This window comes from Salmonella sp. 741265073_HBA (genome assembly GCF_046569105.1).
Lineage (GTDB): Bacteria > Pseudomonadota > Gammaproteobacteria > Enterobacterales > Enterobacteriaceae > Salmonella > Salmonella enterica.
The window spans coordinates 1-230,686 of the sequence record NZ_JBKFRY010000002.1; the positions used below are offsets into that span (position 1 = coordinate 1).

General features: G+C 51.8%; 210 protein-coding genes, 3 tRNA genes, 2 rRNA genes, 1 other RNA gene and 8 pseudogenes (1 of these 224 cut by a window edge). 151 read left to right on the forward strand and 73 right to left on the reverse strand.

Translation table 11 applies throughout. From position 1 onward, the window contains the following. The 4 genes from ACLD3P_RS02520 to dkgB all read left to right on the forward strand — a co-directional run. Positions 1–170, forward strand: a 23S ribosomal RNA gene (locus tag ACLD3P_RS02520); the annotation flags it as partial. A 201-nt stretch (positions 171–371) separates the two neighbouring features. Continuing rightward, a 5S ribosomal RNA gene (rrf, locus tag ACLD3P_RS02525) occupies positions 372–487 on the forward strand. Between the two features lie 53 nt (positions 488–540). After that, positions 541–617 (forward strand) — tRNA-Asp (locus ACLD3P_RS02530). Between the two features lie 164 nt (positions 618–781). Beyond that, a complete protein-coding gene (dkgB, locus tag ACLD3P_RS02535; protein WP_411006644.1) occupies positions 782–1,585 on the forward strand; it encodes a 2,5-didehydrogluconate reductase DkgB in 804 nt (267 codons plus the stop codon). Positions 1,586–1,606: 21 nt separating this feature from the next. Here dkgB and yafC read toward each other — a convergent pair whose 3' ends face one another. Further along, on the reverse strand, positions 1,607–2,521 hold the full coding sequence (gene yafC, locus ACLD3P_RS02540; protein ID WP_024797302.1) for a DNA-binding transcriptional regulator YafC: 915 nt from the start codon (positions 2,519–2,521) through the stop codon (positions 1,607–1,609). Between the two features lie 104 nt (positions 2,522–2,625). Between yafC and ACLD3P_RS02545 the strand changes: the two genes are divergently transcribed. The 3 genes from ACLD3P_RS02545 to ACLD3P_RS02555 all read left to right on the forward strand — a co-directional run bounded on the left by ACLD3P_RS02545 (position 2,626) and on the right by ACLD3P_RS02555 (position 5,581). Then, the gene (locus tag ACLD3P_RS02545) at positions 2,626–3,801 is read left to right on the forward strand and encodes an MFS transporter (protein WP_131046288.1); all 1,176 of its coding nucleotides are present in this window, start codon (positions 2,626–2,628) and stop codon (positions 3,799–3,801) included. A 131-nt stretch (positions 3,802–3,932) separates the two neighbouring features. Next, positions 3,933–4,733 (forward strand): endonuclease/exonuclease/phosphatase family protein, encoded by an 801-nt coding sequence (locus ACLD3P_RS02550; RefSeq protein ID WP_001230970.1) that lies wholly within the window; start codon positions 3,933–3,935, stop codon positions 4,731–4,733. A gap of 77 nt (positions 4,734–4,810) precedes the next feature. Then, positions 4,811–5,581, forward strand: coding sequence for a class I SAM-dependent methyltransferase (locus ACLD3P_RS02555; RefSeq protein WP_000207219.1), 771 nt, complete (start codon positions 4,811–4,813; stop codon positions 5,579–5,581). Positions 5,582–5,636: 55 nt separating this feature from the next. Here the strand turns inward: ACLD3P_RS02555 and mltD are convergent, their stop codons facing one another. After that, the gene (gene mltD, locus ACLD3P_RS02560) at positions 5,637–7,004 is read right to left on the reverse strand and encodes a murein transglycosylase D (protein WP_131046286.1); all 1,368 of its coding nucleotides are present in this window, start codon (positions 7,002–7,004) and stop codon (positions 5,637–5,639) included. Positions 7,005–7,075: 71 nt separating this feature from the next. After that, on the reverse strand, positions 7,076–7,831 hold the full coding sequence (gene gloB / locus ACLD3P_RS02565; RefSeq protein ID WP_411006643.1) for a hydroxyacylglutathione hydrolase: 756 nt from the start codon (positions 7,829–7,831) through the stop codon (positions 7,076–7,078). Positions 7,832–7,865: 34 nt separating this feature from the next. Between gloB and ACLD3P_RS02570 the strand changes: the two genes are divergently transcribed. Beyond that, positions 7,866–8,588, forward strand: a complete 723-nt coding sequence (locus ACLD3P_RS02570; RefSeq protein ID WP_000801238.1) for a class I SAM-dependent methyltransferase — start codon at positions 7,866–7,868, stop codon at positions 8,586–8,588. On the opposite strand, the gene rnhA is transcribed toward ACLD3P_RS02570, so the two are convergent. Further along, the gene (rnhA, locus tag ACLD3P_RS02575) at positions 8,585–9,052 is read right to left on the reverse strand and encodes a ribonuclease HI (protein ID WP_000917872.1); all 468 of its coding nucleotides are present in this window, start codon (positions 9,050–9,052) and stop codon (positions 8,585–8,587) included. The genes ACLD3P_RS02570 and rnhA overlap by 4 nt on opposite strands. 63 nt (positions 9,053–9,115) lie before the next feature. Here rnhA and dnaQ point away from each other — a divergent pair, with 63 nt between their 5' ends. Continuing rightward, the gene (gene dnaQ / locus ACLD3P_RS02580; protein ID WP_001562201.1) at positions 9,116–9,847 is read left to right on the forward strand and encodes a DNA polymerase III subunit epsilon; all 732 of its coding nucleotides are present in this window, start codon (positions 9,116–9,118) and stop codon (positions 9,845–9,847) included. 133 nt (positions 9,848–9,980) lie between these two features. Beyond that, a tRNA-Asp gene (locus ACLD3P_RS02585) sits at positions 9,981–10,057 on the forward strand. Positions 10,058–10,376: 319 nt separating this feature from the next. Here ACLD3P_RS02585 and ACLD3P_RS02590 read toward each other — a convergent pair. The 6 genes from ACLD3P_RS02590 to tagK are packed head-to-tail and all read right to left on the reverse strand — an operon-like array spanning position 10,377 to position 16,532. Beyond that, complete coding sequence (locus tag ACLD3P_RS02590; RefSeq protein WP_024797307.1) at positions 10,377–11,426, reverse strand: ImpA family type VI secretion system protein; 1,050 nt, start codon at positions 11,424–11,426, stop codon at positions 10,377–10,379. A gap of 10 nt (positions 11,427–11,436) precedes the next feature. After that, positions 11,437–12,432 carry a type VI secretion system baseplate subunit TssG gene (gene tssG, locus ACLD3P_RS02595; protein ID WP_024797308.1) on the reverse strand — a complete coding sequence of 332 codons (996 nt, stop codon included), beginning with the start codon at positions 12,430–12,432 and terminating at the stop codon, positions 11,437–11,439. Then, complete coding sequence (gene tssF, locus ACLD3P_RS02600; protein WP_076934792.1) at positions 12,429–14,312, reverse strand: type VI secretion system baseplate subunit TssF; 1,884 nt, start codon at positions 14,310–14,312, stop codon at positions 12,429–12,431. The genes tssG and tssF overlap by 4 nt, the downstream gene beginning before the upstream one ends. 15 nt (positions 14,313–14,327) lie before the next feature. Beyond that, positions 14,328–14,822, reverse strand: a complete 495-nt coding sequence (gene tssE, locus ACLD3P_RS02605; protein WP_000108007.1) for a type VI secretion system baseplate subunit TssE — start codon at positions 14,820–14,822, stop codon at positions 14,328–14,330. Further along, the gene (locus tag ACLD3P_RS02610; RefSeq protein ID WP_001642663.1) at positions 14,819–15,643 is read right to left on the reverse strand and encodes a type VI secretion system accessory protein TagJ; all 825 of its coding nucleotides are present in this window, start codon (positions 15,641–15,643) and stop codon (positions 14,819–14,821) included. The genes tssE and ACLD3P_RS02610 overlap by 4 nt, the downstream gene beginning before the upstream one ends. After that, a complete protein-coding gene (gene tagK / locus ACLD3P_RS02615) occupies positions 15,630–16,532 on the reverse strand; it encodes a type VI secretion system-associated protein TagK (RefSeq protein WP_411006642.1) in 903 nt (300 codons plus the stop codon). The genes ACLD3P_RS02610 and tagK overlap by 14 nt, the downstream gene beginning before the upstream one ends. A 367-nt stretch (positions 16,533–16,899) precedes the next feature. Between tagK and tssH the strand changes: the two genes are divergently transcribed. The 28 genes and pseudogenes from tssH to ACLD3P_RS02755 all read left to right on the forward strand — a co-directional run bounded on the left by tssH (position 16,900) and on the right by ACLD3P_RS02755 (position 45,567). Beyond that, entirely contained in the window at positions 16,900–19,563 is a 2,664-nt protein-coding gene (gene tssH, locus ACLD3P_RS02620; RefSeq protein WP_411006641.1) for a type VI secretion system ATPase TssH, read from the forward strand. An 85-nt stretch (positions 19,564–19,648) separates the two neighbouring features. Continuing rightward, positions 19,649–19,939, forward strand: a complete 291-nt coding sequence (locus ACLD3P_RS02625; RefSeq protein WP_000175471.1) for a hypothetical protein — start codon at positions 19,649–19,651, stop codon at positions 19,937–19,939. A 63-nt stretch (positions 19,940–20,002) separates the two neighbouring features. Next, positions 20,003–20,545 (forward strand): type VI secretion system contractile sheath small subunit, encoded by a 543-nt coding sequence (gene tssB / locus ACLD3P_RS02630; RefSeq protein WP_000996815.1) that lies wholly within the window; start codon positions 20,003–20,005, stop codon positions 20,543–20,545. Between the two features lie 23 nt (positions 20,546–20,568). Beyond that, the gene (gene tssC, locus ACLD3P_RS02635; protein WP_000013884.1) at positions 20,569–22,077 is read left to right on the forward strand and encodes a type VI secretion system contractile sheath large subunit; all 1,509 of its coding nucleotides are present in this window, start codon (positions 20,569–20,571) and stop codon (positions 22,075–22,077) included. A 52-nt stretch (positions 22,078–22,129) separates the two neighbouring features. Next, entirely contained in the window at positions 22,130–22,531 is a 402-nt protein-coding gene (locus ACLD3P_RS02640) for a BPSL0067 family protein (protein WP_001147175.1), read from the forward strand. Continuing rightward, positions 22,503–22,928, forward strand: coding sequence for an STY0301 family protein (locus ACLD3P_RS02645; RefSeq protein WP_001171576.1), 426 nt, complete (start codon positions 22,503–22,505; stop codon positions 22,926–22,928). The genes ACLD3P_RS02640 and ACLD3P_RS02645 overlap by 29 nt, the downstream gene beginning before the upstream one ends. 236 nt (positions 22,929–23,164) lie before the next feature. Then, a complete protein-coding gene (locus ACLD3P_RS02650; protein WP_023251615.1) occupies positions 23,165–23,650 on the forward strand; it encodes an Hcp family type VI secretion system effector in 486 nt (161 codons plus the stop codon). A 66-nt stretch (positions 23,651–23,716) separates the two neighbouring features. Continuing rightward, positions 23,717–24,253 (forward strand): type VI secretion system lipoprotein TssJ, encoded by a 537-nt coding sequence (gene tssJ, locus ACLD3P_RS02655; RefSeq protein ID WP_131046280.1) that lies wholly within the window; start codon positions 23,717–23,719, stop codon positions 24,251–24,253. Positions 24,254–24,256: 3 nt separating this feature from the next. Beyond that, a complete protein-coding gene (gene tssK / locus ACLD3P_RS02660; protein WP_000118740.1) occupies positions 24,257–25,600 on the forward strand; it encodes a type VI secretion system baseplate subunit TssK in 1,344 nt (447 codons plus the stop codon). Then, complete coding sequence (tssL, locus tag ACLD3P_RS02665) at positions 25,597–26,901, forward strand: type VI secretion system protein TssL, long form (RefSeq protein WP_000132483.1); 1,305 nt, start codon at positions 25,597–25,599, stop codon at positions 26,899–26,901. The genes tssK and tssL overlap by 4 nt, the downstream gene beginning before the upstream one ends. Positions 26,902–26,905: 4 nt before the next feature. Continuing rightward, positions 26,906–27,679, forward strand: a complete 774-nt coding sequence (locus tag ACLD3P_RS02670) for a Rap1a/Tai family immunity protein (RefSeq protein ID WP_131046278.1) — start codon at positions 26,906–26,908, stop codon at positions 27,677–27,679. Between the two features lie 201 nt (positions 27,680–27,880). Beyond that, on the forward strand, positions 27,881–28,312 hold the full coding sequence (gene sciR, locus ACLD3P_RS02675; protein ID WP_079780999.1) for a Shiga-like toxin A subunit SciR: 432 nt from the start codon (positions 27,881–27,883) through the stop codon (positions 28,310–28,312). A 33-nt stretch (positions 28,313–28,345) separates the two neighbouring features. After that, the gene (icmF, locus tag ACLD3P_RS02680; protein ID WP_411006640.1) at positions 28,346–32,215 is read left to right on the forward strand and encodes a Type VI secretion protein IcmF; all 3,870 of its coding nucleotides are present in this window, start codon (positions 28,346–28,348) and stop codon (positions 32,213–32,215) included. Then, the gene (locus ACLD3P_RS02685) at positions 32,215–32,982 is read left to right on the forward strand and encodes a TagF domain-containing protein (protein ID WP_001254127.1); all 768 of its coding nucleotides are present in this window, start codon (positions 32,215–32,217) and stop codon (positions 32,980–32,982) included. The genes icmF and ACLD3P_RS02685 overlap by 1 nt, the downstream gene beginning before the upstream one ends. Before the next feature lie 42 nt (positions 32,983–33,024). Further along, entirely contained in the window at positions 33,025–33,495 is a 471-nt protein-coding gene (locus ACLD3P_RS02690; protein ID WP_000528839.1) for a glucosaminidase domain-containing protein, read from the forward strand. After that, positions 33,480–33,953, forward strand: coding sequence for a hypothetical protein (locus tag ACLD3P_RS02695; RefSeq protein WP_316970531.1), 474 nt, complete (start codon positions 33,480–33,482; stop codon positions 33,951–33,953). Before ACLD3P_RS02690 ends, ACLD3P_RS02695 begins: the two co-directional genes overlap by 16 nt. Positions 33,954–34,056: 103 nt before the next feature. Beyond that, entirely contained in the window at positions 34,057–34,527 is a 471-nt protein-coding gene (locus ACLD3P_RS02700) for a glucosaminidase domain-containing protein (RefSeq protein WP_411006639.1), read from the forward strand. Next, complete coding sequence (locus ACLD3P_RS02705; RefSeq protein ID WP_076934799.1) at positions 34,512–34,973, forward strand: hypothetical protein; 462 nt, start codon at positions 34,512–34,514, stop codon at positions 34,971–34,973. Before ACLD3P_RS02700 ends, ACLD3P_RS02705 begins: the two co-directional genes overlap by 16 nt. Before the next feature lie 8 nt (positions 34,974–34,981). After that, positions 34,982–35,110, forward strand: a pseudogene (locus ACLD3P_RS02710) (cytoplasmic protein); the annotation flags it as partial. Positions 35,111–35,159: 49 nt separating this feature from the next. Next, on the forward strand, positions 35,160–35,891 hold the full coding sequence (locus tag ACLD3P_RS02715; protein WP_000040883.1) for a hypothetical protein: 732 nt from the start codon (positions 35,160–35,162) through the stop codon (positions 35,889–35,891). Beyond that, positions 35,888–36,322, forward strand: coding sequence for a hypothetical protein (locus ACLD3P_RS02720; RefSeq protein WP_219561097.1), 435 nt, complete (start codon positions 35,888–35,890; stop codon positions 36,320–36,322). The genes ACLD3P_RS02715 and ACLD3P_RS02720 overlap by 4 nt, the downstream gene beginning before the upstream one ends. A gap of 201 nt (positions 36,323–36,523) precedes the next feature. Beyond that, positions 36,524–36,650 (forward strand): annotated as a pseudogene (locus ACLD3P_RS02725) (hypothetical protein); the annotation flags it as partial. A gap of 35 nt (positions 36,651–36,685) precedes the next feature. After that, complete coding sequence (locus ACLD3P_RS02730; RefSeq protein WP_001518591.1) at positions 36,686–36,820, forward strand: hypothetical protein; 135 nt, start codon at positions 36,686–36,688, stop codon at positions 36,818–36,820. A gap of 534 nt (positions 36,821–37,354) precedes the next feature. After that, positions 37,355–39,559, forward strand: coding sequence for a type VI secretion system Vgr family protein (locus ACLD3P_RS02735; RefSeq protein ID WP_350410462.1), 2,205 nt, complete (start codon positions 37,355–37,357; stop codon positions 39,557–39,559). A 23-nt stretch (positions 39,560–39,582) separates the two neighbouring features. Continuing rightward, the gene (locus ACLD3P_RS02740) at positions 39,583–40,029 is read left to right on the forward strand and encodes a DcrB-related protein (protein WP_000375831.1); all 447 of its coding nucleotides are present in this window, start codon (positions 39,583–39,585) and stop codon (positions 40,027–40,029) included. An 18-nt stretch (positions 40,030–40,047) separates the two neighbouring features. Continuing rightward, complete coding sequence (locus ACLD3P_RS02745; RefSeq protein WP_411006305.1) at positions 40,048–44,127, forward strand: polymorphic toxin type 47 domain-containing protein; 4,080 nt, start codon at positions 40,048–40,050, stop codon at positions 44,125–44,127. Continuing rightward, a complete protein-coding gene (gene sciX, locus ACLD3P_RS02750) occupies positions 44,121–44,567 on the forward strand; it encodes a protein SciX (protein WP_000935097.1) in 447 nt (148 codons plus the stop codon). Before ACLD3P_RS02745 ends, sciX begins: the two co-directional genes overlap by 7 nt. 517 nt (positions 44,568–45,084) lie before the next feature. Next, positions 45,085–45,567: an Imm26 family immunity protein gene (locus ACLD3P_RS02755; RefSeq protein ID WP_131046277.1), complete on the forward strand. Its 483-nt coding sequence runs from the start codon at positions 45,085–45,087 to the stop codon at positions 45,565–45,567. A 55-nt stretch (positions 45,568–45,622) separates the two neighbouring features. On the opposite strand, the gene ACLD3P_RS02760 is transcribed toward ACLD3P_RS02755, so the two are convergent. Continuing rightward, positions 45,623–45,877 carry a SymE family type I addiction module toxin gene (locus ACLD3P_RS02760; RefSeq protein ID WP_253777003.1) on the reverse strand — a complete coding sequence of 85 codons (255 nt, stop codon included), beginning with the start codon at positions 45,875–45,877 and terminating at the stop codon, positions 45,623–45,625. A gap of 74 nt (positions 45,878–45,951) precedes the next feature. Here ACLD3P_RS02760 and ACLD3P_RS02765 point away from each other — a divergent pair, with 74 nt between their 5' ends. The 10 genes and pseudogenes from ACLD3P_RS02765 (at position 45,952) to ACLD3P_RS02810 (ending at position 55,053) form a co-directional block, all read left to right on the forward strand. Further along, entirely contained in the window at positions 45,952–46,110 is a 159-nt protein-coding gene (locus ACLD3P_RS02765) for a transposase (RefSeq protein ID WP_371045440.1), read from the forward strand. Then, a pseudogene (locus tag ACLD3P_RS02770) lies at positions 46,044–46,613 on the forward strand (integrase core domain-containing protein); the annotation flags it as partial. The gene ACLD3P_RS02765 and the pseudogene ACLD3P_RS02770, both read left to right, overlap by 67 nt. Before the next feature lie 765 nt (positions 46,614–47,378). After that, positions 47,379–47,876: a pilus assembly protein gene (locus tag ACLD3P_RS02775; RefSeq protein WP_411006306.1), complete on the forward strand. Its 498-nt coding sequence runs from the start codon at positions 47,379–47,381 to the stop codon at positions 47,874–47,876. Positions 47,877–47,959: 83 nt separating this feature from the next. Next, positions 47,960–48,697 carry a pili assembly chaperone SafB gene (gene safB / locus ACLD3P_RS02780; protein ID WP_001537407.1) on the forward strand — a complete coding sequence of 246 codons (738 nt, stop codon included), beginning with the start codon at positions 47,960–47,962 and terminating at the stop codon, positions 48,695–48,697. Between the two features lie 23 nt (positions 48,698–48,720). Further along, a complete protein-coding gene (locus ACLD3P_RS02785; RefSeq protein WP_411006307.1) occupies positions 48,721–51,231 on the forward strand; it encodes a fimbrial biogenesis outer membrane usher protein in 2,511 nt (836 codons plus the stop codon). A 21-nt stretch (positions 51,232–51,252) separates the two neighbouring features. Continuing rightward, the gene (gene afaD, locus ACLD3P_RS02790; RefSeq protein ID WP_023197141.1) at positions 51,253–51,723 is read left to right on the forward strand and encodes an AfaD family invasin; all 471 of its coding nucleotides are present in this window, start codon (positions 51,253–51,255) and stop codon (positions 51,721–51,723) included. A 409-nt stretch (positions 51,724–52,132) separates the two neighbouring features. Next, a complete protein-coding gene (locus tag ACLD3P_RS02795) occupies positions 52,133–52,954 on the forward strand; it encodes a polysaccharide deacetylase family protein (RefSeq protein WP_000119391.1) in 822 nt (273 codons plus the stop codon). An 82-nt stretch (positions 52,955–53,036) separates the two neighbouring features. After that, positions 53,037–53,274, forward strand: a pseudogene (locus ACLD3P_RS02800) (PerC family transcriptional regulator); the annotation flags it as partial. A 496-nt stretch (positions 53,275–53,770) separates the two neighbouring features. Continuing rightward, positions 53,771–54,718, forward strand: a complete 948-nt coding sequence (locus tag ACLD3P_RS02805) for a LysR family transcriptional regulator (protein ID WP_411006308.1) — start codon at positions 53,771–53,773, stop codon at positions 54,716–54,718. Between the two features lie 119 nt (positions 54,719–54,837). Continuing rightward, on the forward strand, positions 54,838–55,053 hold the full coding sequence (locus tag ACLD3P_RS02810) for a hypothetical protein (protein ID WP_001575654.1): 216 nt from the start codon (positions 54,838–54,840) through the stop codon (positions 55,051–55,053). A 3-nt stretch (positions 55,054–55,056) separates the two neighbouring features. Here ACLD3P_RS02810 and pagN read toward each other — a convergent pair whose 3' ends face one another. The 4 genes from pagN to fadE all read right to left on the reverse strand — a co-directional run bounded on the left by pagN (position 55,057) and on the right by fadE (position 60,144). After that, entirely contained in the window at positions 55,057–55,776 is a 720-nt protein-coding gene (gene pagN / locus ACLD3P_RS02815; RefSeq protein ID WP_411006309.1) for an adhesin/invasin protein PagN, read from the reverse strand. Between the two features lie 330 nt (positions 55,777–56,106). Beyond that, positions 56,107–56,514 carry a Spy/CpxP family protein refolding chaperone gene (locus tag ACLD3P_RS02820; RefSeq protein ID WP_001642720.1) on the reverse strand — a complete coding sequence of 136 codons (408 nt, stop codon included), beginning with the start codon at positions 56,512–56,514 and terminating at the stop codon, positions 56,107–56,109. Positions 56,515–56,823: 309 nt separating this feature from the next. Then, positions 56,824–57,591: an amidohydrolase gene (locus tag ACLD3P_RS02825; protein ID WP_000015789.1), complete on the reverse strand. Its 768-nt coding sequence runs from the start codon at positions 57,589–57,591 to the stop codon at positions 56,824–56,826. 108 nt (positions 57,592–57,699) lie between these two features. Further along, a complete protein-coding gene (gene fadE / locus ACLD3P_RS02830; RefSeq protein WP_000973041.1) occupies positions 57,700–60,144 on the reverse strand; it encodes an acyl-CoA dehydrogenase FadE in 2,445 nt (814 codons plus the stop codon). 239 nt (positions 60,145–60,383) lie between these two features. Between fadE and lpcA the strand changes: the two genes are divergently transcribed. Both lpcA and ACLD3P_RS02840 read left to right on the forward strand, forming a co-directional pair. Beyond that, entirely contained in the window at positions 60,384–60,962 is a 579-nt protein-coding gene (gene lpcA, locus ACLD3P_RS02835; RefSeq protein ID WP_000284051.1) for a D-sedoheptulose 7-phosphate isomerase, read from the forward strand. Between the two features lie 163 nt (positions 60,963–61,125). Continuing rightward, positions 61,126–61,893: a class II glutamine amidotransferase gene (locus ACLD3P_RS02840; RefSeq protein ID WP_000333387.1), complete on the forward strand. Its 768-nt coding sequence runs from the start codon at positions 61,126–61,128 to the stop codon at positions 61,891–61,893. Here ACLD3P_RS02840 and dpaA read toward each other — a convergent pair. Continuing rightward, positions 61,864–62,604: a peptidoglycan meso-diaminopimelic acid protein amidase gene (gene dpaA / locus ACLD3P_RS02845; protein ID WP_001225658.1), complete on the reverse strand. Its 741-nt coding sequence runs from the start codon at positions 62,602–62,604 to the stop codon at positions 61,864–61,866. The two genes, ACLD3P_RS02840 and dpaA, sit on opposite strands and share 30 nt — an antisense overlap. A gap of 249 nt (positions 62,605–62,853) precedes the next feature. Here dpaA and dinB point away from each other — a divergent pair, with 249 nt between their 5' ends. The 3 genes from dinB to prfH all read left to right on the forward strand — a co-directional run bounded on the left by dinB (position 62,854) and on the right by prfH (position 65,878). Then, entirely contained in the window at positions 62,854–63,909 is a 1,056-nt protein-coding gene (dinB, locus tag ACLD3P_RS02850) for a DNA polymerase IV (RefSeq protein WP_001226198.1), read from the forward strand. Positions 63,910–64,127: 218 nt separating this feature from the next. After that, positions 64,128–65,267, forward strand: a complete 1,140-nt coding sequence (locus ACLD3P_RS02855; RefSeq protein ID WP_000528888.1) for an RNA ligase RtcB family protein — start codon at positions 64,128–64,130, stop codon at positions 65,265–65,267. Further along, a complete protein-coding gene (prfH, locus tag ACLD3P_RS02860) occupies positions 65,264–65,878 on the forward strand; it encodes a peptide chain release factor H (protein ID WP_000602086.1) in 615 nt (204 codons plus the stop codon). The genes ACLD3P_RS02855 and prfH overlap by 4 nt, the downstream gene beginning before the upstream one ends. Before the next feature lie 155 nt (positions 65,879–66,033). Here the strand turns inward: prfH and pepD are convergent, their stop codons facing one another. Then, entirely contained in the window at positions 66,034–67,491 is a 1,458-nt protein-coding gene (pepD, locus tag ACLD3P_RS02865; protein WP_001292972.1) for a cytosol nonspecific dipeptidase, read from the reverse strand. Between the two features lie 248 nt (positions 67,492–67,739). On the opposite strand from pepD, the gene gpt reads away from it, so the two are divergent. The 3 genes from gpt (at position 67,740) to crl (ending at position 69,990) form a co-directional block, all read left to right on the forward strand. Continuing rightward, a complete protein-coding gene (gene gpt, locus ACLD3P_RS02870; RefSeq protein WP_001292018.1) occupies positions 67,740–68,198 on the forward strand; it encodes a xanthine phosphoribosyltransferase in 459 nt (152 codons plus the stop codon). Positions 68,199–68,286: 88 nt separating this feature from the next. Next, complete coding sequence (gene frsA, locus ACLD3P_RS02875; RefSeq protein ID WP_000189586.1) at positions 68,287–69,531, forward strand: esterase FrsA; 1,245 nt, start codon at positions 68,287–68,289, stop codon at positions 69,529–69,531. Positions 69,532–69,588: 57 nt separating this feature from the next. Next, positions 69,589–69,990 (forward strand): sigma factor-binding protein Crl, encoded by a 402-nt coding sequence (gene crl / locus ACLD3P_RS02880; RefSeq protein ID WP_000174693.1) that lies wholly within the window; start codon positions 69,589–69,591, stop codon positions 69,988–69,990. Positions 69,991–70,040: 50 nt separating this feature from the next. Here the strand turns inward: crl and phoE are convergent, their stop codons facing one another. After that, positions 70,041–71,093, reverse strand: coding sequence for a phosphoporin PhoE (gene phoE / locus ACLD3P_RS02885; RefSeq protein WP_001043667.1), 1,053 nt, complete (start codon positions 71,091–71,093; stop codon positions 70,041–70,043). A gap of 282 nt (positions 71,094–71,375) precedes the next feature. Here phoE and proB point away from each other — a divergent pair, with 282 nt between their 5' ends. The 3 genes from proB (at position 71,376) to ACLD3P_RS02900 (ending at position 73,932) form a co-directional block, all read left to right on the forward strand. Continuing rightward, the gene (proB, locus tag ACLD3P_RS02890) at positions 71,376–72,479 is read left to right on the forward strand and encodes a glutamate 5-kinase (protein ID WP_001285275.1); all 1,104 of its coding nucleotides are present in this window, start codon (positions 71,376–71,378) and stop codon (positions 72,477–72,479) included. A gap of 11 nt (positions 72,480–72,490) precedes the next feature. Then, a complete protein-coding gene (proA, locus tag ACLD3P_RS02895; RefSeq protein WP_000893217.1) occupies positions 72,491–73,741 on the forward strand; it encodes a glutamate-5-semialdehyde dehydrogenase in 1,251 nt (416 codons plus the stop codon). A 115-nt stretch (positions 73,742–73,856) separates the two neighbouring features. Then, positions 73,857–73,932: transfer RNA gene (locus ACLD3P_RS02900), tRNA-Thr, on the forward strand. A gap of 114 nt (positions 73,933–74,046) precedes the next feature. On the opposite strand, the pseudogene ACLD3P_RS02905 reads toward ACLD3P_RS02900, so the two are convergent. Next, positions 74,047–74,311, reverse strand: a pseudogene (locus ACLD3P_RS02905) (IS3 family transposase); the annotation flags it as partial. Between the two features lie 363 nt (positions 74,312–74,674). Here ACLD3P_RS02905 and ACLD3P_RS02910 point away from each other — a divergent pair. The 12 genes from ACLD3P_RS02910 to ACLD3P_RS02965 all read left to right on the forward strand — a co-directional run bounded on the left by ACLD3P_RS02910 (position 74,675) and on the right by ACLD3P_RS02965 (position 85,769). Continuing rightward, positions 74,675–75,538, forward strand: coding sequence for a hypothetical protein (locus ACLD3P_RS02910; protein WP_079981737.1), 864 nt, complete (start codon positions 74,675–74,677; stop codon positions 75,536–75,538). A gap of 32 nt (positions 75,539–75,570) precedes the next feature. After that, positions 75,571–76,023 (forward strand): transglycosylase SLT domain-containing protein, encoded by a 453-nt coding sequence (locus ACLD3P_RS02915; RefSeq protein WP_392483367.1) that lies wholly within the window; start codon positions 75,571–75,573, stop codon positions 76,021–76,023. Positions 76,024–76,079: 56 nt separating this feature from the next. Further along, positions 76,080–76,826 carry a type IV pilus major pilin gene (locus tag ACLD3P_RS02920; RefSeq protein ID WP_079772127.1) on the forward strand — a complete coding sequence of 249 codons (747 nt, stop codon included), beginning with the start codon at positions 76,080–76,082 and terminating at the stop codon, positions 76,824–76,826. Between the two features lie 86 nt (positions 76,827–76,912). Next, a complete protein-coding gene (locus ACLD3P_RS02925) occupies positions 76,913–78,511 on the forward strand; it encodes a hypothetical protein (RefSeq protein ID WP_131046271.1) in 1,599 nt (532 codons plus the stop codon). A 79-nt stretch (positions 78,512–78,590) separates the two neighbouring features. After that, a complete protein-coding gene (locus tag ACLD3P_RS02930; protein ID WP_000277015.1) occupies positions 78,591–79,055 on the forward strand; it encodes a TcpQ domain-containing protein in 465 nt (154 codons plus the stop codon). 19 nt (positions 79,056–79,074) lie between these two features. Then, positions 79,075–80,523, forward strand: coding sequence for a pilus biosynthesis protein C (locus ACLD3P_RS02935; RefSeq protein ID WP_020842747.1), 1,449 nt, complete (start codon positions 79,075–79,077; stop codon positions 80,521–80,523). Between the two features lies 1 nt (position 80,524). Next, entirely contained in the window at positions 80,525–81,094 is a 570-nt protein-coding gene (locus tag ACLD3P_RS02940; protein ID WP_079981740.1) for a hypothetical protein, read from the forward strand. Positions 81,095–81,099: 5 nt separating this feature from the next. After that, complete coding sequence (locus ACLD3P_RS02945) at positions 81,100–81,927, forward strand: hypothetical protein (RefSeq protein ID WP_131046270.1); 828 nt, start codon at positions 81,100–81,102, stop codon at positions 81,925–81,927. After that, positions 81,915–82,397 (forward strand): hypothetical protein, encoded by a 483-nt coding sequence (locus ACLD3P_RS02950; RefSeq protein ID WP_079981742.1) that lies wholly within the window; start codon positions 81,915–81,917, stop codon positions 82,395–82,397. Before ACLD3P_RS02945 ends, ACLD3P_RS02950 begins: the two co-directional genes overlap by 13 nt. Then, entirely contained in the window at positions 82,394–83,923 is a 1,530-nt protein-coding gene (locus ACLD3P_RS02955; RefSeq protein ID WP_079981743.1) for an ATPase, T2SS/T4P/T4SS family, read from the forward strand. Before ACLD3P_RS02950 ends, ACLD3P_RS02955 begins: the two co-directional genes overlap by 4 nt. After that, entirely contained in the window at positions 83,907–84,935 is a 1,029-nt protein-coding gene (locus tag ACLD3P_RS02960; protein WP_038390572.1) for a type II secretion system F family protein, read from the forward strand. The genes ACLD3P_RS02955 and ACLD3P_RS02960 overlap by 17 nt, the downstream gene beginning before the upstream one ends. A gap of 12 nt (positions 84,936–84,947) precedes the next feature. Further along, positions 84,948–85,769 (forward strand): prepilin peptidase, encoded by an 822-nt coding sequence (locus tag ACLD3P_RS02965; protein WP_131046269.1) that lies wholly within the window; start codon positions 84,948–84,950, stop codon positions 85,767–85,769. Positions 85,770–86,573: 804 nt separating this feature from the next. Here the strand turns inward: ACLD3P_RS02965 and ACLD3P_RS02970 are convergent. From ACLD3P_RS02970 to ACLD3P_RS02985, 4 genes are all read right to left on the reverse strand, one after another. Beyond that, positions 86,574–87,530, reverse strand: a complete 957-nt coding sequence (locus ACLD3P_RS02970) for a fimbrial protein (RefSeq protein WP_131046268.1) — start codon at positions 87,528–87,530, stop codon at positions 86,574–86,576. 32 nt (positions 87,531–87,562) lie between these two features. Then, positions 87,563–88,273 (reverse strand): fimbria/pilus periplasmic chaperone, encoded by a 711-nt coding sequence (locus ACLD3P_RS02975; RefSeq protein ID WP_172497051.1) that lies wholly within the window; start codon positions 88,271–88,273, stop codon positions 87,563–87,565. 36 nt (positions 88,274–88,309) lie between these two features. Continuing rightward, complete coding sequence (locus ACLD3P_RS02980; RefSeq protein ID WP_411006341.1) at positions 88,310–90,775, reverse strand: fimbria/pilus outer membrane usher protein; 2,466 nt, start codon at positions 90,773–90,775, stop codon at positions 88,310–88,312. 84 nt (positions 90,776–90,859) lie between these two features. Then, positions 90,860–91,450 carry a fimbrial protein gene (locus ACLD3P_RS02985; protein ID WP_079981749.1) on the reverse strand — a complete coding sequence of 197 codons (591 nt, stop codon included), beginning with the start codon at positions 91,448–91,450 and terminating at the stop codon, positions 90,860–90,862. 512 nt (positions 91,451–91,962) lie between these two features. On the opposite strand from ACLD3P_RS02985, the gene ACLD3P_RS02990 reads away from it, so the two are divergent. From ACLD3P_RS02990 to ACLD3P_RS03005, 4 genes are all read left to right on the forward strand, one after another. Then, positions 91,963–92,397: a hypothetical protein gene (locus ACLD3P_RS02990; protein ID WP_239699242.1), complete on the forward strand. Its 435-nt coding sequence runs from the start codon at positions 91,963–91,965 to the stop codon at positions 92,395–92,397. A gap of 78 nt (positions 92,398–92,475) precedes the next feature. Beyond that, positions 92,476–92,958 (forward strand): CaiF/GrlA family transcriptional regulator, encoded by a 483-nt coding sequence (locus tag ACLD3P_RS02995; RefSeq protein ID WP_079981750.1) that lies wholly within the window; start codon positions 92,476–92,478, stop codon positions 92,956–92,958. Beyond that, positions 92,948–93,652, forward strand: coding sequence for a LuxR C-terminal-related transcriptional regulator (locus ACLD3P_RS03000; protein ID WP_079981751.1), 705 nt, complete (start codon positions 92,948–92,950; stop codon positions 93,650–93,652). The genes ACLD3P_RS02995 and ACLD3P_RS03000 overlap by 11 nt, the downstream gene beginning before the upstream one ends. Positions 93,653–93,829: 177 nt before the next feature. After that, positions 93,830–94,174, forward strand: a complete 345-nt coding sequence (locus ACLD3P_RS03005; protein ID WP_079981752.1) for a GrlR family regulatory protein — start codon at positions 93,830–93,832, stop codon at positions 94,172–94,174. A gap of 313 nt (positions 94,175–94,487) precedes the next feature. Here the strand turns inward: ACLD3P_RS03005 and mdsC are convergent, their stop codons facing one another. The 3 genes from mdsC to mdsA are packed head-to-tail and all read right to left on the reverse strand — an operon-like array spanning position 94,488 to position 100,352. Further along, complete coding sequence (gene mdsC, locus ACLD3P_RS03010; protein ID WP_411006310.1) at positions 94,488–95,945, reverse strand: multidrug efflux transporter outer membrane subunit MdsC; 1,458 nt, start codon at positions 95,943–95,945, stop codon at positions 94,488–94,490. A 16-nt stretch (positions 95,946–95,961) separates the two neighbouring features. Beyond that, positions 95,962–99,129, reverse strand: a complete 3,168-nt coding sequence (gene mdsB, locus ACLD3P_RS03015; RefSeq protein WP_411006311.1) for a multidrug efflux RND transporter permease subunit MdsB — start codon at positions 99,127–99,129, stop codon at positions 95,962–95,964. Beyond that, positions 99,126–100,352: a multidrug efflux RND transporter periplasmic adaptor subunit MdsA gene (gene mdsA, locus ACLD3P_RS03020; protein WP_001254860.1), complete on the reverse strand. Its 1,227-nt coding sequence runs from the start codon at positions 100,350–100,352 to the stop codon at positions 99,126–99,128. The genes mdsB and mdsA overlap by 4 nt, the downstream gene beginning before the upstream one ends. 276 nt (positions 100,353–100,628) lie before the next feature. On the opposite strand from mdsA, the gene golT reads away from it, so the two are divergent. The 13 genes and pseudogenes from golT (at position 100,629) to foxA (ending at position 116,840) form a co-directional block, all read left to right on the forward strand. Beyond that, positions 100,629–102,917 carry a gold/copper-translocating P-type ATPase GolT gene (gene golT / locus ACLD3P_RS03025; protein WP_000083315.1) on the forward strand — a complete coding sequence of 763 codons (2,289 nt, stop codon included), beginning with the start codon at positions 100,629–100,631 and terminating at the stop codon, positions 102,915–102,917. Between the two features lie 11 nt (positions 102,918–102,928). Continuing rightward, positions 102,929–103,393, forward strand: coding sequence for an Au(I) sensor transcriptional regulator GolS (gene golS / locus ACLD3P_RS03030; RefSeq protein ID WP_001020583.1), 465 nt, complete (start codon positions 102,929–102,931; stop codon positions 103,391–103,393). A 77-nt stretch (positions 103,394–103,470) separates the two neighbouring features. Beyond that, positions 103,471–103,665, forward strand: a complete 195-nt coding sequence (gene golB, locus ACLD3P_RS03035; RefSeq protein WP_001159470.1) for a gold resistance metallochaperone GolB — start codon at positions 103,471–103,473, stop codon at positions 103,663–103,665. A 291-nt stretch (positions 103,666–103,956) separates the two neighbouring features. Further along, entirely contained in the window at positions 103,957–105,210 is a 1,254-nt protein-coding gene (locus tag ACLD3P_RS03040; protein WP_411006312.1) for an MFS transporter, read from the forward strand. 188 nt (positions 105,211–105,398) lie between these two features. Continuing rightward, positions 105,399–107,357, forward strand: coding sequence for a site-specific DNA-methyltransferase (locus tag ACLD3P_RS03045; RefSeq protein WP_411006313.1), 1,959 nt, complete (start codon positions 105,399–105,401; stop codon positions 107,355–107,357). 9 nt (positions 107,358–107,366) lie between these two features. After that, a complete protein-coding gene (locus tag ACLD3P_RS03050; protein ID WP_001628403.1) occupies positions 107,367–110,339 on the forward strand; it encodes a type III restriction-modification system endonuclease in 2,973 nt (990 codons plus the stop codon). A gap of 276 nt (positions 110,340–110,615) precedes the next feature. After that, on the forward strand, positions 110,616–110,717 hold the full coding sequence (gene ssaA / locus ACLD3P_RS03055; RefSeq protein WP_000934834.1) for a small effector SsaA: 102 nt from the start codon (positions 110,616–110,618) through the stop codon (positions 110,715–110,717). A gap of 116 nt (positions 110,718–110,833) precedes the next feature. Then, positions 110,834–112,237 carry a cytochrome ubiquinol oxidase subunit I gene (locus ACLD3P_RS03060; RefSeq protein WP_000393711.1) on the forward strand — a complete coding sequence of 468 codons (1,404 nt, stop codon included), beginning with the start codon at positions 110,834–110,836 and terminating at the stop codon, positions 112,235–112,237. Then, the gene (cydB, locus tag ACLD3P_RS03065) at positions 112,234–113,244 is read left to right on the forward strand and encodes a cytochrome d ubiquinol oxidase subunit II (protein WP_000151038.1); all 1,011 of its coding nucleotides are present in this window, start codon (positions 112,234–112,236) and stop codon (positions 113,242–113,244) included. The genes ACLD3P_RS03060 and cydB overlap by 4 nt, the downstream gene beginning before the upstream one ends. Then, positions 113,190–113,375 (forward strand): DUF2474 domain-containing protein, encoded by a 186-nt coding sequence (locus tag ACLD3P_RS03070; RefSeq protein WP_305954967.1) that lies wholly within the window; start codon positions 113,190–113,192, stop codon positions 113,373–113,375. The genes cydB and ACLD3P_RS03070 overlap by 55 nt, the downstream gene beginning before the upstream one ends. Beyond that, positions 113,294–113,486 (forward strand): annotated as a pseudogene (locus ACLD3P_RS03075) (hypothetical protein). Before ACLD3P_RS03070 ends, ACLD3P_RS03075 begins: the two are co-directional and overlap by 82 nt. A gap of 95 nt (positions 113,487–113,581) precedes the next feature. Next, complete coding sequence (gene foxR / locus ACLD3P_RS03080; RefSeq protein ID WP_000074601.1) at positions 113,582–114,586, forward strand: ferrioxamine uptake transcriptional regulator FoxR; 1,005 nt, start codon at positions 113,582–113,584, stop codon at positions 114,584–114,586. A gap of 145 nt (positions 114,587–114,731) precedes the next feature. Continuing rightward, entirely contained in the window at positions 114,732–116,840 is a 2,109-nt protein-coding gene (gene foxA, locus ACLD3P_RS03085) for a ferrioxamine B receptor FoxA (protein WP_411006314.1), read from the forward strand. A 38-nt stretch (positions 116,841–116,878) separates the two neighbouring features. On the opposite strand, the gene ACLD3P_RS03090 is transcribed toward foxA, so the two are convergent. Further along, on the reverse strand, positions 116,879–117,511 hold the full coding sequence (locus ACLD3P_RS03090; protein WP_000433131.1) for a LysE family transporter: 633 nt from the start codon (positions 117,509–117,511) through the stop codon (positions 116,879–116,881). A gap of 231 nt (positions 117,512–117,742) precedes the next feature. Here ACLD3P_RS03090 and yahO point away from each other — a divergent pair, with 231 nt between their 5' ends. After that, entirely contained in the window at positions 117,743–118,018 is a 276-nt protein-coding gene (gene yahO, locus ACLD3P_RS03095) for a DUF1471 family periplasmic protein YahO (RefSeq protein ID WP_000848026.1), read from the forward strand. Between the two features lie 135 nt (positions 118,019–118,153). Here the strand turns inward: yahO and prpR are convergent, their stop codons facing one another. Then, positions 118,154–119,779 carry a propionate catabolism operon regulatory protein PrpR gene (prpR, locus tag ACLD3P_RS03100; RefSeq protein WP_411006686.1) on the reverse strand — a complete coding sequence of 542 codons (1,626 nt, stop codon included), beginning with the start codon at positions 119,777–119,779 and terminating at the stop codon, positions 118,154–118,156. A 265-nt stretch (positions 119,780–120,044) separates the two neighbouring features. Between prpR and prpB the strand changes: the two genes are divergently transcribed. The 4 genes from prpB to prpE all read left to right on the forward strand — a co-directional run bounded on the left by prpB (position 120,045) and on the right by prpE (position 125,630). Further along, entirely contained in the window at positions 120,045–120,932 is an 888-nt protein-coding gene (prpB, locus tag ACLD3P_RS03105) for a methylisocitrate lyase (RefSeq protein ID WP_000052223.1), read from the forward strand. Between the two features lie 110 nt (positions 120,933–121,042). Further along, on the forward strand, positions 121,043–122,212 hold the full coding sequence (gene prpC / locus ACLD3P_RS03110; RefSeq protein ID WP_001285878.1) for a 2-methylcitrate synthase: 1,170 nt from the start codon (positions 121,043–121,045) through the stop codon (positions 122,210–122,212). Positions 122,213–122,251: 39 nt separating this feature from the next. Further along, positions 122,252–123,703 (forward strand): bifunctional 2-methylcitrate dehydratase/aconitate hydratase, encoded by a 1,452-nt coding sequence (locus ACLD3P_RS03115; protein ID WP_024798450.1) that lies wholly within the window; start codon positions 122,252–122,254, stop codon positions 123,701–123,703. A 40-nt stretch (positions 123,704–123,743) separates the two neighbouring features. Beyond that, entirely contained in the window at positions 123,744–125,630 is a 1,887-nt protein-coding gene (gene prpE / locus ACLD3P_RS03120) for a propionate--CoA ligase (protein WP_131046257.1), read from the forward strand. Between the two features lie 103 nt (positions 125,631–125,733). On the opposite strand, the gene hemB is transcribed toward prpE, so the two are convergent. Then, complete coding sequence (gene hemB, locus ACLD3P_RS03125) at positions 125,734–126,708, reverse strand: porphobilinogen synthase (protein WP_131046256.1); 975 nt, start codon at positions 126,706–126,708, stop codon at positions 125,734–125,736. 512 nt (positions 126,709–127,220) lie between these two features. On the opposite strand from hemB, the gene ehaB reads away from it, so the two are divergent. Beyond that, positions 127,221–130,196 (forward strand): autotransporter adhesin EhaB, encoded by a 2,976-nt coding sequence (ehaB, locus tag ACLD3P_RS03130; RefSeq protein ID WP_131046255.1) that lies wholly within the window; start codon positions 127,221–127,223, stop codon positions 130,194–130,196. An 85-nt stretch (positions 130,197–130,281) separates the two neighbouring features. Then, positions 130,282–130,905, forward strand: a complete 624-nt coding sequence (gene iprA / locus ACLD3P_RS03135) for a hydrogen peroxide resistance inhibitor IprA (RefSeq protein WP_000950235.1) — start codon at positions 130,282–130,284, stop codon at positions 130,903–130,905. Positions 130,906–130,949: 44 nt separating this feature from the next. Here iprA and ampH read toward each other — a convergent pair whose 3' ends face one another. Continuing rightward, complete coding sequence (gene ampH, locus ACLD3P_RS03140) at positions 130,950–132,107, reverse strand: D-alanyl-D-alanine-carboxypeptidase/endopeptidase AmpH (RefSeq protein ID WP_000830777.1); 1,158 nt, start codon at positions 132,105–132,107, stop codon at positions 130,950–130,952. Positions 132,108–132,453: 346 nt separating this feature from the next. Here ampH and sbmA point away from each other — a divergent pair, with 346 nt between their 5' ends. Continuing rightward, complete coding sequence (gene sbmA, locus ACLD3P_RS03145; protein WP_000477023.1) at positions 132,454–133,674, forward strand: peptide antibiotic transporter SbmA; 1,221 nt, start codon at positions 132,454–132,456, stop codon at positions 133,672–133,674. Positions 133,675–133,688: 14 nt separating this feature from the next. Next, positions 133,689–134,783, forward strand: coding sequence for a surface-exposed outer membrane lipoprotein YaiW (gene yaiW, locus ACLD3P_RS03150; RefSeq protein ID WP_023182347.1), 1,095 nt, complete (start codon positions 133,689–133,691; stop codon positions 134,781–134,783). A 37-nt stretch (positions 134,784–134,820) separates the two neighbouring features. Here yaiW and ACLD3P_RS03155 read toward each other — a convergent pair whose 3' ends face one another. Beyond that, the gene (locus ACLD3P_RS03155) at positions 134,821–135,129 is read right to left on the reverse strand and encodes a YaiY family protein (RefSeq protein WP_000763139.1); all 309 of its coding nucleotides are present in this window, start codon (positions 135,127–135,129) and stop codon (positions 134,821–134,823) included. A gap of 267 nt (positions 135,130–135,396) precedes the next feature. Between ACLD3P_RS03155 and ACLD3P_RS03160 the strand changes: the two genes are divergently transcribed. After that, on the forward strand, positions 135,397–135,612 hold the full coding sequence (locus tag ACLD3P_RS03160) for a DUF2754 family protein (RefSeq protein ID WP_001239240.1): 216 nt from the start codon (positions 135,397–135,399) through the stop codon (positions 135,610–135,612). Between the two features lie 25 nt (positions 135,613–135,637). Here ACLD3P_RS03160 and ddlA read toward each other — a convergent pair whose 3' ends face one another. Next, a complete protein-coding gene (gene ddlA / locus ACLD3P_RS03165; RefSeq protein ID WP_001096588.1) occupies positions 135,638–136,732 on the reverse strand; it encodes a D-alanine--D-alanine ligase in 1,095 nt (364 codons plus the stop codon). Positions 136,733–136,809: 77 nt separating this feature from the next. Here ddlA and ACLD3P_RS03170 point away from each other — a divergent pair, with 77 nt between their 5' ends. The 5 genes from ACLD3P_RS03170 to adrA all read left to right on the forward strand — a co-directional run bounded on the left by ACLD3P_RS03170 (position 136,810) and on the right by adrA (position 141,337). After that, a complete protein-coding gene (locus ACLD3P_RS03170; RefSeq protein ID WP_076935540.1) occupies positions 136,810–137,523 on the forward strand; it encodes an extensin family protein in 714 nt (237 codons plus the stop codon). 168 nt (positions 137,524–137,691) lie between these two features. Next, on the forward strand, positions 137,692–138,903 hold the full coding sequence (locus ACLD3P_RS03175) for a multidrug efflux MFS transporter (protein ID WP_000446772.1): 1,212 nt from the start codon (positions 137,692–137,694) through the stop codon (positions 138,901–138,903). Positions 138,904–139,199: 296 nt separating this feature from the next. Next, on the forward strand, positions 139,200–139,460 hold the full coding sequence (gene iraP, locus ACLD3P_RS03180; protein ID WP_001518423.1) for an anti-adapter protein IraP: 261 nt from the start codon (positions 139,200–139,202) through the stop codon (positions 139,458–139,460). A 352-nt stretch (positions 139,461–139,812) separates the two neighbouring features. Then, positions 139,813–140,133 carry a phosphate starvation-inducible protein PsiF gene (gene psiF, locus ACLD3P_RS03185; protein WP_000705165.1) on the forward strand — a complete coding sequence of 107 codons (321 nt, stop codon included), beginning with the start codon at positions 139,813–139,815 and terminating at the stop codon, positions 140,131–140,133. A gap of 91 nt (positions 140,134–140,224) precedes the next feature. Further along, positions 140,225–141,337 (forward strand): diguanylate cyclase AdrA, encoded by a 1,113-nt coding sequence (adrA, locus tag ACLD3P_RS03190; protein ID WP_023228277.1) that lies wholly within the window; start codon positions 140,225–140,227, stop codon positions 141,335–141,337. A 14-nt stretch (positions 141,338–141,351) separates the two neighbouring features. Here the strand turns inward: adrA and proC are convergent, their stop codons facing one another. Next, positions 141,352–142,161, reverse strand: a complete 810-nt coding sequence (gene proC / locus ACLD3P_RS03195) for a pyrroline-5-carboxylate reductase (protein WP_000412193.1) — start codon at positions 142,159–142,161, stop codon at positions 141,352–141,354. Between the two features lie 139 nt (positions 142,162–142,300). On the opposite strand from proC, the gene ACLD3P_RS03200 reads away from it, so the two are divergent. The 5 genes from ACLD3P_RS03200 to ppnP all read left to right on the forward strand — a co-directional run bounded on the left by ACLD3P_RS03200 (position 142,301) and on the right by ppnP (position 144,987). Beyond that, the gene (locus ACLD3P_RS03200) at positions 142,301–142,756 is read left to right on the forward strand and encodes a YaiI/YqxD family protein (RefSeq protein ID WP_000158137.1); all 456 of its coding nucleotides are present in this window, start codon (positions 142,301–142,303) and stop codon (positions 142,754–142,756) included. A 184-nt stretch (positions 142,757–142,940) separates the two neighbouring features. Then, positions 142,941–143,486, forward strand: coding sequence for a shikimate kinase AroL (gene aroL, locus ACLD3P_RS03205; protein WP_000983570.1), 546 nt, complete (start codon positions 142,941–142,943; stop codon positions 143,484–143,486). Between the two features lie 26 nt (positions 143,487–143,512). Continuing rightward, a complete protein-coding gene (yaiA, locus tag ACLD3P_RS03210; RefSeq protein WP_001143161.1) occupies positions 143,513–143,704 on the forward strand; it encodes a protein YaiA in 192 nt (63 codons plus the stop codon). A gap of 250 nt (positions 143,705–143,954) precedes the next feature. Further along, positions 143,955–144,632 (forward strand): AroM family protein, encoded by a 678-nt coding sequence (locus ACLD3P_RS03215; protein ID WP_001276437.1) that lies wholly within the window; start codon positions 143,955–143,957, stop codon positions 144,630–144,632. 70 nt (positions 144,633–144,702) lie between these two features. Beyond that, a complete protein-coding gene (gene ppnP, locus ACLD3P_RS03220) occupies positions 144,703–144,987 on the forward strand; it encodes a pyrimidine/purine nucleoside phosphorylase (RefSeq protein WP_001527304.1) in 285 nt (94 codons plus the stop codon). 37 nt (positions 144,988–145,024) lie between these two features. On the opposite strand, the gene rdgC is transcribed toward ppnP, so the two are convergent. Then, positions 145,025–145,936: a recombination-associated protein RdgC gene (rdgC, locus tag ACLD3P_RS03225; RefSeq protein WP_000964305.1), complete on the reverse strand. Its 912-nt coding sequence runs from the start codon at positions 145,934–145,936 to the stop codon at positions 145,025–145,027. A gap of 125 nt (positions 145,937–146,061) precedes the next feature. On the opposite strand from rdgC, the gene mak reads away from it, so the two are divergent. Beyond that, complete coding sequence (gene mak, locus ACLD3P_RS03230) at positions 146,062–146,970, forward strand: fructokinase (RefSeq protein WP_024797522.1); 909 nt, start codon at positions 146,062–146,064, stop codon at positions 146,968–146,970. 19 nt (positions 146,971–146,989) lie between these two features. Here mak and araJ read toward each other — a convergent pair whose 3' ends face one another. From araJ to sbcD, 3 genes are all read right to left on the reverse strand, one after another. Next, positions 146,990–148,162, reverse strand: coding sequence for an MFS transporter AraJ (gene araJ / locus ACLD3P_RS03235; protein ID WP_411006315.1), 1,173 nt, complete (start codon positions 148,160–148,162; stop codon positions 146,990–146,992). Between the two features lie 171 nt (positions 148,163–148,333). Then, positions 148,334–151,474 (reverse strand): exonuclease subunit SbcC, encoded by a 3,141-nt coding sequence (gene sbcC, locus ACLD3P_RS03240; protein ID WP_411006316.1) that lies wholly within the window; start codon positions 151,472–151,474, stop codon positions 148,334–148,336. Further along, positions 151,471–152,673, reverse strand: a complete 1,203-nt coding sequence (sbcD, locus tag ACLD3P_RS03245; RefSeq protein WP_411006317.1) for an exonuclease subunit SbcD — start codon at positions 152,671–152,673, stop codon at positions 151,471–151,473. Before sbcD ends, sbcC begins: the two co-directional genes overlap by 4 nt. A gap of 214 nt (positions 152,674–152,887) precedes the next feature. Between sbcD and phoB the strand changes: the two genes are divergently transcribed. The 5 genes from phoB to malZ all read left to right on the forward strand — a co-directional run bounded on the left by phoB (position 152,888) and on the right by malZ (position 160,094). Next, on the forward strand, positions 152,888–153,577 hold the full coding sequence (gene phoB / locus ACLD3P_RS03250) for a phosphate response regulator transcription factor PhoB (RefSeq protein WP_000113921.1): 690 nt from the start codon (positions 152,888–152,890) through the stop codon (positions 153,575–153,577). Between the two features lie 69 nt (positions 153,578–153,646). Beyond that, the gene (gene phoR / locus ACLD3P_RS03255; protein WP_220569381.1) at positions 153,647–154,942 is read left to right on the forward strand and encodes a phosphate regulon sensor histidine kinase PhoR; all 1,296 of its coding nucleotides are present in this window, start codon (positions 153,647–153,649) and stop codon (positions 154,940–154,942) included. A gap of 408 nt (positions 154,943–155,350) precedes the next feature. After that, positions 155,351–156,670 carry a branched-chain amino acid transporter carrier protein BrnQ gene (brnQ, locus tag ACLD3P_RS03260; protein WP_000149625.1) on the forward strand — a complete coding sequence of 440 codons (1,320 nt, stop codon included), beginning with the start codon at positions 155,351–155,353 and terminating at the stop codon, positions 156,668–156,670. 74 nt (positions 156,671–156,744) lie between these two features. Then, entirely contained in the window at positions 156,745–158,115 is a 1,371-nt protein-coding gene (proY, locus tag ACLD3P_RS03265) for a proline-specific permease ProY (RefSeq protein ID WP_411006342.1), read from the forward strand. A 161-nt stretch (positions 158,116–158,276) separates the two neighbouring features. Then, positions 158,277–160,094: a maltodextrin glucosidase gene (malZ, locus tag ACLD3P_RS03270; protein ID WP_411006318.1), complete on the forward strand. Its 1,818-nt coding sequence runs from the start codon at positions 158,277–158,279 to the stop codon at positions 160,092–160,094. Positions 160,095–160,165: 71 nt separating this feature from the next. Here malZ and ACLD3P_RS03275 read toward each other — a convergent pair whose 3' ends face one another. Next, on the reverse strand, positions 160,166–160,768 hold the full coding sequence (locus ACLD3P_RS03275; RefSeq protein ID WP_000244731.1) for a peroxiredoxin: 603 nt from the start codon (positions 160,766–160,768) through the stop codon (positions 160,166–160,168). A gap of 209 nt (positions 160,769–160,977) precedes the next feature. Beyond that, on the reverse strand, positions 160,978–161,559 hold the full coding sequence (gene acpH, locus ACLD3P_RS03280; RefSeq protein ID WP_001009858.1) for an ACP phosphodiesterase: 582 nt from the start codon (positions 161,557–161,559) through the stop codon (positions 160,978–160,980). A 93-nt stretch (positions 161,560–161,652) separates the two neighbouring features. On the opposite strand from acpH, the gene queA reads away from it, so the two are divergent. The 7 genes from queA to ACLD3P_RS03315 all read left to right on the forward strand — a co-directional run bounded on the left by queA (position 161,653) and on the right by ACLD3P_RS03315 (position 168,226). After that, the gene (gene queA / locus ACLD3P_RS03285) at positions 161,653–162,717 is read left to right on the forward strand and encodes an S-adenosylmethionine:tRNA ribosyltransferase-isomerase (protein ID WP_411006319.1); all 1,065 of its coding nucleotides are present in this window, start codon (positions 161,653–161,655) and stop codon (positions 162,715–162,717) included. 183 nt (positions 162,718–162,900) lie between these two features. After that, positions 162,901–164,028 carry a tRNA guanosine(34) transglycosylase Tgt gene (gene tgt, locus ACLD3P_RS03290; protein WP_411006320.1) on the forward strand — a complete coding sequence of 376 codons (1,128 nt, stop codon included), beginning with the start codon at positions 162,901–162,903 and terminating at the stop codon, positions 164,026–164,028. A 22-nt stretch (positions 164,029–164,050) separates the two neighbouring features. Then, a complete protein-coding gene (gene yajC / locus ACLD3P_RS03295; RefSeq protein WP_000007628.1) occupies positions 164,051–164,383 on the forward strand; it encodes a preprotein translocase subunit YajC in 333 nt (110 codons plus the stop codon). Between the two features lie 27 nt (positions 164,384–164,410). Next, the gene (gene secD, locus ACLD3P_RS03300) at positions 164,411–166,258 is read left to right on the forward strand and encodes a protein translocase subunit SecD (protein WP_000934811.1); all 1,848 of its coding nucleotides are present in this window, start codon (positions 164,411–164,413) and stop codon (positions 166,256–166,258) included. Positions 166,259–166,268: 10 nt separating this feature from the next. Beyond that, positions 166,269–167,240, forward strand: coding sequence for a protein translocase subunit SecF (secF, locus tag ACLD3P_RS03305; protein ID WP_000046629.1), 972 nt, complete (start codon positions 166,269–166,271; stop codon positions 167,238–167,240). Positions 167,241–167,333: 93 nt separating this feature from the next. Next, positions 167,334–167,681 carry an HNH nuclease YajD gene (gene yajD / locus ACLD3P_RS03310; protein ID WP_000974818.1) on the forward strand — a complete coding sequence of 116 codons (348 nt, stop codon included), beginning with the start codon at positions 167,334–167,336 and terminating at the stop codon, positions 167,679–167,681. 437 nt (positions 167,682–168,118) lie between these two features. Continuing rightward, on the forward strand, positions 168,119–168,226 hold the full coding sequence (locus tag ACLD3P_RS03315) for a type I toxin-antitoxin system toxin Ldr family protein (RefSeq protein WP_411006321.1): 108 nt from the start codon (positions 168,119–168,121) through the stop codon (positions 168,224–168,226). A gap of 83 nt (positions 168,227–168,309) precedes the next feature. On the opposite strand, the gene ACLD3P_RS03320 is transcribed toward ACLD3P_RS03315, so the two are convergent. Both ACLD3P_RS03320 and ACLD3P_RS03325 read right to left on the reverse strand, forming a co-directional pair. Further along, positions 168,310–169,173 (reverse strand): nucleoside-specific channel-forming protein Tsx, encoded by an 864-nt coding sequence (locus ACLD3P_RS03320; protein WP_000752021.1) that lies wholly within the window; start codon positions 169,171–169,173, stop codon positions 168,310–168,312. A gap of 299 nt (positions 169,174–169,472) precedes the next feature. Further along, positions 169,473–170,012 carry a DUF3251 domain-containing protein gene (locus ACLD3P_RS03325; protein ID WP_411006322.1) on the reverse strand — a complete coding sequence of 180 codons (540 nt, stop codon included), beginning with the start codon at positions 170,010–170,012 and terminating at the stop codon, positions 169,473–169,475. A 151-nt stretch (positions 170,013–170,163) separates the two neighbouring features. Between ACLD3P_RS03325 and nrdR the strand changes: the two genes are divergently transcribed. The 6 genes from nrdR (at position 170,164) to pgpA (ending at position 174,268) form a co-directional block, all read left to right on the forward strand. Continuing rightward, positions 170,164–170,613, forward strand: a complete 450-nt coding sequence (nrdR, locus tag ACLD3P_RS03330) for a transcriptional regulator NrdR (protein WP_000543533.1) — start codon at positions 170,164–170,166, stop codon at positions 170,611–170,613. A gap of 3 nt (positions 170,614–170,616) precedes the next feature. Further along, on the forward strand, positions 170,617–171,720 hold the full coding sequence (ribD, locus tag ACLD3P_RS03335; protein ID WP_001150229.1) for a bifunctional diaminohydroxyphosphoribosylaminopyrimidine deaminase/5-amino-6-(5-phosphoribosylamino)uracil reductase RibD: 1,104 nt from the start codon (positions 170,617–170,619) through the stop codon (positions 171,718–171,720). A gap of 88 nt (positions 171,721–171,808) precedes the next feature. Beyond that, a complete protein-coding gene (gene ribE / locus ACLD3P_RS03340) occupies positions 171,809–172,279 on the forward strand; it encodes a 6,7-dimethyl-8-ribityllumazine synthase (protein ID WP_001021372.1) in 471 nt (156 codons plus the stop codon). Between the two features lie 20 nt (positions 172,280–172,299). After that, positions 172,300–172,719, forward strand: coding sequence for a transcription antitermination factor NusB (nusB, locus tag ACLD3P_RS03345; protein WP_000801129.1), 420 nt, complete (start codon positions 172,300–172,302; stop codon positions 172,717–172,719). Positions 172,720–172,797: 78 nt separating this feature from the next. Beyond that, a complete protein-coding gene (thiL, locus tag ACLD3P_RS03350; RefSeq protein ID WP_023207506.1) occupies positions 172,798–173,775 on the forward strand; it encodes a thiamine-phosphate kinase in 978 nt (325 codons plus the stop codon). Further along, positions 173,753–174,268, forward strand: coding sequence for a phosphatidylglycerophosphatase A (gene pgpA, locus ACLD3P_RS03355; protein WP_000154063.1), 516 nt, complete (start codon positions 173,753–173,755; stop codon positions 174,266–174,268). The genes thiL and pgpA overlap by 23 nt, the downstream gene beginning before the upstream one ends. Positions 174,269–174,272: 4 nt before the next feature. Here pgpA and ACLD3P_RS03360 read toward each other — a convergent pair. From ACLD3P_RS03360 to xseB, 5 genes and pseudogenes are all read right to left on the reverse strand, one after another. Continuing rightward, positions 174,273–174,364 (reverse strand): annotated as a pseudogene (locus ACLD3P_RS03360) (hypothetical protein); the annotation flags it as partial. A 7-nt stretch (positions 174,365–174,371) separates the two neighbouring features. Beyond that, positions 174,372–175,346, reverse strand: a complete 975-nt coding sequence (locus ACLD3P_RS03365; RefSeq protein ID WP_220569379.1) for an aldo/keto reductase — start codon at positions 175,344–175,346, stop codon at positions 174,372–174,374. 56 nt (positions 175,347–175,402) lie between these two features. Next, the gene (dxs, locus tag ACLD3P_RS03370) at positions 175,403–177,265 is read right to left on the reverse strand and encodes a 1-deoxy-D-xylulose-5-phosphate synthase (RefSeq protein ID WP_000006777.1); all 1,863 of its coding nucleotides are present in this window, start codon (positions 177,263–177,265) and stop codon (positions 175,403–175,405) included. Between the two features lie 23 nt (positions 177,266–177,288). After that, positions 177,289–178,188, reverse strand: a complete 900-nt coding sequence (gene ispA, locus ACLD3P_RS03375) for a (2E,6E)-farnesyl diphosphate synthase (RefSeq protein ID WP_000348074.1) — start codon at positions 178,186–178,188, stop codon at positions 177,289–177,291. Continuing rightward, the gene (gene xseB / locus ACLD3P_RS03380) at positions 178,189–178,431 is read right to left on the reverse strand and encodes an exodeoxyribonuclease VII small subunit (RefSeq protein ID WP_001124944.1); all 243 of its coding nucleotides are present in this window, start codon (positions 178,429–178,431) and stop codon (positions 178,189–178,191) included. It abuts the gene before it with no gap. Positions 178,432–178,640: 209 nt separating this feature from the next. Here xseB and thiI point away from each other — a divergent pair, with 209 nt between their 5' ends. Beyond that, the gene (gene thiI / locus ACLD3P_RS03385; RefSeq protein ID WP_000668648.1) at positions 178,641–180,089 is read left to right on the forward strand and encodes a tRNA uracil 4-sulfurtransferase ThiI; all 1,449 of its coding nucleotides are present in this window, start codon (positions 178,641–178,643) and stop codon (positions 180,087–180,089) included. A 43-nt stretch (positions 180,090–180,132) separates the two neighbouring features. Here thiI and phnV read toward each other — a convergent pair whose 3' ends face one another. From phnV to phnR, 5 genes are all read right to left on the reverse strand, one after another. Then, the gene (gene phnV, locus ACLD3P_RS03390) at positions 180,133–180,930 is read right to left on the reverse strand and encodes a 2-aminoethylphosphonate ABC transport system, membrane component PhnV (RefSeq protein WP_115286281.1); all 798 of its coding nucleotides are present in this window, start codon (positions 180,928–180,930) and stop codon (positions 180,133–180,135) included. 2 nt (positions 180,931–180,932) lie between these two features. Next, positions 180,933–181,793 carry a 2-aminoethylphosphonate ABC transporter permease subunit gene (gene phnU, locus ACLD3P_RS03395; protein WP_115286280.1) on the reverse strand — a complete coding sequence of 287 codons (861 nt, stop codon included), beginning with the start codon at positions 181,791–181,793 and terminating at the stop codon, positions 180,933–180,935. A 2-nt stretch (positions 181,794–181,795) separates the two neighbouring features. Continuing rightward, positions 181,796–182,905, reverse strand: coding sequence for a 2-aminoethylphosphonate ABC transport system ATP-binding subunit PhnT (gene phnT, locus ACLD3P_RS03400; RefSeq protein ID WP_061424759.1), 1,110 nt, complete (start codon positions 182,903–182,905; stop codon positions 181,796–181,798). 5 nt (positions 182,906–182,910) lie between these two features. Continuing rightward, on the reverse strand, positions 182,911–183,924 hold the full coding sequence (gene phnS, locus ACLD3P_RS03405; protein ID WP_000778008.1) for a 2-aminoethylphosphonate ABC transporter substrate-binding protein: 1,014 nt from the start codon (positions 183,922–183,924) through the stop codon (positions 182,911–182,913). A gap of 196 nt (positions 183,925–184,120) precedes the next feature. Beyond that, positions 184,121–184,840 carry a phosphonate utilization transcriptional regulator PhnR gene (gene phnR, locus ACLD3P_RS03410; RefSeq protein WP_000836268.1) on the reverse strand — a complete coding sequence of 240 codons (720 nt, stop codon included), beginning with the start codon at positions 184,838–184,840 and terminating at the stop codon, positions 184,121–184,123. Between the two features lie 139 nt (positions 184,841–184,979). On the opposite strand from phnR, the gene phnW reads away from it, so the two are divergent. The 3 genes and pseudogenes from phnW to ACLD3P_RS03425 all read left to right on the forward strand — a co-directional run. Then, positions 184,980–186,083 carry a 2-aminoethylphosphonate--pyruvate transaminase gene (phnW, locus tag ACLD3P_RS03415; protein WP_023219739.1) on the forward strand — a complete coding sequence of 368 codons (1,104 nt, stop codon included), beginning with the start codon at positions 184,980–184,982 and terminating at the stop codon, positions 186,081–186,083. A gap of 9 nt (positions 186,084–186,092) precedes the next feature. Then, the gene (phnX, locus tag ACLD3P_RS03420) at positions 186,093–186,902 is read left to right on the forward strand and encodes a phosphonoacetaldehyde hydrolase (RefSeq protein ID WP_411006343.1); all 810 of its coding nucleotides are present in this window, start codon (positions 186,093–186,095) and stop codon (positions 186,900–186,902) included. Between the two features lie 5 nt (positions 186,903–186,907). Then, positions 186,908–186,990: pseudogene (locus ACLD3P_RS03425) on the forward strand (hypothetical protein); the annotation flags it as partial. An 8-nt stretch (positions 186,991–186,998) separates the two neighbouring features. Here ACLD3P_RS03425 and yajL read toward each other — a convergent pair. Then, complete coding sequence (yajL, locus tag ACLD3P_RS03430; RefSeq protein WP_001275807.1) at positions 186,999–187,589, reverse strand: protein deglycase YajL; 591 nt, start codon at positions 187,587–187,589, stop codon at positions 186,999–187,001. Continuing rightward, a complete protein-coding gene (gene panE, locus ACLD3P_RS03435; protein ID WP_000705814.1) occupies positions 187,552–188,463 on the reverse strand; it encodes a 2-dehydropantoate 2-reductase in 912 nt (303 codons plus the stop codon). Before panE ends, yajL begins: the two co-directional genes overlap by 38 nt. A 125-nt stretch (positions 188,464–188,588) precedes the next feature. Here panE and ACLD3P_RS03440 point away from each other — a divergent pair, with 125 nt between their 5' ends. Beyond that, positions 188,589–189,080 carry a YajQ family cyclic di-GMP-binding protein gene (locus ACLD3P_RS03440; RefSeq protein ID WP_001138913.1) on the forward strand — a complete coding sequence of 164 codons (492 nt, stop codon included), beginning with the start codon at positions 188,589–188,591 and terminating at the stop codon, positions 189,078–189,080. A gap of 46 nt (positions 189,081–189,126) precedes the next feature. Here the strand turns inward: ACLD3P_RS03440 and ACLD3P_RS03445 are convergent, their stop codons facing one another. From ACLD3P_RS03445 to ACLD3P_RS03480, 8 genes are all read right to left on the reverse strand, one after another. Next, positions 189,127–190,491: an MFS transporter gene (locus ACLD3P_RS03445; protein WP_108638322.1), complete on the reverse strand. Its 1,365-nt coding sequence runs from the start codon at positions 190,489–190,491 to the stop codon at positions 189,127–189,129. 220 nt (positions 190,492–190,711) lie between these two features. Then, positions 190,712–191,602 carry a heme o synthase gene (gene cyoE / locus ACLD3P_RS03450; protein ID WP_000971352.1) on the reverse strand — a complete coding sequence of 297 codons (891 nt, stop codon included), beginning with the start codon at positions 191,600–191,602 and terminating at the stop codon, positions 190,712–190,714. Between the two features lie 11 nt (positions 191,603–191,613). Beyond that, on the reverse strand, positions 191,614–191,943 hold the full coding sequence (locus tag ACLD3P_RS03455; RefSeq protein ID WP_000019878.1) for a cytochrome o ubiquinol oxidase subunit IV: 330 nt from the start codon (positions 191,941–191,943) through the stop codon (positions 191,614–191,616). Continuing rightward, positions 191,943–192,557: a cytochrome o ubiquinol oxidase subunit III gene (locus tag ACLD3P_RS03460; RefSeq protein WP_000179833.1), complete on the reverse strand. Its 615-nt coding sequence runs from the start codon at positions 192,555–192,557 to the stop codon at positions 191,943–191,945. Before ACLD3P_RS03460 ends, ACLD3P_RS03455 begins: the two co-directional genes overlap by 1 nt. Beyond that, positions 192,547–194,538 (reverse strand): cytochrome o ubiquinol oxidase subunit I, encoded by a 1,992-nt coding sequence (gene cyoB, locus ACLD3P_RS03465; protein ID WP_000467158.1) that lies wholly within the window; start codon positions 194,536–194,538, stop codon positions 192,547–192,549. Before cyoB ends, ACLD3P_RS03460 begins: the two co-directional genes overlap by 11 nt. 10 nt (positions 194,539–194,548) lie before the next feature. Then, a complete protein-coding gene (gene cyoA / locus ACLD3P_RS03470) occupies positions 194,549–195,505 on the reverse strand; it encodes a cytochrome o ubiquinol oxidase subunit II (protein ID WP_023219736.1) in 957 nt (318 codons plus the stop codon). Between the two features lie 452 nt (positions 195,506–195,957). Further along, entirely contained in the window at positions 195,958–197,433 is a 1,476-nt protein-coding gene (gene ampG / locus ACLD3P_RS03475; protein WP_023203028.1) for a muropeptide MFS transporter AmpG, read from the reverse strand. Positions 197,434–197,476: 43 nt separating this feature from the next. Then, on the reverse strand, positions 197,477–198,055 hold the full coding sequence (locus tag ACLD3P_RS03480; RefSeq protein ID WP_001539323.1) for a lipoprotein: 579 nt from the start codon (positions 198,053–198,055) through the stop codon (positions 197,477–197,479). 303 nt (positions 198,056–198,358) lie between these two features. Here ACLD3P_RS03480 and bolA point away from each other — a divergent pair, with 303 nt between their 5' ends. From bolA to fadM, 9 genes are all read left to right on the forward strand, one after another. Then, a complete protein-coding gene (gene bolA, locus ACLD3P_RS03485) occupies positions 198,359–198,676 on the forward strand; it encodes a transcriptional regulator BolA (RefSeq protein ID WP_000973433.1) in 318 nt (105 codons plus the stop codon). 346 nt (positions 198,677–199,022) lie between these two features. Continuing rightward, positions 199,023–200,321: a trigger factor gene (tig, locus tag ACLD3P_RS03490; protein WP_001198403.1), complete on the forward strand. Its 1,299-nt coding sequence runs from the start codon at positions 199,023–199,025 to the stop codon at positions 200,319–200,321. Positions 200,322–200,567: 246 nt separating this feature from the next. Continuing rightward, entirely contained in the window at positions 200,568–201,191 is a 624-nt protein-coding gene (gene clpP / locus ACLD3P_RS03495; RefSeq protein ID WP_000122257.1) for an ATP-dependent Clp endopeptidase proteolytic subunit ClpP, read from the forward strand. Positions 201,192–201,442: 251 nt separating this feature from the next. Beyond that, complete coding sequence (gene clpX / locus ACLD3P_RS03500) at positions 201,443–202,714, forward strand: ATP-dependent protease ATP-binding subunit ClpX (RefSeq protein ID WP_000130314.1); 1,272 nt, start codon at positions 201,443–201,445, stop codon at positions 202,712–202,714. A gap of 185 nt (positions 202,715–202,899) precedes the next feature. Continuing rightward, the gene (lon, locus tag ACLD3P_RS03505; protein ID WP_001067723.1) at positions 202,900–205,254 is read left to right on the forward strand and encodes an endopeptidase La; all 2,355 of its coding nucleotides are present in this window, start codon (positions 202,900–202,902) and stop codon (positions 205,252–205,254) included. Between the two features lie 190 nt (positions 205,255–205,444). Beyond that, positions 205,445–205,735 (forward strand): nucleoid-associated protein HU-beta, encoded by a 291-nt coding sequence (hupB, locus tag ACLD3P_RS03510; RefSeq protein WP_254888479.1) that lies wholly within the window; start codon positions 205,445–205,447, stop codon positions 205,733–205,735. Between the two features lie 290 nt (positions 205,736–206,025). Then, complete coding sequence (gene ppiD, locus ACLD3P_RS03515; protein ID WP_000969425.1) at positions 206,026–207,897, forward strand: peptidylprolyl isomerase; 1,872 nt, start codon at positions 206,026–206,028, stop codon at positions 207,895–207,897. Between the two features lie 149 nt (positions 207,898–208,046). Next, complete coding sequence (locus ACLD3P_RS03520; RefSeq protein ID WP_000680322.1) at positions 208,047–208,421, forward strand: helix-hairpin-helix domain-containing protein; 375 nt, start codon at positions 208,047–208,049, stop codon at positions 208,419–208,421. A gap of 103 nt (positions 208,422–208,524) precedes the next feature. Next, the gene (gene fadM / locus ACLD3P_RS03525) at positions 208,525–208,923 is read left to right on the forward strand and encodes a long-chain acyl-CoA thioesterase FadM (RefSeq protein WP_001194543.1); all 399 of its coding nucleotides are present in this window, start codon (positions 208,525–208,527) and stop codon (positions 208,921–208,923) included. Between the two features lie 105 nt (positions 208,924–209,028). Here fadM and queC read toward each other — a convergent pair whose 3' ends face one another. Next, positions 209,029–209,724 carry a 7-cyano-7-deazaguanine synthase QueC gene (queC, locus tag ACLD3P_RS03530; RefSeq protein WP_000817201.1) on the reverse strand — a complete coding sequence of 232 codons (696 nt, stop codon included), beginning with the start codon at positions 209,722–209,724 and terminating at the stop codon, positions 209,029–209,031. Between the two features lie 64 nt (positions 209,725–209,788). Beyond that, entirely contained in the window at positions 209,789–211,489 is a 1,701-nt protein-coding gene (locus tag ACLD3P_RS03535) for an SgrR family transcriptional regulator (protein WP_316970496.1), read from the reverse strand. 100 nt (positions 211,490–211,589) lie between these two features. On the opposite strand from ACLD3P_RS03535, the gene cof reads away from it, so the two are divergent. Beyond that, entirely contained in the window at positions 211,590–212,408 is an 819-nt protein-coding gene (gene cof, locus ACLD3P_RS03540) for an HMP-PP phosphatase (RefSeq protein ID WP_000113030.1), read from the forward strand. A gap of 49 nt (positions 212,409–212,457) precedes the next feature. Here cof and cdsH read toward each other — a convergent pair whose 3' ends face one another. Further along, positions 212,458–213,513, reverse strand: coding sequence for a cysteine desulfhydrase (cdsH, locus tag ACLD3P_RS03545; protein ID WP_000987851.1), 1,056 nt, complete (start codon positions 213,511–213,513; stop codon positions 212,458–212,460). Positions 213,514–213,625: 112 nt separating this feature from the next. Between cdsH and decR the strand changes: the two genes are divergently transcribed. The 5 genes from decR (at position 213,626) to amtB (ending at position 219,540) form a co-directional block, all read left to right on the forward strand. After that, positions 213,626–214,084, forward strand: a complete 459-nt coding sequence (gene decR, locus ACLD3P_RS03550; RefSeq protein ID WP_000884593.1) for a DNA-binding transcriptional regulator DecR — start codon at positions 213,626–213,628, stop codon at positions 214,082–214,084. A gap of 40 nt (positions 214,085–214,124) precedes the next feature. Beyond that, positions 214,125–215,897, forward strand: a complete 1,773-nt coding sequence (locus ACLD3P_RS03555; protein WP_001235560.1) for a SmdA family multidrug ABC transporter permease/ATP-binding protein — start codon at positions 214,125–214,127, stop codon at positions 215,895–215,897. Beyond that, positions 215,890–217,671, forward strand: a complete 1,782-nt coding sequence (locus tag ACLD3P_RS03560; protein WP_001256075.1) for a SmdB family multidrug efflux ABC transporter permease/ATP-binding protein — start codon at positions 215,890–215,892, stop codon at positions 217,669–217,671. The genes ACLD3P_RS03555 and ACLD3P_RS03560 overlap by 8 nt, the downstream gene beginning before the upstream one ends. A 212-nt stretch (positions 217,672–217,883) precedes the next feature. Next, the gene (gene glnK / locus ACLD3P_RS03565; RefSeq protein ID WP_000780341.1) at positions 217,884–218,222 is read left to right on the forward strand and encodes a P-II family nitrogen regulator; all 339 of its coding nucleotides are present in this window, start codon (positions 217,884–217,886) and stop codon (positions 218,220–218,222) included. A gap of 31 nt (positions 218,223–218,253) precedes the next feature. Beyond that, positions 218,254–219,540, forward strand: coding sequence for an ammonium transporter AmtB (amtB, locus tag ACLD3P_RS03570; protein WP_024797535.1), 1,287 nt, complete (start codon positions 218,254–218,256; stop codon positions 219,538–219,540). Positions 219,541–219,639: 99 nt separating this feature from the next. Here the strand turns inward: amtB and tesB are convergent, their stop codons facing one another. Continuing rightward, positions 219,640–220,500 (reverse strand): acyl-CoA thioesterase II, encoded by an 861-nt coding sequence (gene tesB / locus ACLD3P_RS03575; RefSeq protein ID WP_000084176.1) that lies wholly within the window; start codon positions 220,498–220,500, stop codon positions 219,640–219,642. A gap of 214 nt (positions 220,501–220,714) precedes the next feature. Here tesB and ACLD3P_RS03580 point away from each other — a divergent pair, with 214 nt between their 5' ends. After that, on the forward strand, positions 220,715–221,284 hold the full coding sequence (locus ACLD3P_RS03580; RefSeq protein WP_000779802.1) for a YbaY family lipoprotein: 570 nt from the start codon (positions 220,715–220,717) through the stop codon (positions 221,282–221,284). Positions 221,285–221,316: 32 nt separating this feature from the next. Here ACLD3P_RS03580 and ACLD3P_RS03585 read toward each other — a convergent pair whose 3' ends face one another. Beyond that, complete coding sequence (locus tag ACLD3P_RS03585; protein ID WP_000961285.1) at positions 221,317–221,706, reverse strand: MGMT family protein; 390 nt, start codon at positions 221,704–221,706, stop codon at positions 221,317–221,319. 84 nt (positions 221,707–221,790) lie between these two features. Between ACLD3P_RS03585 and ffs the strand changes: the two genes are divergently transcribed. Next, an RNA gene (ffs, locus tag ACLD3P_RS03590) (signal recognition particle sRNA small type) lies at positions 221,791–221,887 on the forward strand. Between the two features lie 49 nt (positions 221,888–221,936). On the opposite strand, the gene ACLD3P_RS03595 is transcribed toward ffs, so the two are convergent. Further along, positions 221,937–223,487 (reverse strand): EAL domain-containing protein, encoded by a 1,551-nt coding sequence (locus ACLD3P_RS03595; RefSeq protein ID WP_024797537.1) that lies wholly within the window; start codon positions 223,485–223,487, stop codon positions 221,937–221,939. A gap of 224 nt (positions 223,488–223,711) precedes the next feature. Here ACLD3P_RS03595 and ACLD3P_RS03600 point away from each other — a divergent pair, with 224 nt between their 5' ends. Together ACLD3P_RS03600 and ykgO are read left to right on the forward strand one after the other, a co-directional pair. Then, positions 223,712–223,975: a type B 50S ribosomal protein L31 gene (locus ACLD3P_RS03600; protein ID WP_000801422.1), complete on the forward strand. Its 264-nt coding sequence runs from the start codon at positions 223,712–223,714 to the stop codon at positions 223,973–223,975. A 1-nt stretch (position 223,976) separates the two neighbouring features. Continuing rightward, positions 223,977–224,117 (forward strand): type B 50S ribosomal protein L36, encoded by a 141-nt coding sequence (ykgO, locus tag ACLD3P_RS03605; protein WP_001197749.1) that lies wholly within the window; start codon positions 223,977–223,979, stop codon positions 224,115–224,117. A gap of 55 nt (positions 224,118–224,172) precedes the next feature. Here the strand turns inward: ykgO and ACLD3P_RS03610 are convergent, their stop codons facing one another. From ACLD3P_RS03610 to acrA, 6 genes are all read right to left on the reverse strand, one after another. Beyond that, positions 224,173–224,643, reverse strand: coding sequence for a YlaC family protein (locus ACLD3P_RS03610; protein ID WP_000136183.1), 471 nt, complete (start codon positions 224,641–224,643; stop codon positions 224,173–224,175). Positions 224,644–224,759: 116 nt separating this feature from the next. Continuing rightward, the gene (gene maa / locus ACLD3P_RS03615; protein ID WP_001278793.1) at positions 224,760–225,311 is read right to left on the reverse strand and encodes a maltose O-acetyltransferase; all 552 of its coding nucleotides are present in this window, start codon (positions 225,309–225,311) and stop codon (positions 224,760–224,762) included. 178 nt (positions 225,312–225,489) lie between these two features. Then, the gene (locus ACLD3P_RS03620) at positions 225,490–225,708 is read right to left on the reverse strand and encodes an HHA domain-containing protein (RefSeq protein ID WP_001280991.1); all 219 of its coding nucleotides are present in this window, start codon (positions 225,706–225,708) and stop codon (positions 225,490–225,492) included. A 27-nt stretch (positions 225,709–225,735) separates the two neighbouring features. Then, entirely contained in the window at positions 225,736–226,110 is a 375-nt protein-coding gene (tomB, locus tag ACLD3P_RS03625; protein ID WP_000344807.1) for an Hha toxicity modulator TomB, read from the reverse strand. A 501-nt stretch (positions 226,111–226,611) separates the two neighbouring features. Further along, the gene (gene acrB / locus ACLD3P_RS03630) at positions 226,612–229,761 is read right to left on the reverse strand and encodes an efflux RND transporter permease AcrB (protein ID WP_001132508.1); all 3,150 of its coding nucleotides are present in this window, start codon (positions 229,759–229,761) and stop codon (positions 226,612–226,614) included. A 22-nt stretch (positions 229,762–229,783) separates the two neighbouring features. Next, positions 229,784–230,686: the 3' portion of a multidrug efflux RND transporter periplasmic adaptor subunit AcrA gene (gene acrA / locus ACLD3P_RS03635; RefSeq protein WP_001039202.1), read on the reverse strand. Its footprint extends 291 nt past the window's final position; only the last 903 of its 1,194 coding nucleotides appear in the window; its start codon lies beyond the right edge, outside the window; its stop codon occupies positions 229,784–229,786.

A 230,686-nucleotide genomic window follows, 5' to 3' on the forward strand; every position in this document is an offset into this window, starting at 1 on the left:
GAGATAAGTGCTGAAAGCATCTAAGCACGAAACTTGCCCCGAGATGAGTTCTCCCTGAGACTTAGAGTCTCCTGAAGGAACGTTGAAGACGACGACGTTGATAGGCCGGGTGTGTAAGCGCAGCGATGCGTTGAGCTAACCGGTACTAATGAACCGTGAGGCTTAACCTTACAACGCCGAAGATGTTTTGGCGGTTGAGAAGACGAACGATTTTCAGCACTGATTCCGGATTTTCGGGAACGAAAGATTTTACGCTGAGGCAAGGCGGCAAATGAAGGAAAGGAAGGAGCATACTGAAGTATGTGACTGACTTTGCGAATGCAGCCAACGCAGCATCGGTGTAAAAGATTCGTTTCCGGCAACAGAATTTGCCTGGCGGCACTAGCGCGGTGGTCCCACCTGACCCCATGCCGAACTCAGAAGTGAAACGCCGTAGCGCCGATGGTAGTGTGGGGTCTCCCCATGCGAGAGTAGGGAACTGCCAGGCATCAAATTAAGCAGTAAGCCGGTCATAAACCGGTGGTTGTAAAAGAATTCGGTGGAGCGGTAGTTCAGTTGGTTAGAATACCTGCCTGTCACGCAGGGGGTCGCGGGTTCGAGTCCCGTCCGTTCCGCCACTTATTAAGAGCCCTGAGCATTAGCTCAGGGCTTTTTCTTTGCCTGCGATTTAATTATTGCTCAATTCGCAAAAATCCTCTGCATTTCTCGCTCTTTTTCTACAAAGCGCTGAAGGTCATAATCCCCTCAGTTAACGAACATAGTGATTAAAAAGAGGAATTCTATGACTATCCCTGCATTCGGTTTAGGTACTTTTCGCCTGAAAGACGACGTGGTTATCGCTTCTGTTAAAACGGCGCTTGAACTGGGCTACCGTGCTGTCGACACTGCGCAAATCTATGATAATGAAGCGGCTGTTGGACAGGCGATTGCTGAGAGCGGCGTACCGCGTAATGAGCTGTACATCACCACCAAGATCTGGATTGAAAACCTTAGCAAAGACAAGCTAATCCCAAGCCTGAAAGAGAGCCTGAAAAAACTGCGTACCGATTATGTCGATCTGACGCTGATCCACTGGCCATCTCCGGGTGATGCCGTGTCTGTCGAAGAATTTATGCAGGCATTGCTGGAAGCTAAAAAACAAGGGCTGACTCGCGAAATTGGCATTTCAAACTTCACCATTCCGTTGATGGAAAAGGCTATTGCCGCGGTGGGCGCAGACCATATCGCCACCAACCAGATTGAGCTATCTCCGTATCTGCAAAACCGCAAAGTCGTTGATTGGGCTACCGAGCATGGTATCCACATCACCTCTTATATGACGCTGGCATACGGTAAGGCGCTGAAAGATGAAGTGATTGCGCGCATTGCGGCTAAACATAATGCGACCCCGGCGCAGATTATTCTGGCATGGGCAATGGGTGAAGGTTACTCCGTGATCCCTTCATCCACCAGGCGTGAAAACCTGGCAAGCAACCTGCTGGCGCAGGACCTGCATCTGGATGCCGAAGATAGAGCAGCGATCGCGGCACTGGATTGCAACGACCGCCTGGTTAGTCCGGAAGGTCTGGCCCCTGCCTGGGATTAATTGCCTGACCCTTTGTACCCTTTAACCCTCTTTCACAGCTCCTTCGGGAGCTGTTTTTATATGTTCACTTAAGAAGTCGATAAATGCCCGGATCCGTGTACTGACGGCACGATCGCTGTAGTAAACGGCGCTGAAAGGCATTTCTACCGGCAGACGTTTATCGGCCAGCAGTTCCACCAGTTCTCCCCGCGCGATCTCTTTATCAATCATATAATCTGAAAGACATGCAATGCCGTTACCGCTCAGGCAAAGTTGTTTTAACGTTTCCCCGCTGTTGGAAGAAATCCCACATTCGATCTCATGGAGCTGCCCATCGCTACAGGCTATTGGCCAGGTATTGAGCGAGATGGGTTCAGAAAACCCCAGGCACAGATGCCGTTTTAACTCTTCAACGCTCTCAGGCTTGCCAAAGCGGGCAATATAGTCAGGTGAAGCGATAATCTTGCGATAACTGGTAAATAACGGACGCGCGCGCAGACTTGAATCTGTCAACGTGCCTGCGCGTATCGCAACATCCACTTTTCGTTCAATAAGATTGATGAACGTTTCTGAGGAGACAAGAGACAACGTTATTTCCGGATATCGTTCACGAAAAGGTTTAATCAGCGGCATCAGGAAATGCAGCATTACCGGCGTTGCCGCATCGATACGCAGTAAGCCGCGCGGGGTATTACGCGACTCCATGATTTCCGTTTCTGCGGCGGCCATTTCTTGCAGTATCTGCTGCACGCGCCTGAAGTATCGCTCTCCTTCTTCAGTCAGGCTCAGCTGTCGGGTCGTACGATTAAGCAGACTGACGCCGAGCTTCATCTCCAGCTTTTTAACTGCCCGGCTGACAGCGGAATTGGCCTGTCCAAGCTGCTCTGCCGCCCGGCTGAAGCTGCCGCTTTCCACGACAGCGACAAAAATTGCGAGTTCTTCGGAGGTGGCTTTCATTTTTGCTCCTGCAGCAAAATTAAATTGATATTTTGGCTATTTTTGTCATTAAAACATCCAGGCATACTGCGTGTCATCTGATTACTGCTGTTATGGAGTTATGTATGCCTCTCGCTTTATTTGCACTGACAATAAGTGCTTTCGCTATCGGTACGACTGAGTTTGTGATTGTCGGCCTGGTGCCGACCATTGCTCAACAACTGGCTATCTCGTTACCTTCCGCCGGAATGCTGGTTTCAATCTATGCGCTGGGTGTGGCTATTGGCGCGCCGGTGCTAACCGCGCTGACCGGACGCCTGCCGCGTAAACAGTTACTGGTCGCGCTGATGGTCTTGTTTACGGCGGGGAATTTGCTGGCATGGCAGGCACCGGGCTATATGACATTAATCGTCGCCCGTCTGCTGACGGGCCTGGCGCACGGCGTGTTCTTCTCGATTGGATCTACCATCGCGACAAGTCTGGTGCCAAAAGAGAAAGCGGCTTCTGCTATCGCTATTATGTTTGGTGGTTTAACGGTAGCTCTGGTTACGGGCGTGCCGCTGGGGACATTTATCGGTCAGCATTTTGGCTGGCGTGAGACCTTCCTTGCGGTATCACTGTTAGGGGTGATTGCGCTGATAAGTAGTCAACTGTTGATCCCGGCCAATATTCCCGGTCGGGCGGCCGCCAGCATTCGTGACCAGGTGAAAGTACTGACTCATCCTCGTCTGTTGCTGATTTACGCCGTTACGGCGCTGGGCTACGGCGGGGTATTCACGGCATTCACCTTCCTGGCGCCGATGATGCAGGATCTGGCGGGATTCTCCCCGGCAGCGGTAAGCTGGATCCTACTGGGTTATGGCGTATCTGTGGCTATCGGCAATATCTGGGGCGGTAAACTGGCGGATAAGCATGGTGCCGTGCCGGCGCTGAAATTCATTTTCGCCGCGCTGTTTGTTCTGCTGATGGTTTTCCAGGTGACGGCCTCCACGCAGTATGCCGCGCTGGCTACCATTCTGTTGATGGGGGTCTTTGCCTTCGGTAACGTACCGGGGTTACAGGTCTATGTGGTACAGAAAGCGGAACAATTTACGCCCAATGCGGTAGATGTGGCGTCAGGTCTGAACATTGCGGCGTTTAACATTGGTATTGCGCTGGGTTCCGTGATTGGCGGACAAACGGTGGCGCATTACGGTTTGGCGCAGACGCCGTGGATTGGCGCCCTCATTGTTCTGGTGGCTTTCCTGCTGATGGGGGTCAGCGGACGTCTTGATAAACCTGTACGCATTGCTCTGGAGTAAATTATTGATGTAAGCGCCTACTTACAAAACAAACTGCAATTGTTCGTTGAAAGTGAGTGCTAAAATCCCTATAACAGAAGAACCAGTCCGGTTGAGGACTGGTTGACGTTACAGAGGTTTGAAAGTCAAAAGTGCGAAAAAACACCTATGCGATGCGCTATGTTGCCGGACAGCCCGCCGAGCGGATTTTGCCGCCAGGGTCGTTTGCGAGTATTGGCCAGGCATTGCCCGCCGGGGAACCGCTAAGCAGTGAAGAGCGGATCCGTATCCTCGTGTGGAATATATTCAAGCAGCAGCGAGCCGAATGGTTATCGGTGCTGAAGAACTACGGCAAAGATGCGCATCTGGTCCTGTTGCAGGAGGCACAGACGACGCCTGAACTGGTACAGTTTGCCACCGCTAACTATCTTGCCGCCGACCAGGTTCCCGCTTTTGTATTACCTCAGCATCCGTCTGGCGTCATGACGCTGTCTGCCGCCCATCCTGTTTACTGCTGCCCTTTACGGGAAAGAGAACCAATTTTACGTTTGGCGAAATCAGCCCTGGTGACGGTATATCCCTTGCCGGATACCCGTTTATTAATGGTAGTAAATGTTCATGCGGTAAATTTTAGTCTGGGCGTGGACGTATACAGTAAGCAGTTACTTCCGATCGGCGACCAGATTGCGCACCATAGCGGCCCTGTCATTATGGCGGGTGATTTTAATGCCTGGAGCCGTCCACGTATGAATGCGTTGTACCGCTTTGCACGTGAGATGTCGCTGCGCCAGGTGCGTTTCACTGACGATCAGCGCCGTCGTGCGTTTGGACGACCGCTGGATTTTGTTTTTTATCGTGGGTTAAACGTGAATGAAGCCTCCGTACTGGTGACGCGCGCTTCCGATCACAATCCGCTACTCGTTGAATTCAGTCCCGGCAAACCTGAGCAATAAAGGTGCGTCAGGTCTGCCGTGGGGCAGGCCTCTGCGGGTGCTGCCCTCTATTTTTCTCATAACAGAAGGGCACTACCATGACAACGCATTCCCATCATGACAATGTTGAAAAGCAGTTTGGTTCACAGGCGAACGCCTATTTACATAGCGCCGTTCACGCAGCGGGTCGTGACTTAGCGCGGCTGGCGCAAAGGTTGTCTGATTTTTCCCACGCGAACGTACTGGATATGGGATGTGGGGCTGGACACGCGAGTTTTGTCGCTGCGCAACATGCCAACTCGGTCGTGGCATACGATTTATCCGCCAGCATGCTTGAGGTTGTCGCTGGAGCGGCGGAAGAAAGACATTTAAGTAATATTACTCTCCGGCAAGGCTATGCCGAAAAACTGCCCTTTGAAGATGCATCGTTTGAGGTGGTGATTAGCCGCTATTCCGCGCATCACTGGCACGACGTTGGTCAGGCATTGCGTGAGGTTAATCGTGTATTAAAGCCCGGTGGCGTGCTGATTATCATGGATGTCATGTCGCCTGGACATCCTGTACGCGATATCTGGCTGCAAACGGTGGAGGCGTTACGCGACACGTCGCATGTCCGTAACTATTCCAGTGGCGAATGGCTGGCGATGGTCAATAACGCGATGCTGGTAACGAATACCGTGATAACCGATCGTTTATCGCTGGAGTTTCGCTCATGGGTAACGCGGATGCGTACGCCAGCGCCGTTGGTTGAGGCGATTCGATTATATCAGGCGAGTGCCCCGGTAGAGGTGAAGCGTTATTTTGAGTTGCAGGATGACGGCTCGTTTAGCAGCGATACTATCATGCTGGAAGCGCATAAAGCGGTATAGCAATTTAAAAGGCGCCGGGGGAAGCGGCGCCTTTTGGCTTTTTCGTCGGACAATATCAGGAGTCTGGCGTGCTATTGTCCTTCACAAACAACGTAAGCTGATCACCCGGTTGTAGATTGTCCGTATCATGGTTCCAGCGCATTACATCTTTGATATTCACCCCGTGACGTCTGGCGATACTGGAAAGCGAATCGCCTTTACGGACACGATAGGTAATGCTATCGCTATTGTTTGCCAGTCGTTGTGCGCTGCTGCCAGCGCCCACGGTCAGGCTTTGCCCGATTTTCAGGCGCGAACCACGCAGGTTGTTCCACTGCTGCAAGTCCTTCGTGCTTACGCCAAGCCGCGAAGCAATACCGGAAAGCGTATCGCCAGAGCGCACCTTATAGCTACGGCTATTCAACGGCGTATTGTCGGCGATCAGTTGGGACTGAACGGCGTCAATCTCACCGGAAGCCAGCGACTCACGCAACTGCTCGGCATGCTTTTTGGGCACCATAACATATTGCGGGCCGCTTACGCCTAAGGTAGAGCCTTTTACACCGGCATTAAACGTCTTCAGCTTGCTGATAGACATACCCGCCATATCCGCAACCTGGGCCATTTCAACTGGACTGTTTAAACGAACTCGTGCCAGCGCTCGGCTTTCATCTGTTGTTGGCAGACGTACGCCGTAGCGTTTGCTGTTTTTGAGAATTTCACTCAATGCCAGCATCTTAGGTACGTAGAGTTTCGTTTCTCTGGGCAAAGAAAGCGACCAGTAATCCGTCGGTTTTCCACGCGCTTTGTTTGCTTTAATTGCCCGCATAACACGGCCTTCGCCGCTGTTATACGCTGCAACGGTTAACAGCCAGTCGCCGTCAAACATTTTGTTCAGACGCTGCATCATGTCTAACGCGGCGGTCGTAGAGGCTACAACATCGCGACGCGCGTCATAATTACGGGTCTGCTTTAAACCATAATTGCGCCCTGTGCTCGGTATGATCTGCCAGATGCCTGCGGCATTGGCGCCAGACGTTGCGTGAGGATCAAAAGCGCTCTCCACTATGGGTAGTAGTACCAGCTCCATAGGCATGTTACGTTTCTTAACCTGCCCCGCTATCCAGTACATATACGGCTCTGCCCGTAAAGTTACATCGTGGAGATAGCTCTTATTGCGTAAATACTTCTGTTTCTGTTCGCGAATCCGGCTGTTTTCCGGAATTCCCATCTTTAGCTCGTCGCCAATGAAAGCCCACAAGTCCTGATCTGGCGCGATAGACGTTCCGTCGTCCATCCATCGTGCCTGACTCGTAAACTTTCCTGCTTCCCCTTGACCAGCTGCAGAAAGGCTCTGTGCGTGCTGTTGGACGTTGCCAGTGTTCTGAGACGTCTGGCACCCCACAAGCAGGACAGAGGCGAGTAATATCGCTTTTGCCTTCATGTGTGTGTCAATAGTTGCTTAAAAGACGACCGATCATAACGGCGAAGTTAGCGAATGACAAGTAAGAATTATCAGAACGTGTCTTTCTTTGACCTTAACCATGCAAAACGCGCTTCTGGTTGTTGCAATATTGTTTCTTTGTTGATTTCGTTAATTAAATCAATATCTTCAGTTCTTAAAAAAAGATTAATCTTACGCTCATTTTTAAGAATAACGGGTAATGTCATTTGTTTTTTTACACGTAACTCTTTAACTTTACGATAATATTCATTTATGAGCGAATCGTGCGGAAGTATGCTCAATGCGAACTTAATGTTAGCTAAAGTGTATTCGTGAGCGCAGCAAATGAGTGTGTCGTCAGGCAGAGAGTTAATTTTCATAAGTGACTGATACATCTGTGATGGCGTGCCTTCAAACAATCTACCACAGCCGCCAGAGAACAGCGTGTCGCCGCAGAATAAGTAAGGATGGCTAAAGTAACAGACGTGTCCTAACGTGTGGCCCGGCGTGGCAAAAAGAGTAAATTTCTCGCCTAAAACGCGAATAGTATCGCCATCGCCAACAAGATGGGTTGCTCCCTTGTCTTGCGTTTCCGCCGGTCCATAAACCGTCATTTGCGGGAAGTGTTGCAACAGCTCTTTGACTCCGCCAACATGGTCGTGATGGTGATGCGTCAGAAAAATCGCCTCCGGCATCCACTTATGTTCAGCAATGGCCTTTAAGACGGGGGCCGCTTCGCCGGGATCAACAATCACACAGCGGCCTTCATCATTGGTCAGCACCCAGATGTAATTGTCCTGAAACGCGGGAATACTGTTAAGATTCATATATTACCTCTCAAATAATTAGCGGAAGGTTGCGATGAAACCGGCAAGGCTCTCTCAAACTGTCGTTGCGCCCGGATGTTGGGGTGAGTTGCCCTGGGGCAATTACTACCGTGAGGCGCTGGAACAGCAGCTCAATCCGTGGTTTGCAAAAATGTATGGTTTCCATTTGCTTAAAATCGGTAATTTAAGCGCAGAAATCAATTCCGAAGCGTGCGCGGTCTCCCATCAGGTGAATGTTTCATCGCAGGGGTCGCCGATGCAGGTTCTGGCCGATCCGCTACACCTTCCTTTTGCAGATAAATCCGTCGATGTTTGTCTGCTGGCGCATACTTTGCCGTGGTGTACCGACCCGCACCGTTTATTGCGGGAAGCCGACCGCGTATTGATTGATGACGGTTGGCTGGTCATCAGTGGATTTAACCCGCTGAGTTTGATGGGGTTACGTAAACTGGTACCCGTTTTACGTAAAACACCGCCCTATAATAGTCGGATGTTTACCCTTATGCGGCAACTGGACTGGCTGTCTTTACTCAATTTCGAAGTGCTACATTATAGCCGTTTTCATGTCTTACCCTGGAAAAAGCAGGGGGGGCGGCTTTTAAATACGCATATCCCGGCGCTGGGCTGTTTACAGCTCATTGTGGCCCGTAAGCGGACCATCCCGCTTACGCTTAATCCGCTGCGACATAATAAAAGTAAAACCCCTATCCGCCAGACCGTTGGCGCCACCCGGCAATATCGCAAACCGGATGGCTAAGCTTCCGCCTGGTAGCCACTATCTTCCTGCGTGGGATTCATTGCCGCGGCGCGCGCCAGTTCATCACAACGCTCGTTTTCGGGATGGCCTGCATGGCCTTTGACCCATACCCATTTGATCTGATGCTGGCCTAACGCAGCATCGAGACGTTTCCAGAGATCGACATTTTTTACGGGTTTCTTTTCCGCTGTTTTCCAGCCGCGTTTCTTCCAGTTATGAATCCATTGGGTAATTCCTTGCCGCACATATTGGCTGTCGGTGCTCAATGTCACTTCGCAATGTTCTTTTAACGCTTCAAGCGCGACGATCGCCGCCATCAGTTCCATACGGTTATTGGTGGTCAGCGTGTAACCTTCACTAAACGTTTTTTCATGACCGCGATAGCGTAAGATAGCGCCATAACCACCAGGCCCTGGATTCCCCAGGCAAGAGCCATCGGTGAAAATTTCTACCTGTTTAAGCATCTCTGGTAGACTTCCTGTAATTGAAATCGATAACAAAACGCAAGTCTGACATAAATGACCGATATGAGCACTGCAATTACACGACAGATTGTCCTCGATACCGAAACCACCGGTATGAACCAGATAGGCGCGCACTATGAAGGTCACAAGATTATTGAGATCGGTGCGGTTGAGGTGATAAACCGTCGTCTGACCGGTAATAACTTCCACGTTTACCTGAAGCCGGATCGGCTGGTGGATCCGGAAGCGTTTGGCGTACACGGCATCGCCGATGAGTTTCTGCTGGATAAGCCGGTTTTTGCTGATGTGGTCGATGAGTTTCTCGATTATATCCGCGGCGCGGAGCTGGTCATCCATAACGCATCGTTCGATATCGGCTTTATGGATTATGAGTTTGGTCTGCTTAAACGCGATATTCCTAAAACCAATACTTTCTGCAAAGTTACCGACAGCCTGGCGTTGGCGCGGAAAATGTTCCCCGGCAAGCGTAACAGCCTTGATGCGCTGTGTTCGCGTTATGAGATAGATAATAGCAAACGTACTTTGCACGGCGCATTGCTCGATGCCCAGATCCTTGCTGAAGTGTATCTGGCGATGACGGGCGGGCAAACGTCCATGACGTTTGCGATGGAAGGAGAGACGCAACGGCAGCAAGGTGAAGAGACCATTCAGCGAATCGTTCGCCAGGCCAGCCGGTTACGGGTCGTTTTCGCCTCTGATGAAGAGCTGGCTGCGCATGAATCGCGGCTTGATCTGGTGCAGAAAAAGGGCGGAAGTTGCCTTTGGCGGGCGTAATTTATTCCTTTTTAGGCTATAAAAATCATCCTTCGGGCGATTTTTGCAGCAACTGATTCAAAAGGTGAGAAAAAGCGTTGACGGGCGACACCGCAAACCGTAATATTCGCCTCGTTCCCAGCGGGAACATAACGGAGCGGTAGTTCAGTTGGTTAGAATACCTGCCTGTCACGCAGGGGGTCGCGGGTTCGAGTCCCGTCCGTTCCGCCAGATACAAATCTCAGGGTGTTTTTATACATCCTGTGAAGTAAAAAAACCGTATCACTGTAAAAGGGATACGGTTTTTTTTCGTCTTCAAGAAGTTCCTCCGTCTATCGTGGAATCTGACGCAAATGGGCCTACGCCTGGATGACGAACAGGATATTACCGCCACTTCTTTCACTGCCATGGTTATTTTGTCCCACTGACATTTAAGGCGCGGCCTCATGGCGGTGCTTAACCGGGATCGGGACATGTTCAACGCAGAAGCAGACTGCGTAATGTTGATGTCACTCAGATAATCACGGACAACCGCCAGACATGCGTATCATCATTCCAGGGCATCCCACTTCTCCAGTAACTCCACCGGGATCTCATTGATCACCTCCGAGAACCGTTTTCCCACCAGTCTTTCAGCCTGGCGTAACAGTGGGATGGTCGGGCTGCTGGGTTCACTGCTCTCAAACCAGCGACGAATGCACCGCAGGCGTTCCAGCGCATCATTACGATCGCGAATTGGCCCCGGTTCAGCATTGTGTGGGAGGGATATATCGGGGGGCGCGTTGACAGGCGGCACATCCTCTGCCCGTGCCGGAACGGCATTATCCATAACCGTGCCTGCGGGGGCTGGCGCTGGCGACGGAGGGATTTCCGGCGTGGTTGTCTGTACCACGTCAGGCAGCAGCGCCAACAACTGCCGCAGGCGTGAAAAATCTGGAGCCAGATCGCCTAATGTCTCACGCGCCCACACTTGCAGGCGTTCTGCGCTTTCTTGCGCTTCGCGAAACGCCGCCAGCGGTAATGCCCCACGGGCTTCGAGGTCGGCCAGTTGCTGGCGGACGGATTCGGGAGCCAGCGCATCAGCCGGGCGGGGAGCGGATAACGCGCGCTCGACATCCCGTACCTGCAGGCGCAGGGCGGCACTGTTTGACAGCGTAATACCGCGAATGTCTGCCATCACGCCTTCGTGATCCAGCAGCGCCGCCAGGGCATTACTGCGCGCCAGCGCCGCATCTTCAATAGACTCTGCGGATGCGCCTTCGCCGGTAAGCAGCTGCGGATGGAGTGCATCAGACCAGATTACGCTCAGTTCTGCCAGTTGCGTGAGCATTTCCGCCAGTCCCTGTGCGCCAGCCTGCTGGATGCGACTGCGCAGCAGCAGGATCAACACCCGGATATCCTTACTGCGCGTGAGCAGACGGCGCGCATCACGCTCAATTTCCGGCCAGTTCACGGCTTCCGGCGTACTGACAAAATCACCATATTGCGCCTCCGCCTGGGGGGCGGCGCGGCTGAACAGCAGCAGGTACTCCGGATCGTACTCCGGATCGGGGCCGCAGGGTTGTTCCGCGCTTACTGGTTTAGTCAGGCACATATCCATATCATTACTCTCAGTGGGTTAAGCCGTGTTCAGGTTCAAAAATCATGCCGGTCACCGGACGGTCATGCATCGCTTTACCTGCCCAGGCCGTCCAGCCAAGCCGCTGCGCGCCGCCGATCACCGCAGGCGGTGCGGCATGGGGCTTCAACTGCAGCTCAATTTCCCAGCAATATTCAAAACCGATGAACGTACGCACCAGTTCTGTCAGCACGGGCAGATTGTTGCCGCCGGGCAGAAAACGCAGGTAATCCTCCAGCGTGAGCGGGCCGATAATTAGCCGGAATTTGTACTGCATATCCGGTACGGCCTGGCCGATAAGCGCCCCGTTGCCCAGCACCGAGGACTGCGCGGGCGTGCCCAGATGGGTGATTTCATCGTCCGCCACCGTTATCCAGTGCAGGGCGAACTCTTTTACCGCAAAAGGCACGCTGAAATAGTGCGCCAGCGTGGCGGCCAGCCCGTCAGGATTGCGCGATTCGCGTACCAGATGGGCGGAGGCCGCCAGGCGAACATGATCTGACAGCGGGCTTTCGGCGCTTTCCCGTAGATCCTGCCCGCTGAGACTGGCGATATAAAACGCAAAACGGTCGTGTTCCGGTTTGTCCAGCCCGCCACCAGCGGACTGGGCGCTGCGCCATGCCTGCCAGAACTGCGTCAGCCAGCGGTGGTGAAAAATATTGGAAAAATGAACCAGCGTCGGATCGTGACGGCTCTCTGAGCGGTTCAGTGCCAGCTCGGTATAGTGCAGAGGCAACGGGCCGTTTGGCCCCCATAGTCCGAGGCTGTACAGGCTCAGGTGCAGGCGTCCATCCTGCCAGCTGACCTGGGCGATTTCCCGTGGCGCAAAGGTCATCGTCGGCGTCTGTCCCAGACGGAATTTTTCCATCCGTGGCTGCCAGATACTGCCTGCCGGAGTATCACAGAGCTGGGCATCCACGCGCCGCATCAGGTTCAGGAATCCGTAACGCCAGGGGGTTTTCTGCGCCTGGTCGAGAGCGCCGGTCATACGCTCCCCCGTTGCCCGGTTCTGACCGGCCAGGTCATGACATGCCCGCGTTGCATCGAGTGCAGCGTCATCTGCGAGAAGGTATTAATGGAAACATGGCGGGCAATATAGTGTTCCAGCACCAGACCGAACAGGTAAGGACTGATACCGGAAAACCCTTCTTCGTCCACGGTCAGTTCGCAACTGACGCCCCGGCCATAGACCAACAGGCCGGAGCCGGGCAGGCGGCGGGTCACCGGGGTGGTTTTGCAGCCAATCAGGCTGCGCACCTGGCGCGACTGCGGGCTGTCGTGAGCCGGAATAAACAGATTCAGCAGATCGCGCAGCGCCTGGCCGCCGGTGCGGTGATCCAGATCGGCCAGCGGCAGATAATTAAACGACAACTGCCGGATCAGCCGCCAGGCCATTTCGCGTTCAGCCAGCGGCGGCTGCGGCGGGCGCGGCGGTCTGATAAGACCCACGCCCGCCACCGGAATCGCCGCATCTACGGTCAGATCATCCCGGCCATTACGTGGAATAAGGCAGGGCAGATCGCGGTTAGTCACCATTGCCGTGACGGTGATATGGCGCAGATTTTCCGGGTAGGGCGCTTCATGCTGATCAACCAGCGACAGGAAGACTTCCGAGCCGGTATAGGGGGTTCGGGTGCCATAGCGGCGGGCGTTTTCTGACGAGCGGCGCGGCTCACGACGCAGTGAAAAATAACGCCCGTGGTTGCCTTCGTCATTATTACGGGTGTGATACAGCGGACGAAAAATCATCTTCCGTGTGGTTTCCGCTTCCAGGCCTTCGACTTCCTGAACAGAAAACACCTCGTAATCCAGCGGACGGGTACGATCTACCACCAGATGCTGTTCCGTCACGCTGTGAGTGACTTCAATCCGGGTGGTAGTGCGAGGAAACAGGTTGATCACAGGCGTACAGAACAGGCTGAACTGTGCAGCGTCCGTCTGATGAATCAGCCAGTCCGGCGGCAGGCGGTTAAGCAGTATGACAATTTCCGCCACATTGCCCTGCACCTTTTGTAGACCGGCAGACAATCCGGTCGGGGTGAAGAAGTAAAACCGTTCCGGACAGGCGAAAAATTCATGCAGCAGATTATGGCCGTGAAACACGTTCCAGGCGAGCGGCAGCAGCCCCTGCCCTGGCTCCAGCCCTTCGTGCGCCACCGGGTGTTGAAGATTCACATTCAGTTCGCCGTCAAAGTGACCGGGTTCTCCGGCCAGTGTGGCGACGGCGCTGGTATGCAGCAGCTCAAACAGGTGTGACGCAATGCGTTCTTCGCCGCAGAGGTAAAAGGGCAGCCGTGCCGGACCGGCCAGCTCGCTGAAAGTCAGTTCCCCGAAGGTTCGCAGGGTGATGCGCAATGCCCCGGCGACATGAATATTAGGCGGCAGATAGCGGTGCAGGGCGGGCATATCCGGCGGCGCGGCGGTCAGGCGTACCTCCTCAATGGACAGCGGCCACAGCGTGACGTCCTGGCTGCTGCGAAACTGGCAGGCGGTATTTTCGCCTTCCGGGATGGGGGAAATGAACGCGGTATCGCGCGGCACGGTGACCCCTTTCGCCAGGTCGCCTTCCTGCGTATCGGGATACAGCTTTACCACTGCCATCGATGGCGTGGGGGTGACGTAATTGGGGCTGACGACTTCCAGTAACCGCTGTGTGAAGCGGGGAAACTCGGCGTCAATTTTTAGCTGAGTACGGGCGCTCAGAAAGCTGAATGCCTCGATCATGCGTTCCACATACGGGTCGGCAATATCGGTTCCCTGCATCCCCAGCCGGGCGGCAATTTTGGGATGGAGGGTGGCGAACTCAGCACCGGTCTCCCGCAGGTAGCTCAGTTCGCGGTTGTAATACTCCAGTAGCCGTGGATCCATGAATAATGCCCTGTATTAAAAGAACGTAATGCGGCTCAGCTCCATATCCAGCGCGCTGCGTACCAGAAACTCCGTGGGATACGGCTGCGTCAGAATTTGTCCGCGAATTTCAAACTGTAGCGTGTTATAGCTACCCTGCCGGGTTTTATCGAGCAATGGCGTGACCCTGAGTGTGGCGGCGTTCAGCCGGGGTTCGAAACGAATAATGGCGCGCCGGATCGCCTCGCTGATATCGTCCCACTTATGCTCATACATAAAGCTGCCCGCCAGCGGCGGCAGGCCATAGTTGAGCACTGACGCCGCCGCCTGCGGATAGCGCCGGGCGTCGATGTCACCCTCGTGGCTAATGGTATTGAGCAAAAAGGAGAGATCCCGACGAATGATCTCCTTCAGTTGTACCGGCGTGACGCTGATATCCCGGTCAATTTTCTGATACGGAGCATTGTCACACAGCCGATCAAATAGGGTGGGCAGCAGGTGGTTAGCGGGTGTAAAACGAGACGTGCTCATGCGCCATCGTTTTCCTGAGCATGAAAGGTACAATGGGCCATGTCCAGCAGGCTGATATCGCCGTGGCTGGTCAGCCAGACTTTCTGCCCCAGCGCCCGCACGGTGGTTTCGCCGGGACCGTCCTGCCAGGCGGTTTCCCGGCACAGACGCAGGGCGTCAGATGCACTTTCCGAACCGCTGTAACGGGTAAAAAGCCAGGCACCGTGCGTATCGCCATTCATCAGGGTGATATTAATGGGTTTCCACAGCAGATCGGTCAGGCGCGTCGGTTGCGGCGATTCCAGCGAGCGTATTTGCGAAAACGGTAGCCAGATATACACGCCGCCGGTGACCAGCTCAAGTACCGGGCCAAGGCGGGAATCGCTGTCGCTCGCCCAGTCAAACGCGCCGCCGTTCCACTGCCCGCCCGTGTCTGTTATGGCTTCCAGTGCGGTATTACGGTGTTTATCAACCTCACCGGTATCGTCATGACAGGCGAGTGCCGCCAGCAGTGACTCCACCCAAACGGGCTGCGGCAGAAGGAAACCGGGTCGTTGTTCACCCTGAAAAACGGTGCGGCGGAACATTTCGCAGCGAACCAGCTCCCGGTACAGCCGGGCCTCCTGGGTATAATTAGCCTCCATCCTGGCGCATAGCTGAAGTTGGTGTAGCGCCCGCGACCAGTCTCCGGCCACACACAGCAACTGAAACAGGCTGTGGCGGCAGAGCGCTTTCGCCGGATTTTCCCGAACCTGCTGCTCCGCCATCTGAATTCCCTCTGCAATAGAGTATTCCTGTAGCAGCGCGGACAGGGTAGCAGGAAGCGTGTCAGTTTTTTTCATGGGCGGTATTTCCATTTTTCTGTGTCGGAGTGATTCGGTAGTGGCTGTCGATGCCAATAATACGATGCTCGCGGCGGGTCAGATCGGGCAGTATCTCGCTATGTGCGGTTTTCCCCGCCTGTTCCGGCGAGAGCAGTTGCAGGATATCGGGCATTGATTCCATCGCCAGCCAGTGCATTTCACCCTCACCGGTCGTGTCCAGCGTATCCAGAATGGCATCAATACCGGGCGCGCCTGCCACCATATCCTGTAACGTGTCGGTGTCGCCCTTTTTATCGTATAACGACGTCAAATCCTGGGTGACAGCGTCTTCATTTCGGGGAAACGGTTTATCACGGAGGGGCTTTTCCTGCCCGGAGGGCCGCAATGCCTGCTGATATTCCTGGTAAAGCTGGTGTAGCGTGCTATCCGCTTCATGGCCGGTGTAAGAGGGCGCGGTTTCCCGGACGGGAATAATATCGAACGGGTTCTGCGGATTGAGCTGTTGTTGTTTAAACCAGTCCAGATCCAGGTACTCAGCAACGGATTCAGATGACTGAACCAACTGAGGAAACGAAACATCGGGACGGGACTCATCATTGGTGCGGGCAAGGCACCAGGATGACAGACCCCATTCAATCGTATCTCCATCATTCAGCCGCATACGGTGATGAGGTTCCATCACCTGCTCATTGACGGCACAGCACAGTTCATCCGAGTGATTAACAATCCACCACGCCTCTTCGTGGCGAACAAGACTGAGCGCGATATCGTCTTTCCCATGTTGCTCAAAAAGCGGAATGTAGGGGGCGGCGGTAGTAAATACGATGTATGTCCCAGCGGGATACTGTGCGTTATCCGTTATACCCTGCGACTGTATTTTCCGTAATTCCCACATGTCTTGTTTCATTATGTCCCTTAAATGTATTTATTTTTCTGGAGGAAACGTTTAGGGAGTTTTAATTCATAAATAATTTTAACTAAATTCATAGGGAGTCATTATTGATGACACCCTTTTTATTATTTTCGTCGTGAATGAATTGTTGTATGCATAGATGTCTTTTTTGAAATATTATTTCTTTTAATTCTGCAATTGCGATTTTTATCTTGCTGCTCATTGATTATTTAATATTAACGGCTTAGTTGCTAATTAGTCCCTGATCTGTATCATTGTTTTGTTTCGATATTTTTTCGAGGCTATCAATAAAGAATTGTTTATATATTTATATGCATTGATGCATTATTTTTATGAATTTTTATGTCACAAGGCATAACACATGGAAACTCCTGTTTCACGCAGTGCGTTGTATGGAAAACTGGCCGGCCCACTATTCCGGTCGCTGGAATCGGCAACGGCATTTTGCAAACTACGCTCTAATCCCTGGGTTGAGCTGACTCACTGGCTGCACCAGTTAACACAGCAGCCCGATAACGATATTCTCCACGTTCTTCGGCATTACCAGATCCCTCTTTCTGATGTGGAGAAAGCGTTACTCCGGCAACTGGATATGCTGCCCGCCGGGGCCAGCGCCATTAGTGATTTTTCTCACCATATCGATCTCAGCGTTGAAAAGGCCTGGATGCTGGCGAGCGTCCGTTACGGCGATAACAAAATTCGCAGCGGCTGGTTGCTGCTGGCCTTGTTGACCACGCCAGAACTGCGTCGGGTACTGAGCAGTATCTGCGCGCCGCTGGCCACGCTTCCGGTTGATGAACTGACGGAAATACTGCCCTCGTTGATCGAAACATCGCCGGAAGCGCAGGAGCGCCCTTACGACGGCTCCGGCCTGGCATCAGCCATTCCCGGTGAAAGCAGTCAGGCGATTCCCAACGGCGGGCAGGATGGTAAATCCGCGCTGGCAAAATACTGTCAGGACATGACGGCACTGGCGCGCGACGGCAAAATCGACCCGGTGACGGGGCGTGAGCATGAAATCCGCACCATGACGGATATTCTGCTGCGCCGTCGCCAGAATAATCCACTACTGACTGGTGAGGCGGGCGTCGGGAAAACGGCGGTCGTCGAAGGTTTTGCCCTGGCGATTGCGCAGGGGGAAGTGCCGCCCGCGCTGCGGGAAGTACGGCTGCTGGCGCTGGACGTTGGCGCTCTGTTGGCCGGAGCCAGCATGAAAGGCGAGTTTGAATCGCGTCTGAAAGGGTTACTGGAAGAGGCCGGGCGCTCGCCGCAGCCGGTTATTCTGTTTGTTGATGAAGTTCACACTCTGGTGGGCGCGGGCGGCGCATCCGGCACGGGCGATGCCGCTAACCTGCTGAAACCGGCGCTGGCGCGCGGCACCCTGCGGACTATCGGCGCCACCACCTGGAGCGAATACAAGCGCCATATTGAGAAAGATCCGGCGCTGACCCGGCGTTTTCAGGTGTTGCAGATTGCCGAACCGGAAGAGATCCCCGCAATGGAAATGGTGCGTGGTCTGGTGGATACGCTGGAAAAACACCATAACGTACTGATTCTGGATGAGGCGGTACGTGCGGCGGTACAGCTTTCTCACCGCTACATTCCCGCCCGGCAGTTGCCGGATAAGGCCATCAGCCTGCTGGATACCGCCGCGGCCCGCGTGGCGCTGACGCTGCACACGCCGCCTGCCAGCGTACAGTTCCTGCGCCAGCAGCTAAAAGCGGCGGAAATGGAACGGTCGCTGTTGCAGAAGCAGGAAAAAATGGGGATTCAGTCAGATGAGCGGCGCGATGCGCTGACGGCGCGAATTTTCTCGCTCAACGATGAACTGACTGCATCCGAATCCCGCTGGCAGCGGGAGCTGGAACTGGTACATACGTTGCAGAAACTGCGTCTCGCAGAGTCTGATGCTGATGACAAAACCACGCTGCAACAGGCCGAAACGGCGCTAAGGGAGTGGCAGGGTGACGCGCCGGTGGTGTTCCCGGAAGTCAGCGCGGCGGTGGTCGCGGCGATTGTCGCCGACTGGACCGGTATTCCTGCCGGGCGCATGGTGAAAGATGAGGCCAGCCAGGTGCTGGAACTGCCTGCCCGACTGGCGCAACGCGTTACCGGGCAAGACGGCGCGCTGGCGCAGATTGGTGAACGTATTCAGACCGCCAGGGCGGGACTGGGCGATCCACGCAAACCGGTGGGCGTGTTTATGCTGGCCGGGCCGTCCGGTGTCGGTAAAACCGAAACCGCGCTGGCGCTGGCGGAGGCTATCTACGGCGGTGAGCAAAACCTGGTAACCATCAATATGAGCGAGTTCCAGGAGGCTCACACCGTTTCCACACTGAAAGGCGCGCCGCCCGGCTATGTGGGCTATGGCGAGGGTGGTGTGCTGACGGAAGCGGTGCGTCGCCACCCCTGGAGCGTAGTGCTGCTCGACGAGATCGAAAAAGCGCACCATGACGTCCACGAACTCTTCTATCAGGTGTTTGATAAAGGGGGCATGGAGGACGGTGAGGGAACACATGTCGATTTCAAAAACACCACGCTACTACTCACCACCAACGTGGGTTCCGACCTCATCAGCCAGATGTGTGAAGATCCGGCCTTAATGCCCGATGCTACGGGGCTTAAAGAGGCGCTAATGCCGGAATTGCGCAAGCATTTCCCGGCGGCATTTCTGGGCCGCGTGACGGTGATCCCTTACCTGCCGCTGGATGAAACGTCGCGTGGCGTGATTGCCCGTCTGCACCTTGACCGGCTGGTGGCGCGGATGGGTGAACAGCACGGCGTGACGCTGACGTATAGCGAGGAACTGGTCGCACATATTGTGGCGTGCTGTCCAATGCATGAAACGGGCGCGCGGTTGCTGATTGGCTACATCGAACAGCACATCCTGCCGCAACTGTCGCGCTACTGGTTGCAGGCCATGACGGAAAAAGCCGCTATCAGGCAAATTGATATCGGCGTTAATGGTGATGAGCAGATTGTTTTTGAGACAACCTCGCAGGAGGGAATATGCCAAAAGAGTTAAGTGGTGCGCAGTGGGTTTATGGCGTGACTAAGTTTGTCGGCGGAAATACAGATAAACCCCACTGGTCAATTGATGGGCATTAAATATGACATTACGTTACCCGGCGTTATTGACTCCTTTGCTAATGATGTTCGCTTTCAGTGTTCATGGCGAACCGCCTTTACCACAGGATGTGCAGCATTTTCTGAGCAATGCAGAGATGTGCCAGCATCTGGCCGGCGAATGGGACAGTTCTTTACCGGAAGAGGATAAAAAAGACATAGAAAAAGGCATTAATACCTGGTGTCCTCCGGCGAAAAAAGCACTTCCTGGGTTACGGGAAAAGTACAAAGAAAACAAAGAGATTATAAAAAAACTCTCTGAGTATGATTTTTAAAAACTGTACCGGTATACCGCTCCCTTGGCGGCAACCAGTTGACTAAAAAGGAAATGAAGGATTATGGCTATCAACAATAGCGCGCAGAAATTCATCGCGCGCAACCGCGCGCCGCGCGTGCAGATTGAATATGACGTAGAGATTTACGGCTCTGAGAAAAAAATCGAGCTGCCGTTCGTGATGGCGGTGCTGGCCGATCTGGCCGGGAAACCGCGTGAAGAACTGCCGCCGGTGACGGATCGCAAATTCCTCGATATTGATATTGATAACTTCAATGAGCGCATGAAAGCCATTGCGCCGCGCGTGGCGTTCGCTGTGCCGAATACGCTGACGGGTGAAGGTCAGTTGATGGTCGATATCACGCTGGAAAATATGGACGACTTTTCGCCGGCACAGATTGCCCGCAAGGTGGACGCCCTGAACCAGTTACTGGAAGCCCGCACTCAACTGGCGAACCTCCAGACCTACATGGATGGCAAGGCCGGGGCGGAAAATCTGGTCAATAAACTGTTGCAGGACCCGACCCTGCTGAAAACGCTGGCGAATGCGCCGAAACCGGCCGCTACCCAGCAAGGTGTGTCAGCGGATAATGAATCAGCGGAATAACGTCGAATTTTTAAGGAATTTTCATGGCAAACAGTAATATGCAGGCAACCGACGCGGTTGCTCAGGATACCGTCTCCGCATCCGGTGAATTTGATGCGTTGCTGAATCAGGCCTTCCGACCCAAGACTACCCAGGCGGCAAAAGCCGTGGAAGCCGCGGTGCAGACGCTGGCGCAACAGGCGCTGGCGAACACGATCACCGTCAGCGATGACGCCTATAAAAGCATCAGCGCTATTATTGCGCAGATCGACTTTAAACTGACCGAACAGATCAAACTGATTCTGCAACATCCCGACTGGCAGAAGCTGGAATCCTCGTGGCGCGGTATGGAGCATCTGGTTTACAACACCGAGACCGACGAAAAGCTGAAAATCCGCTTCATGAATCTGTCAAAAGATGAATTGCGGCGCAACATGAAGCGTTACAAGGGCATCGCCTGGGATCAAAGCCCGATGTTCAAGAAACTGTATGAAGCCGAATACGGCCAGTTAGGCGGCGAACCTTATGGCTGTATCATTGCGGATTACTACTTCGACCATACACCGCCCGATGTGGATCTGCTTGGCTCTATCGCCAAAGTCGCCGCGTCGGCCCATGCGCCGTTTATTGCCGGGGCTTCCCCCTCGGTACTGCAAATGGACTCCTGGCAGGAGCTGGCGAATCCCCGCGACCTGACTAAAATCGTCACCCAGAACCTGGAATATGCGCCGTGGAACTCCCTGCGGGCCAGCGAAGACTCCCGTTATATTGGCCTGACGATGCCGCGTTTTCTTGCCCGCCTGCCGTATGGCGCAAAAACCAACCCGGTGGACGAGTTTGATTTTGAAGAAGATGCGGATGGTTCTGACCATACCAAATACGTCTGGAGCAACGCGGCCTACGCGATGGGCGTAAACATCAACCGTTCTTTCAAACACTACGGCTGGTGTACGTTGATTCGCGGTGTGGAATCAGGCGGTGCGGTGGAAAATCTTCCCTGCCATACCTTCCCGACTGACGATGGCGGCGTGGACATGAAATGCCCGACCGAAATCGCCATCTCTGACCGCCGCGAGGCTGAACTGGCGAAAAACGGTTTTATCCCGTTGATCCACCGTAAAAACTCAGACTATGCCGCCTTTATCGGCGCACAGTCGCTGCAAAAACCACAGGAATACTACGATCCAGACGCGACGGCCAACGCCAACCTGTCCGCCCGTCTGCCGTACCTGTTCGCCTGCTCGCGCTTCGCGCACTTCCTCAAATGTATCGTCCGCGACAAAATCGGTTCCTTTAAAGAGCGTGAGGATATGCAGCGCTGGCTGAACGAGTGGATCATGAATTATGTCGACGCCGATCCGGTGAACTCCTCGCAAGAAACTAAAGCCCGTCGTCCGCTGGCTGCCGCTGAAGTAGTGGTGGAAGAGGTCGAAGGCAATCCAGGTTATTACGACGCGAAATTCTTCCTGCGTCCGCATTTCCAGCTTGAAGGGCTGACGGGATCGCTGCGCCTGGTGACAAAACTGCCGTCAGTGAAGCAGGGCAATGCCTGATGCATTTATTTTGTGAATATATAAATAATATCAGAGGATATTAAGAGAATATATGCCATATGTTTATGCTAATGCAAAGGCTTTACAGGATACAGAAAAGGTAGGAAACCACCATCAGTGTGTTGAACTTATTCAACACTATATACGAGTAGGACAAACGAGTACATGGCAGCAAGGGGCCGCAGTATTTGGAAACAAAAACATTGAAGTCGGGACAGTTATCGCTACTTTTGTGAATGGGCGATATCCGAACCACAATAGTGGCAACCATGCTGCATTTTTTCTGGGGCAAGATGCTGGCGGGATATGGGTGATGGATCAATGGAAAGATGATATCGCAAAACCCCGTGTGTCCAAACGTTATATAAGAAAGTTGCATAATGGAAGTGTTCGTAGTGACGGGACTTATATAAGGATGAGTAATAATGCAGAAGCCTATTTTATCGTTGAATAGCACCTGTATTGTCGGGGGCATTCTGTGGTTACTTCCGGTAATAGTTGTTCATGCCGATGAGATTGTCTGCCCTGCGGTTATTCATTTTTCTCAGGCTCCAATAATTTCCTCAGCGGAAGGATGGAATGTCTCATCCCGTGCAGCGCGTATGTTGAATGATGGTGGTTTTCTTTCGTCTGGCGATCCCAAAGAGCAGGCAGATCTGAAAGGTGAAGATGCAGTCGTTGATGGGAAAAAGGGGCGCCTGTGGGAGATAGACCCGGAGGATAATCGCCGGGGGATCTGGTTCTCATGTAGTTATGGACAGTGGGCTGTTCTGCTTGCCAGAAAAGTTCAGGGAACGGTCGCGACATGCTGGAGCCCGGATGTCTTACCGGCAAAATTGATTTGTAAATAAAATATATAATCTTTATATGAATACTCTGATGCCAGAATACGCATAAAAGATGCCTGTTAATGTTTAAGATTTATTCGTGAAGTAAATACTTCAATAATATTGGCAGCGGAAAAAGACAGCCTTCTGTTCTCCTGAAATTACGGGGAAGGGGATTCTGTACGGCAACGGTTTATTTCTGCGCAAATTATCAGGATAAACCAGGTTTATTTTAAGTAAAACTTAATAAGGATATAAAAATGTCTTATGATATTTTTCTGAAAATTGACGGCATCGACGGTGAGTCGATGGATGACAAACACAAAAATGAAATTGAAGTACTGAGCTGGCGCTGGAATATCCATCAGGAATCCACCATGCACGCCGGTAGCGGCCTCGGCTCCGGTAAGGTCTCCGTCACCAACCTGGATTTTGATCACTATATCGACCGCGCCAGCCCGAACCTGTTCAAATACTGCGCCTCCGGCAAGCACATTCCGCAGGCCATTCTGGTTATGCGTAAGGCTGGCGGCAATCCGCTGGAGTACCTCAAGTATACCTTCACCGACCTGATTGTCGCCGTGGTTTCCCCGAGCGGCAGCCACGATGGTGAAATCGCCTCCCGTGAAACGGTCGAGCTTTCTTTCAGCACTGTGAAACAGGAATACGTGGTGCAGAACCAGCAGGGCGGCAGCGGCGGCACTATCACCGCAGGTTACGACTTCAAGGCGAACAAAGAAATTTAACGGCTGTTTTTCCGGCCAGATTTATATCTGGCCGGATTTATTGTTTTGATTTTAAAGGAATTTACAGTGAATAAATGGCGTAACCCCACTCGGTGGTTATGTGCGGTAGCTATGCCTTTTGCACTGCTCCTGCTTTCCGGATGCGGCAGTAGCGATGCGTTACCTGACCTCGAATCACAGCGACTCGACCTGAGCGTGAAAGCCTCCGATAAGGTGAATCCTGACAATCAGAAGAAGGCCGCGCCCATTGAGATACGTGTTTATGAACTAAAAAATGACGCCGCTTTCACGACAGCTGATTACTGGTCGCTCCATGACAACGACAAATCCGTCCTTACCGACGATATAGTGCGTCGCGACAGCTTTATTTTGCGTCCCGGCGAAGAGAAAAAACTGCGTCGCCCGCTGAATGCGCAGACCACGGCAATCGGCATACTGGCCGGATACCGTAACCTGGCCAAATCGGTCTGGCGGGTAACCTACAAAATCCCGGAAGCCCCGGAAAAAGCCTGGTACAGCAGCTTCGTACCGGGGAAAGGAAAAGTGCAGTTGGAGGCGGAACTGGAACAAAGCGCCATTGTAATTACGGAACGGGATAAATGAATTATGAGCTGGAATGACCGCGTAGTCTGGAGTGAAGGACAATTTTTACTGCCGCAGATGTTTCAGCAGCAAGAGCGTTATCTGGAACACGTCATGCATTACCGCAGCCTGCCGCTGACCCCCTTTTTCTGGGGATTCAGCCACTACAATATTGATGGCGAAGCGCTGAACATCGGTAAACTGATACTGAAAGAGGCATCAGGGATTTTTCCTGACGGCACGCCGTTTAACGCACCGGGCCACACCCCGCTACCGCCGCCGCTGACCATCCTGCCGGAGCACCTGAACCAGCAGATTTGTCTGGCGGTACCGGTACGCGCGCCGAACAGCGAAGAAACTACGTTTGACAATAACCCGGAATCACTGGCGCGTTTCTCGGTACATGAACACGACATCCGCGACGCCAACTCGCTGGGACGTGGCGCGCAGTTATTACAGCTCAGTCACCTGCGCCTGCGGCTGCTACCGGAAAAAGCGGTGACGGGCGCCTGGATTGGCCTGCCGCTGACCCGCATCACCGGGCTGAATCCTGACGGGCGGATAGATATCGACCACGACCTGATTCCACCCATCATTAATTATCAGGCCAGTTCACTGATGTGTACCTGGCTGTCGTGGATCAACGATCTCATCCGGATGCGGGCCGATTCGCTGGCGGAACGGCTGACAGGCAGCGACAACCACGGCCATGAAGCAGCGGAGGTCTCCGATTACCTGCTGCTGCAAATTCTCAATCGCTTTGAGCCGCTGTTGACTCATCTGGCGAAAACCCCGCTGGCCCCGGAAGTGTTGTATCGCTACCTGTCCGAACTGGCCGGGGAACTCTCCACCTATGTGCGTCCACAAACGCGACGGCCCGCTGAATACAAAGAGTACAAACACCTGACGCCCTATGCCGGGTTGAAATCACTGGTCGATGAGGTGCAGTTCCTGCTGAACGCGGTACTGATCCGGGGCGCGCAGCGCATCGAACTGAAAGAGGGGACTTACGGCATCCTGAATGCGGTGGTAGCCCCTTCCGATCTTGCCGATTTCAGCACGCTGGTACTGGCGATAAAGGCTTCAATGCCGACCGATGTGCTACTGCAACATTTTGCCGCCCAGACCAAAATCGGGCCATCCGATCGCCTGCCGGAACTGATCCGCTCGCATCTGCCGGGGCTGGCTTTGCAGGTTCTGCCTGTACCACCGCGCCAAATCCCGTTTCAGGCCGGATACATCTATTACGACATCCGCCGCGAGGGAGCATTGTGGGAACACATTGCCCGTTACGGCGGGATGGCCATGCATACCGCCGGGGAATTTCCGGGGCTGGAGACAGAACTGTGGGGAGTGCGCGATAAATGACAGACAGTACCCTGACGCCGCCAGCGGCGGACATGATGTCCTTTTTGTCCACCACACCGGAGCATAAGGACAGTGAATATGAAACGCCGGTACACACCAGCCAGCGCACGGAACTCAATGTCATCGTTGAAGACGGTCCGGACAGCAAACTCCGGCTGGCTGAAATCAGCGCGGCGGCTAACCCGTTGCTCGCCGCTGCCCGGCCTTTATTGTGCGCTCTCGCAGCCATGCCCGCTAAACTGGATGCGGCCCTGGTAGAGCCTTACCGTAATCTGCTGGTACGCGAGATGCATCTGTACCAGACATTATGCGATCAGGCGAACCTGCGGCGCGAGCACGTACTGGCGGTACGTTACTGCCTGTGTACGGCGCTTGATGAAGCCGCCAATAACACAACCTGGGGACGGCGCGGCGTCTGGGCCGGAAAAAGCCTGCTGGTAACATTTCATGGTGAAAGCGAAGGCGGGATAAAACTTTTCCAGATCATCGGGCGTCTGGCGGCCAGCTTCCAGGAGCATGGCAACGTACTGGAGGTTATCTACCACCTGCTGGGGTTGGGATTTGAAGGCCGCTACAGCGTGCAGCCAGACGGGCGTAAGCAACTGGACAATATTCGCCAGCAACTGCTGACACAGCTTTCACAGCGTCGCGATCCGGTCATGCCCGCGCTCTCGCCTGACTTTCAGGGGGCGATAAGCGGACGACTGCGGCGGATGCGCCGGGTGCCGGTCTGGCTGAGTGCCGGGATAGCCCTGTTGGCGATGCTGACGCTGTTTGGCCTTTACAGCCACCGGATGGATGTGCAGACCGTCACCGTACAACAGCATATTGATGCGATTGGTATAAAACTGCCACCACCGCCCGTGCCGGTTCATAAGCTGCGGCTGAAAATCCTGCTGGCAAACGAAATCGCCCGTGGCCTGCTGACCGTGGACGAAGATGACCAGCACAGTAGGGTGGTCTTCCGTGGCGACGCCATGTTTGTGCCGGGACAGAAAACGGTGAGTGACGCAATCCGGCCAGTGATTAACAAAGCGGCGCGGGAAATCGCCCGCGTGGGCGGCGCAGTCACTGTAACGGGTCACACTGACAGCCAGCCCATTCATTCGGCTGAATTCCCATCCAACCTGGTGCTGTCGGAAAAACGGGCGGCGGAAGTTGCGGCGTTGCTGACCTCCGGCGGCGTACCTGCCGGACGGGTACATATCGTCGGCAAGGGCGATACGGTGCCGGTGGCGGATAACGGCAGTAAAGCCGGGCGGGCGAAAAACCGTCGGGTGGAAATTCTGGTAGTGGAGTGAATGAATGATAAAAAAATCGACCTATGATGTGTCTCATCATTCGGCAATATGTGGCGTGACGGGGGATTATTATCGGATCTCAGCGACATATCACATAAAACGATCTATCCGTGTTTTTTTGATCATTTTATGTTGTTTATTACCCGGTGGCGTTTTTGCCGGGTCCCTGATTAACGCAGGATTCATTTCCCCCGATAATGTCAACCTCAGTATACGGGATTTTCTGGGGTTTTATGCCAGTGATAACTTACAGGAAAAAGATAATACACTGATGTATGTGTTGGGGGTAGCGGATGCCACAGAAGGTAAGACGTGGTGTGGATATGGTCAGGTTGACAGTATAACAATAAACCATACTGTGCTGGCCTGGCTTGATCGGTACTCTGTGAAAAAGCCTGATGCAAGAGCTTCGGTGCTGATAGAGGAAGCATTAGTTAAAAATTTCCCCTGTCAGGGGACTGAACCCTCCGTAAAAATTGCTTCCCGGTCATCTCCTGTGTTATCCCTGACGCCGGATGCGCTTAATCTTTCAGGTAATGACTTTTTTAAATTTTGGGTATCTGGTAATCAACTGGATAAACTCAGGGCGGGTATCTATCTGCTTGGCGTGGAGGATGCAACGGAGAAAAAACTATGGTGTGGATACGATTTATTTAAGACGCTAACATTAAATGAAATTGTCTATGTTTTTCTTAAAAATAAAACACATAAAGAACTTAATTCTCGCGCGGCTGAACTTATCATAAATAAATTAATAGAGTATCCCTGTAATATATAAAATCATTCAAGTTGCATCAAGGCGGCAAGGGAGTGAATCCCCAGGAACGTACATTAGTTCGTGACTGGGGTGAGCGAGGAAAGCCAACGCACATGCAGCCTGAAGTATGACAGGTATACCCTGTGATAATGTTATCGCTGCCAGTTCAGATAAGTATTGGTGGTAAAGTCTTGGTGGTAAGGGATTGATATGTTTAAGATAATGGTCTGTCTGTTGGTGGGTATTCCTGCCATTTCTTATGCGCACGATTATGGGTGTGCTACGGTTGGAGCATCAATGGAGTCATCATTATTTGATGCCATAAAAAATGACCTGAATATAGATGTCGCTACTATTATAAAGGATAAAACAAAGGTAGAGATTCTTGATATCTCGCCTGTATCTAAGGTCTATGCAGAATCTCTGGCCAGGATGGATTATGAAAAAGATAAGGCCAAAAATAAAGTGGCAATATTAGATAAAAAATCCTATTTCGATAGTTACTATGAAAATCAGGTTAAATCTATCGTGGCAAAATATATCTATATTAACAAAGATAAAGAAAAAGATATTTTCATTGCATCCAGCTTCATGAATGCTGATGAGTGTTCTGTAAGATTTAATGGTTATATTACTTTATCCAGGGAATTTTAAAATATTGATTATTGGGTGGCGAGTCGAAATATAATGCAAAAATTTCTTAGTCTGCTTTTTTCCCGGCGCGCGCTGGCAGTTGTGGGCGTTCTGGTTCTGGCGCTGCTGGTCTGGTTTGTCGGGCCGCTGGTGTCATTTGATACCCTGCGCCCGCTGGCCTCCGTGGGTAGCCGGGTAGTGACCATTGCCCTGTTACTGATGCTGCTGGTGCTGTGGCTGGTAAACTGGTCGATGAGCATCATCGGCATCAGTATCCTGTGTCTGATTATTGGCTTTGTCACACCGCTGCTGGCCCTGGACGATGTCCATCCGTTTGCGCCGCTGTGGGTCCGCCTGACCCTGATTGGTTTCATCCTGCTGATGTACGCGCTGTACGGCCTGTACCGGCTGTGGCGTGCGCTGCGCATGGATGAACAACTGCTGCGTCGCTTCCTGCATCCGCGCGGGGAAGAGGTACCGGTGGCAGGCGAGATCAAAGCCGACCTGCGCACCGTCAACCATATTGTCACGCAGGCCATCCGGCAACTGCGGCAGTTGCGGGTGGACATGCCCGGCTGGCGTAAAATCTTCGAGGGAAAACGCTTTCTGTATGAGCTGCCGTGGTTCATGGTGGTCGGCAGTCCTGGCGACGGCAAAACCACGGCCCTGCTGAACACCGGATTGCAGTTCCCGCTGGCGGAGCAAATGGAGCAGACCTCGCGTATCCTGACAGTGCCGGGTGGCGGCACGCTACACTGCGACTGGTGGTTTACCAACGAAGCGGTGTTGATTGACACCGCCGGACGCTACGCCCGCCACGATGACGGCGGCGAAGTGAGCGCCGCGCAGCGTAACGCCGGAGAGTGGCAGGGCTTTCTCGGTCTGCTGCGTAAACATCGCCCCGGCGCGCCGCTTAACGGCGTGATCCTGACGCTAAACGTGGCGGATTTAACCGCACAGTCACCGGCGGAACGCCTGGCGGCCTGCGCCGCTCTGCGGGCGCGACTGGCAGAACTGCGCGAGACCCTGGGGATTCGCTTTCCGGTCTATCTGGTGGTCACCAAAATGGATTTGTTGCCGGGGTTCAGCGAGTATTTTCGCACGCTGACCAGCCATCTTCGCGCACAAATCTGGGGCTTCACGTTGCCGTACAGCCTCAGGCGAAAAGCGGGCGACCCGCAGGCGCTGCACGCCGCCTGCGCGCAGGAGCTGGCGCGCCTGACGCTGCGGTTGGATCAGGGACTGGATACCCGGTTACAGGAAGAGTACGACCTTAAAAGCCGCCAGCGACTGTATACCTTCCCGCGTGAGTTCGCCGCCCTCGGCGAGCCGTTGCTGGAGGCTATTGAACAGATCTTCCTCGATTCAAAATTCGATGCCACGCAACTGAATAACACGCTGCGCGGGGTGTTTTTCACCAGTGCCGCGCAGGCGCAGGCCGACGCCGTGGCCGACCAGTTGAGTATCTGGCAGCGCTTTGTCCGGGCGATAAAAACCGCCCGTGGCGAATCATCCGCCTCTCTCCCACACGCTCTGCCGGACGGCAACCGCAGCTACTTTCTGCATGATCTGCTAACACAGTTTATTTTCCGTGAAGCGCACCTGGTGGAGCCAAACCTCCAGTGGGCCTGGCGTTACCGCCTGCTGCGCCTCGGCGGGCACCTGCTGGTACTGGTGCTGGCATTCCTGTTGTGGCAGGGGATGCAGACCAGCCAGCAGACCAACGGCGACTATCTGAATGAAATCAGCGCCCGCGCGACCCGGCTGGACGGCGAGGTGAAAGCCTACACCGGTAAACCGGCGATGGCTCCCGTCCCGGCACTGCTGGACAGCGCAAGGGAACTGTCCGCCTGGCCGGAACTGGACCCGGACGCGCCGCCGCTGACCTGGCGCTACGGCCTGTACAGCGTACCGCCGGTAACCGACAGCGTGGCGTCGCTGTACAACCGTCTGCTGGATCAACTGCTGCTGCCGCCGCTGGTGAAACGGATGGAGTATGTGCTGGCGGACGCCATTGCCCGTCAGGACAGTAAAGCGGCCTACGATGCCCTGCGCATCTATCTGCTACTGAATCTGGATAAAGATCACGAAGATAAATACAACGCGGCGGAGATCCAGTCGTGGGTGATTAACGATCTGGGGAACAGCGACAGCGTGGCCGGGTTCGGCGGGCGCGCCGCCGTGCTGACGCATATCGAAGCGCTGTTTGACGGCAGCCGGGTGGTGCATTCACCGTATGAGAAAGATGAGGCGCTGATCCGCCAGGCGCGGGCATTCCTCGACGGTCACACCAGTACCGAGCGTATCTACGCGCGGGCGCTGGCGGCAATGGAGAGCGAAGCGCCGCAGGAGTTCACGCTGGTACGCGCCGTCGGCGCGGATGCGGGAACGGTGTTTGTGCGTAGCAACGGCGCGCCGCTGGATCGGGGCGTGCCGGGTATTTTTACCCGTGAAGGATACCGGGAGCTGTTCGACAAACGATTACCGGAATTTGTGGCGGCGGCGACGGCGAACGATGGCTGGGTGATGGGCCGGGAGAGTACGCCAAAAAAGCTGACTGACAGCCTGCGCAGCCAGATACCGGGGCAGGAGCAGTCTGTCGCCCGCGAAGTCCGCCGTTTGTACCTGACGGAATATGCCCGCCGCTGGCAGGATTTTCTGGACAGTATCCATAGTATCAACAGTGCCGGGGAAGAGGGCAGTTCCGGCCTGGCCTATGATTTACAGGTGCTGCGCACCCTGGCATCGCCGGACTCACCGCTGATGCGGCTGGGAAAAGCGGTGGTGGAGCAGACCACGCTGGTGCCGCCGCCGGACCCGCAGGCCAGACAGAAACAACTGGCGCAGCGCGCATCCGGTAACGCGGGGAAAGTGGTACAGACGGCAAAACTGTTCCAGGATATTCACCCGGAAGAACGGCTGGAAAAAACGCTGGTGGATGATCGTTTCGCCGCGCTGCGCGAGGTCATTGCCGGGCGGACGGACGGCGGACAGAGCGGCGGTGGGACGATGCAGATCGCTTCGCTGCTGACCATGCTCAACGAGTATTACACCCAACTGACCATTGCTGATAGCGCGCTGGCAGCGGGGACGTTGCCAGCGCGCATTACTGCCGCAGACAAGTTGCAACTGGAGGCGGCGAAACTGCCCGCGCCGCTGAAAAACATCCTGCTGGATCTGACGAAGCAGGGAACGCGCAAAATCAACGCCGGGACCGGCGATGTGCTGAACACCCAGATGGAGGCGATGATGGGCGACGACTGCCGTGACGCCATCGACGGGCGCTATCCGTTCGCCGACAGCCCGCAGGAGGTCAGCGCCGAGGACTTTAACCGCATCTTCGCCAGCGGCGGCGTACTGGATGCTTTCTGGAGCAAACAACTGGCTCCGCTGGCGGACACCGCCAGCGACCCGTGGCGCTACAAACCGACCGAAGGCAACATGACATTGCAGGGGCCGGATCTAACGCCGTTTCAGCAGGCGAAGCAGATCCGCAGCGTGTTTTTTAACAGCGAGGGCGGGAAAAAATTTTCCTGGTCGATGCAGATTAGCGTGGTGGATATGGACCCGGCCATCACGGAACTGGTGATTGATATCGACGGCCAGGTGCTGCGCTACGCCCATGGCCCGGACCGGCCCCTGAAAGTGACGTGGCCGGGACCGCGCAACGGCTCGATGGCGGAAATCACCGCCAGCCCGCGTATTCGCCAGGACACCTCAACGCTACTGACCGGCGGGCCGTGGGCGCTGTTTCATCTGCTGGACGCCGGAAAGGTACAGGAAACGGCGGTGCGGGGGCGGCAACTGGTGGAATATGATTTTGACGGTCGTCGGGTGGTGCTGGAAATCACCGCCGGGCGGGATTTTAACCCGGTCAGCCGGGAGCTGTTGCAGAACTTCAGTTGCCCGGCGAGGGCGCTGTAATGCGCCGGCCAGCGGTGGTATCAGCCCCGGCGATGTTCGGCAGGCTGCCGGACCAGCGCGACTATGTGCGCTGGCGGGTGGGCGCTGAAGAGGGACGAATATGGCAGGACTGGCTGAACCGCCAGACATGGGTGGGCAGCGGGCGGCATATCGTGTTGCCGGAAGGCCAGACGACCGATGAAGAGCGTGACGGCTGGATGCACCTGTCGCCGCGTGGCGAACATGATATGCCCGCGCCGGAACACCATCCGCTGCCGTGGAGCTTTGTGATGTCGCCGGGATTTTTGCCGATGGGGGGGACGACTGACTGGCTGACCGGAGTGCTGATGGCGTCACGGGATAGCGTGGGACGCCCGTGGCCGCTGGTGATTTACCAGCGCTGTGGTCGGGAGTGGCTGGACGAGAGTTTGCAGGAGACGCAGGGCTGGCTGTACTGGCTGGCGAGGCTGGCGGCGCAGCATATCACGCCGGACACGATGCGGCGCGGGCGGCTGACGGAGCAGGTGGACCAGCTATGGGCGATGTGGCAGCCGGGGCCGTGGTGGGCGCAGTGGCTGCGTGGGTTACGACGTACATCGCAGCGCAGCCGGGAACTGACCGGGCTGCCGGATGAAGCACCGGTAGTAGAACTGCCGGGCGTGCGTTATCTGCCGTGGCCGGGCTGGCCAGGTAAGACGCTGGGGCAGGCAACACCGGGGCAAGGCTGGTTCTGGCAGCAGAACAGTGAAGGGCGGTATGTGGATGCGCTGCGGCTGGCGGAGAAATAATGGACATGGTGGTTTTAAAAACATCTGCTAAGGAATGAAGAAATGGGTAATTATGATAAAGCGTGTAATAACACAGAGGCGGTAAGGTTTATTCAAAAATATAAGAATGATTGTGAGATAATCGCTAATCAACTTGAAGTGCCAGTGGAATTTATACTGGCGGTTGCAGCAAAGGAAAGTCGTTATGGGCAGGGAAGGATTGCAACTGAATATAATAATTTTTTTTCAATGCATGGTCCGGCACCATTGCAGTTGAGTAAAGTTCATCCTCAGGGAAGTCACGACGTGTGGGTTGCCACCTATACGTCTTTTTTAAATTGCGCGAAATCATTCGCCATCAGGTTTGGTAGTGCAGTCAGAAAGATAAAGGACCCTAAACAATTTGCACAAGCATTGATTGAGTCACGATTTAATTCAGGTAAAAGTAGTAATGGAGGGCATACCGGATACGCCAGTGAACTGGTGGCTATGATTGGTATGGTTAAGCGGAGAATGGCATGTTCAGTAAAATAGTGTCATTGCTTTTGTTTACTATTTTATCCGTGAGCAGTTATGCCCAAGTTCTTGTATCAAATATCCCGGTGTTTGATTTGACTAAATTAAATCAGGAAGGGCTTACCGAGACACAGGCTCAGGCATTATTGGTTTTATCATTAAAAAATGAAAAATATAATATTACATTGCCTGGCGTTTTTATGGACGAGGCCTTAAAAAATGATCAGGGTAAACCATTTCATTCTGGATATTATAGCTTTGGTGTGGGCTATGACTCTCCTTCTGCCGGTGCTACGGATATCTGGGGATTATTCTCCGTCAGTCCGAAAACAGGAGATATCTGGGAAGAATATGCATGTGAGAGAATATCATTTCCGGCGCTACAAAAAATACAACAAGAAATAATGAAAAAAACTGGCGCGACATTTGCCAGTGAAGTGGTACAGCGCCGGGGGCTGGGCTGTACAGATGAATAGTGGGATAGTTGGATCTACCGGGCATACGTTACCTGCCAGGGCAAGGCTGGCGGAGAAATAATGGACATGGTGGTTTTAAAAACATCTGCTAAGGAATGAAGAAATGGGTGCTTATGATAAAGCGTGTAATAACGTGGGCGCGGTAAGATTTGTCCAGGAGCACATGAAGGTTTGTGAGATAATTGCAAAAGAGCTTGACGTACCGGTAGAGAATATACTGGGCCTTGCTGCTGCCGAAAGTCAATATGGTACAGGTCGTATTGCCAGGGAATATAATAATTACTTTTCTCTCCAGGCTCCTGCATCATTTCAGTCAGGTCGGGTTCATCCAAAGGATAGTAACAAAATTTGGGTGGCTATTTTTTCTTCGTTTTCAGTTTGTGCGCGATCTTTTGCTGTCAAGTATGGTGACGCTGTTCGGGGGAAAAAAGATGCTCTGGCCTTCTCTGAAGCACTGGTAGCTGCTGGGTTTAATTCAGGATCTCATATTACTGGTGGTACGGATAATTACGCCAGGATAACTGCTGGAATAATTATTATGGTCGGCCGGAGAATAGCATGCCCCGTAAAATAATGCTTGTTTTTTTTCTATTTATGTCTGAGTTCTGTTATGCCCAAGTGGTTGTATCTGAATTTAATTTGTCAGATATAAATCGCGGTGGAATGACGAAAGCACAGGCAGAAAAACTACTCATTATTGCACTTAAATATCAAAAATATGATTTATCGCTGGATGGCGTTTTTGTTGACGGTGATTTGCAGGATAAACACGGAAATCCTCCCCATCCGGGATATTATGATTTTAGCCTTGGCTATGATACACCGACTGCCGGAGCAATAGATTATTGGGGGCTGTTTTCAGTAAGTTCTCAAACTGGTGATATATGGGAAATAAATAAATGTGAGAGAGTTATATTTCCGCAGTTGCAAAAAATACAACAAGAAATAATGAAAAAAACTGGCGCGACATTTGCCAGTGAAGTGGTACAGCGCCGGGGGCTGGGCTGTACAGATGAATAGTGGGATAGTTGGATCTACCGGGCATACGTTACCTGCCAGGGCAAGGCTGGTTCTGGCAGCAGAACAGTGAAGGGCGGTATATGGATGCGCAGCGGCTCATCACGGAAGTTGATAATTCAGGTGATGTCCGAAGATAAAAGGTATGGCATCAATGCGATATGCTTCGGGGATCCCTAAGGAAATCGAATGAGTAAGTTACAGTTTGACCCTCATAGCCCATTGGCTGAATATTTTTCTAGAACAAAGATAGACGGGGAGTTTATCAAAAACGATTATGGTGATAGAGGTGAATTTGTCATAAATAGTGAAACGGGAGCTATTTCATTATTGTTAAAATGTAAATATACATGGGTTAAAAATAGCGATGTGAAGGACGACTGGACGTTTATAGAAAAATCATTGTTTATCATTAATGTTTATACGACAGTTTGTTCCGAATGGAATGGTAAAATATTTTTTTCTGTTTCAGGAAGTTCAGATTTCGCCAGGAAGTTTCAGGGGAAGCCTCTGCCATTTGATATACAGATGATCCCTGTCAATCATGGCGAGCACTGGGATGTGACTGCATTGAAAGTGAGACCAGGGGATGATGTAAGGACTTATGTTATCTGGGGTTCTCGTATCCTCCATATTGATTCCGAGGATGTGGTCGCAGTGCGGAAATGTCTTGATCCAGCCCAGACAGTTTGCTCTAACCAGATAAACGTACCTCATGAAATTGGACATATGATTGGTTATCATGACGATGAGTATGCTCTGGATAAATCAGGTAAAGCAACAACGGCATATAGATCGGATGCTGCCGCATTAATGAATATTGGAATGGAGCTTCGAAGTCGTTACCTGGAACATGTTAACACATTTCTGAATGTAATAATTCCTGATACTTACTTTACAGTTTTGAGTGTAGGTAAATGATACAAACATGTATTCTGCTCATTCATTTTCTGATGCATGGCGTAATGTTTAATCCCCACCCTCAACCCTCTGTCACTGCGATAAATGGTATGAAATATGATCTGGTAAATGTAACAAAAAAAGATGATCAGGTAACTCAATATTATGAAAAAAATAATATACAAAACGGAGGGGTTGATGCTTCTTTTGTTGAAAAATATGGCAGGCCTGAACATGAGTTTGTCAAACCTCGCTATATGTTTGTTGGGGAGTATTATATTGGGCTGGAAAAAACCTATAGGTCAACGGACCCCAGATTTAGCAATGTACTGATTAAAGAAATGTTCTGGCATCTCCATGATGATTTGAACTTGACATGTTGGTTTCATTATAAGGACGAGCAGTGGCGAGTGTTCTCCTATATTTTTTGGCCACCCGGCGCTGTATTCTAGTTTACTGTAAAAATGGGGGGGCTCTCATTTTTAAATATATCTGTTTCAGCGGGGGGGATTTCTCGGTTGCCGGATGCTGCGCTTAAATTTAGCATTAAAGGAACAATAAATCCGGTATGGGGGTTGACGACAATCACGCCGCCGATAACCGGTGAAAACATTGGAACTACAGCAGGTTCTGTTGCCGGTAGTGCTCAGTAATTTACTTATACCGTACAGCTAAAAACTCCCGGACAATCTGAATCTCGACCGTATCTCCTCCGCCGCGAACTTGCCACTCAAATCTATGGTGAGTAAAGACCTGTGTGTCAGCATTGAACTGGACGGGGCGGCATAAGGAAGGACGAAAACAGGATAAATAATTTGCCGTGGTCGACCCGGCCAGGTAAGACGCTGGCGCGCGTTACTGTGGCTAGGATGCTACTGGCAGCAGAACAACAAGGGACGGTATGTGATGCGCTGCGTCTGGGGATAAAAAATATGACGCTAAATGTGTAGAGTGGAAACAAATATAGCAATATACGAAGGTGAATATGGACAATCTTCGTGATGAGGCTATTCGGTGGGCATATGATACTTATGACGACATCAGGCTGGATATGCCACTTTTTTTTCGGGTTTGAAGTGATGAGGTGCAATTTTGTTATTTTTTATGGTGTGGAGTATGGCATCGATATGTATTGCGTACACTTCTTAATTACCTCTAAATTTTGAATGTTACGACAACGGGAATGAGGTGAAAACAGACGGCAGTGAAAACATTCTTGTGGGTGAATATGGTCATCCTGAGCATTGATTTATAAAACCCCGACATAAATTTGTTGGTATTTACTACAGGGGAATAGAGCAGATTTATCCTTCAAAACATCCTGAATATAAAAATATTCCCATTAAAGAAATGTTCTGGCACCTGAAAGATGATCTAAAACTGACATGCTGACTTCATTACAAAGACGGAGAGTGATAGTTATATCTTATGTTTTCTGGCCACCTGGTTCTGTATTTTAATCCGATATTTAAGGAGTAAATATCATGAGTTTTGTATCTACGGGTAATAAATCAGCTGGAAATGGTGGACCCGTCATCACCACGCCGCCAATAACTGGCGAAAGTGGCGATATGAGCACAGGTTCAGTCGCAACCGGTGTTGCTGAGGCAGCCGAACAGATGGCAGAACAGGCAGCGGCGGAGCTGTTTGGTGCGCTGCCGGAGCCGTCAGGGCTGGTGAAAGCGGCAGTAACCGCAGCGCAGGCCGCCGCAGCGGCGGCAGGGATATCGGATATAGTTAGTGCCGCCCAGGATGCGGCGGCGTCGCTTGCTGCCGGCGGGCCGGGAGCGCATAACGTCACGGTCAGCGGCAGCGCTGTGCCGCCGCAGATGCTGCTTTTTGCCGGTATAAATGGTTCGGAGAAACTTGGCAGCCTGTTTACCTACATTGTACAGCTAAAAACGCCCGACACCCTGAATCTGGGCTATGTCTCCCCCGCAGCCAACCTGCCGCTCAAAGCCATGGTGGGCAAAGATCTGTGCGTCAATATCGAACTGGATGGTGGCGGTAAACGACATATCAGCGGGCTGGTCACGGCAGCGCGGGTGGTGGGCCATGAAGGGCGTTCGGTTACCTATGAGCTGCGTATGGAGCCGTGGGTAAAACTGCTGACCCACACCAGCGACTACAAAGCATTCCAGAATAAAACCGTGGTGGATATTCTGGATGAAGTGCTGGCGGAATACCCCTACCCGGTGGAAAAGCGGCTGGTGGAAAGCTACCCGGTACGCACCTGGCAGGTGCAGTACGGTGAAACTGATTTTGATTTTCTTCAGCGACTGATGCAGGAGTGGGGCATCTACTGGTGGTTTGAGCACAGCGAGGACAGTCACACACTGGTGCTGGCGGATGCCATCAGCGCCCACAAAGCATGTCCGGACTCGCCGCTGGTCGAGTGGCACCAGGAAGGGCTGAAGCTGGACAAGGAGTTTATCCACACTATCACGGCAAACGAGAGCCTGCGGACTGGCCAGTGGGTGCTGGATGATTTCGATTTTACGAAGCCACGTTCATTGCTGGCAAACACAGTGGCAAACCCGCGTGAAACCGGTCATGCCACCTACGAGCATTATGAGTGGCCGGGAGACTACTTCGACAAGAGTGAAGGCGAGATGCTGACGCGCATTCGTATGGAAGCGCAGCGCAGCCCCGGCAGCCGGGCTGGCGGGGCTGGGAATATCCGCACCCTCATGACTGGCTACACCTTTACGTTGATGAATCATCCGACGGCAGAGGTCAACCAGGAGTACCTGCTGGTACAGACCACGCTGTTTTTACGGGACAATGCGCAGCACAGCGGGCAAAACCAGCATTTTACCTATGTCACCACGTTTGAACTGCACCCCACCCGCGAGGTGTACCGCCCGCAGCGAACCATCAGCAAACCCCACACCAAAGGGCCGCAGAGCGCCATCGTCACCGGCCCGTCGGGGCAGGAAATCTGGACGGATCAGTACGGGCGGGTAAAGGTACAGTTTGGCTGGGATCGCTACGGCAAAATGGATGAAAACAGCTCCTGCTGGATACGCGTCAGCTACCCATGGGCGGGCAAAGGCTTCGGGATGATCCAGATCCCGCGTATCGGCCAGGAAGTGCTGGTGGATTTCAAAAACGGCGATCCGGATCTGCCGATCATCGTGGGGCGTACCTACAACCAGGACACCATGCCGCCGTGGGGACTGCCGGGAATGGCGTCGCAGAGCGGGATCTTCAGCCACTCGCTGTATGGCGGGCCAACGAACGGCAACATGCTGCGTTTTGACGACAAAACCGGCGCGGAGGAAGTGAAGTTCCACGCGGAAAAAGATCTCAACACCACGGTGAAGAATAATGAAACACATACGGTAATGGTGGATCGCACTAAAACCATTATTAAAAATGAAACCAACAGTATTGGTGAGGACAGAAACACCACGGTAACGAAGAATGACGGCCTTTCCGTAAAACTGGCGCAGACGATCAATATCGGCACCACTTATCGTTTAGATGTTGGCGATCAATTCACGCTTCGCTGCGGCAATGCGGCGCTTGTTTTACATAAGGACGGCTCCATTGAGTTTTGTGGCAAGCAACTGATGTTACATACCAGCGATGTCATGCAACTGATTGGTAAAGGTATTGATATGAACCCGGATGGCGGCACAGCCGTAACCGCCGATGATATTGCCCCCCTTCCCACCTCTGAATGATCTGAATTAAACCTGGAGTTCTCATGGATCGACCATACCGCATACAGGAAGGGTGTTTTGTCCTGCCTGAAACATTTACGGATCGCAGCGTCAATATTTTTATCCTGGAGGGCAATGAACGAACATCGCCCAGCCTGAATATTTCCCGCGATACGCTAAAACCTGATGAAGACCTGCCCGCCTATATTGACCGCCAGATTGCGCTGATGAAAAAAAATCTCGGTCAGCACCGGGTATTGTTGCGAGCGCCTGCACAGGCAGGAACGGGCAATGATGCCCTGATGGGGGAACAAATTGCCGCCACCCATAAATCCGGGAAAACGGAAGTGTACCAGCGTCAGGCCGGGTTTATTGCAACCCCTGGCAAGGTACTGGTCTTCACCCTGACCAGTCCCCGTCCTTTTGATGATAAAGCAGACCTACTCTGGAACACCTGGCTGGCAGGCTTTCAGCCGGATAAAAACGAATAATCACACGGAGGTGTGACCATGTATGAAGCAGCCCGTGTGGATGATCCTATCTACCACACCAGTGCGCTCGCCGGATTTCTTATCGGCGCTATCATCGGCATCGCCATTATCGCGATTGCCGCCTTTGCCTTATTTAGCTGCGGTATTCTTGCCGGGCTGATTCTGGGTTTTATGGCCGATCAAATAGCCTCCGGGGTATTGCAACTGGGCGAGGCCATCGGGCGCTCCATCCACCACACGGCAGGAAAAATCCTCACCGGTTCGGAGAATGTCAGCACCAACAGTCGCCCGGCGGCGCGCGCGGTACTGAGTACGGTGAAATGCGATAACCATATCGCAGAAAAACGCATCGCCCAGGGGTCGGAAAATATCTACATCAACAGCCAGCCTGCCGCCCGTAAGGATGACCACACCGAATGCGATGCGGTGATTGAAGACGGTTCGCCGAATGTGTTTCTCGGCGGCGGCACACAGACGGTACTGGAAATCAGTTCTGAAATTCCGGACTGGCTGCGCAAGGTGGTGGATGTATTGTTTGTCGTGGCGAGTCTGCTCGGTGGGCTGGCCGGGGCGTGGCGGCAGGCGGCAAAGCTGGGGACGAAATTTGGCACTAAATGTGCCGCTAAGTTTATCGGCGGGGAGCTTACCGGGATGGCCGTGAGTGAGGCTATCAGCGGGCTGTTCAGCAATCCGGTGGATGTGACCACCGGGCAGAAAATCCTGCTGCCGGAAACGGACGTCACCCTGCCCGGTCGCCTGCCGGTCACCTGCTCGCGTTTTTACGCCAGCCACCTGGAAACCGTGGGACTGTTGGGACGGGGCTGGCGGCTGAACTGGGAAACCAGCCTGCGCGAGGACGATGAACACATCACGCTGACCGGCGTACAGGGGCGGGAGCTGCGTTACCCGAAAACAATGCTGACGCCCGGCCACCAGATATTTGACCCGGAAGAACAGTTATACCTCAGCCGCCTGCATGACGGGCGTTACGTGCTGCATTACACCGATCGCAGCTATTACGTATTTGGTGATTTTGACAGTGACGGCATGGCATACCTGCTGTTTATGGAGACGCCGCACCGCCAGCGCATTGTCTTCGGGCACGAAGGAGGCAGACTGGTACGGATAGCCTCCAGCAGCGGGCATCACCTGTTACTGCACCGCACACAGACCCCGGCAGGGGAGCGGCTGTCGCGAATTGAACTGGTGCAGGGCGGCACCCGTGGCAATCTGGTGGAGTACCGGTATGACGATAACGGTCAACTGACCGGCGTGGTGAACCGGGCGGGAACGCAGGTGCGTCAGTTTGCTTATGAAAACGGGCTGATGACGGCGCACAGCAATGCGGCGGGGTTCACCTGCCGCTACCGCTGGCAGGAACTCGACGGCGCGCCGCGCGTGACGGAGCACGACACCAGTGACGGCGAACATTACCGCTTTGACTATGATTTTGCCGCAGGCACCACCACCGTCACCGGCAGGCAGGGGGAGACATGGCAGTGGTGGTACGACAGGGAAACGTATATCACCGCGCACCGGACGCCGGGCGGTGGAATGTACCGCTTCACGTACAACGAAGACCACTTCCCTGTCAACATTGAGCTGCCCGGCGGTCGCACGGTGGCGTATGAATATGACATCCAGAACCGGGTGGTGAAGACGACAGATCCGGAAGGCCGGGTGACGCAGACGCAGTGGAACGGCGAGTTCGACGAAATCACGCGCACGGCGCTGGACGATGACGCTGTCTGGAAAACGCAGTACAACGCCCACGGCCAGCCAGTGCAGGAGACGGACCCGGAAGGGCGGGTGACGCAGTACGCTTACGATGAACAGGGGCAGATGTGCAGCCGGACGGATGCGGCGGGCGGCACGGTGGTGACGGCGTTCGACAGCCGGGGGCAGATGACGCGGTACACCGACTGTTCAGGGCGCAGCACAGGATATGACCACGATGAGGACGGCAACCTGACGCGGGTGACGGACGCGGAAGGGAAGGTGGTACGCATCAGCTACAACCGACTTGGGTTGCCGGAGACGGTGAACTCACCGGGGAAACAGCAGGACAGGTATACCTGGAATGCGCTGGGGCTGATGAGCAGCCACCGGCGCATCACGGGGAGCGTGGAGAGCTGGCGGTATACGCCGCGCGGTCTGCTGGCGGCGCACACGGATGAGGAGAAGCGCGAGACGCGCTGGCAGTACACGCCGGAAGGCCGGGTGGCAGCGCTGACCAACGGCAACGGGGCGCAGTACCGGTTCAGTCACGATGCGGACGGCAGGCTGGTGCGTGAGGTGCGCCCGGACGGACTGAGCCGTACTTTTATCCTGGACGACAGCGGTTATCTGACGGCGATACAGACCACGGGCACGCAGGGCGGCGTGCGGCGGGAGACGCAGCAGCGGGATGCGCTGGGCCGTCTGTTACGGACGGAGAATGAACACGGCCAGCGGACGTTCAGCTACAACCGGCTGGACCAGATAACGGCAGTGACTCTCACGCCCACGGAGGCGGGGCAACAGCAGCACCGGATGCAGGCCGACACGGTGCGTTTTGAGTATGACCGCAGCGGCTGGCTGACGGCGGAGCACGCGGGGAACGGCAGCATACGTTATCAGCGCGACGCGCTGGGCAACCCGACGGACATCACGCTGCCGGACGGGCAGCACCTGACGCATCTGTATTACGGGAGCGGGCATCTGTTACAGACGGCGCTGGACGGCCTGACGGTGAGCGAGTATGAGCGCGACAGCCTGCACCGTCAGATAATGCGCACGCAGGGGCAGCTTGCGACGTACAGCGGCTATGACGACGACGGGCTGCTGAGCTGGCAGCGCAGCCTGGCGCCCGGCAGTGCCCCTGTTCTTCCCGGCCAGCGCCCGGCGCGGCAGGGCTGCGTGACGTCGAGGGACTATTACTGGAACAACCACGGCGAGGTGGGCACGATTGACGACAGCCTGCGTGGCAGCGTGGTGTACAGCTATGACAGAAGCGGTTACCTGACCGGGCGCTCAGGTCAGATGTATGACCATGACCGTTATTATTACGATAAGGCGGGCAACCTGCTGGATAACGAAGGGCAGGGTCCGGTGATGAGCAACCGGCTGCCGGGCTGTGGTCGTGACCGTTACGGTTATAACGAGTGGGGCGAGCTGACCACGCGGCGCGACCAGCAACTGGAGTGGAACGCGCAGGGGCAGCTGACGCGGGTCATCAGCGGCAACACGGAGACGCACTACGGCTACGATGCGCTGGGGAGGCGAATCCGCAAGGCGACGTACGGGCGGCACACGGGCCATACGGCGCGGAGCCGGACGGACTTTGTGTGGGAGGGGTTCAGGCTGTTGCAGGAGAACGTGCAGCAGCAGGGCTGGCGGACATATCTGTACGATGCGGAACAGCCGTACACGCCGGTGGCGAGCGTGACGGGAAAGGGAGAAAGCAGGCAGGTGTGGTATTACCACACGGATGTGACGGGCACGCCGCAGGAGGTGACGGCGGCGGACGGAACGCTGGTGTGGGCGGGGTATATCAGGGGGTTTGGAGAAAATGCGGCGGACATCAGCAACAGCGGGGCGTACTTTCACCAGCCGCTGCGGCTGCCGGGGCAGTATTTTGACGACGAGACAGGGCTGCATTACAATCTGTTCAGATATTATGCACCGGAGTGTGGCAGGTTCGTCAGTCAGGATCCGATTGGGTTAAGGGGCGGGTTAAACCTTTATCAGTATGCGCCGAATCCGATTAGATGGATCGATCCTTTAGGACTTGCTATCCTGGAGCATCAATCTAATTTTGATGCGGCAAGGAGAACCGGATTTGAAAATGCGGGTATGACAAACCCTGAGGATGTCACTTTCTCGAAAGTCGATCCCAAAACTGGTACTGTTGTTGAGTTTAAAGGTCCAAATGGGGCTAAAGTTGCTTATGATGCACCTCATGCAGATATGGATGTGACAGCAGGGCATGATAAACCACATGTTGGTTGGCAATCCGCAGGAAAAAGAGGTTCCGGAGGAGCTAATAGAGGTAATATTACTTATGATGGCCCACAACATCCGCATCGCTCTGACTCTAAGGGAGATGATAAATGTTAAATTCAAATATGTCTGAACTTAGAATCGAACTGGAGAATGCGATTAAAAATCTCGGTATTCATGACTATCGTGTCGATAAACCCGAACAAATCGTTTCTGAGATAAAAGAGATATATGTTAATGGTAATCCTAGAACCTGGTGGTTATCATTAAAACATAGACAATATGTCTTTTCTTATACCGATAATTCTGGATATAAAAACATATCACAAATAGTAAGCAAACAACTCAATGAAAGCAATGTAATCAACAAACATATATTTTTGATTGCTGATGAAGATAATGAGCAAATATATGTATATAACGTTCCTCTTAACTCCCTGCCTGAAATTATAGAAAATTGCAGATATTTTGAATATTATGTTGCAGATCATGAACTATCTTGGCTTATATGTGAAAATGATCATGGTGATTTGATTGTATGTTCAACCATTAAATAAAGCGTGAGTGCTCTTTAGCGATATAGTTGCCTGTATTTAGGCGTTACTAGCCGAAGATGGCACGATTGTCTGGCAGGGGAAACAGCAACTCTGAGGTCGGGAAGATAGCATAACCCATTAACCTGGATAGATCCGCTAGACCTGAATCCAGTTGATGCGACAGGTTATAGTGTTTATGGTTTATTTGCTCCTGGAGCAAATAAACCTTATTACATTGGTATTACTAATGATATGGATCGACGAAGGGCCGAGCATTAAAGCACTGGCAGGTTATCAAAAGAAAATGGAAGGATGCTGCCACTTGATGAAAATGTAATCTAATGGAAAGTCAGAGGTTACGAGCAATATTATATAGAGAAATATAAAACCAGAACTGGAACTATAGGCGAAGAAATTTCCTCAACAAACCGAGGGAATAAATATAATTCATTTGATCATGGGCGAACCGATCCCAGGGCACAGGCATTTAAAGATGCTTATAATAGTAAAAAGGTGGTTCCGGTGGAGGAAAATGCGGATGAGTGATTACAAATTTTGGGGCTGGGATAAGAAGCCGAGAACAATGCTGCGTTTTGTGAAGCCCGGAGACATATTTTGCTTTAGATTAGATGAAGATAGATATTGTTTTGGTAGGATAATATCTAAAATAATAACTGGACATGTTGCTGAGTTATTTGATTATATGTCAGCCGCTCCAGAAATTGCAGAACAAAAGATTAATGAGGTAAAAAGAATTTATTCGCCCATTGTAATTGATACTTATGGCTTGTTTGATAAAAAGGTATACAAAGATGGTGACTGGAGAGTTATTGGTCATCAGAGTAACTTTTCCCCTATAGATGTTGAAAATGTATATGTTACATACGGTCTTGAAAATTCATGTAAAAGAGTTGATGTGTTTGGTAATGAAATTTCCATATCTAAAGAGGAATCTCTAAAATATCCTAAGTTAAGTCCATATGGTGATTTTGATATTAAAAAGCTATTAAATAATATCTGAAGATAAAGCCGGGACAGATCCTCAAATCTTCCCAGCTTTTATTATTTAACCCCCATCAAATCCCGCCTTCGAGCCTGCTCCGCTTAATCACCGGAATATCTCCGGTATCGTTCAGCGCCCCCGGAAAGGTTTTCAGCCACGCTTTCACCTTCTTTTGATTAATAAAAGTCACGCTCATCCCTTCAATACAGCCAAAGAGTTCGCGGGTATGCTGCGGGGTGATCACGATGCAATCCCTCATTACCCGCACCTTGACGGGCATCCCGTTAATAAACCCCGCCTGCGGCATCCATTCACATTTAGAGATCATCCGGCATAATCAATCTGCCAACGCAGGAGATCGCTGTGCGTAAAGCCCGTATTACTGCGCACCAGATCATCGCTGTGATTAAATCGGCTGAATCCGGACGGACTGTTAAAGATGTCTACCGGGAGGCCGGTATTTCTGAAGCCACCAGGGACAACTGGAAGTCTGGATACGGCGGCAGGGATACGCGTGGAATCACAAAAGGCTCCACCGTATTTACTGTCTGCTCAAGCTGAATTTTCGCCGTAAGGGTAAACAACGGCTGCCGGTACGCAATCCCTCGCCACTGGTCACGCCGGAAGCGCTGAACCAGAGCTGGTCTGTGGGCGTCGTTTTCGCACGTTCAATGTTGTTGATGACTGTAATCGTGAAGCGTTGTCGATAGAAATCGATCTGAATCTGCCAGCTCTGCGAGTGGTCCGTGTACTCGACAGGATTACAGCAACCGCGGTTATCCGGCCATGCTGCGTATGGATAAGGAACCGGAATTTATCTCGCTGGTACTGGCTGAATGGGCAAAGAAACATGTAGTAAAGCTGGCGTTTATCCAGCCGGGTAAGCCGAAGAAAAACGTTTTCATCGAGCGTTTTAACCGGACATACCGTACAGAAATACTCAATTCTTATCTGTTCAGAACGTTGAATGAGGTGCGGGAAATTACGGATAAGGGTTATCAGAATATAACTGCGAACGTCCATATGAATCGCGGAACAATATGATACCGAAGGAATACCGCTAACAACATTATCTGGCCGGAATCTTAAAAATGCATGGAACTAAAACGGGTCTATTTACAGGGGCACCTGCGATGAATTTCGCTGCACTGAAAAGCGATACCGGATGAGAGTTGCTTCAAATTAATGTGCCATGTTCACGGGGAGGTGGTGCGACGTTTGCATAATCCAGCAAGAACTGAAAGGAAGGGGAGAGCTTTTTCATGCCTGTATAATCAGTCTGGCCTGTGTCAGTCAGCTCTTAGTGTTGAGACTCTCGTTGGAGCGTTATAATTGCTTTTCCGTTTCGGAAAACAAGATTTTCCATTAAAGATCTTCCCTGCGAGGAAAAGTTAACTAATAATCTTACCGTCGAGTTAGGAGATGTATGTTTAAATATAAACAATGTTGCAACGATGCCTGATAATTATCCTCTCTTCGAAGATAAGTTTCCCACACCCAGTGTGGTGGGTGTCATTGTAATGTTATCACTTGAATGTAAATGGAAGGTATAATTGCTTTTTGACTAGTATTCTATTCCACCCTGACAACACGATGTTAACATCAACACTGTTTATATTGGCAATAACGCAATTTTTTTCAGATTAAGAGGTGCTCTGATATATAGATTTTTATAACATTACTTATTTGAATTGGTAACAAATACCAATAAGCACAAGCTGTTATTACCAGCCACGGATTTTTCCATACGGTAAGATTTGGTATGGTGTTATGTATTCTGGATGTGCTGGATTATTTTAATTTGGTTAAAAAAAAAGGTGGTTATTCAAATGAAAAGCATAAAAAAATTGATTATCGCAAGTGCGTTGAGCATGATGGCTGCTAGTTGTTATGCTGGCTCATTTTTGCCGAACACAGTGCAAGAGAAATCAGCGAATATTAGCTTTGCCGCTCCCGAAGATTTAACCGTATCGTTGGATCAAGTGCCGGGCTTAATGGCTGGGGATGTGCCTACAAATACGGCTATTGCGAAGCTTACAGTTGATTCTACTTCTGTTCAAAATTTCGGGGCCAGGGGGGTTTCTGGCGAGCTAATGGACAATGCTGGCAGTGTATGGAAAATAATTGGTAAAAATAGTGGCAACTCAATCACTGTGGGCTTATCACCTAAGAGTGTGTCCAATAGTCTGGGCAAGCAAACGTGGAATGGGAGAGAGTGGTTCATCTTTGGTACCAATGACCCACTTTATATTACTATGATGGGGGAGCAGAATGTCTCACCTGATACGTACCCAGTGACTATAGACGTAGTGGGATATCAGCCTTAATAGTAAACAACTATTAGTGTATTGCGCCTTGTTTAAGGCGTAATACACATCAAATTTTTCATTTTTCTTTTACAATTTTTGATATGAAAACAATTAATTTTGTTTTAATGGCGGTAGCTTTGTTCGCCTCTAATTCTATGGTTTCAGTATATGCCGCCAGGCAGCAATTAAATTCAGCCACTAAATCATTCAGCGTGAAGCTGGGAGCTACACGTGTGATTTATCACGCTGGTACACCCGGCGCGACGCTCTCGGTGAGCAACCCGCAGGATTACCCTATTTTGGTTCAGTCTTCAGTCAAAGCAGAAGACAAAAATTCGCCAGCCCCCTTTATGGTGATGCCGCCTCTATTTCGTTTAGAAGCGAACCAGCAGAGTCAACTGCGTATTATCCGTACTGGTGGTGACATGCCAACGGATCGTGAAACTTTACAGTGGGTCTGTATAAAGGCGGTACCACCCGAAAATGAACCGTCGGATACACAGGCTAAGGGCGCGACCCTTGACCTCAATTTGTCCATCAGCACCTGTGACAAGCTGATTTTCCGCCCGGATGCCGTGAAGGGGACGCCGGAAGATGTTGCAGGAAATTTAAGATGGGTGGAGACGGGCAACAAACTTAAGGTAGAGAACCCCACCCCGTTTTACATGAATTTAGCCTCTGTCACAGTAGGGGGAAAGCCCATTACAGGGCTTGAGTATATCCCCCCCTTTGCTGACAAAACACTAAATATGCCAGGGGGCACTCGTGGTGATGTCGAGTGGAAAATTATTACAGACTTAGGTGGTGAAAGTCATCCGTTCCACTACGTTTTTAAATAAGTTCAAGGAATTAGCGGCAGAAAATGAAGTTCAAACAACCTGCCTTGCTACTGTTCATCGCGGGAGTGGTTCATTGCGCAAATGCGCACGCTTACACATTCGATGCATCAATGTTGGGCGATGCAGCGAAAGGGGTTGATATGTCGCTCTTTAACCAGGGGGGACAACAGCCAGGGACTTATCGCGTGGACGTGATGGTGAATGGTAAACGTGTCGACACCCGTGATGTGGTGTTCAAATTGGAAAAGGATGGGCAAGGAACGCCTTTTCTGGCTCCTTGTTTGACGGTCAGTCAGCTTTCACGCTACGGCGTAAAAACGGAAGATTACCCTCAGTTGTGGAAAGCAGCAAAGACCCCAGATGAGTGTGCGGATCTGAGCGCCATTCCACAGGCTAAAGCGGTACTGGATATCAATAATCAGCAACTGCAACTGAGTATTCCTCAGGTGGCGTTGCGTACGAAATTTAAGGGGATCGCTCCTGAAGATCTCTGGGATGATGGTATTCCGGCGTTTCTGATGAACTACAGTGCGAGGACAACGCAGACGGATTACAAAATGGATATGGAGAGGCGTGACAACTCTTCCTGGGTACAACTGCAACCGGGAATCAATATAGGTGCGTGGCGTGTCCGCAATGCGACCAGCTGGCAGCGGAGTGGTCAACAGTCGGGGAAGTGGCAGGCAGCATATACCTATGCTGAGCGTGGACTGTACTCACTAAAAAGTCGTCTGACTCTGGGGCAAAAGACTTCGCAGGGGGAGATATTTGATAGTGTGCCATTTACCGGTGTGATGTTGGCATCGGATGACAACATGGTGCCCTACAGTGAGCGGCAGTTTGCTCCGGTAGTGCGTGGGATTGCCCGCACGCAGGCTCGGGTGGAGGTCAAACAGAATGGTTACACCATTTACAACACCACCGTGGCGCCCGGACCGTTTGCACTGCGGGATCTGTCGATAACAGACAGTAGTGGTGATCTGCATGTCACCGTGTGGGAGGCCGATGGCAGTACACAAATGTTTGTGGTGCCGTATCAGACCCCGGCGATAGCACTGCACCAGGGATATTTGAAGTACAGCCTGTTGGCGGGCCGATACCGATCGTCAGACTCTGCAACGGATAAGGCGCAGATCGCGCAGGCTACGTTGATGTATGGTCTGCCGTGGAATCTCACTGCATATGGCGGTATACAGAGTGCAACGCACTGTCAAGCTGCATCGCTTGGTTTGGGGGGATCTCTCGGGCGGTGGGGGAGTTTATCTGTCGATGGAAGCGACACACACAGTCAGCGTCAGGGGGAAGCGGTACAGCAAGGAGCCTCCTGGCGACTGCGTTACAGCAACCAGCTGACTGCGACGGGGACAAATTTGTTTCTGACGAGATGGCAATATGCCTCGCAGGGCTATAACACCCTATCCGATGTGCTCGACAGTTATCGACATGATGGCAACCGTCTATGGTCGTGGCGGGAAAATTTGCAGCCGAGCTCGCGTACTACCCTGATGTTGAGTCAGTCATGGGGGAGGCATTTGGGCAATCTGAGTTTAACCGGTTCCCGTACCGACTGGCGTAATCGCCCCGGTCATGATGACAGCTACGGACTGAGTTGGGGAACCTCTATCGGAGGGGGCTCGCTGTCATTGAACTGGAATCAAAACAGAACGCTGTGGCGCAATGGCGCTCACCGTAAAGAGAACATAACCAGCCTGTGGTTCAGTATGCCATTAAGCCGCTGGACGGGGAATAATGTAAGTGCTAGTTGGCAGATGACTTCACCATCACACGGTGGTCAGACGCAACAAGTGGGGGTCAACGGAGAGGCATTCAGTCAGCAACTGGATTGGGAGGTGCGTCAGAGTTACCGTGCCGATGCCCCGCCAGGTGGTGGTAATAACAGCGCATTGCACTTGGCATGGAATGGGGATTACGGCCTGTTAGGTGGTGACTATAGCTACAGCCGGGCGATGCGCCAGATGGGAGCCAATATCGCGGGAGGTATAGTTATCCACCATCATGGTGTGACGCTGGGGCAACCTTTGCAAGGCTCAGTGGCGCTGGTTGAAGCGCCAGGGGCCTCGGGGGTGCCAGTTGGCGGCTGGCCTGGCGTTAAGACGGATTTTCGTGGCGACACCACAGTGGGCAACCTGAACGTCTATCAGGAGAATACAGTCAGCCTCGATCCGTCGCGACTACCGGATGACGCAGAGGTCACACAAACCGATGTGCGCGTGGTGCCAACCGAAGGGGCGGTGGTGGAAGCGAAGTTTCACACTCGCATCGGGGCCAGGGCACTGATGACGCTGAAACGGGAAGATGGTAGCGCCATTCCTTTCGGGGCGCAGGTTACAGTCAATGGGCAGGATGGCAGTGCTGCTCTGGTGGATACTGATAGCCAGGTTTATCTCACTGGTCTGGCGGATAAGGGCGAACTGACGGTGAAATGGGGAGCACAGCAATGTCGGGTTAACTACCAGCTACCTGCCCACAAGGGAATCGCGGGCTTGTATCAAATGAGCGGTCTCTGCAGATAGCCGATTCTGAAGGAGAGAATAATGTGGATGAAAATACAGCGAGTGAAAACGGTTATCTATAGCGTAACCATACTGGTCGCTGCCAGTAGCTTGATGCCGATAGCGAACGCCGCAGAAAAACTTCAGACAACGCTACGTGTAGGGACTTACTTTCGGGCTGGGCACGTGCCAGATGGGATGGTGCTTGCGCAAGGCTGGGTGACTTATCACGGCAGTCACAGCGGGTTTCGGGTATGGAGCGATGAGCAAAAGGCGGGTAACACGCCTACCGTATTGCTGCTGAGCGGGCAACAGGATCCTCGCCATCACATTCAGGTTCGCCTGGAGGGCGAGGGGTGGCAACCAGATACGGTGAGTGGTCGTGGCGCCATTTTAAGAACCGCTGCAGATAACGCCAGTTTCAGTGTGGTCGTTGATGGTAATCAGGAAGTGCCTGCGGACACCTGGACGCTGGATTTTAAGGCCTGTGCATTGGCGCAGGAGAATACGTAGACATCTGTTCCACTCATACTTCCTGTATAAGTGAATAAGGCGAATACTGTATATCAGGCTCGAGGATGTATTGAAAATTTACTCAAGGCAAATATGGTTAGCAATCTTCATTGCAGAAAAATCAATTGCTGATTGATTTTAAAATCTGAAATTCATCATTCTTTTTGTAGGGAGAGGAATATTATGTTTCGTAAAATAATTTAACGGACACTGATGCCTTTATTATTTTCTGTTTTGTGGGTTTGTTTGATTCACTCTTTTGTGAGCGGGGCTTTATAAGCCCCTGGTATAAGGTTTGTTTATCTGTCAGGTATTCATATGTGATATTTAAGATTTTATGTTTAGGGGGCTTTTTCTTGTCCCCTCAGGCGTAAAAATAATTTGTTTTTTACATAAAGGAATAAAGCATATGTCTTATGCACGACATTTACCGGTATTAATGTATCACCATGTCAGTGATAAACCCGGACAGATAACCTTATCTCCCCGTACGTTCCGGGCGCAGATGAAATGGCTGGCTGAATCTGGCTGGAAAACCGTTACCGCTGCAGAGGTGGAAGCTTTTTATCATGGTGCAAGATTGCCTCGTAAAAGCGTCATGCTGACCTTTGATGGCGGCTGGCTGGATAACTGGTTGCAGGTTTTTCCGGTGCTGCAGGAGTTTAATCTGCATGCGCATCTCTTTCTTGTGACCAGTTTGATCAGTGACGGACCGGTCCGTATTCCTGCAGGCGAACCGGTGTACTCTCATGATGAGTGTCAGATGCTGGTTAAACAAGGCCGGGCTGATGAGGTCATGCTGCGCTGGTCAGAGGTCCGGGAGATGCACCTTAGTGGCCTTGTTGAGTTTCACTCGCACACGCACACCCACCGACGCTGGGACCAGAAGCCTGTGTCCCGTAATCCGTCGGATTTGCTTCGTGTCGATATTCTTCTTAGTCGTAAGCGGATGAGGGAGATGCTGGGTTACTGCAGTCAGCATCTGTGCTGGCCTGAGGGCTGGTATTGTTCTGATTATATTCATGTGGCTGAAGAGTTGGGGTTCACATACCTGTATACCACAGAAAGGCGTATGAACAATCCAGTCATCGGTTCACAGCGTATTGGTCGTATCAACACAAAGGAGCGAAAGAATGTGGGCTGGCTGAAACGTCGTCTGTTTTATCACACCACGCCCGGATTTTCTTCGCTGCTGGCCCGGCATAAGGGGGCACGTCGGATAGCTGACTGAGCCGGAGACCAGGATGAAAGTGCTGCATACCGAATCCTCCCCCATCATCGGCGGGCAGGGGTTGTAGGCAATATCCCAAATGATGGTGCTGATTTTGAGCAGAAATAAGATAACACCGGAGGCCGTGATAGACCCGGTTGCGCAGAATCTGGAGGCAGCAGGTCACTGGCGCAGGGCTTCTACCCGCTGGCTTTTGGTCATGGGAGATTTTGAATGTACAGAGGCCCAGCGGGAGTGGTTGTTGTTGCGCCGGAATTATTGCCTTGCGCAGATATCTTCCCCTGGCACCAGTAAAGCTGGATATCAGCGACGTGACGAAATGAGAGGAGCCTGCACATAGGTTTATGTTTTGAGTAAGCGTCTTATTTAAACCGTCTGTTCTGTTTCCTCCACTTTCACAAATAATGTCGAACCGGGTGGGGGGGACTCAAGTAAGAATAATCTGGCGATGTTTTGCTTGTTTCCACGGGATACTTTGTTAGGTGAACGATACAATTAATGCGTTCCAGACTGCGTCACAGAAAAGGACAATGCCTTTGCAGAACGGGCGCATGACAATGAACCACTTTATTATTGGTATCTGGTTCGGCGACAACCTTGACGATCACTTCCGAGATAGGGTATTTACACTGAGTGGTAAACAGGTTCAATTAGTAACCGGAGATGGATGCAAAATCATGATCGATTCAGATGCTATTTTGCAGCCAATAGATTTTTTATTAAGATGATATCAAGGACATTGAGGCACACAATGACGCATCAGTAAGTCGTTGATAGCTCCTTTAATATAAGAATTTCTTTTATCAACGGAAGATAATGATGGAACTGATCAATAATCGTGGTATGCGAGACTGGATGATATTTATTAAAGTGGCGGAAGTAGGGAATCTTTCCCGGGCTGCACGGGAATTAGATATTAGCATTTCTGCTGTCAGTAAATCGCTTAGCCGCCTTGAGAATTCTATTGAGGTTACTTTACTTCGGCGCGATTCACATCACTTAGAACTGACTGGAGCTGGTCAGGCAGCCTATGCAAGCATGAAAAGGATAACATCTTCCTTTCAGTCCTTGCTGGATGAATTGCGAAATCCGGATAAAATTATCAGAGGGAGTATAAAATTTTCGGCTCCGGCTATTGTCTGTGAGTTTCTTGCCAATAAGTGGATATGGGAATTTACAGCTAGCTATCCGGATACAAAAATCTACCTGGATTCACGAGAGCGTAGCGATTTTTTTAGTAAATCCCTGGAGTTTGATGAGCTGGTTTTTAAAAGTGGCATAATCGAAAGTGAGGATCTCGTGTATCGAAAGATAAGCCCTTTAAAGTTGGTTCTTTGTGCGAGTCCGAAATATATTAGAAAATATGGCAGGATCTCACATCCTGGCGATTTGGAAAATCACATTATTGTGGGTCTTCACAACCATGGTCTTTCCGGACCTCTTACTCTTTTCCGTCAAGATGAATCATACACTATTAGTGGCGCTGTTAATGTTCATTTATCTTCCAATAATCTTTTGAGTGTTCTTAATTTGGTTTTAGAAGGAAAGGGTATCAACCTCATGACTCCGGCCTGGCTTGCCACCAAATACTTAAAAAATAATGAACTTGAAATTATACTTCCTGAATGGAGGGTTCCAGACCTCCCCATTTATCTTGTATGGCGTCATCGTCAGTATTATTCTCCTTTATTTCAACGCTTTCTGTCTTTTATTGAAGATAAATGGAATAATCGCCCACAAATTGATTTTCTGAATGATGATTAACCCGTTTGGAATGGTTTTGACACGTTCCTGACTTAAACCCACATGATGATGACTGAATTGAGGCATCGAGATATGCGACTGGTCAGCCAGTCGTCTTTTGACGATGCCCAATACAAAACATGATGCCGACTGACGGAAATGATAATACCCGGAAACAGGACGGGGCTGTTTTTGGGCAGCCGGAAGTTAAGCCCATACCAGAAACGTTGCAGTGTACTGAAAAATGGCGCCAGGTTGCACCTGTTCAACGATTTTCTGAAGGCGCAGGAGTATTCATTACTGATATCCTCCATTGCGCCTTCGGGAACCCACAGGACCAGCTATTTTACCGATAGCCTTTAAAAGGCGTAAGTAATGCCGAGCATGAAGTCATTGGAGGCAGCCTTTGTGTCTGCATCATAAGCGGTATGTTCATCACCAGCATAGTGATTTTTTGAAATGCTTACTTTGCCTGCATTAATGTATTTATAACTGGCGTCAATCATAATATTATCTGTTACAGCATATTTTGCACCGATACCTGCGCCCCAGGCAAAGTTATTTTTTGAAGCAGACAGAGTTTCATTAATACCAAAACCAACAGGAATGGTGTTATTACTTAGCTTCACATGAGCGAGGCCAACGCCTGCGCTGATATAGGGTGTAAATGCCGTACTATTGTGAAAATCATAATAGCCATTAACCATGTAAGTGGTCATTCGGACCTGATTTTTTACATTTATGTGTACTGGCTGACCAAATGCAATAATATCCTGCCCGCCTTTAGCATCCGTCTCACCTCTGAAAGTGGTATCCAGTTCTAAACGTACTGGAAGCTGGAATGGATCATAAAAGTCATAACCGATAGCAACCCCGCCGCCAAAAACGCCTTTGGTACGGTCAGGTAACGTTGCATGACCATTGACTATCTCATCCTGGCTGAAGGTTGAGTTGACTCCATAGACATTGACTACGGATGTCCCCGCTTTCCCGGTGATATAGATCCCTTCTTTTGCTGATGCAGTAGCGGACCAGGCTACCACAAGGGGAATGATGCAGACTGCGAAAAAGTTTTTCATTTCAGAACCTGCCTTAATATTGGGCTAAAAGACAAGTTTCACGGTATAGGGTGTGATATAACGATTACATAAACGAAGCCCAAAAAACGGTCTATTGTAACGCTGGGTTTTCTGTAAGCGGGTAAAAAATGAGATGAAAATTTTAAATAACAATACGATAATCGTCGGTATGGAAATCCATCTCCTCGCCAAATTGCCCCACGTACGGTTTCACTTCTACGTTATGTAACGGGTAGTGTTAGATAGAGCGATGCTGTAAGAAAAAGATGAAGATGAATTTGTACCTGTCCTGGATAAAGCCCGTTATCCAGAAATAACGGGCAAAAATATTTACTCAAGTGCCTGGGCGAGATCTTGTTGTACCTGTTGACGCTGTTCTGGTGTTAAGACTTTGCTTAAATCAAAATAATATTTAACCCGATAATAGCGAGCCTGTTGTTCTATGTTACTGAAGGCTGCAAGCTGCTGTTTTACGGCGGCGTCATCCCATTTACCGGATTTAATCACCTCTATCAGCGCACCGTCTTTAATCCCCTTCATAGAAATCTGACTGACGTCGCTTTCCAGTTGTTGGTGAAGTTTTTTGATCCGGGTAATCTGATCGTTTGTCAGCTTCAGATGCTGGACAATAGGATCCTGGGCGGGCAGAGGAGGATTGGGAACAGCGGTGGCGAAAGCGCCAAAAGAAACGCCCGCCAGAGTCGCTGCCAGTAAAGTTGTGCGTACAAAGTTTTTCATGAAGATATCCTGATAAGGGAGTGATTAACCGTTTTTATTACCCACGAATGGCGAGCAATTATCTTAGAGCCTATCCCAGTAGGCGTTATTGGCGCAGCCAGTTTGGACACGGACAGCGCGCAAAAACCGGAGCGTACACGTAGTACGTGAGGATTTTGAGCACTGCCCAGGTCCAAAATGGCAAGTAAAATAGCCCTAATGGGATAGGCTCTTAGTCAGAATACGTTGCCTGCCACATTACGCCACGCGAATTTGTTTTACGGAGAGTTACGGAGTGAAACAATCCCGCCGCGGTGAGCGGCAGGTTGCTTACAAGGTGAATGGATCGGCATCGCGCCAGGCTGGAAATTTTTCGCGATAGTCCTGCAAGGCGACGAGAGAAAGATCGGCATCAATACGTGTCGCCTGGTGTGGTTCGGCGGTGGCAATAATGTCGCCCTGGGGATTAATGATCCGGCTATCGCCGCGATAATGTAACCCATTGCCATCGGTGCCAACCCGGTTGCAGCCTGCGACATAAGCCTGATTTTCAATAGCGCGCGCCGTCAGTAATGTTTGCCAGTGTAGCGAGCGCGGCGCGGGCCAGTTCGCTACATACAGCGCCAGATCGTAATCATTGCGGTTGCGCGACCATATCGGAAAGCGCAGATCGTAACAGATCAACGGCAGGATGCGCCAACCGCGCCACTGCACGATGATGCGTTTATCGCCTGCGGCATAATGCTGATGTTCATCCGCCATACGAAACAGATGGCGCTTATCATAGAGATGAACTTTGCCTTCCGGTTCAACCAGTAAGAAGCGATTTACGGCGCCGCGCTCAGTTTGTAGCGCCGCGCTGCCGGCAATCAGAGCGTCAGTTTGTCGGGCTTTGGCCTGCATCCACGTAATCACGCTATCTTGCGAAAGTGAGTTATTAGCGGCCTCCATCGCGAAGCCGGTGGTAAACATTTCAGGCAGAACAATCACATCCCGGCCAGATACGAGCTCTAGCTGTCTGTCAAAATGACGCAGGTTTGCCGGGCCGTCCATCCAGACTAAAGGTTGTTGCAACAGAGTAATTTTCAAACCAGACACGATCGGAGCTCCTCATTGAACAGCGTCTTTACACTGTAGCATGAGCAATAATAAAAAAGCGGCAAGAAAAAGCCCCGCGAAAGCGGGGCAGGAAAGATGCGAGACTGATTATGCGGCTTCGACTTTACGCACTTTCTCCGGCAGCTTTACCGGTTTGGTCGCCAGCGCTTCAGGTTCAAAATCATCAACGTTGATACTGCGCAGGCGGCTCTCTTCCGCTTTCGCCAGGATGGCGGCTTCATCTTTATCTATAAGCCCTTTCGCCAGCGCATTGCGCGCCAGTTCATCCAGACGAGTAAACGGCAGATTTTTACCCAGTTCTTTGCAGATGCGCTGGTGGATAGGGTCGGCAGCGATGACATCACGCAGCGCTTCTTCCAGTAAACCGACCGGATTATGTTCGGCGGGTGTCAGATACTGGCCGCGCCCAATGCGTGAACGTGTGGCGTTCGGCACCTGCAGGATCTTCGCCACGGCGTGATCCAGCTTATCAGACGGCGCCAGATAATGACGGCCAGTCGGGAAGATCATCGCGGTGAGCAATCCGGCCACGACGCGGTTCGGGAAGTTCTGCAGCAGATCGTCCATCGCTTGTTCAGCACGATACAGCGCATCCTGTACGCCCCAGTGCACCAGCGGCAGGTCGGCTTCGTGGCGACCTTCGTCGTCGTAACGCTTCAGTACGGCTGAGGCCAGATAAAGCTGACTCAACACATCGCCCAGACGCGCGGAGATACGCTCGCGGCGTTTCAGGCTGCCGCCCAGTACCGCCATTGACACGTCAGACAGCAGCGCCAGGTTTGCGCTCAGTCGGTTCAGATGCTGGTAATAACGCTTCGTGGCGTCGCCGGTTGGCGTATGGCTCGTTAATCCGCGGGTCAGGCCAAGCCAGAAACTGCGGACGGTATTGCTGCCGACATGACCAATATGTTTAAACAACAGTTTATCAAAGGCATTCACATCATTATTCTGCGCTGCGGCCATCTCTTCCAGTACATAAGGATGGCAGCGAATGGCGCCCTGACCAAAGATCATCATGCTACGGGTCAGGATATTCGCGCCTTCCACGGTAATCGCGATAGGCGCGCCCTGGTAAGCACGCGCCAGGAAGTTGCTCTCGCCCAGCATAATGCCTTTACCCCCAGTGATATCCATCGCGTCGATAATGGACTGCTGGCCGCGGTGGGTGCAGTGGTACTTCACGATAGCCGACAGTACCGCCGGTTTTTCGCCCAGCATAATGCCGTAGGTGATTAACGATGCGGCGGCATCCATCACATAAGCGTTACCTGCAATACGCGCCAGCGGTTCTTCAATACCTTCCATCTTGCCGATAGAAATTTTGAACTGACGACGAATGTGAGCATAGGCGCCGGTTGCCAGCGCGACGGATTTCACCCCGCCAGTGGAGTTGGACGGCAGGGTAATACCGCGTCCTACCGACAAACATTCCACCAGCATACGCCAGCCCTGCCCGGCCATTTTGGGGCCGCCGATAATATAATCAATAGGCACGAAAATATCGTTACCGCGGGTTGGGCCATTCTGGAACGGAACGTTAAGCGGGAAGTGACGACGACCAATTTCCACACCCGGCGTTGAGGTGGGGATCAGGGCGCAGGTAATACCCAGCTCTTCTTCTCCGCCTAACAATCTATCCGGATCGGAAAGCTTAAACGCCAGGCCCAACACGGTAGCTATCGGCGCCAGCGTAATGTAACGCTTGTTCCAGGTCAGGCGCATACCCAGCACCTGCTGGCCCTGCCATTCGCCCATGCAAACCACGCCGGTATCCGGAATGGCGCCTGCATCAGAACCTGCTTCCGGGCTGGTCAGCGCAAAGCAGGGGATCTCCTGGCCGCGCGCCAGTCGCGGCAGATAGTGATTCTTCTGCTCTTCCGTACCATAGTGCTGCAACAACTCGCCAGGGCCGAGTGAGTTTGGAACGCCGACGGTGATAGCCAGAATTCCGGAGACGCCGGACAGTTTTTGCAGTACACGGGACTGCGCATAAGCGGAGAACTCCAGCCCGCCATACTCTTTTTTAATGATCATCGCAAAAAAACGATGCTCTTTCAGGTAAGCCCACAGTTCCGGCGGCAGATCCGCCAGTTCATGGGTAATCTGGAAATCGTTCGCCATCCGGCACGCTTCTTCTACCGGACCGTCGAGAAACGCTTGCTCTTCGGCAGTGAGTTGCGGTTGCGGATAGTTGTGCAGTTTTTTCCAGTCTGGCTTGCCCTGGAACAGATCGCCTTCCCACCAGGTTGTACCGGCATCAATCGCTTCTTTCTCGGTGCGCGACATCGGCGGCATGACCTTACGGAAGCCGCGGAACACCGGTGCGGAAATCATTGATTTTCGCATCGGTGTGAGGTTAAACGGCACGAGGATAATGGCCAGAGGAACCAACAGCCAGATGGACCACAGGCCAGCGACGCCAAGTGCGGCGGTCCAGGCGAGCAGAATCAGGCTGCTGAGAAATAAACTTACGCGGTGATAGAACAATGCGCCGAGCAGAACAACCGTAGCGATAATACTCAAAATCATCATAACGAAAAGCTCCCTTGCTTGTAGGAGGTCTGACCACTTGTGATGATTAGGTTGTAGTGGATGTAAAATTTTTTAGCAATGTGTTTACAAAATAATTACAACAAAGCTCACATTGTTGCCGTTTTTGGTGGCACGAAAAATCAAAAGCGTGAGGCGTTAATTCGGCTTATGCTTCTCGCCTGTACTGCTATCCGGTACACTGCATACTGTCATTTACATTCATGCTGAAGGATATCCTCATGTACCAGGATCTTATTCGTAACGAACTGAACGAAGCGGCGGAAACGCTGGCTAATTTTTTAAAAGATGACGCCAATATTCACGCCATTCAGCGCGCGGCGGTCCTGTTGGCTGACAGTTTTAAAGCGGGTGGTAAGGTACTTTCCTGTGGTAACGGCGGCTCCCATTGCGATGCGATGCACTTTGCTGAAGAGCTGACAGGTCGTTATCGTGAAAATCGTCCGGGCTACCCGGCAATTGCGATTTCTGATGTTAGCCATATATCCTGCGTCAGTAATGATTTTGGCTATGACTATATTTTCTCTCGTTACGTTGAGGCGGTAGGGCGCGAAGGCGATGTCCTGTTAGGGATCTCGACGTCGGGTAACTCTGGTAACGTGATTAAAGCGATTGCCGCGGCCCGTGAAAAAGGCATGAAAGTGATTACGTTGACCGGCAAAGACGGCGGCAAAATGGCGGGAACGGCGGATATTGAAATTCGCGTACCGCACTTCGGTTATGCCGATCGTATTCAGGAAATTCATATCAAAGTAATTCATATTTTGATTCAGTTGATCGAAAAAGAGATGGTTAAATAAGCCGATAATATTTGCCGGTCTTATCGGGCCTGGAACGTGTAGGCCCGATAAGCGAAGCGCTATCGGGCATTGTGCCGGATGGCGACGCAAGCGTCTTATCCGGCCTACGAGCTGTGCTTTGCTGGTCTTATCAGGCAATTAACCGTTTTAAGGTAGGTGATGTATGTGCGAACTGCTTGGGATGAGCGCCAATGTGCCGACGGATATCTGCTTTAGCTTCACCGGACTGGTGCAGCGTGGCGGCGGAACCGGGCCGCATAAAGACGGCTGGGGAATTACCTTTTACGAAGGAAAGGGCTGTCGCACGTTTAAAGATCCGCAACCGAGCTACCATTCGCCGATTGCGAAACTGGTACAGAATTACCCGATCAAGTCCTGCTCGGTTATCGCCCATATCCGTCAGGCTAATCGCGGTGAAGTGGCGCTGGAAAATACACACCCTTTTACCCGGGAATTATGGGGACGCAACTGGACTTATGCTCATAACGGTCAGCTCAACGGTTATAAGTCGCTGGAAACCGGTAATTTTCGTCCGGTGGGGGAAACCGACAGCGAAAAAGCGTTTTGCTGGCTATTGCATAAATTAACGCAGCGTTATCCCCGCACGCCGGGCAACATGACGGCGGTATTTAAATATATTGCGACACTGGCGACGGTATTACGTGAAAAAGGCGTTTTTAACATGCTGCTGTCAGATGGGCGATATGTGATGGCGTTTTGCTCAACCCATTTGCACTGGATCACTCGCCGGGCGCCGTTTGGCGTAGCCACGCTGGTGGATCAGGATATGGAAATTGATTTCAGTTCACAGACCACGCCAAATGACGTGGTTACCGTGATTGCTACCCAGCCGCTAACGGGGAATGAAACCTGGCAAAAGATTATGCCAGGCGAATGGGCGTTATTTTGCCTCGGAGAGCGTATAATTTGAGGCCAGCTGTGGCTGAACGACTTCGTGACTCAACGGTTTGCTCACGACGTAACGTCCATCAACGATAGAAACAGTTGGCGGCTTATGCGTCTGTTCAAAATAATCGTAGCCGGGTTTTAGCTGCGCCCAGAAATCTTTGTAATATGAATATTTATGACGCTGCATATTGGCGTCGGTCATCCGGAACGGATAAATACTCACCTGCACGCTCGGCTGACCAAAGACCAGCGCGGCGGTGACAAACTGGAAAATCTCATCAATGCCGCTGTCGGTCATGGCATAGCAGCCGACGGAAACACAGGCGCCGTGAATCATCAGATATTTACCATCATAGCCATGCGCGCGATCGTAGGCATTGGGAAAACCAATGTTGATGGCCTTATAAAAACGGCTGTCTGGCTTGAGTTGATTGCGCTGAACGCTGTAAAACCCTTCCGGACTTTTAAAATCGCCCTGACGGCGTTTCGGGCCTAACCCGCCGGAATAGTTGCAAATTTTGTAGCTATCAAGCAACTGGTATTGCTCACCCATTTTGACGTAGAGATCAAGGGTGCGCTCTTCTTTAAAAATCTGAATATAGACCGGTGAGCCCATTAACTGCTGCTTATACTCTTTACTGACCGGCGTGACGGGGCTGCTGCTGCTCAGCAAACCGGCAAATGAGACGCACGGCATCAGAAGCATCGCAAGAAAAAATGCGATTTTACGCATACTGCTTGTTCCTTGATAAAACGGTTACACACGCCAGAACGGCAAAAGAGTCCCCAAATCGGAGTAATCTGGATTTGGAGCGCTCACATTAGCACCACGGCAGTTTTTCGCAAGTCCCCGTGTGTACGTTTACAATTTTCCCGCCGCTTTCGTCGTCATACCTTCGAATATGTCGCATTTTTAACGCGAATGTCTCTTTGCGCGCAATAAAACATACTGTACACTTAAACAGTATTGTGGGGGCGAGCGATGCGCAAAATCATACATGTTGATATGGACTGTTTTTTTGCCGCGGTAGAGATGCGTGATAATCCGGCGTTACGCGATATCCCCATTGCCATTGGCGGGAGTCGTGAGCGAAGAGGCGTTATCAGTACCGCCAACTATCCTGCGCGCCAGTTTGGCGTACGTAGCGCGATGCCGACCGCCATGGCGCTAAAGCTGTGCCCCCATCTCACCTTACTGCCTGGCCGCTTTGACGCCTATAAAGAGGCTTCGCGGCATGTACGTGACATCTTTTCCCGCTACACTTCACTGATTGAACCGCTCTCGCTGGATGAAGCCTGGCTGGATGTGACTGACAGCCCGCACTGTTATGGTTCGGCGACGCTGATCGCCAGGGAGATTCGTCAGACTATTTTCAATGAACTGCAACTCACCGCCTCCGCCGGCGTTGCGCCAGTGAAATTTCTGGCGAAGATCGCCTCCGATCTCAATAAACCGAACGGACAATATGTTATTACGCCAGCCGATGTACCCGACTTTCTTAAAACGTTGCCGTTAGCCAAAATTCCAGGCGTGGGGAAAGTTTCCGCCGCCAAACTGGAAAATATGGGGTTAAGAACCTGCGGGGATATTCAACAGTGCGATCTGGCGATGCTTCTCAAACGCTTTGGTAAATTTGGCCGGGTATTATGGGAGCGTAGTCAGGGTATTGACGAGCGTGATGTTAACAGCGAAAGGCTGCGTAAATCGGTAGGCGTTGAGCGTACTCTGGCGGAGGATATTCATGAGTGGTCGGACTGCGAGGCCATTATTGAACATTTATATCCGGAACTGGAGCGTCGTCTGGCTATAGTAAAGCCCGATTTACTGATTGCCCGACAGGGCGTTAAATTAAAATTTAATGATTTTCAGCAAACCACTCAGGAACATGTCTGGCCGCAATTAAATAAAGAAGACTTAATTACCACCGCCCGTAAAACCTGGGACGAGCGTCGCGGCGAGCGCGGCGTACGGCTGGTGGGGCTACATGTAACGCTGCTCGACCCTCAATTGGAACGACAGTTGGTGTTAGGGTTATAAGTCAGGCTATTAAGATTTTATCACTATTACGATTGCGCCATCTAAATTTCAGTATTACTATACCCGCGTTTTCTCATTCTCAATAACTGCAAAGGAGGTTCATCATGACACTTTATTCTCTGAACGCACTTTGCAGACCTTTCCAGGATTAATTTTCTTTTATTGCCCTGGATTAGTCTGCCATTTCCTGATTTTTTAATTCATATATGGAATGGTATATGGGCAATTATATTCGTCCTTTATCAGATGTGGTATTTTCTATCGCATCGGATAACCTGTGGATCGAAGATTCCGCGATCCAACAATTATATACGACGGCTAAGTTAACCGGTATGAAACGCGTTATCGGGATGCCAGATCTGCATCCGGGGCGCGGCTACCCTATTGGCGCAGCCTTTTTCTCACGTGGACGTTTTTATCCGGCGCTGGTCGGCAACGATATCGGCTGCGGCATGGCGTTATGGCAAACGGATATTTTAGGGCGTAAATATAACGCCGATAAACTGGAGAAGCGGCTGGCGTCGCTGCCTGACGTGGCGGACGCGCAGTGGCTGGAGGAGAATGTCCCCGCCGCAATGCAGCATCATTCGTGGCGCTCTGCGCTGGGTTCCATTGGCGGCGGCAATCATTTTGCCGAGCTGCAACAGGTCGATCGCATCGTCGATGCTGATTCGTTCGCTTTGTCGGGGTTGCAAAAAGCGCAGTTATTACTGCTGGTACACAGTGGTTCACGCGGTCTGGGGCAAGCTATCCTGCGTCGTCATGTGGAGGCGTTTTCGCATAACGGTTTGCCGGAAGATAGCGACGATGCGCGCCGCTACCTTGCAGAACATGACGATGCGCTGGCATTTGCCCGCAGTAATCGCGCGCTGATTGCCCGCCGGATACTGCAACAGCTCAGGGCTGAGGGCGAACCGCGGCTGGATGTGGCGCATAACTTCGTTGAACCCTGTACTGTCGCGGGTGAGGCGGGGTGGCTGCACCGTAAAGGCGCTACGCCAGATGGGCAGGGACTGGTGATTATCCCCGGCTCGCGCGGCGATTATAGCTGGCTGGTGAAACCCGTCGTCAGCGAGGAGAGCCTCTTCTCCCTGGCGCACGGCGCGGGGCGCAAATGGATGCGTACCGAGTGTAAAGACCGGTTATCGGCAAAATTTACCCCGCGACAGCTCTGCCGTACCGGGATGGGTAGCCGGGTGATTTGCCGCGATCGCCAGCTCATTTATGAAGAAGCGCCGCAGGCGTATAAATCCATCGATAGCGTTGTGGATTGTCTGGCAGACGCCGGACTGATTACGCCAGTTGCCTGCCTGCGTCCGGTGCTGACGCTGAAAACCTCAGGGGAGAAAAGCGCATGATCTTACTGCAACTTTCTTCTGCGCAGGGACCGGACGAGTGTTGTCTGGCGGTAAAAAAAGCGCTGGATTGTCTGACGAAAGAAGCTGCCAGAGAAAAGGTATCGTTGACGCGACTTGAAACAGAGCCGGGACGATTACCAGACACGCTACGTTCCGCGCTGGTCTCGCTGGACGGCGAAAAAGCTATGGCTTTCAGTGAACGTTGGTGCGGCACGTTACTGTGGATTTGTACCAGCCCGTATCGCCCGCACCATGGGCGAAAAAACTGGTACGTCGGCATTGGGCGCTTTTCCGCCGACGAGCACATACAGTCTGATGAGATTCGTTTCGAGACTCTGCGCTCTTCCGGCCCGGGTGGGCAGCACGTTAATAAAACCGACTCGGCAGTGCGGGCCACGCACCTGGCGAGCGGGATTAGCGTGAAGGTTCAGTCGGAGCGCAGTCAACATGCGAATAAGCGTCTGGCCCGGCTGCTGATTGCCTGGCGGCTGGAACAGCAACGGCAAAATGAGTGTGCGGCGTTGAAGTCTGAAAGGCGTCTGTTCCATCATCAGATTGAGCGCGGCAATCCGCTGCGGATATTTAAAGGAATGGCGTTTACGCCACAATAATTCGGTGTTACCGGCGCTGTTATAGGGCTGTCCGGCTATTCGCGTGTAGCCGCAGCGCTATTTCAGCGCATTCAGGAGAGCTTATCTGGCAATGGATACCCGATATTCCATATTGATAGCCCGTCCAGAAATGGGACGGGCATTTTAGCGCTTTCTTACTTCGCAGGAATCGCTTTCAGCAATTCGGTCAGCAGAGTCCAGTAGTGGCCGACGCTTTCGATATGCACCTGCTCATCCGGAGAGTGAGGTCCGGTAATGGTAGGCCCAATAGAAACCATGTCCATATCCGGATAGGGTTTCTTAAACAGACCGCATTCCAGGCCGGCGTGGATAATTTGGATGTTCGGTGTCTTGTTGAACAGACGCTGATAGGTTTCCCGCACCAGGTGCATGACCGGCGAGTTCGCATCGGGCTGCCAGCCAGGATAGCTGCCTTTTGCTTCGGTTTTCGCGCCAGCCAGCTTGCCCAGCGAATCCAGCATACTCACCACATAATCTTTACCGCTGTCGATAAGAGAGCGAATCAGGCAGTGAATTTCGACATTCGCATCAGACATTGTGACCACGCCAACGTTCAGCGATGTTTCCACTACGCCTTTCGCCACGTCTGAATTGCGGATCACGCCGTTCGGCGTTGCGTTCAGCAGGCGCACAAAGGTATCGCGTGACGGCGCGGTCAATGCGGCTTTATCATTGGCAACATCATTAAGTAGCAGCGTCAGGTTTTTCTCTTTTTCCGCCAGTTCGTTTTTCAGAATATCATGGTAAGCGTTCACTAATGTTTTCAGAGCGCCTACGTTGTCTGCGGCAACGGCGAGGGTAGCGAACGCTTCGCGCGGAATCGCGTTACGCAGCGTACCGCCGTTGAAATCGATCAGACGCAGATCCAGCTCTTCTGCGTGCCCGGCCAGGAAACGCGCCAGCAATTTGTTGGCATTGCCAAGGCCGAGGTGAATTTCACCACCGGAGTGGCCGCCTTTCAGGCCTTTCAGGGTTAGCTTAAAGCATGCAAATCCTGCGGGTACAGCTTCACGGGTCAACGGCAGATTAGAGGTAAAATCGATGCCGCCTGCGCACCCCATATAGATCTCACCTTCTTCTTCAGAGTCGGTGTTGATCAGGATGTCGGCCTGCAACCAGCCGGACTGAAGGCCGAACGCGCCATCCATGCCGGCTTCTTCGGTCATGGTCAGCAGCACTTCCAGCGGGCCGTGGACGACATTATCGTCAGCCAGTACCGCTAACGCAGAAGCCATTCCAATACCATTGTCGGCGCCGAGCGTAGTACCGCGCGCTTTAACCCATTCGCCATCAATATAAGGCTGGATAGGATCTGTAGTGAAGTCGTGAACGGTGTCGCTATTTTTTTGCGGCACCATATCCAGATGCGCCTGTAAAACGACCGGCTTGCGATTTTCCATACCTGCAGTGGCGGGCTTACGGATCAGAATATTACCGACCTGGTCGCGATCCACGTAAAGGCCTTTCTCTTTGGCCCAACTCACAATATGTTCCGCGAGTTGCTCTTCGTGATAGGACGGGTGAGGAATAGAACAGATTTTGGCAAAAATATCCCACAAAGGTTGTGGTGATAACTGAGACAGTTCAGACACGATAAGTCTCCTTGGCGGTGGTCTGAAAAACGTTCTTACAGGCCACAGGGTTAGCGGAATTGATAACTCTTACGAGATGCGACTGAGAATACCACTTTCTCCGCCTGCGGGTAGTATAAAGCATACAAAAAGAGGCGTGGATTCCGCTAAACACTGGTTTTTAGCGCGTCAGGTCTCTATAATCTCGCGCAACTATTTCCCCCTCGAACACTTTTTAAGCCGTAGATAAACAGGCTGGGACACTTCACATGAGCGAAAAATACGTCGTCACCTGGGACATGTTGCAGATTCACGCACGCAAACTGGCGAGCCGCCTCATGCCTTCAGAACAATGGAAAGGCATTATTGCCGTAAGTCGTGGCGGCCTTGTACCGGGCGCACTACTGGCGCGTGAATTGGGCATTCGTCATGTCGATACCGTATGCATCTCCAGCTACGATCACGATAACCAGCGCGAACTGAAAGTGCTGAAACGTGCAGAAGGCGACGGCGAAGGCTTTATCGTCATCGACGATCTGGTCGATACCGGCGGCACCGCCGTCGCGATTCGCGAAATGTACCCTAAAGCGCATTTCGTCACGATTTTCGCTAAACCGGCGGGCCGTCCGCTGGTTGATGATTATGTTATTGATATTCCTCAGAACACCTGGATTGAGCAGCCCTGGGATATGGGTGTGGTATTTGTACCGCCGATTTCAGGTCGTTAATCAGCAGTTTTTCAGAGCGCCCGGCAATGCCGGGCGCTGTTTTATTGGTTACAATAAGCCTCTATGAGTATCCAAGGAGGCTGCACGAATGACACAGGCTAACCTCAGCGAAACCCTGTTCAAACCCCGCTTTAAACATACTGAAACGTCTACCCTTGTCCGTCGGTTCAATCGTGGGTCGCAGCCGCCCATGCAATCCGCGCTGGACGGTAAGAACGTCCCGCACTGGTATCGCATGATAAACCGCCTGATGTGGATTTGGCGCGGCGTTGATCCACGAGAAATCCTTGATGTGCAGGCGCGCATTGTGATGAGCGACGCAGAGCGAACGGATGATGATTTATACGATACGGTCATCGGTTACCGCGGCGGCAACTGGATTTATGAGTGGGCAAAGCAGGCGATGGACTGGCAGCAGAAAGCCTGTCAGGAACAGGACGCCATGCGCAGCGGACGCTACTGGCTTCATGCCTCAACGCTCTATAACATTGCCGCCTACCCGCATTTGAAGGGCGATGAGCTGGCGGAGCAGGCGCAGGCGCTGGCGAATCGCGCCTATGAAGAGGCCGCGCAGCGGTTGCCAGGCTCGTTACGTGAAATGGAATTTGCCGTTCCTGGCGGTTCGCCTGTCACCGCGTTTTTACATATGCCGAAAGGGGATGGTCCGTTTCCGACGGTGCTCATGTGCGGCGGCCTGGACGCCATGCAAACCGACTATTACACCCTGTATGAACGCTATTTCGCGCCGCGCGGTATTGCGATGTTAACGCTTGATATGCCTTCGGTTGGGTTTTCATCAAAGTGGAAATTAACCCAGGATTCCAGCTTGCTCCACCAGCATGTGTTAAAAGCGCTTCCTAATGTCCCCTGGGTGGATCATACCCGTGTTGCGGCGTTTGGTTTCCGTTTTGGCGCCAACGTTGCGGTGCGTCTGGCCTATCTGGAAGCGCCGCGTTTGAAAGCGGTGGCTTGCCTGGGGCCGGTGGTCCATGCGCTACTTAGCGATCCGCAACGACAGAGCACTGTGCCGGAGATGTATCTGGATGTGCTGGCCAGCCGTCTGGGTATGCATGATGCTTCGGATGAGGCGCTGCGTGTGGAGCTCAATCGCTATTCGTTGAAAGTACAGGGGCTACTGGGCAGACGTTGTCCTACGCCAATGCTTTCCGGCTTCTGGAAAAACGATCCCTTCAGCCCGGAAGAAGAGTCTCGCTTAATTACAACATCATCTTCAGACGGTAAGCTGATAGAGATCCCTTTTAACCCGGTGTACCGCAATTTTGACCACGCGCTGCAAGAAATTACCGACTGGATTAATCATAGATTGTGTTAATAGATTGATAAATTCTATTGATTTGGTAAAACAGTTGCTTCATTAAAGGAGATCGCAATGACGTTACCGAGTGGACACCCGAAAAGTAGATTGATCAAGAAATTTACCGCGCTTGGCCCCTATATCCGGGAAGGGCAGTGCGAAGACAATCGTTTTTTTTTCGATTGCCTGGCAGTTTGCGTCAACGTGAAGCCCGCGCCAGAGAAGCGTGAATTTTGGGGCTGGTGGATGGAGCTGGAAGCACAAGAGAAACGCTTCACTTATCGTTATCAGTTTGGTTTGTTTGATAAAGAGGGCAACTGGACCGCAGTGCCGATTAACGAAACCGAAGTGGTGGAGCGACTGGAATACACGCTACGCGAGTTTCATGAAAAGCTACGCGACCTGCTGATTTCTATGGAGCTGGCGCTGGAGCCGTCTGACGATTTCAACGACGAGCCGGTAAAACTGTCGGCATAACCCTGCTGTCATGCCTGATGGCGTAGCGCCATCAGGCACAATGCGACTTATCAGAACTGGTAGGTCAACCCTATTGCCACAATATCATCGTCATTAATGCCTAACGTGTTATCGCTATCAAGCTGATTGATTTTGTAATCTACAAACGCGGACATATTTTTGTTGAAGTAATAGGTTGCGCCAACGTCAATGTAATTCACCAAATCCTCACTGCCGACGCCCTCAATATCTTTGCCTTTTGACAGCACATAGCCTAATGACGGACGCAGACCAAAATCAAACTGATACTGGATAACCGCTTCGAAATTTTGGGTTTTATTGGCAAATCCGCCGGAAACTGGCGTCATGTTGCGGGTTTCTGAATAGAAAGTCGCAATATAAATATCATTAGCATCATACTTTACACCCGTAGCCCATGCTTCGGCTTTATCGCCCGTACCGCGGCGCTGCAGATTTTGCTCCCTGGTGCGATCGGAGAGAGTATAAGCGCCGCTGACGGCAAAATCGCTGCCGCCGAAATCATAGCTTACTGAGGTCCCGAAGCCGTCGCCGTTTTGCTTTTTCACATCGCGATCTTCATTTTTCCCCTGATACTGTAAGGTAAGATCCAGTCCATCAACGATGCCGAAGAAATCGGTATTGCGGTAAGTCGCCAGCCCGCTGGCGCGTTTAGTCATAAAATTATCGGTCTGGGCGGAAGAGTCGCCGCCGAATTCGGGAAACATATCCGTCCAGGCCTCAACATCGTACAGCGCGCCCAGGTTACGTCCATAGTCAAAAGAACCGATATCTTTTAATTTCAGGCCAGCAAAGGCCAGGCGGGTTTTTTGCTGGGACGAATCACTTTCGGCTTTATTACCGGCAAACTCAGCTTCCCAGCGCCCGTAGCCGGTCAATTGATCGTTAATTTGCGTTTCGCCTTTAAAACCAAAACGAACGTAGCTTTGATCGCCATCTTTGCTGTCATAATCGCTCATATAGTGCATGGCTTTAACTTTTCCATACACATCAAGCTTATTACCGTTTTTATTGTAAACCTCGGCGGCGTGAACAGATGCTGATGCGATGATACTCACCACTATTGCCAGAGTGCTCTTATTCATTTCCATTCCTGTTTTAATTACGCGCTATGATTTGTCGGGAAACCCGGTAAAAAACAGGAAGGTTTTTAACGTTCGGTAATGAAAGATTTATGACAAAGTGAGAATTTTTTTAAAAAAATATGTTTAATTGTTGCAGTAATAAAATTGTCAAATTCTGCCGCTACGCTTGCTGATCCTGCGCAACAAAATTTCACGCTACGCGTACAGGTTGTTGGCAACCGGAGCCAGTCCTGCTAAAACGTTCATTTGGTCTTTATTTCTTATTTTGAACGGCAGAGAATCATGAGTGACAGCCAGACGCTGGTCGTAAAACTCGGCACCAGCGTGCTAACAGGCGGATCGCGCCGCCTGAACCGTGCCCATATCGTAGAACTTGTCCGCCAGTGCGCGCAGCTACACGCCGCGGGACATCGTATTGTTATTGTTACCTCTGGCGCGATTGCCGCCGGACGTGAACATCTCGGCTACCCGGAACTGCCGGCAACGATCGCCTCTAAACAGCTTCTGGCGGCGGTAGGGCAAAGCCGCCTGATTCAACTGTGGGAGCAGTTGTTTTCAATTTACGGTATCCATATCGGGCAGATGCTGTTGACGCGTGCGGATATGGAAGACAGAGAGCGCTTTCTGAACGCCCGCGATACGCTACGTGCATTACTGGATAACCATATTGTGCCGGTTATCAATGAAAATGATGCCGTTGCGACAGCGGAAATTAAAGTGGGCGACAACGATAACCTCTCCGCGCTGGCGGCGATCCTGGCAGGCGCGGATAAACTGCTGCTGCTGACCGATCAGCAAGGATTATTTACCGCCGATCCGCGTAGCAATCCGCAGGCGGAGCTTATCAAAGATGTGTATGGCGTTGACGATGCGCTGCGCTCTATCGCGGGAGACAGCGTTTCCGGGCTGGGAACCGGTGGTATGAGCACTAAGCTTCAGGCGGCAGACGTGGCCTGTCGCGCGGGTATTGATACGATTATTGCCTCAGGCAGTAAACCGGGCGTGATCGGCGATGTGATGGAGGGGATTTCCGTCGGCACCCGTTTTCATGCGCAAGCCTCGCCGCTGGAGAACCGCAAACGTTGGATCTTCGGGGCGCCGCCGGCAGGCGAAATTACGGTTGATGAAGGCGCAACCGCGGCAATGCTGGAACGTGGCAGTTCACTTCTGCCAAAAGGCATCAAAAGCGTGACGGGCAATTTCTCGCGGGGGGAGGTCATCAGAATTTGTAACCTGCAAGGGCGTGATATCGCTCATGGCGTCAGCCGTTATAACAGTGATGCTCTGCGGCGGATAGCCGGTCACCACTCTCAACAAATCGATGCGATTCTGGGCTATGAATATGGCCCGGTCGCTGTTCATCGTGATGACATGATTACTCGATAAGGAACAGGCATATGCTGGAACAAATGGGCATTGCTGCTAAAGCGGCGTCGTATAAGCTGGCGCTGCTCTCCAGCTGCGAAAAAAATCGCGTGCTGGAAAAAATAGCCGATGAACTGGAAGCGCAAATGGAAAGTATCCTCAGCGCGAACGTACAAGATGTTGAGCAGGCGCGAGCCAACGGCCTGAGCGAAGCGATGCTGGACCGCCTGGCGCTGACCCCTGCGCGTCTGAAAGCGATTGCTGACGATGTGCGCCAGGTCTGTAATCTCGCCGACCCGGTCGGGCAGGTGATCGACGGCGGTCTGCTGGACAGCGGGCTACGTCTGGAGCGCCGCCGCGTGCCGTTGGGCGTGGTTGGCGTTATCTATGAGGCGCGTCCGAACGTTACCGTTGATGTGGCTTCTTTGTGCCTGAAAACCGGTAATGCGGTGATTCTACGCGGTGGGAAAGAGACGCATCGCACGAATGCCGCAACCGTTCGTGTCATTCAGAAGGCACTGAAAGCTTGCGGTTTACCGGAGGCAGCGGTTCAGGCGATTGATAATCCGGATCGTTCGCTGGTCAATGAAATGCTGCGTATGGATAAGTACATCGATATGCTGATCCCGCGCGGTGGCGCAGGCTTGCATAAACTGTGTCGTGAGCAATCCACCATTCCGGTGATTACCGGCGGGATTGGCGTGTGCCATATTTTTGTCGATAGCAGCGCAGACATCGCCCCGGCGCTGAAGATTATCGTCAACGCCAAAACCCAGCGCCCGAGCACCTGTAACACGGTGGAAACCTTGCTGGTGCATCAGGACATCGCAGAACGCTTTTTGCCTGCGCTGAGCAAGCAGATGGCGGAGAGCGGCGTAACGTTGCATGGGGATGAAACCGTCATGCAGGCACTGCATGGCCCTGCCAAACTGGTGCCGCTGAAACCGGAAGAGCTGGATAACGAGTTTCTGTCTCTGGATCTGAACGTTGTGGTGGTCGAAAATATGGATGGCGCTATCGCCCACATTCGCGAACATGGCACTCAGCACTCCGATGCGATTTTGACGTGTGATATGCATAATGCTGCGCGTTTTGTGAACGAAGTGGATTCCGCTGCGGTTTATGTCAACGCCTCTACCCGTTTTACCGACGGCGGGCAGTTTGGGCTTGGCGCAGAAGTGGCGGTCAGCACGCAGAAATTACATGCTCGCGGTCCGATGGGGCTTGAAGCGCTTACCACCTATAAGTGGATCGGCTTTGGCGATGGTACGATTCGTGCGTAATTAATGTCGAGCGGTGCAAAAATAGCCGGTTGAGTAGCAAGGCTATTGACGCACCGCCCGGTTAGTTTTAACCTTCTATCCCGTGATTCACCCGCGTGAACACACCCTTCTCAGGGCCGATATAGCTCAGTTGGTAGAGCAGCGCATTCGTAATGCGAAGGTCGTAGGTTCGACTCCTATTATCGGCACCATTCCAACGTCCCCCAATGTGCGTATCTATCTATAATTACTGTGATTTATAACGGCTTTATCGTCTATGTTTGTCCGTACCATTCGGTACCACGTGTGTACGAACTGACGCCAGGCAGATTCGGAAGACTTGTATGCTTCTTACGCGCATTTTTGTATTGAGGTTCTCCGGCTGGCAACTGCTCTGGTTCAGGTATTTTATCAGATGCCCGGCACGACAGGGCGCCGTTGTAGGCCAGTATGTCAGCCAAAGTACGCGCCAGTTGAACTCCAGATCGGGTTCCATATCCGGCGTATTTTGCTGTCTAACCTGACTCGCGCCGGATTAACAGTATCACGTCGCTTTCGCCAGTACCGATAACGGCTACGGCGTATTTTCAGCTATATTCCTTCCGGTTCTACTGCTCCGATTTTCTTCCTGCCTGTCACGAATATGTGCTTAGCCTGTTTTTTCATCAGAAAGTGGAATGATTTCAGAAAATCTGGTCTCACCAGTATCTCTCTATTAAATTTATAAATCGTATTGATTGATTTTATTTGCTTTAAACATTGTGTAAGAAATGCTTACGATTTTACTCAAATGATGCACGGTTATTTAATTTAAATTCCTTCGCAAGATGAAATAGGGTGGTCACGTATATAAAATAAATTTTGATATGTCTGAATGTTATTTGTATTTCAAACAAACTTTTTGAACTTTCTGCTTTTTACTAATCTGGTAAGCGGAAGGAACGGGAGGCGTATATGGATATTTTGAAAATTTTTACCCTGTTTGTGATGATGACTACGGGAATTTCGGTGTCACAGGCGGCCACTTCTGTTGTGCGAAATGATTCATTGTCTGTACATGGTTTTGATTTTACAAACGAGAACACGCTAAAAGCTGCTAAAGATATATATGGTGCGTGTTACAGACTGGAGGAACCTCTTTTTATTGATTTAAGTGCTGAAGGTCATGGTGTCGCCGGAAAATTAAGCTGGGTTTCGAAAGTAAGATTCACGCTTGCCCAAAGTAAGGTTATTTCTCCACAAAGACTCAGAGCAAAGAACACCATTGATGGTGTTACCTGGATTGACGATGGGTTATATTCTTTTGGAAACCGGAAAACATGGAGTACGTTATTACCAAGCAATTCTACTGACCCTCACACTCTGACATTTCAGGATGGTTGGGAAGTTTCAACAAAAGGGGTAAATAATAATACCGTTTACACTCGTGTTAATATCCCAACCAGGAATTTACAGACTCTTGAGTTCATTTTCACATCTCAGGCAAATGACAATGATGTACATATAATGTTTGAGCGTCAACCGGGCACCAACTATATGAAGAATACCGGTATCTGGCGTCCGAATAACGGCGATGTGGTGCCTGAGCTTGACGCGGATCCGGCAAACAAAATAGGGGTAGGAGATCTTCTTACATCATCTGCGCCTTATGCGGGTTTTAATTTGGTAAGAACGGAAAGTATTAGATTCCATGGTCGTCAGTATAACGCTTCACCTTCAGTTATAACGATGGGTGCGTATGAAGTGGATTTCACGGTCGAACCCGATACTGCAAAGTATGGTTTTACAGCAGAACAATTTGATGCCGCTTGTAAATGATACAAAAAGTAATTTACATCGTTTTTTGTTTAATGATATGGAGTTGGGGTGTTCAGGCAGCAGAAACAGTAAACAATAAATATGACTGTTTTGAACTTGCTGGACGAGATGCAAATATTGACCCGATGTTACTTAGAGCTGTGGCATGGCAGGAGTCGGGGCTCAATTACAGAATAACTGGCAGTAATGCTCTTGCTGGTTTCGGTGAAGGCTATGGTTATGGTTTGATGCAAATAGATAGCCAGCACCTGCTCTTTTTAAAAAAGTACGGTATAACAAAAGAAAATTTAATTAGTGATATATGTCTGAACATTTATGTTGGTGCATATATTATGGCGGTAGCATTCAATAAATTCGGTGAAAACTGGAAAGCTGTAGGTGCATACAATGCCGGATTTAAAGAAAATAGTAAGCAACAAGAAAGGAGAACCCTGTATGCAAGGAAAGTGCATGCAACATACCAGTATTTGAAAAAACTTAAGTAGTTTCAACGATTCTTTATTAATACTTTAAAATTGCAGCGTAAATACGGAGTGACTGTATGTTTATCGAAATGAACTCGATCCTGGAAAATTATAAGGGATATTTTCTTAAAAAGGCAGATAAGTATAAAGAGATCAAACAACAGCGTGGTATGACTCTACTGGAAATTATCATTGTACTGGGTATTATTGGTACTATTGCTGCCGGGGTTGTAATCCTTGCTCAGCGGGCATTTGATAGTCGGGCTATTTCTGATTTAGTGAGTAATACTAATACTGTACGTATTGCAGTTAAGGATGCTTACCAGCGGGAAGGGAATTACCCGGCTGCTAATACTGCACAGGTCATTGGTTATGATGCGGACAGCATTAAGGATAGTACAGCCAGTACGACAATCATTGCCAGACTGGTTCAACTGGGAAAAATCTCAGTAGATGAAGCCCGCAATGGTATTTCAAATGATTATCTTAATATTGGTGGCGCTATAACCAGTGCTGGTGCGACGACAGATAAAGGTTTTGTTATTGAAATTAATGGCCTTGATCAGAGTCAGTGCCGTAGCGTTATTTCTCAGGTCGGTAATAACTGGGATTATGTTGCCACAGTGACTGCACCAGCAGGAAGCTATACCGTAAATGGTAGTAATTTCGATATGACAACAGCAGCGGTAGCTGCTCCAACTTCCGCCCAGGCGGTTCTGCGTTCACTTGATACTGCAACAGGTAGTCAGACTATCACAGCTGCAATGACGGCGGCGGTGTGCTCTAATGACAGCAGTAATGGTGTAATTCTGGGAAGCCGTTAATCATCCGGGGAGTTTCATTCAAAAAATGAAACTCCCATGCGAGATAACATAATTAATATCTATCATATTTTGTCAGGGTGTTTAACTTGAAACATATATCAAATCGTGGATCAATCCTGATTGAGGTTATTATAGCTATTGCTATCATTGGTATGGTTATGCTAGCTGCAGCTGAATATGCCAGAAAAGAAATAGATAAAGTACACCGACAAAATATATCTGACATAATTGTTAAGGAAATTTCCTCTTTTCTGGCGTTTATAAATCACTATGAGCTTGAAGTATATAAAGCAGATGGAACAACAGAAAAGAGGATAAATCCACTTTATGATATTCCATCTCCAGGTACATCAGACTCACGGCCTGATTATTATAAAAATCGACTTCTGACAAAAATGGAGGATGATTTAAGTAACAATTTATCAAATTTTATCAACTGGGGAAGTTATAAAGCAGGAGGGACGAGCGCTGAGAGGAATTTTTTTCTTGACAGTGCTTGTGGTGGTACAGGTGCTGATTCAATTCCTGTAAACAAAACATCTGGGATGAAATTTGTTAATCAATTTCTAAGTTGTGAACGGAAATGGGAAAATAGTGAGTTTGACATTGAACGTGTAGATTTAATTGGCGACCAACGCACCGGTAGTATTGATCGAGTTGATTTTTTTCTTTCTTTCAATGAAATAACAGAAAATAACGGTTTTGAGCTTTTTAATTATGTAACGAGTCTTGAGAGAGCCTTTGACAAGGCTGGCTATTTTGTTGCAGGCGCATACTTAATCAGCAGGAATAAAGGTGGGGCAGCGCAAAACTGGGAGCTTGTAAAGAATGGCACAGGTACACCACCTCCAAGAGTGGATGTGATGAAACCAGACGGTTATGATTTTCTTGGCAGACTTCCCCGTAATCTTCAATATGGCATCAGATTGAGTATGAAGGCGGACGGAATGAACCTGAAAGCAGATGGTTCGGTGAATGCAGAAAAATTATGCTGGGATCCTGTCAGCGATGCTCCGGTGATTTGTATTGCATCAAATAAATACAGTACTCATGATGATCCCATGCTTAGTGCTACTATTTCTCCGGGACAGGATCCAGCATCACTTTCTGTTAAGGACCTTATTTTTAATAATGGCGTAGGAACTAAACCTGATGGAACGACGTATAATAAATACAGTACTGTTCCTGTGATTGATTACGTAAGTTTTACTGGTGAAAACAAGGCAAATATTAAAGTATCGGATAATTACTCTGCAAATGTTAACGATGAAGAAGGATTCATTAGACGTGATATACAAATATGTCCTTTAAATCCTGAAGGCGATGAAAGCAATCCCGGTAAGCCAAAGCGGTTGTACCCGAGAATGGCTGTGGCGTTATCATCATTTGTTGGGGAGTCTCTTGATAATAACAGTAAAACAATGTTGGATTCCGATCTTAGCAAGCTTAAATCTAATCGTAATAAGTTATCTTTGCTAAAAGGGCAGGAAATTGATCAGATAAAGGGTATTGTTATTCAGGTTAACCAGTCGACAATAAATAAGCCATCAGGTGAATGGTTAATTTCAGCAAGTACAGGGCTTAAAAATGATGGGACGGGTGCTTACAACATTATTAACCCAAAATCATTATCTTTGCTTGTGACAACCTGGTGCAGTACGGAAGAACAGGACTCATTGCCATAAAAGAGATCTGTATATCGTTATTTTTCATCTGAGAATGAAACGTTTTGAAACCAGTATAAGGATAAATAAAGTGAATCTTATGTACAAGAAAATCACTGCCCCCGTTGTGGCGTTACTTTCATTTATTACCATTACTGGTGCACTGGCATCACGAGATATGGAAATGAAACCGTTGGCGACTACACCAATGACAGAGTCTGTCGCAGGTAATGACTACAGACCGAACAGCCCGTTTAGTGTTGACCGTCAAAAGAAATCTGACAGCAATACTGATGCTATAAGTATGACGTCTGAAAGCAAATCTCTGTTACTCAGAAAAGATGGCCTTTTGAGTAAAGAACTGGAGTTATGGGTAAATAAGAATGGATATACTCTCCTGTGGAACAGTAACCGGGATTATATTATCTACAATACCATTACACTTCACGCTGACAGTTTTGATAATGTCCTGAATGAACTCGGTAAATTGTTTGATTCCGAGAACTACGGACTGGTGATTAAACAGTACGAAGTGAATAAAGTTATAATTATTGATGCGCAATAAGTGAAAGGTTAAGGACAATATGAAACTCAAAATTTTATTTGTTGCCTGTATTTTAGCATTACAGGGATGTGCAGGATCATTCGATAAGAAATTTTCTGATAATGATTTTCTGAAAGAGAATAATATTCATGACACCAGTGATTACAAACAGAAGCCTTACATAAAATACAACAAAGCTTTTCTTGGTAAGAAAACAGTTTACAGCGAGAAACAAAAAAAATTACTAAATAAAAGAGTCAGCATCAGTACTTATGAGCAGACTCCGTTACGTACATTGCTGGAGGCAGTCAGTCAGCAGGTGGGTAGTAGTTATAAAATTGATGAGGTGGTGCCTGGCGCGAAGAATGAATCTGTAGCGAATGAGTCAATGAATATAAATTTTGACGGTACGTTAGCAGAATTTATTCGATATGTTTCAGCTCTTTATGACATGGATGTTGAACTGACTGATGAAAATATTATCCGGGCTTCGGCTTATAGTACTTATGCTATAAATCTGGATTTTTACGGACAGGATAATAAATTTGAAACTACGATGGATTTGTCCGGCAATGAAGCAACTTCATCCGGTGGATTGACTGGTAAGTCAGAAATTAAATTCCAGTCGACTTTCTGGACTGATGTGGAGGATATGGTTAAAAAATATGTGTCTTCCGGCATGTATAACATTTTCAAGGATGCTTCAGTACTGACATTTTCAGCCAGGCCTTCGGAGTATCGTTCGTTGCTTAAAGTTTTGAATGAATACCAGAAGCTTAATAGCAGGCAATATATTGTTTCTTATATGATTTTTGTTTTAGATAAGAACAAGGTTAACGCACTGAAGGGGGGCGCAAGTCTTAGCTATAAAAACGGTGGAACCACTATAGGGATTAATACCACTCTCCTGCAGACAATTGCTGGTGGGGTAACGATAGGACGTGACTTTTACAGTGGAACGGACCCTAAACTGAATATTGGGGCCCAGCTCGAAGCTACTTACCAACTGACAGGCAGCAAAATTCTGCAGAAAGGGACCTTTGTGACCCGTAATAATACTCCAATTCCATTAAACCTGACGAATTCGCAGTATTTTATTTCAGGCAGAACAACTACAATGAATGATAATTTTGCAAACACGGACGTGGAAACATCGCAGATTATTACCGGAACCAGTTTTTTCCTGACGCCCCGGGCATTATCGGATGGGCGGATTGAGGTGGCCAGTGGTTTCACTAAAAAAGTCCTGAACTCAATCGATGTTCTGGATAATGTTCAGTTACCAAATGTTAGCACTTCAGAAATGTTTAATACCTCGGTTGTTTCTCCGGGAAGCCTGGTTGTTGTCGCTCGCTATGATTCTGGGCAGGAAACCGATCAGCGTAGCGCCATGCTGCTTGGTGGTGGGCTGGATAAAGAAAACTCAGACAGTACCATTCTGATGGTTGTGGGTATTGATAACTATAAGGTACCTTTCGTTGAGCAGTAAGATGAAAGCACAGTACCTGCTCCCCGGTTTTATCTGGCTGCCTGACAAAGATTCAGGTCGTAAAGCTTATATGCTGAAACTGGATAAAGAGCTTAAAAACCATTTCAGTTATGTTGAGAGTAAGCAGAACAAACAAAGGGGTTACCACCAAGGGGAATTCAGCAAGGGCAGCGCGCTGGCGCTATATATCAGTCGATATCTTGGTGACGGTATTTATACTTCAGATGCCCCAGATATTTTAGATATGTTTTTCGAAGCCTCAGAAGCTCACGGTAGACGTTCTGATATTATTTATTTATTGATTGTGACTGACGGCAAAATTGTTGCGGGTACAGACATTATTGTAAAACGTGAACTGTTTGATTTTTTTATCCAACAGATTGCGGATACGAAATATTCGCATTTAAATATACGGGCATTTACAACAGAAGATTTATTTGAGCTGAACAGGAAATATATCAGTGATATGGTATCTGAAAATAAACACTCAAATATTATGTTAGGCCTCATACTAATGATTTTCCTTATCTTATGCGGGGGAGGGCTGGCCTGGTTTATCCTGATGCCTTAAAAAATATGAAAGAAAACCTGATATTCTGGAAAAAAAAACTGAAGAAGAGCGGCTCAAGAAGAAACGGAGTTGTTATTCTGGCTGGTTTTCTCGTCACTGCTATCTGCATAGCGGGGGGCGGGCTTTATATAAAGAAAGTTAATGATAAGAAAGCAGCTGCTGAAGTAGAACGGCAGAAGATCAAAAGAACTCAGGAGAGTATAACAACTTTTTATCGTAACGCCTTTACCGGTGTTGACCTTAATCAGTTGCCTGGCGTGATAAGAGAGATTGAGCGTAGTCGTCTCCCTTTTAGTTTGATTGGATTTACAGAAACTGACTACTCCTGTTCAAATTATTCATGCCGTTTTATTTATGAACTGAATGATACGTTCGTTTTTTCCGTAACTGACAAAAATTTTTTTAACACCAGTTATGAGGGCAGTTTCACTGAAAATACGCTTAACTTTGAGAATGTCATGATTAAATCAGGTGACTCGAGACTTCTAAAGAATATGAACAAAGGAGTCCAGTTAGACGTAGTGAAATGTAGCAATCTATTGAATTATCTCTACGGATATAATTCAGTTATGGAGCAGTCTGACAGGGTAAAAGTATCAAAACTTCCTTATTCTTCAGTCGCGAATGCTGAACAGCAATTTCCTGCATACAGGGACAGTTACGGCCTGTTTACCGGAGAATTTGAGGTACATGTACCGGATGGATTTTCTGATGTGCATCTCTTTTCTGAAAGAAATCCTTACAAGGATTTATTTATTGTCCAGCACATAGAAAAATCGGTAAAAACCGGTACCGATATTATTTTGAAAGGAGTCTTTGTATGCAAAAAATAATTCTGACCTCTTTGTTGGTATTCTTTATTGGGGCACAGATTGCGTCTGCAGAAGTGTCTCCGACAACACCGGAAATAAAAGATGCTTCTGTCGATGGGGATAACTCTAATGCGCAACAGGATGAATTTGTCAAAATTATGGAGGATAATCTTTATTTTGAAAAACAGAAACGTCAGCTGGTAAATGAAGTTGCTCTGGAAAAGCTGAGAAGTGAACTCAAAAAATTGAGGGGAACTGCAACTTCTCCTGTTATGCCAACAATGACGGAGACCAGCGCTCCCCGTGAGGTAGTCAGCAAGCCTAATGTTATTCTCGTGTCAAAAATAGGAGGATTAACGAAGGTGCTGGTATCAGCGGGTGGCAATAAACATTATCTTTCAAGGGGAGAGCGTTTTTCATCCGGTGGTAAAAACTATATCCTGATAATGGACAGTGCAGGTAGATATCAGGTTAAAGAGTATCAGCAATGATTTATTATGACTTTCTTCACCTTGATAATGGAGACTTATTATCAGACTGGCAATTCAGCCTTAAAGAGGAGGAACTGCTGGTCGGTGAGCATAATGGCACATTCAGTTTGATGGTTCATCAGTTGAATATGAGCGATCTCGCTGAAATTCAGCAAAGTATCCTATATCTGAATCTCTGCTGTGATATTGATATTAGTCGCATAGTATTAATAAAGGACAACCTTTATTATAGTATCTTTGAAAGACTCGTTAAAAAGAATTTTTCTGTCAGAGAAGGTGTCGTCAGTACGGTACAAGCAGATCTCGAGAGATTGTTACAGATGGCTGTGGATGCCGGGGCCAGTGATCTTCATATTACCCGAAACGATCAGCTTGCCAGTGTAGAGTTCAGGGTAAATGGCGTCCTGGTCCCGCATTCAAAGATTCTGTCTTCAAAATGTGATGAACTTTGTTTTGTGCTTTACAACGTACAGGCTTCGACAAAAGAGACAACCTGGAACCGTTCTGTTCCCCAGAGTGCCAATATTTTATATTCTCTGGGAGGAAAAAGCTTTCGTTTCCGGTATGCACATTTTCCGATCTTTGGTGAGACGACATCATGTTATCACTGTGTACTTCGTATTATTCCCGCTGGCGTCAGTAACTCGACGATCCCTTCTCTGGAAAAGTTGGGGGTTTCTGGTGACGAGGTTGAAGATATTAAGAGAGTTCTGAGTAACCCGTATGGTGTTTACGTGGTTGCAGGTACGACAGGATCAGGGAAATCAACTACGCTGAAAAACCTGATGGAGTGGCTACAGAAAAACCGTTATTCAGGTAAAGGTTGCTTTCTGACAATTGAAGATCCGGTGGAATATCAGATTTGGGGGGCTAAACAAAGTTCTGTACTGGATGTGGATGGTGGGGGATTCCATTCAGCAATTAAGTCTGCGCTCCGTCGCGATCCTGATGTACTGATGGTTGGGGAGATCAGGGATAATATTTCTGCTAATGCCCTGGCGGGGGCTGTGGAAAGCGGTCATTACTGTTTTACTACTGTTCATGCCGGGAATATTGTTACGCTATTACAGCGTCTCGTTGCGCTGGGTGTTTCATCAGATAAGTTATCCACTCCTGGATTTATTGCCGGATTGCAATGCCAAAAATTGTTACCGGTACTCTGCCATCATTGTAAAAAAGAAAATACTTATACTGTTTTGGGAAGACATTTTCCTGTCTTTATACTGAATGAAGAAGGATGCGAACATTGTTTTTATACCGGTCTGAAGAGCAGGCAACTGGTAATCGAATATATGCGCCCCACGTACGATGAGCTGAAAGCAATTGCTGAAAGTCACTGGCTGGAAGCATATACGATCTGGAGGAAAAAGCGTTTTACAAGCAGCGGGATTGCTGAAGGGTTTGATCTGAAAGAAAAGGCTTTTCATCATGTTCTCAAGGGGAATGTCTGTGCTTCCTGGTTCAGTATGGAGTTTGGTAAAGTTGAAGAAAAAGATCTGGAGGTACTGATTGAGAAAGCTTACTAAAAAGCAGAGATTATACCTGTATCAGTTCTGTGCGGATATGATCGACTCGGGTATTCCCTTATATGATTCTATTCAGAAATTACGTGATGAAGGAAAAGGGCTTCTTGGAAAAGGGTTTATTGGAAAGTTAGATCTTATCAGTAACCGGATGGCTGAAAGTGAATCAGTTAATGCTGTATTTGCTGGTCTTGTACCTAAAGACGAACTCAGCGTAATCTTTTCTTCTGAGAAAAGTGGTTCGTTGTCAAGCGGATTCCGGGGTATTGCGGAAATGATTAATTATCGCAAAGAGCTGACCTCCAGTATAGCTAAAGCAGTATCCTTCCCATTGATTATGCTGGTTCTCGCGCTGGTTGTGATTTCAGGCTATGCAGTTAAAGTATTTCCTGCATTTGAACGGGTGATACCTACGCAGCGATGGCCGACTGTTACGCAAGTATTATATAGTTTTGGTTCATCGCTATATAACGGGTTATGGATTTATTTTCTGATATTTTTTATAGCTGCGTATATAATAATCGTTTTACTCTTAAATAACCTTACAGGTAATTTACGCAATAATGTTCTGGATCGTATCATACCTTTTTCAATTTATAAAAAAATGGTCTGCTCTGTGTTTATCAGTAATCTTTCATCAATGCTCAAAAACAAAGTGCCGATTAACGATAGTTTGACTGTACTGAGTCAGAATGCTAACCGATGGCTTTATGCGCATATCAACACAATGCTAGATAATATGGCTCGTGGGGATACCTATAAAGATGCGCTTAATACAGGATTACTCGGAAAAGAAGAAATTCTGAATGTCAGTATTTATTCTGGTCTACCATCATTTTCAGATGTTCTGGCTGCAGTGGCTCTCAAGGCTCGAAAAGATCTGGCTCAGGCAATATCGCGGTTATCAGGGCTACTGAAATCATTGTCAACACTGGTTCTGGGCGGATGTGTAGTATGGGTGTTCGTCGCATTATTTGCGTTGTCTGATACATTATCAAAAATGACCAGTTTCTGACAGGCGGTAAAGATGACAGATGTAATAGTACATTTTTATTTTTGGTTTGATCTGATCATGGTTTCTGTTATCGGATTGTGTGTAGGATCATTTCTTAATGTGGTGATATACCGAATTCCGTTGTCATATACATGCCATGGTGGCGGAATGTCGGTTGCTTTTCCACCGTCACATTGCCCTGTCTGTAAACACAGTATTCCAGCCAGGGACAATATTCCATTGGTTTCTTATATTCTGCTTAAAGGACGTTGCCGTTTTTGTCATGAAAGAATTAACGTCCTTTATCCTGTGACAGAAGGCGCAACGTTTATTACTTTTATCTGTTTTTATATGCTCTTCTTTAATACAGATATAGTGTTATTTTTGCTGTCAGTTTTTTTATTTTGTTTATTGTATGTTATTAGTATCATAGATTTCAGATATTATATCATACCAGATAGATTGTTGTTGGTTTTGTTTGGAGGTGGGGTTGTTTACAGTTATTTATATGGCAATATAATCTATGATGCTTTAGGACTTGTCATCTATTTCCTGATTTTTGCTATTATTGTTTTTGCCTACGAATCATTTTCTGATAAACAAATACTGGGAATGGGGGATATTAAGTTCTATCTTTCTGTTGTCCCTTGGGCTGGAGGCCTCAATTTCCCTTTTGTTATGCTAATATCCTCAATTGCTGGATTATGTCTGGCAGGGATATGGCAATTGTATGTCAAAAAAATATATGTATCGAATGAATTAACGAAGGATATAGATGAAAATAGATTCATTCCATTCGGGCCAGCGATTGCGGTTGCTTTGTTGATTGTCTATCTCTCTGTGCTTCTAAGATAAATACCCAGATCGGGAATGATGTGAATAAAATAACGTATTTAATTCTTTAATTCGAGGTATGCATAATACTTCAGTTATATTGATGCACATTTAGTCACACACAGTGTACTGAAAAATCAGGTCGGAAGATAGCTCTTCGCAAGAGTAGAGCATGTTACCAACGTAGAGAAAATGAATCAGTGGATAATGTTATGGCGAAAATAATCTATATAAATCGTAATTCAGTTTACGAGAGGATGGCGGCAAATAATAACAGAGAATACTTTCTAAGAAAGATTAAATTCACAAATCGAGAACTGTTAGTAATAGCATCATTCATGCTTGTAGGAGGTACAGCTGGAACTATTGCATTTGTGCTGTATTTGATGATTTTATAAATTGTACCTCATGGTATTTACAGGTGTGTACAGTAAAACTGTTAACTGTTTTAGTTTTTGTTTGCAATATGATTAGTTAAGAATTTATGGGGATATTTCATAAATATTCGTTATGAAATTATTAGTTCAATAAACTATATTGTGAAAATCTTTGCTATGGAATGAAATCCTCTTTCCTTTCCAACAATCTCATAATTCTATTTATCTGTTTTAGACACAGGGGCTGCTTTCTGTTCATTCCCGACTTGTGCATCAGTTCATCCGAGACGGACCACTGACGGTATCTGATATCGTGTTGTCTGATGTTTGGCCCCGGATGCGATGAAGCATAAGATTCGAAGCGATTCTTTCAGGATTGATATAAGTAACGGGAAGCCAGCTTTTAAGACGGTTTCTGGCTGTCCAGAATACAGTTCAAACTTGAATCTTAGTAATAATTTATTCTAACAACCACGTCAGCACTGAAAGGCCCGGTTTTAACATCCTGGCCAGAAATTTTTTTCAGATGTGCGGTAAAATTGCTTTTTATCACAGAGTCAACTCTCACGTCATTTAACTTCCAGGCCGTATTATAGGGTACATATTTTCCGGATATGTCTGAAATAGACAATCCCAGCCCATTATTAAGATTTAATGAACCATCAGCATTGAGGATTGAAGCCGTTGGCTCAAAATACATATTAATGCTAAATGGAGTATTAACGGTAGATGTGCATCCTTTATTCTTTTGAATTAAGGTGGTAAATCTGCGTTGAATGTCAATACCTTTATTTAAATCACTGGCTTTGACTGCCCCAAAATCAATGGTATCAGGGTTCAATGATATTGCCATCATGCAGGGAATATAGGTTATATTGGGTGTTGAAAGTGAAATAATCCCCCTGGGGAGTCCGTAATTAGTACCTTGTATAAGATAAACACTTTCGAATCCACCAGATAAATATGTCCCTGAAGATGGAATATTCCCTTTACTGGTATCCACTTTAATATCAAACCAAATAGATACGTCTTTGCTGAAGGCCTGCCAGAAACCAGCAGATAAACTACCTATAGATTGGGTCATCTGCTTATCATATGGCACACCGTCAATATAGAGCGTAAATTTCACGCCATTATTCTGACTAGTAAATTTATTAAAATCAGCAGTTGTCACGAAGTTGATACTGGTTGGCTTAGGACTATAGGAAAGATCGCATGTGACTTTCTTGGTAATTTTCGGCGAAGTATATAGCACAGTCCCATTGGGTGTATCTGCAGGAATTGACATTTCAGGAACACCAAGAGATACATTTCCGCCAGAAAAGTAACAGCCATCAGCTCTGGCTGGAAAAAGAGTAAAATACCCCCCACCAATAACAATAAATAATATAAGAACTCTTATCATGTATCTCTCCCGGGATTAATAATGTAGTTGCACTACTGTTTTCCTTTCAGACTGCATAATGATCCAGCACAATGATACTGATTTACATGAAGTCCACCAAAATCATCAATGTAGCCCACTTGTAATGTATCACCATGCCATTTTGCATGAAAATTCTGAGACGAAAAAGGTGCGATCATCAGACTGTCAAATCCAGGAAAGCTACCTTTATTATCAACTCCCAGATAACCCAGCGTAATATAATATGGTGTAGGATTGTTTATGACTAATTTATCATTATGACGTGTTACTGTTACCTTTTCTTCCGAACGTTCACTGGCATTTTTCTTTATACCATCAGGTCGGTAAAACAACTTTAATCGACTCTGTAAGGCGATTTGCAGTATATTTTCTTTGTCGCTTTTCGGCGGAATTTCCCTGACATTAAAGTAGAAAAGTGTCTCACGGTCTTTGGCTAAGGACGCGGTTCCGGGTAATGCCACAATCCTCACCTGGGCCTTTTTACCGGCATCAATACGCTGTAATGGCGGTAGCACCAGTAAGTAGGATTCGGAGCGCTTTTCACTGGCGTCATCAATCCACGACTGTGCGAGATAAGGCTGAGACTTGCTCTGATTAGTTAATGTGACAGCGAGTGATTTATCTTCTCCTCCCATCACTATCCGAGTACGATCAACATTTATAGCTGCATTTACAATATTGCTGTTCAGTAGTGTGAAACCGACAGCGAATGACACTAACATTTTGTAATGACATGTAGATAACACTCATGATCTCCATTAATGGCAAGGTAATAGCAATACGCCTGACGCTAAATCTGCGGTTTCAGGCAGCTGTAATGTACACTGTCCCTGCGACCAGACGACTTTAGCATCATGACGATCTGCTTCACTGATACCGGAAAGATAGGTGAACCCTTGATCCCCTATAATTCCCAGAATTTTATTTTTATCACCTTTCACCTGTGTGCCGAGAGGTGGAAATGAACCATCTGCCAGACGGATGCTTCCTATTAACTGGCCTCCCTTTACTGCCAAAATTTTCTTATATCCGATAGCCCCTTCGGTCAACACTTTACTGATAACATTTCCCGAAACACTGATATCCGAAGGCAAAGCAGTAATATCAACTGCAATATCTGAGCGTTCATAGCTTGAGCCTGCTGGTACCACCGCAATACCAAAACGGTTGGTAATACCTTTATCATTATCAACTGGCACACCCGCCACATTCCCGGTATCAACCATCAGTCTGGGATCATTCTCCGCCATACTCTGATGGAAGGCAGCGCCATAACGCGTGGCCGTGAATGAGCCATACCAGCTGAGCCCAAGATTTTTATAGTCCTGACTCTGTATGCTGAGGTTTGCATTACCCTGACCGTACGGCGTAGCTGTCTGAATATTGCCGTTCAGCAACGTTCCCTTCTGACCATCATTGCGCTGCTGACCCACTCCCAGACTCCAGGCGGTTTTATCTGATGGCCGGTTATACAGAGTCGCAGTCTGGTTCATGCGCCCATTACTGTCATGTTGCACGCTGTAGCTGATCTGGCGTTGCAGACCCCACGGCAGGGTTAACGAGAGATAAATTTGATTGTCCTGTTCATTGAGTAAGGTACGATTCCGTCCCAGAGACAGGGAGGCGGTTGCCCCCTGGAAAGGCCCAAGATTAAAAATTTTATTTAATGAGACGGTATAGTTTTCACTGGCAGCGCTGTTCCAGTAGTTCTGATGACTCATGGAGAACAACACGTTCAGCCCCAGTGAGCTAATGGGTTGATTGAACGTAAAGATATAATTCTGTTTTTCTGCCAGTGAGTCACTATAGCCACTTGAACGGTCTATATATTGGCTCATTGACATAAAGCTCTTTTCTGAAAAACGGTAGCCCGCAAACGCAATGGTGCTACCGGTTTTATCAAAGGTTTTGGCATAATTAAAATGGTAACTATAACCCGTCTGTTGAGGCTGGTTGCTCACCTGTGCCACAGATTGCGTAACATCAAATGATGCAGCGCCGAGTACCCCCAGATTTTCGCCAATACCCAACGCCAGTGCGCGATAACTACCATTACTGGCAATAAAGCCGCCATACAGGGAGGTATCATTGAATGCTCCCCATGTCATCTCGCCGGTAGTAAACAGTGGCTCCACGGTATGGCTGTTATTTTCCCATGTTAACGGTTTTCCGACCGCAGCTTTAAAACGCACGTTTCCCTTACGGGCAAGAAACGGGACACTGGAGGTATTGACCTGCCAGGTACGAATCTGTCCATTATCTTCGCGGACGGTAACATCAAGGTTTCCCCGAACCGTTTCACTTAGTCCAGGGACAATAAACGGACCTGCTGGCACCTGTGACTGCCAGAGAATACGCCCGTTTTGCGATACGGTGACCTGAGCATGAGTTTGTGCGATACCGGTTATCTGTGGAGCGTAACCCCGTAACGACGGTGGTAACATGCGTTCATCGCTATTAAGCGATGCCCCGGCGAAACGAAACGAATCAAAGATATCAGAGTTCAGATACGTTTGCCCCATTACCAGTCTGGCCTGTAGTGAAGGAAGAGGGCGAAAGAGATAGGTCTGTGGCAAGGTTAATGAAGACGCATTGTTACCATTTCCCCTTGTCGTATTGTACTGATAGTCAGAACGTAAACGCCAGGCGCCAAGGTTTAACCCTGACGTACCATATAAGCTGTAATTACTGCTTACGTTACCCTGATGTGGCATGTAACGACTGGCAAGCAGATTATAGTCAAAAATAAAACCATTTATCCCATTATCCCACTGAGCTGGCGGAGACCATTCATCATCCTGGTAAAGAAGATCGGCTTGCGGAACAGTAATAGATAATGTCTGGCTGTCAGGCGAATACACAACATGTCTTTCGGCGTTGGATAGATGAACACATTGCGTTCCGGGATAAAAAGAAAGATTATTTTTGACGTCATCTTTAAGCGCTATCAAATCAACCAATGGCTGTGTAAGACAAGCGTAACTGTTACTTTTATCATTATTGAGATAAAAGTTCACTATTTGCTGTTCTTTGATTTCCTTGCCATTGACCACAACATCGAGCAGATATTCTCCAGGCGCTACGTATCCTTCCCTGGAATAAGCGGATAAATCCACATTAGCTCTGTTATCTGTTTCTAAAAGATGAGTATTAAACTCAACACTCTGTGCATGCACCACAGGAAAATAAATTACCAACAGCAATGCGAGATATGAAGGTTTAATACTCATGTATAAATATATCTTATTTATATTGTTTGGAACAAATATCTTATTTTGACGTATTTAGAGTTAATAACTACAGAAATATTATTTGTAATTCAGCGCATAAGTGACATCGGCAGCAACAGTCCCTGTCGCAACAGCGTTACCATTTTTCTCAATACGGGCACCAAATTTCAGCATATTGTCACCTGGCGTCAGACTATGATCCGCAGAGGAATCATTTGCTTTCAGTGTTACATTACCCGCCATGGTATCCATCAGACGAATACCTACACCTTGTGCAGTACCGGTATTTGCATACAATTCAGACTGAGTGGCGTCTGCTGTTCCACCAAACTGAACAGTAACTTTAGAGAATGCAGGATAGTCAACTGTTGCTGATCCACTGGTTACTCCAGAATGCGCAGTTAAGTCACAGTTTTGCAGATGAATTGTTATTGGCTGTGTGAGAGAATAGCCAGCGCCGGCTTCTAAGACCTTGTTAGCAACCTGGCCTAACGAAACGTTAATATCTTCATCTCCCGGAGCTACACTACATGGAGAGTTAATCACGCTACCAGTAAAGTGCAAGGTTCCATGGCCAAAATCAGATCCTGTAGGAGCCGCCGCCAATGCCGTACTGCCTGTAAGAACACCAGTAATAACTGCTGACAAGATTATGTTATTTGCTTTCATATATAGCTATTCCGTTCAAGAGAAGAACAAATATGTTGTAGACATTTATTCTGTAGACGAAAGTTCGTCAACTTGAGAAAAATCCTAAGCATTTTTTATATAATATTTAAAGCAAGAAAATTATATCGTAACGATCGAAAATACTGAGTAAAAGGCTAATCATCACCCCCTGAAGCATTCGCGAAAATAAAAATTATCATTTATAAACATATAGATAGTTATGCCGATGATGTTGTCCTGGATAACTTATCAGCCTGTGGTTATGATAAATTTGGTAATTTACAATGATGTTCTGCAATAACTGGCGTAGCAGTTCAGGCTATGAAGAAGCCTTTTATAGCGGGGGATTTTGACGTTAAGAGGTGTATTCGCAGTCACAAAACTTTCTATGATTGTTATTGATGCATATTGGCTATCATTTCGATAGATATTTTTTGCTTTAAATATTATCCCTGACGTCAATAGGATATTTCCTAAGGGGGCTTTATTGTCTTGTGAGTAAATGGTGTTTGATGAGCGATGTCAGACAGAAAGAATTAGAGGCATTTTGGCTTGAGGTAATTCATCGCGCAAAAATGCTACTAAGTGACATGAATGTAGGTAGTTTTTATCAATGGAGAGAGTCTGTTGGAGACCGAAAGATAAAGCGACTACTGAAATTAATGGAGTTACTGTTATGTCCTGAGAGTAGTAAGCTTGAAATAAATTTCCTCACCGATATGATCATTAGCCAATTAAACGGACAAGAGCTTTTTAGTTGTTTTAAAATAAGTGGTAAAAAGATAGCCAAAGAAGGAATGAAAGGCGATATATATTGTATGCCGGTTTTGTACGTTTTGATTCGGTATTTAATTGATAACACCCGGATTGTATCCCCATCCGATTTTGAGCTCGATCGGGAAGCCAACTTAAATCTGACCCTTAGATTTAACCCAGACAAGATGTAGCATGGCTCACTACGTCCAAAATAACTAAAATCGTAGTTTATTAAATTTTGCAGCAATTTACACCATGGAGCGAAAAATATGAATAATAAAGGGCGTTACTTGAAAAAGCCAAATCAAAGCAACCATGAAAATACAATTATACCTGAAAGTGTTTCACAATATAGCAAACAACCACTTTATATAATAATTGCTTTATGGTGCCAGCAACAAAACCGATGGATTAATCGTAATGATATTGCCCATGCTTTTTCGATGCCAGTAAGAAGGGCATCCTTTCAGCTTTCATACATGACGCGCCGTCCAAAGCATATCCATTTTCGATCGCGCCAGCAGATATCTTCCGGGGAAGGAAAACAACATCTGTACAATGAAATATGGGTAGAAAATGTCATTATAGAATCGCAGGACCAGAGTATAGAAAGAGCCCCGCCTAAAGGTGAACGAGGCGTTATGGGGGCCTATCGTTCACGTGTAGGAAACGGTATGTCTGGCGGGGCAAACATCTGGGATACGCTTATTACAATGCGGCGTGCAAAGAAGGAGGGAGACGATGAATTATAATCAATGTATTATTGTATATTCTTTGCGATGGCCAGAAACTTATGCGATTGCGGGCTTGTATGCGCATATATCACCAAAAACTCATATTATGACATGTTTTTCACCAGAGGAACTGGTCGAGTTGTTGTCAGAATACACGACTGCATCAGTCATTCTGGGGATACATCCTCATGAAAGTGTTTTTTTAATATCCCTGCTTGGACCCTATTTGCAACATCGTCCTGTGCTATTTTTTGGACAAAAATTTAACTATGCAGATAGAATGATACCTTTATATTTCTTAATCGGTAATATAATATTCTATCCATGGAAGGATAAATCGCTTATACAAACCCAGATGATGTTATCAAATTTTGTAAGGATTAAAAGGACTAATAAAAAAATCCAACACCATAGAACGGTATCATCAGAAATATCGAGTGCTGATGAGTTGATATACCATCTTAACGGGTACTTATACCAAATGTTTTCCCGTCATGGCCTGGATGAACAATCTGGAATAATATTGATCATGCTATCACATGGCTTATCAGCCAAGAAGATTGCTAAGTTGTTGAATATTTCAACAAGAAATGTTAGTGTGCATAAATATAAAGGGCTAGCTCTCCTTGGAATAGAAACAGGCAACTACAATATTTATCGAGGGATTTTAGTAAGAATAACGCTTCAGCAATATTCATTCGAGAGAAAATAAACCAACAGGACTGTCTCGTGCTGGAAAAAGAACAGCAAATATCTGTTTTTTATCTATATTCAGAATGAGATAATTTTCTGTGAGTATAAATACCGCATTATGAATCAGTAGAACATGGAAGGGCTGAGTAGATACGAGGCAGGGATTTACCAGTAAATTTGATCAGTTGAGAAAAAAATGAAAGATGGTGTGTATCACGTGGCATTCAACAGTAATAGAGGCTCAGTTGGCGAAGGTATTTTAGTTCTTTGTTGTGGGCTGGTTAATGGTGGGGATATCGGTTTTGTTTATCAGGGCAAACTGGCCCGTCCGGAGATGACTTTACGAATTACCCGCTATTATGACGGTATACCTTCTGTTCTGGGTATAGAGAATGACTATGAACTGGAACTCTTAATGCAATATTCAAATGAAACAGAAGGACAATACATGCTTCATGGTTATGTCAGGGAATACCCGGAACTTACCATTGATGCGTGTGCCAGTTTTTTAATGCCCATGCTTAAGAGTGACCAGGTGTAACGTGAAAAGAGAGTGACATGGATCAATTTCATGATGATACTGACTGCTTTAAGAAATCATAAACCTCTAGGTGTCTTCCTTATGCAAAGGTTATGGTGCTCCCCTATTTGTCCGGATGCGAAGTAAGCACCATGATTTCTATCATGTCGCTTCTTACATAGACAGTGGGCTGGGCGAATGACCAATCTACCTTAGTTGGCCCCAGATAGCGGGGCTGCTGATAAGCTCACTGCTACTCATAGAGTAAGGAGCGGCAGGCAATGTATTCCGTTTAGCGCACGCGCCGCGCTGTCGATGCGTGCGCTATCTTTGGTTAACCTGTTCTTTCCCGGCTGTATTCTCTCCAGCCGCCGCCTAAGGCCTTATACAGCCTGATGATATTCAACTGTTGCATGAGACGTGTGCGTACCAGGCGCTGCTGCGCGCCATAAAGCATACGATGGGTATCAAGCAGCGTAAGGTAGTCATCGATGCCTTCCTGAAAACGGAGTCCGGCCAGCTCATAGGCGATTTGACTGGCTTCAACCGCGCGTTGTTCTGATTGCACCTGGTCATTCAGCGTACGCTGTCCCGCCAGACCATCCGCCACGTCGCGAAAGGCTTGCTGAATAACGTTTTCATACCTGGCGATTTCAATCTGTTTTTGGATATGCGCCCTATCCAGGTCAGCGCGTAATGCGCCGCCGTGAAAGAGAGGCAAGGTGATTTGCGGTAGAAAACGCCAGCTTCCCGATCCCGGTTCAAAGAGTCCGCTAAGAGACGCGCTGGCCGTTCCCGCCGTGCCTGTCAGGCTGATTGTCGGGAAGAAGGCGGCGCGCGCTGCGCCTATTCGGGCGTTTGCGCCACGCAGCCTGTACTCGGCGGCGCGAATATCCGGGCGGCGTACCAGCAGATCTGACGGTAATCCGCCTGGCAATGTGGTCGGGATCGCGCCTTCCGTAAGCGTGACCGCTTCGTTTAGTCGACGCGACAGTTCAGGCGTGAGCGGCTGGCCCAACAGCAATTCCAGCGCGTTACGATCCCGCGCCAACTGTCGCGTATACGCCGCGCGATTGATTTCGGCAGAACGCAGCGCGATCTCCGCCATACGCAGATCGAGCTGTGTGGCGTTGCCTGTCCGGGCAAGCTGGGTTGTCAATGTGTATGAACTTTTTTGCGCGGCCAGCGTATCCTCGGTTAAGCGCAGCAGCTCCCGGTCAGCCCGTAGCGTCAGCCAGGCGCTGGCGACTTCGGAAACCAGGCTCATTCGCGCCGCAATGTACGTCTCATCAAGCGCCATATAGGCGGCTAATGCCTGGTCGCTAAGGCTTCGCACTCGCCCCCAGAGATCCAGTTCCCAGGCCGTCGTCGCCCCAGCCATCTCGTAGCGTCGGTTAATCTCAGGCTCGTCCGTGACGCTGAGATCGGCGGGAGTGCGACCGGCGTCCATGGCGGTGGCGATGCCGAGCGTCGGCAGCATCTCCGCGCGCTGAATACGGTATAACGCCCGGGCGGCTTCAACATTGAGCCCTGCCTTGCGTAAATCCCGATTATTGCGTAACGCGATCGCGATCAGTTCCTGTAGAAGCGGATCGTGGAAGAAATCACGCCAGCCAATGTCAGCGGCATCCGGCGCGCCAGAAACGGTTGACGTTGCGTAGGGATAGACCATCGCAGTCGGCGATGCGGGGCGTTCGTGCTTCGGCGCCATCGTACAGCCAGCAAGCGTGGTGACGAAAGCAAGCGTCGCCAGCGTGGCGGTCTGCCGATAGCCTGTAAAAGTGATCTTCATTATGCCATTCCCATCATTATGCTTGCTGATCATGCGAATCAACGCGGTTCTCACGCTTTAATGCCATCCTGCGAACCACCACGTAAAATACAGGCGTCAATAACAGGCCGAAGAGCGTGACGCCCAACATGCCGGCAAACACGGCGATGCCCATCGCATGTCGCATTTCCGCGCCGGCACCCGTCGCGAGTACCAGCGGTACTACACCTGCGATAAAGGCGAATGAGGTCATCAGGATAGGACGCAGACGCAGGCGGGACGCTTCCAGCACGGCGGTCAGCGGGTCTGCGCCGTCGTGTTCTTTGGCGCGGGCAAACTCGACAATCAAAATGGCGTTCTTGGCCGCCAGGCCGACCAGCACCACGAAACCAATCTGCGTAAAGATATTGTTATCTCCGCCAGATACCCACACGCCGACAATGGCCGAGAGTAATGACATAGGCGCAATAAGCAGGACGGCGAAGGGCAGCGACCAACTGTTGTACTGCGCCGCCAGGATCAGGAAGGCCAGCAGCACCGCCAGCGCAAAGATAGCAAGCGCGGAGTTGCCGGCCTGTTTTTCCTGATAAACCAGATCGGTCCATTCGAAGACCATCCCTTCCGGCAACGTTTCACGCACGATCTTTTCAATCGCGTCCGTCGCCTGTCCGGAGGAGAAGCCCGGAGCCGGTCCACCGCTAATATCTACCGAGGGGAAGCCGTTGTAATGGATGATTCTGTCCGGCCCTGACTGGCGCATAATCGTGACGAAAGCGCTAAGCGGGATCATCTCGCCCTTCGCATTGCGGACTTTAAGCAGGCCGATATCCTCTTGCTGCATACGGAATGGCGCATCGGCTTGCGCCATCACCCGCCAGGTGCGGCCAAATCGGTTGAAATCGTTGACGTAAAGCGAGCCGAGGTTAATTTGCAACGTTTCAAAGATGTCGGTGAGCGATACCCCCATTGATTTCGCCTTTACCCGGTCGATATCCACCTGTAATTGCGGGGCGTTCGTCTGGAAACTGGCCAGCATATTGGCCAGTTCGGGCGTCTGCATCGCCTTAGACATAATCTCGCTTTGCACCTTTGTCATCGCTTCAAATCCCAGTTCCGCACGATCTTCAATCTGCAATTTAAAGCCGCCCGTCGCGCCAAGCCCTGGAACCGGCGGCGGCGGGAAGATGCCAATAAACCCGTCGGGAATGTGGCTAAATTTGTGCATTAGCTTTCCGGCGATAGCGTTAGCGGAAAGTGAAGGATCTTCACGCTCGTCAAAGGGTTTTAGCATGGCGAACATCAGCGCCGAATTTGGCACATTTACCGGGCCGTTAACCGACAGGCCGGGGAAGACGACGACGCTTTCAACGCCGGGTTCCGCCAGCGCGATAGCGGACATCTGTTTCACGACCGCCTCTGTGCGATCCAACGATGCGCCGCTTGGGAGCTGGGCGATGCCGACGAGATAGTATTTATCCTGCGCAGGCACAAACCCGTTCGGCACCTGATGGAAGCCAAGCCAGGTCAGCCCCACAAAGCTAGCATAGAGCACCATCACAATGACGCTGCCGCGCACGGCCCGACGGACGGCGCTAACATAGCGGTTCGACGTGCTGTCGAAGAAACGGTTAAAGCGATGGAAAAAACCGCCAGTGACCGTGCCCATCAACCGCGTTAGCCAGTCAGCCTTCGCAGTATCGTGGTGCGGTCTTAGCAAAATGGCGGCCAGCGCAGGGGAGAGCGTCAGCGAGTTAATGGCCGAAAGGATGGTCGAAATAGCGATGGTCAACGCGAACTGACGATAAAACTCACCCTGCAGGCCCGCCAGGAATGCGGAAGGGATAAAGACCGCCGTTAGCACCGAGGTAATAGAAAGAATGGGACCAGTGACTTCATCCATCGCCTTCTTTGCCGCCTCTCCGGGACTTTTGCCCTGCGAGATATGCCGTTCCACGTTTTCGACCACAACGATGGCGTCATCGACAACGATACCTATCGACAGGACCAAACCAAACAGCGAAAGCGTATTCAGCGAAAAGCCAAACAGGTGCATCAAGGCAAAGGTGCCGACCAGCGAAACGGGAACCGCCACCAGAGGAATAATGGACGCCCGCCAGGTTTGCAGGAACAGCACCACGACAAGGACGACCAGCACGAGGGCTTCCAGCAACGTAATCGCCACCGATTGTAGCGATGCGCGCACGAAGACCGTAGGATCATAGGCAATCCGGTATTCGATATCCTGCGGGAAGTTTTGCTGCAACTCATCCATTTTGCCGCGAATCGCGTTAGACACGTCAATCGCATTGGCGCCCGGACTTTGAATAATCTGTAACGCTGGCGCCGCTTCGCCATTCAGTAAACTGCGCAGCGTATAGGCATCTGCGCCCAGCGTGACGCGGGCGACATCACGCAGTCGCGTCACCTCGCCGTCAGCGCCGATTTTTACCACAATCTCGCCGAACTGTTCTTCGCTGGTCAGGCGGCCCAGCGTGTTTACTGTCATCTGAAAAGCGGCGGAGGCCTCCGGCTGTTGCCCGACGGAACCGGCGGCGACCTGTACGTTTTGTTCCCGCAACGCCGTAACGATATCACTGGCGGTAAGACCGCGGTTGGCGATTTTCGCCGGGTCCAGCCAGACGCGCATGGCGTACTCGCCCGCGCCCCAGACGAGAACATCGCCGACGCCGGGTAAACGGGCCAGCTCGTCGCGAACCTGCCGGATGGCGAAGTTAGACAGGTAAAGCGAGTCATAGCGTTTTTGCGGCGAGACAAGATGGACCACCATCAACATATCGGGGGACGTTTTCTCCGTTACAACGCCAATTCGCTGGACTTCTTCGGGCAGGCGAGGCAGCGCGCGGGATACCCGGTTTTGCACCTGAATTTGCGCCATATCAGGATCGGTTCCCTGTTCGAAGGCGATAGAGATAACCATGCGACCATCAATGGCCATCTGGGTATTCATATACAACATGCCGTCAACGCCGTTGATCACCTGTTCCAGCGGCGCGGCTACCGTATCGGCAATCACTTGCGGGTTAGCGCCGGGGTAGCTGGCGCTAACCTGTACCGTGGGCGGCGTAACGGCCGGATATTCACTCAGCGGCAGTTTTAAAAAGGCGATAGCGCCAGCCAGCAGCATTAACAGCGACAGGACGATGGCGAAGATGGGGCGTGCAATGAAAAAGTGGGTGAATTTCATTGGCGCACCGCCTTCGACGCGCTGTCGCCGTCCGCTTTAGTCAATGTCGCGGTCTGTTTATCGGTCACATTCTGCCGCATCGGCACCAGACGCGGCGCAACGGTCATGCCAGGACGCACCAGCCCCTTGAGGATGATTTTTTCTCCCGGCTGTACTCCCTGTGTAACGACGCGGAGTCCATCGACCATTTGTCCCAGCTCAACCGGACGATACTCCACCTGATTCTCCTTGCCGACGATCAGCACATAGTTTTTGCCCTGATCGGCGCTCACCGCCAGATCGTCAATTAGCACGGTTTCCCGCGGCTCGCCGATGGGCAAACTGATTCGGGCAAACAGGCCGGGAGAAAGCATTCCGTCGGGGTCAGGAATCACGGCGCGCGCCCGGATAGTGCCGGTGCTGCGGTTCATCTGATTGCCCATAAAGTCGAGTACGCCCTGATAAGGCAGCCCGTTATCGGTGGTTAACCCCATGTTGACTACCGGTGGATTTTTGTCGGAGCGGGTATGCCGTAACGCCTTCAGCCAGGTGGCTTCGTCAATATCGAAATACACATACATGGGATTGTGAGACACGATAGTCGTCAGAAGCGTGGCGTTACCCGCTACGCCGCCGCTGACCAGATTGCCCCGGGTCACCAGTATGCGGTCAACGCGTCCGGCAATGGGCGCGGTAATACGGGTCCAGGAGAGTTCAAGGCGCGCTGCGGCGACGGCGGCTTTGGCCGATTGCATCTGCGCCTGTCGCGCATTACGCGTGGCGGTGACATCGTCAGCGTTTTTACGTGATACGGCGCCGCTGGCGACCAGTCGTTGAATGCGATCGAAATCCGCCTGCGCCTGGCGGGCCAGTACTTCAGCCTGACGTAATTGCGCGACGGCGGTGTCGAGGGCGACCTCGAACGGGCGCGGATCGATCTGGAACAGCAGTTGTCCGCGGCTTACCAGACGTCCTTCCGGAACGCTGACGGCGTCAAGGGTTCCTCCCACGCGCGAACGCAGCTCCACGGTCTCCGGCGCGGCCAGAAAACCGGTGAATTCCGCCGTAGGCGCGAGTGTGCGGCTAAGGGCTTTAGCAACCGGTACCGACGGTGGAGGCGGCGCGCTGGCCGGTGGGCCGACGGCGTTGCCTTTATCCCATAGTGCTTCGCCGGCCATGTAAATCACGCCCCCGATGGCGGCGATGACGCCGGCTATCAACATAATTTTGAATGTTCTACGCATGTCGTTTCCCTCTTTACCGCAGCGTGTCGGCCATTCCGCAACGCTGCCGCAGAATTTTTGGCAAAGGCTAGGCGTTACAACGAAGGAAAGGTCAAGCGTTCCTGACGGGTTTTTACGGGGCGTGGGGCGGCATCGTGGCGTAAATGTCTCGCATCATCCTCTTTTATGAGCCATCTCACATTCTCGCCGAACCGTGCAGCCTGAATACGCTTGACCTTCCCACAATGGCAAGCTTTAGGCTTTCTGATACCGAATAGTCAGGATGGGGAAGTCGTCATGAGTCAGTCAGAAAATCGTCACGACACGATAAGCTTACTTATTGAAGGTATGACCTGCGCGTCGTGTGTCGCTCGCGTTGAAAAAGGTATTAAGGCTGTGCCTGGCGTAACGGACGCTACGGTGAATCTGGCGACGGAGCGCGCCACCGTCCGCGGGACGGCGTCGGCGGAGGCGGTGATCGCGGCGATTGAAAAAACGGGGTATGAGGCGCGACCGGTAGAGACGGCGGGGCAGGGCGAAGACGACTCTGAAGAGAAAAAAGAGGCCGAGCGCGTCAGGCTGAAGCGCGATCTGATTCTCGCCAGCGTGCTGGCGCTCCCCGTTTTTGTGCTTGAAATGGGTTCGCACCTTATTCCTGGTATGCACGAGTGGGTGATAAAAACGATTGGCCTGCAACAAAGCTGGTACTGGCAATTTGCACTGACCCTGTTGGTGCTGACGATCCCCGGTCGCCGTTTTTACCTTAAAGGGTTCCCGGCGCTGGCGCGTCTGGCGCCGGACATGAACTCGCTGGTCGCCGTGGGAACCTCAGCGGCATTCGGCTACTCGCTGGTGGCGACCTTTACGCCCGACCTGTTGCCTGAAGGGACGGTAAACGTCTATTACGAGGCCGCCGCAGTGATTGTCGCGCTTATTCTGCTGGGGCGCTTTCTGGAGGCAAGGGCGAAGGGGCGGACTTCCGAAGCGATTAAACGTCTGGTGGGGCTACAGGCGCGGGTCGCGCATGTGTTACGCGAGGGCCGCATCGTGGATATCCCTGTCGACGAGGTTGTGCTGGGCGACTGTGTGGAGGTTCGGCCAGGCGAGCGGATACCGGTTGACGGCGAAGTGACCGAAGGCCGCAGCTTCGTTGACGAGTCGATGATTACCGGCGAACCGATACCGGTAGAGAAATCCGCAGGAAGCGCGGTGGTGGGCGGTACCGTAAACCAAAAAGGCGCGCTCACGCTGCGGGCGACCGCCGTCGGCGGACAGACCATGCTGGCGCAAATCATTCGTCTGGTGGAACAGGCGCAGGGTTCAAAACTGCCGATTCAGGCCGTCGTGGATAAAGTGACGCTGTGGTTTGTCCCAATGGTAATGCTTATTGCTGCGCTGACCTTTGTGGTATGGCTGGCGTTTGGGCCGTCGCCAGCGCTGACTTTCGCTCTAATCAATGGCGTTGCGGTGCTGATTATCGCCTGTCCTTGCGCGATGGGCCTGGCGACGCCGACCTCCATTATGGTGGGAACCGGTCGTGGGGCGGAAATGGGCGTGCTGTTCCGTAAGGGGGAGGCGTTACAGCTACTCAAAGACGCTAAGGTGGTGGCCGTAGACAAAACCGGGACGCTTACCGAAGGCCGCCCGGTACTGACCGATCTCGACGTGGCCAGCGGCTTTGAACGCCGTGAGGTGCTGGCGAAAGTCGCGGCGGTAGAATCGCGTTCAGAGCATCCGATTGCCCGTGCGATTGTCGTGTCGGCAGAAGAGGAAGGGATCGCGCTACCAGGCATGAGCGGCTTCGAATCGGTGACCGGGATGGGCGTATACGCTACCGTTGACGGTACGCGTGTTGACGTGGGGGCCGATCGCTATATGCGCGAAATTGGCGTGGATATTAGCGGCTTCGCCACCACCGCCGAACGGTTAGGACAGGAAGGGAAATCGCCGCTCTATGCGGCTATTGACGGTCAACTGGCGGCGATTATCGCCGTGGCCGATCCGATCAAACCCAGTACGCCCGCCGCAATTAACGCTTTACATCAGCTCGGCATTAAGGTCGCCATGATCACTGGCGATAATGCCCGCACGGCACAGGCTATCGCCAGACAGTTAGGAATTGATGACGTGGTCGCCGAGGTATTGCCGGAAGGGAAAGTCGAGGCGATACGGCGCCTGAAAGCGGCGTATGGGCAGGTGGCGTTTGTCGGCGATGGCATCAACGATGCGCCAGCGCTGGCGGAGTCCGACGTGGGGCTGGCGATTGGCACCGGCACCGATGTGGCGGTGGAATCCGCCGACGTCGTACTAATGTCCGGCAACCTGCAAGGCGTGCCGAATGCTATCGCGCTGTCTAAAGCGACCATCCGCAATATCCACCAGAATCTGTTCTGGGCCTTTGCTTACAATACGGCGCTGATTCCTGTCGCGGCAGGCGCGCTATTTCCGGTCTGGGGCATATTATTGTCACCTGTATTCGCCGCAGGGGCGATGGCGATGTCGAGCGTGTTCGTGCTGGGCAACGCTTTGCGGCTGCGCCGTTTCCGGGCGCCGATGGCAACCCCATCCGACACATCCACGACATGAGGAGGAGCGTCATGAACATCGGTAAAGCAGCTAAAGCATCGAAAGTCTCGGCCAAAATGATTCGCTACTATGAACAGATTGGTCTGATTCCCGCGGCAAGTCGGACGGATTCCGGCTATCGGGCCTATACCCAGGCTGATGTTAATCAATTGCATTTTATACGCCGCGCGCGCGACCTCGGCTTTTCAGTTGCTGAAATCAGCGACTTACTGAATCTTTGGAATAACCAGTCGCGGCAAAGCGCTGACGTCAAACGCCTGGCGCAGACGCACATTGATGAACTGGACAGACGTATCCAGAACATGCAGCACATGGCGCAAACCCTCAAAGCGCTGATTCACTGCTGCGCCGGCGACGCGCTGCCAGATTGCCCCATTCTGCATACGCTTGGACAACCTGACGATAGCGAGCCGGAGGCGCGTACCGGAGCGGTATTGCGCCGTCCTCGTCGCCACGGACTGGCAAAGCGTCTGTAAGTCCTGAGATTACGCTTGACCTTCCAACACTGGCAAGGCCCAGACTGGCAACAGTTCCCACACAAAAGGAGTTCACCATGCAGTTCCATATTGATGACATGACCTGCGGCGGCTGCGCCAGTACGGTAAAAAAGACAATTCTGACTCTCGATGCTAATGCGACGGTGAGAACTGACCCGGCGACGCGTCTGGTTGACGTTGAAACGTCGCTATCCGCGGAGCAGATTGCCGCCGCCCTGCAAAAGGCCGGTTTCCCGCCGCGCGAGAGGTAATCGTCAATGGCGATCGGTCTGGCGACAGGCCGGTCGCGATACGCTAGCCACGCTTCGCTTTTCTTTGCATGAGATAATCCCCATAAAAACTGTGACAAATCATGTGCCAGTAAGCTTTGTTAATAATATGTAATGATTTGTCTATTTTTGCTAACATTTTACCTGCTATATACAAAAAGATAACAAATGAGTAGCGCAACGCTACCTTGTTACGTCGCTTTGACGACGGGAGCGCTCCAGCGTTTCGCCGCTTCAAAGCTTGATGTTATTTTTTGATGCAGGACACTACCTATGTACACCCCCCTGAACTGGACGACGACACAACGACATGTGGCGTTTGCCAGCTTTACCAGTTGGATGCTGGATGCGTTTGATTTCTTTATCCTTGTCTTTGTACTTAGCGATCTCGCCGAATGGTTTCACGCTTCCGTATCGGACGTTTCCATTGCGATTATGCTGACCCTGGCGGTACGTCCCATTGGCGCGCTGCTATTTGGCCGAATGGCGGAAAAGTACGGACGTCGACCGATACTGATGCTCAATATTCTGTTCTTCACGGTGTTTGAACTGCTTTCCGCCTGGTCGCCCACCTTCATGGCATTTCTGATTTTTCGGGTCATGTACGGCGTGGCGATGGGCGGGATATGGGGCGTTGCGTCATCACTGGCGATGGAAACCATTCCCGATCGTTCGCGTGGCCTGATGTCGGGCATTTTTCAGGCGGGCTATCCCTGCGGCTATCTGTTCGCCTCGGTTATTTTTGGCCTCTTCTACAGTATGGTAGGCTGGCGCGGCATGTTCCTGATTGGCGCCCTGCCTGTTGTCTTGCTGCCTTATATCTGGTTTAAAGTGCCGGAATCCCCCGTCTGGCTGGCGGCCAGAGCGCGTAAAGAGAATACCGCGCTGCTTCCTGTTCTGCGCAAACAGTGGAAGTTGTGTCTGTATCTGGTGCTGGTCATGGCGTTCTTTAACTTTTTCAGTCACGGCACGCAGGATCTCTATCCTACCTTCCTGAAGATGCAGCATGGTTTTGATCCGCATCTGATCAGTATCATTGCGATTTTTTATAACATTGCCGCCATGCTCGGCGGTATTTTCTACGGTACGCTATCGGAACGTATTGGGCGTAAAAAAGCGATCATGATCGCCGCCTTTCTTGCGCTTCCGGTACTCCCGCTATGGGCATTTTCCAGCGGATCATTCACGATTGGCCTGGGCGCGTTCCTGATGCAGTTTATGGTGCAGGGCGCCTGGGGTGTCGTGCCGACCTGGCTGAACGAGCTGGTTCCGGCGAATGCGCGCGCCGTGCTGCCAGGGTTTGTTTACCAACTGGGTAATTTACTGGCGTCGGTTAATGCGACGTTACAGGCCCGCATCGCGGAAACGCATGGTGGCAATTACGGGTTGGCAATGGCGATCGTGGCTGGCTCGGTGGCTATTTTAATCTGTGTATTTGTGGCATTTGGTCGCGAGACCCGGGGAGTCGTCATCTCCGGTACAGATAGCGACGCCCTCCCGGAGTCGGCCGTCGGTCATCGCACGTAAACACTACGCTCCTGGCGCATACTGTCGCCGGGAGCACGCCTTCCCCCCGTGGTTTTCACGCCCTTTCAACGAACAACAAAGGTTAATGATGGCATCTGCCTTTCGTGACCATTACAATCATCGCTTACTTTTTTCTTTATAAGAAATTGATTGTTGGACCTTAAAATTATCAACGGAGCGAAGATATCATGTTGAAAGATAACCAAAAACACAACGAGTCTGTTGCCCCGAATAGCGCCTTTCTGTCTGAGTTACAACGTGCATTACCGGAATTTTTTACCGCCGATCGCTATAACGAGCAGGGCGAACTGATCGCGAAAGGCGGATTTGATCTCGCCAAATTTGAGCGCGCGCTGAAAGCGCGTAATATTGATGAGCTGACTAGCGGTTATCAGATTGATTTTATTGGTAAAGATTACGCAAAAAAACAGGCGGGTGAAAAATCCGTTACCGTTATCGTTCCTGACGTGGAACACAATACTCTGGCAGAAAATAAAAACAGCCATAATCTTTTTCTGACCGGAGATAATCTGGATGTGTTACGCCATCTGCAAAATAATTACGCCGATACCGTCGATATGATCTATATCGATCCCCCTTATAACACCGGATCGGACGGGTTTGTCTACCCCGATCATTTTGAATATAGCGATCGGGCGTTGCAGGATATGTTTGGTCTTAATGATACTGAACTGGCACGTTTAAAATCCATTCAGGGTAAATCGACGCACTCCGCGTGGTTATCTTTCATGTATCCGCGTCTTTTCCTGGCCAGGAAGCTCCTGAAAGATACCGGATTTATTTTTATCTCTATCGACGATAATGAGTACGCCAATCTTAAATTAATGATGGATGAGATTTTTGGCGAAGGCGGATTTGTCACCAATGTGATGTGGAAGCGCAAAAAAGAGATTTCTAACGACTCTGATAACGTTTCCATCCAGGGAGAATACATTCTTGTTTACGCCAAAACCGGTCAGGGCGCTTTACGTTTAGAACCGCTTTCTAAAGAGTATATTCAGAAATCCTATAAAGAACCGACCGAACAGTTTCCAGAAGGGAAATGGCGACCGGTGCCGTTAACGGTGTCAAAAGGGCTGAGCGGCGGCGGCTATACCTATAAAATTACCACGCCGAACGGTACGGTACACGAAAGACTATGGGCTTATCCTGAAGCCAGTTACCAAAAACTGGTGGCCGATAATCTGGTCTATTTTGGCAAAGATAACGGCGGTATTCCCCAGCGAGTCATGTACGCGCACCACAGTAAAGGGCAGCCAACGACCAATTACTGGGATAACGTAGCGTCGAATAAAGAGGGGAAAAAGGAGATTCTGGATCTCTTCGGCGACAACGTTTTTGATACGCCGAAACCGACCGCATTATTGAAGAAAATTATCAAGCTCGCTATCGATAAAGACGGCGTCGTTCTGGACTTTTTTGCCGGTTCCGGCACCACGGCCCATGCGGTGATGGCGCTGAATGAAGAAGATGGGGGGCAGCGCACGTTTATTCTGTGTACTATCGATCAGGCATTAAGCAATAACACTATCGCGAAAAAAGCAGGTTATAGCACTATTGATGAAATCAGCCGCGAGCGAATTACACGCGTTGCGGCGAAGATCCGCGCCAACAATCCCGCGACCAATAGCGATCTCGGTTTTAAACATTATCGTTTTGCCACTCCGACACAGCAGACGCTGGACGATCTGGATAGCTTCGATATTGCTACCGGCCATTTTATCAATACCAGCGGTCAACTGGCCGCTTTTACCGAGTCAGGATTTACCGACATGATCAATCCTTTTTCCGCCAGAGGATTGGGCGTGCCGGGCGGCGCAAGCGGCGAAGAGACCTTATTAACGACATGGCTGGTCGCCGATGGTTATAAAATGGATATTGACGTACAGAGCGTTGATTTTTCCGGCTATTGCGCCAGGTATGTTGATAATACGCGCCTGTATCTGATTGATGAACGATGGGGAACCGAGCAGACCCGCGATCTTCTCAACCACATTGGTACGCACCGGCTTCCGGTTCAGACCATTGTCATTTACGGCTACTCTTTCGACCTTGAATCCATTCGTGAACTGGAAATCGGCTTAAAACAGCTTGATCAAAAAGTGAACCTGGTGAAGCGTTATTAAGAGGGGATGATGATGAATATTTTACTGGAAGAACTTCCCCATCAGGAACAGGCATTAGCGGCGATTCTGGCGAGTTTCACCGGTATCGATCACGCGCAGGCCGATCATAATCACTATGCTAATCCGCTGATTAAGGGACGTTACGACGATAAGGCCAATATTGACGTTAAAATGGAGACCGGGACGGGTAAAACCTATGTCTATACCCGGTTGATGTATGAACTGCATCAGAACTATGGCCTCTTCAAATTTGTGCTGGTGGTGCCGACGCCAGCCATTAAAGAAGGCGCGCGGAACTTTATCATCAGCGATTACGCCAGACAGCATTTTTCACAGTTCTACGAAAATACGCGGATGGAACTTTGCACCATTAACGCCGGTGATTTTAAAGTAAAGTCGGGGCGTAAAAATTTTCCGGCCCAGTTATTAAGTTTTACTGATGCCAGCCGTCGTGATAGCCATACGATTCAGGTTTTGCTGATCAATGCGCAAATGCTCAATTCCGCCAGTATGACGCGAGACGATTACGATCAAACGCTCCTGGGTGGGCTGACGTCGCCTGTTAAAGGGCTGCAAATGACGCGACCGGTGGTCATTATTGATGAACCGCATCGTTTTGCGCGAGATAACAAATTTTATCGAGCGATTCAGGCTATTCAGCCGCAAATGATCGTCCGCTTTGGCGCTACCTTCCCGGATATTGTCGAAGGTAAGGGTAAAAATAAATGTGTACGTAAAGATTACTATCGCCGGCAACCGCAGTTTGATCTCAACGCGGTGGACAGTTTTAACGATGGTTTGGTGAAAGGTATTGATATTTATTACCCGAATCTCCCCGAAGAACAGGCCAACAATCGTTATATCGTTGACAGCGTCACGGCAAAGAAATTAATCCTCCGACGGGGGAGCAAAATTGCCGAGGTTGGCGTGGGCGAAAATCTCGCCGATGTCGATGCAGGATTTGAAGGCAGTATCGAATATGCCGGCAGTAAAATGTTGTCGAACGATCTGGAGCTGGAGGCAGGGATGGCGCTGGTGCCAGGAACCTTTGGCGCGAGCTACCAGGAACTGATTATTCAGGACGCTATCGATAAGCATTTTGATACCGAGCAGGCAAATTTCTTACGCAGCAATGAGCCAGAAAATAATGCCCCGCGTATTAAGACCTTAAGCCTTTTCTTTATTGACAGTATTAAAAGCTATCGTGATGACGAAGGCTGGTTGAAAGTCACTTTTGAGCGTTTGCTGAAAAAGAAACTGACGCAACTGATTGACGATTATCAGCGCAAGACCCTGCCGCGAGAAGTAGAGTATCTGTCGTTTCTGCAGGCCACGCTCGCCAGCCTGCACTCGGATAACCAAAACGTCCACGCTGGTTACTTTGGCGAAGACCGGGGAAGCGGCGATGAGGCGATCCAGGCTGAAGTAGATGATATTCTGAAAAATAAAGAGAAGTTGCTCAGTTTTTCAGACCATCACGGCAACTGGGAAACGCGCCGCTTTCTGTTTTCAAAATGGACGCTTCGCGAAGGCTGGGATAACCCGAATGTTTTTGTCATTGCTAAATTACGTTCTTCCGGTAGCGAGTCGAGCAAAATTCAGGAAGTGGGGCGCGGCCTGCGGCTACCGGTAGATGAAAACGGTCATCGCGTTCATCAGGAAGAGTGGCCGTCCCGGCTGTCGTTTCTGATTGGTTATGATGAAAAAACGTTTGCCAGTATGCTGGTTGATGAGATTAATCGCGACAGCAAAGTTCAGCTTAACGAGCAGAAACTGGATGAGGCGATGATCACACTCATCGTCACCGAGCGACAAAAAGTCGATCCTGCGTTTACGGAGCTTCGTTTGCTGGAAGATCTGGATGATAAAAAACTGATCAACCGGAGTAATGAGTTTAAACCCAGCGTCACGCTTAACGGAGAAACCAAAAGTGGTTTTGCGTGGCTACTGGAGTTCTACCCTGAGCTGACGCAGGCGCGGGTGCGAGCGGATCGTATTCGTGACAATAAGCCCGCCTCCCGGCTGCGAGTCAGGTTACGCAAAGAGAATTGGGAACAACTTAGCAGTATCTGGGAGCAGTTTTCCCGCCGTTATATGCTGCAATTCGAGCGTAGCGGCGCTTCTTTGGAACAGATTGCCGCCGAGGTGCTGCGCGATCCGGCGCTGTATATACGCCAGAAGCCAAGCCAGGTGCAACAACGGCTGGTATCGAATGAAGATAATGGCCGTTTTGAAGTGGCGCAGCGGGAAGGCGAATTAGCCGCCAGCGAATTTATGGCGGGCATGAAATATGGCCATTTTCTTAAGCAACTGGCGTTACGTACCAGTCTGCCGGTTAACGTCCTGCACCCGGTGTTAATGGCGATGCTGCGTGATGTTTTGCACGGAGATTCACGTTATTTAAGCGAGATCTCGTTGGACAATATGACCCGCGCATTACAGGCGCGGATTAATGCGCATTTTGCGCAGCGCCACGATTATCTGCCTCTCGATTTTCAGGCTTCAACGTCGGTATTTGATTCCACGGCACGGCAGTTCAGAGAGGAGATTAGCGCTGAAATTGTGGGGAAAAATGTGGATGAGAATGCGATAGACGATCCCCGTTCTCTCTATCAAATACCGCCGTTGCGTTATGACAGCGTCGATCCAGAATTGCCGCTATTAAAATACGATTATCCGCAACAGGTTTCTGTGTTTGGCAAACTGCCTAAGCGGGCCATTCAGATCCCCAAATATACGGGGGGCTCTACTACGCCGGATTTTGTGTACCGTATTGAGCGTCAGGACGCCGACAGTGTTTATTTACTGGTTGAAACTAAAGCAGAAAATATGCGCGTAGGCGATCAGGTTATTCTTGATGCGCAACGTAAATTCTTCGATATGCTGCGTCGGCAAAATATCAATGTCGAGTTTGCGGAAGCGACCAGCGCGCCGGCGGTATTTTCTACGATCAATGGTTTGATTGAGGGGAAGGTAAACTAACGGGTTTGAATGGACCTTAACGGTTATCTTTTTGATAGACCATATAAAATGGCCGCCGCGCAGCGAGCGTTGCGGTCATTCTCCCTGTGCTAATCCCCCGTCCCGTAAACCGCGTTGACTTGAAGGTTATCGTTTTACGTCTATTCTTAACTTTCAGCTAAGCGTATTTTGCTGAAATTGCAAATAGTCTTGAGGACGCTGTTTTTTTGTTTTGCCGTTATTTTTATAACGGCCAGGTAGATATTGCCAATTGAATGTAACTAAGGGAGACATGTTATGCTAAATAGATACTACCGTTTCGCTGTCGAAAAAGACGACCCCTCCGAAGCGCCAGAGTCGGGCGATAAGCCTGACAGCCAGCCGCAAAAAAAATCGTAATTTATCTGGATATTCCCCGACGTTTTTACGTTTGGGGAAAATAACCGTTTCGTTTCAACCTGGTTGCGAACAGTGAATATTTTACACGAAGTGACTATATATAAACGGGAGGGAACATGGAGTTTGATGCATTCTTTTTAGCGAGACTCCAGTTTGCCTTTACCGTCTCTTTTCATATTATTTTCCCCGCGATTACGATTGGCTTAGCCAGTTACCTGGTGGTACTGGAAGGTTTATGGCTAAAAACGCGTAATCCTGTCTGGCGCTCGCTCTATCAGTTCTGGCTCAAAATTTTTGCCGTCAACTTCGGGATGGGCGTGGTCTCCGGTCTGGTCATGGCTTACCAGTTCGGAACGAACTGGAGCGGTTTCTCCCAGTTCGCCGGCAGTATCACCGGGCCTTTATTAACCTATGAAGTGCTCACCGCATTCTTCCTGGAAGCGGGATTCTTAGGCGTGATGCTTTTTGGCTGGAACAAAGTCGGGCCGGGCCTGCATTTCTTGTCTACCTGTATGGTGGCGTTGGGCACGTTAATGTCGACGTTCTGGATTCTGGCGTCTAACAGCTGGATGCATACCCCGCAGGGATTTGAAATTCACAACGGTCAGGTGGTCCCGGTGGACTGGTTCGCGGTGATTTTCAACCCGTCGTTCCCGTATCGCCTGTTGCATATGTCCGTTGCGGCGTTTTTAAGTAGCGCGATGTTTGTCGGCGCGTCCGCTGCCTGGCATTTACTGAAAGGTAACGATACGCCGGCTATCCGCCGTATGTTCTCAATGGCGTTATGGATGGCGGTCGTAGTGGCGCCCGTTCAGGCATTGATTGGCGATATGCACGGCCTTAATACCCTGAAGCATCAGCCGGTCAAAATTGCCGCGATTGAGGGGCACTGGGAAAATACGCCCGGCGAGCCAACGCCGCTTACGCTGGTAGGCTGGCCGGATATGGAGGCGGAACGGACCCGCTATGCGCTTGAGATCCCGGCGTTGGGCAGTCTGATCCTGACGCATAGCCTGGACAAACAGGTGCCTGCGCTAAAAGATTATCCCAAAGAGGATCGCCCCAACTCTACCGTGGTGTTCTGGTCTTTCCGTCTGATGGTGGGCATGGGCGTACTGATGATCTTCCTGGGGCTGGCCAGCCTGTGGCTACGCTACCGACGCCGACTGTATCATTCGCGGCCCTTTATGCACTTTGCGCTGTGGATGGGGCCGTCCGGGCTTATCGCCATCCTTGCCGGATGGGTGACGACTGAAGTAGGACGTCAGCCGTGGGTGGTCTATGGCCTGCTGCGAACGCGTGATGCGGTTTCCGCGCACAGCACCTTGCAGATGAGCATCAGTTTGCTGGCCTTCTTTGTGGTCTATTCCCTGGTCTTTGGGGTTGGCTATATTTATATGATTCGCCTTATCCAGAAAGGGCCGCAGCCGGCGGAGACACCGACCGCTGAAACCGATGGCAGACCCGCGCGTCCTATCTCTGCCGTGGGAGAATCGCTTGAGCAGGAGAAACGCGAATGACCATCGATCTTCCGGTTATCTGGTTTGCTATTATCGTGTTCGCCACGCTGATGTATATCGTAATGGATGGTTTCGATCTGGGCGTCGGTATCCTGTTTCCGTTTATTCGTGATAAACACGATCGCGATGTTATGGTGAACTCGGTCGCGCCGGTATGGGACGGGAACGAAACCTGGCTGGTGTTGGGCGGGGCCGGGCTTTTTGGCGCGTTCCCGTTGGCTTACGCCGTCATCAGCGACGCGCTGACTATCCCGCTGGTGGTTATGCTGCTTGGTCTTATCTTTCGCGGCGTCGCTTTTGAATTCCGTTTTAAAGCCACCGAGTCGCATCGCGCGTTCTGGGATAAATCCTTTATCGTCGGGTCAATCCTGGCGACCTTTGCCCAGGGGGTTGTGGTGGGCGCGGTGGTGAGCGGTTTTCAGGTGGAAGGGCGAACCTTTAGCGGTTCGCAGCTTGACTGGCTGACACCGTTTAACCTGTTCTGCGGCGTCGGTCTGGTCGTCACCTATGCGCTGCTGGGCGCTACCTGGCTGATTATGAAAAGCGAAGATCCACTGCATAGCCGGATGTGCGCGCTGTCGCGCCCGTTGTTGATCGTCTTGTTGTTGGTGATGGGAGGCGTCAGCGTGTGGACGCCGCTCACCCACGACGACATCGCCGAGCGCTGGTTCACGCTGCCCAATTTATACTACTTCCTGCCGGTGCCTGTGCTGGTGTTGGCTTTTAGCGTCTGGCTATGGCGCAGCGTGAAAAAACCAGAATCCCATGCGCGTCCATTTATTCTCACGCTAGGTTTGATTTTTCTGGGGTTCAGCGGGTTAGGCATCAGTATTTGGCCGAATATTATTCCACCGGATATTTCGCTGTATGCCGCCGCCGCGCCGCCGCAAAGTCAAAGCTTTATGCTGGTTGGGGCGCTGATAATCATCCCGATTATTCTGGCTTATACCTTCTGGAGCTACTACGTCTTCCGTGGAAAAGTGCGACATGGAGAGGGATATCACTGATGGTTAAAGTGAAAAAATGGTCGCGGCGAGTCGTATGGATGGTTGCGATATGGTGCGCCAGCGTGCTTCTGCTGGCGGGCGTCGGAATGTTATTCAGACTGCTCATGACCTCCGCAGGATTTCGCTCCTGACTGATACCCCCCGGACGCGCTTTCGTCTCTCGCGAAAGCGCGTTTTTATCGACAGATCGGCGTTTATCGATCACCTTTGCTCGCCTTATCTCTCCCCTCAATAGCGGTTGATAATTATTCTCATCTTTATTGTCGTTCCCGGGCCGCAGTGATATGGTTACACAGTGGCTAACGCTCTGGTATAACGCAGATAAACGGTATTGATAATGTCTCCGATCTCCTGTCACTCTTCCGCCGCCCCGGCGATGAAAAAGATCTTTTCCGTCAGCGATTTCATCGCGTTTGGCGAGCGTTATGGCATTGATTACCGCTTCCCTGCGTTACCGCAGTATACGCAGAGTAGTCCCGTACTTCATGGCGATATCGAAGAGATAGCGCTTCCCGGCGGGATTTGCATTACACGCTCGGATGTTCACGTGTTACAACCTTATGAAACCACCTCTCGCCATAGCAGCCCGCTGTATATGCTGGTGGTGCTGGAAGGTAACGTCGCGCTGGCTGTCAATGAGCAGACCTTTTTGTTGAGCGCGGGGATGGCGTTTTGCTCGCAACTGAGTGAGCAGCAGACGATACGCGCCCATCACGGCGCAGACAGTAAATTGCGCACCTTGTCGCTGGGAATGTACCCGGACGGCGGATGGCGGGAGCGTTTGCCTGTCTCGCTGGCAGACGAGTGGGAAAATAGCGCAGCCTCGGCGAGGGTCTGGCAGGTGCCGGAGTTTCTGCTTTCAGGGCTACGCTATGCGCAGCAGCCCGGACCTCATGCGGCGTCACGCCAGTTAATGCTGGAAGGCATCATGCTGCAATTGCTGGGCTATGCGCTAAATCTATGTCAGCCCGCAACGCAAAAACGCGGGCTTCCCGTCACCGGTGAATACCAGCGGCTGGAGCTCATTCGGCGTTTACTGGAGCAGACGCCGGAAAAAGCCTACACGCTGAACGAACTGGCGCGTCGGGCGGCAATGAGTCCAAGTAGCCTGCGGTGCAAGTTTCGCCATGCCTATGGGTGTACCGTGTTTGATTATCTGCGCGATTGCCGCCTGGCGCGCGCGCGTCGTTATCTGATGGAGGGATACAGCGTGCAGCAGGCCGCCTGGATGTCAGGCTATCAACATGCCACAAACTTTGCGACGGCATTTCGTCGGCGTTATGGCTGCTCGCCCGGCGAGCTGCGTGACGCGTCTCTGACGGCGTCCCGACACTGTGCGTAACGCGCTCCGCCAGAGCGGTAATATCCGCCGCTAACCCGGTTTTCTGCCGCTTTGGGTGATTTTTTATCATTGCGCATAGGCAATCTGGCGTTACGCATAGTGGTCCGTCATCTCTAAAAGGTAATAATTCTTATTTACAATAAAGATGCCTTTGGAGATGTTCATGTTTGCGACAACGCGTATGGCGCTATTGATAGGCGGAGCTATCGGCGGCGCGACTTTTCCTCTTTTTGCCCAGGAAACCACAAAAAATGATACCGTCATTGTCACCTCGCCCGTTCAGAGTGGCGCGACCAAGCTGGCGACGCCAGATATTGAAACGCCGCAGTCGGTATCCATTATTACCCGCCAGCAGTTTGAAGAGCAGGGCGCAACCAGCGTGCGTCAGGCGGTCAGCTACACCCCAGGCGTATACAGTAATCAGATAGGCGCGTCTAACCGCTTTGATTACATCGTATTGCGTGGTTTTTCGGACGGTAGTCTGGATAACGTCTATCTCGACGGGTTAAAAATGATGGGCGACACCAATTCGCACAGTTCGTTGGTGGTTGACCCCTGGTTTCTGGAAGATATTGAGGTGGTACGCGGCCCGGCGTCCGTTCTGTATGGACGTTCATCGCCAGGCGGCATTGTCGCGCTGACGTCGCGAAAACCGGCGTTTGATGCCGGGGGAGAGGTGAAGCTGTTTGCCGGCAATCACAACCAGCGCGGGGCGGCTTTTGATGTGACCGGCCCACTGGATGACAATGAACGTGTGGCGGCGCGTCTTAGCGGCATGACACGTTACGCCGATTCGCAGTTTACCCCCTTGAAAGAGGAACGCTATGCGCTGATGCCGAGCCTGACCTGGCGAATTACCGATCGGACGCGTCTTGATCTTATGGCCTATCTGCACCGTGATCCGGAAGGCGGTAGCCACTCCGGACTGCCTTATCAAGGCACGGTTGTACCTTATAACGGCGGAAAAATTTCTAACACTTTCTTTGAAGGTGAAGATGACTACGACAAATACGATCGCCGTGAAAATATGGTGGGTTATAACATTGAGCATCTGTTCGATAACGGCTGGTCGGTACGGCAAAAATTGCGCTATTTGCATACCAAAGTGACGTTGAATCAGGTCTATGCCGCAGGTTGGTTGAATGAAACGGCGCTGAATCGCGGCTATTCCGGCTCCGGGGAGAAAATGTCGGCTATCGCGCTGGATAATCAGCTCGACGGCAGCGTGGATACCGGGGCGATTAATCATCGTCTGCTGGTGGGGATCGATTATCAGGATCGCAGTAATCATACTACTGGCTATTATGGCGCGTTTCCGCCGATTGACGCTTTCAACCCCGTTTATGGCGCTCAGCCGGATTACATTACGTTGTATAGCCGTGAAAAACATAAGCTGCGGCAGACCGGATACTATTTACAGGATCAGATGTCATGGGATCGCTGGCGCTTTACGTTGGGCGGTCGTTACGATCGGGTCAGCGTGTATAACATCGACAAACTTCATGATTCACGCAGCGATCTCGATAAAAACAACGTCAGCACCCGTGCTGCGTTGCTTTATCTGTTCGACAATGGCGTCGCCCCCTATCTCAGTTATTCTACCGCGTTTACGCCGACCAGCTTCGCCGACGAAAACGGCAATGTGCTGGAACCGATGAAAGGCAAGCAGTGGGAGGCGGGGGTAAAATACGAACCGCTGGGGGGGAATAGCCAGTTTAGCGCCGCCGTGTATCGTATTAACCAAACCAATATCGCGACCAAAGAAGAACCTACCGATCCGTACCGCTCGATTGGTGAAATTGAGTCTAAAGGGGTGGAACTGGAGGCCATTAGCCATTTGTCGGATAGCGTCCGTTTGCAGGCGGCGTATACCTATACTGATATCCGTTATAAGAAAAGTAGCCCGCAAGAGCAGGGTAAGCGCGCGGTTTATGCTCCACGGAACCAGGCCAGCGCCTGGCTAAGCTACGATGTGAAAAGCGGTCTGTTAGAGGGGCTGACTTTGGGCTCCGGCATCCGGTACGTCAACGGCGTGACCAGCGATCGCCTGAATACCCACACGTTGCCGTCCTATACACTGGTCGATATGGTGGTAGGGTATGATTTATCCAGCATTGGGTTAAATGGCTTGAGCGCCCAGCTCAACGTAAATAACCTGACGGACAAACGCTATGTCGCTGCCTGTAATTCGCTCTCTTATTGTTATTTTGGCGCCGAGCGTAGCATTGTAGGCAGCGTGTCATGGGCGTTTTGATAACGCTTATCGTCCGGTAGCAAAGGCTACCGGGCAAACTAGCGGTGCGTCACGCCTTCATAGAGAAGTCTGAGCGCAAACATCCCGATAATGGCGCCGATAACACGGCTGGCAATGCGCTGTATTCGTCCATAAGCGCGGCGGACTGCGGGGAGCGAAAAGGCCTGGCTGAGAAAAATACGCCAGATAACGGATGACAGCACAATTCCGGCCCAGGCCATTAACCTTGCCCATGTGGGCGTTTCTGCGCTAAGCGTTACGGAAAAAATACTGATAAAAAACAGTACGGTTTGCGGATTGGATAAATCGGTCATTAATCCCCGGCGAAAGAAAATTGTCCACGGGGCGGCAATTGGCGTCTGGAGCGTGCTCATTTGCGGCGTCGCCTGGTGGCGAATACTGTTCCAGGCGAACCATAATAAATAGGCGCCGCCGACAATTTTGATAAGAGAAAATACCGCTTCGCATTGCGTAATGAGCGTCGCCAGACCGAAAAGCCCCAGCCCGGAATAAAAGGCGTCTCCCGTGGCGACGCCCAGGCCGGTGATGACTCCCGCCCGGCGTCCTGATGCGAGGCTGGTTTGCACCACCACAAACAGATTCGCGCCGGGATTAAAAAAGGTTAACACAAACAGACTGACGGTAAGCACAACGGCATGAAACGGCTCCATAGGCAACTCTTCTCTTAGCCTCAAGAAATAACCTTCATCTTATTAATAGTCAAACCAGATGATTGCGAGTGAGATCACAAAGCAGGGGCGTTTTAATCCGCGTTGTTACGCCGACAGAGCGGGGGCTGACTGGATTTTTCCAGCAATCTACACTACTTATTTAATCAGTCCGAACGGCCTTTTTGTTCTGATAAAGCGATGATGGCGTAATAATAAAACGAGGGTTTTGCTATGAAAACTGGCTACAAGGTTATGCTTGGCGCATTAGCGTTTGTCGTGACAAACGTTTATGCCGCAGAAATCATGAAAAAAACGGACTTTGATAAAGTCGCCTCCGAATACACGAAAATTGGCACGATTTCCACCACCGGGGAAATGTCGCCGCTGGACGCCAGAGAAGATTTAATCAAAAAGGCGGATGAAAAAGGGGCGGATGTGGTGGTGCTGACGTCCGGGCAGACAGAAAATAAAATTCATGGTACGGCTGATATTTATAAAAAGAAATAAAAGCGTTGCATCATAAAAATACCCGCCTGGGTTTCCGGCGGGTATTTTTATTCCTGGCAACCGGCATCCGTTTTGCCGGATGACGGCCTGCAGTAAACGTAGCGCCATCAGGCATTCAGGACGCTGTCATTTGTCTTAATTATCCGACTGGTCTTTGGCACCAGCTTTTAAACGACGCCACAGAGTGGTGCGGCTAATCCCCAGATAACGCGCTGCCGCGGTCTTATCGCCCTTAAAGCGCGCCAGTACATCCTGTAACGTGTGCGCATCCACGGTTGAAGGCGTCAGTTCTGCTGTGTTCACCATAAGCTCAGGTAATAACTGCCGCATAAATTGCCTGTCCAGCGTTGGCGCGGGATCGACGCTTAAAAAAAGCGCCAGGCGCTCCATCATATTACGCAGTTCGCGAATATTACCGGGCCAGCGCCAGGTCAGCAAAAGCGGCTGACACTGTATCAATCCATGACGTATCGATTCGGTAAACGGAATTTCCATCGCCGCCAGCGACTGTTTTAAAAAGCTTTCCGCCAGCGGCAAAATATCAGCCTGCCGCTTGCGTAAAGGAGGAAGCGTCAGACGCAGAATACTCAGGCGATAAAAGAGATCGGAGCGAAAACGTCCTTGCATTATCTCCCGATCCAGATCGCAATGCGTAGCGCTGATCACCCGGACATCCACCGGGACCGGCTGGTGTCCGCCGACGCGAGTGACGGCTTTTTCCTCCAGTACGCGCAAAAGTCGGGTTTGTAACGGCAAGGGCATTTCGCCGATTTCATCCAGAAACAGCGTGCCGCCGTGTGCGATTTCAAACAGCCCCGCCCGGCCTCCTCGTCGTGAACCGGTAAACGCGCCCTCTTCATAACCAAACAGTTCCGCTTCCAGCAACGACTCGGTAATCGCGCCGCAATTGACGGCGACAAAGGGAGGGGATGGCTTATTCTGACGGTGAGGCTGGCGGTGAAAAAACGTCTGGTGAATCGCCTGCGCCGCCAGCTCTTTTCCGGTTCCTGTCTCCCCCTGAATCAGCACTGCCGCACGGGAGCGGGCATAGAGCGTAATCGTCTGGCGGAGCTGCTCCATTTGCGGCGACTGGCCGCGTATATCGCCCAGTTCATACCGGGTTTGTAATCCCTTGCCGGATGGGTAATCCACGCGCTGTCGCCGTGTCAGACGGGTCATATCCAGCGCATCATGGAAAGCCTGACGAACGGTCGCCGCGGAATAAATAAAGATGGCGGTCATTCCCGCTTCTTCCGCCAGATCGGTAATTAATCCCGCGCCGACGACGGCTTCAATACTGTTGGCCTTAAGTTCGTTAATTTGCCCGCGCGCGTCCTCTTCGGTGACATAGCTTCGCTGTTCAAGACAGAGGTGAAACGTTTTCTGAAAGGCAAGTAAAGCCGGAATGGTCTCCTGATAGGTCACGATACCGATAGACGAGGTGAGCTTTCCCGCTTTCGCCAGCGCCTGTAATACATCGAATCCGCTGGGCTTGATGAGGATCACCGGTATTGACAGGCGACTTTTTAAATAGGCCCCGTTCGAACCCGCCGCGATAATCGCGTCGCAGCGCTCGGTCGCCAGTTTTTTGCGAATGTAGGTCACCGCCTTTTCAAAGCCGAGTTGAATAGGCGTGATGGTCGCCAGATGATCGAATTCCAGGCTGATATCCCGAAACAGTTCGAACAGACGCGTTACGGAGACCGTCCAGATCACCGGTTTATCGCTATTATCGCGCGGAGCGCTGTGAGCAGTCGTCATCGCAGTAGGCTCATCTTTAAGGGGCGATTTTTTGTTTTAAACGTGTTTCATAAATGTTGCAATGAAACGGAGCGATTCGTTTCATGAAACGTTAGCTGACACGTTTTTCTTTTCCCTTAATCGCGCTTATTCATAACAGGAATGACTGTAATTACCTGTTTTTAAATCTCATTGTATTTAATTTTCTCGCAGCCTCTTTGCCTGGCATAGCCTTTGCTTTGGTGAATACATTCTGAGTAACAATTTACTAACATGAGGACGAGATATGTCTTTACATTCGCCGGGGCAGGCATTTCGCGCCGCGCTCGCTAAAGAGAATCCATTACAAATTGTCGGCGCTATTAATGCCAACCATGCTCTGTTGGCCCAACGGGCCGGGTATCAGGCTATCTATCTTTCTGGCGGCGGCGTAGCGGCGGGCTCGCTCGGACTGCCGGATCTGGGGATTTCTACGCTGGATGATGTGTTAACCGATATCCGGCGCATCACGGATGTTTGCCCGCTGCCGCTGTTGGTGGATGCGGATATTGGCTTTGGCTCCTCCGCCTTTAATGTCGCGCGGACGGTAAAGTCCATAGCCAAAGCGGGCGCCGCCGCGCTGCATATTGAAGACCAGGTTGGCGCTAAGCGCTGTGGACACCGTCCAAACAAAGCGATCGTCTCGAAAGAGGAGATGGTAGACAGAATTCGGGCGGCAGTGGATGCGCGCACCGATCCGAACTTTGTGATCATGGCGCGTACCGATGCGCTGGCGGTGGAAGGGCTGGAGGCGGCTCTCGATCGCGCGCAGGCTTACGTGGACGCGGGGGCTGACATGCTGTTCCCGGAGGCGATCACCGAACTGTCGATGTACCGCCAGTTCGCCGATGTGGCGCAGGTGCCGATCCTCGCCAACATCACTGAGTTTGGCGCGACGCCGCTGTTTACGACCGACGAGTTGCGCAGCGCAAACGTGGCGATGGCGCTCTATCCGCTGTCGGCGTTTCGCGCCATGAACCGCGCCGCAGAAAAAGTCTATACCGTGCTGCGCCAGGAAGGGACGCAAAAGAACGTGATCGACATCATGCAGACCCGCAACGAGCTGTATGAAAGCATCAATTACTACCAGTTCGAAGAGAAGCTGGACGCGCTGTACAGGAATAAAAAATCGTAGCCTGTAGGCCTGATAAGGCGAAGCCGCCATCAGGCAATGCCGGATGGCACTACGTTTATCCCGCCTACACGCCTCAATATCCTACACATTAAAAAAATGACGAGGACACTATGAGCGACACCACGATCCTGCAAAATAATAACCATGTCATTAAGCCCAAAAAATCCGTCGCGCTTTCCGGCGTACCTGCCGGAAATACCGCTCTGTGTACCGTGGGAAAAAGCGGTAACGATCTGCACTATCGCGGTTACGACATTCTCGATCTGGCGGAGCATTGCGAATTTGAAGAAGTCGCGCATTTACTGATCCACGGAAAATTACCGACCCGCGACGAGCTGAACGCGTATAAAAGCAAGTTAAAAGCGCTGCGCGGATTACCCGCCAATGTCCGTACCGTTCTGGAAGCGTTACCGGCGGCCTCGCACCCGATGGACGTGATGCGTACCGGCGTTTCCGCGCTGGGCTGCACCCTGCCGGAAAAAGAGGGACATACCGTCTCCGGCGCGCGCGATATTGCCGATAAGCTGTTGGCCTCGCTCAGCTCTATCCTTCTTTACTGGTATCACTACAGCCACAACGGCGAACGTATTCAGCCGGAAACCGACGATGATTCCATTGGCGGCCATTTCCTGCATCTGCTACATGGTGAAAAGCCAACCCAAAGCTGGGAAAAGGCGATGCATATTTCGCTGGTGCTGTATGCCGAGCATGAGTTCAACGCCTCGACGTTTACCAGCCGGGTGATTGCCGGGACCGGCTCGGATGTCTACTCCGCGATTATCGGCGCGATTGGCGCGCTGCGCGGCCCGAAACACGGCGGGGCGAATGAGGTGTCGCTGGAAATTCAACAGCGTTATGAAACGCCGGACGAGGCAGAGGCGGATATCCGTAAACGCGTGGAAAACAAAGAGGTGGTGATTGGCTTTGGACATCCGGTTTACACCATCGCCGACCCGCGCCATCAGGTGATTAAACGGGTGGCGAAACAGCTTTCAGAAGAAGGCGGCTCGCTGAAGATGTACCACATCGCCGACCGTCTGGAAACGGTGATGTGGGAGACCAAAAAGATGTTCCCGAATCTCGACTGGTTTTCGGCGGTCTCCTACAACATGATGGGCGTCCCTACCGAAATGTTCACCCCGCTGTTTGTCATCGCCCGCGTTACCGGCTGGGCGGCGCACATTATTGAACAGCGTCAGGACAACAAAATTATTCGTCCCTCTGCCAACTATACCGGGCCGGAAGATCGTCCGTTTGTCTCGATAGACGATCGTTGCTAACTCACTCTTATTAAAAATAAAACGCAGGAAACGTACCCTATGTCTACCCAAGAACTGAACATCCGCCCGGAATTTGACCGCGAAATCGTCGATATCGTGGATTACGTGATGAACTACGACATCACCTCAAAGGTGGCGTACGACACCGCGCATTATTGCCTGCTCGACACGCTCGGCTGTGGTCTGGAAGCGCTGGAATACCCGGCCTGTAAAAAATTGCTTGGGCCGATCGTGCCAGGCACGGTGGTGCCCAACGGCGCACGCGTGCCGGGCACCCAGTTCCAGCTCGATCCGGTACAGGCAGCCTTTAACATTGGCGCGATGATCCGCTGGCTCGATTTTAACGATACCTGGCTTGCCGCCGAGTGGGGCCATCCTTCTGATAACCTCGGCGGTATTCTGGCGACGGCTGACTGGCTGTCACGCAACGCCGTCGCCGCCGGCAAAGCGCCGCTGACCATGAAACAGGTATTGAACGGGATGATCAAAGCCCACGAAATTCAGGGCTGCATCGCGCTGGAAAACGCCTTCAACCGTGTCGGACTTGACCATGTGTTGCTGGTGAAAGTGGCCTCGACTGCGGTGGTCGCTGAAATGCTGGGGCTGACGCGCGATGAGATCCTCAACGCGGTATCGCTGGCGTGGGTGGATGGGCAGTCGTTGCGCACTTATCGTCATGCGCCGAATACCGGTACGCGCAAATCCTGGGCGGCGGGCGATGCGACTTCGCGCGCGGTACGTCTGGCGCTGATGGCGAAAACCGGCGAGATGGGCTATCCCTCGGCGCTCACCGCCAAAACCTGGGGCTTCTACGACGTTTCATTCAAAGGTGAAACGTTCCGTTTCCAGCGCCCTTACGGCTCCTACGTGATGGAAAACGTGCTATTCAAAATTTCTTTCCCGGCAGAGTTCCACTCGCAAACCGCCGTCGAAGCGGCGATGACGCTGTATGAGCAGATGCAGGCCGCGGGTAAAACGGCAGCGGATATCGAGAAAGTGACCATCCGCACCCACGAAGCCTGTCTCCGCATTATCGATAAAAAAGGCCCGCTCAATAACCCGGCGGACCGCGATCACTGTATCCAGTATATGGTCGCCGTGCCGTTGCTGTTCGGACGGTTAACCGCGGCGGATTATGAAGACGAGGTGGCGCAGGACAAGCGTGTTGACGCCCTGCGCGAGAAAATCGTGTGTTATGAGGACCCGGCTTTTACCGCCGACTATCACGACCCGGAAAAACGTGCTATCGGCAATGCGATCACCGTGGAGTTTACTGATGGCTCACGCTTTGGCGAGGTTGTCGTGGAGTATCCGATTGGTCATGCGCGTCGCCGCGCCGACGGTATTCCGAAGCTTATCGAAAAATTTAAAATAAACCTGGCGCGTCAGTTCCCGACTCGCCAGCAGCAACGCATTCTGGATGTCTCCCTGGACAGAGCCCGCCTGGAGCAGATGCCGGTTAACGAATACCTCGATTTATATGTCATCTGAGCCAGCCAGCAGTAAGGCGTAAGTTCAACAGGAGAGCGTGATGTCTTTTAGCGAATTTTATCAGCGTTCCATTAACGAACCGGAGGCGTTCTGGGCCGAGCAGGCCCGGCGTATCGACTGGCGACAGCCGTTTACGCAGACGCTGGATCATAGCCGTCCACCGTTTGCCCGCTGGTTTTGCGGCGGCACCACTAACTTATGTCATAACGCCGTTGACCGCTGGCTGGATAAACAGCCGGAGGCGCTGGCGCTGATTGCCGTCTCATCAGAGACCGATGAAGAGCGCACATTTACCTTCAGCCAGTTGCATGATGAAGTCAACGCTGTGGCCGCCATGTTGCTGTCGCTGGGCGTGCAGCGTGGCGATCGCGTATTGGTCTATATGCCGATGATTGCCGAAGCGCAGATAACCCTGCTGGCCTGCGCGCGCATTGGCGCGATCCATTCGGTGGTCTTTGGCGGTTTTGCCTCGCACAGCGTGGCGGCGCGCATTGACGATGCCAGACCGGCGCTGATTGTGTCGGCGGATGCCGGAGCGCGGGGCGGTAAAATTCTGCCGTATAAAAAGCTGCTCGATGACGCTATTGTGCAGGCGCAGCATCAGCCGAAACACGTTCTGCTGGTGGACAGAGGGCTGGCGAAAATGGCGTGGGTGGATGGGCGCGATCTGGATTTTGCCACGTTGCGCCAGCAGCATCTCGGCGCGAGCGTGCCGGTGGTGTGGCTGGAATCCAATGAAACTTCGTGCATTCTTTACACCTCCGGCACTACCGGCAAACCGAAAGGCGTCCAGCGCGACGTCGGCGGTTATGCGGTGGCGCTGGCAACCTCGATGGACACCATTTTTGGCGGCAAGGTGGGCGGCGTATTCTTTTGCGCATCGGATATCGGCTGGGTCGTCGGCCACTCCTATATCGTTTACGCGCCGCTGCTGGCAGGCATGGCGACGATTGTTTACGAAGGGCTGCCGACGTACCCGGACTGCGGGGTCTGGTGGAAAATTGTCGAGAAATACCAGGTTAACCGGATGTTTTCCGCCCCGACCGCGATTCGCGTGCTGAAAAAATTCCCGACGGCGCAAATCCGCAATCACGATCTCTCCTCGCTGGAGGCGCTTTATCTGGCCGGTGAGCCGCTGGACGAGCCGACGGCCAGTTGGGTAACGGAGACGCTGGGTGTGCCGGTTATCGACAATTATTGGCAGACGGAGTCCGGCTGGCCGATCATGGCGCTGGCCCGCGCGCTGGACGATAGGCCGTCGCGTCTGGGAAGCCCGGGCGTGCCGATGTACGGTTATAACGTCCAGCTACTCAATGAAGTCACCGGCGAACCTTGCGGCATAAATGAAAAGGGGATGCTGGTGATTGAAGGGCCGCTGCCGCCGGGCTGTATTCAGACTATTTGGGGCGACGATGCGCGTTTTGTGAAGACTTACTGGTCGCTGTTTAACCGTCAGGTTTATGCCACCTTCGACTGGGGAATCCGCGATGCCGAGGGGTATTACTTTATTCTGGGCCGTACCGATGATGTGATTAATATTGCGGGCCATCGGCTGGGGACGCGAGAAATAGAAGAAAGTATCTCCAGCTACCCGAACGTAGCGGAAGTGGCGGTAGTGGGGATAAAAGACGCTCTGAAAGGGCAGGTAGCGGTGGCGTTTGTCATTCCGAAGCAGAGCGATACGCTGGCGGATCGCGAGGCGGCGCGCGACGAGGAAAAAGCGATTATGGCGCTGGTGGACAACCAGATCGGTCACTTTGGTCGTCCGGCGCATGTCTGGTTTGTTTCGCAGCTCCCCAAAACGCGTTCCGGAAAGATGCTTCGCCGCACGATCCAGGCGATCTGCGAAGGCCGCGATCCGGGCGATCTGACAACCATTGACGATCCCGCATCGTTGCAACAAATTCGCCAGGCGATCGAGGAATAGCCGTAGGCCGGATAAGCCGCGTTCGGCAACGGGTTAGCGTCAGCGACTGAATAGTGGGGTGTAACGTCGGGAAAGGGCGGCAGAGCGCCGCCCTGTAACAGAATTAACGCAGAATATTTTTCTCAGCCAGCTCCAGCGCGAAGTAACTGAAAATCAAATCGGCGCCGGCGCGTTTAATCGAGCCCAGACTTTCCAGCACGACCTTTTCTTCATCAATGGCGCCAGCCATAGCAGCAAATTTAATCATGGCGTATTCACCGCTCACCTGGTAAGCGCCAAGCGGCAACTCTGTGCGTTCGCGGATTTCACGCAGCACGTCCAGATACGCGCCGGCCGGTTTCACCATTAAGCAATCCGCGCCCTGGGCTTCGTCGAGCAGTGATTCGCGAATCGCTTCACGGCGGTTCATCGGATTCATTTGATACGTCTTGCGGTCGCCTTTTAACGCAGTACCCGCTGCTTCACGGAAGGGGCCGTAGAAAGAAGAGGCGAACTTAGTGGAGTAGGACATTATTGCCGTATCGGAAAAACCGGCGGCATCCAGCGCCTGGCGGATAGCCTGGACTTGTCCATCCATGGCCGCGGAGGGCGCAATAAAATCTGCTCCAGCCGCCGCCGCGATAACGGCCTGCTTGCCGAGGTTGGCCAGCGTCGCATCGTTATCCACACCGTGTTCGCACAACACGCCGCAGTGGCCGTGCGAGGTGTATTCGCAGAAGCAGGTGTCGGACATGACGATCATCTCCGGCACGGTTTGCTTACAGATGCGGGACATTCTTGCCACCAGGCCGTCTTCTTTCCAGGTATCGCTGCCGGTGTCATCAGTATGGTGGGAAATGCCGAAGGTCATAACGGAACGAATGCCAGCATTTGCGATACGTTCAATCTCTCGCGCCAGCTGCTTTTCCGGGATACGCATTACGCCGGGCATGGCATCAATAGCTTTGTAATCGTCGAGTTCTTCTTCAACAAAGATCGGCAACACCAGGTCGTTCAGGCTAAGTGTTGTCTCTTCAAACATAGCGCGCAGCGCAGCGGATTTGCGCAGGCGGCGAGGGCGATGGATAAGGTCTGTCATGGTCTGCCTGATGTTTGTGGAATCGAAGGCCCAGTATACCTGAATCTGCAGGCAGATGTTTTACGAAAACGGTCCTTAACGTAGCAGGCGCAGCCCCAGCGGCGGCAGAACATGGCGCTTCTTTTATATACCGGAGATTAATACCTCAGGTACTATATCATTTTAAATAAGAATTAGTTTTACGTTGTTTTTAGTTTTATTTCATCGTCATTTAAGTAAATGTGGGTTTTAACATTATTCATATTTATTTTATTTTTCTTTAATCCATATTTATCTCATATGTATTTTATTTTTTTATTTTCTTGTAACCTCATGAAAAAGAATGATTTTTAATTATCCATTTTCCTTTTATTACGTCTTTTTAATTCATGTCCGAATCCGGACTGAGGATAAAGAATAATTGAACCTTTTAGCAATGACGCCGCATAATCCTCCTTGCTAAACATCTATATGTTTTTATGCATTGATAATTGATGGATCAACTATATTACGTCCCTGAGGAGGGATGACAAATGCACTCCTGGAAAAAGAAACTTGTAGTCTCACAATTAGCATTGGCTTGCACTCTGGCAATCACTTCTCAGGCGAATGCTACTACTAATGATATTTCTGGTACCACTTACAATACGTTTCATCACTACAACGATGCGACCTACGCTGATGGCGTTTATTATGATGGCTATGTAGGTTGGAACAACTACGCAACTGATAGTTACTATAACGGTGACATTTATCCTGTAATCAATAACGCGCGAGTTAATGGCGTTATTTCTACCTACTATCTGGATGATGGCGTTACTACCAATACTAATGCGAATAGCCTGACAATTAAAAACAGTACTATTCATGGTATGATTACCTCCGAGTGTATGACTACCGATTGCGTAAATCGTGACACCGGGTATGTATATGATCGCCTGGCGCTGACCGTTGATAACTCTACCATTGATGACAACTACGAGCATTATACCTATAACGGTACCTATACCGATGGTACTGCGGATACGCATGTTGTTGATGTTTATGACATGGGTACCGCGATTACACTGGATCAGGAAGTTGATCTGTCTATTGTAAATAATTCTCATGTTGCTGGTATTACCCTGACTCAGGGCTACGAATGGGAAGATATCGACGATAACACCGTTAGCACTGGCGTAAACAGCGGTGAAGTATTTAATAACACAATCAATGTTGCTGATTCTACCGTAACCTCTGGTTCATGGTCTGATGAAGGTACTTCCGGCTGGTTTGGTAATACTAATAACGCTAGCGATTACAGCGGTTCTTATACTGCTGATGACATTGCGATTGCGGCAATTGCAAACCCATACGCTGATAATGCAATGCAGACGACGGTCAACCTCAGCAACTCCACGCTGATGGGCGATGTTGTATTCTCCAGCAATTTCGATGAGAACTTCTTCCCGAATGGAGCGGATAGCTATCGTGATACTGATGCTGACCGCGACACGAACGGTTGGGATGGCACTGACCGTATGGATGTTACCCTGAATAATGGTAGCAAATGGGTTGGTGCAGCAATGTCTGTACATATGACAGACACTGGTACTGATGCCGATGGAGACGGTGTTTTTGATGCCACATCTCCGGATGGAGTTTACGATTCTTATGCTGCAGGTACCGAGGCAACTGCAAATCTGATCGATATCGCAGCTAACAGTCTGTGGCCATTATCAACTGTAGGTATTGATAACATTCATACTGACTACAGTGAGTATAACCATATCGTTGGTAACGAAGTTTATCAGAGCGGCCTGTTTAACGTGACCCTGAATACCGGATCACAGTGGGACACTACTAAAACTTCTCTGATTGATACGCTGAGTATCAATAGTGGTTCTGTTGTCAATGTTGCTGATTCTACTCTGGTTTCTGACACTATCGGCCTGACTGGTGGTTCTGCTCTGAACATCAATGAAGATGGTCATGTTGCAACTGATACCCTGTCTATCGATAACAGTACCGTTACGATTGCTGATGATGTTTCTGCTGGCTGGAGCGTAAATGATGCTGCCCTGTACGCAAACACTATCAACGTAACCAATAATGGTGTACTGGATGTTGGTAATAGCGCTTCTAATGCGCTGCAGGTTGATACTCTGAACCTGACCAGCTACACCGATGCTAACGGTTATGTGAACGCAGGTGTTTTCAACATCGAAAGTAACCGTTTCGTACTGGATGCTGACCTGACTAACGATCGTACTAACGACACGACTAAGTCTAACTACGGTTATGGCGTGATTGCGATGAACTCTGATGGTCATTTGACCATTAACGGTAACGGCGATACTTACGATACCGACCAGACGGAAGCAGGTCAGGATGAAGTTGATAACGTTGGTGACAATGTTGCAGCTGCAACCGGTAACTATAAAGTACGTATCGACAATGCTACAGGCACGGGTTCTGTTGCGGATTATAAAGGTAATGAGCTGATCTATGTTAACGATAAGAACAGCACCGCTACCTTCTCTGCAGCAAACAAAGCTGACCTGGGTGCTTACACCTATCAGGCTAAGCAGGAAGGCAACACTGTCGTGCTGGAACAGATGGAACTGACCGACTACGCTAACATGGCGCTGAGCATTCCTTCTGCGAACACCAATATCTGGAACCTGGAACAAGACACCGTTGGTACTCGTCTGACCAACGCTCGTCATGGCCTGGCGGATAACGGCGGCGCATGGGTAAGCTACTTCGGCGGTAACTTCAACGGCGACAACGGCACCATTAACTACGATCAGGATGTTAATGGCATCATGGTCGGTGTTGATACCAAAGTTGACGGTAACAACGCTAAGTGGATCGTTGGTGCGGCAGCAGGCTTCGCGAAAGGCGATCTGAGCGATCGTACCGGTCAGGTGGATCAGGACAGCCAGTCTGCCTACATCTACTCTTCCGCTCGTTTCGCAAACAACATCTTTGTTGATGGTAACTTGAGCTACTCTCACTTCAACAACGATTTGTCTGCTAACATGAGCGACGGTACTTACGTTGACGGCAACACCTCTTCTGACGCCTGGGGCTTTGGCTTGAAACTGGGTTATGATCTGAAGCTGGGTGATGCAGGCTACGTAACGCCTTACGGCAGCGTGTCCGGTCTGTTCCAGTCTGGCGACGACTACCAGCTGAGCAACAACATGAAAGTTGACGGTCAGTCCTACGACAGCATGCGTTATGAAATCGGTGTAGATGCAGGTTATACCTTCACTTACAGCGAAGATCAGGCGCTGACGCCGTACTTCAAACTGGCTTACGTTTACGACGACTCCAACAACGATGCTGACGTAAACGGCGACTCTATCGACAACGGCGTAGAAGGTTCTGCGGTACGTGTTGGTCTGGGTACTCAGTTCAGCTTCACGAAGAACTTCAGCGCTTACACCGATGCTAACTACCTCGGCGGCGGTGATGTTGATCAAGACTGGTCTGCAAACGTTGGTGTTAAATATACCTGGTAATCATTTTCTCTCAGGAGAAATAAAGGTAATTTAAATTGAAAAATGCCCGTCAAGGACTTGACGGGCATTATTGCAAGGAATGCATATGTTATCTTTAAGCAAGCCACTACAGGAATTCAACAGACTTGATAAATGCCTTTCTAAGCATGGTACGCGTTTCGAGTTTGTTAACGATAAAGAGATTATCTGTTCACCTGATGAAAGTAATACCCATACCTTTGTTATTTTAGAGGGGGTTGTTTCGTTAGTTCGGGGTGATAAAGTTCTTATTGGTATTGTGCAGGCCCCCTTTATTTTCGGTTTAGCCGATGGTGTGGCGAAAAAAGAGGCACAATATAAATTAATTGCGGAGAGCGGTTGCATTGGTTATCGCCTCTCATCATCACAAACTCTTGCCATCATTGAGCAGAACCAACTGTGGCGTGAAGCCTTCTGTTGGATAGTATGGAAAAGTCAGGTACTGGAACTTCGTGACAAGCAGCTCATTGGTAATAATTCTTACGACCAGATTCGTGCGACGTTAATGACAATGATTGAGTGGGATGAAGAACTTCGCTCACGTATTGGTGTTATGAATTATATTCATCAACGAACGCGCGTATCGCGATCGGTGGTGGCGGAAGTTCTCGCGGCCCTGCGTAAGGGTAATTACATTGAAATGAATAAAGGCAAACTGATCAGTATTAACCGTTTGCCCTCCGAATATTAACAAAAATGTTGCGCCTCGTCTGATATAGCGCGAGGCGCGACGACTCAGGATGCAGGAATAGCAATCGGTTTATTGCCGCTTAGCTCAGTAACCAAATCGTTAATCCCGTCGCTCATATTGGTAAAACGAGTGAGGGGGGAACGGGTTACGACCACAAAAGCGCCAATATTATATTGCGGGATCATCGCCATATAGGTAATAAAACCGCCGCCTCCTCCTGTTTTCTGGATAATGCCAGGACGTCCGTCTTTTGGTGCCATATAGACCCAACCCAGACCGAGCGCGTCGGCTTTACCCGGTACGTCCATCCCGATGATTTTCTTTAACTGTGTGCGCTGATAAATCAACGTTTGCATACGATCGGCCTGTTGGCTACGGTGATAGAAATCTGACGACAGATACTGTTGCATCCAGCGCATCATATCTCCTGGCGTAGAATAGACCCCGCCGCTGCCAATGGCAGCCAGCGTATTATTACAGGGGCTTGCGCCTTTTTCTGCCACCATCAGACGCTTACACTGATCGGGAGAGGGGGTAAACGTGGTGTCTTTCATTCCCAGCGGGCGGGTAATCTTTTCTTCAAACAGTTGCGTATAAGGTTTGCCGGAGGCGGTCGCCAGCGCGTCGGCTAACAGGTCGAACGCCAGATTGGAATAGGCCGCCTGTGAACCGGGCGCGACTTTTAACGTTGCTGTGGAGAGCCAGTTCCAGCGTTGTTCGCGGGTTGGCCAGACAAATACCGGACGATGCGCCGCGCCGCCGGGCTGTTCTCGCGGAAGCGCGCTGGTATGGGTCGCTAAGTTGACCAACGTAATCGGCGTGCCTTGATACGTCGGGACATGCGCGCCGGGAGGCGCATATTTGCTGAGCGGATCGTTTAATTTTACCGTTCCCTGATCGAGCAATTTTACCAACATTTCACTGGTCATGAGCTTGGTGAGAGAAGCGATACGAATGACCGAATCAAGCTGTGGACGAACATTATTTCCCGGTCTGGTGTCACCGAAACTACGAAACACGCGTTGATTGCCGTCGATCACCACCAGCGCCATGCCCGTGGCGCCGCTACCATAAAAGATATGCTCGGCATAACGATCAACGATATCAGAGGCAAAAACCGGATCGGCAATCGGCTGAGCCGCCTGGACAGAAGTAAGGGATGCCGCAAACAGCATGGCAGTAAAAAGCAGACTACGTTTCAACGGTGATGTCCATAAGTGAAATAACGGTGGTTATGCGTATTTATACTACCCGGCGGCACATTGCAAAACGTTAAAGAGAAAAAAGTGGGTGAAAAAACGTAACGGCGGGTTTTCGTGATGGAGAATGTTTACTTTTGTGATAGAGCGCTTGTGATAACCTGATAGCGTCAGCCTGCCTGCTTAGGATGAAACTCGTCGAAACAATTCTGTTGAGCAGAAGTGCGAACTAAGCGTCACAACGTAGGTCACAATGCCTGGTTTAGCCCTTTCATTTGCGTGGGCATGGCGTGATATTGCCGTCATCACAGCAGCCGTAATAAAGAGAAGAAGTTAGCAGGAGAGCATGATGTTTAAATCTTTTTTCCCAAAGCCAGGGCCGTTTTTCATGTCGGCGTTTGTTTGGGCGCTGATCGCCGTCATTTTCTGGCAGGCGGGAGGAGGAGATTGGGTGGCGCGACTTGTGGGGGCATCCGATGAAGTGCCTATCAGCGCAGCGCGCTTCTGGTCGCTGGACTATCTGATTTTTTATGCTTATTACCTGATTTGCGTGGGATTATTTGCAACGTTCTGGTTCATCTATAGCCCGCACCGCTGGCAGTACTGGTCGATACTTGGCACCTCGCTCATTATTTTTGTCACCTGGTTTTTGGTGGAGGTTGGCGTCGCGGTTAACGCCTGGTACGCACCGTTCTATGATTTGATTCAAACGGCGCTCAGCTCGCCGCACAAGGTCACTCTTGGTCAATTTTATCATGAAGTGGGGGTGTTTCTCGGTATTGCGCTTATCGCCGTGGTGATCGGCGTGCTGAACAACTTCTTTGTCAGCCACTATGTATTTCGCTGGCGTACCGCAATGAATGAGCACTATATGGCGCACTGGCAGTACCTGCGCCATATCGAAGGGGCTGCCCAGCGTGTGCAGGAAGACACCATGCGTTTTGCCTCTACACTGGAGAACATGGGCGTGAGTTTTATCAATGCCATCATGACGCTTATCGCCTTTCTGCCGGTGTTGGTCACCCTGTCAGCGCATGTGCCGGATTTACCCATCGTAGGACATATCCCTTACGGCCTGGTCATTGCCGCCATAGTCTGGTCATTAATGGGGACGGGCCTGCTGGCGGTCGTCGGGATCAAATTGCCGGGGCTGGAATTTAAAAATCAGCGAGTGGAAGCCGCTTATCGTAAGGAGCTGGTCTACGGTGAAGATGACGCCAGCCGCGCCACGCCGCCCACCGTCCGTGAACTGTTTAGCGCAGTGCGCCATAACTACTTCCGTCTCTACTTTCACTATATGTATTTCAACATCGCGCGCATTCTCTATTTGCAGGTCGATAACGTTTTCGGTTTGTTCCTGCTGTTTCCTTCCATTGTTGCCGGTACGATTACGCTGGGGCTGATGACGCAAATCACCAACGTGTTTGGCCAGGTGCGCGGTTCGTTCCAGTATTTGATTAACTCCTGGACGACTCTGGTGGAGCTGATGTCTATTTATAAACGTTTACGTAGCTTTGAACGTCAGTTGGATGGTCAGCCAGTTCAGGAAGTGACCCACTCTTTTAGCTAACAGAAGGAAACGTTATGTCGGCGGCGTCCCGTCTTTATCCTCTGCCTTTTCTGGCGGTCGCCATATTGGCTGGCTGTAGTAGTCAATCCGGGCAGCCGGTGAGCAAGGGCGAGAAGCCTGTCGACGTGGCAAGCGTAGTTCGTCAGAAAATGCCGGCCACTGTCAAAGACAGAGAGGCCTGGGCGAAAGATATCGCGACAACATTTAAGAGCCAGGGGCTGGCGCCGACGGTAGAAAATATCTGTTCGGTGCTGGCTGTCGCCCAGCAGGAGTCCGGTTATCAGGCGGATCCTGTCGTGCCGGGGCTAAGTAAAATCGCCTGGCAGGAGATTGATCGCCGCGCTGAACGACTACACATCCCGCTGTTTCTGGTGCACACCGCGCTGAAAATTAACTCCCCCAACGGCAAGAGCTATAGCGAACGCCTGGACACGGTAAAAACCGAAAAACAGCTTAGCGCTATTTTTGACGATTTTATCAATATGGTCCCTATGGGGCAGACGCTATTTGGCTCATATAACCCGGTGCATACGGGCGGCCCGATGCAGGTCAGCATTGCCTTTGCCGAACAGCACGCGAAAGGCTATCCGTGGAAGATGACGGGTACGGTACGTCAGGAGGTCTTTACGCGCCGTGGCGGGTTGTGGTTTGGAACCTACCATTTGCTGAATTACCCGGCGAACTACAGCGCGCCTGTTTTCCGCTTCGCCGACTTCAACGCGGGATGGTACGCCAGCCGTAACGCTGCGTTCCAGAATGCCGTCAGTAAAGCCAGTGGGGTAAAACTGGCGCTGGATGGCGATCTGATTCGTTATAACAGCAAGGAACCGGGCAAAACAGAGTTAGCGGTGCGCAAACTGGCAGGGCAGTTGGGAATGAGTGAGCGTGAAATTCGCAGCCAACTGGAGAAAGGCGATAGCCTGGCGTTTGAAAAAACGGCGCTCTACAAGAAAGTCTATAAACTGGCCGAGGCCAAAACGGGTAAGACGCTTGCGCGGGAAATGTTGCCCGGTATTCAACTGGAAAGTCCGAAGATCACGCGTAAGCTGACGACCGCCTGGTTTGCTAAACGAGTTGATGAGCGGCGGGCGCGGTGTATGGGGCGATAAATTTCGCGCTGGGATATTTTCTCCAGCGCGCTAAGGTTTATTGGTGACGGTGACGCCAGCGTAAAAACGCGGCGATAACGGCGAAAATGAGGCAGCCCGTGAGGAAGGGCACCAGGCCAAAAATCGTCCCGACGCCCAGCCCAATCTCTACCCGCGGTCGACCTGTATCCTGTACCTGCATCAGATGCTCATAGATGCCCGGCGCATGAACCAGCAGGTTTAAGAGTTGCGCTCCGGCCCAGAAGCAAAACAGTACAAATATGGCGTAAGCAATATTTCCGGGCGTAGAGGAGGTTTCTCGATGCTTCCCGCTGAACAGCGATTTTGAGAGAGTGAAATCAGCCATAAAGACCTCCAGGATGATCGGCTACGATCTGGCGTTATGCCATCGGCTTACTGTGAAGTCTGACAGGTCATTGTGTTTGTCAATATCAGAATCATGGTAATTTCACATACGGAATGTATCCATCGCGTAAATTTTTGTTAGTTGTCACAAAACGATCACTTTTATCAAAATCAATTAACATTTAAGAAATTCCGTATCCCCCACAGACTCGCTCGCAAGAAGTATGCAAAAATACGTTTTTGTTGCTGTTAATACGTCGGAGTCGTTATGCGTTTGCCTGTAAAAATTCGTCGTGACTGGCACTACTATGCCTTCTCTATTGGCCTTATCTTTATTTTGAATGGTGTCGTAGGATTGCTGGGTTTTGAGGCGAAAGGATGGCAAACCTATGGCGTTGGGCTGGTAACGTGGATTATCAGCTTCTGGCTGGCGGGGTTCATCATTCGCCGGCGCGAAGATGATGAGGTAAAAGACGCCCGATAAACGTTGCGCTATCGGGCGTGCGCTATTACATCGTGGTTTTTAAGGCGTTATTCGCCGTATGGCGTTCCAGCGCCAGCTCAATCAGGCGGCTGATCAAATCGGTATAGCCCAATCCGCTCGCCTGCCAGAGTTTTGGATACATACTGATATTGGTAAAACCTGGCAGCGTATTAATCTCGTTAATCACGACCTCATTGTCTGCCGTTAAGAAGACATCGACACGCGCCATACCCGCGCACCCCAGCGTCTGATAAGCCTGGATCGCGATCGCGCGGATCTTGTCATTCACCTCGGAAGGGATCTGCGCAGGCACGACAACTTGTGCGCCGTTATCATCAATATACTTAGTATCGTAGGCGTAAAATTCGCTATTCAGTACGATTTCGCCGCAGGTACTGGCCTGTGGGTTATCGTTACCTAATACGGCGCATTCGATCTCGCGCCCTTTGATCCCTTGCTCCACCACCACTTTATGATCGAATTCGAAAGCCAGCGCGACCGCCTGCTGATATTGCGCTTCGTTAGCGACTTTACTAACGCCGACCGAAGAGCCCTGATTGGCGGGCTTAACGAACAGCGGCAGTCCCAGACGGGATTCAACCTCGGCAAAACTAAACGCGTGACGATTCGTTCGGGTGAGTGTAATAAACGGGGCGATATTCAGTCCTGCATCGCGTAGCAGTCGTTTGGCGACGTCTTTATCCATGCAGGCTGCGGAGCTCAGCACGTCTGAACCGACAAACGGTAAGTTTGCGACGCGTAGCATCCCCTGCAATGAGCCGTCTTCGCCCAGCGTACCGTGGACGATAGGAAAAATAACATCTACCGTCGGTAGCGGCTGCCCGTTCTGGGCGTTAATCAATTGGTGTTGATGTTTGCCAGGCACCTGGGCCAGACTGATTGCCGAAGGACGTAGCGCGATATGTGCCGGATCGTCTGCATTCTGCAAATAATTTTCCGCATCGTTAACATGCCATTGTCCTGCCTTATCTATCCCTAACAGCACCACGTCGAAGCGGGTTTTATCGATCGCATCAACGATATTTTTCGCTGATTGCAAAGACACTTCATGTTCCGCCGACTTACCGCCAAATACTATTCCTACCCGCAATTTCGCCATCTTAAAAACCCATTCCATCGAATGCAAAGCGTATACATTACCACGACAAAACGCGGGTTTCGCGGGCTTCTGCCATAATGTTTATGGGATGTGAGAATGGAGGCCGCGTGAGAGGTAAGGGTTTTCTGATTATTGTGCTGTTGGGCGGCATTGGCGGGCTGGGATATCGTTATCTTCCCTCTTATTATAATCCTTTTGCTCCGCTACAACTTGCCGATCCGCCAGGCTGGATCACGACCTTCAAACTACAGCGCCTGACGCCGTCGCAGTGCCGGGAGCTTTTGACGGCGGCCAATCAACAGGGATTAATTTCATCACAACCTGTTGCGGATAGCGCTGGTGAATGTCCCTTGTCCCATGTTGTGCGCGTCAGAGATTTTGGCCAGGTCAAACTGAGCAGCAGTTTTTTAGCCTCCTGCCCGCTGGCGCTGCGCTCCGCGCTGTTTGTCGAACAGCAGGCAAAACCTTTAACAGAAACGTGGATGAAGCGCCGCCTGACCCGCATCGAACATCTGGGCAGCTATGCCTGCCGTAATATTTATCACCGCCCGGATGCGCGTCGCAGTGAACATGCCAGCGCAGAAGCGCTGGATGTCAGCGGGTTTCAGCTATCGGATGGCCGAAAAATCACTATCCTGCGCGGCTGGGAGCGCGATGAGACGGGGCCCTGGTTACGCGCTATGTTAAACGCCAGTTGCCATTATTATGGCAATGGGCTCGGGCCTGACTATAACGCTGCTCATGCTAACCATTTTCATCTTGGAATGCGGGGCTACGGCGTGTGTCGTTAAAGCATAAACGTCTGCCTTGCACGGCTATATAATGTGACATGTTTCACAAAAATGATGAACGGGGAGACAAAATAGCAAAGTGTGACGTATCGCACCTCTGGAACCACCAGGAAAAAGAGAACTTGCTAAGCTAACGCGTATTTTCAGCTACTTACCGTTACGAGTCTTATGGAATCCTGGAAAGTTAATCTAATTTCCGTTTGGTTTGGATGTTTTTTTACCGGGCTGGCAATCAGCCAAATCCTGCCATTCTTACCCCTTTATATTTCCCAGCTTGGCGTCTCTTCCCATGAAGCGTTATCAATGTGGTCCGGGTTAACGTTTAGCATCACGTTTCTTATTTCCGCCATTGTGTCGCCGATGTGGGGCAGTCTCGCCGATCGTAAAGGGCGTAAACTGATGCTATTGCGCGCGTCGCTCGGGATGGCGATAGCTATTCTACTGCAGGCATTCGCGACCCATGTCTGGCAACTTTTCCTGCTGCGCGGAATCATGGGGTTAACGTCAGGCTATATCCCCAATGCCATGGCGCTGGTAGCCTCTCAGGTACCGCGCGAACGTAGCGGCTGGGCGCTCAGTACGCTTTCTACCGCGCAGATCAGCGGCGTTATCGGCGGGCCGTTAATGGGCGGCTTTGTCGCGGATCATATCGGGCTGCGGGCGGTATTTCTGATTACCGCCATGCTGTTGGTGGTGAGCTTTCTGGTCACGCTATTTTTAATTAAAGAAGGCGTGCGTCCGGTCATCAGGAAAAGCGAACGCCTGAGCGGTAAAGCCGTTTTTGCGTCGTTACCTTATCCTGCGCTGGTGATCAGCTTGTTTTTTACCACGATGGTCATTCAACTCTGTAATGGTTCCATCAGTCCAATTCTGGCGCTGTTTATCAAATCAATGATGCCGGACAGTAATAACATCGCCTTTCTTAGCGGGTTAATTGCCTCGGTGCCCGGTATCTCCGCGCTTATCTCCGCGCCTCGCCTGGGAAAACTTGGCGACAGAATCGGCACGGAAAGAATTCTGATGGCCACGCTTATCTGCGCAGTGCTGCTTTTCTTCGCGATGTCCTGGGTCACCACGCCGTTCCAGTTGGGGCTGTTGCGTTTCTTGTTGGGCTTTGCCGATGGCGCGATGTTACCCGCCGTACAAACGTTATTGGTGAAATACTCCAGCGACCAAATTACCGGACGTATTTTTGGCTACAACCAGTCATTTATGTATCTGGGCAACGTGGTTGGGCCGTTGATGGGCGCGACGGTATCGGCGATGGCCGGTTTCCGCTGGGTTTTTATCGCTACGGCGGCGATCGTGTTGATCAATATTGGGCAACTGACCCTGGCGTTACGTCGTCGGCGTAACGCGCAAAAAGCGAAAGGCCAATAGCGGTGCATCGTAACGGCGCTTCTGCCGTTACGATATGGTTTAAATTAAAAGATATATTCTTTATCCGTGAAGTTTTTCTATAGATGGCATAACCTTAAATTATGATATAGCGTGATTATTGTTTTTTGATGGTTTATTATCGTCTCGTTTTCGGTCTGAGAAACGTTTCGCTGCGGCGACAGTGATAATTATTTGTGTAAAGTTCTTCCTGTATCATAAAAATAGTACTTTCAGCCTCTAGGCAGTGGTTCTTCATAGTGATAACGTCACCCTGGAACTAATAAGGAAATATGGTCATGAAAAATCTCATAGCAGAGTTGTTGCTTAAGCTAGCCCAAAAAGAAGAAGAGTCGAAAGAACTGGTTGCTCAGGTAGAAGCGTTAGAGATTATCGTCACAGCAATGTTACGTAACATGGCGCAAAACGAGCAGGAGATGTTGATACGTCAGGTAGAGGGGGCACTTGAAGGCGTAAAGCCGGATGCCAGCGTTCCTGATCACGATACGGAATTGCTGCGCCAATATGTAAAAAAGTTGCTGAGACACCCCCGGCACTAATCGTATTTTAAAACAACACAGTTGTTATAACGTTACTTTTATGAAATAACATAGCCGCTTCGTTTTTATTTTCTTCTGGGTAATACAGAGCAAAATAAAAACGAAGCGGCTATGGTAATAACAGTGTAACGTTATGCGCTGTTCTTCTGCATCCTGCCAGTGTGACTGTGGATAATCGAATTGCACATTAGCCTACGGTTTGTCAATCAATAAAACATCTATTGCTAACGGTAAGTAATACTTTTACAGCCGGGTGGTATTTTTGCCAGTAACAGCCAGACTTATATAAAGTCCCTGGGATATTTCCCAAAGGGACAACGTGTAATGTGTACACTGACAAAAGGATGGTGCTATGAAAATAACATTACTGGTGACTTTACTTTTTGGCCTGGTCTTTTTAACCGCCGTCGGCGCAACCGAGAAACCGTTAACGCCGCAACAGCAGCGCATGACGACCTGTAATCAGCAGGCGACAGCGCAAGCGTTGAAAGGCGATGCGCGTAAAACCTACCTTAGCGACTGCCTGAAAAACAGTCAGTCAGCCCCTGGCGAGAAAAGCCTGACGCCGCAACAGCAGAAAATGCGTGAATGCAATGTTCAGGCGACGGAACAATCCCTGAAAGGCGATGACCGTAGCAAGTTTATGAGCGCCTGCCTGAAAAAAGCGGCGTAGTGCTATCGGGTGAGCCCTGAAAAACACTCACCCGAAATTTCATACTCCCTCCATGCGCTCTGTTTCTATAATTTGGGAAAATTGTTTCTAAATGTTCCCAAAAATAATGAATGATGAAAATTTTTACCGAAAAGCAGTTGAACAGGCGGTAGCGCCGCCTGACCCTTCTGATGATCGTCAGCGCTCCGGGTTGCGCTTCGCCCGGCGCATCAGGCTACCGCGCGCGGTGGGGTTAGGGGGGATGTTTTTACCGGTGGCCGCCGTGTTAGTGACGCAACCTGTCTTTGGCGGCTGGTGGCTGTTGCTGGTCGGCTGGTCTTTTGTCTGGCCGCATCTGGCGTGGCAGTGGTCGGCGAAAGCCCTTGATCCGCTACGTCAGGAAATTTACAACCTGAAAGTGGATGCGATCCTCTCCGGCATGTGGATCGCGCTGATGGGCGTCAATATGTTGCCTGCCGCCGCGCTGTTTATGATGATGAGCATGAATCTGATGGGGGCTGGCGGGCGGCGGCTATTCACTGCCGGAATGGGGCTTTTGCTGGCGTCATGTCTGGTGACGTTGCAGCTTACCGGGCTACCCGTCGCTATGCGAAGCTCGTCGCTGGAAGTTACGCTCTCTTTGCCCGTCATTATGTTGTATCCGCTTCTGTTCGCCTGGGTAAGTTATCAAACGGCCATTAAATTAGCGGAACATAAGCGACGCTTGCAGGCGATGAGCTCGCGGGATGGCATGACCGGCGTCTATAACCGACGCCACTGGGAAATTTTATTACGTAATGAATTCGATCACAGCCGACGCCACCATCGGGAGGCGACATTGTTGATTATCGACATCGATCATTTTAAGAGCATTAACGACACCTGGGGGCATGATGTTGGGGATGAGGCTATTATCGCCCTGACGCGTCAATTACAGATAACGCTACGCGGGAGTGATATTATCGGGCGCTTTGGCGGCGACGAATTCGCGGTGATTATGTGCGGAACGCCGGCAGACAGCGCGATTACCGCCATGTCGCGAGTGCATGAACGGCTAAATACCTTACGCTTGCCGGGCGCGCCGCAGGTCATGTTACGTATCAGCGTGGGCGTGGCGCCGTTAACGCCACAAATCGGTCATTATCGGGAATGGCTAAAGTCTGCGGATATGGCGCTTTATAAAGCAAAGAATGCCGGACGTAACCGCACCGAAGTGGCGGCATGACGTCCAGCCGGGCCTCAGGATTTACTGAGCGCCTCTGATTTTTCCATACACTTCGTCATCGCTTCTATTACCGCAGCGCGGAAGCCACGTTCTTCCAGAACGCGTACGGCTTCAATCGTCGTTCCGCCAGGCGAGCACACCATATCTTTCAGTTCGCCGGGATGCTTTCCGGTTTCGAGTACCATTTTCGCCGATCCCATGACGGCCTGCGCGGCGAATTTATAAGCCTGAGCGCGAGGCATACCGCCCAGAACGGCTGCGTCCGCCATCGCCTCGATAAACATAAACACATAGGCCGGCGAAGATCCGCTCACGCCAACCACCGGATGGATCATCGGCTCAGCAATCACTTCCGCCTCGCCAAAGCAGCGGAAAATATTCAGGACATCAGCCGTATCTTCCGGTGTGACCAGCGCGTTTGGCGTGACGGAGGTCATTCCTGCGTTGACCAGCGATGGCGTATTCGGCATAGCGCGAATGATTTTACGGTCGTGTCCCAGCGCGCGCGCAAGCTGATCAAGCGTTACGCCTGCGGCGATAGAAACCACCAGCGAGTCTTTGTTCAGGCTGGAGGAGATTTCACTGAGCACTTTCACCATAATGCCCGGTTTTACCGCGCCGAAAACGATATCCGCGACCTGAGCGACCTCCTGCGCGCTTTGCGCCGCATTAATGCCGTACTGGTCATGCAGGGCGGCAACTTTATCGGGGGAGGGGGTGTAGACCCAGATCTGACCGGGAAGTACCTGACCGCTGGCAATCAGTCCGCCAAGAATAGCCTTGCCCATATTACCGCAGCCAATAAAACCGATTTTCTTCTCCATCTCGTCACTCCCTATGTTTGTGTGTTATGGGGAATGGTTAGCTTAACGCGGATTGAAAACGGGCAGAAGGAGAAACAGCACTTTGATGAAAGACAAAAGCGCGAGACAATAAAAGATTGTATATCGTACGGGAGACATTATGACCATCTGGGTGGATGCGGATGCGTGTCCGAATGTCATTAAAGAAATTTTGTACCGCGCCGCCGAGCGGATGCAGTTGCCGCTTATTCTGGTTGCCAATCAGGCCTTGCGTGTGCCGCCTTCGCGTTTTATCCGCACGCTCCGCGTGGCCGCCGGGTTTGACGTGGCGGACAATGAAATTGTGCGTCAATGCGAAGCGGGCGATCTGGTGATTACCGCGGATATTCCGCTGGCGGCTGAAGTGCTGGAAAAAGGCGCTGCGGCTCTTAATCCCCGGGGAGAACGCTATAGCGACGCCACGATTCGCGAACGTCTGACGATGCGTGACTTTATGGACACGCTACGCGCCAGCGGCGTACAAACGGGGGGACCAAACACACTCTCGCCGCGCGATCGTCAGCATTTTGCCGCCGAGCTGGATAAGTGGTGGCTGGAAAGCCAGCGTAAAAAATAAATCGTGTAATGAAAAATTTACAGTTTATTCATTTCTGATTCTTGCTATAGTACTAATATTGTGACTTTAGTACCTTTGTGTAAATTATTATTTACATTTATGCGTTGTACTAGTTAGATGATATGATTATAACATTGCTGATATCAAATCCTGCGTATGCGCAGTTCCTGGGGGAACGCCTGCTATGATGCAACCTCTTTATCTTGTTGGCCCGCGGGGCTGTGGGAAAACCACCATCGGTATGGCGCTGGCGCAGGCAACCGGTTTTCGGTTTGCAGATACCGACCGCTGGCTGCAATCGCACGTGCAGATGAGCGTCGCTGATATCGTTGAAAAAGAAGGCTGGGGAGGGTTCCGCGCCCGGGAAACCGCGGCCCTGGAAGCGGTAAGCGCGCCTTCGACTGTTGTGGCGACGGGGGGCGGTATTATTCTCACGGAGTATAACCGACGTTATATGCACCGTGTTGGCGTAGTGATTTATCTGTGCGCGCCGGTATCCACGCTGGTTAACCGGCTTGAGGCTGAACCTGAAGCGGATCTGCGCCCGACCCTCACCGGCAAGCCGTTGAGCGAAGAGGTTCGGGAAGTGCTTGAGCAGCGTGACGCGTTGTATCGCGAAACGGCGCATTACATTATTGACGCGACGAAAACGCCGGCCCAGGTCGTTTCTGAAATTATTGCGGCGTTGCCGCCGTCGACGCAACGGTTACAGGGAGATGTCTATACTTAACGCTCACCCAGAATAAAGGAAACGCTATGCCAACCAGACCACCTTATCCGCGGGAAGCTTATATCGTCACCATTGAAAAAGGCACGCCGGGCCAGACGGTGACGTGGTATCAGCTACGGGCTGACCATCCGAAACCTGATTCGCTCATCAGCGAGCATCCGACCGCAGAAGAAGCGATGGATGCGAAAAAACGTTACGAAGATCCGGATAAATCATAGACGCATGAACCACTCGGAAGGGATTCCGGGTACCCCTAAATTGTATCTCCATCACATTCTTGAAACATTTATACTGGCAACTAAAACCGTAAATTAAGCGATAACAATACAATATTGGAATTATTTGGAATCTTTACACAATACGTTGCTCATCTGCTGCTACGCTTTCTGAGATTTGTAGGGCAGGTAGCGCGGTGAGCGTGTGAATATTTGCCCGGGAATTACGACGAAGTAATAAGGTGGAATAAAAATGAGTGCGTCGTTGGCAATCCTCACAATCGGCGTTGTGCCAATGAGCGAAGTGTTACCGCTTCTGACGGAATACATCGACGAACAACACATCACCCATCATAGCCTGCTGGGAAAAATGAGCCGGGAAGACGTTATGGCGGATTACGCTGTAGAGCCTGGCGACGATCCGCTTTTGACGTTGCTGAATGATAACCAGATAGCCCATGTTTCCCGCCAGAAAGTGGAGCGAGATTTACAGAGCGTTGTCGAGGTGCTGGATAACCAGGGTTATGACGTCATTATACTGATGAGCACCGCGGCGATTAAAAGTATGGCAGCCCGTAATTCTATTTTGCTTGAACCGCTGCGTATTATTCCACCGCTTGTCGCCTCTATTGTGGATGGGCATCAGGTGGGCGTGATTGTGCCTGTTGCAGAACTTCTGGCGGCCCAGGAGAAAAAATGGCAGGTATTGCAAATGCCGCCGGTGTATTCGCTGGCGAATCCGGTTCACGGTTCTGAGCAACAGTTAATTGATGCCGGGCAGGCGCTATTGGATCAAGGCGCGGACGTCATTATGCTGGATTGTCTGGGTTTTCATCAGCGTCATCGGGATATTTTACAGCAGGCGCTGGATGTGCCGGTTTTACTCTCTAATGTTTTGATTGCGCGGTTAGCTTCAGAACTGCTTGTCTAATTTTACGTGACAGGCCGAACGTCAGGACTCTATATTGGGTGTTAATTTAATAATGAGACGGGGCCTGATTATGCTACAAAGCAATGAATACTTTTCCGGGAAAGTGAAGTCTATTGGATTTACCAGCAGTAGCACCGGCCGGGCCAGCGTTGGTGTGATGGCGGAAGGGGAGTATACCTTTGGCACCGCCGAACCCGAAGAGATGACGGTTGTGAGCGGCGCGTTGAAGGTACTGTTGCCGGGAACTGTCGAATGGAGAGTGTATACAGCCGGTGAGGTGTTTAACGTGCCTGGCCACAGCGAGTTTCATCTACAGGTTGCTGAGCCCACCTCGTATCTGTGCCGCTATTTGTAACGGTGAGTCCCCTCTCCGGCGGAGAGGGACCCTCTGGTTAGCGCTGCGCTTCGCCGCCTAATCCTTCCACCAGGCTTTGAATCAGCGCCGCCAGCTCGCCGGTCATCAGGATAAAGTCCGCGTCAAAACGTTGGGCAAAATCTTCCCGGTCGATATCTTCGTTCTGATCGCGCAGCTCATCGCAGAATTTCAGACGCTTAATGGAGCCGTCGTCGCACATGACGAATTGAATACGCTGCTGCCAGTCGAGCGCCAGCTTCGTGACCACTTTACCCGCTTCAATATGAACGGCGATCTCGTCGCTGACCAGATCCTGCTTTTTCGCGCGGATCACGCCGCCATCTTCCAGCATCGCTTTCAATTCGGCTTCGTCCAGCAACTGGAAACCCTGAGCGACCGTACCGGAGCGCACCCACTCGGTGAGCGTCAGCTCAATCGGGTTTTCCAGCGCCAGCGGGACGACCGGCAGCGAGCCAAGACTTTTACGCAGTAGCGCCAAAGTATCTTCCGCTTTTTTCGCGCTGGCGCAGTCAACCATAATCAGGCCGTTAACGGTATCAATCCACATCATTGTCTGACTGAAGCGGCTAAACGCGCGCGGCAGCAACGAATGCAACACTTCATCCTTCAGGGAATCTTTTTCCGTCTTCTTCAGCTTGCGTCCCTGATCGGCTTCCAGTTTCTGGATTTTCGCCTCCAGAGCCTGTTTGATCACTGGCGATGGCAGGATTTTCTCTTCTTTGCGCGCGCAAATAATAATTTGGCCATTGGCGGTGTGCGTTAACGCATCGCTGTGAGAGCCCATCGGCGGAACCCAGCCCATTTTGGCCATATCCTGGCTACCGCATGGGGTAAACGTCATTGAGGCGAGCTGTTTCTCCATCTCTTCGGCGCGTAATGTGATATCGCGGCTAAGACGGTAAACCATTAAATTTTTGAACCACAGCATGATAATTTCCACGGCCTTGTCGTTAAATCCAGGCGGTATAGTAACGAATTGTCGGCAGGCTTGCATTGCCAATCAGAACGGTGAATTCTACCCTGTTGATATTCCCAAAAAATGAGGAGCGGTATGTGCGTATTGGTATCGATTTAGGCGGCACAAAAATGGAAGTCATTGCGCTTGATGATGCAGGAGAGCAGCGGTTTCGCCATCGTCTGCCTACGCCGCGGGAGGATTATCAGCAAACGATAGAAACCGTCGCTACGCTGGTCGACATGGCGGAACAGGCGACCGGCCAGACCGGTAGCGTTGGCATTGGCATTCCCGGTTCTCTCTCGCCTTACACCGGCGTGGTAAAAAACGCTAACTCTACGTGGCTTAACGGCCAGCCGTTCGATAGCGATGTGAGCCGTCGTCTGAAGCGTGAAGTGCGGTTAGCCAACGATGCCAATTGCCTGGCGGTATCAGAGGCGGTAGATGGCGCGGCAGCGGGGGCGCAAACGGTATTTGCGGTGATTATCGGTACCGGGTGCGGCGCGGGCGTAGCGCTAAATGGCCGGGCGCACATCGGCGGCAACGGTACGGCAGGTGAATGGGGCCACAATCCGTTGCCGTGGATGGATGACGATGAGTTGCGTTACCGCGAAGAAATTCCCTGTTATTGCGGTAAACAAGGCTGTATCGAAACCTTTATTTCCGGTACGGGATTTGCTACGGATTACCAGCGTTTGAGCGGTAACGCGCTAAAAGGCGATGAGATTATTCGTCTGGTCGACGCGCAGGACGCCGTGGCGGAACTGGCGTTAAGCCGTTATGAGCTGCGGCTGGCGAAAGCATTATCTCATGTCGTGAATATTCTGGATCCGGATGTCATTGTGCTGGGCGGCGGTATGAGCAATGTTGAGCGCCTGTACAAGACGGTTCCGTCGCTGATGAAATCGTTTGTTTTTGGCGGCGAGTGCGAGACGCCGGTACGTAAGGCGCGGCATGGCGATTCGAGCGGCGTGCGCGGCGCGGCCTGGCTGTGGCCGCTGGCGTAACGTTTATAGCCGGATGACGTCATCCGGCAACCGGCGTGACCGATGGCTGCTTGTGTTTTAGACGTCCGTATACCAGCAACGACGACATGGCGGAAAACGAGAGCAGGGCGGCGGGAAGCGCCACGTAGTGGTACGCAAAACCTAGCGTCAGCATCAGTCCGCCGCACCAGGCGCCAATCGCGCTACCGAGATTAAACGCGATTTGCCCTCCCGCCGCGCCCAGCAGTTCGCCGCCTTTGGCGTTTTGCAGTAGCAGGATTTGCAGCGGCGCAGAGAGCGCAAACAGACCAGCGCAGCAGATAAACGCGAAAGTCAGCGATGCCGTTTTGTATCCGCTGAAGAAAAAGAGCGCCATGAGAGAGAGCACGATAACGAGGTCAGTCACTACCGCGATGCGCAGCGGCGTATATCTGCCGGAGAGTTTGCCGCTTAACAGATTGCCTAACACCATCCCCAGCCCGACCAGCATCATAATAAACGTCATGCTCGTCTCCGAAAAACCGGAGATGTACATCATAAATGGCTTGATATAGCTGAACCAGGCAAAAACGCCCGCATTGCCGAACATCGTGGCGGCGAAAATGAGCCACGGCGTAGGACTACGCAAGAAGTGGAACTGCTCGCGCAGGCTGCCTTGGGCTTTGTCACGGATATCCGGCACCCAGAAGAAAATCGCGGTGAGCACAGCGATGTTGAAAACCGCGATCAATAAAAAGGTGTAGCGCCAGCTAAATTCCTGGCTCAGGTAAGTGCCGACCGGAATGCCCACCAGATTCGCCACCGTCATCCCTGAAACCATACCCGCGACGGCGGCGGTGACCTTCCCGGGGCGGGTAATCTTTGACAAGACAATGGCGCCGACGCCAAAAAAGGTGCCGTGCGGAAAGCCGGAAACCAGTCTGCCGACGGCGAGCATCAGATATGACGAGGAAAAGGTAAATATGGCATTGCCCATCACGCACAGCATGACCAGAAACAGCAATATATGTTTAAGCGAAAAGCGGCTGGAAAAGAGCGCCATAATGGGAGCGCCCAGCACGACGCCGAAGGCGTAAAACGAGATCATATGCCCGGCGGCGGGAATCGTTATTCCGACATCGCGTGCCAGCTCCGTCAGCACGCCCATAATGCCAAACTCGGCCATCCCCAGGCCGAACGTACCCAGCGCCAAAGAAAAAATAACTTTTTTCATACCACCTGCCGAAAATAAAGGCGCATGTTGCGCGCTGTGCTGTGAATTGTCACAGCCAATCAACATATAGCTTGCAGATAAGCGCGAGGTAATACCATTCCTTATCCGTTTTTGTGTATTCATTATTGTGCTATGTCATGACGGTATGTTGTGCCCAGGATGACACTCGCGTTACTCCACGGCAAACGCTTTGTCCAGTTTGCTATAACCAAGCCCATTGATTTTTTTCACTTTTATCTGCACGGGGATACGTTCTTTCATGGCTTCCACGTGGCTAATCACACCGATGGTCTTCCCGCTGGCATTCAGCGCGTCGAGCGCATCCAGCGCGGCGTCCAGCGTTTCGCTATCAAGCGTGCCGAAGCCTTCGTCGAGGAACAAAGAATCAATGCGCGTTTTATGGCTGACCAAATCTGATAACGCCAGCGCCAGCGCCAGGCTGACCAGGAAACTTTCGCCGCCTGATAACGTTCGCGTATCGCGCACGGCGTCGGCCTGCCAGGTATCGACAACCTCCAGTTCCAGCGCGTCGCTGGCTTTGCGCTGCAATAAATAGCGGCCATGCAGACGGGTGAGCTGATGATTCGCCAGCCAGACCAGATTATCCAGCGTCAGTCCCTGGGCGAATTTGCGGAACTTATCACCTTCTTTAGATCCGATCAGCGCATTGAGATAGCCCCAGTCTTCCACTTGCTGAGAGGCTTGCTTCATTTCCGCCATCAGCGCGCGTTGGCGCTGCCGATTATCTGCATCCTGTTTAATTTGCTGGCGGATTTCCCCCTGGCGTGTCGTGTTCTCGCGCAGTTGTTGCGCCAACTGCGTCAGCCGCTGCGCGAGCTGCTCCGCCGTACACGTTGGGTCCAGACCGGCGGGCGGCTGTTGCTGATGGTCAGCCAGCGCCTGCGCGGACTGCGCGCTTAACGCCTTCGCTTGTTGTAGCTGACTTTCCAGCGTTTGTTGTTGTTTTTCCAGACGGGTCACGGTCTCTTCATCCAACAACGCCGCCAGGAACGTTGCCTGGCTGTCAAACGGGCTATTTTTTAACGCCGCATCAAAGTGCGCTATCGCCTCGGCGGCGCGCTGCTGTTCCTGCGTCGTCTGTTCCTGCAGGGTTTGCAACTGGCTTTGTAATGACACGCACTCATCATGCGCCTGCCGCCAGTTATCCAGCGGCACGTCGTCGTCGGAATCCGCGGTATCCGTTTGCGGTAGCGTCTCCAGCAACGGGGCAAGCCTGTCGATCTGCGTTTGCAAATCCGCGAACTCTGTCTGACGCTGTTGCCATATTTTCGCTTCGTCGGCGCGCTCATTCAGCCATGCGGCCTCGTCTTCTGGCGCAGGAAGGGAAAGCTTATACTGCGCCAAATCAGCCGTCAGCGACGCCTGACGCTGCGCAATCTGCGCGGTAAAGCGCGCTACCTGTTCAGTATGCGCCGCGATTTGCGTTTGTAGAGCATGACGCTGGCTGAGCTGATCCAACTGTTGCTCATGCTCTTCCGCGGCGGTCAGCCAGCCAGCGAGGTTTTCTTGCGGCTGGAGCTGAACGCCCAGCGTAGCGCACAGCGTTTGCCATTCCTCAGTAAGCGCTTGCTCCTCCTGCAACAACGACTGCGCCTCGCTTTCATCCCGCTGTAATTGTTGCGTTAAGGCATCTAACTGTCCTCGCAGCGCCGCGCCTTCTTCCGCCAGCGTTTTGACCTCTTTTTCCAGCGCGTCGCGGCGGGTTTGATTCGCGCTCAGTTCCAGCGCCTGATAGGCGGCGATGGCGGGGTGCGTCGTCGAGCCGCAAAGCGGGCACGGCTGGCCGGACTGTAAGTGCGCCCGCTGGCTTTCCAGATTTTTGATGCGCGCCTCCTGCTCGCAAATAGTGCGAACGTCCGCAAGCTCCTGCGCTTTAGTCTTATAACTCAGGCGCTTATCCGCCAGACGTTGGGTGTATTGCGCCTGCTCCTGATGATGACGCGCGATAGCTGCCTGTAGCTGCGCCTGACGCTTTTGTTTCGGGACAATTTGCCCCTGAAGCGCGGCGAGACGATGGCGTAGCGGACGCTGCCGGGTATGCAATGCTCTGGCTTCCGCCAGCGCCTGTGGCGTGAGGTCGAGCGTGAGCGGCGGTAGCGCATCACGCTGACGCGTATCGCTCAGCAACTGCTGTTGCCATTGGCTCAGTTGCGCCCGATCGTGGGATTGTTGTGTTAATAATGCTCGCCACCCCGCCAGTTCGCTGCGCCAGACGCGGATGCCGTCGTGTTCCGCCAGCCATGTCTTCAACCGCTGCCCTGTGGCGTTCAGTTGCGTGAATTGTCGATGCGCGCAGGCGCGGATACGCTGGCGCAGGCGATACGCGCTTTGTAAGCGAGCATTCACTTCATCACTGTGCTGGCGAACACGCTCAACGGCGCGGGTTTGTTCCTGAATGCGCTCCCAATGCGGGCGCAACTGGCGAGCAGGTTGCGCCAGCGTCAGCGCCGCGAGCTGCGGCTGCGCTTTTTCTCGCGCCTCTTGCGCCGCGTACAGCGCCTGCTGTCGGGCGTGTAATTCAGTGTGGAGTTCGTTTTTTCGGGTCAGCCAGTGAAGGTGCTGCTGCTGTCCCTGCTGGCTGGCCAGCAGGCGTTTCTCTTCGTCAGTAAGCGCCTGCAAACTAGCTTCCAGTTGCTGTAACTGTTCGTCCGCCAATAGGGCGACGCCGCTGGCCTGCGCTTGTAACTTTTCCAGTTCGAGACGGGCTGATTTATGTTTTTCAAATACCTGTGCGGAGATCTGCCCGTAAATCTCAGTGCCGGTGAGCTCCTCCAGAAGCTCTGCGCGCTCTTTCGCTTTGGCGTTAAGAAAGGCGGCGAACTGCCCCTGTGATAACAACATCGAACGGGTGAAGCGCCCGTAGTCCAGCCCGGTCAACGTGGCGATCATCTCCAGTTTATCCTTTACCTTATCGGCAAAGATCTTTCCGTCTGAACACCGCGCCAGCTCCACGCGTGGGGCCTGGAGATTGCCGTCAGGCTGATTTCGGGCTCGGTTCTGGCTCCAGAACGCGCGCCAGGCTTCGCCTTTTACCTCAAACTCCACTTCGGCCAGACATTCCGCCGTATCGCGCGTCATCAAATCGTTTTGCGACTGCGATACCGTATTCAGGCGCGGCGTTTCGTGGTACAGCGCCAGGCAGATGGCGTCAAGCAAGGTGGTTTTTCCCGCGCCGGTCGGGCCGGTAATGGCGAATAACCCGTTACTGGCAAACGGTTCGGCGGTAAAGTCGACCTTCCATTCTCCTTTCAGCGAGTTCAGGTTTTTCAGACGCAAACTGAGAATTTTCATGCCTCATGCTCCTCATTCAACGCGTAGAGCGTGCTGGAAAAGAGCTGATTCAGGCGCTCGCGCTGCGGGGGATCTAACGCTTCCAGCGCCAGACGCCGCGCAAAAACCTCCTCCACGCTAAGCTCGCTTAATGTTTCCCGCCGCTCGTTCGCCAGCGAGCGCTCGCGCTGTTCGCGGCTACGGCGCACCAGTAATACCTCTACGGGTAGCGACTCCGTTAGCGTCTGTATTCTGCGTTGGATATCGTGCAGATAATCATCGGTGGTGATTTCAATATCCAGCCAGACGGGAGGCGATTGCTCCACGCCGCGCCACTGCTCAAGCTGTTCGGTAATCGACTCCAGGTCGCCTTTTAAAACCGCCAACGGTTGAGTCACGGGGACAGCCAGACTTTCGGTGCTTTGCCATTTCCCCTGCTCGAAGGTCACCAGATGCACGCATTTGCTTTTGCCGCACTCATCAAAGCTGAGGGCGATGGGCGAGCCGCAATAGCGGATATGCTCTGTGCCGCCGACACATTGCGCGCGGTGAATGTGTCCTAATGCGATATAATCCGCGGGGGGGAAATGCTGCGCCGGAAAGGCATCCAGCGTACCGATGTAAATGTCGCGAACCGCATCGCTTTTGCTGGCGCCGACGGTGGTTAAATGCCCCGTCGCGATAATCGGCAGCTTTCGTTCGCCGCGTAGCTGGCACGCTTCCTGATACTGCTGTTGATAATAATCGGCAATCGCATGAAGAAGTTGCTGCTGTTTCTCGCTGCCGGATAATCCCGCCTGACTGGTAAGAATGTCGCGCGGGCGCAAAAAGGGAATGGGGCACAGTACGGCGCCCGGAGAACCGTCGCGACGATGAAGTAGCTGCGGCGCATAGCCCGCACTGGCGATCACGGTTGTATTGAGAAACGCCAGAATGTCGCGCGACTCGTTTAGCGTGGCAACGGAATCATGATTACCGGCCAGCACCACCAGATGACAGCCCGTTTGCTGTAAATTAACGACGAAACGGTTATAAAGTTCTCGGGCATAGCTTGGCGGCGAACCGGTATCAAAAATATCGCCAGCGACAATAATGGCATCCACCTGATGGGCCTGCGCGGTCTCCAGCAGCCAGTCCAGAAAAGCCTGATGCTCCGCGGCGCGGCTTTTACTGTAGAAATTTTGTCCCAGATGCCAGTCAGAGGTGTGGAGGATGCGCATAATTGTTCCATGCAAAAAAAGCGTGAACGGGATTATACACGTCATCCCCTCCATTTTTGGGCGCAATTTACCGCCGGTACACGGTAATGCACGGTTTCACCGGTGTCATAAATCATCAACATGCTGTCAATGCCGCCTTTTTTTTTCATAAATCTGTCATAAATCTGACGCATAATGGCGCGGCATTGATAACTAACGACTAACAGGGCAAATTATGGCGAGACGTATTCTGGTCGTAGAAGATGAGGCGCCGATCCGTGAAATGGTGTGCTTCGTGCTCGAACAAAATGGCTTTCAGCCCGTAGAAGCCGAAGATTATGACAGTGCGGTGAATAAACTTAATGAACCCTGGCCGGATCTCATCCTTCTTGACTGGATGTTGCCCGGCGGGTCAGGGTTACAGTTTATTAAACATCTCAAACGTGAAGCCATGACCCGGGATATTCCCGTGGTTATGCTGACCGCAAGAGGTGAGGAAGAAGATCGCGTGCGCGGACTGGAAACCGGCGCTGACGATTACATTACCAAGCCGTTTTCCCCCAAGGAGTTGGTGGCGCGCATTAAAGCCGTTATGCGGCGCATCTCGCCGATGGCGGTCGAAGAGGTGATCGAGATGCAGGGACTGAGCCTTGATCCCGGCTCTCACCGCGTGATGACCGGCGACAGCCCGCTGGATATGGGGCCGACCGAATTTAAATTACTCCATTTCTTTATGACGCACCCGGAACGGGTTTACAGTCGCGAGCAGCTACTCAATCATGTCTGGGGCACCAATGTGTACGTTGAAGACCGGACGGTCGACGTGCATATTCGCCGTTTGCGTAAGGCGCTGGAGCACAGCGGCCACGACCGGATGGTGCAAACGGTACGCGGGACAGGGTATCGTTTTTCGACCCGCTTTTAATGCCTTTTCCGCCAGTAGAACACAGGTTTCTGGCGGAGAAGGCTTTCCATTCTTGAGGGAGTATGACGCGTGCTGGAACGGCTGTCATGGAAAAGGCTGGTGCTGGAGCTGGTGCTCTGTTGCATCCCCGCGCTTATCCTTAGCGCTTTTTTTGGTTATCTGCCGTGGTTTTTACTGGCGGCGGTGACGGGACTGCTTGTCTGGCATTTCTGGAATTTATTACGCCTCTCCTGGTGGCTTTGGGTCGACAGAAGTATGACGCCGCCGCCGGGACGGGGAAGTTGGGAACCGCTGTTATACGGTTTACACCAGATGCAGTTGCGAAATAAGAAGCGTCGTCGCGAGCTGGGGAACCTGATTAAACGTTTTCGCAGCGGCGCGGAGTCGCTGCCTGATGCCGTGGTACTGACCACAGAAGAGGGCGGCATTTTTTGGTGTAACGGTTTGGCGCAACAGATACTGGGGCTACGCTGGCCGGATGACAACGGGCAGAATATTCTCAATCTACTGCGTTATCCGGAGTTTACCCAGTATTTAAAAACGCGTGATTTCACCCGTCCGCTTCATTTGGTGCTCAATACCGGGCGGCATCTGGAGATCCGCGTTATGCCTTATACCGATAAACAACTCCTGATGGTGGCGCGCGATGTGACGCAAATGCATCAGCTTGAAGGCGCCAGACGTAACTTTTTCGCCAACGTTAGCCATGAGTTGCGTACGCCCTTGACGGTATTGCAAGGCTATCTGGAAATGATGCAGGAACAGGCGCTGGAGGGGACGACGCGAGAGAAAGCGCTGCATACGATGCGCGAGCAAACGTATCGTATGGAAGGGCTGGTAAAACAACTGCTTACGCTGTCTAAAATTGAGGCGGCCCCGGCGCTGTTATTAAATGAAAAAGTGGATGTACCGATGATGCTGCGGGTCGTGGAGCGTGAAGCGCAGACGCTCAGCCAGCAGAAACATACCTTTACGTTTGAGGTCGACGATAGTCTTAGCGTTCTGGGCAATGAAGAGCAGCTACGTAGCGCGATCTCAAACCTGGTGTATAACGCGGTAAACCATACGCCGGCGGGAACGCATATTACGGTGAACTGGCGACGTGCCGCGCATGGCGCTGAATTTTGCATTCAAGATAACGGTCCGGGGATTGCTGCCGAGCATATTCCTCGTCTGACCGAACGCTTCTACCGTGTCGATAAAGCGCGTTCGCGGCAAACGGGCGGTAGCGGCCTGGGATTGGCGATTGTGAAACATGCGTTGAATCACCATGAAAGCCGCCTTGAAATCGACAGTTCGCCTGGCAAAGGAACGCGATTTAGCTTTGTGCTGCCGGAACGTTTAATTGCCAAAAATAGCGATTAATTGCCTTTCGTAAGTATAACTTTCCATAAGCCAGCGGATGCTGGCTTATTTTCTTTGCAGTTAAGACGGGGTCGTTGAAACATTCAACGTTTGGTGATTTTTTGTTCGCATGATTAGCCATAACTTTTTCATGAGAATGGTGTTTTATTCTGGTTGTAAATTTCATATCGCTATATTCATCTGGTTTTTAGATCCCACCTTGCTTTAAAACGTTATAAGCGTTTAAATTGCGCTTCAGGTGCTGTCATTACGACTGCATTTGCGCGGTAAATCGAAAAACAATTCTTCGCCGCATCGGTCCGGGAGCTTTTCCCGCTGAAATTGATAAAAAACGCCGCTTTATAATCCTCCGGGAAAGGCAAAAATTTTAATGTTTACAACATCACCATCCACAGGCAGTAAGACTTTATGACCCATCAGTTAAAATCGCGCGATATCATCGCCCTGGGCTTTATGACATTTGCGCTGTTCGTTGGCGCAGGCAATATTATCTTTCCTCCTATGGTCGGTTTGCAGGCGGGTGAACACGTCTGGACAGCCGCTATTGGCTTTCTGATTACCGCCGTAGGGCTACCGGTTCTTACTGTTGTGGCGCTGGCGAAAGTCGGCGGCGGCGTAGACAGCCTCAGTACGCCGATTGGTAAAGTGGCGGGACTCCTGCTGGCGACCGTTTGCTATCTGGCCGTCGGGCCGTTATTTGCGACGCCGCGTACCGCGACGGTGTCGTTTGAGGTCGGTATCGCTCCGTTGACCGGCGATTCTGCAATGCCGTTGCTGATTTACAGCGTGGTCTATTTCGCTATCGTTATTCTGGTTTCCCTCTATCCGGGTAAGCTGCTGGATACGGTGGGGAATTTCCTGGCACCGTTGAAAATTATTGCGCTGGTCATCCTTTCCGTCGCGGCTATCGTTTGGCCTGCCGGCCCAATCAGCAACGCCCTGGACGCTTATCAGAATGCGGCCTTTTCTAACGGATTTGTGAACGGCTATCTGACGATGGATACGCTGGGCGCGATGGTGTTTGGTATCGTTATTGTGAACGCGGCGCGTTCTCGCGGCGTGACCGAAGCGCGCCTGTTGACGCGTTACACGGTCTGGGCCGGCCTGATGGCGGGCGTGGGGCTGACGCTGCTTTATCTTGCCTTGTTCCGCTTAGGTTCTGACAGCGCGACGCTGGTCGATCAGTCAGCGAACGGCGCGGCGATTCTTCATGCCTACGTTCAGCATACCTTTGGCGGCGCGGGAAGCTTCCTGCTGGCGGCGCTGATCTTTATCGCGTGTCTGGTGACGGCGGTGGGGCTGACCTGCGCCTGCGCTGAGTTTTTCGCGCAGTATATTCCGCTGTCTTACCGCACGCTGGTCTTTATTCTCGGCGGCTTCTCTATGGTGGTGTCAAACCTCGGACTGAGCCATCTGATTCAAATCTCCATTCCGGTGCTGACGGCTATCTATCCGCCGTGTATCGCACTGGTTGTATTAAGTTTTACCCGCTCATGGTGGCATAATTCCACCCGCATCATCGCGCCGGCCATGTTTATCAGTCTGCTTTTTGGTATCCTTGACGGCATCAAAGCATCTGCCTTTGGCGATATGCTGCCAGCCTGGAGTCAGCGTTTGCCGCTGGCGGAACAGGGACTGGCGTGGTTGATGCCAACGGTGGTGATGGTGATCCTGGCGATTATCTGGGATCGCGCGGCGGGTCGGCAGGTGACCTCCAGCGCTCACTAAAATCGCTGACATATGTGTACACCACGGGGCTTAACGCCCCGTGGTTTTTTATTGTGTTGATAGGTCAGAAATTGATGGAAAGCAATAATAAGCTAAAGCGTGGGCTGAGCACCCGGCACATTCGCTTTATGGCATTAGGTTCGGCAATCGGCACCGGCCTGTTTTACGGCTCGGCGGACGCCATCAAAATGGCGGGGCCGAGCGTGCTGTTGGCCTATATTATTGGCGGGGTCGCGGCATATATCATTATGCGCGCATTGGGGGAAATGTCCGTTCACAACCCTGCCGCCAGCTCATTTTCGCGCTATGCGCAGGAAAACCTCGGCCCGCTTGCGGGCTATATTACCGGCTGGACCTACTGTTTTGAGATCCTGATCGTCGCCATTGCCGACGTGACCGCGTTCGGCATTTACATGGGAGTCTGGTTCCCCGCCGTGCCGCACTGGATTTGGGTACTTAGCGTGGTGCTGATCATTTGCGCCGTCAACCTGATGAGCGTCAAGGTGTTCGGCGAGCTGGAGTTTTGGTTCTCCTTCTTCAAAGTCGCCACCATTATTATCATGATTGTCGCGGGTATCGGCATTATTGTGTGGGGAATTGGCAACGGCGGGCAGCCCACCGGCATTCATAACCTGTGGAGCAACGGCGGCTTCTTCAGCAATGGCTGGCTGGGAATGATCATGTCGCTGCAAATGGTGATGTTCGCTTACGGCGGGATTGAAATTATCGGTATCACCGCCGGGGAAGCGAAAGACCCGGAGAAATCCATTCCGCGCGCTATTAACTCAGTACCGATGCGTATCCTGGTATTTTATGTCGGCACGCTGTTCGTCATTATGTCTATCTATCCGTGGAATCAGGTCGGCACAAACGGCAGTCCATTTGTGCTGACGTTCCAGCATATGGGGATTACCTTCGCCGCCAGCATTCTGAACTTTGTGGTATTGACCGCCTCGCTTTCCGCTATCAACTCCGATGTGTTTGGCGTAGGCCGTATGCTGCATGGTATGGCGGAGCAGGGGAGCGCGCCGAAAGTCTTTGCCAAAACGTCACGCCGTGGTATTCCGTGGGTCACTGTGCTGGTGATGACGATTGCGCTGCTGTTTGCGGTTTACCTGAACTACATCATGCCGGAAAACGTTTTCCTGGTGATTGCCTCGCTGGCGACGTTTGCGACGGTATGGGTATGGATTATGATCCTGCTGTCGCAAATCGCCTTCCGCCGTCGTTTACCGCCGGAAGAGGTAAAAGCGCTGAAGTTTAAGGTGCCGGGCGGCGTCGTAACGACGATAGCGGGGCTGATTTTCCTGGTCTTCATTATTGCGCTTATCGGCTACCATCCGGATACCCGCATCTCACTGTATGTGGGCTTCGCCTGGATAGTTCTGCTGTTGATTGGCTGGATATTTAAACGCCGTCGCGACCGTCAATTGGCGCAGGCGTAGTCGTTTTTCTCTGCCTTATCCGGTCTGCAGGCAACGGCAGGCCGGATAAGCGGAGCCGCTTCTCCTCCTGGAGTCTCCTCCCCTAATAAACCCCTGGATGATGAGTTATCCTGTAAATCTCTATGGCAAGGTGGCCCCATTTTCAGTAGAGGGGATACGAGATGTTGAATGCCTGGCACTTACCGGTTGCCCCATTTGTGAAGCAACATAACGATAAATTAACCATTACGCTGTGGCTGAGCGGAGAAAATCCGCCGTCTCGCGTGACGTTGCGCTCAGAATTCGATAATGAAGAAATCTCACTGGCGATGCGCAAACAGCGCCGCCAGCCGCAGCCGGGCGTGACGGCGTGGCGAGCGACGCTCAATATCGCGTTAGGGCAGCCACGTCGCCGTTACAGCTTTAAATTGCTTTGGCACGACCGCCAGCTTTGGTTTACGCCGCAGGGATTTAGCCGTTTTCCGCCTGCGCGTCTGGAACAATTTGCGGTTGATGCGCCGGATAGCGGCCCGCAGTGGGTCGCCGATCAAATTTTTTATCAGATCTTCCCGGATCGTTTTGCCCGCAGCGCGACGCGTGAAGCCGATCAGGACCGGGTGTATTACCATCATGCCGCAGGTCAGGAGATTGTGCTGCGCGACTGGGACGATCCTTTAACCCCCCAGGCGGGCGGTTCCACCTTTTACGGCGGCTGTCTGAATGGCATTTGTGAGAAGCTGCCGTATCTGAAAAAACTGGGCGTCACAGCGCTATATCTGAATCCGGTATTTACCGCGCCGAGCGTCCATAAGTACGACACGGAAGATTATCGCCATGTCGATCCGCAATTTGGCGGCGATCGGGCGCTGCTACGCCTGCGGCGTGAAACCCAGGCGCAAGGCATGAGGCTGGTGCTGGATGGCGTGTTTAATCATAGCGGCGACTCGCATGCGTGGTTTGACAGGCATAACCGCAGCACTGGCGGCGCGTGCCATCACCCGGACTCGCCGTGGCGCGACTGGTACTCCTTTTCACCACAAGGCGTGGCGCTGGACTGGCTGGGTTATCCGAGCCTGCCGAAACTCGATTATCAATCAGAAACACTGGTCGATGAGATCTATCGCGGTGAGGACAGTATCGTTCGTCACTGGCTAAAGGCACCGTGGAATATGGACGGCTGGCGGCTGGATGTCGTACATATGCTGGGCGAGGCGGGCGGGGCGCGCCACAATTTGCAGCACGTCGCCGGCATTACCCGGGCGGCAAAAGAGGCGCAGCCTGAAGCCTATATTGTGGGGGAACATTTCGGCGATGCGCGGCAGTGGCTACAGGCCGATGCGGAAGATGCCGCCATGAATTATCGCGGCTTCACCTTCCCGCTATGGGGATTTCTCGCCAATACTGATATCGCTTACGAACCACAGCATATTGATGCCCGGACCTGTATCGCGTGGATGGATAACTACCGCGCCGGGCTGTCACATCAGCAACAACTACGCATGTTTAATCAACTCGACAGCCATGATACTGCGCGCTTTAAAACCTTGCTCGGTAAAGACGCGGCGCGCCTGCCGCTGGCGGTGGTCTGGCTGTTTACATGGCCCGGCGTGCCATGTATTTATTACGGCGATGAAGTCGGCGTGGACGGCGCAAATGACCCCATGTGCCGCAAACCGTTCCCGTGGGATGAACGCAAGCAGGACGGCAACTTGCTGGCGCTGTACCAGCGTATGGCGAAACTGCGCCAGCGCAGTCTGGCGCTGCGTCGTGGCGGATGCCAGGCGCTGTATGCCGAAGGTGACGTAGTGGTATTCGTGCGAGTTTATCAGCAGCAGCGGGCGCTGGTGGCGATTAACCGGGGCGAGGCCTGTGAAGTGGCGCTGGAAGCGTTGCCGTTGCTGAACGTGGCCGGATGGCAATGTAAAACGGGAAGCGGTGACATCCGCGAGGGAAGACTTAATTTACCCGCGATTTCCGCGACCGTATGGATGAATCGTTGAGGCGAGGTGGTTCGTAACACCTCACGCATAAAAAAGGCTCGCATTCGCGAGCCTTTTATCAATGCACTGACTTACAGGCTGGAAATGTTCTCAGCCAGGTATTTAGCCACGCCGTCCGGAGAGGCGTTCATGCCTTCTTTGCCTTTTTCCCACTGCGCCGGGCAGACATCGCCGTGCTCTTCGTGGAACTGCAGCGCGTCGACCATACGCAGCATTTCGTCGATGTTACGACCCAGCGGCAGATCGTTTACGACCTGGTGGCGAACAATACCGTTAGCGTCAATCAGGAAAGAGCCGCGCAGCGCAACGCCTTCGTCCGGATGTTCGATACCGTAAGCTTTCTGAATTTCACGCTTCACGTCAGCAACCATTGCGTATTTCACCGGGCCAATGCCGCCTTTATCGACAGGGGTGTTACGCCATGCGTTGTGGACGAACTCAGAGTCGAAAGAAACGCCGACCACTTCAACGCCGCGCTTCTGGAATTCTTCATAACGTTTATCGAAGGCGATCAGCTCAGACGGGCAAACAAAAGTGAAGTCCATCGGCCAGAAGAACAGAACGGTTGTTTTACCATTGGTGTGCTGTTTGAAGTTGAATTTATCAACAATCTCACCGCTACCCAGTACCGCCGCAGCGGTGAAATCCGGGGCCTGACGAGTAACCAGTACCATAATAATTCTCCTGCAATATTAAGGGTTTTAGAACGCAACGCGGGCAGTATAGGGAGGGCGAAGCGACAAAACAATGCGGTCTTGACAATCAATGAGACAGCTTTTGCCTATCGATCGGGTCATTATAAATCGTAATGATGACCCCTTTATGACAGCGAACCATCTTTCTGCCAACGGCGGATCTGACGCACGCCCTCGCTATCAGGCCGTCACAGCGCTTTGCGGGCGGCCTGTGCCATCATACGCGGATAAAAATGCCAGAAGCGCTCTTCTAACGCGTCGTAGTGCGCGTCCAGATCGTACCAGGAATCACGCAAGGCATCCAGCCGGGGACGGCGATTCGCCATGCCATTCAGCACGTTTTGAATGAAATCCATATCGCGATACCGCTCTAACCATTTTTCTGACCAAAGATAATCATTCAGGTTGACAAAGCGTGGCGGGGAGTCGGGCAGAATCGTCGCGACCTGCGCATGGGCGTAGCCGACAAACGCCTGAAGTGGAAAATCAGGAGAGATTTGCGTCCAGTGGCGCGATAAAAAATGATCCCACATGACGTCCAGCGTAATGGGCGCCACGCGCCGCGTTTCATGGCGGAACCACTCTCGCGCCTCACGAACTTCCGGCAGGTTGTCGGTCATGACGTCAATACGCCGATGCATATAAATACCCTCTACGACGTCAGGAGGATAATGCGTTGCCGGGTTACCGCGGACAAAATCGGCCAGCAGATTACCGGAAAGCGAGCTGTCGGCAAGGTGCGCCAGATGCAGGTGAGCAAGAAAATTCATTATTGATTCTCTGTCCAAAAAGCGGGTAACGGTTGCAGCGGGAACGCCCCGGCACTAGACTACCCGCCTCTTATTTTAGTCTGAGTCAGAGTCATGCGCGTTACCGATTTTTCCTTTGAACTACCCGAATCCCTGATTGCCCACTACCCACAGCCGGAACGCAGTCGCTGCCGTTTGCTGTCATTAGAGGGGCCGACGGGCGCGCTGACGCACGGTACTTTCACCGATCTGCTCGATAAGCTCAACCCTGGCGATTTGCTGGTTTTCAATAATACCCGCGTGATCCCGGCGCGGCTCTTTGGCCGTAAAGCCAGCGGCGGCAAGATAGAAGTGCTGGTCGAACGTATGCTCGATGATAAACGCATCCTGGCGCATATTCGCGCTTCTAAAGCGCCAAAACCGGGCACGGAACTGCTGCTGGGCGACGACGAAAGTATTCACGCGACCATGACCGCGCGTCACGGCGCTCTGTTTGAAGTTGAGTTTAATGACCCGCGTCCGGTGCTGGATATTCTCAACGCCATCGGCCATATGCCGTTGCCGCCGTACATCGACCGTCCGGACGAGGACGCCGACCGCGAACTGTACCAGACGGTCTACAGTGAAAAACCGGGCGCCGTCGCCGCGCCGACCGCAGGGCTGCACTTTGATGAGCCGCTGCTGACGGCGCTTCGTGAGAAAGGTATCGAAATGGCGTTTGTTACGCTACACGTAGGCGCGGGCACTTTCCAGCCGGTGCGTGTCGATACCATTGAAGATCACATCATGCACTCCGAATATGCTGAGGTGCCGCAAGAGGTGGTCGACGCGGTGCTGGCGGCGAAAGCGCGCGGCAACCGGGTTATCGCCGTCGGCACGACCTCGGTACGCTCGCTGGAAAGCGCGGCGCAGGCGGCAAAAAGCGATTTGATAGAGCCGTTCTTCGGCGATACGCAAATCTTTATTTATCCAGGTTATCAATACAAAGTGATTGATGCGCTGATCACCAACTTCCATCTGCCGGAATCGACGTTGATTATGCTGGTTTCCGCATTTGCCGGTTATCAACACACCATGAATGCCTATAAGACTGCGGTAGAACAAAAATATCGCTTTTTTAGCTACGGGGACGCGATGTTTATCACGTACAATCCGCAGGCTATTTTTGAGCGTCCGTAAGAATGCCATTTTGACGCCGGGCAGTGCTCGCCATCCTCACGTACTGCGTGTACGCTCCGGTGGCTGTGCGCTGGCCGCCCCCAAATGGCTGCGCCGATGACGCCTTCGGGAATTTATTAGCTATGGAATCATTCCGTAGCGAGTCGTTAAACGTCGGACTGTTTTTCTGACGCAGGAGTGATAATGAAATTTGAGTTAGATACCACCGATGGTCGCGCGCGTCGCGGTCGTCTGGTGTTTGATCGTGGCGTAGTGGAAACGCCTGCTTTTATGCCTGTGGGTACTTACGGTACGGTAAAAGGCATGACGCCGGAAGAAGTGGAAGCGACCGACGCGCAGATTATTCTCGGCAACACTTTCCACCTGTGGCTGCGCCCGGGTCAGGAAATCATGAAGCTGCATGGCGATCTGCACGATTTTATGCAGTGGAAAGGGCCGATTCTCACCGATTCCGGCGGCTTCCAGGTCTTCAGCCTCGGCGATATTCGTAAGATTACCGAGCAAGGCGTGCACTTCCGTAACCCGATCAACGGCGATCCGATTTTCCTCGATCCGGAAAAGTCGATGGAGATCCAGTACGATCTCGGTTCCGATATCGTGATGATCTTTGATGAATGTACGCCGTACCCGGCAGACTGGGACTATGCTAAACGCTCAATGGAGATGTCGTTGCGTTGGGCGAAGCGTAGCCGCGACCGTTTTGATAGCCTTGGCAATAAGAATGCGCTTTTTGGCATCATTCAGGGCAGCGTTTACGAAGATTTACGCGATATCTCGGTGAAAGGTCTGGTAGAGATTGGCTTTGATGGCTACGCTGTCGGCGGTTTGGCTGTCGGTGAGCCGAAAGCAGATATGCACCGCATTCTGGAGCACGTCTGCCCGCAGATCCCGGCTGACAAACCGCGTTACCTGATGGGCGTGGGTAAACCGGAAGATCTGGTGGAAGGGGTGCGTCGCGGTATTGATATGTTTGACTGTGTCATGCCAACGCGAAATGCCCGTAATGGTCATCTGTTTGTGACCGACGGCGTGGTGAAGATTCGTAATGCAAAGCATAAAAGCGATACCAGCCCGCTTGACGCCGAGTGCGATTGCTACACCTGTCGCAATTATTCACGCGCTTACTTGCATCATCTCGACCGTTGCAACGAAATATTAGGTGCGCGTCTCAATACCATTCATAACTTGCGTTACTACCAGCGTTTGATGGCGGGTTTACGCAAGGCTATTGAAGAGGGTAAATTAGAGAGCTTCGTAACCGAGTTTTACCAACGTCAGGGGCGACCCGTTCCACCTTTGAACGTTGATTAATTTTAATAATGAGGGAATTTGAATGAGCTTTTTTATTTCTGATGCGGTAGCGGCAACAGGTGCTCCAGCGCAGGGCAGCCCGATGTCTCTGATTTTAATGCTGGTGGTGTTTGGTCTGATTTTCTATTTCATGATCCTGCGCCCGCAGCAGAAGCGCACCAAAGAGCACAAAAAGCTGATGGACTCCATTGCGAAAGGTGATGAAGTTCTGACGAATGGCGGTCTGGTCGGTCGAGTGACCAAAGTAGCGGAAGCCGGCTACATTGCCATCGCGCTGAATGACACCACGGAAGTGGTTATCAAACGTGACTTCGTAGCTGCCGTTCTGCCGAAAGGCACCATGAAGGCGCTGTAATATTTCGTTTTCCCAAAGGGAACTGCCGTGTTAAACCGTTATCCTTTGTGGAAGTACATCATGCTGGTCGTCGTGATTATCGTCGGCCTGCTTTACGCACTTCCCAACCTGTATGGTGAGGATCCGGCTGTTCAAATCACTGGCGTGCGCGGCGTCGCCGCCAGTGAGCAAACGCTGATCCAGGTCCAGAAAACGTTACAAGAAGAAAAAATTCCCGCTAAGTCTGTGGCACTGGAAGAGGGCGCTATTCTTGCGCGCTTCGACACCACCGATACCCAGCTACGCGCCCGTGAAGCGCTGATGAGCGTGCTGGGGGATAAATATGTCGTGGCGCTTAACCTTGCGCCGGCTACGCCGCGCTGGTTGGCGGCTATTCACGCCGATCCGATGAAGCTCGGTCTTGATCTGCGCGGCGGCGTTCACTTCCTGATGGAAGTGGATATGGATACCGCGTTAGGTAAACTCCAGGAACAAAATATCGATAGCCTGCGCAGCGATCTGCGTGAAAAAGGCATTCCTTATACCACCGTTCGTAAAGAAAATAATTATGGGCTGAGCATCACGTTCCGTGACAGCAAAGCGCGTGATGAGGCGATCGCCTATCTGACGCCGCGTCATCGTGACCTGGTGATTTCCAGCCAGAGCGGTAATCAACTTCGCGCGGTAATGACCGATGCGCGCCTGAGCGAAGCGCGTGAATACGCCGTTCAGCAGAACATTAATATTCTGCGTAACCGTGTTAACCAACTGGGCGTCGCGGAGCCTGTCGTACAACGCCAGGGCGCAGACCGTATTGTGGTTGAGCTGCCGGGTATCCAGGATACCGCTCGCGCGAAAGAAATTCTCGGCGCGACCGCGACGCTGGAATTCCGTCTGGTGAATACCAACGTTGACCAGGCCGCTGCTGCTGCCGGGCGTGTACCGGGCGATTCCGAAGTGAAACAGACCCGCGAAGGTCAGCCGGTGGTATTGTACAAACGCGTGATCCTCACCGGCGACCATATCACCGACTCGACGTCCAGCCAGGATGAATATAACCAACCGCAGGTTAACATCTCGCTGGATAGCGCAGGCGGCAATATCATGTCTAACTTCACTAAGGACAATATCGGCAAACCGATGGCGACCCTGTTTGTGGAGTATAAAGACAGCGGTAAGAAAGACGCTAACGGTCGCGCCGTACTGGTGAAACAGGAAGAGGTGATTAACATTGCCAACATCCAGTCTCGGCTGGGTAACAGCTTCCGTATTACTGGTATCAGCAACCCGAACGAAGCGCGTCAGCTCTCGTTGCTGCTGCGTGCGGGCGCCCTGATTGCGCCGATTCAGATCGTTGAAGAGCGCACCATTGGCCCGACTCTGGGTATGCAGAACATCAAGCAGGGCCTGGAAGCCTGTCTGGCCGGTCTGGTGGTCTCCATCCTGTTCATGATCTTCTTCTATAAGAAGTTTGGTCTGATTGCGACCAGCGCGTTAGTGGCTAACCTGGTGTTGATTGTCGGTATCATGTCGCTGTTGCCGGGGGCAACGCTCAGTATGCCGGGGATTGCGGGTATCGTGTTAACCCTTGCGGTGGCGGTCGACGCCAACGTTCTGATTAACGAACGTATCAAAGAAGAGTTGAGTAATGGCCGCACGGTACAGCAGGCGATAAACGAAGGCTATGCCGGTGCGTTCAGTTCCATCTTCGATGCGAACATCACGACGCTGATTAAAGTCATCATTCTGTATGCTGTCGGTACCGGGGCAATTAAAGGGTTCGCGATTACGACCGGTATCGGTGTGGCGACGTCGATGTTTACCGCGATTATCGGTACGCGTGCTATCGTAAACCTGCTATATGGCGGCAAGCGCGTCACTAAGCTGTCAATCTGAGGAGTGCGATGTGGCACAGGAATACACTGTTGAACAACTAAACCACGGCCGTAAAGTCTATGACTTTATGCGCTGGGACTTCTGGGCATTCGGCATCTCCGGGCTGTTGCTGATCGCGGCCATTGTCATTATGGGCGTACGCGGGTTTAACTGGGGGCTGGATTTCACCGGTGGCACGGTAATTGAAATCACGCTGGAAAAACCGGCTGAAATGGACGTGATGCGCGAAGCGCTGCAAAAAGCGGGCTATGAAGAGCCGCAGTTGCAGAACTTTGGCAGCAGTCACGACATTATGGTGCGTATGCCGCCAACCGAAGGCGAAACCGGTGGTCAGGTGCTGGGTAGCAAAGTGGTGACGATCATTAATGAAGCCACCAACCAGAATGCGGCCGTGAAGCGTATTGAATTCGTGGGGCCAAGCGTGGGCGCCGATCTGGCGCAAACCGGCGCTATGGCGCTGCTGGTGGCGTTGATCTCTATCCTCGTTTATGTCGGTTTCCGCTTTGAGTGGCGACTGGCAGCAGGGGTGGTCATCGCGCTGGCGCACGACGTGATCATTACGCTGGGGATACTGTCGCTTTTCCATATCGAGATTGACCTGACCATTGTGGCATCGTTGATGTCGGTGATCGGTTACTCGCTGAACGACAGTATCGTGGTCTCCGACCGTATTCGTGAAAACTTCCGCAAAATCCGTCGCGGGACGCCTTACGAAATCTTTAACGTGTCGCTGACCCAGACGCTACACCGCACGTTGATTACCTCCGGTACGACGTTAGTGGTAATTCTGATGCTGTATCTCTTCGGCGGTCCGGTACTGGAAGGCTTCTCGCTGACGATGCTGATCGGTGTCTCTATTGGTACGGCATCTTCTATCTATGTCGCATCGGCGCTGGCGCTGAAACTCGGTATGAAGCGCGAGCATATGTTGCAGCAGAAAGTCGAAAAAGAAGGGGCGGATCAGCCGTCCATTCTGCCGTAAGCTGGCGTTAACATGACTGAAAAAAGCCGCAACATCGCAGGGTGCTGCGGCTTTTTATTATCCAGAATAAACTCGATTGCATGAGGAACTATCATGGCTATCATCCCAAAAAACTACGCGCGCCTGGAAAGCGGCTATCGTGAAAAAGCGCTGAAGCTGTTTCCGTGGGTGTGCGGACGTTGTTCCCGTGAGTTTGTGTATTCAAATCTGCGTGAGCTGACGGTGCATCATATCGATCATGACCACACCAATAACCCGGAAGACGGCAGCAACTGGGAGCTATTGTGCCTCTACTGCCACGATCATGAGCATTCTAAATATACCGAAGCCGATCAGTACGGTTCGACGGTCATTGCCGGGGAAGATGCGCAAAAAGATGTCGGCGAGGCGACTTATAACCCGTTTGCCGATCTGAAAGCGATGATGAACAAAAAGAAATAAGCAGACTGCTGACAAAGCTGTTGGTGCTGTTGAATGTTAGGTTACGCTTCGCTCCACCCAACGGAATCCGCAATATAAATGAATTATTGGTTTTCGTAGGTCGGATGCAATCTGACATTTTTTCAGCCCCGGAGTTTGTCGCCAGCCCCAAACTTCCTGTAACGCATACATTGTCACTGGAATCCCGATCGCAAGGTTGGGATTTTTTTGTTTTTAAGTCCTGCCGATACTGGCGAGCAGAGTAGAATCAGCGGTAAGCCGGGGCAACCCGGTGAGGCGCAATGTTGCGGGGGCTTGATCCCCGGTGGCCTTGTCGCTGGAAAGAGAAAACCCCCGCACATTGTTCGGTATTCACCGGCAACATTACGGGGGCTAACTTGACCCTAGACAAGTTGAGGATAGCCGCGAACCGTTGCCATTGCAACAAAGGCGGCAATATGACGCTCACAGAGTTGAGCATTACTATCTGGCACGATCTGGCGGCGCCAACGCTGTTCGGGATTGCGACAGGTCTGTTTTTAGGCTGGTGGCATCGCCGGAAGTAATGTGAAGTGGGCGCGACTCGCCGCCGCATGGCAGCATGCGCCCGAAACGGGCCAGAGGGCGACCTCTGGCCTTTTTTGCAGGTTTAGAAGTTGTAACCCACGACCAGGTAGCCGCCCCAGCCGGTAGATTTCGCGCTGAAATCGCCGTCGCCCCAGTTCAGTTTTGCGCCATTCTGCCACTGTCCGCCGTTATGGAAGTAACGCGCAACGACCGAGTAGTGCCAGTGATCGTAGTTCAGCGCCAGGATATGGCTGGAAGCGATGGAGTTGCTGGTACGGTTCGGATCGTCGCCTAAATCAGATCCCCAGTCAAAGTTGGTAAAGCCGATATAGCTCAGTTTACCGCCCCACAGATCGGTGATGGGGACGAAGTATTTCACTTTGAAACGGTAGCCGTCCCATTCGTTTTCATTGGACGCGCCGTAGTTTTGCCACTGATATTTCGCATACACGTTCAGCGACAGGCCCATCGGCAGACCGGTGTCGATATCGGTCCCCAGACCCATATACCACGTGCTCTGGCGGCTGGCTTTGTTATCGCCCATATCGTAGATGTAGTTGTTGGCGAAATACCACTCTTTAAACGGGCCGAAGCTCAGGTCTGCGCCGGTCAGCTTATCAATCGAGAAACGCGGTTCGATTTCCATGAACAGCGGAGAACCGTCAGACCAGATACCTTTATCGTTGCCGTTACCCCAATCAAAGGTTTTGGGAATATCGATATAGCCGTAGAAATCAAACCAGTCTTTTTTGGCAAATGCTTCATATTCCAGATAGACGTCGTTGTTCAATTTTGGCGAGAAACGGGTATGGTAGCTGCCTACCACGTTTACACTCTGGTGCCACCAGTCGGACAAATACTGCGGCTGATCATTTTCTGCTGCGTTAGCAGTAAAAGATGAGGTGAGCGCCAGCGCTGCGCTGACTGCGAGTAAAGTTTTTTTCATATGTATGCCACTGTTTGAAATCCCTTGCGGGAGTGAAAAGAACGCAATTTGCGTTTCTAAATATTTCGTGTTTCTGCGGAGCCTATTATAAAAATCATTGCTCACAAAAATATGTCTTGTTTCACATATCTATCATTTACGTAATCGATTGCGTTCACGTTTGCGCATTTTAGGTGCGGCGACAGTACTGTCTTTCATGAATATTACCAATCTATGTCATAAATGACGGAAATGTCAGTAGGGCAACAAAAGTCGCGCGGGGGATGTTGCGGAACGCACAAAACGCTCCGCCAGAACGTTTATTGATTAACAGGCTGAATATCATGGATGCGAATGAAGCCTAACTGCGCCGGAGTGATCCCCTTCAACGGTAACGAAATATTGACATCACTGGGCGCCAGCAAGCTGGCAGGCGCATTTACCAGAAGGCTCTGTGCATTCACCTCCTGATAGTTCTCCGTAGTGCCCTGAATTTGCCCGTACTCTACGGTAGCGCTGAATGCCGGCAGCGGATCGCGGGACTCGCCCTGAATGCGTAACGTTGCGTGAGCGCCGTCTGCGACAGGCGTAATGTCCAGCAATGTCATACGTAGCGTACCGATCTGACTCTCCAGCCGGGCAGGCGTATTGGCGCCAGGCAACAAATAGACGCCGCGGGTTGACTCCGCATTCAGCTTATTTTGTTGGGTAATTTTTACCGTTTCCTGATTCAGTTGGGTCATCTCTTTATTCAGGGTGCTAATGCTTTGATGCATCTGGCGAACTTCGCTCTGCGGCGCGCAGGCGGTCAGGCTCAAGAGACTTCCCACCAGGAGAATTCTTAGGTAACGTCTTGTCATGTCGATCATTTCCTTCGTGGTCCGATAGCGTAATGGTAGTGCGCTATACGCACAAAGGCACCGATCCTTTATCTCAAAAGCGCTCCGCCTTTGTTGTCGCGCCAGTTCAGGGTAAAATAGCGTTTTCTAAATCATCTGGTCAGGACGCCGTATGCATTGCCCATTTTGTTTCGCCGTAGATACCAAAGTCATTGACTCTCGTCTTGTAGGCGAGGGCTCGTCCGTGCGCCGCCGTCGGCAGTGTCTGGTGTGTAATGAACGCTTTACGACCTTTGAAGTGGCTGAACTGGTCATGCCGCGCGTGATAAAAAGCAACGATGTGCGCGAACCCTTTAATGAGGATAAGCTGCGTAGCGGCATGTTGAGAGCGCTGGAAAAAAGACCCGTCAGCGCAGATGATGTTGAAATGGCATTGAACCATATTAAGTCACAATTACGTGCCACTGGGGAGCGTGAAGTTCCCAGCAAGATGATTGGCAACCTGGTCATGGAGCAGCTGAAAAAACTCGATAAAGTCGCGTATATTCGCTTTGCCTCCGTCTATCGCAGTTTCGAAGATATCAAAGACTTTGGCGAAGAAATCGCTCGCCTACAGGACTAAGCCATGCAGGATGAATTTTACATGGCGCGAGCGCTAAAACTGGCGCAGCGTGGGCGTTTCACCACTCACCCGAACCCTAATGTCGGCTGTGTCATTGTTAACAATGGCGACATCGTCGGCGAAGGTTATCACCAGCGCGCCGGAGAGCCGCACGCCGAGGTCCATGCGCTGCGGATGGCGGGCGCAAAAGCCAAAGGCGCAACCGCCTATGTCACGCTTGAACCCTGTAGCCATCATGGGCGAACGCCGCCATGTTGCGATGCGCTGATTGCGGCCGGCGTCGCGCGCGTGGTCGCCGCGATGCAGGACCCAAATCCACAGGTCGCCGGGCGCGGGCTGTATCGCCTGCAACAGGCGGGTATTGCGGTCAGCCACGGGTTAATGATGAGTGAAGCGGAGGCGCTCAATAAAGGCTTCCTCAAGCGGATGCGTACCGGATTCCCTTATCTTCAGCTTAAACTGGGCGCCTCCGTGGATGGACGGACGGCGATGGCCAGCGGCGAAAGCCAGTGGATCACCTCGCCGCAGGCCCGGCGCGACGTTCAGCGCTTGCGTGCGCAAAGTCACGCTATCTTAACCAGTAGCGCGACGGTATTGGCTGACGATCCGGCCTTGACGGTGCGTTGGGCGGAGTTAGATGCCTCTACGCAGGCGTCTTACCCGCAGGAAAATCTGCGCCAGCCGGTGCGAATTGTTATCGACAGCCAAAACCGGGTAACGCCTGCGCATCGTATTGTGCAGCAGCCTGGCGAAACGTGGATCGCGCGTACCCAAGAAGATAGCCGCGCGTGGCCCGATTCGGTTCGTACTATCAGCGTGCCGGCGCACAACGGACATTTGGATCTGGTTGTGCTGATGATGCAGTTAGGCAGGCAGCAGATTAATAGCATATGGGTTGAAGCCGGACCGGGACTGGCGGGCGCGTTGCTGCAAGCCGGGCTGGTGGATGAACTGATTGTCTATGTCGCGCCTAAATTGTTGGGAACCCAGGCGCGGGGATTATGCGAATTGCCGGGGCTTGAGAAGCTCGCCGACGCGCCGCAATTTACCTTCAGCGAAATACGTCATGTCGGCCCGGATGTTTGCCTGCATATGGTGAGCGCATGAGTTCTCCCGTCGAAAGGGGAGCAGCGCTCAAATTATTATGATAAAATCCGCCCCCCTGCGGGGCCAAATGAACCCTGGAAGAGAGAATATGAACATTATTAAAGCTAACGTTGCAGCCCCTGACGCTCGTGTCGCCATCACTATTGCGCGTTTCAATCAGTTTATCAACGACAGCCTGCTGGATGGCGCGGTTGATGCCCTGACGCGTATTGGTCAGGTAAAAGATGATAATATTACCGTAGTGTGGGTGCCTGGCGCCTATGAACTGCCGCTGGCGACCGAAGCGCTGGCGAAAAGCGGTAAATATGACGCCGTGGTTGCGCTGGGAACCGTGATTCGCGGGGGGACTGCGCACTTTGAATATGTGGCAGGCGGCGCCAGCAATGGCCTGGCAAGCGTTGCCCAGGACAGTGGCGTGCCGGTAGCCTTTGGTGTTCTGACCACCGAGAGTATTGAACAAGCCATCGAACGTGCTGGTACAAAAGCCGGTAATAAAGGCGCAGAAGCTGCGCTGACCGCGCTTGAAATGATTAATGTATTGAAAGCCATTAAGGCCTGATTTTTTGTAAGGGGAATTCCGTGAAACCTGCTGCTCGTCGCCGCGCCCGTGAGTGTGCCGTCCAGGCGCTTTACTCCTGGCAGTTGTCCCAGAACGACATCGCTGATGTTGAATACCAGTTCCTGGCGGAACAGGACGTAAAAGACGTCGACGTTCTCTATTTCCGTGAACTGCTATCCGGGGTGGCGACTAACAGCGCGTACCTGGATGGTTTAATGAAACCGTATCTGTCCCGCCTGCTTGAAGAGCTGGGACAGGTTGAAAAAGCCGTGCTGCGTATTGCGTTGTTTGAGCTGTCAAAACGCAGCGATGTGCCTTATAAAGTGGCCATCAACGAAGCGATTGAACTGGCGAAAACCTTTGGCGCTGAAGACAGCCACAAATTCGTCAACGGCGTACTGGATAAAGCAGCTCCGGTGATTCGTCCCAACAAAAAGTGATTCACAGGCCGGAAAGATAGCGGGCGATCGATACCCGCCGTCTCCGGCCTTTTCTTTTTTTCTGCTGAGGCATAACGTATGGCATGTGGCGAGTTTTCCCTGATTGCCCGTTATTTTGACCGTGTAAGAAGCTCTCGTCTTGATGTTGAAACCGGTATTGGCGACGATTGCGCGCTCCTGAATATTCCTGAAAAGCAGACCCTGGCGATCAGTACCGATACGCTGGTGGCGGGCAACCACTTCCTCCCCAATATCGATCCTGCCGATCTGGCTTATAAAGCGTTGGCGGTGAATTTAAGCGATCTGGCCGCGATGGGCGCCGATCCGGCCTGGTTAACGCTGGCGTTAACGTTGCCGGAAGTGGATGAGGCGTGGTTGGAGGCTTTTAGCGACAGTCTGTTTGCGCTATTGAATTACTACGATATGCAGCTCATTGGCGGCGACACCACGCGTGGACCGCTGTCGATGACGCTGGGTATCCACGGTTATATCCCGGCAGGGCGCGCGCTCAAGCGATCTGGCGCGAAGCCGGGCGACTGGATTTATGTCACCGGTACGCCGGGCGACAGCGCTGCCGGGCTGGCGGTTTTGCAAAACCGGCTACAGGTGTCGGAGGAGACAGACGCTCACTATTTAATTCAACGGCATTTACGCCCGACGCCGCGTATTTTACACGGCCAGGCGCTGCGTGATATCGCCAGCGCGGCTATCGATCTTTCCGATGGTTTGATTTCCGATCTGGGGCATATCGTCAAGGCCAGCGGCTGTGGGGCAAGAGTAGATGTTGATGCGCTGCCAAAATCCGATGCGATGATGCGCCATGTTGATGACGGGCAGGCGCTGCGTTGGGCGCTTTCCGGCGGCGAAGACTATGAGCTGTGCTTTACGGTGCCGGAACTGAACCGTGGCGCGCTGGATGTCGCCATTGGTCAACTGGGTGTTCCCTTTACCTGCATAGGTCAAATGAGCGCAGATATTGAAGGGCTGAATTTTGTACGTGACGGAATGCCTGTCACCTTTGACTGGAAAGGATATGACCATTTTGCCACGCCATAAAGATGTTGCGAAAAGCCGCCTGAATTTGCGCAATCCGTGGCACCTGCTCGCTACCGGCTTTGGCAGCGGGCTGAGCCCCGTGGTGCCGGGCACGATGGGCTCGCTGGCGGCGATCCCCTTCTGGTATTTGATGACGTTTCTGCCGTGGCAGCTTTATTCGCTGGTCGTGATGTTTGGGATCTGCATTGGCGTTTATCTTTGCCATCAGACGGCGAAAGATATGGGCGTACACGACCACGGCAGTATTGTCTGGGATGAATTTATCGGTATGTGGATAACGCTGATGGCGTTGCCGACGACGGACTGGCAGTGGGTGGCTGCCGGGTTCGTTATTTTCCGCATTCTGGATATGTGGAAACCCTGGCCGATCCGTTGGTTTGATCGCAACGTGCACGGCGGCATGGGGATTATGATCGATGATATCGTCGCCGGGGTGATATCCGCCGGCATACTGTATTTTATCGGTCATCACTGGCCGCTCGGTATTATTTAAAGGGTTTGCCGGATGGCGGCGTAAATGCCTTATCCGGCCTACCCCCGAACAATATGTCGATTTCGCAGGCCCGATAAGCGCCGCGCCATCGGGCAATGGCAGATTATTTAAATCCCACCACCGGATGCTGTTTGTACGGCGTTTCGAGTTCGGCAATCTGCTCCGGTTTGAGCGTTAAATCAACGGCATTCAGCAACTCATCTAACTGCTCTTCACGCGAAGTGCCGATAATCGGCGCGGCGACGCCTCGTTTACTGAGTAGCCAGGCCATCGCAACCTGCGCTCGCGTTGCGCCAAGCGCCTCGCTGACGCCAGCCAGCCGTTCCGCTATTTGCGCATCATTTTTATCGCTTTCAGCGTATAAATTTTTACCCACGTCATCCGAGACCAGCCGGGCCGTGGTTTCTCCCCAGGGGCGAGTTAAGCGCCCGCGCGCCAGCGGACTCCACGGAATCACGGCGACGCCTTCCTGCCAGCACAGCGGTAGCATCTCACGCTCTTCCTCGCGGTAGATCAGGTTATAGTGATCCTGCATGGTGACAAACGGCGCCCAGCCGTGTTGTTTTTGTAGCGCCAGCGCCTGGGCAAATTGTGAGGCGTGCATTGAGGAAGCGCCGATATAGCGGGCTTTACCCGCCTTCACCACGTCGTTTAGCGCTTCCAGAGTTTCTTCTATCGGTGTGGTGTAATCCCAGCGGTGGATTTGCAGGATATCGACATACTCCATTCCCAGACGGGTGAGGCTATCGTCAATAGAGCGCAGGATTTGCGCGCGGGACAATCCTTCCGGCAGATCGCCGACGCGATGGAAGACTTTCGTCGCTACCACCACCTCGTCGCGCCGGGCGAAATCACGCAGCGCGCGGCCGACAATCTCTTCGCTGCTGCCGTCGGAGTAGCTGTTGGCGGTATCAAAAAAGTTAATGCCGCCCTCAAGGGCGCGCTTGATGATGGGACGGCTGCTCTCTTCGGGAAGCGTCCAGGCGTGATTGCCGCGACTCGGCTCGCCGAATGTCATGCAGCCCAGACAAAGGCGGGATACCCGAAGATCTGTATTTCCTAACGTGTTGTATTGCATGACTCCGCTCCTGTTATACCCGTCACTCTTCAAGCATAGCAGGAGCAAAGAGGGGATTATGCCAGCCAGGCCTTGATTTTGGCTTCAATGCCTGCGGCGTCGAGCCCCAGTTCCGCGCGGGCTTCTTCCTGCGTTCCTTGCGGGATAAAGAAATCCGGAAGACCGATATTCAGCACAGGTACAGGTTTACGATGGGCCATTAGCACTTCGTTTACGCCGCTGCCAGCGCCGCCCATAATGGCGTTTTCTTCCAGCGTCACCAGCGCGTCATGCTGCGCGGCCATCTCCAGAATTAACGTGTCGTCCAGCGGCTTAACAAAGCGCATGTCGACCAGCGTGGCGTTCAGCGCTTCGGCAACTTTCGCCGCCTCAGGCATTAAGGTGCCAAAGTTCAGAATCGCCAGTTTTTCGCCATGACGCTTCACAAGGCCTTTACCAATAGGCAGTTTTTCCAGCGGGGTTAGCGCCACGCCCTGCGCATTACCGCGTGGATAACGTACTGCCGTCGGGCCGTCGTTATAGTGATACCCGGTAAATAACATCTGGCGACATTCGTTTTCGTCGCTTGGCGTCATGATCACCATATCCGGGATGCAGCGCAGATAGGAGAGATCGAACGCGCCCTGGTGTGTTTGTCCATCCGCGCCAACGATACCGGCGCGATCGATGGCGAACATGACCGGCAGTTTCTGGATAGCGACGTCATGGATGACCTGATCGTAGGCGCGTTGCAGGAAAGTAGAGTAGATTGCCACGACGGGCTTATAGCCGCCAATCGCCAGACCTGCGGCGAAGGTGACGGCATGCTGCTCGGCGATGGCGACGTCGAAATAGCGATCCGGGAATTTACGTGAAAATTCCACCATGCCGGAACCTTCGCGCATTGCCGGGGTGATCGCCATCAGCTTGCTGTCTTTGGCGGCGGTTTCACACAGCCAGTCACCGAAGATTTTTGAATAACCTGGCAGACCGCCGCTGCTTTTCGGCAAACATCCGCTGGAAGGATCAAATTTAGGCACCGCATGGAAAGTGATCGGATCTTTTTCCGCGGGCTCATAGCCGCGGCCTTTCTTGGTCATGATATGCAGGAACTGCGGGCCTTTCAGGTCGCGCATGTTCTTCAATGTGCTGATAAGCCCCATGACATCGTGACCATCGACCGGCCCGATGTAGTTAAAGCCCAGCTCTTCGAACAGTGTTCCCGGCACAACCATGCCTTTAATATGTTCTTCGGTACGCTTGAGCAGTTCTTTAATTGGCGGTACGCCGGAGAAGACCTTTTTTCCGCCTTCGCGCAGAGAAGAGTAAAGCTTACCGGAAAGTAGCTGCGCCAGATGGTTGTTGAGCGCGCCGACGTTTTCCGAAATCGACATTTCATTGTCGTTCAGAATGACCAGCATGTCGGGCCGGATATCGCCTGCGTGATTCATTGCTTCAAACGCCATACCGGCGGTGATGGCGCCGTCGCCAATCACACAGACGGTGCGGCGATCTTTGCCTTCTTTCTCCGCCGCTACGGCAATACCGATACCGGCGCTGATGGAGGTGGAGGAATGCCCAACGCTCAGCACATCGTATTCGCTTTCTCCGCGCCACGGGAACGGATGCAGACCGCCTTTCTGGCGAATGGTGCCGATTTTGTCGCGACGACCGGTAAGGATTTTATGTGGATAAGCCTGGTGTCCAACATCCCAGATTAGCTGGTCAAACGGGGTGTTGTAGACATAATGCAGCGCCACGGTAAGTTCTACCGTGCCCAGCCCGGAAGCGAAGTGCCCGCTGGAACGGCTTACGCTGTCGAGTAAGTAGCGGCGTAGCTCGTCGCAGAGTTTCGGCAGACTCTCTTTCGGTAACAGTCGTAACTCCTGGGTGGAGTCGACCAATGCCAGGGTAGGGTATTTGGCTATATCAAAACTCATCGCAAGCTCATTGGATATGGGGTTTATTTATCACGCTGGATTATGTAGTTCGCTAGCGCTTCCAGTGCCGAGGTGTCCAGTGATTGCGCGGCCAGCTGATGTAACGACTGACGGGCGTCCTCTATCAGGTCCCGGGCTTTATTCCGGGCTTGCTCAAGACCCAGAAGTGCAGGGTAGGTACTTTTGCCAAGCTGCTGGTCTGCGCCCTGACGTTTACCTAACGTTGCAGTATCGCCCACCACATCCAGAATGTCATCCTGAACCTGGAAGGCAAGGCCGATACTCTCTGCATAGCGGTCAAGTATCGGCAGAGTATTCCGTCCTTTATCGCCCGCGCTCAACGCGCCAAGTCTAACGGCGGCGCGAATGAGCGCGCCGGTCTTATGGCGATGAATGCGTTCCAGCGCGTCCAGAGTGATCCGCTGGCCTTCTGCCGCCAGATCCAATGCCTGACCGCCGCACATACCGGCGATGCCGCTGGCGTTCGCCAGTTCGGCGATCATCGCGATACGATCGCGATCGGCGACTTCCGGCATCGGCGCGTCGCTGATAATGGCAAACGCCAGCGTTTGCAACGCGTCTCCCGCCAGGATTGCGTTGGCTTCGCCAAATTTAATATGGCAAGTCGGCAGGCCGCGACGCAAATCGTCATCGTCCATTGCTGGCAGGTCGTCATGGATCAGCGAATAGGCATGAATGCATTCGACCGCCGCAGCTGGCGCATCCAGCGTTGCCGTACTGACGCCAAACATTTGACCGGTGGCGTAAACCAGAAATGGCCGCAGGCGTTTACCGCCTAATAATGCGCCATACTGCATGGCTTCGACCACGGGAGTGTTCTGAAAGGGAAGTGGCGCGATAAAACGGCTCAGCGCCTGATTCGCTTGCGTTACGCAAGCCTGTAGCTGCTGCGTAAAGTCCATTTACTCATTATCCGCGATAAAAGGCTCAGGTGAAGCCTCTTCATTATCAGACAGCAAAATTTGCACGCGCTGTTCCGCCTGCTGCAGTTTTGCCTGCCCCTGACGCGCCAGCTGTACGCCGCGCTCGAATTCATTCAGCGCGTCTTCCAGCGGCAAATCGCCGCTTTCCAGGCGGGTAACAATATGTTCCAGCTCGCTCAGCGCAGTTTCAAAGCTGGCGGGCGCCTCATTTTTCTTCGGCATGATGACTGTTTGACTCTCTGTAATGGCAGCACAAGTCTATGGTAACGGACTCACACTGATAAGCAAATAACGCGCAATGGTAAGGGGAAATGCGCAAGATGTCCGTGATGGTGATATACTTCCGCGCCTGGATGCAGCCGTAGGTATGGGCTGCTGTACTATTTCTCCACGACAAGCCTTAGATAGCTTGCTAAAGAACCATTGCCGCCATGAAGTTTATCATTAAATTGTTCCCGGAAATCACTATCAAAAGCCAATCTGTGCGTTTGCGCTTTATAAAAATTTTAACCGGGAACATCCGTAACGTTTTAAAGCACTACGATGAGACCCTCGCGGTTGTCCGTCACTGGGATAACATTGAAGTTCGCGCCAAAGATGAAAACCAGCGTCTGGCGATTCGCGACGCGCTGACCCGCATTCCGGGGATTCACCATATTCTTGAAGTCGAAGATGTGCCGTTCACCGATATGCACGACATTTTCGAGAAAGCGTTGGCGCAGTATCGCGAGCAGCTTGAAGGCAAAACCTTCTGCGTGCGCGTAAAACGTCGCGGTAAGCATGAGTTTAGCTCCATTGAAGTGGAGCGCTATGTTGGCGGCGGATTAAATCAGCATATTGAATCGGCGCGCGTGAAGCTCACTAACCCGGATGTGACGGTGCATCTGGAAGTGGAAGATGATCGCCTGCTGCTGATCAAAGGGCGTTATGAAGGTATTGGCGGTTTCCCGATTGGCACCCAGGAAGACGTGCTGTCGCTGATCTCCGGCGGTTTTGACTCCGGCGTCTCCAGCTATATGCTGATGCGTCGCGGCTGCCGCGTACACTACTGCTTCTTTAACCTCGGCGGCGCGGCGCATGAAATCGGCGTTCGCCAGGTGGCGCATTACCTGTGGAACCGCTTTGGCAGCTCCCATCGCGTGCGTTTTGTAGCGATTAACTTCGAACCGGTGGTCGGCGAGATTCTGGAGAAAGTTGACGACGGCCAGATGGGCGTGGTGCTCAAACGTATGATGGTACGCGCGGCGTCGAAAGTGGCGGAACGTTACGGCGTACAGGCGCTGGTGACCGGCGAAGCGCTGGGCCAGGTGTCCAGCCAGACGCTAACCAACTTGCGCTTGATCGATAACGTGTCTGACACGCTGATCCTGCGCCCGCTGATCTCTTACGATAAAGAGCACATTATCAACCTGGCGCGCCAGATTGGTACGGAAGATTTTGCCCGTACCATGCCGGAATACTGTGGCGTGATTTCAAAAAGTCCGACGGTGAAAGCCATTAAAGCGAAAATTGAAGCCGAAGAAGAAAATTTCGACTTCAGTATTCTCGATAAGGTGGTAGAAGAAGCGAACAACGTCGATATTCGTGAAATCGCCCAGCAGACCCAGCAGGAGGTGGTGGAAGTAGAAACCGTGAGCGGTTTTGGCGCCAACGATGTGATTCTGGATATCCGTTCTGTCGATGAGCAGGATGACAAGCCGCTGAAAGTGGAAGGCGTCGACGTCGTTTCGCTGCCTTTCTACAAGCTGAGCACTAAATTTGGCGACCTCGATCAGAGCAAAACCTGGCTGCTATGGTGCGAACGCGGCGTAATGAGTCGCCTGCAGGCGCTCTATCTACGCGAGCAGGGGTTTGCCAATGTGAAGGTGTATCGCCCGTAATTCCTTTGCCGGGTGGCGGCTATGTCCTACCCGGCCTACCGTTTTATTTCTGCCCCAACCGTTTTGCAATGCGCTCCAGCTTCATCATCAGCAGCAGCGTAATGGCCACCAGCACAATGGTCAGCGCCGCGCCGTCGGCGATATTTCCACGGTCGGTCAGGCTAAAGATAGCCACCGGCAGCGTCGTCCAGCCCGGCGGATAAATCATCATCGTCGCGCCCAACTCCCCCATGGAGAGCGATAAACTCAGCGCCAGCGCTGACATCATCCACGGCATCAATAACGGCAACGTCACGTGACGCAGACGATACCAGGGCGATGCCCCCAGACTCGACGCGACGTTTTCAATATCGGCGGAAATTCGCGCCAGTCCGGTCGACACGTTACTGAAGGTAAAGGCGGAAATCAGCACAAAGTGCGCTGTCAGCACAATCCATAGGGTGCCGTTCATTTGCAATGGCCCCTGGCTGAAAGCAACCAGAATGCCCAGGCCCACGGACACTGACGGAATCGCACTCGGCAGATAGAACACCATACTTAACCATTTCTGCGTTTTCACCCCATGTTGACGCAGCGCCAGCGCCGCCCAAACGCCGCAAAGCAGCGCAAACAGGCTGGCGCAAAAGCCAATCGTGAGGCTGGCAAGTAGGGCATCCCATGCCGCACCGTGCAGAGCGTTAACAAAGTGGTTCAGCGTGAAGCCACTCGGCAGAATACCGTTCCACTGCTGGCTAAGGCTGGACATCAGAATCACCGCCAGCGGCAGGAAAAAGAACACGATAAACAGTGCGCTAGCCACAACGCCCGCCGCTGCGCGTCCTTTAGGTGACCAAATTAGCATGGCTAGCTCCTTACGCCGGTACGTGATGCCGCCAGGCGATAGAGGGAGAACAGCCCCAGCGACAAGACAATGTTAATCAACGCAATCATGCAGGCGACCGTATAGTCGGACTCCAGAATCGCTTTGCTGTAAACCATCATCGGCAGGGTGTTAACTCCTTTCGCGCCAATAAACAGTACGATGCCGAACTCGTTAGTGGTCAACAGCAGGCACAGGCTGCCACCAGCCATCAGCGCCGGTAGCGCCGCCGGGAAAATCACCTGCCCAATCACCCGTAACGGGTGCGCCCCCAGAATGCTGGCTGCCTCTAGCTGGCTTTTATCAATTTGCCGCAGCGCGGCCATCAGTGGCCGCATCACCAGCGGAGTGAACACCGTGATCTCCGCCAGAATGACGCCCTGCATCGAGTAGAGAAAATCTACCGGCGGTAGCTCAAAGGCAAACAGGCTCATCAGCGTACCGTTGAGCAGACCCGCTGACCCATAAATAAAGGTGAACGCCAGCGTAATCAGGAAGGTCGGCAGCGCAATAAAAGTATCGACGACCCGACCAATCAACTCGCCGCCGGGGAAAGGAATAAACACCAGAATCAGCGACATCACGCTGCCCAGCAGCAGGCAACCGGCGGTGGCGAAAAAGGCGATTTGCAACGTGTTCAGCAACGCGCCGACAAAGCGTTTCGAGTCGACCACCTGGCGGAAGGTCTCGAGCCCGATCTCGCCATTGGCACCGCGTAGCGCCTGTTCAACGATGAGCGACAGAGGCCAGAAAAACAGCGTCGCCAGCACCAGCAACGGGAGCAGCAGCCACAGCAGCGGGCGTAGGTTAAGCGCCGGTTTTTCCAGAGGTAAAATGAGTGACATGGTTATACCTCAATCAGGACCGCATCATCCGGTTCGAACCACAGCGCCAGCTTGTCGCCCACGCGCGGCAGCGGATTGACATGCGTCAACACCATCCGCACCGTTTCGCCAGCAACGTCACACAACAGATGGGTTAAATCGCCCTGCCAGTGCACCGATTGCAGTGTGGCGTTGAAGCGGTTGCTGTAGGCAGAACGCGGCGTCAGGCTGAGGTGCTGAGGACGAATGCACAGCAGTTTGTTGTAACCGTGGTGGCTGCCCCGGCTGAACGCGCGAATCACCGCACCGCCGCAGCTGACGTCCACCAGCCCCGGAGCCTCCGTTATCCCCAGCGCGATGGCGGAGAGAATATTGGCGCGACCTAAGAATTCGGCGGCAAAACGATTGGGCGGATGCTGATATAGCGCGCGGGTTTCGCCGTGAGCAATCAGCGAGCCATCCTTCATAATGCCGATTTTATCGGCCAGGGTGAGCGCTTCCGTTTGATCGTGGGTGACGTAGAGAATAGTGAGTTCCGGCAGCTCACGGTGAAGACGGGCGATTTCTTCCACCATATTATGACGAATCTGTGCGTCCAGCGCTGACAGTGGTTCATCCAGCAACAGCACGCGCGGGCGCACGGCAATCGCGCGGGCGATGGCCACGCGTTGCTGCTGGCCGCCGGAAAGTTGATGCGGATAACGGGTGGCGTAATCACTCATGCCAACCGTTTTCAGCGCCTGCGTTACACGCTCATTAATTAGCGCCTTTGGCTGCTTCTGCGCACGCAGGCCAAAAGCGACGTTGTCTTCCACTTTCAGATGCGGGAACAAGGCGTAGTTCTGCACCACCATCGCCAACCCGCGTTTATAGGGTGGCAGATGGGTGACGTCCGTATCGCCAATCAGAATACGGCCGCCTGCAGGTTGCACAAAGCCCGCAACCGCACGCAGCACCGTCGTTTTTCCAGATCCTGATGGGCCAATCAGCGCCAGCACTTCGCCAGGTTCAATCGTCAAAGAGAGCGGTTTAAGCACCACGTTGCCGTGATACGCAACGCGCAGCGAGTCGAGGACTATCCCCGATGTCCCCTGCGATGCAGGGGCGTGAACGGCGGTCGTTTTCATCAGCATCAGGCTTACTCGCTTTCGGTCACTTTGTGCCAACGGCTAATATCTGCCGACAGCGAAACGGCTACGTCATCCCAATTGGGCTGCCAGCTCTGCACGCCTTCTAACGCGGCAGTGGCGGCCTTGTAATGTTCGTCGCTCGGCGTCACGTCGCTGCGTACCGGCATTCCCCAGGAGAGTTCGCTGACGCGAGTCTGCGCTTCTTTACTCAGCAGGAAGTTAATCAGCTTTTTACCATTTTCACTCTGCGGCGCCCCCTGGACCAGGCCAATGACATAAGGGATGGCCAGCGCGCTGCGCTCGCCTTTGTCGTTGGCCGGCCAGAAGATTTTCACGTTCGGGTTACGTTCCATCTGCGCGAGGTTCATTTGCAGGTCGCCGTTAGCGACGTAGATTTCACCTTTATTAACCAGCGCGGTTAGCTTGCCGGTAGAGGCAGATGGCCCGACGTTATTGGCCTGCAGCTTGCCGAGATACGCAAAACCGGCATCTTTACTGCCGAAGCTGTGGAAAGCCTGCAGCATCACCGCCGTGCCGTCAGCGGCCTGACCTGGCGTGGAATACTGGAGTTTATTTTTGAATTTACCGTCAAGCAGATCCTGCCAGCTCGCCGGGGCAGTTTTCAGCAGCTTGCTGTTGTAGATAAAGCTCAGATAGTTCTTTACCAGCGGCGAATAAAGGTTGTTGGCATCGGGGATAGCCGATGCGGCGTCGGTGTTAAAGTTCGCCAGCAGCTTTTCGGCGGCGGCGCGCTGAATGAATGGCGGCGCGGTTACCAGCACGTCGGCCTGCGGATTCGTGCGCTCTTTTGCCAGACGTTCCACTACCACGCCACCACCGCCTTCAACATAGCGTACGGTAATGCCGGTCGCTTTGGTGAACGCGTCAAACTGCACCTGGTACCAGCTGTTATCGCCATCGTGCAGCCCGTCGATGGAGTACACCGTGACCACCGATTCCGCCCATGACGGGGCGCTGGCGAGAGCGAAGACAGACAGCAGAGCAAGTCGGGAAAGTTTCATCGTAATAGCCTCATAGCGTACGTTGCATTTTCTGGCCTATACCAGGTTTGCTTTTTACGCTAAACGGCTTATATGACAAAACGATGAAAGAGAAATAAATCAGTCCACGCCGGATGATGCTGCGCTTATCCGGATAGCCGTGAGACGATACGATTGACAGGCCGGATAAGGCCCGCAGCCAACATCCGCGCACCCGCTAGTGGGTATCTACCTCAATACGCAGGCTGTCGTGACGCCAGTATTCGATATCCAGATCCAGCACTCGCCCGTGTTGATCGTAGTTCAGACGGCGCAGCAACAGCGCCGGGCGTCCTTCCATAACTCCCAGCGCCTGTGCGGCCTGCGCAGGCATGGCGGTGGGGTAGAACGACAGATGCATGCTGGTATAGACGAGGTTGTAGTGCGACTCGTATACCTCGGTCAGGCTGCCGTTGAGATCGTACTGTAGCAGCTCAGGCACGCGGGCGGGCAAACAATGGTTTTCGCAGTAGCACACGGCGCGGCCATCGGCGTAACGCAGACGGGTCAGCAGATAGATTTGATCAAACGGCTGGAGCTGGAGGGGCTCCATGACCTCGACAGGCACGGTGGTTAACACGCCGCTCAGTAGCGCGGTTTTTGGCTCCCGCCCCTGCTCGCGGCAAAGCTTATGGAAGTTGGTATTCTGGGTCGGATCCAGCCACAGGCGTTCCGGCGTAACGAACCAACCGCGACGATCGGCGCGCCAGATAAGCCCACTGGACTCCAGCTGCGCCAGGCTTTCGCGAATAGTAATGCGCGTGGTGTTGAAGATCGCGCACAGTTCGCGTTCAGACGGCAGTTTATCACCGCTTTTCAACGCACCGCTCTGAATACGCGCCTGAAGCTGCGCCTTGATCAACAGGTACTGCGGGATATCGCCCGGGATAGATTTCATGCTTACTCGCTTCCGTTTTGCCTGCCGCCATTATACAAGCAGAGATGAATTTTTTGTTGCAGCGCGATTTTCTCTTTGACCCGTCGCGGCAAAGATCGTCATGATAAATGCAATCTGGTATAGACCAAAGGTAAATAACATGACTTCGCGTAACTATCTGCTGCTGACTCCTGGCCCGCTCACCACCTCTCGTACCGTGAAAGAAGCGATGTTGTTCGATAGCTGTACCTGGGATGATGATTACAATATCGGCGTGGTAGAACAGATCCGCCAGCAGTTGACCGCACTGGCAACGGCCTCCGAAGGCTACACCTCCGTACTGCTGCAAGGCAGCGGCAGCTATGCTGTGGAAGCCGTACTGGGCAGCGCATTGGGGCCGCAGGATAAGGTGCTGATCGTCAGCAACGGTGCATACGGCGCACGAATGGTCGAGATGGCCGGCCTTATGGGTATCGCCCATCACGCTTACGACTGCGGCGAAGTTGCGCGCCCGGACGTGCAGGCGATCGACGCGATCCTCAACGCCGACCCGACGATCAGCCATATCGCCATGGTGCATAGCGAAACGACCACCGGGATGCTCAACCCCATTGATGAGGTGGGCGCTCTGGCGCATCGCTATGGCAAAACCTACATCGTTGACGCCATGAGCAGCTTCGGCGGCATCCCCATGGATATTGCAACATTACACATCGATTATCTGATCAGCTCCGCCAATAAATGCATTCAGGGCGTGCCGGGTTTTGCCTTCGTGATTGCCCGCGAGCAAAAACTGGCCGCGTGCAAAGGGCGTTCCCGCTCGCTGTCGTTAGATCTCTACGCCCAGTGGCGCTGCATGGAGGATAACCACGGCAAATGGCGTTTTACTTCGCCCACTCATACCGTCCTGGCGTTTGCCCAGGCGTTGAAAGAGCTGGCGGAAGAAGGTGGCGTGGCGGCACGTCATCAACGCTATCAGCAAAATCAGCGCAGCCTGGTGGCCGGAATGCGGGCGCTGGGCTTTAACACGCTGCTGGATGACGAACTTCATTCGCCCATTATCACCGCCTTTTATTCACCGGAAGACCCGCAGTATCGCTTTAGCGAATTTTATCGCCGCCTCAAAGAGCAGGGCTTTGTTATCTATCCAGGCAAAGTGTCGCAAAGCGACTGCTTTCGCATCGGCAACATTGGTGAAGTATATGCCGCCGATATCACTGCCCTGCTGACCGCCATTCGTACCGCCATGTACTGGACGAAATAAGGAACCATGATGAACCGTATTCACGCTGTTATTCTCGACTGGGCGGGCACCACCGTCGATTTTGGCTCCTTCGCGCCGACGCAAATTTTCGTCGAGGCGTTCCGTCAGGCATTTGATGTGGAGATCACCCTCGCCGAAGCACGCGTGCCAATGGGGCTGGGTAAATGGCAACACATTGAAGCGCTGGGAAAATTACCTGCTGTTGACGCGCGCTGGCAGGCAAAGTTTGGCCGCTCCATGAGCGCAGCAGATATTGATGCCATCTATGCCGCCTTCATGCCGCTACAGATTGCTAAAGTTGTCGATTTTTCTTCTCCTATTGCCGGAGTTATCGACACGATCGCGGCGCTACGAGCCGAGGGTATCAAGATAGGCTCCTGCTCCGGTTACCCACGAGCGGTGATGGAGCGCCTGGTTCCCGCCGCCGCCGAGCATGGCTATCGTCCGGATCATTGGGTGGCAACGGACGACCTGGCCGCGGGTGGTCGCCCGGGGCCGTGGATGGCGCTGCAAAACGTGATTGCGCTGGGCATTGATGCGGTCGCGCACTGTGTGAAGGTAGATGATGCCGCGCCGGGCATTAGCGAGGGGCTTAACGCGGGTATGTGGACGGTGGGGCTGGCGGTATCGGGTAACGAATTCGGCGCAACATGGGACGCCTATCAAACAATGTCGAAAGAGGACGTTGCGATCCGCCGCGAGCACGCGGCCAGCAAGCTGTACGCCGCCGGGGCGCATTACGTGGTGGATTCACTGGCGGATTTACCTGGGGTGATTGCGCATATTAATGCGCGTCTGGCGCAGGGCGAACGCCCGTAAAATAACTGCCGGATGGCGCTGCCGCTTATTCGGCCTACAGACTGTACCGTTTTGTAGGCCGGATAAGGTGTTTACGCCGCCATCCGGCAATCATTCTTATTCGTAGTAGTTATAAATCCCCGCCGCCATCACCAGTTGCGAAGCCACTTCATGCGCTTTTTCACGACCAGCCAACAGGTCGATGATTTTCAAGCCAAAATCGATAGCGGTACCCGGTCCCTGGCTGGTTAATAATTTTACCCGCGCATCCCACACCACACGCTTATCCTGCCACTGTTCAGCGGGGATCTTATCTTTCAGCGCCGGAAAACCGGTCATATTGCCGATAGGGAAGATATCGTGCGGCACGAGCACTGTGGCGGCTGCGGCGCAAATGGCTGCGACAATGCGCCCGGAGCGGTGAAACTGTTTTACGGTTTCGACCAGCAGCGGGCTGTCGCGAAAGCACTCGGCGCCTTTAATTCCGCCGGGCAACACGATGATGTCATAATCGCCGTCGGCAACTTCAACCAGCGGCGCATCCGCCAGCAGCTTTACACCGCGCGAGCAGACAATCGTCAGGTTGCCATCGCTGGCGACGCTGGCGGTAGTGACGTGGATTCCGCCGCGAACCAGCAGATCGATAGTGGTGACCGCTTCGGTCTCTTCACTACCAGGGGCGAGGCATACCAGTGCCTGAGCGCTCATACTCACTCTCCTTTCGCTTTACCATTTCAAACAGGCGGCTATTTTCCGGAACGGCGAGACCGTGCACGCGGGCGCGCTTGAGTAAATAACCGGTGATGTAGTCAATTTCGGTATGGCGCATGGCGCGCACGTCCTGCAACATGGATGAGATGTTTTCTGCCGTACTGTCAATCACTTGCTCAACATAATAGCGTAAATCGTCTGCCGATGTGTGGTAGCCTTCACGTTCAATCACGGCGGCGACCTCTTCGCAAATCGCGTTGATTTCATCAGGATGATGGCGCAGCTCGCCGTTCGGGCAGTTCCAAAGCGCGGTGAGCGGGTTGATAACACAGTTGACGGCCAGTTTGCGCCACATCTCTGCGCGGATATTGTTATGCCAGGCGACATCGGGCAGTACCCCCTGCAGGATATCGGCGAGATAACTGTAATCGCCGTCTTGCTCGCGCGCCGGGCCAATATGCGTAGTACCGTTAGCGACATGAATAATGATATTACCGTCGCGGCGCGCAGCATGGGTGATAGTCCCCATCAACATCGGCTGCTGGATATTTTGCAGTTCTTCTATGGTTCCCATTCCATTATGAATGAGCAGGATAGGCGACGTCACCGGTAAGGTTGACGCCAGAGTTCGTACTGCGTCGGAAACCTGCCACGCTTTCAGCGTGACTAATAACAGTTCGCTCTTCGCCAAAAAATCCGGATCGTTTGCCGTCAGTGATTCGTTGAAAAAGGAACCATCGGTATCGATCAGATTTACGCTGCAATAAGGTTGTGGCACCCGTAGCCAGCCCTGTACGTCATGTCCGTGTTTGCACAGTGCCGAAAGCCAAAGTTGTCCTAAGGCTCCGCATCCCAGTACAGTAATTTTCATTGTTCCTCCTCACCTGCAACAGCGCCAGGTGTTATGGCGCTAATTATAGCGTCATCAGCTAAGCTTCTCGTTAAGCCTCGTTGCAGGTATTATGCAACGCAACGAAAATGAAGGGAGAAGAAAAGATGCCATCTTTCGATATTGTTTCTGAAGTTGATCTGCAGGAAGCGCGTAACGGCGTGGATAACGCGGTTCGCGAGGTTGAGTCTCGTTTTGACTTTCGTGGCGTAGAGGCGACTATTGAACTGAACGATGCCAATAAAACCATCAAGGTGCTGAGCGAGTCCGATTTCCAGGTCAATCAGTTGCTCGATATTCTGCGCGCCAAGCTGCTTAAACGCGGTATTGAAGGCGCTTCGCTGGATGTACCGGACGAGTTCGTGCATAGCGGTAAAACCTGGTATGTGGAAGCGAAGCTGAAGCAGGGCATTGAAAGCGCCGTGCAGAAGAAAATCGTCAAGCTGATTAAAGACAGCAAACTGAAGGTGCAGGCGCAAATTCAGGGGGAAGAGATTCGCGTGACGGGCAAATCACGTGACGATCTGCAATCGGTAATGGCGCTGGTTCGCGGCGGCGATTTGGGCCAGCCGTTCCAGTTCAAAAACTTCCGCGATTAAGTTGTTATGCCGGATAGAGCCTTGCCGCCATCCGGCAATACAGCATTCATCCTTTGCTGATAAGCTGTTCAACTTCAAAGCGATTGGTCACTTTGCTGTCGATTTTGACGTAAGCGGAATGCTCTTCCGCCACGATCAGCGCTTCGCTTACGCCTTTCATTGCCAACAGTCGCTGTTTTAGCCTGTCGTCAGCAACAATATCCGCAGGAATTTCCACGCGCAGGCTGCTGACATAGGGCGGCTCTTTCATGGTACTTGCCACCGCCAGCCATACCATCGCCAGTACGGCCCCGGCAAGGAAAACGGTTTGCCCATCAAACGTGCCGTCTATCCAGCCGCCCAGCGAGCCGCCAAGCGCCACGCCAAGAAACTGGCTGGTAGAATAGACGCCCATCGCCGTTCCTTTATACCCCGCGGGCGACTCTTTGCTAATAAGCGAAGGCAGCAGCGCCTCCATCAGATTAAAGGCGAGGAAAAAGAGTTGTACGCCAATCACCAGCTCCCAGAAATGCTGGCCCGCTCCCCACAACACGATTTCTGCGACGACAATGAGCCCCACGCAGAACAGGAATACCTGCTTCATCCGCCGTTTGACTTCAGCATAGATAATAAAAGGCACGACGGCGGCAAAGGCGATCACCATGGTTGCCAGATACACCTTCCAGTGTTCGGCGGCAGGGAAACCGGCATCGGCAAGCTGGCCGGGCAGGGCGACAAAGGTGGACATCAATAAAATATGTAGACACATAATGCCGAAATTGAGCTTGAGCAGCCTCGGCTCCGCCAGCACTTTACTGAAGCTGCCTTTGACCATCCCGGATTCGCGATTCAGCACATGGTTGGTACTGTTGGGAACCACCCAGATCGTCAAAATAATGCCCAGGGTGGCGAGGGCGGCGATCATCCAGAACAACGCGTTCAATCCCAGACTATGGGTAACGATCGGCCCTAATACCATTGCAATCGCGAAGGTGATACCAAAGCTGACGCCGATAAACGCCATCGCTTTGGTACGGTTTTGCTCTCGGGTGAGATCAGACAGGAGCGCCATGACGGCGGCGGCAATAGCGCCGGACCCCTGTAGTGCTCGCCCCAGAATAATGCCCCAGATTGAGTGGGAGAGCGCGGCAATGACGCTACCCGCGACAAATACCACCAGTCCGCCGACAATCAGCGGTTTACGGCCAATGCGGTCGGACAGCAGCCCAAAGGGAATTTGAAAGATAGCCTGCGCCAGCCCGTAAATGCCGATCGCAATGCCGATTAATGCTTCGCTGGCGCCCTGTAGCGCCATACCGTATGTGGTCAGTACTGGTAGAACCATAAACATGCCCAGCATACGCAACGAAAAGACGGTCCCTAAACCCCATGTGGCACGCAGCTCCCCTGGCGTCATTTTATAATCGTTCATTGCCACCTCTGTATGAAATTCGCACCTAGTGTAAAGCGCCAGGTTGGTTGGGTAAATATGCGCTTTATTAACAAATGTTGTGGTGGTGAGGGTAGGCCACGAGAGACGAAAAATGCCGGATGGCGATACTCACGTCGCTTATCCGGCCTACAGGTAACGTGCTTTTGTAGGCCGGATAAGGCATAAGCCGCCATCCGGCATAGAAGAGGTGACGATGAACTTACCAGACGTAAGTCAGCAGATTCTGCGAATTCGGCACCATAAAATCAACGGACATCATGATACTCAGCGCGGTAATCGCAATGATAGAGAAGCCGAACAGCTTGCGCGCCCAGACCTTATCATCTTCCACTTTGTAACCGCGTAGCGCCATGCCGAGCCACCAAACGCTGACCGCCGCGGCGACCACCAGGTATTTGTAACCGGCATAACCGCCCAACGTTAGCATTAGCGTTGCAACGGCAAACGCAATGATGTACAGCGTGATGTGGTTTTTAGCGACTGAGATTCCTTTTACCACCGGCAGAACCGGGATATTGGCCGCCTGATAGTCCTTAAAGCGGAAAATGGCGATGGCGTAAGAGTGCGGCATCTGCCAGAGGCTGAAAATAGCCAACAGGATCGCCGCGCCGCTGTCAAAGTCGCCCGTTACGGCACAGTAGCCAATCACCGGCGGCGCTGCGCCGGAGAGAGAACCAATCAGCGTTCCGTAGACGGAGTGACGCTTCATGTACAAGCTGTACACGCCAACATAGACCACGAAGCCCATCACTCCCAGCCAGCAGGCCAGAGGATTGGCGCCAAACCACAGCAGCATAAAGCCAGCAATACCCAGCAGGGTGGCGTATACCAGCGAGACGCCAGGAGAAATCAGGCCTTTGACCAGCACCCGATTCTTGGTCCTTTCCATCTTCCTGTCGATATCCCTGTCGATGTAGTTGTTAAATACACAACCCGACGCCACAACCAGTGACACCCCGACCAGCGTATAAATGAACAGGGGATAGTCAATGCTGCCCTTTGAGGCCAGCAGAAATCCCCCGATCACCGAGATCAGGTTGCCAAAGATGATGCCTGGTTTCGTTACTTGCAGGTATTGCTTAAACATCATACTCGCCGCTCTTAGTGCATCATCATGTTGTAGTTGAGGTTCCACATAATCCAGATGGAGCCCACAACCAGGATGGCGATGATCAGCACGGTAAAGATGAAGGCCGTCATGTTCCAGCCTTCATCAGATTTGGTGTTCATGTGCAGGAAACACACCAGATGCACCAAAATCTGCACCACTGCCATTGCCAGGATAGATCCCAGAATAACGGCCGGAGAGGCAGCGCCGGTCATCACCATCCAGAATGGAATAACCGTCAGGATGACCGACAGGATAAAGCCGGTCATGTACGTTTTTACGCTGCCGTGGGATGCGCCGCCGCTCTCGGTAGAATGACTCATTACATCGCCCCCATCAGATAAACAACAGTGAATACGCAAATCCAAATCACATCCAGGAAGTGCCAGAACAGGCTCAGGCACATGATGCGGGTACGGTTAGTGCTGGTCAGACCGCGACGGGCAACTTGCACCATCAGCACCGCCATCCAGATCAAACCGGAAGTGACGTGCAGACCGTGCGTGCCGACCAGCGCGAAGAACGCAGACAGGAAGCCGCTGCGATCCGGGCCCATACCGTTAACAATCAGGTGATGGAATTCATAGAGTTCCATCCCGATGAATCCGGCGCCAAACAAGAAGGTCAACGCCAGCCAGGAGATAACCTGGCTCTTGTTGTTCTTGTGCATGGCGATCGCCGCCATGCCGTAGGTAATGGAGCTAAATAACAGCAGGAAGGTTTCAACCAGAACGAACGGCAGTTCGAAAATGTCCTTACCTGTCGGGCCGCCAGCGGTGCCGTTCACCAGAACGGCATAGGTAGCAAACAGAATAGAGAACAGAATGCAGTCGCTCATCAGGTAGACCCAAAATCCGAAGATTTTGTTCTGGCCTGCGTCATGGTGCCCGTGTTCGTGCGCGTGGGCAGTCGCGTGCGTTAAAGTATCAGTTGCCATTTTTCAGCCCTGCCTTAGTAATCTCATCGAAATGCTGGTTTTCCAGTTTTTCGACTTCCGGGACCGGCACGTAGTAATCCACATCTTCATCAAAGCTTTTTACAATCCAGCTGATGATCATGCCTGCGAAACCCACTATCGCCAGCCACCAGATATGCCAGATCATGGCGAAGCCAAATACCGTCGCGAAGGCGGCGATAACAATACCGGCACCACTATTTTTCGGCATATGAATCTCTTCATACTGTCCAGGCTGTTGGTACGCTTCGCCTTTTTCTTTCATTTCCCAGAAGGCGTCACGTTCGTGAACGTGCGGCACAACGGCAAAGTTATAGAACGGCGGCGGAGACGAGGTTGACCACTCCAGCGTACGGCCACCCCATGGGTCGCCGGTCAGATCGCGGTTCTGATCGCGGTCGCGAATAGAAACGAAGATCTGAATCAGTTGGCACAGGATACCCAGCGCAATCAGCGCGGCACCGGCGGCGGCAACCATCAGCATCGTATGGAACTGCGGATCAATTTGCTGGCTGAGGCGACGGGTCATGCCCATGAAGCCCAGTACGTACAGCGGCATAAAGGCTACAAAGAAACCGATAATCCAGAACCAGAAGGCGCGTTTACCCCAGGTTTCGTTCAGCTTGAAGCCAAACGCCTTCGGCCACCAGTAGGTCATACCCGCGAAGCAGCCAAACACCACGCCGCCGATGATCACGTTATGGAAGTGCGCAATCAGGAACAGACTGTTGTGCAGGACGAAGTCCGCGCCCGGTACCGCCAGCAGCACGCCGGTCATACCGCCGACCGAGAAGGTCACGATAAAGCCGATGGTCCACATCATTGCGGAATGGAAGACGATACGGCCCTGATACATGGTGAACAACCAGTTGAAGATCTTCACCCCGGTCGGGATGGCGATAATCATGGTGGTGATACCGAAGAAGGCGTTAACGTTCGCGCCCGCACCCATCGTGAAGAAGTGGTGCAGCCAAACGATAAACGACAGTACGGTAATACAGACGGTCGCCCAAACCAGCGAGGTATAGCCGAACAGACGTTTACGCGAGAAGGTCGCTGCGATTTCGGAGAATACCCCGAAGACCGGCAGAATCAGAATGTACACTTCCGGATGGCCCCAGGCCCAAATCAGGTTGATGTACATCATCATGTTGCCGCCCATATCGTTGGTAAAGAAATGGGTGCCCAGATAGCGATCCAGGGTCAGCAACGCGACGGTAACCGTCAGAATCGGGAAAGAGGCGATGATCAGTACGTTGGCGCACAAAGAGGCCCAGGTAAAGACCGGCATCTTGAACATTGTCATACCCGGCGCACGCATCTTCAGGATCGTCACGAAGAAGTTGATACCGGTTAACGTCGTACCAATACCCGAGAGTTGTAACGCCCATATCCAGTAATCGACCCCGACGCTGGGACTGTACTCTATTCCCGATAGCGGCGGATAAGCCAGCCAGCCGGTCTGAGCGAATTCACCCACGCCCAGCGAGAGGTTAACCAGGATAACGCCGACAACGGTGAACCAGAAGCTCAGGTTGTTCAGGAAAGGGAACGCAACGTCGCGCGCGCCGATCTGCAGCGGAACCACCAGGTTCATCAGACCGATAACGAAGGGCATCGCCACGAAGAAGATCATGATTACGCCGTGAGCGGTAAAGATCTGATCGTAGTGGTGCGGCGGTAGAAAACCCGCTTCGCCTGCGGAGGCAAGCGCCTGCTGGCTACGCATCATGATGGCATCGGCGAAACCACGTAACAGCATCACAATTGCGACGATGATATACATGATGCCGAGGCGTTTATGGTCAACCGACGTTAACCACTCTTTCCATAGGTAGGTCCACTTACCGAAGTAAGTAATCGCTGCCAGTATCGCCAGTCCCCCGACGATAATTGCAGCGATCGTTACCATGACGATAGGTTCATGGAACGGTACTGCATCCAGTGATAATTTTCCGAACATCTTATCTTCCTCAACCCTTGGAGTTGGCGGATTCCGCGTGGCTCATGTCCATACCTTCCATTCCTTCATGCGAGCTGTGCCCACCTTCAGGTTGGGTCATGTCCATGCTCTTACCGTGGTCCATGAATTTGTTAATAACGTCCTTGAACAAATCTGGTTTCACGCTGGAGAAATATTCCACCTTGTTGTACTCGCTTGGCATAGCCACTTTCTCGAACGCCGCCATATCATTCATGGTGTTCGGAGACTGCTTCGCTTTTGCGACCCATTGGTCGAATTCTGCGCGGTCTTTGGTGGCGATAGCTTTAAACTTCATACCAGAGAAGCCCGGGCCGCTATAGCTGGCGGAGATGCCATCGTAGGTTCCGGGTTCGTTGGCGATCAGATGCAAACGTGTTTGCATACCGGCCATGGCATAAATCTGGCTACCCAGACGCGGGATAAAGAAGGAGTTCATCACGGAGTTGGAGGTCACTTTGAAATAAACCGGCGTGTTCGCCGGGAAGGCGATCTCGTTGACGGTGGCGATACCCTGCTCCGGATAGATGAAGAACCATTTCCAGTCCATGGAAACCACTTCGATGGTGATCGGTTTTTCGTCATGCGCCAGCGGCTTGCTTGGTTCAAGCGCGTGCGTGGTTTTCCAGGTCAGTACGGCAAGGAAAATGATGATCAAGATAGGCACCGTCCAGACCACGGCTTCCACTTTATTGGAGTGTGACCAGTTCGGGCTATACTTCGCATCCTTATTACTCGCACGATACTTCCAGGCGAAACCAACAGCCATCAAGATGGCGGGAATAACGACGATCAACATCAGGCCAAATGCCGTCAGTATCAGCGAACGTTGCTCCAGTCCAATCTGTCCTTTGGGATCCAGCAGCGCAGAATTACAGCCACTGAGTAATGCAGTGCCTGCAATTAATGACAACCATCCCAAACTTTTATTGTATTTCCTGAGTCTCATTTAACGACCTCAATTCCACGGGACCTGGTGGCGTTTAAAGTGTAGGGGCATTTTACGGTAAGGTTACATTACTGTAAACATGATTGGTTCTGTGTTACCAAGTTCTGCCGCGCATGTCACATATGTTGCCAAGTATGTCGAAATAACTTTAAGACACTGTTGAAACTTTGCGTTATAACGGATGAGGTCTGTAAGTGGGATGTTGAGGGATAATTGGTATAACCAATGTAAAAATAAAACAATTACTTAACAATTTATTATCAATAAAAGGACAATCAACGGCGGGAATTTAAATTTAATCGGCTGAATCGTGTAAAGAAAATAGGTAGCGTAGAAATTACCAATAATTTCCAAAATTCTGTTGCGCACAAAAAGACAAATATATTTTTTATCAATTGATGGTTATTTAGCCGTTATAATTCCGGGTCGTTATTACAACGGCAAATAATGTTTTAGAGCAGGCGTGTTTTTCGTAGCGCCAGGTAATCCAGTAACCCGCCAAAGACAATGCCGCACACGGCAACCGCTACCGCAGTCTCAAGCAATCCGGACAGGAATGAGAAGTTAGTGTAATCCACCGCGTTCATGGTCAGCAGGAGTACCCAGACCGCCAGCAAAGCGACGCCCGCGAGCAGGATTGAAAGCGCGAAATTGTAGGCGCCACGGTATTGCGTGCGGGGAATGAAACGCTCGCTCTGCCAGCTATATTCCAGCGTTTGCCGACAGACCAGCAACAGTAACAGCCCGGGAACGGCGGCAACAACCGAGAAGAGGTAGAATGTCGGCCAGCCGTGCGCTTCAACGAACCAGCCCGCCACAGGACCAACATAAACCCGGCCTACTGCGGAGAGGGCCGACAGTAGGGCAAACTGTGTTGCGGAAAACGACTTATTACATAGCGTCATTAATAAGGCGACAAAGGCGGCAGTACCCATCCCGCCGCACAGATTTTCGAAAAAGACCGCCGCGCCCATGCTGAACATGTTTTTATCGGTAATGGAGAGCAACCAGTAACCGGCGTTGGACGCGCCTTGCAAAATGCCGAAAATCAGCAGCGCGCGAAACAGCGAAAGACGCTGCATTAATATGCCGCCGTATAACGCGCCGACGATCGTTGCCAACAGGCCCAGCGTTTTATTGACCACGCCGACTTCGCCGGCGTCAAAGCCGACGCCGCGAATCAAAAAGGTGGTGGTCAGGCTCATGGCGAAGGCGTCACCCAGTTTATAAAGCACAATGAGCAGTAAAATCAGCCAGGCGTTGTTACGGCCAAAGAAATCGCGTAGCGGCGCGACGACGGCCTGTTCCAGCGATTTCGGGGAGGGGATAGTATCGGTCGGTTCCGGCGCCAGTAAGGTGGCGATAATGCAGGGGATCAACAATGCCGCCATCAGCCAGTACATGCCCTGCCAGCCGAGCCAGCGATCGGCCAGCCATAGCGCCAGTCCGCCGGAAACCAGCATCCCCAACCGGTAGCCAAGCACGCTGATTGCCGCGCCAGCGCCGCGTTCTTCTGCGGGTAAAACATCGGTTTTCCAGGCGTCGAACACGATATCCTGCGAGGCGGAGCAAAAAGCAATCACCACCGCCAGCGCCGCCATCCAGCGTAGCTGCGTGCCGGGTTCAAGAAAGCCCATCGCCGCAATCGCCGCCAGTAACAACAGTTGGGTGGCGAGTAACCAACCGCGACGACGACCTAAAAAAGGCGGCGTGTAGCGGTCCATCAGCGGGGACCAGAGAAACTTAAACACATAGGCCTGACCAACCAGCGAGAAGAAGCCAATCGTTTTAAGATCGATATTCTCGACGGTCATCCACGCCTGTAGCGTACCGGAGGTGAGCGCCAGCGGGAGGCCGGAGGCAAAACCCAATATCAGCAGAATGGCTGAACGCGGTTGCTGGAAAATACGTAAATATTGACTTGACATAGGCATCTACAGACCCGGCTTCTGCCGGGTCTTGTTGTTGCTATTAACGGGCGTTTTGCTTGATAAAATCGTGAATACTGGTGTCCTGAGACATATCAGCGATAGTATCGGTCAGAACACTGTTCACCGCGTCGGCAATATTCTGGTTAGAGGCCTGGAATGCCCCTTCAATAGAGTAGTTGGCGCGATAGTTTTTGGTCATCTTGTTGCCATTTGCCGCGGTCGCAATAATCGCGATATCCGCTTTGGTCGCGATGTTGTAGCGCACGCTGCCCTGGGAAACATCAGCATACAGTTGGTTAACAATAATCTGCAGATTAACCGCGCCGTTAGGCCCGATCATATAGCCCCGCGCCGTCATCTGTTTTTCCAGGACTTCTTGTAACAGGAAGCGTAAATCGCGGGAGGCGGTTAACGTTACCAGCTGGTTGTTACGCGTGACTTTCGCTAACGCTTGATCCTGGCGTTGGTCCGCGCCGGTAATGCTAACGGTGACGCCCATCAGGCTCGGATCCTGCTGTGGCAAGGTGATCTTCGGCGCGACGTCAATGGTCGTCGGCGGTGTGGCGCATCCTGCCAGCATAAACAGAGCGACTAACGGAAAGAGAAGTTTTTTTAACATATTCAGGCTCTCAATGACGCTTAAAACGTGATAGGTAAAAATTCCCGCCATCATAACACCGCTAACGGCGAGGGGAAGTGGTCAACGCAGGTAAATTCGTCGTAATGTCCGATTTGGTATTGATAACGGCGCGAGCGGGGATTTTGAGCGCTAAAAGAATGATTAAGGCAGTAAACTTCATACGTTTGGCTGAAATAATCAGACGAAAGCTAAATTTTTGTTGTCATGCTGTAATGGAAACGGTAAAAGCGGCTAGTATTTAAAGGGATGGGTGACATCACAGCGTTGTCGGAGGAGATTTTCATGATGATACGTGAGCAAATAGAAGAAAAATTAAGGACAGCGTTCGACCCCGTGTTTCTCGAAGTTGTGGATGAAAGCTATCGTCACAATGTTCCTGCAGGATCGGAAAGCCATTTTAAGGTCGTGCTGGTGAGCGATCGCTTTACAGGCGAACGTTTTCTTAATCGTCATCGGATGATTTACGGTACGTTAACGGCGGAACTTTCCACAACCGTACATGCGCTGGCACTGCATACTTATACCCTCAAAGAGTGGGAAGGATTGCAGGATACTATCTTCGCGTCGCCTCCTTGTCGCGGCGCGGGAAGCATCGCGTAGCAAAACGGATTTGCAACTACCTCCGCTTTTCCAGTATGTTGCTACAGAATTATGTGAAAACGGCCTGCGGGCCGTTTTGTTTTGTCTGAATTTTGAGCATGTCGTACAGTATTCAGACAAAAATTAGCCGAGAATTGTGAAAACCGCCGCAGCATCGCACAATCACCGTTCTCGACTCACAAAAGTGATGCCGCTATAATGCGCCGTCTTATATATGAACGTCTTCGGGATGATTCTGACGACAGGGAATGTGATTGATTATGAGAACATCCCGGTTCCGCGAAGCAAATAGCACGTGCTTGCGGAGTAGAGTTGACCGAGCACTGTGATTTTTTGAGGTAACAAGATGCAAGTTTCAGTTGAAACCACTCAGGGCCTTGGCCGCCGTGTAACGATTACAATCGCTGCTGACAGCATCGAGACCGCTGTAAAAAGCGAGCTGGTCAACGTAGCGAAAAAAGTACGTATTGACGGCTTCCGTAAAGGCAAAGTACCGATGAATATCGTCGCTCAGCGTTATGGCGCTTCTGTTCGCCAGGACGTGCTGGGCGATCTGATGAGCCGCAACTTCGTTGACGCGATCATCAAAGAAAAAATTAACCCGGCAGGCGCGCCGAACTATGTTCCGGGCGAATACAAAGTGGGTGAAGACTTCACTTACTCCGTCGAGTTTGAAGTCTATCCGGAAGTTGAGCTGACTGGCCTCGAGTCCATCGAAGTTGAAAAACCGGTTGTTGAAGTCACCGACGCTGACGTTGATGTGATGCTGGACACCCTGCGTAAGCAGCAGGCGACCTGGAAAGAAAAAGACGGCGCTGCTGATGCGGAAGACCGCGTGACCATCGACTTCACCGGCTCTGTAGACGGCGAAGAGTTCGAAGGCGGCAAAGCGACCGATTTCGTTCTGGCGATGGGCCAGGGTCGTATGATTCCGGGCTTTGAAGACGGCGTTAAAGGCCACAAAGCTGGCGAAGAGTTCACTATCGATGTGACCTTCCCGGAAGAGTACCACGCTGAAAACCTGAAAGGTAAAGCGGCTAAGTTCGTTATCAACCTGAAGAAAGTTGAAGAACGCGAACTGCCGGAACTGACCGAAGAATTCATCAAACGTTTCGGCGTTGAAGATGGTTCCGTAGCCGGTCTGCGCGCTGAAGTACGTAAAAACATGGAGCGCGAGCTGAAAGGCGCGGTGCGTAACCGCGTTAAGTCTCAGGCGATCGAAGGTCTGGTAAAAGCTAACGACATCGACGTACCGGCTGCGCTGATCGACAGCGAAATCGACGTTCTGCGTCGTCAGGCTGCGCAGCGTTTTGGTGGTAACGAGAAACAGGCTCTGGAGCTGCCGCGCGAACTGTTCGAAGAACAGGCTAAGCGTCGTGTAGTTGTCGGTCTGCTGCTCGGCGAAGTCATTCGTACCAACGAGCTGAAAGCGGACGAAGAACGCGTTAAAGGTCTGATCGAAGAGATGGCGTCTGCTTACGAAGATCCGAAAGAAGTGATTGAGTTCTACAGCAAAAATAAAGAGCTGATGGACAATATGCGTAACGTCGCTCTGGAAGAACAGGCTGTTGAAGCGGTTCTGGCAAAAGCGAAAGTGTCTGAAAAAGCCACTTCCTTCAATGAGCTGATGAACCAGCAAGCGTAATTTTTCGCGTTAAAAGCACGAAATTTGCACAAAAACCCGTCACCTTTCAGTGACGGGTTTTTTTTGTCACGCATTTTGCATGGTAAGGGTGCGAAAACCGCGTTTCAGTGTTAGCGTTAGAGCAAAAGATTGTTATGCTTGAATTATGGCGATGCCGTACCCATTACAGAGGGACTGGCTGATAATCCGTCCATCAGGTTACAATCAGTACAGCAGGTTTTTTCAATTTTTATCCAGGAGACGGAAATGTCATACAGCGGAGAACGAGATAATTTGGCCCCTCATATGGCGCTGGTGCCGATGGTCATTGAACAGACCTCACGCGGTGAGCGCTCTTTTGATATCTATTCTCGTCTACTTAAGGAACGCGTCATATTTCTGACCGGCCAGGTCGAAGACCATATGGCTAACCTGATCGTGGCGCAGATGCTGTTCCTGGAAGCGGAAAACCCGGAAAAAGATATCTATCTGTACATTAATTCTCCTGGCGGCGTAATTACTGCGGGGATGTCCATCTATGACACCATGCAGTTTATTAAGCCAGACGTCAGCACCATTTGTATGGGACAGGCGGCCTCTATGGGGGCGTTTTTGCTGACTGCCGGGGCGAAAGGCAAACGTTTCTGCTTGCCGAACTCTCGCGTCATGATCCACCAGCCGCTGGGCGGCTACCAGGGCCAGGCGACGGATATTGAAATTCACGCCCGCGAAATTTTGAAAGTAAAAGGGCGCATGAATGAACTTATGGCGCATCATACGGGTCAATCTCTTGAGCAGATTGAACGTGATACTGAGCGCGATCGCTTCCTCTCCGCGCCTGAAGCGGTAGAGTACGGTTTGGTTGACTCAATTTTGACCCATCGTAATTGATGCCCTGGACGCAAGTGTGCCGCTATACACTTCATCCTTCACGCTACCTCGGTGTTGGCTGTTAGCGCGCCTCCCAGTGACTTACTTATGTAAGCGCCTGCGGAGTCGCCGAGTTGCCGCCTTGATGTAGCTCGAATGATTTTGTGTATATACTAATGAAGGGCGGCACAACGCTGATTAGCGGCTTGCGCCTGAGAATGGCATTTGCGTCGTCGTGTGCGGCACAAAGAACAAAGAAGAGGTTTTGACTCATGACAGATAAACGCAAAGATGGCTCGGGCAAATTGTTGTACTGCTCTTTTTGCGGCAAAAGCCAGCATGAAGTGCGCAAGCTGATTGCCGGTCCATCCGTGTATATCTGCGACGAATGCGTCGATTTATGTAACGACATTATTCGCGAAGAAATTAAAGAAGTTGCTCCGCACCGTGAACGTAGTGCGCTGCCGACGCCGCATGAAATTCGTACTCACCTGGACGATTACGTTATCGGCCAGGAGCAGGCGAAAAAAGTGCTGGCGGTGGCGGTCTATAACCACTACAAGCGTCTGCGTAACGGCGATACCAGCAATGGCGTCGAGTTAGGCAAAAGCAACATTCTGCTGATTGGACCGACCGGTTCCGGTAAAACGCTGCTGGCGGAAACGCTGGCGCGCTTGCTGGATGTGCCGTTCACTATGGCGGATGCGACCACGCTAACCGAAGCGGGTTACGTGGGGGAAGACGTCGAGAATATCATTCAGAAACTGTTGCAGAAATGCGACTACGACGTGCAAAAAGCGCAGCGTGGGATTGTCTACATTGATGAAATCGATAAGATTTCGCGTAAATCAGACAATCCGTCCATTACCCGCGATGTTTCCGGCGAAGGCGTACAGCAGGCGTTGCTGAAACTGATCGAAGGCACTGTCGCCGCGGTTCCACCGCAGGGCGGTCGCAAACATCCGCAGCAGGAGTTCTTACAGGTAGATACCTCTAAGATTCTGTTTATCTGCGGCGGCGCGTTTGCCGGTCTGGATAAAGTGATCGCTAACCGTGTTGAAACCGGCTCCGGCATTGGTTTTGGCGCGACGGTGAAAGCGAAGTCCGACAAAGCCAGCGAAGGCGAGCTGTTGTCGCAGGTTGAACCGGAAGATTTGATCAAATTTGGTCTGATTCCTGAGTTTATCGGTCGTCTGCCAGTGGTGGCGACGCTGAACGAACTCAGCGAAGAAGCGCTGATTCAAATCCTGAAAGAGCCGAAAAATGCGCTGACCAAGCAGTATCAGGCGCTGTTTAACCTGGAAGGCGTCGATCTGGAATTCCGTGACGAAGCGCTGGACGCTATCGCCAGGAAAGCAATGGCGCGTAAAACCGGTGCCCGTGGTCTGCGTTCTATCGTCGAAGCAGCGCTGCTGGATACCATGTACGATTTGCCATCTATGGAAGACGTCGAAAAAGTGGTGATCGACGAGTCCGTTATTGCCGGTCAGAGTAAGCCGTTGCTGATTTACGGCAAACCGGAAGCGCAGGCTTCTGGCGAATAATTAAACATTCATACAATCAGTTAGCCAAAAAAGGGGGGATTTTATCTCCCCTTTCGTTTTTCCTGTAAACACGCCGTTGAATGTGTGGGAAACATCCCCATATACTGACGTACATGTTATAGGTGGTATGGAGCACAGCTATACTATCTGATTACCTGGCGGACACTAAACTAAGAGAGAGCTCTATGAATCCTGAGCGTTCTGAACGCATTGAAATCCCCGTATTGCCGTTGCGCGATGTGGTGGTTTATCCGCACATGGTCATACCCTTATTTGTAGGGCGGGAAAAATCTATCCGTTGTCTGGAAGCGGCTATGGACCATGATAAAAAAATCATGCTGGTCGCCCAGAAGGAAGCATCAACGGATGAGCCGGGTGTAAACGATCTTTTCACCGTCGGGACCGTGGCCTCTATTTTGCAGATGTTGAAACTGCCTGACGGCACCGTAAAAGTGCTGGTCGAGGGGTTACAGCGCGCGCGTATTTCCGCGCTGTCTGACAATGGCGAACATTTCTCCGCGAAGGCGGAGTACCTTGATTCGCCAGCCATTGATGAGCGAGAACAAGAAGTGCTGGTGCGTACCGCTATCAGCCAGTTCGAAGGCTACATCAAGCTGAACAAAAAAATTCCGCCGGAAGTGCTGACGTCACTCAATAGCATTGACGACCCTGCACGTCTGGCTGACACCATCGCCGCGCATATGCCGCTGAAACTGGCGGATAAACAGTCCGTACTGGAGATGTCCGACGTTAACGAACGTCTGGAATATCTGATGGCGATGATGGAATCTGAAATCGATCTGCTGCAGGTTGAGAAACGCATTCGCAACCGCGTGAAAAAGCAGATGGAGAAATCCCAGCGCGAGTACTATCTGAACGAGCAAATGAAAGCGATTCAGAAAGAACTTGGCGAGATGGACGACGCGCCGGACGAAAACGAAGCGCTGAAGCGTAAAATCGACGCGGCGAAAATGCCGAAAGAGGCGAAAGAGAAAGCGGAAGCGGAACTGCAGAAGCTGAAAATGATGTCTCCGATGTCGGCGGAAGCGACCGTGGTGCGCGGCTACATCGACTGGATGGTGCAGGTGCCGTGGAATGCGCGTAGCAAGGTCAAAAAAGACCTGCGTCAGGCGCAGGAAATCCTCGATACTGACCATTATGGTCTGGAGCGCGTGAAAGACCGCATCCTTGAGTATCTCGCGGTTCAAAGCCGTGTAAATAAAATCAAGGGGCCGATCCTGTGTCTGGTGGGGCCGCCGGGGGTAGGTAAAACCTCGTTGGGCCAGTCCATCGCTAAAGCAACAGGGCGTAAATACATCCGTATGGCGCTGGGCGGCGTGCGTGATGAAGCGGAAATCCGCGGTCATCGCCGGACTTACATTGGCTCTATGCCGGGTAAACTGATCCAAAAAATGGCCAAAGTGGGGGTTAAAAACCCACTGTTCCTGCTCGATGAGATCGACAAAATGTCTTCTGACATGCGCGGCGATCCGGCTTCCGCACTGCTGGAAGTGCTGGATCCGGAGCAGAACGTGGCGTTCAGCGATCATTACCTGGAAGTGGATTACGATCTCAGCGATGTGATGTTCGTCGCCACCTCCAACTCCATGAACATTCCGGCGCCGCTGCTGGATCGTATGGAAGTGATCCGTCTGTCCGGTTATACCGAAGATGAGAAGCTGAATATTGCTAAACGTCACCTGCTGCCGAAGCAGATCGAGCGTAACGCGCTGAAGAAAGGAGAACTGACGGTCGACGATAGCGCGATTATCGGTATTATCCGCTATTACACGCGTGAAGCGGGCGTGCGTAGTCTGGAGCGTGAAATCTCCAAACTGTGCCGCAAAGCGGTTAAACAACTGTTGCTAGATAAATCGTTAAAACATATCGAAATTAACGGCGATAATCTGCACGACTACCTCGGTGTGCAGCGCTTTGATTATGGCCGCGCGGATAGCGAAAACCGCGTAGGTCAGGTGACGGGCCTGGCGTGGACGGAAGTGGGCGGCGATCTGTTGACCATCGAAACCGCCTGCGTACCGGGCAAAGGCAAGTTGACCTACACCGGTTCGCTCGGTGAAGTGATGCAGGAATCTATTCAGGCGGCGCTGACCGTGGTGCGCGCGCGCGCGGAAAAACTGGGTATTAATCCGGACTTTTACGAAAAACGCGATATCCACGTTCACGTGCCGGAAGGCGCAACGCCGAAAGACGGTCCAAGTGCCGGTATCGCGATGTGTACCGCGCTGGTTTCCTGCCTGACCGGTAATCCGGTGCGCGCAGATGTGGCAATGACCGGTGAGATCACCCTGCGTGGTCAGGTATTGCCGATCGGCGGCCTGAAAGAAAAACTGTTGGCGGCGCATCGCGGCGGGATTAAAACGGTCTTAATTCCATTCGAAAATAAACGTGACCTGGAGGAAATTCCGGACAACGTGATTGCCGATCTGGATATTCATCCTGTGAAGCGCATTGAGGAAGTTCTGACGCTTGCTCTGCAAAACGAACCGTCTGGAATGCAGGTTGTAACCGCAAAATAGTGACCTCGCGCAAATAGCGCTAATAAAAACAGGGCTGGCAGGCTATTTCGGACTTGCCAGCCTTTTTTTGTATAGCTAATTTAGATGGTTGATTGGGTCTGCCACCATTAACGGGTGTTGTAAGGGCGTGGCAGGCCTGATATAACTGCTGCGCGGTCGTACTTCGAAGGATTCAGGTGCGATATAAATTATAAAGAGGAAGAGAAGAGTGAATAAATCTCAACTGATCGAAAAAATTGCTGCAGGGGCTGATATCTCTAAGGCTGCGGCTGGACGTGCGTTAGATGCGATTATTGCTTCTGTTACCGAATCTCTGAAAGAAGGGGATGACGTTGCACTGGTAGGCTTTGGTACTTTTGCTGTTAAAGAGCGTGCTGCCCGTACTGGTCGCAACCCGCAAACAGGTAAAGAGATCACCATCGCCGCTGCCAAAGTGCCGAGTTTCCGTGCAGGTAAAGCGCTGAAAGACGCGGTAAACTAAGCGTGATCCCCTCGGGGGATGTGACAAAGTACAAGGGCGCATCAACTGATGTGCCTTTTTTATTGACGATTCGGGACTTTCTGCGCGTTGCGGGCTGACAATTGCCCTCGTTTCTTGTCACAATAGGCTTTTGCGCGCCGCGTTCAGAAAATGCGATGCGCGTGAAGTCTATATACGCAAATCATTCAGGTTGCGTCGACGCGGCAACTGAGCGAATCACTCGGTAGCCAGCAGAGAAGCCGCCTGAAAGATAAAGTGTAAAGTCACCTACAGCGGAGTGTGGTTACACCATGATGGACAGCTTACGCACGGCTGCAAACAGTCTCGTGCTCAAGATTATTTTCGTTATCATTATCGTGTCGTTCATTTTGACCGGCGTTAGTGGTTACCTGATTGGCGGAAGCAATAACTACGCCGCAAAAGTGAATGGCCAGGAAATCAGCCGGGCACAGTTTGAGAATGCGTTTAATAACGAACGTAACCGTATGCAGCAGCAGTTGGGCGACAGGTATTCTGAACTGGCGGCCAACGAAGGTTATATGAAAAGCCTGCGCCAGCAGGTGCTGAATCGTCTGATAGACGAAGCGCTGTTGGATCAATATTCCCGCGAACTGAAACTGGGCATCAGCGATGAGCAGGTAAAGCAGGCGATTTTCGCCACTCCCGCTTTTCAGGTGGACGGTAAGTTTGACAACAACCGCTATAACGCGATTGTGAATCAGATGGGAATGACCGCCGATCAGTACGCTCAGGCGCTGCGTAACCAGCTTACCACTCAGCAACTGATCAACGGCGTGGCCGGTACTGATTTTATGCTGAAAGGGGAAACCGACGAACTGGCGGCATTAGTCTCTCAACAGCGCGTGGTGCGTGAAGCCGTTATTGATGTCAACGCGCTGGCGGCGAAGCAGCAGGTGACCGATCAGGAAGTGTCCAGCTACTACGATCAGAATAAAGCCCGCTTTATGACGCCGGAACAGTTCCGCGTAAGCTATATCAAGCTGGATGCCGCGACGATGCAGGCACCGGTCAGCGATGCGGATATTCAGGCCTATTATGACCAGCATGTAGATCAGTTTACTCAGCCGGAGCGCATTCGTTACAGCATTATTCAGACCAAAACGGAAGATGATGCGAAAGCGGTACTGGATGCGCTGAACAAGGGCGAAGATTTCGCCACGCTGGCGAAAGAGAAATCTACCGATATCATCTCTGCGCGTAATGGCGGCGATATGGGCTGGCTGGAAGAGTCTGCCACGGTGCCGGAACTGAAAAACGCCGGATTAAAAGAAAAAGGCCAGATATCTGGCGTGATTAAGTCGTCTGTCGGTTTTCTGGTGGCGCGTCTGGATGATATTCAGCCTGCCAAAGTGAAACCGTTAAGCGAGGTTCGCGACGACATTGCTGCGAAAGTGAAACAAGAAAAAGCGCTGGATGCTTACTATGCGTTGCAGCAGAAGGTGAGCGATGCGGCAAGCAACGACAATGAGTCGTTAGCAGGCGCTGAACAGGTCGCTGGCGTAAAAGCGGTTGAAACCGGCTGGTTTAGCCGTGACACCTTACCGGAAGAGCTGAACTTCAAACCGGTAGCCGATGCTATCTTTAATGGCGGTCTGGTAGGCGAAAACGGTACGCCGGGGCCGAATTCAGACATTATCACCGTAGATGGCGACCGGGCTTTTGTTGTGCGCGTGAGCGAACATAAACCTGAAGCCGTGAAGCCGTTGGCAGAAGTGAAAGAACAGGTCACTGCCCTGGTGAAGCATAACAAAGCGGAACAACAGGCGAAGCTGGATGCGGAAAAACTGCTGGTCGAGCTGAAAGCGGGCAAAGGCGCGGAAGCGATGAAAGCGGCGGGTCTGAGTTTTGGCGAGCCTAAAACGTTAAGTCGTACCAGTCAGGATCCGGTGAGTCAGGCGGCCTTTGCGTTAAGCCTTCCGACGAAAGATAAGCCAGTTTATGGCGTGGCGAACGATATGCAGGGTAACGTCGTTCTGCTGGCGTTTGACGAGGTGAAAGCGGGCGCCATGCCGGAAGCGCAGAAAAAAGCGATGGTGCAGGGCATCACGCAGAACAATGCGCAAATTGTCTTTGAGGCGCTGATGAGCAATCTGCGTAAAGAGGCGAAAATCAAAATCGGCGACGCTCTGGAACAGCAGTAATCGTCGAGGCGCTTCGCAAAAAATTGCAAAACGTTGTATCCCACAAAGGCCGCTTTCGCGGCCTTTTCCATTTCTGAGAATTGCCGTTTGTTCGTTTTTCTCCGTCCCGCTATCGTGGCTGCACTGTTAACAAACAAGGAGAAAACAGTATGAAACACGGAATTAAAGCACTGCTTATTACACTTTCTTTAACCTGCGCGGGCATGGCCCATAGCGCGCTGGCGGCGACGCCTGTCGCAAAAAATGCAGCGGTGGAAACAAAAGCGGATACGCCTTCTTCATCCTCCGCCAAAGCGGCATTACCTGCTAAAGCCAGCGATGATGAAGGTACCAGGGTGAGCATTAATACCGCGTCTGCGGAGGATCTGGCGCGGGTGATGAACGGCGTTGGGCTGAAAAAAGCGCAGGCTATTGTGAGCTATCGGGAGGAGTATGGTCCTTTTAAAACGGTGGATGATTTAAAGCAGGTGCCGGGAATGGGAAGCGCGCTGGTGGAGCGTAATCTGGCAGTTTTAACATTGTAATCACTTGCACAGTGGCAAAAATTTGCCAGACTGTAGAGGTCATACCAGTTATGACCTCTGTACTTGTCGTTTACTTATAACAACAACGTAAGGTTATTGCGCTATGCAAACACAAATCAAAGTTCGTGGATATCATCTTGATGTTTATCAACATGTTAATAATGCCCGCTATCTGGAATTTCTGGAAGAGGCCCGTTGGGATGGGCTGGAAAACAGCGACAGCTTTCAGTGGATGACGGCCCGCAATATTGCCTTTGTGGTGGTAAACATCAATATAAATTACCGTCGTCCGGCGGTATTGAGCGATCTACTGACCGTGACCAGCCAGGTACAACAGCTTAACGGTAAAAGCGGCGTATTAAGCCAGACGATTACGCTGGAGCCAGAAGGGCAGGTGGTGGCTGATGCGCTCATCACGTTTGTTTGTATTGATTTAAAAACGCAAAAAGCGCTGCCGCTGGAAGGCGAATTGCGTGAAAAGCTGGAACAGATGGTGCAATAACGCCTCGCTGTCTGATGGCGTTGAACTTGTCCGGCCTGGCGATATTGACCATGGTGCATATCGCCAGGCCGGATAAGGTGCGTGCGCCGCCATCCGGCAAAACAATCACCTTAACCCGGTTTTTTGCTTCATTGCCGCCATCACCGCCGCTTTATTCGACAGATAATGATTCAGGCCGTTAGCGCGCAGATTACAGGCCGCGCAATGACCACAGCCATCGCCTTTAATGCCGTTATAGCAGGTCAGCGTCTCTTCGCGAACCAAATCCAGTTGGCCCCAATAATCGGCCAGCGCCCAGGTTTCAGCTTTATCAATCCACATTAGGGGCGTTTCGAAACGGATATCTTTCGCCATGCCCAGATTCACCGCGTGATTCAGCGCTTTGACGAACTCATCGCGACAGTCTGGATAGCCGGAAAAATCGGTCTCGCAAACGCCGGTGATCACCGCCTCGGCTTTGACCTGATAAGCGTAAATCGCCGCCAGCGTCAGAAAGAGAATATTGCGTCCCGGTACGAAAGTATTGGGGATACCGTCAGCGTTCGGTTCATAGTCCGGCACCGGAATGCTATCCCGCGTCAGGCTACTGACCGCCAGTTCGTTCAGCAAAGTGACATCCAGCACTTTATGCGCGCGTGCGCCAAGTTTTAACGCCAGCGCGCGCGCGACATCAATCTCTGCGCGGTGGCGCTGACCATAATCAAACGTGACACAATGCACTTCATCATACTGATGCCGCGCTTGCGCCAGACAAGTGGTGGAGTCCTGACCTCCACTAAATACAACAACGGCGCGTTTCATAGTTATCCTGATCAATGACGAAAGCCAATATGGTAACGCGTACGGATAATCCCGACCAGCTTCTTCACGGCGAAGGCGGCGGAAGCCAGGCTTCGCTAAATTCAAACCAGCCGCGAGGGGTCAGTCGAACGCCGTTAACGCCCGGTGGGGCGCTGATGCGATAGTGATAATTAAACAGCGGCGTAAGTGTGGCGTCATCCATCAGGTTGGCAAAAACTTGTTGTAGCGCGGCGCGGCGATCTTTTTCATTGGGCTGAATTTGCAGAGCGTCAAGCGTAGCCTGCAGATGGGAAAACGCAGGCGCGTCCAGGACATGTGACCAGATCTGATCGCAACGTAGCCACTGCTCCAGCGTATATTCCGGCGCTTCGCCGATCAGCCTGTCGCCCATCATCAGATCCGCTTGCGCCAACGCAGGGCAGTTATCCCAGTTTTTGGCATTATGAAAAATCAACGTTAACTCACAGCCGAGCGTCGCCAGGTAATATCGAAGCTGTTCCGCCATCGTATGCAGCTCTACGGGAAGGTGGTACGCCAGGGTAAGTTTTTTCGGCAATGGCGTTTCATCAACGTCCTGCCATTGCGGGATTGTCCAGCCGGGTAGCAGCCCCTGACTTGGCATAATCAAGTTCTCATCTACCGGTAAGGTTTTCAGCAGCGAAGTATGATGGATAATATGTATCAGACGCCGCGCCTGCTGTACGTTGAGCCGTGAGCCCTTTTTGAGGGTTAAATAGCAAAAACCCAGACTAATACCACTACTTACCTGACTCAGCGTCGCCAGCTCTTCCGGTTTGCCGATGGCAATCTGCACCGGATGGCGGCAACTGGTGCCCAGATCCTGGGCAAACAGTTGCGGGGTGATCCAGAATTCAATCGCTTTCAGCAGCGGATGGCTGAGGTGATAATGGTCATGACTTTCCAGACGCACCAGTTCCGGCGTGAACAACGCCAGGCGAAAAGGACCGGTGCCGATAAGCGGCAGGTCAGGATGCGCCAGACCGCTACAGTAGCTCGCCAGACGATGCGCCAGCCAGTAATCAGGTCGGTGAAGGAGAAAGGTCAGGCACTGAGGATGCGTTACTTCGATCCGTGCGACGCTAATAAACAATTTGCTTAGCGCCGGTAGGGTAAGCAGCCTTTCCAGGCGTTCGTGTAGCTGCGCGGTATCCACCGCATCGCCATTATGCCAGTGCAGCGTGGAGCGAATATAAAAATCCCAGCGTAAACCGTCGGCGGAAACCTCCCAGTGATGCGCCAAATCCCCGCAAGGATATTGGCTATCGCGGTCGAAGCGCGTTAACCCGGAAAAAACTTGCCCTGCGAGATGCTGTTCCGCGCGGCCTGGCAGGAAACCCGGCTGCAGCGGATCAAGCGGACGATAGTAGGGAATACGCAATGTCGGCGTATCGTTTTGCCATTGGCCGCCCATAAAAGGCTGGAGCATCGCCCGTAACTCGCCCGGCGCCAGCTGCGCCAGTTCCAGTACGTTGAGCTGCTGCCCTTTTTCCAGCGCCTGTTCCATCATGGCGGTGCGGAGCGATTCCGGCGTGACCAGAAACTGGAGCCGTCCACGTTTCCCGCGCCCGGACTGCGCCTCCCATCTTAGCCAACCCGCCTGCTGGGCCTGACGCAGCAGCGTTCGCAGATGGCGCTCGCTACAAAAACAGCGTTCGGCCAGTTCGCTAACGGTGACATGTTGCGTTTCCCCGGCGGAAGGCTGCCAGAGGCGTTGATATTGATTAAGCCGATTCAGTAGCCTCATAGAAACCCGGAACACTTCCTTTTATCTGTTCACTATTACTTCCGTATATCTCAGGTAATACTGAACAACAAGTTAACCGCGTCACAGTGTGGAGAAAGAGATGGCCCGTCTGGCAGCATTTGATATGGATGGCACGTTATTAATGCCCGATCACCATTTGGGTAGAGAAACGATCGCCACGCTGGCGCGTCTGCGCGAACGCGATATCACCCTGACATTCGCTACGGGTCGTCATGTGCTGGAGATGCGGCATATTCTGGGGACGCTTTCACTGGATGCTTATCTTATTACCGGTAACGGGACGCGAATTCACTCGCTGGAAGGCGACGTGCTGCATCGTCAGGATCTCGATCCTCAGGTTGCCGATACGGTGATGCACCATGCCTGGGATACCCGAGCCAGTATGCATGTGTTTAATGACAACGGCTGGTTTACAGGCCAGGAGATCCCCGCGCTACTCCAGGCGCACGTCTACAGCGGCTTTCGTTATCAGGTTATCGATATAAAAAGCATTCCGGCCCATCAGGTGACGAAGATCTGTTTTTGCGGCGATCATGACGATCTGATCCGTTTGCGCATTCAGCTCAATGAGGCGCTGGAAGAACGCGCGCACCTCTGTTTCTCTGCCGTCGACTGCCTGGAAGTGCTACCGCTGGGGTGCAATAAAGGATCGGCGCTGGCGGTATTGAGCAACCATTTAGGGCTTTCACTGGCAGATTGCATGGCGTTTGGCGACGCGATGAACGATCGGGAAATGCTGGGCAGCGTCGGGCGGGGGCTCATTATGGGCAATGCCATGCCGCAGCTTATCGCCGCGCTGCCACACCTTTCGGTTATCGGACATTGTGGTAATCAAGCGGTATCACACTTTTTGACGCATTGGCTGGACAATCCGCATCTACCTTATTCCCCCGAATGAGAGATCTCTTCCAGCAAGCCAGACATTCAGTCTGGCTTTTTTTTTGTTTCTAGTCGCCGGTAAGTAATTTTTCGATGGCCGCTGACCACGGCGTCAAATCGCCGATATGGTCGCTAACCCAGGACGGATGGTAATAGGTATCCAGATAGCGATCGCCGCTATCGCACAATAACGTCACGATAGCGCCGGTTTCTCCAGCCTCGCGCATCCGGGCCGCAAGCTGCAGAGCTCCCCACATATTCGTGCCGGTAGAGGCGCCGACTTTACGGCCTAGCTGCGTTTCCAGCCAGTGTGCGGTGGCAACGCTGGCGGCGTCCGGCACGCGCAGCATCTCATCCACGACATCCGGAATAAAAGAAGGCTCTACTCGCGGACGACCAATTCCTTCAATTTTACTGCCCACCGGGCTGCGTAATGAAGCGTCGCGATCCTGCCAGTAAGGTAAAAAGACGGAATTTTCCGGATCCACCACCATGAGCTGAGTATCATAGCCCTGGCAGCGAATATAGCGCCCAATCGTCGCAGAGGTTCCGCCCGTTCCGGCGCTCATGACGATAAATCGCGGTACCGGATGGGGTTCGTTGCGCATCTGGCGGAAAATACTGTCGGCAATATTATTGTTGCCCCGCCAGTCGGTAGCTCGTTCTGCGTAGGTAAACTGGTCCATATAGTGACCGTTCAGTTCATGCGCCAGCCGCTCGGAGGCGGCATAAATTTCGCAGGCGCTCTCCACAAAATGACAGTGGCCGCCGTAAAATTGAATCTGTTCGATTTTACGTTTTGCGGTACAGGCGGGCATGACGGCGATGAACGGCAGTCCCAGTAAACGCGCGAACCAGGCTTCGGAAATCGCCGTTGAGCCTGATGACGCTTCAATAATCGGAGTGCCTTCTTTAATCCAGCCATTGCACAGCCCATAAAGGAACAGCGAGCGCGCCAGACGATGCTTGAGGCTACCGGTGGGATGCGTGCTTTCGTCTTTCAGGTAAAGCTGGATACCTGGAAATGCCGACAGGGGCAAACGAATAAGATGCGTATCCGCCGAGCGCTGGTGGTCAGCGTTAATTTCATTAATGGCATTTTTAACCCAATTGCTACTCATCATTAATATTCATTTATCATTTTGTGCCAAGAGTAGCGAAAAGTACGGAAAAAATTGTTGCTATTTGGCCTTTAAATTACAATGTAAGGAGAAAAATATTCTCTATGGAGTGGGTATGTTAGATAAAATTGACCGTAAACTGCTTTGCTTATTGCAGCAGGACTGTACCCTCTCTTTGCAGGCGCTGGCGGATGCCGTTAATCTGACGACAACGCCTTGCTGGAAGCGGCTTAAACGCCTGGAAGATGACGGTATCCTGCTTGGCAGGGTCGCGCTGCTGGACCCGGAAAAACTGGGGCTGGGGTTAACCGCTTTTGTGTTGATAAAAACGCAGCACCACAGCAGTGAATGGTACTGTCGGTTCGTGACCGTCGTCTCTGAGATGCCGGAAGTGCTTGGCTTCTGGCGGATGGCGGGGGAATACGACTATCTGATGCGAGTTCAGGTGGCCGACATGAAGCGGTATGACGACTTCTATAAACGTCTGGTCAATAGCGTCCCAGGACTGTCAGACGTCACCTCCAGTTTTGCGATGGAACAGATTAAGTACACCACCTCTCTGCCCATTGAATAATTCTCCCGGTATTGCCGGAAATCATATCAGGAAATAACGCGTGCGATTATTTGCTCAATTAAGCTGGTACTTTCGCCGGGAATGGCGTCGCTATCTTGGCGCGGTGGCCCTGCTTATGCTTATTGCGATGCTTCAGCTGATCCCGCCCAAAGTGGTGGGGATTGTCGTGGATGGCGTAACCGCACAGCATTTTACTCCAGGCCGAATAGCGATGTGGATTGGCACCATTGCCCTGATCGCCGTAGTGGTTTATTTGTTGCGCTATGTCTGGCGCGTGCTGCTATTTGGCGCTTCTTATCAATTAGCCGTCGAACTGCGTGAAGATTATTATCGCCAGCTGAGTCGTCAGCATCCTGAATTTTATCAGCGCCATCGGACGGGCGATCTTATCGCGCGTGCGACGAATGATGTGGATCGCGTCGTATTTGCGGCGGGCGAGGGCGTTCTGACGCTGGTTGACTCGCTGGTAATGGGCTGCGCGGTACTGATTGTCATGTCGACGCAAATTAGCTGGCAGCTAACGCTATTAGCGCTGTTGCCGATGCCGATTATGGCGCTGATGATCAAACGTTACGGCGATCGGCTGCATGATTATTTCAAACTGGCGCAGGCCGCCTTCTCCAGCCTGAACGACCGCACGCAGGAGAGTCTGACCAGCATCCGCATGATCAAAGCGTTTGGTCTGGAGGACCGCCAGTCTTCGCTGTTTGCGGCGGATGCCGAAGATACCGGCAAGAAAAATATGCGTGTGGCGCGTATTGACGCGCGTTTTGATCCAACCATTTACATCGCCATTGGCATGGCGAACCTGCTCGCGATTAGCGGCGGAAGCTGGATGGTGGTTAACGGCAGCCTGACGCTGGGCGAACTCACCAGCTTTATGATGTATCTGGGGTTGATGATTTGGCCGATGCTGGCGCTGGCCTGGATGTTTAATATCGTGGAGCGGGGTAGCGCCGCTTACAGCCGCATCCGCGCCATGCTGGCGGAAGCGCCGGTAGTTAAGGATGGCGAAGAGCCGGTCCCGGCGGGGCGCGGCGAACTGACGGCGGCCATTCGTGAGTTTTGCTATCCGCAAACGACGCATCCGGCGCTGGAGAATGTGAACTTTCGTCTTAAACCGGGTCAGATGCTGGGGATATGCGGTCCGACCGGCGCGGGGAAAAGCACAATCTTGTCGCTTATCCAGCGCCATTTTGATGTGACGCAGGGAGAGATCCGATTCCATGACATGCCGTTGACGCATCTGCAACTGGATAGCTGGCGTAGCCGACTGGCGGTCGTCAGCCAGACGCCGTTTTTGTTCTCGGACTCTATTGCCAATAATATTGCGCTCGGACGCCCGGAGGCGACTCAGGAGGAGATTGAACAGGTGGCGCGTTTAGCCAGCGTACATGAAGATATTCTCCGCTTGCCTCAGGGCTACGACACGCAGGTAGGTGAACGTGGCGTCATGTTATCGGGAGGGCAAAAACAGCGTATCTCGATTGCCAGAGCGCTACTGTTAAATGCGGAAATTCTGCTTCTCGATGATGCGCTTTCTGCAGTAGATGGCCGCACGGAGCATCAGATTTTGCATAATTTGCGCCAGTGGGGCGAAGGGCGTACGGTCATCATCAGCGCGCATCGTTTATCCGCGCTGACCGACGCCAATGAAATTATCGTTATGCAACATGGTCATGTTGTTCAGCGCGGCGATCACGATCAACTGGCGCAGCAGATTGGCTGGTATCGCGATATGTATCGCTATCAGCAACTGGAGGCCGCGCTGGATGACGCGCCGGAACGCGGCGAGGAGGCGGTGAATGCGTAGTTTTGGACAGCTATGGCCGACGCTGAAACGGTTACTGGCGTATGGCTCGCCATGGCGAAAACCGCTCTCTGTCGCGGTGATGATGCTGTGGATTGCGGCGGCGGCGGAGGTTAGCGGTCCGCTGCTGATCAGCTATTTCATTGATAACATGGTGGCCCGCCACCATTTACCGTTGGGCAAGGTCGCGGGGCTGGCGGCCGCCTATGTGGGGCTACAGTTTCTGGCGGCGGGTCTGCATTACGCCCAGTCTTTATTATTTAACCGGGCGGCCGTTGGCGTGGTTCAGTCCTTGCGCACGGACGTCATGGATGCCGCCTTGCGCCAGCCGCTAAGCGCCTTCGACACGCAGCCTGTCGGACAATTAATTTCACGTGTGACCAACGATACGGAAGTCATCCGCGATCTGTACGTCACGGTCGTCGCAACGGTATTACGTAGCGCGGCGTTGATCGGCGCCATGCTGGTCGCTATGTTCAGCCTTGACTGGCGGATGGCGCTGGTGGCGATTTTGATTTTTCCGGCGGTATTGACCGTGATGATCATTTATCAGCGCTACAGCACGCCGATTGTACGCCGCGTGCGGGCATACCTGGCGGATATTAACGACGGCTTTAACGAAATCATCAACGGGATGAGCGTAATTCAGCAGTTTCGCCAGCAGGCGCGCTTCGGCGAACGCATGGGCGAGGCCAGCCGCTCGCACTACATGGCGCGGATGCAGACGCTGCGCTTGGACGGCTTTTTATTGCGTCCGCTGCTTAGCCTCTTTTCCGCGCTCATTTTATGCGGTTTGTTGATGCTTTTCAGCTTTACGTCTGCCGGCACGATTGAGGTCGGGGTGCTGTATGCGTTCATTAGCTATTTGTCACGTCTGAACGAGCCGCTCATTGAACTGACCACCCAGCAATCCATGCTACAGCAGGCGGTTGTGGCGGGAGAGCGTGTTTTTGAACTGATGGATCGCCCGCGCCAGCGCTATGGCAGCGACGACAGGCCGTTACAAAGCGGGGCGATTGATATTGATCATCTGTCGTTTGCTTACCGCGACGATAATCTTGTTTTACAGGACATTACGCTATCAGTACCGTCCCGTAGCTTTGTGGCGCTGGTGGGGCACACCGGCAGCGGGAAGAGCACGCTCGCCAGCTTATTAATGGGGTATTACCCCCTGACACAAGGCGAAATTCGGCTGGATGGGCGAGAGATCTCCTCTCTTAATCATCGCGTTTTACGCCAGGGCGTGGCGATGGTTCAACAGGACCCGGTAGTGATGGCGGATACCTTTCTGGCTAATGTGACGCTGGGGCGCGATGTCTCCGAGGCGCAGGTGTGGCAGGCGCTGGAAACGGTACAACTGGCAGATCTGGCGCGCGGCCTGAGCGACGGGCTGCATACGCATCTCGGCGAGCAGGGAAATACGCTGTCCGTCGGGCAAAAACAGCTATTGGCGCTGGCGCGCGTGCTGGTTGACGCCCCGCAAATATTAATTCTTGATGAAGCGACGGCCAGCATCGATTCCGGCACTGAGCAGGCGATACAGCAGGCGCTGGCGGCGATTCGCGAGCGCACCACGCTGGTGGTTATTGCCCATCGGCTATCGACAATCGTGGAGGCAGATACCATTCTGGTTCTCCATCGCGGCCAGGCGGTGGAGCGCGGGACGCATCAACAATTGCTGGCGGCGCAAGGGCGCTACTGGCAAATGTATCAATTACAGTTAGTTGGCGAGGAGTTAGCCGCCAGCGTACACGAAGAATCCGGCCCTGCGGCGTAAGGTTTGGCGCCACAGGGCAAAACCTCGCCCATTATGCACCGTCGTGGTGCGTTTTTCTTTCCCTGCTTCGATTTTGGGGCGCGTCAATATAAAGACGCGCCGCTAACCGCGCTTTTCCTCGCTCGCCAGCTTCTGGCACATCCTTTGCAATATCCATCCTGAAGAGTCCATGCGCGGCGGCAGCCGTTACCTAATTCTGACTGGAGGGTTCTATGAAGCTGGTTACCGTGATTATCAAACCGTTCAAGCTGGAGGACGTGCGGGAGGCGCTTTCTTCCATTGGCATTCAGGGACTGACCGTCACCGAAGTGAAAGGGTTTGGCCGTCAGAAAGGACACGCCGAACTGTATCGCGGCGCGGAGTACAGCGTGAATTTCCTGCCGAAGGTCAAAATTGATGTGGCTATCGCCGACGACCAACTGGAAGAGGTGATCGATATCATCAGTAAAGCGGCTTACACCGGAAAAATTGGCGACGGCAAAATTTTCGTCGCGGAGCTCATGCGCGTTATTCGGATTCGTACCGGCGAAGCTGACGAAGCAGCGCTGTAAGACCCGCCACACAGCAACAGGAAATGAAAAAATGAAGATAGCGATGATAAAAACCACACTGGCTTCACTGGCGCTGCTGCCTGGGCTAACGATAGCCGCGCCGGCGGTTGCCGATAAAGCGGATAGTGCTTTTATGATGATTTGCACCGCGCTGGTGCTGTTCATGACGATACCGGGTATCGCGCTGTTTTACGGCGGATTAATTCGCGCCAAGAACGTGCTGTCAATGTTAACGCAAGTGACCGTCACCTTTGCGCTGGTCTGTATTTTATGGGTGGTGTACGGCTATTCGCTGGCTTTTGGCGAAGGGAATCATTTCTTCGGTAATGTCGATGGGGCGATGTTGAAGAATATCGCGTTGACGGCGGTAACGGGTACGATTTATCAGTATATTCATGTCGCGTTTCAGGGATCTTTCGCCTGTATTACCGTCGGGCTGATTGTCGGCGCGCTGGCGGAGCGTATTCGTTTTTCGGCGGTACTGATTTTTGTCGTGGTGTGGTTCACGCTCTCTTATATCCCGATTGCGCACATGGTGTGGGGCGGCGGCCTGCTGGCTGCTCACGGCGCGCTGGATTTTGCCGGTGGTACGGTGGTGCATATTAACGCCGCTATCGCCGGGCTGGTAGGGGCTTATTTAATTGGCAAACGCGTCGGCTTTGGGAAAGAAGCATTTAAACCCCATAACCTGCCGATGGTCTTTACCGGTACTGCGATTCTGTATATCGGTTGGTTTGGATTTAACGCGGGTTCTGCTGGTAGCGCAAACGAGATAGCAGCGCTGGCCTTTGTGAACACCGTGGTGGCGACCGCCGCCGCGATTCTGGGGTGGATTATCGGCGAGTGGACGCTACGCGGTAAGCCTTCCCTGCTGGGAGCGTGTTCCGGCGCGATTGCCGGTCTGGTCGGCGTGACGCCAGCCTGTGGCTATGTTGGCGTTGGCGGCGCGTTGGTTATCGGCGTTATTGCGGGGCTGGCGGGATTGTGGGGAGTCACCATGCTTAAACGTCTGTTACGGGTAGATGATCCGTGCGACGTATTTGGCGTTCACGGCGTTTGCGGAATAATCGGCTGTATCCTGACCGGCGTTTTTGCCGCCAGTTCGCTGGGCGGCGTTGGCTTTGTCGACGGCGTTACGATGGGACATCAGGTGATGGTACAGCTGGAAAGTATTGCTATTACGGTCGTCTGGTCCGGTATTGTCGCGTTTGTTGGTTACAAACTGGCGGATATCCTTGTTGGACTGCGTGTACCGGAAGAGCAGGAGCGCGAGGGGCTGGATGTGAACAGTCACGGCGAGAATGCGTATAACGCGTGATTGCGCAACATGCCTGATGGCGCTGCGCTTATCCAGTCTACTGTAGGCCGGATAAGCGCAGCGTCATCAGGCCATTAACGCCGCATAGCGGCATGTTTTTTAATTGTGATTACGCATTACCCCTTCCTGCACGGTTGAAGCGACCAGAGCGCCATCCTGAGTATAAAACTCGCCGCGAACAAAGCCCCGGGCGCTGGAGGCGGAAGTGCTCTCCACGCTATAAAGTAGCCATTCATTAAAATTGAACGGACGATGGAACCACATAGAGTGATCGATAGTGGCGATCTGAATGCCCTTTTCCAGAAAACCGATGCCGTGAGGCTGAAGCGCGACGGGAAGGAAATTCAGATCCGAGGCATATCCCAGTAAATATTGATGGACGCGAATGTCATCCGGAACGGTGCCGTTGGCGCGAATCCATACCTGACGCACAGGCGCGGCGACGTGACCTTTCAACGGATTGTGAAATTCGACGGGACGAATTTCCAGCGGGCGATCGCAGAGAAACTTTTCTTTCAGAATCGGCGGCAGTAAATGCGCCAGCGATTGCGCGATTTCCGTTTCTGACGGTAGTCCTTCCGGCCCGACTGCCGTCGGCATGGTTTTTTGATGTTCAAAACCCGGTTCCGGCGCCTGGAATGAGGCGGTCATGTAAAAGATGGGTTTCCCGTTCTGAATAGCGGCAACGCGGCGGGCGCTGAAGCTATTCCCATCGCGCAGCACTTCTACGTCATAGATAATGGGTTTTTGGCTATCGCCTGGCCGCAGAAAATAACTGTGGAATGAATGCACCAGTCGCGCTTCCGGCACCGTTTCTTTGGCGGCATAGAGCGCCTGGCCCACCACCTGACCGCCAAATACCTGGCGCAGCCCTAAGTCTTCACTTTGGCCCCGAAAGAGTCCTTCTTCAATTTTTTCCAGATTCAATAATGTCAGCAAATTATTCAGTGTCTGACTCATACATACTCTCCAGGTGACAACGATGCCGAAGCGAGGTAGGGCAGAGTATAACGCAATTTTGCAAGTGGTCCGATGGGTACAAAAGTCTGAATAACAGGCCAATTCCAGGCAAAAATGAGTGACATGTGCCACACTTAATCACGTTATGTTTCTGTTAACCACTCTTCCGGCGGGGGGAAAGGCCTGCTGGTGCATTGATGATAAGGAGAATTGAATGAAACTCGTGCACATCGTAAGTGGTTTAGCGGTTGCGATATCTCTGGCGGCCTGCGCTGATAAAAGCGCTGATATCCAGACGCCTGCGCCAAACCCTAACATGTCGATTACAGCTAACCAGTCTACTATTCAGCAACCCAATGTTTCCGGTACCGTCTGGATCCGCCAGAAGGTCGCTCTGCCGCCAGATGCGGTGCTGACCGTGACGCTTTCAGATGCTTCGCTGGCTGATGCGCCGTCTAAGGTGCTGTCGCAAAAAGCGGTACGTACCGAAGGTAAACAGGCGCCTTTCAGTTTTGTGTTGCCGTTTAACCCATCAGATATTCAACCTAACGCGCGTATTCTCCTGAGCGCGGCCATCACCGTTGATAATAAGCTGGTATTTATTACCGATAGCGTGAAACCGGTGATTAATAATGGCGGTACTAAAGCGGATCTTACGCTGGTACCGGTACAGCAAACGGCGGTGCCTGTGCAGGCCAGCGGTGGTGCGACGACGACGGTTCCATCGACTTCGCCGACCCAGGTCAATCCGTCTTCTGCCGTTCCTGCGCCTACCCAGTATTAATCCTGCGCCAACCCTCTCCGTTACGGAGAGGGTTAATACACCCAGCGATAGCGTTGTAAATCGATTTGTCCGCTTCCCGACACCACCACGCCTTCCGCCAGTAATGCCTGACGTTGCCGCTGTAGATCCGGCCCGGTAAGTGATATTGCGCCGTGGCGGTTCACCACCCGATGCCATGGTAAAGTGCTGCCTTCCGGCAGACGTTTTAAAACTCCGCCGACCTGACGCGCCGCCCGAGGCGAACCGGCAAGCCGGGCGACATCGCCGTAGGTCGTGACAAATCCTTCCGGGATCGAAGCGACGATTTGCCAGACGCGTTGAGGAAATGTGTCCTGAATATCCATAATAGAATCCTGCGTTAATGCTTCAGGATAATCTGGAATAAGGGGGGAGGAAAGCCCGGATGCGCAAGAAACCAGCATCCGATGCCTGATGGGTTGCAATTGCACGATATAGCAGTGATAATGCGCCTGCGCGTTGGTTCACAACGCTCTCAATGGGGGCTCTGTTGGTTCTCCCGCAACGCTACTCTGTTTACCAGGTCAGGTCCGGAAGGAAGCAGCCAAGGCAGATGACGCGTGTGCCGGGATGTAGCTGGCAGGGCCCCCACCCATTTGTGCCTCTCCACACTGTTTTTTTCTGCTGTGCGACGTTATAGCCGCTGTTCCGCCCAAAGAATAAATGCCGTAGCGGGTAGGGGTTTACTGTATAACCAGCCCTGACCATAATGTACGCCATGCTGGCGTAGCCACTGTTCTTGCCTGGTTGTTTCGATGCCTTCTGCGACCATCTTAAGTTTGAGCGTTTTCGCCATTTCAATAATATGCGGCGTGACGTTTTTATATTCCAGCGCATCGACAAAAGATTTATCAATTTTAAGGACATCTACATCCAGATTTTGTAAGTAGCTGAGGCTGGAATAGCCGGTGCCAAAGTCATCAATATAAATTGAATGTCCCGCGTTACGGTATCTGGCGACAATGGGCGCGCTGGTTTTCGGATCGGCAAACTCGCGTTCCGTTAACTCAAGCGCGATTTGCGACGGAGAAATTTGGCTACGGTTCAGCAGCGTGCTTAACAGCGTCGGCAACGTTTCCGACGCCAGATCGGATGCCTCAAGATTGATTGAAATATGTTGTTCGGGATGGGACTTTAACCAACTTCCCATGTCTTCAAAAACGGTTTCGATGATTAGCCGGGTTAGCGGCTCCGTGAGCCCGGTTTGTTCAGCCAGCGCTATAAAAATTTCCGGCGAAAGGAAGGTGCCGTCCGCCTGTTGCCAGCGAGCTAAGGCTTCGGCACCGACAATTTTTCCGCTGCTCAGGGAGACAATAGGCTGATAGTGTACGTTAAATTCGCGATTATCTATCGCATCCTGGAGACGGTGGCGGGGCGACTGTAGCCGACGCAAAATACGCAGAATAAAGGCCGCGGCCAGCAGACCCGTTACGATGCCCGCCGGTAGCCAGATAAATGCCTGTCGATACCAGCTCCTTTCCAGCGGAGCGGTCGGTGCCCAGCTTACGATAGTAATGCCCATTTCCGGAAAGGGGTGAATAGCATACTGAATGCCTCGGTTTTCCAGCCGCAGGGGCGTCTCATGGTGAATGAGCGGAAGAATAGCGGGGTCAAGGTTACCGCTGCTGGCAACCACAGTATTGCGTTCCCGGCCAATAATAGCGACGTCAATCGGCCATGCGCCAAACGGAATCACATCGATAAAGGATGCCGGGTCGATCATCACGATATAGCTGTCGCTCCCGAGTGCCGCCATATAGCGTTTTATACCCAGATCGTTTTGCGCCGTAAACCAGGCGCGATAACCGTCGCGAGTGATTTTCATAGGCGGAGGGAAAGCGGGAATATGGCTCTCTTTTTCAAGTGAGGAGCAAACGGGAATCGAATTTTTAAGATACAGAACTTCCTGGACATACCGAAAGCTATAAGACACGCGGCGCATGGCGAGTAAATGGGCGCTGCTGCAGGGCTCGCCTTTAAAGGAGGCAATATGCGTTAACGCGGCTTTTGCCTGGTCACTGACCCTTTCTGTACGTAGCGCCACCCGGGACGAGAAGATATCCAGCTCTTCGTTAAACCTTTTTTCAACTTGACGGTGCGCCAGCCACAGGCTCAATCCTATCGGGAAAAGGACAGACAGGATAAGCACTCCCGTTACCAGGCTGACCAGATGTCGTGTTGTCACAGTGATGTCCTTATAAACACAGCGTAGAGAAAGTATATCCGATCGTAAATCGCGCCCTCGAATGATAAAGCTATTTTATCGATTTTACAGATTCAGGCGCCAGACTAACGCGTTACGCCACATTGCTTTTGCCGCCAGGAAGAGATCGTGAATGTTTACCGGTTGAAAAAGGAACGTTGATAGCGTATTTTATTGTTATGTTATAACATAATTTAGAGGGCGCAATGAAACCTGATATTCATCCTGTATACCGCACCGTCGTATTTCATGACACCAGCGTAAATGAATATGTGAAAGTGGGATCAACTATCAAAACTGAACGTGAAATCGAACTGGACGGCGTGACATATCCGTATGTCACTATTGATGTGTCATCAAAATCGCATCCTTTTTATACCGGTAGACAGAAAACGTTTGATAGCGAAAGTAGCGCCGCACGCTTCCAGAAACGTTTCGGTCATTTTATCGGCGCTAAAAGGGGTAAATGAAATGCAGGTGTTAAACTCACTTCGCAATGCAAAACAACGGCATCCGGATTGCCAGATAGTCAAACGCAAAGGACGCTTATACGTGATTTGTAAAACAAATCCGCGTTTTAAGGCGGTTCAGGGGCGTAAAAAAAGACGTTAAAAAACCAACAGTTCAGGGAAAGCAGTGCGTACCAGGGAGGGTGCGCACTTTTTTATTACCGGCTGGCTTCTGCGCGGGCCAGCGTAAAAATATCGTAGAAGGAAAGTTCGCCCTTACGGGCAACCATTTTTTGCAGCTGGACTTTATGTTCATTATCCACCTGTGGAGACTGAAGAATCGTCTCAATGAGCGTGGGGGGAACAAAGCGCGTGTTGTACCATTCGCCGTTGTAACAGACCCGGAGGTCCAGCACATCGATGTCGTTATAGTGATAACGCGGGGCGATGTCGAAAAAGAAGAAGCCATTAAATGCGATAAATAACACCACTAACAGCCACACTGACCCCACCAGCGTTTCTGATTGCAGCATGACCGCCAGCGTCGCAAACCAGGCTGCATACATCGCGATAAATAACCCAGGATGCTTGCGGATAAAACTGATACTAAAACGCGGCCTGTTATCGCGTTTTTCACGGACGTTTAAGTCATCAATAGTTTCGCTAAGCAGGCGCTGTATCTCTGTCATCTTTTGCCTTCATGATTTCTGCGACATAGGGGTAGTAACAGCCCATTTTAAAGGGAGGTGTCACGTGAAAAAAGTAACAGATTAACCACGAATTAGCATAACAGTTATCATTTTGACTACAATTTTTTAATGATTCGCGCCGGGTTTCCGCCTACCACGACGTCTGGCGGTACGTTTTTTGTCACCACAGCGCCTGAAGCGACGACGACGTTATCGCCGATGGTTACGCCAGGATTAACGACGGCTCGTCCGCCTATCCAGACGTTATTTCCGATAGTGACGGGTTTACCTAATTCTCTGCCGCTGTTGCGTTCGACGGCGTCCAGCGGGTGCGTGGCGGTATAGATATGTACCCCTGGCGCGAGCATACAATTATCGCCAATATGAATTGGGCAAACATCAAGCATGACGCAGTCGAAGTTAGCGTAAAAGGAGTGACCAAGAAAAATATTATAGCCGTAGTCGCAACGAAAGGAAGGTTCAATATAGGCGTCTTCGCATCGACCCAACAGGTCGCGTAAAATCGCCTGACGCTTATTTATTTCATCAGGCGTAGTATAATTGTATTGATGGATGAGTTGACGCGCCCGCAGTCGATCCTGGCATAAAGTTTCATCGGTCGGGCAATACAGTGCCCCAGCGATCATTTTTTGTTTTTCGTCACTCATCGCGCGCTCCCTTTGATGGATATTATCGCAATAGAAGCAATAATAGAGTATTAGAGGGAACGTTCCCTGCTATTGGTATGTGATCTATATCACTGTTCTATAATAGCCCGTTGTGTTATTAGCCAGAACGAGGAGGCAGATAACACCTGCGTGTTCTCTAAAAAGTAATGTAGCGTGATTAACGAATGAATTTCCATACTGAAGAGGGGATCTTGTCGTAGAGTTTGTTCATCGTCAATTCTGCAAGACGGTGATCCGCAGCTGAGTAAAATACAGCCAGCTCATTGTCGGACAATTCATATTTATTTTTCTCAATGACGCGCTCCAGAGTGTCAATTGTCTGACAGCGCCGTAAACGCATCAAATAATCAGTTTTAGTTAATGGTTTATCAGACATAAATTCTACCTATGATTGTAATAATTTTTAACAAGACAAACTAACAGGATTAGCCCTGGTGGCGTTGACGAAACAACGGAACAGGCGGTTGCCCGATTTACGCCATTTTTGCAAATCCTGCGTATTAATACCATAGCTGCTGAACAACATAAAGGTGTCGTCCAGGTATTCATCTATCTGCGCAATCAATTTATTGTCTTCATTGTACTTAATTTTATAATTAAGCGCGAAAGTTGCAATATGCTCTATCAGCTCATTGAGCTGCAGGTTGACTGCTGAGGTCGGGTCATTAACCCAGCCATGGTTGCTTTCTTCAAGGTTTGCAAGACAGTCATGATACAGGGTTTCGCAAAGAAATTTAAGCTGTGCTATATCATGTCTTTTGGGTGAGTATTCGTCCATAATGCATCCCCTTTTTAGTGGCTTAAACTAACCGAACACCTTCGGGATGGATACAACTAACTAACCTGGTACTTCCCACGTCACCTTATGATTTAACTATAATCTACTCTAAAAAACTTTTCATCGTCATATTACGAAAAATTACAATTGCGTGAAAGCCGCGTGTTGCCATACTTTTTCGAATTTTAACAGTGATCGTCGGTCGCCTAAAAAGGAACCAGTTTTATTGTTTGTGTAATCATTGGGTTAACGTTTTTTAGCTTTTCAGGCTAAAACAATAGACTCTGACAGGAGAAAATAGCCAGGAATATTCTTAATATTTCTTAATTAATGGCTGAATTAAGAAATGGCCAACTTTCCTAAGAAAAGCCTTTAACGCAGTAAGGATTATACCTTTTATTAATATGGCAAAAAATAATCAATCTAACAATAAGCGTATTTTATGATTTTTGCGTAAAAAAGGCCGCTTGCGCGGCCTTATCAACAGTAACAGTGAGCAAATCAGCGATGTTCTGTCGAATGACTATGCTCAATATCTTCGCTTTTACGGCTAAAGCGGCGGCGTACCACCACAAAGAAGACCGGTACGAAGAAAATAGCCAGTACGGTTGCCGTTACCATCCCGCCCAGTACGCCAGTACCTACCGCATTCTGCGCGCCGGAACCCGCGCCGGAACTGATAACCAGCGGCATAACCCCCAGCATGAACGCTAACGAGGTCATCAGAATCGGGCGCAAACGCATCCGGACGGCCTCCAGCGTCGCTTCTACCAGACCTTTCCCTTCTTTATCCATTAAGTCTTTGGCGAATTCGACGATAAGTATCGCGTTCTTCGCCGACAACCCAATGGTTGTGAGCAGGCCCACCTGGAAGTAAACGTCGTTAGTCAGTCCGCGGAAGGTGGCGGCCAGCAGCGCGCCGATAACCCCAAGCGGAACAACCAGCATTACAGAGAACGGGATAGACCAGCTCTCATACAATGCCGCCAGACACAGGAAGACGACGATCAGCGAGATAGCATACAGGGCAGGGGCCTGGTTGCCGGACAACCGTTCCTGGTAGGACATCCCGGTCCAGTCATACCCAATGCCTGACGGCAGCTTGCTGGCCAGTTCTTCCATCATCGCCATCGCTTCACCAGTACTCTTGCCTGGCGCCGCCTGACCCAGAATTTCCATCGAAGGCAGACCGTTATAGCGTTCCAGACGCGGCGAACCATATTCCCAGCGGGAAGAGGAGAATGCGGAGAACGGCACCATCTGACCATCGCTACCACGAACGTACCAGTCGTTAATATCATCCGGCAACATGCGGTATTTCGCTTCGGACATTACGTAAACTTTCTTCACACGACCGCGATCGATAAAGTCGTTTACATAGCTGCCGCCCCATGCTGCGCCCAGCGTGGTATTGATGTCGCTAATAGACACGCCCAGTGCCTGAGCTTTTTCCTGGTCGATATCGATTTTAAACTGCGGCGTATCCTCCAGGCCGTTAGGTCGAACGCCTACCAGCAGATCAGGATATTTCGCCACCTCGCCGAACAACTGATTACGCGCCTGGGTCAGTTTTTCATGACCAAGTCCCGCCTGGTCAATCAACTCGAAGTCAAACCCGGTTGCGGTGCCCAGTTCAACAATCGCCGGTAGGTTAAAGGCGAAGACCATCGCATCTTTAATTTGTGAAAACGCTGCGGTTGCCCGCTGGGTAATCGCTTCAACCTTGTTTTTTTCGCCTGGACGATCGGCCCAGTCTTTCAACGACACGAATGCAATACCGGTATTCTGACCGCGCCCTGCAAAACCGAAGCCGTTGACGGCGAATACCGATTCAACGTTGGCTTTCTCTTTGTTCAGATAGTAATCCGTGACCTCATCCAGCACTTTTTGCGTGCGCTCTTGCGTCGCGCCGGCGGGGAGCTGGACCATTGTCAGGAATACGCCCTGGTCTTCATCCGGCAAGAAAGAGCTTGGCAGACGAACGAACAGATAAGCCATACCGACGACGATAATGAGATAGAGCAGCAGATAACGCCCGGTGCTGCGCAGAATATTGCCTACGCTATCGGTGTAGTGATGCGTGCTCTTATCAAACAGGCGGTTAAACCAGCCGAAAAAGCCTTTTTTCCCTTCGCCATGATCGCCTTTGGCGACGGGTTTGAGCATCGTCGCGCACAGCGCGGGCGTCAGGATCAGCGCGACCAGCACCGACAGCGCCATCGCCGATACGATGGTGATAGAGAACTGACGATAAATTGCCCCGGTTGAGCCGCCAAAGAAGGCCATCGGAATAAATACCGCCGACAGTACCATCGCGATACCCACCAATGCGCCCTGAATCTGGCCCATGGATTTGCGCGTCGCTTCCTTCGGCGGAAGGCCTTCTTCCGTCATAACACGTTCGACGTTCTCGACCACCACGATGGCGTCATCCACCAGCAAGCCGATGGCGAGCACCATCCCGAACATCGTCAGCGTGTTTATCGAGAAACCGAATGCCGCAAGCACGGCAAAGGTTCCCAACAACACCACCGGAACCGCAATAGTCGGAATCAACGTCGCGCGGAAGTTCTGCAGGAACAGGTACATCACCAGGAACACGAGGATAATCGCTTCGACCAGCGTTTTTACCACTTCATGAATAGAGATCTTCACGAACGGCGTGGTGTCATACGGGTAGACGATTTTCATCCCTGGCGGGAAGAACGGTTCCATTTTTTTCAGTTCGGCGCGAATAGCGGTAGCGGTATCCAGCGCGTTGGCGCCGGTAGCCAGTTTGATGCCAAGACCTGACGCTGGCTGACCGTTAAATTTCGCGATGACGTCGTAGTTTTCGCCGCCAAGCTCAATTTTCGCTACATCCCGCAGACGAACCTGGGAGCCATCCTGATTCACCTTCAGCAGGATTTTGCCAAACTCATCCGTTGAGGTCAGACGCGTTTGGGCAATAATCGATGCGTTAAGCTGCTGGCCTTTTACCGGCGGCGTACCACCGAGCTGACCTGCCGCGACCTGGGCGTTCTGCGCTTTGATCGCGTTAATCACGTCGACCGGCGTCAGTTGGTATTTGGTCAGCTCTGTCGGATTCATCCAGATACGCATCGCATATTGCGAACCAAACAGCTGGACGTCGCCCACCCCAGAGGTACGGCTGATCGGATCTTTCATATTGGCGGCAACGTAATCCGAAATATCCTCCTGGGTCATGGTGCCGTCGGTGTTAATGACGCCCACTACCATCAGGAAGCTACTTGAGGACTTCTCAACGCTCACGCCCTGTTGCTGTACTTCCTGGGGAAGTAACGGCATTGCCAGTTGCAACTTGTTCTGAACCTGAACCTGCGCGATGTCCGCATCGGTACCGGATTCAAAGGTCAGCGTGATCTGCACGGTCCCCGTGGAGTCACTGTTGGAGGACATATACATCAGGTTATCGATACCGTTCATATTCTGTTCGATAACCTGCGTGACGGTATCCTGTACCGTTTTCGCATCAGCGCCAGGGTAGGTTGCGGAGATCGTCACTGCTGGTGGCGCAATCGTCGGATATTGCGCTACCGGCAATTTGAGGATCGCGAGCCCCCCTGCCAACATGATGATGATGGCGATCACCCACGCAAATATAGGGCGATCGATAAAGAAATTAGGCATGTCTTAACGGCTCCTGTTTAAGTTAAGACCTGGGCTGAGCAGGTTGATCACCGCTTGCGGCTTGCTGTTTGTTATCCGCGGTAATTTCCTGCACTTTAACCTGTGCGCCAGGACGTACTTTTTGCAGCCCGCTGACGACTACGCGGTCGCCCGCTTTCAACCCGTCAGTCACCAGCCACTTATCGCCGATCGCCTGGCTTGCGACGATTTGGCGGGTTTCCACTTTGTTATCAGCGCCAACCACCAGCACCGTGGCATCGCCGCGTGGAGTACGGGTAACGCCCTGTTGTGGAACCAGTAATGCCGTCGGTTTTGTCCCTTCCTGCAGACGTGCGCGAACGAACATTCCTGGCAATAAGGTGTGATCCGGGTTAGGGAAGATGGCGCGCAAAGTAATAGACCCGGTGGTTTGGTCAACGGTCACGTCGGAGAACTCAAGCGTACCGGACTGCGGGAATTTGATACCGTCGCTGGTCACCAGATCGACCTTCGCTTTGCCGTTTTCCTGCTTCAGCGAACCATTTGCCAGCTCCTGCTTCAGGCGCAGGAAGTCATTGCTGGACTGGGTCACATCGACATAAATAGGGTCCAGCTGCTGCACTGTCGCCAGCGCCGACGCCTGACCGTTCTGTACCAGCGCGCCTTCCGTTACGGACGACTTACCAATACGACCGCTAATCGGTGAGGTGACTTTGGTATACGCCAGGTTGATACGTGCGGTTTCAACGGCGGCTTTTGCTGCGACAACGGCGGCAGTCGCTTGTTGCGCGTCAGCCAGCGCCTGATCGTATTCCTGCTTACTGATGTACTGCGTACCCAGCAGCTTTTGATAACGCTTCACCGTCAGTTCAGCGATATTCGCGGCGGCCTGCGCTTTTGCCAGATCGCCCTTAGCGCTGTCGTAAGTCGCCTGGTAGGTCGCAGG

Coding starts and splice junctions, on each gene's coding strand:
- dkgB (WP_411006644.1), top strand. CDS start 782: ATGACTATCCCTGCATTCGGTTTAGGTACTTTTCGCCTGAAAGACGAC.
- yafC (WP_024797302.1), bottom strand. CDS start 2,521: ATGAAAGCCACCTCCGAAGAACTCGCAATTTTTGTCGCTGTCGTGGAA.
- ACLD3P_RS02545 (WP_131046288.1), top strand. CDS start 2,626: ATGCCTCTCGCTTTATTTGCACTGACAATAAGTGCTTTCGCTATCGGT.
- ACLD3P_RS02555 (WP_000207219.1), top strand. CDS start 4,811: ATGACAACGCATTCCCATCATGACAATGTTGAAAAGCAGTTTGGTTCA.
- mltD (WP_131046286.1), bottom strand. CDS start 7,004: ATGAAGGCAAAAGCGATATTACTCGCCTCTGTCCTGCTTGTGGGGTGC.
- gloB (WP_411006643.1), bottom strand. CDS start 7,831: ATGAATCTTAACAGTATTCCCGCGTTTCAGGACAATTACATCTGGGTG.
- ACLD3P_RS02570 (WP_000801238.1), top strand. CDS start 7,866: ATGAAACCGGCAAGGCTCTCTCAAACTGTCGTTGCGCCCGGATGTTGG.
- rnhA (WP_000917872.1), bottom strand. CDS start 9,052: ATGCTTAAACAGGTAGAAATTTTCACCGATGGCTCTTGCCTGGGGAAT.
- dnaQ (WP_001562201.1), top strand. CDS start 9,116: ATGAGCACTGCAATTACACGACAGATTGTCCTCGATACCGAAACCACC.
- ACLD3P_RS02590 (WP_024797307.1), bottom strand. CDS start 11,426: ATGGATATGTGCCTGACTAAACCAGTAAGCGCGGAACAACCCTGCGGC.
- tssG (WP_024797308.1), bottom strand. CDS start 12,432: ATGACCGGCGCTCTCGACCAGGCGCAGAAAACCCCCTGGCGTTACGGA.
- tssF (WP_076934792.1), bottom strand. CDS start 14,312: ATGGATCCACGGCTACTGGAGTATTACAACCGCGAACTGAGCTACCTG.
- tssE (WP_000108007.1), bottom strand. CDS start 14,822: ATGAGCACGTCTCGTTTTACACCCGCTAACCACCTGCTGCCCACCCTA.
- ACLD3P_RS02610 (WP_001642663.1), bottom strand. CDS start 15,643: ATGAAAAAAACTGACACGCTTCCTGCTACCCTGTCCGCGCTGCTACAG.
- tagK (WP_411006642.1), bottom strand. CDS start 16,532: ATGAAACAAGACATGTGGGAATTACGGAAAATACAGTCGCAGGGTATA.
- tssH (WP_411006641.1), top strand. CDS start 16,900: ATGGAAACTCCTGTTTCACGCAGTGCGTTGTATGGAAAACTGGCCGGC.
- ACLD3P_RS02625 (WP_000175471.1), top strand. CDS start 19,649: ATGACATTACGTTACCCGGCGTTATTGACTCCTTTGCTAATGATGTTC.
- tssB (WP_000996815.1), top strand. CDS start 20,003: ATGGCTATCAACAATAGCGCGCAGAAATTCATCGCGCGCAACCGCGCG.
- tssC (WP_000013884.1), top strand. CDS start 20,569: ATGGCAAACAGTAATATGCAGGCAACCGACGCGGTTGCTCAGGATACC.
- ACLD3P_RS02640 (WP_001147175.1), top strand. CDS start 22,130: ATGCCATATGTTTATGCTAATGCAAAGGCTTTACAGGATACAGAAAAG.
- ACLD3P_RS02645 (WP_001171576.1), top strand. CDS start 22,503: ATGCAGAAGCCTATTTTATCGTTGAATAGCACCTGTATTGTCGGGGGC.
- ACLD3P_RS02650 (WP_023251615.1), top strand. CDS start 23,165: ATGTCTTATGATATTTTTCTGAAAATTGACGGCATCGACGGTGAGTCG.
- tssK (WP_000118740.1), top strand. CDS start 24,257: ATGAGCTGGAATGACCGCGTAGTCTGGAGTGAAGGACAATTTTTACTG.
- tssL (WP_000132483.1), top strand. CDS start 25,597: ATGACAGACAGTACCCTGACGCCGCCAGCGGCGGACATGATGTCCTTT.
- ACLD3P_RS02670 (WP_131046278.1), top strand. CDS start 26,906: ATGATAAAAAAATCGACCTATGATGTGTCTCATCATTCGGCAATATGT.
- sciR (WP_079780999.1), top strand. CDS start 27,881: ATGGTCTGTCTGTTGGTGGGTATTCCTGCCATTTCTTATGCGCACGAT.
- icmF (WP_411006640.1), top strand. CDS start 28,346: ATGCAAAAATTTCTTAGTCTGCTTTTTTCCCGGCGCGCGCTGGCAGTT.
- ACLD3P_RS02685 (WP_001254127.1), top strand. CDS start 32,215: ATGCGCCGGCCAGCGGTGGTATCAGCCCCGGCGATGTTCGGCAGGCTG.
- ACLD3P_RS02690 (WP_000528839.1), top strand. CDS start 33,025: ATGGGTAATTATGATAAAGCGTGTAATAACACAGAGGCGGTAAGGTTT.
- ACLD3P_RS02695 (WP_316970531.1), top strand. CDS start 33,480: ATGTTCAGTAAAATAGTGTCATTGCTTTTGTTTACTATTTTATCCGTG.
- ACLD3P_RS02700 (WP_411006639.1), top strand. CDS start 34,057: ATGGGTGCTTATGATAAAGCGTGTAATAACGTGGGCGCGGTAAGATTT.
- ACLD3P_RS02705 (WP_076934799.1), top strand. CDS start 34,512: ATGCCCCGTAAAATAATGCTTGTTTTTTTTCTATTTATGTCTGAGTTC.
- ACLD3P_RS02715 (WP_000040883.1), top strand. CDS start 35,160: ATGAGTAAGTTACAGTTTGACCCTCATAGCCCATTGGCTGAATATTTT.
- ACLD3P_RS02720 (WP_219561097.1), top strand. CDS start 35,888: ATGATACAAACATGTATTCTGCTCATTCATTTTCTGATGCATGGCGTA.
- ACLD3P_RS02735 (WP_350410462.1), top strand. CDS start 37,355: ATGAGTTTTGTATCTACGGGTAATAAATCAGCTGGAAATGGTGGACCC.
- ACLD3P_RS02740 (WP_000375831.1), top strand. CDS start 39,583: ATGGATCGACCATACCGCATACAGGAAGGGTGTTTTGTCCTGCCTGAA.
- ACLD3P_RS02745 (WP_411006305.1), top strand. CDS start 40,048: ATGTATGAAGCAGCCCGTGTGGATGATCCTATCTACCACACCAGTGCG.
- sciX (WP_000935097.1), top strand. CDS start 44,121: ATGTTAAATTCAAATATGTCTGAACTTAGAATCGAACTGGAGAATGCG.
- ACLD3P_RS02755 (WP_131046277.1), top strand. CDS start 45,085: ATGAGTGATTACAAATTTTGGGGCTGGGATAAGAAGCCGAGAACAATG.
- ACLD3P_RS02760 (WP_253777003.1), bottom strand. CDS start 45,877: ATGATCTCTAAATGTGAATGGATGCCGCAGGCGGGGTTTATTAACGGG.
- ACLD3P_RS02775 (WP_411006306.1), top strand. CDS start 47,379: ATGAAAAGCATAAAAAAATTGATTATCGCAAGTGCGTTGAGCATGATG.
- safB (WP_001537407.1), top strand. CDS start 47,960: ATGAAAACAATTAATTTTGTTTTAATGGCGGTAGCTTTGTTCGCCTCT.
- ACLD3P_RS02785 (WP_411006307.1), top strand. CDS start 48,721: ATGAAGTTCAAACAACCTGCCTTGCTACTGTTCATCGCGGGAGTGGTT.
- afaD (WP_023197141.1), top strand. CDS start 51,253: ATGTGGATGAAAATACAGCGAGTGAAAACGGTTATCTATAGCGTAACC.
- ACLD3P_RS02795 (WP_000119391.1), top strand. CDS start 52,133: ATGTCTTATGCACGACATTTACCGGTATTAATGTATCACCATGTCAGT.
- ACLD3P_RS02805 (WP_411006308.1), top strand. CDS start 53,771: ATGATGGAACTGATCAATAATCGTGGTATGCGAGACTGGATGATATTT.
- ACLD3P_RS02810 (WP_001575654.1), top strand. CDS start 54,838: ATGATGCCGACTGACGGAAATGATAATACCCGGAAACAGGACGGGGCT.
- pagN (WP_411006309.1), bottom strand. CDS start 55,776: ATGAAAAACTTTTTCGCAGTCTGCATCATTCCCCTTGTGGTAGCCTGG.
- ACLD3P_RS02820 (WP_001642720.1), bottom strand. CDS start 56,514: ATGAAAAACTTTGTACGCACAACTTTACTGGCAGCGACTCTGGCGGGC.
- fadE (WP_000973041.1), bottom strand. CDS start 60,144: ATGATGATTTTGAGTATTATCGCTACGGTTGTTCTGCTCGGCGCATTG.
- lpcA (WP_000284051.1), top strand. CDS start 60,384: ATGTACCAGGATCTTATTCGTAACGAACTGAACGAAGCGGCGGAAACG.
- ACLD3P_RS02840 (WP_000333387.1), top strand. CDS start 61,126: ATGTGCGAACTGCTTGGGATGAGCGCCAATGTGCCGACGGATATCTGC.
- dpaA (WP_001225658.1), bottom strand. CDS start 62,604: ATGCGTAAAATCGCATTTTTTCTTGCGATGCTTCTGATGCCGTGCGTC.
- dinB (WP_001226198.1), top strand. CDS start 62,854: ATGCGCAAAATCATACATGTTGATATGGACTGTTTTTTTGCCGCGGTA.
- ACLD3P_RS02855 (WP_000528888.1), top strand. CDS start 64,128: ATGGGCAATTATATTCGTCCTTTATCAGATGTGGTATTTTCTATCGCA.
- prfH (WP_000602086.1), top strand. CDS start 65,264: ATGATCTTACTGCAACTTTCTTCTGCGCAGGGACCGGACGAGTGTTGT.
- gpt (WP_001292018.1), top strand. CDS start 67,740: ATGAGCGAAAAATACGTCGTCACCTGGGACATGTTGCAGATTCACGCA.
- frsA (WP_000189586.1), top strand. CDS start 68,287: ATGACACAGGCTAACCTCAGCGAAACCCTGTTCAAACCCCGCTTTAAA.
- crl (WP_000174693.1), top strand. CDS start 69,589: ATGACGTTACCGAGTGGACACCCGAAAAGTAGATTGATCAAGAAATTT.
- phoE (WP_001043667.1), bottom strand. CDS start 71,093: ATGAATAAGAGCACTCTGGCAATAGTGGTGAGTATCATCGCATCAGCA.
- proB (WP_001285275.1), top strand. CDS start 71,376: ATGAGTGACAGCCAGACGCTGGTCGTAAAACTCGGCACCAGCGTGCTA.
- proA (WP_000893217.1), top strand. CDS start 72,491: ATGCTGGAACAAATGGGCATTGCTGCTAAAGCGGCGTCGTATAAGCTG.
- ACLD3P_RS02910 (WP_079981737.1), top strand. CDS start 74,675: ATGGATATTTTGAAAATTTTTACCCTGTTTGTGATGATGACTACGGGA.
- ACLD3P_RS02915 (WP_392483367.1), top strand. CDS start 75,571: ATGATATGGAGTTGGGGTGTTCAGGCAGCAGAAACAGTAAACAATAAA.
- ACLD3P_RS02920 (WP_079772127.1), top strand. CDS start 76,080: ATGTTTATCGAAATGAACTCGATCCTGGAAAATTATAAGGGATATTTT.
- ACLD3P_RS02930 (WP_000277015.1), top strand. CDS start 78,591: ATGTACAAGAAAATCACTGCCCCCGTTGTGGCGTTACTTTCATTTATT.
- ACLD3P_RS02935 (WP_020842747.1), top strand. CDS start 79,075: ATGAAACTCAAAATTTTATTTGTTGCCTGTATTTTAGCATTACAGGGA.
- ACLD3P_RS02940 (WP_079981740.1), top strand. CDS start 80,525: ATGAAAGCACAGTACCTGCTCCCCGGTTTTATCTGGCTGCCTGACAAA.
- ACLD3P_RS02945 (WP_131046270.1), top strand. CDS start 81,100: ATGAAAGAAAACCTGATATTCTGGAAAAAAAAACTGAAGAAGAGCGGC.
- ACLD3P_RS02950 (WP_079981742.1), top strand. CDS start 81,915: ATGCAAAAAATAATTCTGACCTCTTTGTTGGTATTCTTTATTGGGGCA.
- ACLD3P_RS02955 (WP_079981743.1), top strand. CDS start 82,394: ATGATTTATTATGACTTTCTTCACCTTGATAATGGAGACTTATTATCA.
- ACLD3P_RS02965 (WP_131046269.1), top strand. CDS start 84,948: ATGACAGATGTAATAGTACATTTTTATTTTTGGTTTGATCTGATCATG.
- ACLD3P_RS02970 (WP_131046268.1), bottom strand. CDS start 87,530: ATGATAAGAGTTCTTATATTATTTATTGTTATTGGTGGGGGGTATTTT.
- ACLD3P_RS02975 (WP_172497051.1), bottom strand. CDS start 88,273: ATGTTAGTGTCATTCGCTGTCGGTTTCACACTACTGAACAGCAATATT.
- ACLD3P_RS02985 (WP_079981749.1), bottom strand. CDS start 91,450: ATGAAAGCAAATAACATAATCTTGTCAGCAGTTATTACTGGTGTTCTT.
- ACLD3P_RS02990 (WP_239699242.1), top strand. CDS start 91,963: ATGAGCGATGTCAGACAGAAAGAATTAGAGGCATTTTGGCTTGAGGTA.
- ACLD3P_RS02995 (WP_079981750.1), top strand. CDS start 92,476: ATGAATAATAAAGGGCGTTACTTGAAAAAGCCAAATCAAAGCAACCAT.
- ACLD3P_RS03000 (WP_079981751.1), top strand. CDS start 92,948: ATGAATTATAATCAATGTATTATTGTATATTCTTTGCGATGGCCAGAA.
- ACLD3P_RS03005 (WP_079981752.1), top strand. CDS start 93,830: ATGAAAGATGGTGTGTATCACGTGGCATTCAACAGTAATAGAGGCTCA.
- mdsC (WP_411006310.1), bottom strand. CDS start 95,945: ATGAAGATCACTTTTACAGGCTATCGGCAGACCGCCACGCTGGCGACG.
- mdsB (WP_411006311.1), bottom strand. CDS start 99,129: ATGAAATTCACCCACTTTTTCATTGCACGCCCCATCTTCGCCATCGTC.
- mdsA (WP_001254860.1), bottom strand. CDS start 100,352: ATGCGTAGAACATTCAAAATTATGTTGATAGCCGGCGTCATCGCCGCC.
- golT (WP_000083315.1), top strand. CDS start 100,629: ATGAGTCAGTCAGAAAATCGTCACGACACGATAAGCTTACTTATTGAA.
- golS (WP_001020583.1), top strand. CDS start 102,929: ATGAACATCGGTAAAGCAGCTAAAGCATCGAAAGTCTCGGCCAAAATG.
- golB (WP_001159470.1), top strand. CDS start 103,471: ATGCAGTTCCATATTGATGACATGACCTGCGGCGGCTGCGCCAGTACG.
- ACLD3P_RS03040 (WP_411006312.1), top strand. CDS start 103,957: ATGTACACCCCCCTGAACTGGACGACGACACAACGACATGTGGCGTTT.
- ACLD3P_RS03045 (WP_411006313.1), top strand. CDS start 105,399: ATGTTGAAAGATAACCAAAAACACAACGAGTCTGTTGCCCCGAATAGC.
- ACLD3P_RS03050 (WP_001628403.1), top strand. CDS start 107,367: ATGATGAATATTTTACTGGAAGAACTTCCCCATCAGGAACAGGCATTA.
- ssaA (WP_000934834.1), top strand. CDS start 110,616: ATGCTAAATAGATACTACCGTTTCGCTGTCGAAAAAGACGACCCCTCC.
- ACLD3P_RS03060 (WP_000393711.1), top strand. CDS start 110,834: ATGGAGTTTGATGCATTCTTTTTAGCGAGACTCCAGTTTGCCTTTACC.
- cydB (WP_000151038.1), top strand. CDS start 112,234: ATGACCATCGATCTTCCGGTTATCTGGTTTGCTATTATCGTGTTCGCC.
- foxR (WP_000074601.1), top strand. CDS start 113,582: ATGTCTCCGATCTCCTGTCACTCTTCCGCCGCCCCGGCGATGAAAAAG.
- foxA (WP_411006314.1), top strand. CDS start 114,732: ATGCCTTTGGAGATGTTCATGTTTGCGACAACGCGTATGGCGCTATTG.
- ACLD3P_RS03090 (WP_000433131.1), bottom strand. CDS start 117,511: ATGGAGCCGTTTCATGCCGTTGTGCTTACCGTCAGTCTGTTTGTGTTA.
- yahO (WP_000848026.1), top strand. CDS start 117,743: ATGAAAACTGGCTACAAGGTTATGCTTGGCGCATTAGCGTTTGTCGTG.
- prpR (WP_411006686.1), bottom strand. CDS start 119,779: ATGACGACTGCTCACAGCGCTCCGCGCGATAATAGCGATAAACCGGTG.
- prpB (WP_000052223.1), top strand. CDS start 120,045: ATGTCTTTACATTCGCCGGGGCAGGCATTTCGCGCCGCGCTCGCTAAA.
- prpC (WP_001285878.1), top strand. CDS start 121,043: ATGAGCGACACCACGATCCTGCAAAATAATAACCATGTCATTAAGCCC.
- ACLD3P_RS03115 (WP_024798450.1), top strand. CDS start 122,252: ATGTCTACCCAAGAACTGAACATCCGCCCGGAATTTGACCGCGAAATC.
- prpE (WP_131046257.1), top strand. CDS start 123,744: ATGTCTTTTAGCGAATTTTATCAGCGTTCCATTAACGAACCGGAGGCG.
- hemB (WP_131046256.1), bottom strand. CDS start 126,708: ATGACAGACCTTATCCATCGCCCTCGCCGCCTGCGCAAATCCGCTGCG.
- ehaB (WP_131046255.1), top strand. CDS start 127,221: ATGCACTCCTGGAAAAAGAAACTTGTAGTCTCACAATTAGCATTGGCT.
- iprA (WP_000950235.1), top strand. CDS start 130,282: ATGTTATCTTTAAGCAAGCCACTACAGGAATTCAACAGACTTGATAAA.
- sbmA (WP_000477023.1), top strand. CDS start 132,454: ATGTTTAAATCTTTTTTCCCAAAGCCAGGGCCGTTTTTCATGTCGGCG.
- yaiW (WP_023182347.1), top strand. CDS start 133,689: ATGTCGGCGGCGTCCCGTCTTTATCCTCTGCCTTTTCTGGCGGTCGCC.
- ACLD3P_RS03155 (WP_000763139.1), bottom strand. CDS start 135,129: ATGGCTGATTTCACTCTCTCAAAATCGCTGTTCAGCGGGAAGCATCGA.
- ACLD3P_RS03160 (WP_001239240.1), top strand. CDS start 135,397: ATGCGTTTGCCTGTAAAAATTCGTCGTGACTGGCACTACTATGCCTTC.
- ddlA (WP_001096588.1), bottom strand. CDS start 136,732: ATGGCGAAATTGCGGGTAGGAATAGTATTTGGCGGTAAGTCGGCGGAA.
- ACLD3P_RS03170 (WP_076935540.1), top strand. CDS start 136,810: ATGTTTATGGGATGTGAGAATGGAGGCCGCGTGAGAGGTAAGGGTTTT.
- ACLD3P_RS03175 (WP_000446772.1), top strand. CDS start 137,692: ATGGAATCCTGGAAAGTTAATCTAATTTCCGTTTGGTTTGGATGTTTT.
- iraP (WP_001518423.1), top strand. CDS start 139,200: ATGAAAAATCTCATAGCAGAGTTGTTGCTTAAGCTAGCCCAAAAAGAA.
- psiF (WP_000705165.1), top strand. CDS start 139,813: ATGAAAATAACATTACTGGTGACTTTACTTTTTGGCCTGGTCTTTTTA.
- adrA (WP_023228277.1), top strand. CDS start 140,225: ATGTTCCCAAAAATAATGAATGATGAAAATTTTTACCGAAAAGCAGTT.
- proC (WP_000412193.1), bottom strand. CDS start 142,161: ATGGAGAAGAAAATCGGTTTTATTGGCTGCGGTAATATGGGCAAGGCT.
- ACLD3P_RS03200 (WP_000158137.1), top strand. CDS start 142,301: ATGACCATCTGGGTGGATGCGGATGCGTGTCCGAATGTCATTAAAGAA.
- aroL (WP_000983570.1), top strand. CDS start 142,941: ATGATGCAACCTCTTTATCTTGTTGGCCCGCGGGGCTGTGGGAAAACC.
- yaiA (WP_001143161.1), top strand. CDS start 143,513: ATGCCAACCAGACCACCTTATCCGCGGGAAGCTTATATCGTCACCATT.
- ACLD3P_RS03215 (WP_001276437.1), top strand. CDS start 143,955: ATGAGTGCGTCGTTGGCAATCCTCACAATCGGCGTTGTGCCAATGAGC.
- ppnP (WP_001527304.1), top strand. CDS start 144,703: ATGCTACAAAGCAATGAATACTTTTCCGGGAAAGTGAAGTCTATTGGA.
- rdgC (WP_000964305.1), bottom strand. CDS start 145,936: ATGCTGTGGTTCAAAAATTTAATGGTTTACCGTCTTAGCCGCGATATC.
- araJ (WP_411006315.1), bottom strand. CDS start 148,162: ATGAAAAAAGTTATTTTTTCTTTGGCGCTGGGTACGTTCGGCCTGGGG.
- sbcC (WP_411006316.1), bottom strand. CDS start 151,474: ATGAAAATTCTCAGTTTGCGTCTGAAAAACCTGAACTCGCTGAAAGGA.
- sbcD (WP_411006317.1), bottom strand. CDS start 152,673: ATGCGCATCCTCCACACCTCTGACTGGCATCTGGGACAAAATTTCTAC.
- phoB (WP_000113921.1), top strand. CDS start 152,888: ATGGCGAGACGTATTCTGGTCGTAGAAGATGAGGCGCCGATCCGTGAA.
- brnQ (WP_000149625.1), top strand. CDS start 155,351: ATGACCCATCAGTTAAAATCGCGCGATATCATCGCCCTGGGCTTTATG.
- proY (WP_411006342.1), top strand. CDS start 156,745: ATGGAAAGCAATAATAAGCTAAAGCGTGGGCTGAGCACCCGGCACATT.
- malZ (WP_411006318.1), top strand. CDS start 158,277: ATGTTGAATGCCTGGCACTTACCGGTTGCCCCATTTGTGAAGCAACAT.
- ACLD3P_RS03275 (WP_000244731.1), bottom strand. CDS start 160,768: ATGGTACTGGTTACTCGTCAGGCCCCGGATTTCACCGCTGCGGCGGTA.
- acpH (WP_001009858.1), bottom strand. CDS start 161,559: ATGAATTTTCTTGCTCACCTGCATCTGGCGCACCTTGCCGACAGCTCG.
- queA (WP_411006319.1), top strand. CDS start 161,653: ATGCGCGTTACCGATTTTTCCTTTGAACTACCCGAATCCCTGATTGCC.
- tgt (WP_411006320.1), top strand. CDS start 162,901: ATGAAATTTGAGTTAGATACCACCGATGGTCGCGCGCGTCGCGGTCGT.
- yajC (WP_000007628.1), top strand. CDS start 164,051: ATGAGCTTTTTTATTTCTGATGCGGTAGCGGCAACAGGTGCTCCAGCG.
- yajD (WP_000974818.1), top strand. CDS start 167,334: ATGGCTATCATCCCAAAAAACTACGCGCGCCTGGAAAGCGGCTATCGT.
- ACLD3P_RS03315 (WP_411006321.1), top strand. CDS start 168,119: ATGACGCTCACAGAGTTGAGCATTACTATCTGGCACGATCTGGCGGCG.
- ACLD3P_RS03320 (WP_000752021.1), bottom strand. CDS start 169,173: ATGAAAAAAACTTTACTCGCAGTCAGCGCAGCGCTGGCGCTCACCTCA.
- ACLD3P_RS03325 (WP_411006322.1), bottom strand. CDS start 170,012: ATGACAAGACGTTACCTAAGAATTCTCCTGGTGGGAAGTCTCTTGAGC.
- nrdR (WP_000543533.1), top strand. CDS start 170,164: ATGCATTGCCCATTTTGTTTCGCCGTAGATACCAAAGTCATTGACTCT.
- ribD (WP_001150229.1), top strand. CDS start 170,617: ATGCAGGATGAATTTTACATGGCGCGAGCGCTAAAACTGGCGCAGCGT.
- ribE (WP_001021372.1), top strand. CDS start 171,809: ATGAACATTATTAAAGCTAACGTTGCAGCCCCTGACGCTCGTGTCGCC.
- thiL (WP_023207506.1), top strand. CDS start 172,798: ATGGCATGTGGCGAGTTTTCCCTGATTGCCCGTTATTTTGACCGTGTA.
- pgpA (WP_000154063.1), top strand. CDS start 173,753: ATGACCATTTTGCCACGCCATAAAGATGTTGCGAAAAGCCGCCTGAAT.
- ACLD3P_RS03365 (WP_220569379.1), bottom strand. CDS start 175,346: ATGCAATACAACACGTTAGGAAATACAGATCTTCGGGTATCCCGCCTT.
- dxs (WP_000006777.1), bottom strand. CDS start 177,265: ATGAGTTTTGATATAGCCAAATACCCTACCCTGGCATTGGTCGACTCC.
- ispA (WP_000348074.1), bottom strand. CDS start 178,188: ATGGACTTTACGCAGCAGCTACAGGCTTGCGTAACGCAAGCGAATCAG.
- xseB (WP_001124944.1), bottom strand. CDS start 178,431: ATGCCGAAGAAAAATGAGGCGCCCGCCAGCTTTGAAACTGCGCTGAGC.
- thiI (WP_000668648.1), top strand. CDS start 178,641: ATGAAGTTTATCATTAAATTGTTCCCGGAAATCACTATCAAAAGCCAA.
- phnV (WP_115286281.1), bottom strand. CDS start 180,930: ATGCTAATTTGGTCACCTAAAGGACGCGCAGCGGCGGGCGTTGTGGCT.
- phnU (WP_115286280.1), bottom strand. CDS start 181,793: ATGTCACTCATTTTACCTCTGGAAAAACCGGCGCTTAACCTACGCCCG.
- phnT (WP_061424759.1), bottom strand. CDS start 182,905: ATGCTGATGAAAACGACCGCCGTTCACGCCCCTGCATCGCAGGGGACA.
- phnS (WP_000778008.1), bottom strand. CDS start 183,924: ATGAAACTTTCCCGACTTGCTCTGCTGTCTGTCTTCGCTCTCGCCAGC.
- phnR (WP_000836268.1), bottom strand. CDS start 184,840: ATGAAATCTATCCCGGGCGATATCCCGCAGTACCTGTTGATCAAGGCG.
- phnW (WP_023219739.1), top strand. CDS start 184,980: ATGACTTCGCGTAACTATCTGCTGCTGACTCCTGGCCCGCTCACCACC.
- phnX (WP_411006343.1), top strand. CDS start 186,093: ATGAACCGTATTCACGCTGTTATTCTCGACTGGGCGGGCACCACCGTC.
- yajL (WP_001275807.1), bottom strand. CDS start 187,589: ATGAGCGCTCAGGCACTGGTATGCCTCGCCCCTGGTAGTGAAGAGACC.
- panE (WP_000705814.1), bottom strand. CDS start 188,463: ATGAAAATTACTGTACTGGGATGCGGAGCCTTAGGACAACTTTGGCTT.
- ACLD3P_RS03440 (WP_001138913.1), top strand. CDS start 188,589: ATGCCATCTTTCGATATTGTTTCTGAAGTTGATCTGCAGGAAGCGCGT.
- ACLD3P_RS03445 (WP_108638322.1), bottom strand. CDS start 190,491: ATGAACGATTATAAAATGACGCCAGGGGAGCTGCGTGCCACATGGGGT.
- cyoE (WP_000971352.1), bottom strand. CDS start 191,602: ATGATGTTTAAGCAATACCTGCAAGTAACGAAACCAGGCATCATCTTT.
- ACLD3P_RS03455 (WP_000019878.1), bottom strand. CDS start 191,943: ATGAGTCATTCTACCGAGAGCGGCGGCGCATCCCACGGCAGCGTAAAA.
- ACLD3P_RS03460 (WP_000179833.1), bottom strand. CDS start 192,557: ATGGCAACTGATACTTTAACGCACGCGACTGCCCACGCGCACGAACAC.
- cyoB (WP_000467158.1), bottom strand. CDS start 194,538: ATGTTCGGAAAATTATCACTGGATGCAGTACCGTTCCATGAACCTATC.
- cyoA (WP_023219736.1), bottom strand. CDS start 195,505: ATGAGACTCAGGAAATACAATAAAAGTTTGGGATGGTTGTCATTAATT.
- ampG (WP_023203028.1), bottom strand. CDS start 197,433: ATGTCAAGTCAATATTTACGTATTTTCCAGCAACCGCGTTCAGCCATT.
- ACLD3P_RS03480 (WP_001539323.1), bottom strand. CDS start 198,055: ATGTTAAAAAAACTTCTCTTTCCGTTAGTCGCTCTGTTTATGCTGGCA.
- bolA (WP_000973433.1), top strand. CDS start 198,359: ATGATGATACGTGAGCAAATAGAAGAAAAATTAAGGACAGCGTTCGAC.
- tig (WP_001198403.1), top strand. CDS start 199,023: ATGCAAGTTTCAGTTGAAACCACTCAGGGCCTTGGCCGCCGTGTAACG.
- clpP (WP_000122257.1), top strand. CDS start 200,568: ATGTCATACAGCGGAGAACGAGATAATTTGGCCCCTCATATGGCGCTG.
- clpX (WP_000130314.1), top strand. CDS start 201,443: ATGACAGATAAACGCAAAGATGGCTCGGGCAAATTGTTGTACTGCTCT.
- lon (WP_001067723.1), top strand. CDS start 202,900: ATGAATCCTGAGCGTTCTGAACGCATTGAAATCCCCGTATTGCCGTTG.
- ppiD (WP_000969425.1), top strand. CDS start 206,026: ATGATGGACAGCTTACGCACGGCTGCAAACAGTCTCGTGCTCAAGATT.
- ACLD3P_RS03520 (WP_000680322.1), top strand. CDS start 208,047: ATGAAACACGGAATTAAAGCACTGCTTATTACACTTTCTTTAACCTGC.
- fadM (WP_001194543.1), top strand. CDS start 208,525: ATGCAAACACAAATCAAAGTTCGTGGATATCATCTTGATGTTTATCAA.
- queC (WP_000817201.1), bottom strand. CDS start 209,724: ATGAAACGCGCCGTTGTTGTATTTAGTGGAGGTCAGGACTCCACCACT.
- ACLD3P_RS03535 (WP_316970496.1), bottom strand. CDS start 211,489: ATGAGGCTACTGAATCGGCTTAATCAATATCAACGCCTCTGGCAGCCT.
- cof (WP_000113030.1), top strand. CDS start 211,590: ATGGCCCGTCTGGCAGCATTTGATATGGATGGCACGTTATTAATGCCC.
- cdsH (WP_000987851.1), bottom strand. CDS start 213,513: ATGATGAGTAGCAATTGGGTTAAAAATGCCATTAATGAAATTAACGCT.
- decR (WP_000884593.1), top strand. CDS start 213,626: ATGTTAGATAAAATTGACCGTAAACTGCTTTGCTTATTGCAGCAGGAC.
- ACLD3P_RS03560 (WP_001256075.1), top strand. CDS start 215,890: ATGCGTAGTTTTGGACAGCTATGGCCGACGCTGAAACGGTTACTGGCG.
- glnK (WP_000780341.1), top strand. CDS start 217,884: ATGAAGCTGGTTACCGTGATTATCAAACCGTTCAAGCTGGAGGACGTG.
- amtB (WP_024797535.1), top strand. CDS start 218,254: ATGAAGATAGCGATGATAAAAACCACACTGGCTTCACTGGCGCTGCTG.
- tesB (WP_000084176.1), bottom strand. CDS start 220,500: ATGAGTCAGACACTGAATAATTTGCTGACATTATTGAATCTGGAAAAA.
- ACLD3P_RS03580 (WP_000779802.1), top strand. CDS start 220,715: ATGAAACTCGTGCACATCGTAAGTGGTTTAGCGGTTGCGATATCTCTG.
- ACLD3P_RS03585 (WP_000961285.1), bottom strand. CDS start 221,706: ATGCTGGTTTCTTGCGCATCCGGGCTTTCCTCCCCCCTTATTCCAGAT.
- ACLD3P_RS03600 (WP_000801422.1), top strand. CDS start 223,712: ATGAAACCTGATATTCATCCTGTATACCGCACCGTCGTATTTCATGAC.
- ykgO (WP_001197749.1), top strand. CDS start 223,977: ATGCAGGTGTTAAACTCACTTCGCAATGCAAAACAACGGCATCCGGAT.
- ACLD3P_RS03610 (WP_000136183.1), bottom strand. CDS start 224,643: ATGACAGAGATACAGCGCCTGCTTAGCGAAACTATTGATGACTTAAAC.
- maa (WP_001278793.1), bottom strand. CDS start 225,311: ATGAGTGACGAAAAACAAAAAATGATCGCTGGGGCACTGTATTGCCCG.
- ACLD3P_RS03620 (WP_001280991.1), bottom strand. CDS start 225,708: ATGTCTGATAAACCATTAACTAAAACTGATTATTTGATGCGTTTACGG.
- tomB (WP_000344807.1), bottom strand. CDS start 226,110: ATGGACGAATACTCACCCAAAAGACATGATATAGCACAGCTTAAATTT.
- acrB (WP_001132508.1), bottom strand. CDS start 229,761: ATGCCTAATTTCTTTATCGATCGCCCTATATTTGCGTGGGTGATCGCC.